General features: G+C 55.8%; 155 protein-coding genes, 3 tRNA genes, 1 riboswitch and 1 other annotated feature (1 of these 160 cut by a window edge). Of the genes, 91 read left to right on the top strand and 67 right to left on the bottom strand.

All coding sequences use genetic code 11. From position 1 onward, the window contains the following. The first annotated feature begins 523 nt into the window (after positions 1 to 523). Both HX773_RS05830 and HX773_RS05825 read left to right on the top strand, forming a co-directional pair. Positions 524 to 910 (top strand): DUF1090 domain-containing protein, encoded by a 387-nt coding sequence (locus HX773_RS05830; RefSeq protein ID WP_176970793.1) that lies wholly within the window; start codon positions 524 to 526, stop codon positions 908 to 910. Between the two features lie 128 nt (positions 911 to 1038). Then, the gene (locus tag HX773_RS05825; protein ID WP_176970797.1) at positions 1039 to 1368 is read left to right on the top strand and encodes a DUF1493 family protein; all 330 of its coding nucleotides are present in this window, start codon (positions 1039 to 1041) and stop codon (positions 1366 to 1368) included. Positions 1369 to 1398: 30 nt separating this feature from the next. Here HX773_RS05825 and HX773_RS05820 read toward each other — a convergent pair whose 3' ends face one another. Further along, the gene (locus HX773_RS05820; RefSeq protein WP_176970792.1) at positions 1399 to 2178 is read right to left on the bottom strand and encodes an NAD(P)H-dependent oxidoreductase; all 780 of its coding nucleotides are present in this window, start codon (positions 2176 to 2178) and stop codon (positions 1399 to 1401) included. Positions 2179 to 2269: 91 nt separating this feature from the next. Here HX773_RS05820 and HX773_RS05815 point away from each other — a divergent pair, with 91 nt between their 5' ends. Further along, on the top strand, positions 2270 to 3160 hold the full coding sequence (locus tag HX773_RS05815) for a LysR family transcriptional regulator (RefSeq protein ID WP_176970791.1): 891 nt from the start codon (positions 2270 to 2272) through the stop codon (positions 3158 to 3160). Between the two features lie 83 nt (positions 3161 to 3243). Further along, positions 3244 to 4293 (top strand): DUF1176 domain-containing protein, encoded by a 1050-nt coding sequence (locus tag HX773_RS05810; RefSeq protein ID WP_176970790.1) that lies wholly within the window; start codon positions 3244 to 3246, stop codon positions 4291 to 4293. A 94-nt stretch (positions 4294 to 4387) separates the two neighbouring features. Here HX773_RS05810 and HX773_RS05805 read toward each other — a convergent pair whose 3' ends face one another. After that, positions 4388 to 5065: a YecA family protein gene (locus HX773_RS05805; RefSeq protein WP_176970789.1), complete on the bottom strand. Its 678-nt coding sequence runs from the start codon at positions 5063 to 5065 to the stop codon at positions 4388 to 4390. Positions 5066 to 5280: 215 nt separating this feature from the next. Between HX773_RS05805 and HX773_RS05800 the strand changes: the two genes are divergently transcribed. The 4 genes from HX773_RS05800 (at position 5281) to HX773_RS05785 (ending at position 9095) form a co-directional block, all read left to right on the top strand. Continuing rightward, positions 5281 to 6297, top strand: a complete 1017-nt coding sequence (locus tag HX773_RS05800) for an isopenicillin N synthase family oxygenase (RefSeq protein ID WP_176970788.1) — start codon at positions 5281 to 5283, stop codon at positions 6295 to 6297. Between the two features lie 17 nt (positions 6298 to 6314). Continuing rightward, positions 6315 to 7097, top strand: a complete 783-nt coding sequence (locus HX773_RS05795) for a MetQ/NlpA family ABC transporter substrate-binding protein (protein WP_176970787.1) — start codon at positions 6315 to 6317, stop codon at positions 7095 to 7097. 183 nt (positions 7098 to 7280) lie between these two features. Further along, positions 7281 to 8426, top strand: a complete 1146-nt coding sequence (locus tag HX773_RS05790; RefSeq protein WP_218168147.1) for a serine hydrolase — start codon at positions 7281 to 7283, stop codon at positions 8424 to 8426. Between the two features lie 156 nt (positions 8427 to 8582). Beyond that, entirely contained in the window at positions 8583 to 9095 is a 513-nt protein-coding gene (locus HX773_RS05785; RefSeq protein ID WP_176970785.1) for an RcnB family protein, read from the top strand. Here HX773_RS05785 and HX773_RS05780 read toward each other — a convergent pair. Next, positions 9092 to 10540, bottom strand: coding sequence for a PLP-dependent aminotransferase family protein (locus tag HX773_RS05780; protein WP_176970784.1), 1449 nt, complete (start codon positions 10538 to 10540; stop codon positions 9092 to 9094). The genes HX773_RS05785 and HX773_RS05780 overlap by 4 nt on opposite strands. A 107-nt stretch (positions 10541 to 10647) precedes the next feature. Between HX773_RS05780 and HX773_RS05775 the strand changes: the two genes are divergently transcribed. After that, positions 10648 to 11355, top strand: a complete 708-nt coding sequence (locus tag HX773_RS05775) for a GNAT family N-acetyltransferase (RefSeq protein ID WP_176970783.1) — start codon at positions 10648 to 10650, stop codon at positions 11353 to 11355. 94 nt (positions 11356 to 11449) lie between these two features. Here the strand turns inward: HX773_RS05775 and opgB are convergent, their stop codons facing one another. Continuing rightward, positions 11450 to 13741, bottom strand: a complete 2292-nt coding sequence (gene opgB / locus HX773_RS05770; protein ID WP_176970782.1) for a phosphatidylglycerol--membrane-oligosaccharide glycerophosphotransferase — start codon at positions 13739 to 13741, stop codon at positions 11450 to 11452. 213 nt (positions 13742 to 13954) lie between these two features. After that, positions 13955 to 14344, bottom strand: coding sequence for a tautomerase family protein (locus HX773_RS05765; RefSeq protein ID WP_101762200.1), 390 nt, complete (start codon positions 14342 to 14344; stop codon positions 13955 to 13957). 120 nt (positions 14345 to 14464) lie between these two features. On the opposite strand from HX773_RS05765, the gene HX773_RS05760 reads away from it, so the two are divergent. Next, complete coding sequence (locus tag HX773_RS05760; RefSeq protein WP_176970781.1) at positions 14465 to 15388, top strand: LysR family transcriptional regulator; 924 nt, start codon at positions 14465 to 14467, stop codon at positions 15386 to 15388. On the opposite strand, the gene HX773_RS05755 is transcribed toward HX773_RS05760, so the two are convergent. Then, positions 15362 to 16375 carry a glycosyltransferase family 32 protein gene (locus HX773_RS05755; protein WP_176970780.1) on the bottom strand — a complete coding sequence of 338 codons (1014 nt, stop codon included), beginning with the start codon at positions 16373 to 16375 and terminating at the stop codon, positions 15362 to 15364. The two genes, HX773_RS05760 and HX773_RS05755, sit on opposite strands and share 27 nt — an antisense overlap. A gap of 413 nt (positions 16376 to 16788) precedes the next feature. On the opposite strand from HX773_RS05755, the gene HX773_RS05750 reads away from it, so the two are divergent. Beyond that, complete coding sequence (locus HX773_RS05750; RefSeq protein WP_176970779.1) at positions 16789 to 17742, top strand: WD40 repeat domain-containing protein; 954 nt, start codon at positions 16789 to 16791, stop codon at positions 17740 to 17742. On the opposite strand, the gene HX773_RS05745 is transcribed toward HX773_RS05750, so the two are convergent. Next, positions 17739 to 18293, bottom strand: coding sequence for a histidine phosphatase family protein (locus HX773_RS05745; protein ID WP_176970778.1), 555 nt, complete (start codon positions 18291 to 18293; stop codon positions 17739 to 17741). The two genes, HX773_RS05750 and HX773_RS05745, sit on opposite strands and share 4 nt — an antisense overlap. A 584-nt stretch (positions 18294 to 18877) precedes the next feature. Here HX773_RS05745 and HX773_RS05740 point away from each other — a divergent pair. From HX773_RS05740 to HX773_RS05725, 4 genes are all read left to right on the top strand, one after another. Beyond that, positions 18878 to 20260 (top strand): MFS transporter, encoded by a 1383-nt coding sequence (locus tag HX773_RS05740; RefSeq protein ID WP_176970777.1) that lies wholly within the window; start codon positions 18878 to 18880, stop codon positions 20258 to 20260. Between the two features lie 75 nt (positions 20261 to 20335). Continuing rightward, the gene (locus HX773_RS05735) at positions 20336 to 21358 is read left to right on the top strand and encodes a LacI family DNA-binding transcriptional regulator (RefSeq protein WP_176970776.1); all 1023 of its coding nucleotides are present in this window, start codon (positions 20336 to 20338) and stop codon (positions 21356 to 21358) included. Positions 21359 to 21370: 12 nt separating this feature from the next. Next, positions 21371 to 22354, top strand: a complete 984-nt coding sequence (locus HX773_RS05730; protein WP_176970775.1) for a nucleoside hydrolase — start codon at positions 21371 to 21373, stop codon at positions 22352 to 22354. Positions 22355 to 22632: 278 nt separating this feature from the next. After that, entirely contained in the window at positions 22633 to 23853 is a 1221-nt protein-coding gene (locus HX773_RS05725; RefSeq protein WP_176970774.1) for an MFS transporter, read from the top strand. Here the strand turns inward: HX773_RS05725 and HX773_RS05720 are convergent. The 3 genes from HX773_RS05720 to HX773_RS05710 form a co-directional block, all read right to left on the bottom strand. Beyond that, the gene (locus tag HX773_RS05720; protein ID WP_176970773.1) at positions 23850 to 24314 is read right to left on the bottom strand and encodes a YbaK/EbsC family protein; all 465 of its coding nucleotides are present in this window, start codon (positions 24312 to 24314) and stop codon (positions 23850 to 23852) included. The genes HX773_RS05725 and HX773_RS05720 overlap by 4 nt on opposite strands. Before the next feature lie 95 nt (positions 24315 to 24409). Next, positions 24410 to 25204 (bottom strand): siderophore-iron reductase FhuF, encoded by a 795-nt coding sequence (gene fhuF, locus HX773_RS05715; protein WP_176970772.1) that lies wholly within the window; start codon positions 25202 to 25204, stop codon positions 24410 to 24412. A gap of 166 nt (positions 25205 to 25370) precedes the next feature. Then, the gene (locus HX773_RS05710; RefSeq protein ID WP_176970771.1) at positions 25371 to 26465 is read right to left on the bottom strand and encodes a diguanylate cyclase; all 1095 of its coding nucleotides are present in this window, start codon (positions 26463 to 26465) and stop codon (positions 25371 to 25373) included. Between the two features lie 228 nt (positions 26466 to 26693). Here HX773_RS05710 and HX773_RS05705 point away from each other — a divergent pair, with 228 nt between their 5' ends. Continuing rightward, positions 26694 to 26978, top strand: a complete 285-nt coding sequence (locus tag HX773_RS05705) for a DUF1435 domain-containing protein (RefSeq protein WP_176970770.1) — start codon at positions 26694 to 26696, stop codon at positions 26976 to 26978. A 94-nt stretch (positions 26979 to 27072) separates the two neighbouring features. Here the strand turns inward: HX773_RS05705 and HX773_RS05700 are convergent. From HX773_RS05700 to rsmC, 4 genes are all read right to left on the bottom strand, one after another. Continuing rightward, positions 27073 to 27159: transfer RNA gene (locus HX773_RS05700), tRNA-Leu, on the bottom strand. A gap of 29 nt (positions 27160 to 27188) precedes the next feature. After that, a tRNA-Leu gene (locus HX773_RS05695) sits at positions 27189 to 27275 on the bottom strand. A 34-nt stretch (positions 27276 to 27309) separates the two neighbouring features. Continuing rightward, positions 27310 to 27396: transfer RNA gene (locus tag HX773_RS05690), tRNA-Leu, on the bottom strand. A gap of 132 nt (positions 27397 to 27528) precedes the next feature. Next, entirely contained in the window at positions 27529 to 28560 is a 1032-nt protein-coding gene (rsmC, locus tag HX773_RS05685; RefSeq protein WP_176970769.1) for a 16S rRNA (guanine(1207)-N(2))-methyltransferase RsmC, read from the bottom strand. A gap of 106 nt (positions 28561 to 28666) precedes the next feature. Here rsmC and HX773_RS05680 point away from each other — a divergent pair, with 106 nt between their 5' ends. The 3 genes from HX773_RS05680 to yjjG are packed head-to-tail and all read left to right on the top strand — an operon-like array spanning position 28667 to position 30192. After that, positions 28667 to 29077 (top strand): DNA polymerase III subunit psi, encoded by a 411-nt coding sequence (locus HX773_RS05680; RefSeq protein ID WP_176970768.1) that lies wholly within the window; start codon positions 28667 to 28669, stop codon positions 29075 to 29077. Continuing rightward, entirely contained in the window at positions 29049 to 29489 is a 441-nt protein-coding gene (rimI, locus tag HX773_RS05675) for a ribosomal protein S18-alanine N-acetyltransferase (protein ID WP_176970767.1), read from the top strand. The genes HX773_RS05680 and rimI overlap by 29 nt, the downstream gene beginning before the upstream one ends. A gap of 19 nt (positions 29490 to 29508) precedes the next feature. Next, positions 29509 to 30192: a pyrimidine 5'-nucleotidase gene (gene yjjG / locus HX773_RS05670; protein WP_176970766.1), complete on the top strand. Its 684-nt coding sequence runs from the start codon at positions 29509 to 29511 to the stop codon at positions 30190 to 30192. Between the two features lie 137 nt (positions 30193 to 30329). Here the strand turns inward: yjjG and HX773_RS05665 are convergent, their stop codons facing one another. Next, positions 30330 to 31010, bottom strand: coding sequence for a YtjB family periplasmic protein (locus HX773_RS05665; protein WP_176970765.1), 681 nt, complete (start codon positions 31008 to 31010; stop codon positions 30330 to 30332). Positions 31011 to 31117: 107 nt separating this feature from the next. On the opposite strand from HX773_RS05665, the gene serB reads away from it, so the two are divergent. The 3 genes from serB to nadR all read left to right on the top strand — a co-directional run bounded on the left by serB (position 31118) and on the right by nadR (position 34896). After that, positions 31118 to 32095: a phosphoserine phosphatase gene (gene serB, locus HX773_RS05660; protein WP_101762181.1), complete on the top strand. Its 978-nt coding sequence runs from the start codon at positions 31118 to 31120 to the stop codon at positions 32093 to 32095. 13 nt (positions 32096 to 32108) lie between these two features. After that, positions 32109 to 33494 carry a DNA repair protein RadA gene (gene radA, locus HX773_RS05655; RefSeq protein WP_007886867.1) on the top strand — a complete coding sequence of 462 codons (1386 nt, stop codon included), beginning with the start codon at positions 32109 to 32111 and terminating at the stop codon, positions 33492 to 33494. Positions 33495 to 33669: 175 nt separating this feature from the next. Continuing rightward, positions 33670 to 34896 (top strand): multifunctional transcriptional regulator/nicotinamide-nucleotide adenylyltransferase/ribosylnicotinamide kinase NadR, encoded by a 1227-nt coding sequence (nadR, locus tag HX773_RS05650; RefSeq protein WP_008101769.1) that lies wholly within the window; start codon positions 33670 to 33672, stop codon positions 34894 to 34896. A gap of 50 nt (positions 34897 to 34946) precedes the next feature. Here nadR and ettA read toward each other — a convergent pair whose 3' ends face one another. Further along, a complete protein-coding gene (gene ettA / locus HX773_RS05645) occupies positions 34947 to 36614 on the bottom strand; it encodes an energy-dependent translational throttle protein EttA (protein ID WP_008101764.1) in 1668 nt (555 codons plus the stop codon). A 235-nt stretch (positions 36615 to 36849) separates the two neighbouring features. Here ettA and HX773_RS05640 point away from each other — a divergent pair, with 235 nt between their 5' ends. Further along, entirely contained in the window at positions 36850 to 37797 is a 948-nt protein-coding gene (locus tag HX773_RS05640; RefSeq protein WP_176970764.1) for a 2-hydroxyacid dehydrogenase, read from the top strand. A 151-nt stretch (positions 37798 to 37948) separates the two neighbouring features. On the opposite strand, the gene deoR is transcribed toward HX773_RS05640, so the two are convergent. Continuing rightward, a complete protein-coding gene (gene deoR, locus HX773_RS05635) occupies positions 37949 to 38713 on the bottom strand; it encodes a DNA-binding transcriptional repressor DeoR (RefSeq protein WP_176970763.1) in 765 nt (254 codons plus the stop codon). Positions 38714 to 39072: 359 nt separating this feature from the next. Between deoR and rbsK the strand changes: the two genes are divergently transcribed. Genes rbsK through HX773_RS05620 form a run of 3 tightly spaced genes read left to right on the top strand, consistent with a single transcriptional unit; the run spans position 39073 to position 42335 of the window. Beyond that, positions 39073 to 39990 carry a ribokinase gene (rbsK, locus tag HX773_RS05630; protein WP_176970762.1) on the top strand — a complete coding sequence of 306 codons (918 nt, stop codon included), beginning with the start codon at positions 39073 to 39075 and terminating at the stop codon, positions 39988 to 39990. 9 nt (positions 39991 to 39999) lie between these two features. Beyond that, positions 40000 to 41325 carry an L-fucose:H+ symporter permease gene (gene fucP / locus HX773_RS05625; protein ID WP_176970761.1) on the top strand — a complete coding sequence of 442 codons (1326 nt, stop codon included), beginning with the start codon at positions 40000 to 40002 and terminating at the stop codon, positions 41323 to 41325. Next, entirely contained in the window at positions 41322 to 42335 is a 1014-nt protein-coding gene (locus HX773_RS05620) for an aldose 1-epimerase family protein (RefSeq protein ID WP_176970760.1), read from the top strand. Before fucP ends, HX773_RS05620 begins: the two co-directional genes overlap by 4 nt. A 400-nt stretch (positions 42336 to 42735) precedes the next feature. Here the strand turns inward: HX773_RS05620 and urtE are convergent, their stop codons facing one another. The 8 genes from urtE to atzF all read right to left on the bottom strand — a co-directional run bounded on the left by urtE (position 42736) and on the right by atzF (position 54469). After that, a complete protein-coding gene (gene urtE / locus HX773_RS05615) occupies positions 42736 to 43434 on the bottom strand; it encodes an urea ABC transporter ATP-binding subunit UrtE (protein ID WP_176970759.1) in 699 nt (232 codons plus the stop codon). A 1-nt stretch (position 43435) separates the two neighbouring features. Further along, positions 43436 to 44227 carry an urea ABC transporter ATP-binding protein UrtD gene (gene urtD, locus HX773_RS05610; RefSeq protein WP_176970758.1) on the bottom strand — a complete coding sequence of 264 codons (792 nt, stop codon included), beginning with the start codon at positions 44225 to 44227 and terminating at the stop codon, positions 43436 to 43438. After that, positions 44220 to 45296: an urea ABC transporter permease subunit UrtC gene (gene urtC, locus HX773_RS05605; RefSeq protein ID WP_176970757.1), complete on the bottom strand. Its 1077-nt coding sequence runs from the start codon at positions 45294 to 45296 to the stop codon at positions 44220 to 44222. Before urtC ends, urtD begins: the two co-directional genes overlap by 8 nt. Next, the gene (gene urtB / locus HX773_RS05600; RefSeq protein WP_176970756.1) at positions 45296 to 46861 is read right to left on the bottom strand and encodes an urea ABC transporter permease subunit UrtB; all 1566 of its coding nucleotides are present in this window, start codon (positions 46859 to 46861) and stop codon (positions 45296 to 45298) included. The genes urtC and urtB overlap by 1 nt, the downstream gene beginning before the upstream one ends. A 186-nt stretch (positions 46862 to 47047) precedes the next feature. Then, positions 47048 to 48316 carry an urea ABC transporter substrate-binding protein gene (gene urtA / locus HX773_RS05595; protein WP_176970755.1) on the bottom strand — a complete coding sequence of 423 codons (1269 nt, stop codon included), beginning with the start codon at positions 48314 to 48316 and terminating at the stop codon, positions 47048 to 47050. A gap of 28 nt (positions 48317 to 48344) precedes the next feature. Continuing rightward, entirely contained in the window at positions 48345 to 49043 is a 699-nt protein-coding gene (locus HX773_RS05590) for a GntR family transcriptional regulator (RefSeq protein ID WP_176970754.1), read from the bottom strand. 9 nt (positions 49044 to 49052) lie between these two features. Beyond that, a complete protein-coding gene (uca, locus tag HX773_RS05585) occupies positions 49053 to 52670 on the bottom strand; it encodes an urea carboxylase (protein WP_176970753.1) in 3618 nt (1205 codons plus the stop codon). Between the two features lie 2 nt (positions 52671 to 52672). Further along, entirely contained in the window at positions 52673 to 54469 is a 1797-nt protein-coding gene (atzF, locus tag HX773_RS05580; protein WP_176970752.1) for an allophanate hydrolase, read from the bottom strand. Positions 54470 to 54727: 258 nt separating this feature from the next. Between atzF and sltY the strand changes: the two genes are divergently transcribed. Next, positions 54728 to 56647 carry a murein transglycosylase gene (sltY, locus tag HX773_RS05575; RefSeq protein WP_176970751.1) on the top strand — a complete coding sequence of 640 codons (1920 nt, stop codon included), beginning with the start codon at positions 54728 to 54730 and terminating at the stop codon, positions 56645 to 56647. Positions 56648 to 56691: 44 nt separating this feature from the next. Next, the gene (trpR, locus tag HX773_RS05570; protein WP_176970750.1) at positions 56692 to 57015 is read left to right on the top strand and encodes a trp operon repressor; all 324 of its coding nucleotides are present in this window, start codon (positions 56692 to 56694) and stop codon (positions 57013 to 57015) included. On the opposite strand, the gene yjjX is transcribed toward trpR, so the two are convergent. Then, a complete protein-coding gene (yjjX, locus tag HX773_RS05565; RefSeq protein ID WP_176970749.1) occupies positions 57012 to 57533 on the bottom strand; it encodes an inosine/xanthosine triphosphatase in 522 nt (173 codons plus the stop codon). The two genes, trpR and yjjX, sit on opposite strands and share 4 nt — an antisense overlap. A 51-nt stretch (positions 57534 to 57584) precedes the next feature. On the opposite strand from yjjX, the gene gpmB reads away from it, so the two are divergent. Beyond that, the gene (gene gpmB, locus HX773_RS05560) at positions 57585 to 58232 is read left to right on the top strand and encodes a 2,3-diphosphoglycerate-dependent phosphoglycerate mutase GpmB (protein WP_176970748.1); all 648 of its coding nucleotides are present in this window, start codon (positions 57585 to 57587) and stop codon (positions 58230 to 58232) included. A gap of 144 nt (positions 58233 to 58376) precedes the next feature. On the opposite strand, the gene robA is transcribed toward gpmB, so the two are convergent. After that, entirely contained in the window at positions 58377 to 59255 is an 879-nt protein-coding gene (robA, locus tag HX773_RS05555) for an MDR efflux pump AcrAB transcriptional activator RobA (RefSeq protein WP_176970747.1), read from the bottom strand. A gap of 194 nt (positions 59256 to 59449) precedes the next feature. On the opposite strand from robA, the gene creA reads away from it, so the two are divergent. After that, positions 59450 to 59923, top strand: a complete 474-nt coding sequence (creA, locus tag HX773_RS05550; protein WP_008108688.1) for a protein CreA — start codon at positions 59450 to 59452, stop codon at positions 59921 to 59923. A 46-nt stretch (positions 59924 to 59969) separates the two neighbouring features. On the opposite strand, the gene arcA is transcribed toward creA, so the two are convergent. Beyond that, the gene (gene arcA, locus HX773_RS05545; RefSeq protein ID WP_008108686.1) at positions 59970 to 60686 is read right to left on the bottom strand and encodes a two-component system response regulator ArcA; all 717 of its coding nucleotides are present in this window, start codon (positions 60684 to 60686) and stop codon (positions 59970 to 59972) included. Positions 60687 to 61275: 589 nt separating this feature from the next. On the opposite strand from arcA, the gene HX773_RS05540 reads away from it, so the two are divergent. The 5 genes from HX773_RS05540 (at position 61276) to thrC (ending at position 67007) form a co-directional block, all read left to right on the top strand. Further along, entirely contained in the window at positions 61276 to 61980 is a 705-nt protein-coding gene (locus HX773_RS05540; protein ID WP_176970746.1) for a tRNA/rRNA methyltransferase, read from the top strand. 189 nt (positions 61981 to 62169) lie between these two features. Beyond that, positions 62170 to 62241, top strand: a complete 72-nt coding sequence (gene thrL, locus HX773_RS26130; protein WP_071531027.1) for a thr operon leader peptide — start codon at positions 62170 to 62172, stop codon at positions 62239 to 62241. Further along, positions 62177 to 62299 (top strand) — a sequence feature (Thr leader region). (Overlaps the previous gene by 65 nt.) A 26-nt stretch (positions 62300 to 62325) precedes the next feature. Then, the gene (thrA, locus tag HX773_RS05530) at positions 62326 to 64788 is read left to right on the top strand and encodes a bifunctional aspartate kinase/homoserine dehydrogenase I (RefSeq protein ID WP_176970745.1); all 2463 of its coding nucleotides are present in this window, start codon (positions 62326 to 62328) and stop codon (positions 64786 to 64788) included. Positions 64789 to 64790: 2 nt separating this feature from the next. Continuing rightward, positions 64791 to 65720, top strand: a complete 930-nt coding sequence (gene thrB / locus HX773_RS05525) for a homoserine kinase (protein WP_008108677.1) — start codon at positions 64791 to 64793, stop codon at positions 65718 to 65720. Between the two features lie 3 nt (positions 65721 to 65723). Further along, positions 65724 to 67007, top strand: a complete 1284-nt coding sequence (gene thrC, locus HX773_RS05520; protein ID WP_008108676.1) for a threonine synthase — start codon at positions 65724 to 65726, stop codon at positions 67005 to 67007. A gap of 211 nt (positions 67008 to 67218) precedes the next feature. Here thrC and yaaA read toward each other — a convergent pair whose 3' ends face one another. Further along, positions 67219 to 67995: a peroxide stress protein YaaA gene (yaaA, locus tag HX773_RS05515; protein WP_176970744.1), complete on the bottom strand. Its 777-nt coding sequence runs from the start codon at positions 67993 to 67995 to the stop codon at positions 67219 to 67221. Between the two features lie 213 nt (positions 67996 to 68208). Here yaaA and tal point away from each other — a divergent pair, with 213 nt between their 5' ends. The 3 genes from tal (at position 68209) to HX773_RS05500 (ending at position 71290) form a co-directional block, all read left to right on the top strand. Continuing rightward, a complete protein-coding gene (tal, locus tag HX773_RS05510; protein WP_137385129.1) occupies positions 68209 to 69162 on the top strand; it encodes a transaldolase in 954 nt (317 codons plus the stop codon). Between the two features lie 119 nt (positions 69163 to 69281). After that, positions 69282 to 69869, top strand: a complete 588-nt coding sequence (mog, locus tag HX773_RS05505; RefSeq protein ID WP_176970743.1) for a molybdopterin adenylyltransferase — start codon at positions 69282 to 69284, stop codon at positions 69867 to 69869. 110 nt (positions 69870 to 69979) lie between these two features. Beyond that, on the top strand, positions 69980 to 71290 hold the full coding sequence (locus HX773_RS05500) for an MFS transporter (protein WP_176970742.1): 1311 nt from the start codon (positions 69980 to 69982) through the stop codon (positions 71288 to 71290). Between the two features lie 38 nt (positions 71291 to 71328). Here HX773_RS05500 and satP read toward each other — a convergent pair whose 3' ends face one another. Then, entirely contained in the window at positions 71329 to 71889 is a 561-nt protein-coding gene (satP, locus tag HX773_RS05495) for an acetate uptake transporter (protein ID WP_176970741.1), read from the bottom strand. A gap of 298 nt (positions 71890 to 72187) precedes the next feature. Here satP and dnaK point away from each other — a divergent pair, with 298 nt between their 5' ends. The 4 genes from dnaK (at position 72188) to nhaR (ending at position 77681) form a co-directional block, all read left to right on the top strand. Continuing rightward, the gene (dnaK, locus tag HX773_RS05490) at positions 72188 to 74092 is read left to right on the top strand and encodes a molecular chaperone DnaK (RefSeq protein WP_176970740.1); all 1905 of its coding nucleotides are present in this window, start codon (positions 72188 to 72190) and stop codon (positions 74090 to 74092) included. 104 nt (positions 74093 to 74196) lie between these two features. Then, on the top strand, positions 74197 to 75333 hold the full coding sequence (dnaJ, locus tag HX773_RS05485) for a molecular chaperone DnaJ (RefSeq protein ID WP_176970739.1): 1137 nt from the start codon (positions 74197 to 74199) through the stop codon (positions 75331 to 75333). Between the two features lie 232 nt (positions 75334 to 75565). After that, a complete protein-coding gene (gene nhaA, locus HX773_RS05480; RefSeq protein ID WP_176970738.1) occupies positions 75566 to 76744 on the top strand; it encodes a Na+/H+ antiporter NhaA in 1179 nt (392 codons plus the stop codon). 34 nt (positions 76745 to 76778) lie between these two features. After that, positions 76779 to 77681: a transcriptional activator NhaR gene (nhaR, locus tag HX773_RS05475; RefSeq protein WP_176970737.1), complete on the top strand. Its 903-nt coding sequence runs from the start codon at positions 76779 to 76781 to the stop codon at positions 77679 to 77681. Positions 77682 to 77734: 53 nt separating this feature from the next. Here the strand turns inward: nhaR and rpsT are convergent, their stop codons facing one another. Beyond that, complete coding sequence (gene rpsT / locus HX773_RS05470; RefSeq protein ID WP_036619798.1) at positions 77735 to 77998, bottom strand: 30S ribosomal protein S20; 264 nt, start codon at positions 77996 to 77998, stop codon at positions 77735 to 77737. A 318-nt stretch (positions 77999 to 78316) separates the two neighbouring features. Here rpsT and ribF point away from each other — a divergent pair, with 318 nt between their 5' ends. The 10 genes from ribF to folA all read left to right on the top strand — a co-directional run bounded on the left by ribF (position 78317) and on the right by folA (position 92055). Then, positions 78317 to 79255, top strand: a complete 939-nt coding sequence (gene ribF / locus HX773_RS05465; RefSeq protein ID WP_176970736.1) for a bifunctional riboflavin kinase/FAD synthetase — start codon at positions 78317 to 78319, stop codon at positions 79253 to 79255. Positions 79256 to 79282: 27 nt separating this feature from the next. Beyond that, positions 79283 to 82102 (top strand): isoleucine--tRNA ligase, encoded by a 2820-nt coding sequence (ileS, locus tag HX773_RS05460; RefSeq protein WP_176970735.1) that lies wholly within the window; start codon positions 79283 to 79285, stop codon positions 82100 to 82102. After that, positions 82102 to 82608 carry a signal peptidase II gene (gene lspA, locus HX773_RS05455; RefSeq protein WP_101762147.1) on the top strand — a complete coding sequence of 169 codons (507 nt, stop codon included), beginning with the start codon at positions 82102 to 82104 and terminating at the stop codon, positions 82606 to 82608. Before ileS ends, lspA begins: the two co-directional genes overlap by 1 nt. Positions 82609 to 82611: 3 nt before the next feature. Then, a complete protein-coding gene (fkpB, locus tag HX773_RS05450; protein WP_101762146.1) occupies positions 82612 to 83082 on the top strand; it encodes an FKBP-type peptidyl-prolyl cis-trans isomerase in 471 nt (156 codons plus the stop codon). After that, positions 83063 to 84016, top strand: coding sequence for a 4-hydroxy-3-methylbut-2-enyl diphosphate reductase (gene ispH, locus HX773_RS05445; RefSeq protein WP_176970734.1), 954 nt, complete (start codon positions 83063 to 83065; stop codon positions 84014 to 84016). The genes fkpB and ispH overlap by 20 nt, the downstream gene beginning before the upstream one ends. A 221-nt stretch (positions 84017 to 84237) precedes the next feature. Next, on the top strand, positions 84238 to 85053 hold the full coding sequence (gene dapB, locus HX773_RS05440; protein WP_176970733.1) for a 4-hydroxy-tetrahydrodipicolinate reductase: 816 nt from the start codon (positions 84238 to 84240) through the stop codon (positions 85051 to 85053). 469 nt (positions 85054 to 85522) lie between these two features. Continuing rightward, complete coding sequence (gene carA / locus HX773_RS05435; RefSeq protein WP_176970732.1) at positions 85523 to 86671, top strand: glutamine-hydrolyzing carbamoyl-phosphate synthase small subunit; 1149 nt, start codon at positions 85523 to 85525, stop codon at positions 86669 to 86671. 13 nt (positions 86672 to 86684) lie between these two features. Beyond that, entirely contained in the window at positions 86685 to 89909 is a 3225-nt protein-coding gene (gene carB / locus HX773_RS05430) for a carbamoyl-phosphate synthase large subunit (RefSeq protein WP_176970731.1), read from the top strand. 238 nt (positions 89910 to 90147) lie between these two features. Continuing rightward, entirely contained in the window at positions 90148 to 91290 is a 1143-nt protein-coding gene (locus HX773_RS05425) for a porin (RefSeq protein ID WP_176970730.1), read from the top strand. Positions 91291 to 91575: 285 nt separating this feature from the next. Further along, the gene (folA, locus tag HX773_RS05420; protein ID WP_176970729.1) at positions 91576 to 92055 is read left to right on the top strand and encodes a type 3 dihydrofolate reductase; all 480 of its coding nucleotides are present in this window, start codon (positions 91576 to 91578) and stop codon (positions 92053 to 92055) included. 143 nt (positions 92056 to 92198) lie between these two features. On the opposite strand, the gene apaH is transcribed toward folA, so the two are convergent. Genes apaH through lptD form a run of 6 tightly spaced genes read right to left on the bottom strand, consistent with a single transcriptional unit; the run spans position 92199 to position 99018 of the window. Beyond that, positions 92199 to 93068 carry a bis(5'-nucleosyl)-tetraphosphatase (symmetrical) ApaH gene (gene apaH / locus HX773_RS05415; protein WP_176970728.1) on the bottom strand — a complete coding sequence of 290 codons (870 nt, stop codon included), beginning with the start codon at positions 93066 to 93068 and terminating at the stop codon, positions 92199 to 92201. Positions 93069 to 93117: 49 nt separating this feature from the next. Then, positions 93118 to 93495: a Co2+/Mg2+ efflux protein ApaG gene (gene apaG, locus HX773_RS05410; RefSeq protein WP_061718143.1), complete on the bottom strand. Its 378-nt coding sequence runs from the start codon at positions 93493 to 93495 to the stop codon at positions 93118 to 93120. A 4-nt stretch (positions 93496 to 93499) separates the two neighbouring features. Further along, positions 93500 to 94324, bottom strand: coding sequence for a 16S rRNA (adenine(1518)-N(6)/adenine(1519)-N(6))-dimethyltransferase RsmA (gene rsmA, locus HX773_RS05405; RefSeq protein ID WP_154193013.1), 825 nt, complete (start codon positions 94322 to 94324; stop codon positions 93500 to 93502). Further along, positions 94317 to 95306, bottom strand: coding sequence for a 4-hydroxythreonine-4-phosphate dehydrogenase PdxA (pdxA, locus tag HX773_RS05400; protein WP_176970727.1), 990 nt, complete (start codon positions 95304 to 95306; stop codon positions 94317 to 94319). Before pdxA ends, rsmA begins: the two co-directional genes overlap by 8 nt. After that, positions 95296 to 96591, bottom strand: a complete 1296-nt coding sequence (gene surA / locus HX773_RS05395) for a peptidylprolyl isomerase SurA (protein WP_176970726.1) — start codon at positions 96589 to 96591, stop codon at positions 95296 to 95298. Before surA ends, pdxA begins: the two co-directional genes overlap by 11 nt. A gap of 54 nt (positions 96592 to 96645) precedes the next feature. Beyond that, complete coding sequence (gene lptD, locus HX773_RS05390; RefSeq protein ID WP_255433180.1) at positions 96646 to 99018, bottom strand: LPS assembly protein LptD; 2373 nt, start codon at positions 99016 to 99018, stop codon at positions 96646 to 96648. Between the two features lie 182 nt (positions 99019 to 99200). On the opposite strand from lptD, the gene djlA reads away from it, so the two are divergent. After that, positions 99201 to 100013, top strand: a complete 813-nt coding sequence (djlA, locus tag HX773_RS05385; protein ID WP_061718138.1) for a co-chaperone DjlA — start codon at positions 99201 to 99203, stop codon at positions 100011 to 100013. 145 nt (positions 100014 to 100158) lie between these two features. Here djlA and rluA read toward each other — a convergent pair whose 3' ends face one another. The 3 genes from rluA to polB all read right to left on the bottom strand — a co-directional run bounded on the left by rluA (position 100159) and on the right by polB (position 106257). After that, a complete protein-coding gene (rluA, locus tag HX773_RS05380; RefSeq protein WP_176970724.1) occupies positions 100159 to 100818 on the bottom strand; it encodes a bifunctional tRNA pseudouridine(32) synthase/23S rRNA pseudouridine(746) synthase RluA in 660 nt (219 codons plus the stop codon). A 19-nt stretch (positions 100819 to 100837) separates the two neighbouring features. Next, positions 100838 to 103744 carry an RNA polymerase-associated protein RapA gene (rapA, locus tag HX773_RS05375; protein WP_176970723.1) on the bottom strand — a complete coding sequence of 969 codons (2907 nt, stop codon included), beginning with the start codon at positions 103742 to 103744 and terminating at the stop codon, positions 100838 to 100840. 152 nt (positions 103745 to 103896) lie between these two features. Continuing rightward, on the bottom strand, positions 103897 to 106257 hold the full coding sequence (gene polB / locus HX773_RS05370) for a DNA polymerase II (protein ID WP_176970722.1): 2361 nt from the start codon (positions 106255 to 106257) through the stop codon (positions 103897 to 103899). 164 nt (positions 106258 to 106421) lie between these two features. Between polB and HX773_RS05365 the strand changes: the two genes are divergently transcribed. Continuing rightward, the gene (locus HX773_RS05365) at positions 106422 to 107186 is read left to right on the top strand and encodes a DedA family protein (RefSeq protein WP_176970721.1); all 765 of its coding nucleotides are present in this window, start codon (positions 106422 to 106424) and stop codon (positions 107184 to 107186) included. On the opposite strand, the gene thiQ is transcribed toward HX773_RS05365, so the two are convergent. The 4 genes from thiQ to sgrR all read right to left on the bottom strand — a co-directional run bounded on the left by thiQ (position 107183) and on the right by sgrR (position 112279). Beyond that, positions 107183 to 107884 carry a thiamine ABC transporter ATP-binding protein ThiQ gene (gene thiQ, locus HX773_RS05360; RefSeq protein ID WP_176970720.1) on the bottom strand — a complete coding sequence of 234 codons (702 nt, stop codon included), beginning with the start codon at positions 107882 to 107884 and terminating at the stop codon, positions 107183 to 107185. The genes HX773_RS05365 and thiQ overlap by 4 nt on opposite strands. Beyond that, positions 107868 to 109454, bottom strand: coding sequence for a thiamine/thiamine pyrophosphate ABC transporter permease ThiP (gene thiP / locus HX773_RS05355; RefSeq protein WP_176970719.1), 1587 nt, complete (start codon positions 109452 to 109454; stop codon positions 107868 to 107870). Before thiP ends, thiQ begins: the two co-directional genes overlap by 17 nt. Beyond that, positions 109454 to 110440 carry a thiamine ABC transporter substrate binding subunit gene (gene thiB, locus HX773_RS05350; protein WP_176970718.1) on the bottom strand — a complete coding sequence of 329 codons (987 nt, stop codon included), beginning with the start codon at positions 110438 to 110440 and terminating at the stop codon, positions 109454 to 109456. The genes thiP and thiB overlap by 1 nt, the downstream gene beginning before the upstream one ends. A gap of 46 nt (positions 110441 to 110486) precedes the next feature. Next, positions 110487 to 110582, bottom strand: a riboswitch (TPP riboswitch). Between the two features lie 35 nt (positions 110583 to 110617). Beyond that, positions 110618 to 112279, bottom strand: coding sequence for an HTH-type transcriptional regulator SgrR (sgrR, locus tag HX773_RS05345; RefSeq protein ID WP_176970717.1), 1662 nt, complete (start codon positions 112277 to 112279; stop codon positions 110618 to 110620). 256 nt (positions 112280 to 112535) lie between these two features. Here sgrR and HX773_RS05340 point away from each other — a divergent pair, with 256 nt between their 5' ends. Then, positions 112536 to 113723 carry an MFS transporter gene (locus tag HX773_RS05340; protein ID WP_176970716.1) on the top strand — a complete coding sequence of 396 codons (1188 nt, stop codon included), beginning with the start codon at positions 112536 to 112538 and terminating at the stop codon, positions 113721 to 113723. 36 nt (positions 113724 to 113759) lie between these two features. Here the strand turns inward: HX773_RS05340 and leuD are convergent, their stop codons facing one another. From leuD to leuL, 5 genes are all read right to left on the bottom strand, one after another. Next, a complete protein-coding gene (gene leuD / locus HX773_RS05335) occupies positions 113760 to 114365 on the bottom strand; it encodes a 3-isopropylmalate dehydratase small subunit (protein WP_176970715.1) in 606 nt (201 codons plus the stop codon). 3 nt (positions 114366 to 114368) lie between these two features. Continuing rightward, positions 114369 to 115775, bottom strand: a complete 1407-nt coding sequence (gene leuC, locus HX773_RS05330) for a 3-isopropylmalate dehydratase large subunit (protein WP_176970714.1) — start codon at positions 115773 to 115775, stop codon at positions 114369 to 114371. Positions 115776 to 115779: 4 nt separating this feature from the next. Next, positions 115780 to 116871: a 3-isopropylmalate dehydrogenase gene (leuB, locus tag HX773_RS05325; protein WP_176970713.1), complete on the bottom strand. Its 1092-nt coding sequence runs from the start codon at positions 116869 to 116871 to the stop codon at positions 115780 to 115782. A gap of 2 nt (positions 116872 to 116873) precedes the next feature. Next, positions 116874 to 118436 carry a 2-isopropylmalate synthase gene (leuA, locus tag HX773_RS05320; protein WP_101762123.1) on the bottom strand — a complete coding sequence of 521 codons (1563 nt, stop codon included), beginning with the start codon at positions 118434 to 118436 and terminating at the stop codon, positions 116874 to 116876. Between the two features lie 93 nt (positions 118437 to 118529). Next, the gene (gene leuL, locus HX773_RS26125; RefSeq protein ID WP_099686952.1) at positions 118530 to 118613 is read right to left on the bottom strand and encodes a leu operon leader peptide; all 84 of its coding nucleotides are present in this window, start codon (positions 118611 to 118613) and stop codon (positions 118530 to 118532) included. 732 nt (positions 118614 to 119345) lie between these two features. On the opposite strand from leuL, the gene ilvI reads away from it, so the two are divergent. From ilvI to secA, 21 genes are all read left to right on the top strand, one after another. After that, positions 119346 to 121070, top strand: coding sequence for an acetolactate synthase 3 large subunit (gene ilvI / locus HX773_RS05310; RefSeq protein ID WP_008108621.1), 1725 nt, complete (start codon positions 119346 to 119348; stop codon positions 121068 to 121070). 2 nt (positions 121071 to 121072) lie between these two features. After that, the gene (gene ilvN, locus HX773_RS05305; protein ID WP_007885011.1) at positions 121073 to 121564 is read left to right on the top strand and encodes an acetolactate synthase small subunit; all 492 of its coding nucleotides are present in this window, start codon (positions 121073 to 121075) and stop codon (positions 121562 to 121564) included. Positions 121565 to 121761: 197 nt separating this feature from the next. Continuing rightward, positions 121762 to 122772, top strand: coding sequence for a catabolite repressor/activator (cra, locus tag HX773_RS05300; RefSeq protein WP_176970712.1), 1011 nt, complete (start codon positions 121762 to 121764; stop codon positions 122770 to 122772). Positions 122773 to 123264: 492 nt separating this feature from the next. Beyond that, the gene (gene mraZ / locus HX773_RS05295) at positions 123265 to 123723 is read left to right on the top strand and encodes a division/cell wall cluster transcriptional repressor MraZ (RefSeq protein WP_007885013.1); all 459 of its coding nucleotides are present in this window, start codon (positions 123265 to 123267) and stop codon (positions 123721 to 123723) included. Positions 123724 to 123725: 2 nt separating this feature from the next. Further along, a complete protein-coding gene (rsmH, locus tag HX773_RS05290; RefSeq protein ID WP_176970711.1) occupies positions 123726 to 124667 on the top strand; it encodes a 16S rRNA (cytosine(1402)-N(4))-methyltransferase RsmH in 942 nt (313 codons plus the stop codon). Continuing rightward, positions 124664 to 124984: a cell division protein FtsL gene (ftsL, locus tag HX773_RS05285; protein WP_008108617.1), complete on the top strand. Its 321-nt coding sequence runs from the start codon at positions 124664 to 124666 to the stop codon at positions 124982 to 124984. The genes rsmH and ftsL overlap by 4 nt, the downstream gene beginning before the upstream one ends. A gap of 16 nt (positions 124985 to 125000) precedes the next feature. Next, the gene (locus HX773_RS05280) at positions 125001 to 126767 is read left to right on the top strand and encodes a peptidoglycan glycosyltransferase FtsI (protein WP_176970710.1); all 1767 of its coding nucleotides are present in this window, start codon (positions 125001 to 125003) and stop codon (positions 126765 to 126767) included. Then, a complete protein-coding gene (gene murE, locus HX773_RS05275) occupies positions 126754 to 128241 on the top strand; it encodes a UDP-N-acetylmuramoyl-L-alanyl-D-glutamate--2,6-diaminopimelate ligase (RefSeq protein ID WP_176970709.1) in 1488 nt (495 codons plus the stop codon). Before HX773_RS05280 ends, murE begins: the two co-directional genes overlap by 14 nt. After that, positions 128238 to 129599, top strand: a complete 1362-nt coding sequence (murF, locus tag HX773_RS05270; RefSeq protein ID WP_176970708.1) for a UDP-N-acetylmuramoyl-tripeptide--D-alanyl-D-alanine ligase — start codon at positions 128238 to 128240, stop codon at positions 129597 to 129599. The genes murE and murF overlap by 4 nt, the downstream gene beginning before the upstream one ends. Continuing rightward, positions 129593 to 130675 (top strand): phospho-N-acetylmuramoyl-pentapeptide-transferase, encoded by a 1083-nt coding sequence (gene mraY, locus HX773_RS05265; RefSeq protein WP_007888613.1) that lies wholly within the window; start codon positions 129593 to 129595, stop codon positions 130673 to 130675. The genes murF and mraY overlap by 7 nt, the downstream gene beginning before the upstream one ends. A 2-nt stretch (positions 130676 to 130677) precedes the next feature. Further along, the gene (gene murD, locus HX773_RS05260) at positions 130678 to 131994 is read left to right on the top strand and encodes a UDP-N-acetylmuramoyl-L-alanine--D-glutamate ligase (protein ID WP_176970707.1); all 1317 of its coding nucleotides are present in this window, start codon (positions 130678 to 130680) and stop codon (positions 131992 to 131994) included. Continuing rightward, positions 131994 to 133208, top strand: a complete 1215-nt coding sequence (ftsW, locus tag HX773_RS05255) for a cell division protein FtsW (RefSeq protein WP_176970706.1) — start codon at positions 131994 to 131996, stop codon at positions 133206 to 133208. The genes murD and ftsW overlap by 1 nt, the downstream gene beginning before the upstream one ends. Further along, positions 133205 to 134263, top strand: coding sequence for an undecaprenyldiphospho-muramoylpentapeptide beta-N-acetylglucosaminyltransferase (gene murG, locus HX773_RS05250; RefSeq protein WP_176970705.1), 1059 nt, complete (start codon positions 133205 to 133207; stop codon positions 134261 to 134263). The genes ftsW and murG overlap by 4 nt, the downstream gene beginning before the upstream one ends. 70 nt (positions 134264 to 134333) lie before the next feature. Next, positions 134334 to 135809, top strand: coding sequence for a UDP-N-acetylmuramate--L-alanine ligase (gene murC, locus HX773_RS05245; protein ID WP_176970704.1), 1476 nt, complete (start codon positions 134334 to 134336; stop codon positions 135807 to 135809). Further along, entirely contained in the window at positions 135802 to 136722 is a 921-nt protein-coding gene (locus HX773_RS05240; protein ID WP_176970703.1) for a D-alanine--D-alanine ligase, read from the top strand. The genes murC and HX773_RS05240 overlap by 8 nt, the downstream gene beginning before the upstream one ends. A 1-nt stretch (position 136723) precedes the next feature. Further along, positions 136724 to 137563 carry a cell division protein FtsQ gene (ftsQ, locus tag HX773_RS05235; protein WP_008108605.1) on the top strand — a complete coding sequence of 280 codons (840 nt, stop codon included), beginning with the start codon at positions 136724 to 136726 and terminating at the stop codon, positions 137561 to 137563. After that, positions 137560 to 138816 (top strand): cell division protein FtsA, encoded by a 1257-nt coding sequence (gene ftsA, locus HX773_RS05230; RefSeq protein ID WP_007888634.1) that lies wholly within the window; start codon positions 137560 to 137562, stop codon positions 138814 to 138816. Before ftsQ ends, ftsA begins: the two co-directional genes overlap by 4 nt. Positions 138817 to 138887: 71 nt before the next feature. Further along, complete coding sequence (gene ftsZ, locus HX773_RS05225; RefSeq protein ID WP_008108602.1) at positions 138888 to 140042, top strand: cell division protein FtsZ; 1155 nt, start codon at positions 138888 to 138890, stop codon at positions 140040 to 140042. 101 nt (positions 140043 to 140143) lie between these two features. After that, on the top strand, positions 140144 to 141061 hold the full coding sequence (lpxC, locus tag HX773_RS05220) for a UDP-3-O-acyl-N-acetylglucosamine deacetylase (RefSeq protein WP_007888639.1): 918 nt from the start codon (positions 140144 to 140146) through the stop codon (positions 141059 to 141061). 274 nt (positions 141062 to 141335) lie between these two features. Further along, positions 141336 to 141836 carry a secA translation cis-regulator SecM gene (gene secM / locus HX773_RS05215; protein WP_370463587.1) on the top strand — a complete coding sequence of 167 codons (501 nt, stop codon included), beginning with the start codon at positions 141336 to 141338 and terminating at the stop codon, positions 141834 to 141836. Positions 141837 to 141912: 76 nt separating this feature from the next. After that, a complete protein-coding gene (secA, locus tag HX773_RS05210) occupies positions 141913 to 144618 on the top strand; it encodes a preprotein translocase subunit SecA (RefSeq protein WP_176970701.1) in 2706 nt (901 codons plus the stop codon). Between the two features lie 40 nt (positions 144619 to 144658). On the opposite strand, the gene HX773_RS05205 is transcribed toward secA, so the two are convergent. After that, a complete protein-coding gene (locus tag HX773_RS05205) occupies positions 144659 to 145093 on the bottom strand; it encodes a response regulator (RefSeq protein ID WP_255433179.1) in 435 nt (144 codons plus the stop codon). A gap of 138 nt (positions 145094 to 145231) precedes the next feature. Between HX773_RS05205 and mutT the strand changes: the two genes are divergently transcribed. Further along, positions 145232 to 145627, top strand: a complete 396-nt coding sequence (mutT, locus tag HX773_RS05200) for an 8-oxo-dGTP diphosphatase MutT (RefSeq protein WP_176970700.1) — start codon at positions 145232 to 145234, stop codon at positions 145625 to 145627. 26 nt (positions 145628 to 145653) lie between these two features. Here mutT and yacG read toward each other — a convergent pair whose 3' ends face one another. From yacG to coaE, 3 genes are read right to left on the bottom strand one after another with little or no spacing between them, the layout of a single operon-like run. Beyond that, entirely contained in the window at positions 145654 to 145851 is a 198-nt protein-coding gene (yacG, locus tag HX773_RS05195; RefSeq protein WP_176970699.1) for a DNA gyrase inhibitor YacG, read from the bottom strand. An 8-nt stretch (positions 145852 to 145859) separates the two neighbouring features. Then, positions 145860 to 146603 (bottom strand): cell division protein ZapD, encoded by a 744-nt coding sequence (gene zapD / locus HX773_RS05190; protein WP_176970698.1) that lies wholly within the window; start codon positions 146601 to 146603, stop codon positions 145860 to 145862. Between the two features lie 4 nt (positions 146604 to 146607). After that, complete coding sequence (coaE, locus tag HX773_RS05185; RefSeq protein ID WP_176970697.1) at positions 146608 to 147216, bottom strand: dephospho-CoA kinase; 609 nt, start codon at positions 147214 to 147216, stop codon at positions 146608 to 146610. A 218-nt stretch (positions 147217 to 147434) separates the two neighbouring features. Between coaE and HX773_RS05180 the strand changes: the two genes are divergently transcribed. Continuing rightward, entirely contained in the window at positions 147435 to 148475 is a 1041-nt protein-coding gene (locus HX773_RS05180) for a GMP reductase (RefSeq protein WP_176970696.1), read from the top strand. 33 nt (positions 148476 to 148508) lie between these two features. On the opposite strand, the gene hofC is transcribed toward HX773_RS05180, so the two are convergent. The 4 genes from hofC to nadC form a co-directional block, all read right to left on the bottom strand. After that, entirely contained in the window at positions 148509 to 149708 is a 1200-nt protein-coding gene (gene hofC, locus HX773_RS05175; protein ID WP_176970695.1) for a protein transport protein HofC, read from the bottom strand. After that, a complete protein-coding gene (gspE, locus tag HX773_RS05170) occupies positions 149701 to 151089 on the bottom strand; it encodes a type II secretion system protein GspE (protein WP_176970694.1) in 1389 nt (462 codons plus the stop codon). Before gspE ends, hofC begins: the two co-directional genes overlap by 8 nt. Next, a complete protein-coding gene (ppdD, locus tag HX773_RS05165) occupies positions 151089 to 151532 on the bottom strand; it encodes a prepilin peptidase-dependent pilin (RefSeq protein ID WP_176970693.1) in 444 nt (147 codons plus the stop codon). Before ppdD ends, gspE begins: the two co-directional genes overlap by 1 nt. Before the next feature lie 178 nt (positions 151533 to 151710). Next, positions 151711 to 152607 carry a carboxylating nicotinate-nucleotide diphosphorylase gene (gene nadC, locus HX773_RS05160; protein WP_176970692.1) on the bottom strand — a complete coding sequence of 299 codons (897 nt, stop codon included), beginning with the start codon at positions 152605 to 152607 and terminating at the stop codon, positions 151711 to 151713. A 182-nt stretch (positions 152608 to 152789) separates the two neighbouring features. Between nadC and ampD the strand changes: the two genes are divergently transcribed. Further along, a complete protein-coding gene (ampD, locus tag HX773_RS05155) occupies positions 152790 to 153341 on the top strand; it encodes a 1,6-anhydro-N-acetylmuramyl-L-alanine amidase AmpD (protein ID WP_176970691.1) in 552 nt (183 codons plus the stop codon). Positions 153342 to 153357: 16 nt separating this feature from the next. Next, a complete protein-coding gene (gene ampE, locus HX773_RS05150) occupies positions 153358 to 154212 on the top strand; it encodes a beta-lactamase regulator AmpE (protein WP_176970690.1) in 855 nt (284 codons plus the stop codon). On the opposite strand, the gene HX773_RS05145 is transcribed toward ampE, so the two are convergent. The 3 genes from HX773_RS05145 to aroP form a co-directional block, all read right to left on the bottom strand. Next, complete coding sequence (locus HX773_RS05145; protein ID WP_176970689.1) at positions 154194 to 155147, bottom strand: family 43 glycosylhydrolase; 954 nt, start codon at positions 155145 to 155147, stop codon at positions 154194 to 154196. The genes ampE and HX773_RS05145 overlap by 19 nt on opposite strands. Then, positions 155144 to 156550: a glycoside-pentoside-hexuronide (GPH):cation symporter gene (locus tag HX773_RS05140; protein ID WP_176970688.1), complete on the bottom strand. Its 1407-nt coding sequence runs from the start codon at positions 156548 to 156550 to the stop codon at positions 155144 to 155146. The genes HX773_RS05145 and HX773_RS05140 overlap by 4 nt, the downstream gene beginning before the upstream one ends. 162 nt (positions 156551 to 156712) lie before the next feature. Then, positions 156713 to 158068 (bottom strand): aromatic amino acid transporter AroP, encoded by a 1356-nt coding sequence (aroP, locus tag HX773_RS05135; RefSeq protein ID WP_176970687.1) that lies wholly within the window; start codon positions 158066 to 158068, stop codon positions 156713 to 156715. 513 nt (positions 158069 to 158581) lie between these two features. Between aroP and pdhR the strand changes: the two genes are divergently transcribed. The 4 genes from pdhR (at position 158582) to lpdA (ending at position 165648) form a co-directional block, all read left to right on the top strand. Further along, on the top strand, positions 158582 to 159346 hold the full coding sequence (gene pdhR / locus HX773_RS05130) for a pyruvate dehydrogenase complex transcriptional repressor PdhR (RefSeq protein ID WP_008108566.1): 765 nt from the start codon (positions 158582 to 158584) through the stop codon (positions 159344 to 159346). A gap of 127 nt (positions 159347 to 159473) precedes the next feature. Then, complete coding sequence (gene aceE, locus HX773_RS05125) at positions 159474 to 162140, top strand: pyruvate dehydrogenase (acetyl-transferring), homodimeric type (protein WP_110867538.1); 2667 nt, start codon at positions 159474 to 159476, stop codon at positions 162138 to 162140. Positions 162141 to 162154: 14 nt separating this feature from the next. Further along, positions 162155 to 164050, top strand: coding sequence for a pyruvate dehydrogenase complex dihydrolipoyllysine-residue acetyltransferase (gene aceF / locus HX773_RS05120; protein ID WP_176970686.1), 1896 nt, complete (start codon positions 162155 to 162157; stop codon positions 164048 to 164050). 173 nt (positions 164051 to 164223) lie between these two features. Beyond that, positions 164224 to 165648, top strand: coding sequence for a dihydrolipoyl dehydrogenase (gene lpdA / locus HX773_RS05115; protein ID WP_008108560.1), 1425 nt, complete (start codon positions 164224 to 164226; stop codon positions 165646 to 165648). Positions 165649 to 165791: 143 nt separating this feature from the next. On the opposite strand, the gene HX773_RS26120 is transcribed toward lpdA, so the two are convergent. Continuing rightward, a complete protein-coding gene (locus HX773_RS26120; RefSeq protein WP_137385164.1) occupies positions 165792 to 165938 on the bottom strand; it encodes a Hok/Gef family protein in 147 nt (48 codons plus the stop codon). A 249-nt stretch (positions 165939 to 166187) separates the two neighbouring features. Beyond that, positions 166188 to 167117, bottom strand: coding sequence for a LysR family transcriptional regulator (locus tag HX773_RS05105; protein ID WP_176970685.1), 930 nt, complete (start codon positions 167115 to 167117; stop codon positions 166188 to 166190). Between the two features lie 98 nt (positions 167118 to 167215). On the opposite strand from HX773_RS05105, the gene HX773_RS05100 reads away from it, so the two are divergent. From HX773_RS05100 to yacL, 3 genes are all read left to right on the top strand, one after another. Further along, a complete protein-coding gene (locus tag HX773_RS05100; RefSeq protein WP_176970684.1) occupies positions 167216 to 168211 on the top strand; it encodes an aldo/keto reductase in 996 nt (331 codons plus the stop codon). Between the two features lie 238 nt (positions 168212 to 168449). After that, a complete protein-coding gene (acnB, locus tag HX773_RS05095; RefSeq protein WP_176970683.1) occupies positions 168450 to 171047 on the top strand; it encodes a bifunctional aconitate hydratase 2/2-methylisocitrate dehydratase in 2598 nt (865 codons plus the stop codon). Between the two features lie 170 nt (positions 171048 to 171217). After that, positions 171218 to 171580 carry a protein YacL gene (gene yacL, locus HX773_RS05090; protein ID WP_176970682.1) on the top strand — a complete coding sequence of 121 codons (363 nt, stop codon included), beginning with the start codon at positions 171218 to 171220 and terminating at the stop codon, positions 171578 to 171580. Between the two features lie 32 nt (positions 171581 to 171612). Here yacL and HX773_RS05085 read toward each other — a convergent pair whose 3' ends face one another. The 4 genes from HX773_RS05085 to HX773_RS05070 form a co-directional block, all read right to left on the bottom strand. Then, positions 171613 to 172938, bottom strand: coding sequence for an MFS transporter (locus HX773_RS05085; protein ID WP_176970681.1), 1326 nt, complete (start codon positions 172936 to 172938; stop codon positions 171613 to 171615). 43 nt (positions 172939 to 172981) lie between these two features. Beyond that, a complete protein-coding gene (locus tag HX773_RS05080) occupies positions 172982 to 173935 on the bottom strand; it encodes a phosphoglycerate dehydrogenase (RefSeq protein WP_176970680.1) in 954 nt (317 codons plus the stop codon). 143 nt (positions 173936 to 174078) lie between these two features. Then, the gene (locus HX773_RS05075; RefSeq protein WP_176970679.1) at positions 174079 to 174963 is read right to left on the bottom strand and encodes a dihydrodipicolinate synthase family protein; all 885 of its coding nucleotides are present in this window, start codon (positions 174961 to 174963) and stop codon (positions 174079 to 174081) included. 17 nt (positions 174964 to 174980) lie between these two features. Further along, on the bottom strand, positions 174981 to 176129 hold the full coding sequence (locus HX773_RS05070; RefSeq protein WP_176970678.1) for an iron-containing alcohol dehydrogenase: 1149 nt from the start codon (positions 176127 to 176129) through the stop codon (positions 174981 to 174983). Positions 176130 to 176311: 182 nt separating this feature from the next. Between HX773_RS05070 and HX773_RS05065 the strand changes: the two genes are divergently transcribed. The 3 genes from HX773_RS05065 to HX773_RS05055 are packed head-to-tail and all read left to right on the top strand — an operon-like array spanning position 176312 to position 179315. After that, a complete protein-coding gene (locus HX773_RS05065) occupies positions 176312 to 177574 on the top strand; it encodes a four-carbon acid sugar kinase family protein (protein ID WP_176970677.1) in 1263 nt (420 codons plus the stop codon). Then, a complete protein-coding gene (locus HX773_RS05060) occupies positions 177567 to 178547 on the top strand; it encodes a D-threonate 4-phosphate dehydrogenase (RefSeq protein WP_176970676.1) in 981 nt (326 codons plus the stop codon). The genes HX773_RS05065 and HX773_RS05060 overlap by 8 nt, the downstream gene beginning before the upstream one ends. 6 nt (positions 178548 to 178553) lie before the next feature. Beyond that, positions 178554 to 179315: a DeoR/GlpR family DNA-binding transcription regulator gene (locus tag HX773_RS05055; RefSeq protein ID WP_176970675.1), complete on the top strand. Its 762-nt coding sequence runs from the start codon at positions 178554 to 178556 to the stop codon at positions 179313 to 179315. A gap of 234 nt (positions 179316 to 179549) precedes the next feature. Here HX773_RS05055 and HX773_RS05050 read toward each other — a convergent pair whose 3' ends face one another. Beyond that, positions 179550 to 179897 (bottom strand): YacC family pilotin-like protein, encoded by a 348-nt coding sequence (locus HX773_RS05050; RefSeq protein WP_176970674.1) that lies wholly within the window; start codon positions 179895 to 179897, stop codon positions 179550 to 179552. 177 nt (positions 179898 to 180074) lie between these two features. Between HX773_RS05050 and cueO the strand changes: the two genes are divergently transcribed. After that, positions 180075 to 181092, top strand: partial view of a multicopper oxidase CueO gene (gene cueO / locus HX773_RS05045; RefSeq protein WP_176970673.1) — the 5' portion only. 572 nt of this gene lie beyond the right edge of the window; the window shows 1018 of its 1590 coding nt (coding positions 1-1018); its start codon is at positions 180075 to 180077; its stop codon lies off the right edge, out of view.

The following is a 181092-nucleotide window of genomic DNA, read 5'->3' as shown; positions in this document are numbered from 1 at the left end:
TCGGGGCTAAAATTGCGTCTGTTACGTCCGGTCATAATGTCACCTGTTTTGACTATGAGGTGATGATATCACCTCTATTCAGGTGGCCAAATTCAGTGTGCCACTACATAAAGTAACGCTTACCCCCGAAGTACTGACGCATGTACATCGGGATTGTGATTCGCACGAAGTAGTTACCGCTTGCATCTAAAATTAAATACTTATCTCTATTGAAACTCATCTTAACCCCGGTTATTTTGTCGGGGCTTTTTCACGGGAGTATGTCCTGTGAATGTTGCTGAAGTCTTTCCTCTTAACTATATAATTCAGTTGGTTAAGTGGGTTTCGGGGATGGTTTCTTACCCTGTTATGACATGTCGGTTCGAGTCCGACCTTCGCACCATCGATTGATGCAAAATTAAGTCGCTTACGAGCGGCTTTTTTTGTGTCTGAAATCTGGCTTTCGAGTTAACTCGTGGCCCTTAAGATCCCCTTAAGAACTCTTCGTATAATAGCGCCCATCAACGTAAACCAAGAGCTCACCATGAAAAACACCCTGATTTCCCTTTCGATTCTTTTATCTGCTTTGAGCGTGACGTCTGTTCAGGCTGCCAACCCAGCCACCGGCTGCGCCGCTAAAAAGCAGGATATCCAGCAAGAGCTGGCGATGGCGCGTGAGCATGGCAATGCTGCGCGCATCGCCGGTCTGGAAAAGGCCTTACGCGAAACCAATGAAAACTGCACCGACAGCGGCTTGCTCAAAGCGCGCCAGGAGAAAGTGGCCGAGAAGCAGCTGAAAGTGCAGGAGCGTGAGCAGGATCTCCAGGAAGCGCAGGCCAAAGGCCGCAGCGATAAAATTGAAAAACAGCAGCGCAAACTGGATGAAGCACGTGAAGAGTTGAAAGAAGCGCAGGATGCATTGACGCAGTAAACCAGGCGTCTCATCTCGAAAAACTCGCTCTTTGTCTCAAAATTCTCCCGTAGAGATTTTTTTCATTCAACTGTCGGGATTGCATGGCAGAATGGCGCTCCGGTGAAATCAGTGGAGGTGCAGAAGCGATGACAGTTGAAATTGAGCAGCGTATCTACGAGCTGGTGCGACGTTACGACGGCGTTTACCTGTTTAAGCAAAAAACGCTGACGCCGCAGATTGATATCGATAGCGATCTTAACTTCGAGCGTGAAGAAGCATCAGCGCTGATGGATGAGTTCTTCGACGAGTTCAGCGTTGATCGCGGCGGATTCGTCATCGAAACCTACTATCCCGATGAGCCCTCGCTGGCGCAGATTCTCAATCCATTTAATAAGCGTGAAGTGCCGGTAGTACCCGATTTCACGCTGGGAATGTTGATTGAATCGGCAAAAGCGGGGCGCTGGCTGTACGAGTAACAGCAGGCTCAGCGCCGAGCCTGCCACTTTTCACCGCTTCACATGCACGCCAAAGCCACTCTCTTCCGGGACAAACTCCGCCTTTAACGTCAGCGCAGGAATCTCATAGTCGCCGCCGTTCTGCTGACGATAGGCAATGGGCGCTGTCTGTTCCAACGTATCCAGCCTTGTTGCCAGCGCATCGCACCAGCCAGCAAAACGTTCGGCTGCCAACTTCTGTACGCGATAGAAAACCAGCGGCGGCAGCACGCTAAAGCCGGGATAAAACAGTAAGCCGTGTTGAATCGGGAACAGCAGATCGTTAATCGGGCCGTTAATGCCGCGCGGGCTGTAGTGCGATTCCCATCCGCCGGTCGTCACCACTAATATCGCGCGTTTGCCGCTGAGATTGCCTTCGCCGTAACGATCGCCCCAATGCTGTTCATTGTGCTCGCCCACGCCGTAGGCAAAACCGTTAGCGTAAACGCGGTCAAACCAGCCTTTCATGATGGCGGGCATCGAAAACCACCACAGTGGAAACTGGAAAATCACCGTATCGGCCCAGCGCAATTTTTCCTGCTCGGCGGCGATATCGGCGGCCTGCAGCTGATGATCGTAGGCGAAGCGGGAATCCACCGTCGCATCGTAGTGGTCGCCCACTAACGGGGCGCGCGTGTCGGCAGCGTCGAGCGGCGCTTTCCACTGCATCGCATAGAGATCAGAGACCTGCACCTGATGTCCGGCATGCTGCAAATGCTGCACGGCAAAGTCTTTGAGCGAACCACTCAGTGAACGCGGTTCCGGATGGGCATACACAATCAATACATTCATGGGCTTAATCCTGTGAGATGAAAACCACTGCAGATTAAGTCGGCGCTGGGTATAGTAGAAATCAATTGCTGATATCTCAGGTATAGACAAAGTGAATATCAACTCGCTGGATTTGAATCTGCTGCAGACGCTCAATGTGCTGTTAAGCGAACTCAACGTCACGCGCGCGGCGCAGCGTCTGCATCTCTCGCAGCCTTCCGTCAGCGCTCAGCTGGCGCGATTGCGTAGGCATTTTGACGATCCGCTTTTGCTGCCTGGACCGCGCGGCATGTTGCCAACGGCGCGCGCAGAAGCTTTGCGTGAGCCGCTGCGTCTGGCGCTGGAAGCGGTTGAGCGTGCGGTCGCGCCGCCCGATACCTTTAATCCGGCCAATGCCGATATCACCTGGCGCCTCGCCGCCACCGATTACACCTCGTCGGCGTTGGTGCTGCCCGCGCTCAACCTGATCCGCGCTGCTGCGCCGCAAAGTCGTATGGCGATATTGGCGCTGAATCCGCCGCTGGTGGCGCAGCAGTTGGAAAAAGGTGAGCTGGATGTGGTGTTTCACACCGGCGATAACGCGCCGCCGACGCTGCATCAACGCAAACTGTTCAGCGAACGCTATGTGCTGGCGGGACGGCGCGATCACCCGCAATTGCAACGTCCACCGACGCTGGATCAATTCTGCCAGCTGGAATTTGTCATGGTCTCGCCCGATGGCGGTGGCTTTAGCGCCGCAACAGATAATGCGCTGGCGAAGCTCGGGCGTTCACGCCGCGTGGTGTTGTCGGTGCCGCACTTCTTGTTTATGCAGGAAACGCTGGCGAGCAGCGATTTGGTGGCGGTGCTGCCCGAGCGGTTGGTGCGTCACGCGTCGCACCTTGCGGTTATCGATCTGCCGCTGGAGGTGCCGGGCTTTGATATTTTGCTGCTGTGGCATGAACGTCTGCACCGCGATCCGGCCCAGCAGTGGTTAAGGCAGCAGATTGTGGCGGCGCTTTGAATCAGCATCGCCGCAAAAAATTCACTTCTCCCGCGTCACAAAAATCATCACACTAGCCACCTTTACCATTATGGAGAGATGGCATGATTACCCGATTGCTGCTGGCGATGTCGCTACTTGCCAGCCTGAGTGCGCCGCTGTTGGCAGATCAAGACGGCGTCTCCTTTAGCCACAAAGACTGGGAATTGGCTTGCGATAACACGCTGACCTGTCGCGCCGCCGGTTACAGCGCCGAAGAGGGCGCGGGCGGCTCGGTGTTGCTGGTGCGCGCGGGCGGACCCAACGCGGTGACGCACGGTCGTGTGGTGTTGGCCGATACCGGCGATGATGATTCTAATGTGGTCAATAACTTAGCGTTGTGGATAGATGACCGTGCGCTGGGCGACGTGGCGAAAGCCGACAACGACGAGTGGACGCTGACCGATGAGCAAACCCAGGCGCTGATCAACGGTATTAAAGGCAGCGGCAAAGTGGAGTTTCGCGGTGGCGAGGAGCCTTTTGATCTCTCAAGCAATGGCGCGTTTGCGGTGCTGCTGAAAATGGATGATGCGCAAGGTCGTCTTAGCACGCCGGGTGCGTTGGTGCGCAAAGGTAACAAGCCGGAAAGCAGCGTACCGGCAGCGGTGGCGATGCCGGTGATTCAGCAGGTGAAAGTGGCTAAGGCCGATGCGCGTCCCTTGACGGCCGATGAGCTGGCGCTGTTGAAGCCAAAGCTGATTGCCTCACTCACCGATGACGACAGCTGCGACAATCTGGCGCCGTCCGACGATCAGCCCGAAGAGGGCGCGGAGCCGCTGACCTTAACGCCGGTTGATGATGCGCACGTGCTGATCGCCGCGCTGTGCTGGCGCGGGGCGTATAACGAAGGTTATGGCTATTGGCTGATCGATAAAGCGTTGCAGGGCACGCCGCAGCTGGTGACGGATTCCGGCTCTGATTACAGCGAAGGTGTGATCTCAGAAGCGCAGAAAGGGCGCGGCATCGGCGACTGCTGGAGTACAGCGGCGTGGGTGTGGGATGGCAAAGCGTTTGAGCAGAGCAGCGATGCCACCACCGGCATGTGCCGCGCGATTCGCGCGGGTGGCGCATGGGAGTTGCCAACCTGGGTGACCGAGGTAAAAGCGGCTCCCTGATAAAAACCGCACATTTTCGTAGCGGCGCGATTTATCGCGCGTTTTAAAGGCCAAACACGCGCAATAAATTGCGCCGCTACGGCAAGTGCAAATATTATTTACCGCAGCACTGCTTATATTTTTTACCGCTGCCGCACGGGCAAGGATCGTTGCGGCCGGTTTTCTCGCCGGCAAAGTGCGGCAGTTGAGGTTCTGGATCGGGCTGCGCCATGCGCTGTTCCTGCCAGTATTCATGCAGTTCCAGCGCTGCGGGGCGAATCGCCTCGATGCTGGCTTCAAACTCTTCTGGCGTGAAGGCTTCGCGCTTCGCCAGATGATCTTCGCTGCCGTGCAAGGCAATCGCCTCCATCATCGGCTGCAGTGATTCTGGCAGCAGCGACCAATCCGCATCCAGCGCCACGCCGCGCAGATAGCCGTAGCACCAATCTTCCACCACGGTGAATTCCTGGCCTTCCATCTCTTGCGTGCCAAACAGCGGATCGAACTGCTCGGGGAATTCGGCCAGGCGCTCGGCGATGTCGTTGAGATGCTGGAACGTCAGCGTCATAAAGCGATCCATTTCGCGCTCATTCGACCATTTTGGAATGTGCTTTTTGCCGCCCCACATCGCCACCAGCCATTCGCTTGGTTCGATGTCGTTCGGGCCAGAGAGCAACGCCGTCAGCATGCCGTCCAGCTCAGCGGTATCCACCACCGAGTGTTCATTGCCGTATTTCTCCAGCATATCTTCAAGCCAGTTCAGCTCTTTTTCGGTTAACGGACCCTGGTTCATACGGCGTCTCCTGCTGTTCATTGATGGGCAATGCCCAAAGTTAATTGGCGGCGATTATAGCGGGAAGCGGGCACGATTTATCGCTTTTTGCATATCGATTGCTGAACCTCTCCTAAAAATGATTCGCCATAACTTATCGCGCAACAGTATTGGCTGCATTTGCCGACAGATGGCAGCGTAAAGGCAGAATTTTTCTGCATAAAGGATGCAAAAGTATGGCCAGCACATTGCCGGTACTGGATTTAGCCCTGCTGGAACTGCCGGATGCGGAACAGGCGCAATACCTCGCCGAACTGCGCGAAACCGCGCGTGACGTCGGCTTCTTCTATCTGGTGAATCATGGCATCAATCCGCAGCTGCTGCAGAACGTGCAAAGCATCACGCGCGCGTTCTTTGCCTTGCCGGATGAAGAGAAGCAGCGCGTATCGATGATCCATTCGCCGCATTTTCGCGGCTACAACCGCGCGGGCGTGGAATACACCCGTGAACAGCGCGATCAGCGTGAGCAGTTTGATATTGGTGCAGAACGTGCCGCGCTGACGTTGCAGCCAGACGATCCGGCATGGAAGCAGCTGCAAGGACCCAATTTGTGGCCGCAGGCGCTGCCGCAGCTGCGTCCGGTGATCCACGCGTGGCAGCAGGCGATGACTGACGTGGCGCTGCGTTTACTGCGCGCCTTCGCCAAATCCCTGTCGCTGCCGCCGGACGCTTTCGATGCGCTGTACGGCACGCACCCCAACGAACATGTGAAGCTGATTCGCTATCCGGGGCAAGATGCCGCTGCCAGCCAGCAAGGCGTCGGCGCGCATAAGGATTCCGGTTTTCTGACTTTTCTGTTGCAGGACGATCAACCCGGATTGCAGGTTGAAGTCACGCCAGATCAGTGGATTGATGCGCTGCCGAAACCGGGCGCTTTTGTGGTGAACATCGGCGAACTGCTGGAGATCGCCACCAACGGTTATCTGCGCGCCACTGTGCATCGCGTGGTGTCGCCACCGGCAAAACAACAGCGCATCTCCATCGCTTTCTTCCTCGGCGCGCAGCTCGACGCCGAAGTGCCGCTGTATCAATTACCGCCGCAGCTGGCGGCAGAAGCGCGCGGACCGACCAGCGAACCCAGCAATCCGCTGCTGCGTGAAGTGGGCTGGAACTATCTCAAAGGGCGTTTGCGATCGCATCGCGACGTGGCGCAGCGTTATTACGCTGACACTCTCAATAGCGTTAAATCATAAGAAACTAAGGGAAGCAGATGAATAAAAAGGTGATAGCCGCGTTAGCGATGGTTTCGGTGTTTAGCACTTACGCCTCGGCGGCCGCACTGCGCGTGGCGGCCGATGCGGTACCGCACAGCGAAATCCTCAACCACATCAAACAGACCGACAAGAAGCTCGATCTCAAAGTGATTGAACTCAACGGCAACCTCAACGCCAACGAACTGCTGGCGCGCGGTGACGTGGATGCCAACTACTTCCAGCACGTGCCTTATCTGCGCGATCAGGAAAAAGCGCTGGGCGAGAAATTTTCTGTGGTCGCCACCGTGCATATTGAGCCACTTGGCATCTACTCGCACAAAGTGAAATCACTGAAAGATCTGCCTGATGGCGCGCAGGTGGCGGTACCGAATAATGTTACCAATCTGAGCCGCGCACTTTATCTGTTGCAGGCCAATGGTTTGATCAAACTGAAGAGCAGCAGCGCCAACACGCTGGTGACTTCCGCAGACATTACTGACAACCCGCACCACCTGAAGATTATCGAAGTGGAAGCGCCGCAGCTGCCGCGCGCGCTGGATGATGCGCAGTTGGCGATCATCAATGGCAACTATGCGTTGCAGGCCGGTTTAGTGCCGTCGAAGGATGCGCTGGCGCTGGAACAGGCGAAGGATAATCCGTATGCCAACGTGCTGGTCACCACGCCGAAACTGGCGCACGATCCGCGTATTCTGGAACTAGCGAAAGATCTGGAGTCAAAGCAAACCGCTGAATTTATTAACCAGCACTACAAAGGATCGGTTATTCCCGTTAATCAATAATCCCCGCCGCCACCTGTTTTTGGCAGGTGGCGCTGACTTTCTTCTGTGCTATATTTCGCCACCAACACCCGTCGCACCCTTTATAAAACATAAAAATTCGCTCAATCCATTGCCATGATTACCTTCGCCAGGAATAAACGGGTGCTGTGCCATCGTTTAACAACATGCATCATTGTGCTGGGCATGAGCATATTGCTCAGCGCCTGCGGCACCTTGTCGCAAACCTCCGCGCCCGTCAGCGATAAAGTCTATCTTTCGCACGCGACCTTTAATGAAAACGTCGATGACATCGTGCGCCACTACATGCAGCAAAAGCAGGTTTCCGGCATCAGCATCGCCATCATCCATCAACGCAGCCAGCCTAAATTCTACAGTTTTGGCGTCACCGATGCGCTGCACCGTTATCCCATCACGCCAGACACCTTATTTGCGCTCGGCTCGCTGAGTAAAGGCATCACCGCTGAGGTGATTATTGAGCTGGTGGATCGCGGTGAACTGCACTGGAACGACACGCTAGCGACGCTTTTGCCGCCCAACGTGGCGCTGAGCGCTGATGCCAAACGCATCACGCTGTTGCAGCTGGTAACGCACACGTCGGGCTTGCCACGTCAGGATATGGATTTGCCGATGTTCATGAAATTTATGGGCTATTTGCGTAGTGGCGAGAACTTTTATGGCAACCTCGACAGCGACGCCGTGCTGGATTATCTGGCCGACTTTGACGCGCCCGCGCATCCCACCGCGCGCTATTCCAATCTCGGCTATGCGTTGTTGGGCTACATCCTCAAACATCGCTTCCATCAGGACATCGAAACGCTGGCGCAGCGCAATATGTTCCAGCCGCTTGGCATGACCAGCAGCAGCTTCACGCCACAGCGTCTGCGCGGCTATCCGTGGCGTGCGCTCGGCCATGCCGGCGATCAGCCTAAGCTGATTCCTCGCGGGCAAATCACGCCGGATTGGGTGTTTAACAACAATATGGTGGCGGCCGCCAGCCTCTACAGCAACGCGCGCGATTTGATTCGCTATCTGGATGCCCACCTGCATGACGGCGCGGGCGCTTCGCTCAATGCGGCGTTTGCGCAGGTCAATCACGGCTACGAACAGCACGGCAATCAGTCACAAAATATCGCCTGGGTAACCGATACCTACGGCGATCAGCAGATCACCTATCAGGTTGGCTATATCGGCGGCTACTCCAGCTTTATTGGCTTTGATAAGCAGAACGGCAATGCGATTGTGGTGCTGCAGAACGCGTTTAACTGGAGTAACTATCTGGGCATCGCGTTATTAATGGATCTGGCACAGAAAGCGCACGACAAAAACTAACATGGTTGCTTGCAATTTTACTGCGCCAAAAAACGCCTGAGCTGAGGTATGCTGAGCAGCGAAATTTGACGCGCTAAGCGCGCCGGGGGAACCTTCTGCGTGCTTAACTTGTCAGTTAAATGGACAGTTAATAATTAACCAGAGTGGAAATCACCAATGCGCAGGACACACGTCAATCTTCTTTCTGCAGGAATTTTTCTGGGCGCTTTAAGCCTTGCTCCGGCCGCGCTGGCGGAAGGCGAGCAAACAGACGCCGTACCCATGCCGCCACCAGTGCAGCAAACCGCACCCGACGCGCAAACCCAGGCACCCGCCGCTGATGCACCCGCTCAGGCGCCGGCCGCCGATGCGCCTGCCAGCAATGAACCGGCTGAATCCAGCGGCGATGTCGCGCCGATTCGTCCACCGCAAAGCGGCAATGCAACTGCGCCAAACAACTACGATCTGAACACCATCATCATCGACTACAAAGAGTACAAAGTGGGCGATGTGGTGCCAGATGAGTACCGTAAAAAGCAGTACACCATTGTTGAGTGGAAGCCACGCCATCTGCCAGCGCCGCAGCCAGGCACGCACTGGGCGTACATTAATGCCAACTACATCCTGATCACCGATGACACCGGTAAGATCGTGATGGGCAAATCAGGCGAAATCTTCTTCCGCGGTTAATTCTCGCGTAGCAGACGCGCTAACTGCGCGACGCCCGCCGTAATCTGGCTGGTGCTGGTGTTACCGTAACCCAGCACCAGCCCTTGTTGCTTCTGCTCACCGAGATAAAATCCCGACAGCGCACCCGGCGCGTAGCCACTCTGGATCAGCCGATCCACCAACGCCATATCGTTTTGATCCGCAGCCAGCGATAACACCAGATGCATGCCGCATTCGCCGCCCAGCAAAGGAACCTGCGCGCCAAACGTTTGCTGCAAAGCCTGTCGTAACGTCGCCTGCCGTTGGCGGTACAGACGGCGCATTTTGCTCAGATGACGGCTAAAATCACCGCTGCGTAAAAACAGCGCCAGCGCCTGCTGCTCAGGACGATTCCCACCGCGCAGCAGTTCATGCAGCGCAGGGCGCAGCGGCGCGACCAGCTGTGGCGGCAACACCATAAAACCAAGGCGCAGCGCCGGAAACAGCGTTTTGCTGAACGATCCGACGTAGATCACCGGCGTTGGCTGCGTCATGCCTTGCATAGCGGCGATCGGCTCGCCGCTGTAGCGAAAGTCGCTGTCGTAATCATCTTCGATAATCCACGTTTGCTGTTCGCGCGCGGCCGCCAGCAGCGCCAGGCGACGCGGTGCGCTCATGATTGCGCCGGTGGGATATTGGTGCGTTGGCGTGGTGTAAATCAGGCGCGGCGGACGCTGCTGCCAGTCCTGCGGCTGCGGCGCCAGACCTTGTGCATCGACCGCTATCGGTTCAATACGCATATCTCCCAGCCGCATCGCCGCTTTGGCTCCGCGATATCCCGGCTCCTCCACCCAACCGATGTCGCCTGGGCTGCTGAGCAGCGCCACGCACAGCGTTAATGCCTGCTGCGCGCCTTCGGTAATCACGATTTGCTCGGGCGTACAGCGCACGCCGCGTGCTAAGGCCAGATGCTGCGCCAGCGCGGTGCGTAGCGTGCGTTCACCGAGCGGATCGCCGTAGCCCAGCAGTTGCTGCGGCTGATGCAGCATCACGCGGTTCAGCGCCCGTCGCCACTGAGCCAGCGGGAAATGTGCCAGCGAAGGAACGCCGGGGCGCAGCGCCATCTCCTGACTCAATGTGCGATGGCTGGATCGCAACTGAGCGATGCGCGGTGACAAGGCAATTTCGCCGCTGGCGGGCGGCTGAGTTTCATGCGGTAGCTGCGCCATATTGCTGATGCGGCTGCCCTGGCGATCGCTCAGTAAAAATCCTTCAGCCTGCAGCTGCGCCCAGACGGCGATTACCGTATTGCGTGAAACAGCGAGATCCAGCGCCAGCTGGCGTGTTGCGGGCAAACGCGTACCGGCAGCGAGTTTACCTGCCAGAATCGCCTGCTTGATACGCTGGAACAACTGCTGTTGCAGCGTCAGCTCGTCGTTGGTCTCCAGCGGGGCCAGCAACAATCGATGCAGCTCAATATCACTCATTTACGCAATTCCGTGGATCCATCAATTTCAACCATTGTGGCGCTTTTTAACACGCCAGCAAAGTGGCACTCTGCGTTTCTGGCCCTGATTGATAAAGGAATCGAGCAATGTCGCAACACACCAACGCTTACGGACAACCGGTGGGATTTCCGCTGCCAGATTGGCAACCCCGCGCCTGGCCGAGCTATGAAACCTTCACCGGAGATTATTGCCGGCTTGAACCGCTGAGTGCTGAGCGTCATGGCCGCGAACTCTATGCCGCCTATGCGCTGGCTGAAGATGGCCGTGACTGGACCTATATGTTCGCCGAACCTTTTGCCGATGAAGCGGCCTATATTGCCTATGCGCGTCAACTGGAAAACGGGCGCGATCCGATGCATTTCGCGGTGATTGATCCGGTTAGCAACCGCGCGGTTGGGAGCCTGGCGTTGATGCGCATCGATGCGACAAACGGATCGGTGGAGATCGGCCACGTCGCTTTCTCGCCGCTGCTTAAGCAAACGCGCATGGCCACCGAAGCGCACTATCTGCTGATGCGCTACGCCTTCGAGCAATTGGGCTATCGTCGTTACGAGTGGAAGTGCGACAGCTGCAATCAGCCATCACGAAACGCGGCGCAGCGTTTAGGGTTTCAGTTCGAAGGGACTTTCCGTCAGGCGATTGTCTACAAAGGCCGCAGCCGTGATACCTGCTGGTTCTCGATTATTGATAGCGACTGGCCGCAGGTGAAACAGGGCTTCGAACGCTGGCTGGCGGCAGAAAACTTTACGGCAGAAGGGGCGCAACGCGAAAGGCTGGAGGCGCTGCGCGCGTAGGGTGCGGATGGGGACGGTGATGACAATGCCCGGACTGGTTTTTCGTAGGGTGCGCATTCATGCGCACCAGGTCGCCATAAATGGCTACCCTACGTTAAGTTTGCGGAATTATTTTTATATCCACCATGCCGATCCCCAGTTTGCGTGGATCCTGGCCGATGATATTGCCGACATTCGACTCCTGTGGCTCCGGTGGCGCAATGATTAAATTGCGGCTGCCGGTTGGATTGGTGAAATGCAGTGTGGTGGTGGAGAAATCTTCACCCAAATTCAGTTGCTGCTCTGCATCGCCAACGCGCACGGGAATCGGACGGTGCGCATTCGGACCGAACGCCCGCGCGGTAATCACCACATCAAAGCGTTCCGGCAGTGGATCGGAGTATTCAATATTCACTTCCGGTGCCAGATTGGCATTCGACCAGCGTCCCCACTCTTCCGGACGTGATATCCCTTTAAAACTCTTCACGCTGGTTGGCGCGCCAGGCACCGATAACAGGAAGCTGTCCGCGTTGTAGCGAATCGCATTGTCTTCAATACGAATTTGCTGCTCGTTGAGCTGGAAGGTTGCCGCACTGACTTCTGCTTTGGGGAAGCTGACTTTCGCTTTCCACTGCGGTTTATCAATGCGGGTAACGCTGGGTTTGGCGCCCATTTGTCCCATCGAAACACACAAATCGTTCGACAGGGCTAAATCTGGCTGCCACAGGCGCGCCATCTTAAAGCAGCGATCGACCCAAACAAATTTGTCGTCAGCAGCAAATTTAGCCAGCTGATAACGCAGTGGTTCTGCATATTCGCCTTCGGGCAGCGGTTCAACATGCTTATCGGAGACGCGGAACAGAATCGGCAATTTGAAGGTCGCGCCGGAGAAGCTGAAGGTATTTTTCGGTTGATCGACGGTGAAGTTGTCCATCTTGCTGGGGAAATTCCACAGCTGAATGATATCCGCTTTCCACGCCGTGACGCGCTTCGCCATGTCTTCAAACTCGGTTGACAGCGAGGTGGAAGAGAGGCCGCTGCGACCGAGTCCAATCGCGTTATCTCCGCCGAGAATATCCAGCACCGTGGCACCGTTATCCAGCGTACTGCGTTTGCCATCGAGCACTTCCGCCTGTGGCTGATCGCCACGAATCACCATAAACAGGTCATGGCGCGGCTGCTTGATCAGGTATTGATGCGCGGTGTTATTCATCGCCAGATGATCGGAGGTCACCACGATGATGGTGTTTTTAAACCACGGTGACGCTTTGATGCGTTCAATCAGACGCGCCACATGCTCCTGCGAACAGGCGACCGCGCTAAAGGATTGGTTCGGTTTGCCATCATAGCTGTAGCTTTTGCGCTGGCAGCTGCGCGAGATAAAACCATCCGGGTGATGGGTGTCGACGGTCAGCGTGAACAATGCGAAGCGTTTTTGCGCGCGCGACAGCTCCTCATATTTCTCAAACACCTCGTCCATCACCGTGTCATCGTAGTAGCCCCAGTTATTACGATAGCTGGGATCGGCGACGCGACTTTTCAGCTCCTGCGAGCCATACATATTGGCCGCATCAAAGCCATGCGACAGCAGGAAAGTGTCTTTACCGGCGAAGCGTAAATCGGCGCCCTGAATAAACCAGTTCTCGTAGCCAGAGTTTTTCAGGATGTCGCCCAGACAAATGTTCTGCGGATAGAAGCTGGAGAGCGAGGCCGAGGCATTGCCATCAAAAGGCGCAAACAGCGGGATGCCGCACTGTGAAGCCACCATGCCCGCAATGGTGTAATCGGTGCCGGGCAGCTGTTCGGTTTGGCTGAAATCGATGCTGTTGTCTTTTTCGCGGCTGAGTTCCGGGGCCAGACCGGGAAATGCTTGCTGATCGAAGTAGGTCCGTTCAAGACTTTCGCCATAAATGTAGACCAGATTGAGCTTAGGCTCGGCGATCACCTTATTAGGCGTTTTGTAATAGGTTTCGAAATCCGAATCGGCGAGGCGCGAATGTGAGGCGATCAACTCTTTCACCTGGCGGAACGCAGGCGTGGTTTGTACCGAACCCGCGGCACAGGCAATCGCCAGCAAACTCCAGCCGAGATGATGCGGCCGCTTACGGCGGCGCAGTAACCATGAAAGCAGGCAAAATAGCGAGAACAACGCGATGATCAGTCCGATGGCTGGCACCACATATTTGCTCACGCCCGCGCCGGTCAGGCTGTTGGTCAGGGTATACAGCACCGCGTCATTAATGCCATTGCCGGTAAAATAGTTGCTGGCGACCAGCGTGACGTTAAGCACGATAAACAGCGTGAGCAGCAGCAGGATCAGACTAAACCAAAATTTATTTCGCCCGGCTTTGAAGGAGTAGACTGCAATCGCAGCCAAAAAGAGTACAACCGAAACCATTTCGGACAACGTCAGATCCTCATTTTGAATGAATACGCAATCCTTGCGCCAACGACCCTCTGCGGGGATTTTGCGACAATCTATATTGGGTGTCACATGGCTGCAACACATCCAACCAGATTTGTGCGATGCATTCCGATTCGTTTAAGGCGGGTTAAGGCTGACTGTGGTTTAGCCTGGCAGCAACGGACGGGCTGCTGCCAGTGAGGGCAGAGAAGGGGATCAGAGTTTTCCAGTGAGGTATTGCGCTTCGCCGTCGGCAAAGCTCCAGTCGCCTTTACTGTTGGTGATAAAACTAATCATCAAATCCGTGCCCTGTACGCCACAATTTTCCAGCAGCTCGCGCGCTAACTCTGCCATAAACAGGCACTTCTGTTCTTCACTTCTCGGGCTGGTATACACGCGCACCATCACCAGATTGTCGGTTCGCGCAAAGCCTAAGCCGGTATCCTGAAAGACCATCTGATAACCTTTGTTTTCGTGAACAATCTGATAACGATCGCGGGCCGGGACTTTGAAGGCAGTTAATACCGCGCGGTGTGCGGCATCCAGCAATGTGCGGATTTCTGATTCTGAACGGCCCTGAATAACGTCGAATGTCAGTAACGGCATAAATAAAACCTCGTTTTTGCTCACATGAAAAGAGTAGGATGTGGCTCTATGCTGCCGCTTGCTGCAGGAAAGAAAAAGCGCGCTGGTTGAAATGATTATTTATTATTTTGAACAATCGATATGAAAGAAATTAAAACCGATAGCCTTTGGGTCCATTTGCACTGGTTAACCGTGCTGGCTGAGCTCGGCAGTTTTACGCGCGCGGCGGAACGATTAGACGTTAGCAAAGCGGCGATGAGTCAGAAGATTAAAGAGCTGGAAAAGATGGCGGGCGTGGCGTTGGTGCAGCGCACCACGCGCAGCGTGCGGCTGACTTCCGCCGGTGAAAAGCTGGTGGATGAGCTGCGCGATCCCTTCGCGCGTATCGCGCAGAGTTTTTTCAGCGTGCGCGATGAAGCGGGGCCGGTGCGTGGCATGGTGCGCGTGACAGCGCCGGTGGCGTTTGCGCGCCAGCAGCTGGTGCCGATCATTGGCGATTTCCTGCGCGACTATCCGCAGGTGCGCTTGCAGCTGGATGTCACCGATCGCCTGGTGTCGCTTGGCAGTGAAGGCTTTGATCTGGCGATTCGCCACAGTGATAGCCTGCCGGAAACGCATGTTGCGCTGCCGCTGTGTGAAACCCGCGCGTTGCTGGTGGCATCGCCGGCATATCTGGCGCAAAACGGCCTGCCGGATTCACCACAGGCGTTGCAGCAGCATAATTGTCTTTATTATCCGCGCGGACTCGAGTCGCCGCAGTGGCGCTTTCAATTAGCGGACGGCGGCAGCGAAACCGTGCAGGTAAAGATTCAGGGCAACTTTGCCACCAACAACAGCGAGTCGATCCGCGATGCCGCATTGCAGGGTTTGGGCATTGCGATGCTGCCGGATTTCAGCGCCAGCGCGGCACTTGCCAGCGGCACGCTGCAGCAGGTGCTGCCGCAGTGGCAAGCGGTGGATGCGTTCGCCGATCGTTTATGGGTGGTGCGCCCGTATGCCGCACAGGTGCCACGGGCGGTGACCACGTTAATTCACTGGTTACGCGCGCGCTTTGTTGATGGGTGATGCCAGCGCGATTGGCGCAGGCGTTTGCATCATCTGGCCCAACAAACTGCTGCGATTGTAGTTGCCGAGCCGCAGGTTGAAGTCGAGATGCAACCGCTCATTGCCGCTGAGTTTAATCACCGGTGGCGGCGTGAGTGGACGCTGGTGAAACAGCACCGCGTGGGCAAACGCCTCGCTTTTCCAGCCGCTTAAACGCTGATAGTAATAGGCGTTCGCCTCGCATTTACGCAGATAAAGATTCACCCGGCGATGTTCGCGCATGGCGATCTGCTGCGCCAGTGAACCTAATTGCTGCTCCGGCTGCGCAATTTTCTGCGTCAGCAGGGAATAATCATCGCGCTTGGTCAATTCACTGAAGTAATTTTGTTCGCCGAGATGTTTGATCGGCGCGTAATGTTTTTGCCATTCGCGAATAAAGGGATTATTGGCGGTCGCCGCCAGGAACCAGCTCTCAATCACCGGCGCGAGATAGTTGACGGTGGCGTTTTCGTGATAATAACCAATCACATCCATGCAACGTTCCTGATGCGCACGATGCACCCAGGAGAGATCTTCAAATAATAAGGTGCTGCAATCAATGGCAATGCCGCCATAGCGCAACAGTAATTCCAGACGAATAATGTCGCTTCGTTGTTGGGCGGTTAATTGGGTCGAGGTAAAGATAAAGTCGGGTAAAACTTCTTTTACCGTTAAACGATTTAATAAATGAATTTCATGATCGGGATTATCCTGACGAATCTTTTTAATATTTAACGCCATTGATTTCGGTAAATATTCATTATCCCAATACATCCAGACTTTCTTTGGAATCTCTGGCAGATCTTTTTCGCCAGAAAGTAACACGATATTGTCCTCTTCGCTGGGATCGTATTCCGGCGCACAGAGCGCATTATGCTGTTTTTTCTGCAGGAAAGTCTGGCTGGTAAAAGCAAGTCTTTTCCAGTTATGCCAGAGGGTTAACGCTGGCTGAAGGCGTTTTTTATTCATGATGCACCTGATTATTGTGATTATGGTGGCAAGGCGTCCCTGATCGCGGCGCTGAGCGCTCTTGATTGTCCTTTAGGCTGTGTGTAAAAAGTACTCTCCCATGCTTAATAAAACATTCTGTGCGGCGCGGCTATCACTTTTTGATCCTTTCAGATAAACCGGAAAATCAAGGATCCGTTAAGCTTTAAATTAACGATAAATATCCGTGTGAATTGTTGGTTATTCTATTTTACCTCATTAAGACTATTCCTAATAAAATAAGAGTGACGTGGCGTAAGTCGCGGGACGGATTAAAAAGTGCGTGTGAGATCACTTGTTAACCTGGCTGCATTTTTCGCTGGCCTGCCGGGAAAATCCCCTCCCGATTGTGGGTTAGCTACGCTTAAAGGAGGTGATCAACAAAAGGAGACACTATGCAGCGACACAACCGTGGATTACTGGCGGTCGATAAGCAGGGCAATCGCGTGCTGTTTCTCAATCCCGAAACCTTTGCCGTTGAGCAAGAGTTAAATGCCTTTCCGCCGCGTCCACACGAGCTTTTGATGCTGCCGCAGCTGGAGAAAGCTTACGTGCCGATCTACGGCGACGGCATTCACGGCGACAATCCGCATCCCGGCCACAAAGTGGCGATCATCGATCTGCGCCTGCGGCAGATCAGCGGTTTTATCGATCTGTCGCCGTTAAAAGCACCGCACAGCGGCCAGTTGGGACGAGACGGCAAAGTCTATCTCTGCTGTGAAAAAAGCGCGGTGGTGGCGGTGATTGATCCGATTAGCGATCGCGTGGAGAAAACCATTCAGCTGCCTTCGCACAATGCACACCGACTCACTTTGTCGCCCAGCGGCCGCAAGCTGTTTACCGAAAATGAAGAGGACGCCAGCATTACCGTGGTGGATCTGTGTGAGGCGGAAGGGCGGATTATCGACAATATCCTGATGCCCGGCCCGATTTCGGGTATCGCTGCCTCGCCGAAACATCCTTATCTGGTGGCGAGCGCCGCCGATGCGCCGCTGCTGTATGTGGTGGATCGGCAAAGCCATCGCATCCGCCAACGCCTGACGTTGCCGGGCCATCAGCAACCGTGTCAGGTGGTGCGTTTCAGTGCCAACGGCGAGCGGCTGGTGGCGATTGGCGATCAGGAGCCGGTGGTGACGCTGTTTGACGATCTGCTCAATCCGCTCGGCGATATTCATGTCGGCAATAAGCCGATGGATGGCTGCTTCAGTGAGGATAATCACAGCTTGCTGATTGCTAATGAAGGCGACGGTTCGCTTAGCCTGATTGATCTGCAACAGATGAAGGTGATTGCCACGCCGCAGGCCGGTACCGGTTGTGAAGTGCTGAGCTACTTTCAGCTCAAACCTTAAATAAATGGGCGATGATAAATCGCACTGCTCCAGTGGCGGCTGCTGGCATGTTTTTCGGCCTGCCAGCCGCGCTTGCGTAACTCGCGCGCAATCAGCTTATTCATGATGCCGTGGCCGACCAACAACACCGTGCCTTGCTGCGACAGCGCCACCAGTTTATCTGCCGCCAGACGGGCGCGTTCACGCGCATGCTGCACCGATTCGACATGGCCGGCATAGCCGCACAGCCACAACAAGCGTATTAGCGCCAGCCAGACGTTGAGCGGCAGATGTAAACGCTCAAACGGCAACGTCGGTATCGCCACTTCGCTAAAAACCTCATCCACCGCGTGCGGCTGCAAACCCAGACGCGTTAATGACGAACGGGCGCGCGGCAGCGGGCTGGTGGCGATCACACTCGCGAGGCGCGCAATGGTTTGACTGCGCGGCGGCGGGGAGTCGCAAATATCAGCCTGATCGTAACCTTCACACCAGTCGGCCAGCGCCCGAGCCGTGAAGCGCCCCGTGACCGGATGATTGGGTTTACCGTGTCGCATAAGAATAATGGTCATAGCGCTCCTGAGTAATCTTTCTCCAGTGTAATGCAGACGCTGAATCAGTCGCGCACCGGTTACGGCATTTAAGAATATTGCGGGTTTGTCATTAAACCTTAACTGAACTGTGCGAAAAACAGCGCGATGAAGATTCAGTCTCCGCCGTTAAATGGTAAGCAATAATCGTTAATTACGCTGTAATCAGACATTTCTTGCTTACGCGCATTAGATGTAATGTCATGAATTAACGCCTCTTTTATCTTGTGCTCATGAGTTATAGTGAAGTTTATCTAATAAATATCACTATTTTTGCTTGATTTATCTACGCGCGTAGATAGACTATGCCCATAGTGATAACTCACGGTGCCAGAGACGAAGTTGGCCTTGAGATGACCCAGTTACATTTGCCTTACTAATGCGATCGATGAAAATTACATCGGCGGGAACAGGCGAAGAAGCGGATTCCAACACCAGGGAATTCATTACTGATTTTTCATCCAGGTTTGCCTACTGAACGTCGCCACCGGGGAGTTCCGCTTGTTGCAAGGGAACTGACCCACGGAAGGGCGTTTGCTGTTTTTACCTCATTCAGGGATTGGGTTATGACGGTTTCGCAACAAAGCTCACTGACATCCTCCTCAGCTGCCGACGCGCGGCTTGAAACATCATCCGGCCGCAAAGATTTCTGGCGCGCCACGTTCTCCTGTTGGCTCGGCACCGCGATGGAATATGCGGATTTTGCGCTCTATGGCCTCGCCGCCGGCATTATCTTTGGTGACGTCTTCTTCCCCGAAGCCACGCCGACTATCGCCTTGCTCTCGAGTTTTGCCACCTGGTCGGTTGGCTTTATTGCCCGCCCGATCGGTGCCTTGCTGTTCGGCTGGATCGGCGATCGTAAAGGCCGCAAAACGGTGATGATCTCGACCATCATTCTGATGGGCGCCTCCACGACCTTAATCGGTTTGATTCCTTCCTATGCCAGCATTGGCGTCTGGGCACCCGCGTTTCTGGTGCTGCTGCGCTTTACCCAAGGTTTGGGGGCGGGCGCTGAGTTATCCGGCGGCACAGTGATGCTGGGCGAATATGCGCCGGTTGAGCGTCGTGGTTTGGTCTCGTCGGTGATTGCGCTGGGCTCAAACAGCGGCACGCTGATCGCCTCGCTGGTATGGCTGGCGGTGATCCAGATGGACAAAGAGAGCTTGCTGGCGTGGGGCTGGCGTATTCCGTTCCTCAGCAGCGTGCTGATTGCGGTGGTGGCGTTGTGGATCCGTCGTCATCTGCGTGAAACGCCGGTATTCGAGCGTCAGCAGGCAGAACTGCAGGCCGAGCGCAGCGCGACGTTGGCCAAGGCGGAAGAAGAGGTGGATACCCGCAGTTTCTGGCGTCGCACTCGCGCCTTCTGGACCATGGTCGGTTTACGCATCGGCGAAAACGGTCCTTCTTATCTGGCGCAGGGCTTCATCGTCGGTTACGTCGCCAAAGTGCTGATGCTCGACAAATCGGTGCCCACCACCGCGGTGTTCATCGCCTCATTACTTGGCTTCCTGATTATTCCGTTTGCCGGTTGGCTGTCGGATCGCTTTGGTCGCCGCATTACCTATCGCTGCTTCTGCTTATTGCTGATGTTCTACGCCTGGCCCGCCTTTAGTCTGATGGACAGCCGCGATCCGACGATTGTCATCGCGGTGATTGTGGTCGGCATGGCGCTGGCATCGCTGGGTATTTTCGGCGTGCAGGCAGCGTGGGGCGTCGAGATGTTTGGCGTGAAGCGTCGTTACACCAAGATGGCGGTAGCGAAAGAGCTGGGGTCTATCCTTTCAGGAGGCACCGCGCCATTAGTGGCGGCGGCGCTGCTGTCGTTTACCGGACACTGGTGGCCGATTGCGGTTTACTTCACGGCGATGGCCAGCATCGGTTTTCTCACCACTTTCGTGGCGCCGGAAACGCGCGGACGCGATCTCAATCTGCCGGAAGATGCCATCTGACCAGCAGGATCGCGTAAATCATAACCCCCATTGGCCGGAGATTCCGGCCAATGGCATTTACGCAGGGGCAAAGGAATGGCGAAATCTCCAACCGGAAACGTAACGCGCACGGACGTGGCAAAAATTGCCGGCACTTCAGTGGCGGTGGTCAGTTACGTGATCAATAACGGCCCGCGTCCGGTGGCAGAAGCCACGCGTCAGCGCGTGCTGGAGGCGATCAAACAGACCGGCTATCGCCCCAATGCGGTGGCGCGCGCGCTGGCTTCGGGCAGCACCAAAACCTTTGGTTTAGTGGTGCCAAACATAGGTAATCCCTTTGTTGCCTCGATGGCGCACATGCTGTTGCAGGAGTCGATGAATCACGGCCACGTCATGCTGTTGGGTGACGCCGGCGACGATCGCAAACGCGAGCTGGAGATTATTCAGGGCCTGTTAAATCGTCAGGTTGATGGCCTGTTTTACAACAGCGTCGATCGCCATCCCTATATCGATGTGATTCAGGCCAGCGGTACGCCGTTGGTGATGCTGGATCGCATTGAGCCGCGTGCGGGCGTCGGCATGCTGCGCGTCAATGAGCGCGAAGCGGCGTGCCAGGTTACCGCGCATCTGCTTAGCCACGGTTATCAGCAGGTGGGCATGATCAGCGGTCCACTGGACATGCTTAACGCGCAGGATCGTATTCAGGGCTGGCGCGATGCGCTGGCGCAGAAAGGGTTGCTGGCGGATGAGGCGATGATTTTCCCTGCCAGCTACACGCGACAGGGCGGTTACGACGCCGCGCAGCGCATGGTGGCCAGCGGTCGTGTGCCGCGCGCGCTGTTTACCAGTAATGAAGGCCAGGCGATTGGCTGCATTCGTGCGCTGTCGGAGCATGGACTGCGCGTGCCGCAGGATGTCGCGCTGGTGTGTTTTAACGGTACCGATCAGTCGGCGTTTCATGTGCCGACGCTCACCACCGTTCGTCAGCCGCTGCGCGATATGGCGCGCAGTGCGATTGCCATGCTCAAAAATTGGGATGGTGACGCGAAGCTGGCGGAATTTCCTCACCATTTAGAAATCGGTGAGTCCTGTGGCTGCCAGCTTACTCAACAAGAATAAAACTATAACATTATGAAAAGATTGATTATTGATTGTGATCCGGGAAACGGTATAGCGGGCGCCAATACCGACGACGGCCTCGCGCTGGCGTTAGCCTTGGCCTCAAAGTCTCTGTCGCTGGAACTGATTACTACCGTGACCGGCAACACGCCGAGCGCGGTGGGTGCGCAGGTCGCGAAAGATCTGCTGCAGCGGCTAGGACGCAACATTCCGGTGGTGCAGGGCGCGCTGCAGGCGCTGCGTGAAGATCCTGCGCCGTGGCGTGCGCGTCTTGATAACGTTGCCGATGAAAAGCTCGGTGAACTGTGGCGCGGCGTTCGTCAGCCGCAGCGCATTCCGGCGGATGGACATGATGCCGCTGGCGTAATGGGCCAACTGATTTGTGACAATCCCGGCGAGTTTACGCTGGTGGCGATTGGCCCGCTGACCAACGTGGCGCTGGCGCTGCAGCGTTATCCCGAGATGGCTGAATCGGTGGCAGAGATTGTGATTATGGGCGGCGTGTTCGCGCTGGATGATTACATCAAAGACACCAATTTTGGCCTCGATCCGGAAGCCGCGCATCAGGTGCTGCACAGCGGCGCTGCCATTACGCTGGTACCGATGGACGCCACCACGCAAACCTTGATGACGCAGCAGGATCTCACGCGAATTACCGCTAACGATCATCCGTTGCCACAGTTTGTGCGTGAGACGTTACGTCCGTGGATCGATTATTCGATCCGCACCCGTCATCTGCCAGGTTGCTGGATACACGATGCGTTGGTGGTGGCCTGGTTGCTGAATCAGCGCGTTGCCGACGGCGTGGATTATCATGTGGATATTGAGCTGCGACCTGGCGCCACGCGCGGCAAAAGCTGGCGTTATCGCACGCCGCTGCGGCTGGATATCGGCGTGCCACCGCAGACCGGCGCGTTGGTGCATGTGATTCAAACCGTCAATAATGCGCTGCTGTTGGAGATGATCGAAAAGGCGTTTAATCAGCTGAAACGCTGAACCGTTTTCCAGGTGCGCATAAATGCGCACCCTACAAAATCGTCGAATCTCCCATCCCGCCGTAGGGTCGCCATTCATGGCGACCTATTTCTCTCTGACTCACATGACACGCTTTTTTACACCGCGAATCACTCGCTGACAATTCCCGCCACAGCCCGCCTTTCTGACATGCTATATACAAATAGTTAACAAATTAGTAACCCGTGAAATTATTCGCGCGGTAACTTCTACTATAAATCCGGCCATCGATCCGGAAGCTAATCAGACAGGATACCGACATGTTCAACTGGACTGCGACCCAGCGCAACGTGGCTTTTGCCAGTTTCGCGAGCTGGACGCTGGATGCGTTCGACTTCTTCATCTTAGTGTTTGTCCTCAGCGATCTTGCCCAGTATTTCCATACCAGCATCTCCGATGTTTCCCTCGCCATCATGCTCACGCTCGCCGTGCGCCCGATCGGCGCGCTGCTGTTTGGTCGGCTGGCGGAGAAGTATGGCCGCAGACCGATTCTGATGCTCAATATCGTGATGTTCTCGGCATTTGAATTGCTGTCGGCGTGGTCGCCCACCTTCACGGCGTTCCTTGGTTTCCGCGTGATTTACGGTGTGGCGATGGGTGGCATTTGGGGTGTGGCGTCGTCGCTGGCGCTGGAAACCATTCCGGATCGCTCGCGCGGCTTGATGTCCGGCATCTTCCAGGCCGGTTATCCGTGCGGCTATCTGCTGGCGTCGGTGATTTTTGGTTTGTTCTTCGAAACCGTCGGTTGGCGCGGCATGTTCCTGATTGGCGCGTTACCCATTCTGCTGCTGCCGTTTATCTACTTCAAAGTGCCGGAATCGCCGGTGTGGCTGGCGGCGCGCGAGCGGAAAGAGAGCAATGCGCTGCTGCCGATAATCCGCCAGCACTGGAAAATCTGTATCTATATGGTGCTGCTGATGGCCTGCTTTAACTTCTTCAGCCACGGTACGCAGGATCTCTATCCCACCTTCCTGAAGGTGCAGCATCAGTTTGATCCGCACACCGTCAGCATCATTGCCATCAGCTACAACATCGCGGCGATGCTGGGTGGCATTACCTTTGGTGCACTCTCCGAGCGCATTGGCCGCAAGCGCGCGATTATTCTGGCGTCGTTCCTCGCGCTGCCGGTGCTGCCGCTGTGGGCTTTCTCCAGCGGTTCATGGATGATCGGTATCGGCGCGTTTCTGATGCAGTTTATGGTGCAGGGCGCGTGGGGCGTGGTGCCGACCTATCTCACCGAACTGGTGCCCGCCAATGCGCGCGCGGTGCTGCCGGGCTTTGTCTATCAACTGGGGAATTTGATCGCCTCAGTGAATGCGACGCTGCAGTCGCGTATCGCCGAGGCGCACGGCGGCAATTATGGTTTGGGCATGGCGATTGTCGCCGGAACGGTGGCGGTGCTGATTTGCGTGTTGGTGGCCTTTGGTCGGGAGACGCGCGGCATCGAAATCTCCGGTGCTGCCGCGCGCGAGTCGTCTTAAAGCGCCTCGCAGACGTCAACCCATTTCGCCGCGGTGAGTTCTGCCATGCGCTGCGGCGAAATGCGCACCGCGCTATGAATCGATCCGGCTGCTGGCAGCACTTCGTCAAAGCTGCGCAGCGACACATCGCAATAGACGGTAAGCGGATTTTCCAGCCCGAACGGGCAAACGCCGCCGACTGGATGCCCGGTCCAGTTCACCACTTCATCCACGCTTAACATGCGCGCCTTGGCGCCGAGCGCGGCTTTCAGCTTGCGGTTGTCGAGACGTGCATCGCCGCGCGTAACGATCAGCACAATGGCATCTTTCACTTTCAGCGACAGGGTTTTGGCGATTTGCCCAGGCTGAACGCCATGAACGCGTGCGGCCAGCTCAACGGTGGCGGTGCTTTCCGGCATCTCGATGATGTCGATATCCGGTGCATGTTCGGCAAAGAAGTGCCGTACCGACTTCAGGCTCATTTTTATCTCCGGTAAAAACAGAGCCAAAAAAATGCCATAAGCCTGGAAAAGTGTAAACGGGAGAAAAGGAGAATCTGTAACAGAATGCGCGGGTGCTACACCGCTTTTAACGTGCAGTTACCGCAACGTTCTACATCGGGGATGCGATAGCGCTGGCAGCAGCTACGGCGCTCCATTTCGCCATTGCGCGGGATCATGGTGCGATACAGCGGGTTATCGCTGCCATCGAGCAGTGATTTGCTGAAAAACAGCGCCTGTTCCAGCTGCAGAATCGTGTGTTCCGGCAACTGGTTTTTCAACTCACCGAGGAACCAGTAAAACGAAAAACCCATGTTGTTCCAGATGAGCTTCGCATTGATATCACCGTGCTGCGTCATGCCGTTAACCGCCGGAATCAGGCATTGCTGAATCAGGCGATCGATACGCTGCTGGGCATTGAGGTAGCGCGCATCCTCGTCTTCCTGCACATCCAGCCAGAAAGCGCACGGATGGCCATTTTCGTGGAACTCAACGTGAATCAGATGCGGCGAGCAGTTCAGCGCGCGCGGTTCCTGCAATAACGCCATCATCAGCGGTGGCAGCAGCAGACCAAAATACCATTGCGCCCACAGTGACTGCAGAGGTTTGGCTTCCTGCTGCACATCGGGATGATCGCGATAGAGATAATCGCTGTAGCGCTGCGTCAGGCGGCGATAGTGAAGCGGATTGGACCACTCAGCCAGCGTTAACGTCCCGGCGGGTGCCGGTTGGCCAAGCTTGAGGTTATCCAGCATGTAGCTGCGTTGATCGCGCATCAGATCTTCCAGCGCGCTCGCTAAACTGCGATCGCTCTGCATAAAGATCAGTGGATGCTCGCTGAAGCGATGATCCTGACGCGTGATGATGGCCATGCCGGTCCTGAGTGATAACGGGAATCGAGAGACAAATGATAATCGTTCCCGGCATTTTGAACAACATTTCTGCACATGCGTCTGCTAACGCACATTTCGTAGCGGCGCGATTTATCGCGCAATAAATTGCGCCGCTACGATGTGTGCGTTTGATAACGACAAGGCTTTATATCAGTTCATTACTCGCCTGCGTCAATTTCGGCAAATCTTCCCACGCCAGAATGGTGTTACGTCCCTGATTTTTCGCCACATACAGCGCGCGGTCGGCATTGGCGACCGCCTGGTCAAAGTCGTCAGCAAAGATGGGAGCAATGCCGGCGCTGATGGTGACGTGCGTCGACACTTTCTCATTGAAGCGGTGCGGAATTTCCAAATCCACCACATATTGACGAATGCGTTCAGCCAGTTTCATCGCTATTGAGGCGTTAACGTTAGTCATCAGCACCAGAAACTCTTCGCCGCCGTAGCGTGTGACCACATCGCGCGAACGTACCGCGTCGCGGATCGCCACGGACACGCGCGCCAACGCCTGATCGCCCATCGCATGGCCGTAATTGTCGTTGTAGGCTTTGAAGTGGTCGATATCCAGCAGCAGCACAAAGTGGCTGCCGGCGTGGTTTTCCATAATGGTATCAAGACGATTCTTCAATCCACGGCGGTTGTACAAGCCGGTAAGCGGATCGAGCATGCTCAAATCGCTGAAGCTCTCTTTTTCCTCATACAGCTGGCTTACCAGCCGACGAGTAAAGGTATCAAAGCGACGACGCATTAAATGGTGCAGTGAAAAGCCGATTAACGGCAGCGTAATAGTGAATAAGATCATCATTAAATGCTGACCATCATCCAATAACAGCACGGTTAATACCGGCGGCGTGATGTGTAAACAGAATGCAATCAAATAATCACTGAGAGCAATTGCACTGATAAAGAACACGCTTAACAGGCTGATAATTAAAAAGCTGCCATCAAAATAGTAAACCAGATGATATCTGTGGTTAATATGCCACGCCCACAGCGCACCCAAAATAAAAGCCACAGGATTTAATAGCGGTAATTTTTGTTTTGACGCCATTAAACAAATAACCAGCAGCGTGGAGCTGAAGCCCGCCACAACGGCCACTGGCAGCGAGCGTATTGGGCTGTCGCTGCCTAAAATCGGCAGCAGGCAAAAAAGCGAAACGGCGACATTAAGAAACAGAAATAGCATCAGCGACAGCCGATATTTACTCTGTTTCAACTCATCATAAGATTGTAATTTCATTATTATTCTCGTGACAGCCCTGATATATCAAAGCGCTATCCGTAAGTAATAGTTTACCTACCCGGATAGAGAGCACGTTATTGTTGTGTTAGCGATATTGTTATCGGCGGCAATTTAGCATTTTCCAGTAATTCTGTCATCCGGCATGGCTTGCGACAAAAAATTCGCTGCAAGATGAGAAATATTGTCATATGATAATACGAATGTTTATCATTTAAGGGTTGCGCGATGATCATGGCGATAATGGCCGCCTGCGGACTTTGGGGCGTGAGCTGGATAATGGGTAAACGTCTGGATAGCGGCTGGGGCGTGTTATTACCCTGCGCGGCGATGCCGATTTTCGCGTTATGGGAACCGAGTTTCAGTCAATGGCGGGTGGTGATGATTGTGGCGCTGCTGCTGACCGTGGTGATGCTGTTTCACCATCGTTTGCGTCACTATCTGTTGCTGCCGTCTTGTCTGGCATTGGCGGGCGGATTAGCAGCGGTGTCGGTCAATTTCCACGTCATCTGATCAAATTGCAGAAACGACAACATCACGCTAAGAGCGTGAAGTTCGTTAGAAAAATCTTTCGGGGAATTTACTGCTCGAAAGGAGTGACAACTGTTGGTGCGAAGGGAGGGACTTGAACCCTCACGTCCGTAAGAACACTAACACCTGAAGCTAGCGCGTCTACCAATTCCGCCACCATCGCATCTTAGTTGTCTGTTTATATCGTCGCATTGGTGCGAAGGGAGGGACTTGAACCCTCACGTCCGTAAGAACACTAACACCTGAAGCTAGCGCGTCTACCAATTCCGCCACCATCGCTCAGTGCGCAGATATAAACTGTGTGATTTTAGTTTGGTGCGAAGGGAGGGACTTGAACCCTCACGTCCGTAAGAACACTAACACCTGAAGCTAGCGCGTCTACCAATTCCGCCACCATCGCAAACTAACAACACCCTAAAGTATTGCTAACCACGGAGGCGCATTTTAGAGATTTTACTCATTGCGTCAACACATATTTCGCGACGGCTAAACGATCGCTTTAAAAAGCAACGTTTCTGCCGCCGCGCTGCAATTAACGCGTTTTGGCACCGCGACCATATACGGCGCGATAGACTTTGAAGCGTCCGGTTTGCGCCAGCACTTCGTGATTGCCGAAGGTTTCATCCAGAATCTGCGGATACGGCAGGAAGGCGTTAGCCACGATACGCAGTTCGCCGCCGCTGTTCAGATGCTTAAGCGCACCGCGAATCAACGTGTTAGCCGCTTCGAGGCTGGTTTGCAGGCCATCGTGGAACGGCGGGTTGGAGATGATCATGTCGAAACGGCCGGTAACGTCCGAGAACACATTACTGGCAAACACTTCACCTTCCAGTTCATTGGCGGCCAGCGTGGCTTTACTCGCTTCGATCGCGGCAGCGTGCACGTCACACAGCCACAGACGCACGCGCGGCGACACTTTCGCCATCACGGTTGCCAGCACGCCGCTGCCACAACCGATATCCAGCACTTTGCCACGGAAATGCGGCGTCAGCGTGGAGAGCAGCAGATCGCTGCCGATATCCAGACCATCGCGGCTGAACACGCCCGGCAAGGTATGAATGGTGAGATCCTCGAGCTGATAAGTATTGCCGTAGCTGCTGGCATCAAAGGTTGGCTGCTTATCGAGACGACCGTGATACAGGCCACAACGACGCGCGCTATCAACTTTCTCCAGCGTCGCCCACGCTTCCAGCATGCCTTCGGCGCTGCGCACGCCGCTGCGGTTTTCACCCACCACGAAGATATCGCAGCCTACCGGCAGCAGAGAGAGCAGGTTTTGCAGCTGGTACTGCGCTTCGGGTTTGTTCTTCGACCAGTAATAAACCAGCGTATCGCAGCCTTCAACATCGGCAGCGGTTGCAACCATGCTGTAAACCGCACGTTCACCAAGGCGATGGCTAAGGTTCTGCCAGTGATGATATTGCTGGGTATGCACGCGGCTCGACGCGGTTTCTAGCTGGGCGGGCAGGTCATCCTGCAGGTCGCCAGCAAACAACACGTTGCGGGCGGTAAATTCATCACTGTGGCGCAGAATCACTTCGCTGGCCGGGGTAAAAGCAGACATGGAACGCTCCTGTTAAATCAGAGCGGCGATTATAGTGCTTTGTTGGCGCATGTTCGATGGGTTTGCTAGCATAGCGACGCATTCTGGCAGCATAACGGGTAATAGCATGAGCACAAGGCGCGACTGGCTTCTACAGCAAATGGGGATTACGCAGTATCAGCTGCGGCGTCCGCGCGTGCTGCAAGGGGAAATTGCCGTTACGCTTTTGCCCGACACGCGCTTGGTTTTGGTGGCCGAACACGCCCCAACGTTGCAAGAACCGCTGATTCGCGACGTATTGCACGCCCTCAATATTCAACCCGCACAGGTGATGGCGCTGACGCCGGAACAGCTGCAAATGCTGCCGGAGCAAGTCGATTGCGCTGGCTGGTTGCTGGGCGTTGAGAGCGAACATCCCTTTAACGGCATTACGTTTAACACCGCCGTTTTCAATGAATTGATCAGCAGCGGCGCGGCAAAACGCGCCCTGTGGCAACAGATGTGTAACCATGACAACCATTTCTTTAGTCACCCCTGAAGACCAGCCGCAACTGCTGACCATTGAGCGTCGCGCCCATGCTTTTCCGTGGAGCGAGCAGACGTTTACCAGCAATCAGGGCGAACGATTTGTTAATTATCGTCTTGAAGCCGACGGTAAGCTGGCCGGATTCGCCATCACGCAAGTGGTAATGGATGAAGCGTCGCTGTTCAACATTGCGGTCGATCCCGATTTTCAACGTCGCGGCTATGCCCGTCAGCTGTTGCAGCATCTGATTGTTGAACTGGAGCGGCGCGACGTGTTGACGCTGTGGCTAGAAGTGCGCGCCTCGAATAGCGCGGCGATTGCGCTGTACGAGCAGCTGGATTTCCATCAGGTGAGCGTGCGGCCCAACTATTATCCCACCGCCAGCGGACGCGAAGATGCCATCATCATGGCGCTAACGCTGTAAGTCATTTGAAAGGAGCACCATGCTAAACGATTGGGACTGCATCCTGTTTGATGCAGACGACACACTTTTCCATTTCGATGCCTACGCCGGTTTGCAGCGCATGTTTGCCCAATATGACGTGCACTTTACCACGCAGGATTACACTGATTATCAAGCCATCAACAAACCGTTGTGGGTGGATTACCAAAACGGCAGCATTTCCGCGCTGCAACTGCAAACGCGCCGCTTCACGCTGTGGGGCGAGAAACTCAGCGTGGCGCCGGAAGTGCTGAACAGTGATTTTCTTAGCGCCATGGCCGAAATCTGCCTGCCGCTCGAAGGCGCAGCCCATCTGTTATCAACGCTGAAAGGCAAAGTGAAGATCGCCATCATCACCAACGGTTTCACCGCGCTGCAGCAGGCGCGCCTTGAGCGCACCGGATTCCTCGATGTGTTTGATGCGCTGGTGATTTCTGAAGAAGTGGGCGTACCGAAACCTGACGTGGCGATCTTTGATCACACGCTGGCCTTGCTGGGCAACCCGGATCGCAGCCGCGTGCTGATGGTCGGCGATACGCCGGAATCGGATATTCTCGGCGGTATGAACGCCGGCCTCAAGACCTGCTGGATCGATCACGGCACGCGTCCGTTACCCGATCACATCACGCCAACCTGGCAGGTGAAAACGCTGGCCGAGCTGGAAGCAATTCTGACCGAAGGTTAAAAGTATCTATTCATCTTTACCATCGTGATGATGCTAAGAAGCCCGCTTTGCGGGCTTTTTTGTGCAAAAAATCTATTCAAGTATCTATTCACGAATCTATTCACGAAGGGTTGAGAAGAGGTAAAACAGATCTATTCTTAACGCTCTTTTTCAGTCTCTGTGGTTGCTGCAGCCGCCTCTTCTTCCTCTTTTTCTTTATCCTCTTTCACCGTGCGACTTGCCGTCAGCAGGAACGGCGACTGTTGCCAGCGGGTGCGGCGGTCGCGCAGCAGGGTGCGCGTCAGGATAATGCCGATGGCCAGCGCCAGTAACATCATCAGGCGCAGGATGTTGGTGGTGTTATCCACCTGACGTGATTCCGTCACCAGCACGTGAGTATCCAGCGTGACGCGCAGGAAACCTTGCGGGCCATCTTTGCCTTCCAGCGGCTGCACAATTTGATGGTTGAAGTAGCTGCCGGCGCGTTTGCCATCCAGCGACAGTCGATCGCGCACATTAATGCTTTCGCCGCTGTGCGCCACCAGGCTGCCATCATCGGCGTAGACGGAGGCATCCAGAATGCGGCTGTTGTCGGTCATCTGATTGAGGATCGCGGCAATCTGCGTGCGGTTATCATCGCTGTTATCCATCAGCGGTTTAAGGCTAAACGCCACCTGTTTGGTCAGCGTGCGCGCCAGTTCTTCCACTTGTTCAGAGCGAGCCATTTGATGGCCGAGGCTAAACCAGGATGCGCCTTGCATCAGAACCACTAACAGAGCCAGCGAGATAAGAACAATCACCGTGCGATGCAGGCGAAATTTCAGTGCGGTTTTAACCATCAGAAACCCGTGTGATGTAACAGCAGAAAGGCTGGCAATTATGTTGCCAGAACCCGCGCAGACAAGGTAGCCTCTTGCGTGGTTTTGTTGTCCCTACAGGAGCTGTAATGCCAAATCGTCTTACCTGGTGCGATCTGCCCGCCGATGTTTCACTTTGGCCGGGTTTACCCCTTTCCCTCAGCGGTGATGAAGTGATGCCGCTGGATTACCGTGCCGGTCGGACTGGCTGGTTGCTGTATGGGCGCGGGCTCGATAAACAAAAACTCACCGATTATCAGCATAAGCTGGGTGCGGCGATGGTGATCGTCAGCGCCTGGAATGTCGATGAGTATCAGGTGATACGTCTGGCAGGCTCGCTGACGCCGCGCGCCAGTAAACTGGCGCATGAAGCCGGTTTTGATGTGGCGCCGCTCGGCAAAATCCCGCATCTGAAAACGCCAGGTTTGCTGGTGATGGACATGGATTCCACCGCGATCCAGATTGAGTGCATTGATGAGATCGCCAAACTGGCGGGCTGCGGCGAGCAGGTGGCGGAAGTCACCGAACGCGCCATGCGCGGTGAGCTGGATTTCAAAGCCAGCCTGCGCGAACGCGTTGGCACCTTGGCGGGCGCGGATGCCAATATCCTGATGCAAGTGCGCGATGCGCTGCCGCTGATGCCAGGCTTAACCACGCTGGTGCAGAAACTGCAGGCGCTGGGCTGGCAGGTGGCGATCGCCTCGGGCGGCTTCACCTTCTACGCCGACTATTTGCGCCAGACGCTGCATTTAGCCGCGGCGGTGGCCAACGAGCTGGAAATTCGTGACGGCAAGCTAACCGGCCAGGTGCTGGGACAAATTGTCGATGCCCAATTTAAAGCCGATACCCTGAACGATCTGGCACAGCGCTTTGAAATTGCTCCGGAACAAACGGTGGCGATTGGCGATGGTGCCAACGATCTGCCGATGATTAAAACCGCGGCGCTGGGTATCGCCTATCATGCTAAACCTAAAGTGAATGAGCAGACGGAAATCATCATCCGTCATGCTGACCTGATGGGTGTGTTCTGCATTCTGACCGGCAGCCTGATTCACGAAGAGCGTTAACTGAGGATTTGATTTGGCCAAAGCGGCAAAACGCGCCTTCGTTTGTAACGAATGCGGCGCTGATTATCCGCGCTGGCAGGGGCAATGCAGCGCCTGCCATGCGTGGAACACCATCACCGAGGTGCGCATTGCCGCCTCGCCTGCGGCGGCGCGTAACGAGCGTCTGAGCGGTTATGCCGGCGGCAACGCGGGCGTTAGCCGCGTGCAGAAGCTATCGGAGATCAGCCTCGAAGCCCTGCCGCGTTTCTCTACCAGTTTCAAAGAGTTCGATCGCGTACTGGGCGGCGGCGTGGTGCCGGGCAGCGCCATCTTGATTGGTGGTAATCCGGGCGCCGGTAAATCGACGCTGCTGCTGCAGGTGATGTGCAAGCTGGCGGAAGGGATGAAAACCCTGTACGTCACCGGCGAAGAGTCGCTGCAACAAGTCGCGATGCGCGCCCATCGTCTGGGATTACCCACCGAAAACCTTAATATGTTGTCGGAGACCAGCATCGAGCAGATCTGCCTGATCGCCGAGCAGGAGCAGCCGAAACTGATGGTGATCGACTCGATTCAGGTAATGCACATGGCGGAAATCCAATCTTCGCCGGGCAGCGTAGCGCAGGTGCGTGAAACGGCTGCGTATCTGACGCGCTTCGCCAAAACGCGCGGCGTGGCGATCATCATGGTCGGTCACGTCACCAAAGACGGTTCGCTGGCCGGCCCGAAAGTGCTGGAACACTGTATCGACTGTTCGGTGATGCTGGATGGTGACGCCGATTCGCGTTTTCGTACCTTGCGCAGCCATAAAAACCGCTTTGGCGCGGTGAATGAGCTGGGCGTGTTCGCCATGACCGAACAAGGCATGCGCGAAGTCAGCAATCCTTCAGCCATCTTCCTGTCACGCGGTGATGAGATCACTTCGGGCAGTTCGGTGATGGTGCTGTGGGAAGGTACGCGTCCGCTGTTGGTCGAGATTCAGGCGCTGGTGGACCATTCGATGATGGGCAATCCACGCCGCGTTGCGGTAGGTCTGGAGCAGAATCGCCTGGCGATCCTGTTAGCGGTGCTGCATCGCCACGGCGGGTTGCAGATGGCGGATCAGGATGTGTTTGTCAACGTGGTCGGCGGCGTAAAAGTCACTGAAACCAGCGTCGATCTGGCGCTGCTGATGGCGATGGTATCGAGCTTCCGCGATCGTCCGTTGCCGCAGGATCTGGTGATCTTTGGCGAAGTGGGCCTTGCCGGCGAAATTCGCCCGGTGCCGAGCGGTCAGGAGCGCATTTCCGAAGCGGCGAAGCACGGCTTTAAGCGCGCCATCGTCCCGGCCGGTAATGCACCGAAGAAACCGGTAGAAGGGATGAAGGTGTACAGCGCGAAGAAGCTGGCGGATGCGTTAGCGATTCTGGATGAGTTGTAACGGGTTTCCCTCACCCTAACCCTCTCCCAAAGGGAGAGGGAACCGATCGGCAATGTTTGAATGCCTGAGTTGAAAGTCGCGCCGTATCTTTTCTCCCTCGCCCGCTTGCGGGAGAGGGCCGGGGTGAGGGCCAGCGCGCACCGTACCCCATTTTATTCCACGCAGGAGGCACTCAATGTCATCATTTGACTACCTGAAAACAGCCATTCGCCAGCAAGGCCACACGCTGCAGCAGGTTGCCGACGCCAGCGGAATGACCAAAGGCTACTTAAGCCAGCTGCTCAACGCCAAAATCAAAAGCCCGAGCGCGCAGAAGCTGGAAGCGCTGCACCGTTTTCTTGGCCTGGAATTTCCGCGCCGCGATAAAACCGTTGGTGTGGTGTTCGGGAAATTTTATCCGCTGCATACCGGCCACATCTATCTGATCCAGCGCGCCTGCAGTCAGGTGGATGAGCTGCACATCATCATGGGCCACGACGATCCGCGCGATCGTGAACTGTTTGAAAACAGCGCCATGTCGCAGCAGCCGACCATCAGCGATCGACTACGCTGGTTGCTGCAAACCTTCAAATACCAGAAAAATATCCGTATCCATTCGTTCGACGAAGAGGGCATCGAACCTTATCCGCACGGCTGGGATGTGTGGAGCGGCGGCGTCAAAACCTTTCTGGCTGAGCAGGGCATCGAGCCGAATTGTGTCTACACCAGTGAAGAACCCGATGCCGCGATGTATGAGCAGCACCTTGGCATTCCGGCGGTGGTGATCGATCCCAATCGATCCTTTATGAACATCAGCGGCGGCCAGATTCGTCAGGATCCGTTCCGCTACTGGGAATATATTCCGACCGAAGTGAAGCCATTCTTCGTGCGCACCGTGGCGGTGCTGGGCGGTGAGTCGAGCGGCAAATCAACGCTGGTGAACAAGCTGGCGAACATCTTCAACACCACCAGCGCATGGGAATATGGCCGCGATTATGTCTTCTCACACCTCGGTGGCGACGAAATGGCGCTGCAATATTCCGACTACGATAAAATCGCGCTCGGTCAGGCGCAATACATCGACTTCGCCGTGAAGTACGCCAGTAAAGTCGCCTTTATCGATACCGATTTCATCACCACGCAGGCGTTTTGCCTCAAGTACGAAGGACGCGAGCACCCGTTTGTGCAGGCGTTGATTGATGAGTACCGTTTCGACCTGGTAATTTTGCTGGAAAACAACGTGCCCTGGGTGGCGGATGGATTGCGCAGCCTCGGCAGCTCAATGGATCGCCGCGAGTTCCAGACCATGCTGATCACCATGCTGCGTGAAAACAATATCGAGTTTGTTCACGTTAAAGAAGATGACTACGACACACGCTTCCTGCGCTGCGTCGAGTTGGTGAAGCAGATGCTGGGCAGTTGATTCAGCCATAAAAAAAGGCGCCAGTCGGCGCCTTTTTCACAGCAAAAGCCTTACTTCGTCATACGCTTGTACTTGATACGCTTCGGCTCGAGCGCGTCGGCGCCGAGGGTGCGTTTCTTGTACTCTTCGTACTCGGTAAAGTTACCTTCGAAGAACTCCACCTTGCCTTCATCCTGATAATCGATGATGTGGGTGGCGATACGGTCGAGGAACCAACGGTCATGCGAGATCACCATGGCACAGCCTGGGAATTCCAGCAGGGCGTTTTCCAGCGCGCGCAGGGTTTCGATGTCGAGGTCGTTGGTAGGTTCATCGAGCAGCAACAGGTTGCCGCCGACTTGCAGCAGCTTGGCGAGGTGCAGACGACCACGCTCACCACCTGACAGCTCGCCCACGCGTTTGCCCTGATCGGTGCCTTTGAAGTTGAAGCGACCAACGTATGCACGGCTTGGCATCTCGGTGTTGCCAACGCGCATAATGTCCTGACCGCCAGACACTTCTTCAAACACGGTTTTGGAGTTGTCCATCGCGTCACGGAACTGATCAACTGACGCCAGCTTGACGGTTTCGCCCAGCTCGATGGTGCCGGAATCCGGTTGTTCCTGACCTGACATCATGCGGAACAGCGTAGATTTACCCGCGCCGTTCGGACCGATGATGCCGACAATCGCGCCCTTCGGTACGGAGAAGGTCAAATCGTCGATCAGCACGCGATCGCCATACGATTTCTTCAGGTTGGTCACTTCCAGCACTTTGTCGCCGAGGCGTGCGCCAGGTGGAATGAAGAGTTCGTTGGTTTCGTTACGCTTCTGGTAATCGGTGTTGTTCAGCTCTTCAAAGCGTGCCAGACGGGCTTTGCCCTTCGACTGACGGCCTTTCGCGCCTTGACGCACCCACTCCAGCTCTTTCTCGATAGATTTGCGACGTGCCGCTTCAGAAGAGGCTTCCTGCGCCAGACGCTGATCTTTCTGCTCCAACCAGGAAGAGTAGTTACCTTCCCACGGAATACCTTCGCCGCGGTCCAGTTCCAGAATCCAGCCGGCAACGTTATCAAGGAAGTAACGGTCGTGCGTGATCGCCACAACGGTGCCTTCGAAGTCGTGCAGGAAGCGTTCCAGCCATGCCACGGATTCGGCATCCAGGTGGTTGGTGGGTTCGTCGAGCAGCAGCATGTCTGGCTTTTCCAGCAGCAGACGGCACAGCGCAACGCGGCGGCGCTCACCACCGGAAAGGGTAGCGATTTTGGCATCCCAGTCTGGCAGACGCATCGCATCGGCCGCACGGTTCAGCTGGGTATCGAGGTTGTGACCATCATGCGCCTGGATCACTTCTTCCAGACGGCCCTGTTCAGCGGCCAGCTTGTCGAAATCCGCATCGGGATCGGCATACAGCGCATACACTTCGTCGAGACGCTTCAGCGCGCCAACCACTTCTGAAACCGCTTCTTCAACGGATTCACGCACGGTGTGCTCCGGGTTCAGCTGCGGTTCCTGCGGCAGATAACCCACATTGATGCCCGGCTGCGGGCGAGCTTCCCCTTCGATATCGGTATCGATACCGGCCATGATGCGCAGCAGCGTCGATTTACCCGAGCCGTTCAGGCCGAGTACACCGATTTTTGCTCCAGGGAAGAAGCTAAGAGAAATATTCTTCAGGATGTGACGCTTCGGCGGAACAACCTTGCCGACGCGATGCATGCTATAGACGAATTGAGCCACGTTGTATTGAGCCTTTTGGTCTGTGAGTTATGAACTTTAGGTACAGAAGTTTAGCTGTTTTCGCCCTTTATTCATACCCGTCATACTTTGAGCTGCAGGTGCGTTGGCTGCGCGTGTCCACCCCAGTCACATACTTATGTATGCTCCTGGGGATGAACCCACTTGCCGCCTTCCTGCAACTCAAATTATTTAGGGTATACACTTATCTCTTTGTTTAAAAAACGGAGGAGGTTCGATGAGAGTGCTGATTGCTGCGGATGAAGATGCCTGGGGCGGATTGATTCCCGCCATTCGTCAGACGTTGCCTGATGTGGAGTTTGTGGCGTCGGCCGGTCACGCGGCGGAAAGTCTGGCGGGCTTTGATGCGCTGATTCCCGGCATGTGCCGCGTTGATGCGCGCTTACTGGCAACGGCGGATCGCCTCAAACTCATTCAGCAGGCGGGCGTTGGGCTGGAAGGCGTTGATTTGGCGGCAGCAGCGCACGCCGACATCATGGTGGCGAACGTTCCCTCCGATGATTCAGGCAACGCCGATTCAGTGGCGGAACTCGGTATCTGGATGATGATTGGCCTGGCGCGTCGCCAGCACGAGATCGCTCAGTGCCTGGCAGAGCAGAAACTCGGTCAGCCCATTGGCATGGGATTGAAGGGCAAAACCGTTGGTCTGGTGGGATTGGGCGGCATCGGCAAAGCGCTGGCGAAGCGTCTGGCACCGTTTGGTATGCGCATGATTGGCGTAAAACGCGAGGCAGATGATGCCTTTGCGCGCCAGCATCAGCTCGACTGGGTTGGTGATATGGCGCAATTGCCGCAGCTATTGCAGCAGGCCGATTTTGTGGTGTTAAGCCTGCCGGATAACGCCGCTACCCATAACATCCTCAACGCAGAAGCACTGGCGCAGATGAAACCGGAAAGTTTCCTGATCAACCTGGGACGCGGCGGTTTAATTGATAAGGCTGCGTTTCTGGCGGCGCTGGAGAGCAAAGCGCTGGCGGGCGCCGGGCTGGATGTATTCTGGCAAGAGCCGCCCGATCCCAACGATGCGGTGTTCAGCTATAACGTGATTGCCACGCCGCACATTGGTGGCGTTACGGATGTGTCGATGAAGGGCATCATTAATGGGATTTGCGATAACCTGCGCCGTCTGCGTGACGGTGATACGGTGATCGATCGGAAAGCATGAGAATATGGATGACCGCACATTCCGTAGCGGCGCGATTTATCGCGCTTTTTTGACTTTTTCGTCGCGGTGAAAATGCGCAATAAATTGCGCCGCTACGATACGTGCGTTCGGTGATATTGAATTCATATTTTAACGAAAAACCATTTACGACTTACGGCAATCGCAGCGGAATATTCTGTTGTGCCAGCCAGTTCTTCAGCGCCGGTTCCGGCGCGCTATCGCTTACCAGCAAATCAAAACGGCGCAATTCAGCAATGCGTGCGGGCAGCACTTTGCCAAATTTACTGCTGTCCGCCACCAGCACGCGTTGACGTGCGCGCAGCATCGCGTGGTGCTTCATCGCCAGCTCATTGATGTTGTAACAGGTTGCGCCCTGTTCCTGATCGATGCCTGCCGCCGAAATAAAGGCCAGCGTCGGACAGAGATCGTCGAGGATCGAATGCGCGCCAATCGGCGTGAACAGCGCGTTATCGGCGTGGAACTCGCCGCCGCTCAGGATCACGTTGCAGGCCGGTTTCTCTTTCAGCGCCAGGAAAGTGTTCATCGCGCAGCAGATGGCGGTGAACGGCAAGGTGTCGGGGATCGCATCCACGATGTACGGCAGCGTGGTGCCGCAATCAAAAAATACCGTGTCATTTTCACTGATCAGGTCCGCGGCAGCCTGCGCCAGGCGCTGTTTGTGTGCGGCGTTCTGACCGTGCTGATCGGAGATGAAATAGTGTCCGACGTGGCTTTTCGGATCGCTGACGATATAGCCGCCCAGCAGCACCACCGTTGACGCTGGCTCGGTGAGATCGCGGCGGATGGTCATTTCCGACACGCCCAGCAGCTGCGCCGCGTCTTTCAGATGCAGTTTATCGGTGCGTTTCAGCGCCTGAGCCAACTTGTGAATACGTTCGTCGCGCCGGGTTTCCATGATCATCTCTGCGTAATTAATCCTGAAGTCGAAGTGGCCTGGTCAAAAATCACGATAAATCTCACATATTTTAATGATTTGCGACGTCTCCAGCAGGCCAGTTTTCAATCTTACCTGTAATGAGATCGGCCCGCAAACGTCACCAGTGCCGCCAAAATGTTGCTCTCAAGCCGCTTCGCTCTGATTCTCAATGTTGTTGCATTGTTAGAATAATAACATTCATTTCTACGAATGAATGGCTGTTTATCGGCTTTTTATCAGGGCGCTGAGGTGTGAAATTTATCACATAATTAACTTTATTAACCTGATATTGTGATTTTAATAACATTATAACGCTAAAAATTCACCGGGAGAAAACAATGGATATTGCGGTTATTGGGTCAAATATGGTGGACCTCATTACCTATACCAATCAGCTGCCCAAAGCGGGCGAAACGCTGGAAGCACCTGATTTTGCCATCGGCTGTGGGGGCAAAGGTGCCAATCAGGCTGTGGCAGCGGCGAAGATGGGCGGCAGCGTGATGATGGTGAGTAAAGTCGGCGACGATCTGTTCGCGCCGAATACCGTGGCCAATCTGCAACAGCAGGGCGTTGATACCCGCTTCGTCACCACCGCGGCAGGCACCTCCAGCGGCGTGGCACCGATCTTCGTTGACGATCAGTCGCAGAACCGCATTCTGATTATCAAAGGTGCCAACCAGCAGCTGAAGCCGGCGGATATTGATGCCGCCGCCGACGCGCTGAAAAGCTGCCAGTTGATCATCCTGCAGCTGGAGATCCCGCTGGAAACCGTGTACTACGCCATTGATTTTGCCCGTCAGCATGACATCAAAGTGATCCTCAATCCGGCACCGGCGGTGGCGGATCTCAATATCGAATACGCCTGCAAATGCGACTTTTTCATGCCGAATGAAACCGAGCTGGAGATCCTCACCGGCATGCCGGTCACCACTGATGAAGAGGTGAAGCTGGCGGGGCAATCGCTGCTCAAACGTGGGCTGAAAAACCTGATCATCACGCTGGGCGGGCGCGGTTCGCTGTGGATGTCTGGCGACAGCGTGCATCAGGTTGCACCCACCGCGGTAAAAGCGGTGGACACCAGCGGCGCGGGCGATGCCTTTATCGGTTGCTTCGCCCACGAGCTGGTGAAAAGCGGCGATATCCCGGCCGCGATGGCGCAAGCCTCGGCTTATGCCGCCTGCAGCGTGACCGGTCGCGGCACGCAGCGCTCATATCCCGACGCGGAAACCTTCCAGCGTTTTCTCAACGTTCACTGAGGTCGAGTTATGCAACCGAACATTGTTCAGCAATCTGATGGCTATCTGAATAAAACGCCGCTGTTCCAGTTCATTTTGCTCTCGTGCCTGTTCCCGTTGTGGGGCTGTGCGGCGAGTCTGAACGACATCCTGATCACCCAGTTCAAAAGCGTGTTCGCGTTAAGCGATTTCGCCAGCGCGCTGGTGCAGAGCGCGTTCTACGGCGGTTACTTCCTGATCGCTATTCCGGCCTCGCTGGTGATCCGCAAAGCCAGCTATAAACTGGCGATTTTGCTGGGACTGGCGCTGTATATCGTGGGTTGCGTGCTGTTCTATCCCGCGTCGCACATGGCGACCTACACCATGTTCCTGGCGGCGATTTTCGCCATCGCTATCGGTTTGAGCTTCCTCGAAACCGCCGCCAATACCTACAGCTCGATGATTGGTCATCGCGATCACGCCACGCTGCGCCTGAATATCAGCCAGACCTTCTATCCGGTGGGCGCGCTGATGGGCATCGTGCTGGGCAAATATCTGGTGTTCCAGGAGGGCGACAGTCTGGAGAGTCAGCTGGCGGGCATGAACGCGGAACAGGCGCATGCGTTCCGTCTCACCATGCTGGAGCACACGCTGGAACCCTACAAATATCTGGTGATGGTGCTGGTGGTGGTGATGCTGCTGTTCCTGTTCACCCGCTATCCACGCTGCAAGCCGGAAAGCAGTGAAAAATCTTTGCCATCGCTCGGCGAGACTTTCCGCTATCTGGCGGCGAATCGTCACTTTAAACGCGGCATTGTGGCGCAGTTCCTGTATGTCGGCATGCAGGTGGCGGTGTGGTCGTTTACCATTCGTCTGGCGCTGACGCTGGGCGCAATCAATGAGCGCCATGCCTCTAACTTTATGATTTACAGCTTCATCGGCTTCTTTATCGGTAAATTTATCGCCAACTTCCTGATGACGCGCTTCCGTGCGGAAAAAGTGCTGATCGCCTACTCGCTGTTGGGTGTGCTGGCGCTGGCGTATGTGATGTTTGTGCCGAACTTTACCGCCGTGTATGCCGCCATCTTGGTTAGTGCGCTGTTTGGTCCATGCTGGGCGACGATCTACGCCGGAACGCTGGCTACCGTCGATAATAAATACACCGAAGTGGCGGGCGCGTTTATCGTGATGTCGATTGTCGGTGCTGCCTTTATTCCTGCGATTCAGGGTTTCGTCTCTGATCATCTGGGATCGATGCAGCTGGCGTTCGGCGTGTCCCTGCTGTGCTTCGCCTGGGTGGGTTACTTCTTCTGGGGCGAGCTGCGTCATAAAAAGCAGGCGGAAGCAGCCGGTCGTTTAGTTGAGGAGATGCCATGAAAACCCGTTTACCGTTACGTCGTGAGCAGTTTCATGAAACGCCAGCCACGCTGCTGCGCAACGAGACGTTGCACGTCGAGCTGTTTCGCTATCCCGCGGGCGTGGAAGCGGTGCGCATCAGCAATCCACGCGGCACGGTGATCGTGCTGCCGTTCTACGGTCAGATGGTGTGGGATGCCAATTTTGACGGCCATTCGCTGACCATGGGCCACAGCTTCAAGCAGCCGCTGCCCGGCAGTTCGATCATTGATACTTACGGCTGTTTCGCTTTTCACTCCGGGCTGCTGGCTAACGGCTGTCCGGCAGAGGATGACGATCATCCGCTGCACGGCGAAATGGCCTGCGCGCGCATGGACAGCGCGTGGATCGTGCTTGAGGACGATCGCCTGTCGCTGGAGGGCGAAACCGAGTATGTGAAGGGCTTCGGTCATCACTATCTTGCGGCACCGGCGGTGCGCCTTGAGGCCAATGCTGCGCGCCTGCACATTGAGATGAACGTCACTAACCTGGCGGGCGCGCCGATGCCGCTGCAGTATATGTGTCATCTGAACAGCGCCTGGCTGGATCAGGGCCGTTTCCAGCAGTCGATCCCTACAGATGCGTTCCGGCTGCGCAGCTCGATCCCGGCGCACGTAAAACCCACGCCGCAGTGGCGCGCTTACACCGATCAACTGGCGCGCGATCCGCAGGCGTTTCAGCAGCTGGATCAACCGCAGATGTGCGATCCGGAGATCGTGTTTTTTGCCGACGATCTCCAGCAGTACGGCGATGAGATGCAGTTCGAGCTGCACTCACCGCAGGGTTTTGCCCTGATGACGCGCTTCTCCAGCCAGCAATTCCCGCACGCCACGCGCTGGATGCTGCATAACCGCGATCAGCAGGTCGCCGCCTATGTGCTGCCGTCAACCTGCCGTCCGGAAGGTTTCAAGGCCGCACAGCGCGCCGGCACGCTGATTGAGCTGGCCCCCGGCGAGCAGCGCCATTTCAGCGTTGAGACCGGGATTTTATAATCCCATTCCATGCACAATTCGTAGGGTCGCCATTCATGGCGACCTGATTTCCAGGTGCGCATGAATGCGCACCCTACACAAACCGCACCTCCGATTGGTAGGGTCGCCATTCATGGCGACCTGGTTTCCAGGTGCGCATGAATGCGCACCCTACATAAACCGCACCTCCGATTGTTAGGGTCGCCATTCATGGCGACCTGATTTCCAGGTGCGCATGAATGCGCAGCCTACACAAACCGCGCCTCCGATTTGTAGGGTCGCCATTCATGGCGACCTGGTTTCCAGGTGCGCATGAATGCGCACCCTACATAAACCGCACCTCCGATTGGTAGGGTCGCCATTCATGGCGACCTGGTTTCCAGGTGCGCATAACTGCGCACCCTACGAAGAAACGGTGCAACTAAATCGCCACCAACCCGCGTACGCCGTCGGCTTCCATGGCAGATCCGGCGCCGCGCTGCACGATCTCACCACGCGACATCACCAGATAGCTGTCGGCCAGTTCGGCGGCGAAATCATAAAACTGCTCGACGAGCAGGATCGCCATATCGCCGCGCTGTGCCAGCTGGCGGATCACCGCACCGATCTCCTTGATCACCGACGGCTGGATCCCTTCAGTCGGCTCATCGAGGATCAACAGTTGTGGTTTGCAGGCGAGAGCGCGGCCGATCGCTAATTGCTGCTGTTGTCCGCCCGACAGATCGCCGCCGCGGCGCGCTTTCATCTCACGCAGCACCGGAAACAGCTGATAGATCTCCTCCGGCACCGCTTTGGCCTGTGCGCCAGAAAAACGCGCCAGCCCCATCAGCAGATTCTCTTCCACCGTCAGACGCGGGAAAATTTCGCGCCCCTGCGGCACATAAGCGATACCGGCCTGCACGCGCTGGTGCGGCTTGCGGCTGTTGATCACTTTATCCTGCCAGCGGATTTCGCCGGATTTGGCCGGAATCAGCCCCATTAAACATTTCAGCAGCGTGGTTTTGCCCACGCCGTTGCGTCCCAGCAGGCAGGTAATTTCGCCCGGTTTAGCTTCAAACGACAGGCCGCGCAGAATGTGGCTGCCGCCGTAATATTGATTCAGTTCAGCGACTTGCAGCATGTTAACGCCCCAGATAAACGTCGATAACCCGATCGTCCGCCTGCACTTCGCGTAACGATCCCTCGGCCAGCACCTGGCCCTGATGCAGCACGGTGACGTGATCGGCAATGGTTTCAACAAAGCCCATGTCGTGCTCGACCACCATCAGCGAATGCTTACCGGCGAGGCTGCGAAACAGCTCAGCAGTGTACTCGGTTTCGGCGTCGGTCATGCCGGCTGCCGGTTCATCCAGCAGCAGCAAATGCGGGTCCTGCACCAACAGCATGCCGATTTCCAGAAACTGCTTCTGACCGTGCGACAGCAAACCGGCTTTGCGCTGACGCTCGCCGCCCAGCCGCAGCAGTTTCAGCACCTCATCAATGCGATCCTGCTGCTCGCCGTTCAGCCGCGCGCGCAGGCTGGCCCACACCGATTTGTCGTTTTTCAGCGCGATTTCCAGATTCTCAAACACCGTTAGCGCTTCGAATACCGTGGGTTTCTGGAACTTGCGCCCAATACCGGCGCGCGCGATCTCCACCGGCGACATTTTGCTGAGATCGGTATCCTGGTCGTAGATCACCTGACCATTATCCGGGCGGGTTTTACCGGTGATCACATCCATCAGCGTGGTTTTTCCCGCGCCGTTGGGGCCGATCACGCAGCGCAGTTCGCCCACGCCGATCTTCAGTGAGAGATCGGTCAGCGCACGAAAGCCGTCGAACGACACGTTGATCTTCTCCAGCTGCAATACCGGATCGCTTTGTTCACGATGACGATCCGCTGGATGAGGTTGGGTAAACAGGTGTTCAGTCATCACGCCTCCGGCGCAGCAGGCCAATCACGCCACGCGGCAGGAACAGCGTGACCAGGATAAACATCAGACCAAGGAAGAACAGCCAATATTCCGGGAAGGCCACGGTGAACCAGCTTTTGGCACCGTTAACGATGGCCGCGCCCAACAGCGGACCAATCAAGGTGCCGCGTCCGCCGAGTGCCACCCAAATCGCCGCTTCAATCGAGTTAGTGGGTGACATTTCGCTGGGGTTGATGATGCCGACCTGCGGCACATAGAGCGCGCCCGCCAGCCCGCACAGCACCGCCGACAGCGTCCAGACAAACAGCTTGAAGCCTTTGGGATCGTAACCGACGAACATCAGGCGGTTCTCCGCATCGCGCACGGCGGTTAGCACGCGGCCAAACTTGCTGCGTGCCAGCGCGAAGCCAATGCCGAGGCTTACCAGCAGCAACAGCACGGTGGCGACGAACAGTCCGATGCGCGTACCGGTGGCGGTGACGTTAAAGCCGAGCAGCGTGGTGAAGCCGGTAAAGCCATTGTTGCCGCCGAAGCCAGTTTCGTTGCGGAAAAACAGCAGCATGCCAGCGTAGGTTAGCGCCTGCGTCATGATCGAGAAGTAGACGCCTTTGATTTTCGAGCGGAAGGCGAAGAAGCCAAACACCAGCGCCAGCAAACCTGGCACCAGCATGATCAGGCACAGCGCCCAGGCAAAATGCTGCGTGCCTGTCCAGAACCACGGCAGTTCGCTCCACGAAAGGAAGGACATAAACGCCGGCAAGCCATCGCCGGATGCCTGACGCATCAAATACATGCCCATCGCATAGCCGCCGAGCGCGAAGAACAAACCGTGGCCGAGCGACAGTAATCCGGCGTAACCCCACACCAGATCCAGCGCCACCGCGACCACGGCGTAACAGAGAATTTTGCCGACCAGCGTCAGCGTATAGGTGGAGATCGCCAGCGGATGCGTGGCGGGCAGCAGGGCGCAAAACGGCAGCACCAGCAGCAGCGCAGCGATCACCACGCCGAGGCTGAGGGTCAGGCGCGGCGCTTTGCGCGCAATCGTTAACGTCATTGGCTGGCTCATCAGTCAATCACCCTCCCTTTGAAGGCAAACAGGCCCTGCGGACGTTTCTGGATAAACAGCACGATCAACACGAGGATGAGGATTTTGCCGAGCACCGCGCCAATCTGCGGCTCCAGCACTTTGTTGAGGATGCCGAGACCAAAGGCGGCGACCACGGTGCCCGCCAGTTGGCCGACGCCGCCCAGCACCACCACCAGGAAGGAGTCGATGATGTAGCCCTGACCGAGCTCCGGTCCGACGTTGCCGAGCTGCGACAGCGCCACGCCGCCGAGTCCGGCAATACCAGAACCGAGGCCAAACGCCAGCATATCGATACGTCCGGTCGGCACGCCGCAGCAGTCGGCCATTGCGCGGTTCTGCGTCACGGCACGCACGCTCAGGCCGAGACGGGTTTTATTCAGCAGTAGCCAGGTGAGGCCCAGCACGGCAAACACAAACAGGATCACCGCGATACGGTTGTAAGGTAGCACCAGATTCGGCAGCAGCTGCAGACCGCCGGAGAGCCAGCTCGGGTTAGCCACTTCCAGGTTCTGCGCGCCAAACAGCATGCGCACTAGCTGAATCAGCATCAGGCTGATGCCCCAGGTGGCGAGCAGCGTTTCCAGCGGACGTCCGTACAGATGGCGGATGATGGTGCGCTCCAGCAACATACCCATGCAGGCGGTGACCAGAAACGCCACCGGCAGCGCCAGCAGCGGATACCACGCCAGCCATTGCGGCGCGAACTGCTGAAACAGGCTCTGTACAAACCAGGTTGCGTAGGCGCCGAGCATCAGCATTTCGCCGTGCGCCATGTTGATCACGCCGAGCAAGCCGTAGGTGATCGCCAGACCGAGCGCCGCCAGCAGCAGAATCGAACCCAGGGACAACCCGGTAAAGGCCTGGCCGAGCAGATCGCCCCACATCAGTCGTTTTTTGATCTGTTGCAGGCTGGCGGCGGCGGCATCGCGCACGTTGGCATCAGGTTCATTGCTGGCCTGGGTTAAGCGATTGAGGCTGGCCTGCATATTGGGATCGCTGGATTCGCCCAGCAGCTTGACGGCTTTGAGGCGCAGCGCGGCATCCGGGCTGGCGAGTTGCAGGTTGGCCGCGGCCATCAGCAGTACGTCGTGCACTTTCGCGTCTTTTTCCAGCGCGAGGCGCTGCTCAATCAGCGGCAGCATGTCGGCGACGCCATCGTTTTGCAGTTGTTGTGCGGCACGTAAACGGATCGCGGCATCGTCGCTCACCAGCTGGTGGGCGGCGAGGGCGCTGGCGATCAGCACGCGCAGGCGGTTATTCATGAACAGCTTTTTGGTGTCGCCGTCGGGCTGTTGCGCGCTGTCGAGCGGCTGCAACGCATTGCCCTGTTTGCTGAACGGCTGCTGTTTCTGGTCGATGACCACGGTTTCATTGCGCAGCGCCTGCAGCAGCGGCAAGCGACTGGCCTGCGGTGCGGCGGCCCACTGCTGGAGCAGCGTGGCTTGTTGCGTGCGGCTGGCAGCCGCGAAGTCTGCGCCATCGCCCGCCTGGGCGAGCCAGGGCAGCAGTAACAGCAGACAGCAGAGATAACGGCGGATTGTCATGGTTCTGGCCCTGTGATGAGAAGTTGTGCTGGGTTTGGATTGGTGTGGCTGTCCCCCTCCTCGGTCCTCCCCCATAAATGGGGGAGGAAGACGTTGCCCAATGCCAGCAATGAACATGCATGTGGCAGCGTCTCCTTCCCCCATTTATGGGGGAAGGCCGGGATGGGGGACAGCCAGCACAACCCCTTACTGCGTTGATTTCACAGGATGATCAGGCTTCTTATCGTTACCCGCGATGTACGGGCTCCACGGCTGGGCGCGTACCGGTTGCTCGGTCTGCCACACCACGTTGAACTGACCGTTCTCTTCCACTTCGCCAATCATCACTGGCTTGTGCAGGTGATGGTTGGTTTTATCCATGGTCAGGATGAAACCGTCCGGCGCTTTGAAGGTTTGTCCCGCCATCGCCGCGCGCACTTTATCCACATCGGTGGTGCCCGCTTTCTCTACCGCCTGCGCCCACATGTGCAGGCCAACGTAGGTCGCTTCCATCGGGTCATTCGTCACCACGGTGTTGGCGTTCGGCAGGTTGTGCGCCTTAGCGTAAGCGCGGTAATCCTTCACAAACTGCGCGTTGGTTGGGTTATCCACCGACTCGAAGTAGTTCCACGCCGCTAACTGCCCGACCAGCGGTTTGGTATCAATACCGCGCAGTTCCTCCTCGCCGACCGAGAAGGCGATCACTGGAATGTCGGTGGCTTTGATGCCCTGATTGGCCAGCTCTTTGTAGAACGGAACGTTGGAGTCGCCGTTGATGGTGGAGATCACCGCAGTTTTGCCACCGGCAGAGAACTTCTTGATGTTGGAGACGATGGTCTGATAATCGCTGTAACCAAACGGCGTATAGACCTCTTCGATGTCTTTATCCTGCACGCCTTTGGTGTGCAGGAAAGCGCGCAGAATCTTGTTGGTGGTGCGTGGATAGACGTAGTCGGTGCCCAGCAGGAAGAAGCGTTTCGCGCTGCCGCCATCTTCACTCATCAGGTATTCCACCGCTGGAATCGCCTGCTGGTTCGGCGCGGCGCCGGTGTAGAACACGTTCGGTGACATCTCTTCGCCTTCGTACTGCACCGGATAGAACAGCAGGCCGTTCAGCTCCTCAAACACCGGCAGCACCGATTTGCGCGATACCGAGGTCCAGCAGCCAAACACCGCCGCCACTTTGTCCTGCGTCAGCAGCTGACGCGCTTTCTCAGCGAACAGCGGCCAGTTGGAGGCCGGATCGACCACCACCGGTTCCAGCTTTTTGCCCAGCACGCCGCCTTTGGCGTTGATCTCATCGATAGTCATCAGCGCCACATCCTTCAACGGCGTTTCGGAGATCGCCATGGTGCCGGAGAGCGAGGACATAATGCCGACCTTGATGGTGTCAGCAGCCTGCGCCGCAAAGGCAAAGCCCATGCTGGCCACAGAGGCAGAGAGCGCGAAAGCCTTGAGCAACGAACGTCTTTTCATCAGTAAACCCCTCACTATGTTTGTATTGTTATTCAATGGGTTGAAGTCGAGCCTGCTGTAACATATGCAATGTGATCTTTCTGGCCTCTGCCTTACTGACGGCGATGTGGTCGGTTAAAATGCGCTGCGCCTCCTCGGTTTGTTGCTGGAAAATCGCCCGTAAAATCTGAGCGTGCTCGCGGTATGTCGCCTCCATTCGGTCGTCGCGGGTAAAATCGAGACGGCGAATGATGCGGATTTTTTCGGTCAGTTCGGCGTGGATGCGCGCCATCTCCTGATTGCCAGCGGCGGCCACCAGCGCCATGTGAAAGGCTTCATCCTGCGCCGACACCGCTTTGCCATCGGCCAGCGGCGGCGCATCAATCCAGAAGCTTTTCAGCGCGGTCAGCATGTCGATGCACTGCGGTGCGGGCAGCGCGCACAAGCGGCGCACCGCTTCGCACTCCAGCACGGTGCGAAAGTCGTACAGCTCTTCGAAGTATTCGAAGTCGAACGGCTTCACCTGCCAGCCGCTGCGGAACCACACTTCGACATAGCCCTCGCGCTCCAGCCAGAACAGCGCCTGACGCACCGGCGTGCGGCTGACTTCCAGCCGATCGGCGATTTCGTTTTCGCTGAAGCGGTCGCCCGGCATCAGTCGAAACTCAAAAATGTCCTGCTTCAGCGCCTGGTAAACCTTCTCGGCCAGCGCTTCCGGACGACCTTTGCTTCGAGGGCTCGTGTTCATGCCGACTCCTTATTCCAGCCACAGCAGGGCATCGCCCGGGCTCACCGGACGTCCTGCCTGGCAGGCAATGCGTTTCACCGTGCCTGCCTGCGGCGCGACAATCGCCAGTTCCATTTTCATCGCTTCGACGATGATCAGCGTTTGACCGGCTTCCACCGCATCGCCCGGCTGAACCAGCACTTTCCAGATGTTGCCGTTCATATCGGCGCACACCGCCAGCGCATCGTCGTCGGCTTCGGCCACTACCAGCGTCTCCTCGCTGGTGAGCGGCGCGTTCTGCTCTTCCTGCGCCCACAGCGTCACTTCCTGTTCGAAGGCGGCGGACTGACGCTGGCGGAAATCGCTGATCGACGCGGCATTTTCCGCCAGGAATTGATGATGGGCGGCGAAGTCGAAGACCGTTTCTTCGATGCGCACCGTGGCACGGCCTTCGCGGAAGTCATCGCGCAGCTGCGTCAGCTCATCTTCCGTTACCGGGTAGAAGCGCACCTGATCGAAGAAGTGCAGCAGCCACGGCTCGTCGGCCGCGAACTGATCGTTTTTCAGGAATTTGTTCCAGATTGGCAGCGTGCGGCCCACCAGCTGATAGCCGCCAGGTGAATCCATGCCGTAGATGCACATGTACATGCCGCCAATGCCAACCGTGCCTTCCGCAGTGAAGGTACGCGCCGGACTGTATTTGGAGCTCAGCAGGCGATGGCGCGGATCGATGGGCACTGCACAAGGCGCGCCGAGATAGACATCGCCGAGGCCGAGAATCAGATAGCTGGCATCAAAAATCGTGTCGCGCACCGCTTCACGGCTGGCTAAGCCATTAATACGCTGAATAAAATCGACGTTGTTAGGCAGCCACGGCGCTGTTGCTCGCACCGTTTCCTGGTAGCGTTCCACCGCGCCGAGTGTGGCGCTGTCTTCAAACGCCATCGGCATCCACACAATGCGTGACGGCACTTTCAGCTGGCTGACGTCGCCGAGACCGGCTTCGATTTCCAGCAGCAGATTCATCAGCTGTTTCTGGCTGAGGATCAGGCTGTCGTAGCGCACCTGCAAGGAACGCACGCCAGGCGACAACTCTTCCACGCCCGGCACTGCGCGTTCACGCAGCGCATTCATCAGCAGATGCACGCGTAGACGCAGCGCCAGATCCAGCACGTTGTCGCCGTACTCAATCAGCACATATTTGTCACCGGCCTGACGATAAACTGCCGCAGGCGTACTCGCGCTAGCCGGTAACGCGGCCAGCAAGGTGGCAGAACCGATATCGCTGGTGGCCAGTGAGGGCACTTCAAACGCGGGCGCGTGGGTGCTGCGCAGGGTTTCCACGCTGTGCGCCTGGGCTTTTTCCAGCGCCACCGCTTCGTCGGCGCTGATCGGATGGAAACGGATTTTATCGCCCGGTTTCACCTGGCCAACTTTCCACAGTTCGGCTTTGGCGATGGTCACCGGGCAGACGAAGCCGCCGAGGCTGGGGCCGTCGTGCGTCAGGATCACCGGGAAGTCGCCGGTGAAGTTCACCGCGCCAATGGCGTATTCGCAGTCGTGCACGTTGGACGGATGCAGGCCAGCTTCGCCGCCGTTGGCGCGCGTCCATGTTGGTTTCGGGCCAACCAACCGCACGCCGAGACGGTTGGAGTTGTAGTGCACCTGCCAGTCACTGGCAAAGAACTCATCAATCGCGGCCTGAGTAAAGAAATCCGGTGCGCCATGCGGTCCATACAGCACGCCAATGCGCCATTCGGTGCCGTAGTGTGGCACCAGCGCATGATCGAGCGCCTGCGGTGCGCTGACCGGCGCGGGCGTGGTGCAGGCGGCCAGCTGCGGTTGAGAAATCGGCAGCATGTCGGCCACACGCAAGGTGCGTCCGGCGTGGCCGCCAAACTGGCCGAGTGAGAAGGTAGAGCGGCTGCCAAGGTATTCCGGCACGTCGAAGCCGTTGCGCACCGCTAAATAGGTGCGGCAACCGTTCTGCGCGCGGCCAAGCGTCAGTGTTTGTCCCGCTTTGACGTTGATAGGCTGCCAGTATTCGATGCTTTCGCCATCCAACTCAGCCGGGCAATCGGCGCCGGTCAGGGCAATGACGGCATCGCTGTGGAAGCGCAGCGTTGGGCCTTGCAGGGTAAATTCCAGACCCGCCGCGCTGTCGTGGTTGCCGACAATGCGGTTGGCGAGGCGGAAAGCAAAATCGTCCATTGGGCCGGACGGTGGCACGCCGATATCCCAATAGCCGAGGCGGCCGGGGAAATCCTGAATGCTGCTGAAGGTGCCGGGTTGCAGCACTTCAATCACGCTGGCAGACGGTGTGAAGCTGTCGAGGAAACGCGTCCAGACGTTGCCGCTGCGGAACGCTTCGGTGGCGACGATCTGGCGCAGATAGTCGAGGTTGGTGGCGATGCCGTGCAACTGCGTGGCGTCCAGCGCCTGCTGCATCTTCGTCAGCGCCGCTGCGCGCGTATCGGCATGCACGATCAGTTTGGCGACCATCGGATCGTAATAGGCAGACACTTCAGTGCCGGTATCGATCCAGCCATCAACGCGCACATCATCCGGGAAGCAGACGCCGGTGAGTACGCCGGGGCTTGGCTGGAAGTTTTTTAACGGATCTTCGGCGTAGATACGCACTTCAATCGATGCGCCCTGCGGCGCCTGTTGCAGACGCGGCCAGTCAATGGCATCGCCTGCCGCCACTTTCAGCATGCACTCGACCAGGTCGAGGCCGGTAACGCTTTCAGTGACCGGATGCTCAACCTGCAAGCGGGTGTTCACTTCGAGGAAGTAGAAGGCATCTTGCTCGGCGTCATAGATGTATTCCACCGTCCCGGCGCTGCGATAATTCACCAGCTCGCCGAGGCGCACCGCAGAAGAGAGCAGCGCTTCACGCGTTGCCTGCGGCAGATTCGGGGCCGGGGTTTCTTCCACCACTTTCTGATTGCGGCGCTGCAATGAGCAGTCGCGTTCGCCCAGGGCGATCACTTTGCCGCTGCCGTCGCCAAAGATTTGCACTTCCACGTGGCGTGCGCGATCGATACAGCGTTCGAGAAAGACGCCCGCATCACTGAAGAATTGCTCGCCCAAACGACGCACGCTTTCCCACGCATTGCTGAGCGCCTCAGCGTCGGCGCAGCGGGTTAAGCCAATGCCGCCTCCGCCCGCCGTGCTCTTCAGCATCACCGGATAACCGATGGTGTCGGCGGCGCTTAAGGCTTCGTCCAGTGAACTCAGCAGCGGCGTGCCCGGCGTCATCGGCACGCCCGCGCTGGCGGCTAACTCACGCGCGCGGTGCTTCAGGCCAAACTCGCCAATCTGCTGCGCGGTGGGGCCGACAAAGGCGATGCCGGCTTTTTCACAGGCGTCGGCAAACGGCAGGCTTTCTGACAGGAAACCGTAGCCCGGCCAGATGGCTTCTGCGCCGGTTTCCTGTGCAGCGGCGAGGATTTTATCGATGCGTAAATAGCTGTCGCTGGCTTTGTCACCGCCAAGGGCGATGGCGACGTCAGCTTCTTTGACGTGGCGCGCGTTGCGGTCGGCATCGGAATAGACGGCGACGCTTTTCACGCCGAGGCGTTTTAAGGTGCGGATGGCGCGGCAGGCAATCTCGCCACGGTTAGCAATCAGAACGGTGCTGAACATGCTTATTTACTCCCCAGAGAGGCCAGCCAGTTGCGCCAGCCACCAAATTCGGTAATTTCCAGCGCCTGCGACAGCACCGCCGGTTCACAGATAAAGCCTTTGACGACGCGTCCGTCGGCCAGCGTCAGCGAGCCAATGCCGAGCGGGGCCGGGATTTCTGCCACGAACTCGCCAAAGCGCGCCAGCGGGATATCCCACAGTTCCACGGTGATCGCCGCACCGCTTTCGCCACGCAGCAGGCCCGGCTTCTTAATCGGGCCATCGAGCAGGGCGAACAGACGGTAATGGCTGGCGGTTTGCGTCTCCTCTACCAGCACCGCCTGACGCGTGGTGAGCTGGAAGTTGAGCGGCATGCCGGTGAGATGCGCGCCCACCACCGCTACGCGTACGTGATCGGCGGACATCGCAAATGCGCCTTGCTGAGCAGGCTGCGCTTTGCCGGTGGCACCCAGCGGCAGCGACATCTGCTGCTGCCAGCGCAGGCCAAAACCGGCCAGCGCGCGATCCTGCCAGGCAGGCGCAATCAGCGTGATGCCGGCAGGCAAACCATCGGCGCGGAACGGTGCAGGGAGCGCCAGCGCGCTGAGATCGGCGAGGTTGGTGAAGTTGGTGTAGGTGCCGAACTGCGAGTTGTAATGCACCGGCTCTTGTTCCATTTCGGCCAGCGTGTGGATGGTTGGTGAAGTCGGCACCACCAGCGCATCGAACTGCGCCAGCGTTTGCTGAATCTGGCGCGTCAGTTCGGCGCGCAGGTATTCCGCCTGATAGGCTTCGACTGCGGTGTATTTCAGGCCGCTGCTGACGATGCCGTACACCACCGGATCCATCTCTTCCGGGCGGTTGATCATCTCGCCCACCGCCACGGTGCGCTCGGCGACCCACGGACCGTAATAGAGCTGCTCGGCGAGTTGATGGAACAGGGAAAAATCGATCGGATGCAGCGTTGTGCCGCCGGCTTCTAATTGCTCCAGCGCCGCCAGCCAAGCCGCTTCGGCCTGTTTGTCGCCGAAGAATTCAGGCGTGGCGGGAATGGCGAAATCGGGCTGGGCTTTAAAGCTGGCTGGCGCGGTGTGCGGATTGCTGCGCGAATAGGCATCGCCCGCGTCATAGCCGCCCGCCGCCGTGGCCACCGCAAAAGCATCTTCGACGGTTAACGCGAACACCGAAATGGTGTCATTGAGGCGGCAAGCGGGCACCACGCCGCTGGCAGAGAACCAGCCTTTGGTTGGCTTGAGGCCGACGATGTTGTTGAATCCGGCGGGCACGCGGCCCGAACCGGCGGTGTCGGTGCCGAGCGAGAAGCCCACCAGACCGCGCGCCAGCACCGACGCTGAGCCGGAGCTGGAACCGCCGCTGACGTAATCAGGATTGAAGGTGTTGCTCACGGCACCAAACGGCGAACGCGTGCCGACTAAACCGGTGGCGTATTGGTCGAGGTTGGTTTTGCCAATTACCACCGCGCCCGCTGCTTTGAGCTGCGCGACGACAAAGGCATCGGCGGCGGCGGTGTAGGTGAAAGCCGGGCAGGCGGCGCTGGTCGGCCAGCCAGCGACATCAATGTTATCTTTTACCGCAAACGGCACGCCAAACAGCGGCAGCGCCGCCGGGTTGCGCTGATAGCTCGCCAGTAGCGGTTCAATCTGTGCCTGCAGCTGCGCGGGCGTGGCGAGATAGAGCCACGCGTTATCCAGCGCGTCGATGGCGTCGAGATGGGCCGCCAGCAAGGCGGTAATTTGTTGTGGATCCTGTTGGTAACTGCGTTGCCAATCCTGGAGCGTAAAGCCAAAGGTCGATGCCATGAGTGAATTCCAACTGGTATACAAGATGGAATTCAACAGAGCAAAGCGCGTGCCATTTTTGTAAGCCGATGAAACCGCGTAGTTAATTGATGTGTAATACGTTTTTCTGATGATAAATTGCACAACGGCGGCGCAAACGCTGCGCAATGGCGGTGCGCGAGCGTAAATTTTGTGAAGAACATGGCAAGAGACGGTTGGCCTGGTTAGCATGAAGGAAGTCTGGCATGAGCTGGATCGCAGCACTGAGAGGAGAGCGTAATGGAGAAGTGGCGTTACTGGATGCTAGGGATCTGTCTGGTCAGCACGGCCAGCAGCGTATGGGCCGATTCGCTGGATCAGCAGCGACAGCGCTATGCGCAAATCAAGCAAGCCTGGGATAACAAACAGATGGACCAGGTGATGCAGCTGATGCCGACGCTGCAGGATTATCCGCTCTACCCGTATCTGCAATATCGCCTGCTGGCGCAGGATCTCGATCAAGAGACCCCGCTGGCGGTGAAGAACTTTATTCAACAATATCCCACGCTGCCACCGGCGCGCTCGCTCTCAACGCGCTTTGTGAATGTGCTGGCGAACCGTCAGGACTGGCAGGGCGTGCTCAGCTTCAGCCCGGATGAACCGAAACCGGTGCAGGCGCGCTGTAACTGGTATTACGCCAAGTGGGCGACCGGCCAGCAGCAGGCGGCGTTTGCCGGTGCGAAAGAGATTTGGCTGCGCGGCACCGCGTTACCGAATGACTGCGACAAGCTGTTCTCGGTGTGGCAAGCCAGCGGGCAACTCTCGCCGATCACTATTCTTGAGCGCATTCGTCTGGCGATGAAAGCCGGTAACGACAGCCTGGTGAATTATCTGGCGAAAATGCTGCCGGCGGATTATCAAACCACCGCCAGCGGGCTGATTGCGCTGCAGCAGAATCCGCAAACCGTTACTACCTTTGCCAGCAGCATGGGGCCAACCGATTTCACCCGCATGGCGACCAGCTACGCTTTCGCCCGCGTGGCGCGTGAAGATATGGATAACGCGCGCATGATGATCCCGCAACTGGTGCAGGCGCAGAAGATGAGCCAGGCCGATGAGCAGGATCTGAAAGAGACCGTGGTGTGGCGCATGATGGGCGCGGATCTCACCAGCGAGCAGGCGCGCTGGCGTGATGCGGTGGTGATGAACAGCGAATCAACCGCGCTGGTGGAGCGCCGCGTACGTTTGGCGCTGAGCCAGAACGATCGTCGTGGTCTCAATACCTGGATCGCGCGTTTGCCGGTGGAAGCCAAAGAGAAAGATGAGTGGCAATACTGGCAGGCGGATTTGCTGATTTCGCAGGGCCGCAAAGAGGAAGCCAACGATATTCTGCGTAAGCTGATGCAGGCGCGCGGTTTCTATCCGATGGTCGCGGCGCAGCGTTTGGGTGTCGAGTATCCGTTGCAGGTCGATAAGGCACCGGCCGCCGACAGCAGCGTGACGCAAGGGGCGGAAATGGCGCGCGTGCGCGAGCTGATGTATTGGGGGCTGGATAACCTGGCGCGCAGTGAATGGGCCAATCTGATCTCCAGCAAAACCCGTTCGCAGCAGCAGATGCTGGCGCGTTACGCCAACGAGCAGGATTGGTGGGATCTCAGCGTGCAGGCCACCATCACCGCGAAAATGTGGGATAGCCTGAAAGAGCGCTTCCCGCTGGCGTGGCAAAACCTCTACCAGCAATACACCAGCGATAAAGGCATTCCGCAAAGTTACGCGATGGCAATTTCGCGTCAGGAGAGCGCGTGGAACCCGAAAGCGCGTTCACCGGTGGGCGCCAGTGGATTGATGCAGGTAATGCCCGCCACGGCGACGCATACCGTGAAGATGTATAACATTCCCGGCTATGTGAACAGCAGCCAGCTGCTGGATCCGCAGACCAATATTCAGATCGGTACGCAGTATCTGGAGTATGTCTATCAGCAATTTGGTCAGAACCGTATCTTCTCTTCGGCCGCCTATAATGCCGGTCCGGGACGCGTGCGCAGCTGGCAGAAAACCAGCGGCGGTAATCTGGATGCGGTGGCGTTTATCGAAACCATCCCGTTCTCCGAAACGCGTGGCTACGTGAAAAACGTGCTGGCCTACGATGCCTATTACCGCTACTTCATGGGCAAGCCGGACAAGATTCTCGCCGACAGTGAGTGGAATCGCCAGTATTGACTGTGCTATGCTTCCGTACTCGTTAATGAGTACGGAAGCCCTTCATGAGCCAACCCCTTTCTTCCCAGCCGGAATCGGCTCAGCCTGTTGAAGATAACTGGCTGCGTTTTATCGAACTGATGCAAAACGCCTTTGCCGATGGCGTGGCGCTGCCGTTATTACAATTGATGATGACGCCGGATGAACGTGAATCCTACGGGACGCGTTTGCGCATTATTGAAGAGCTGATGAATGGCGATATGAGCCAGCGTGAACTGAAGAATGAGTTGGGCGTGGGCATCGCCACCATTACGCGCGGTTCTAATAGTCTGAAAGAGGCGCCGCCAGAGCTAAAACGCTGGCTGGAAGCGCGTCTCGGCCGCGATTAACGCTGGCTGTAGAGCGGATGCGTAAACGGACACAGCGCCAGAATCAACGCCTGATGGTAGACGCTGGAGCGGCTCAGCAGGCCGTGGGTGAGGGCACCAATCGCGCCACCTTTGTGTTTGATATTCTCCACGCCGGTTAAGCGTGCCATCTCATCACCCAATTCATGCCCGGCAGCTAAGCCTGACACGACAATCGGCGGCAGCGTAAAGCTGGCCGAACGTGATTCTCCGCGCTGCTGCGCGTTTTCAATTACCATCCACGCAAAAGCGCAATCGCCTTCAATGCCCGCTTCAATCGCCACCCAATAATCGGCTTGTGGACGCGTTTGACGCGCGTTCTCAACCCGCTGACGTGCGCCAGTTCGCGTTTCAACATCACTAAGTGGCTGGGCTGCGACGCCGCTCTCGACCTCAACCCCTTCGATGTGGCAGGATCCTTCGCCGAAAACGTCGTTGAACGCCTGAGCAATCGCGCGAATTTTTGCCGGGTTGATGGTGGCTGCGACAACATGGTACATAATTGTTTGAACCCTCGAGGCAAATTTGTCGCAGTATAACGGAAATTAAGCATGCTACAGGTCTATCTTGTTCGTCACGGTGAAACGGTATGGAATGCGGCTCGGCGCATTCAGGGGCAGTCTGACAGCCCGTTAACGGAAAAAGGTGAGCTGCAGGCTCAGCAAGTGGGCGAGCGGGTGAAATCGCTGGGCATTACCCACGTGATTGCCAGCGATTTGGGACGTACGCGTCGTACGGCGGAGATTATCGCCGATGCGTGTGGCTGCAACGTTACGCTCGATGCGCGTCTGCGCGAGCTCAACATGGGCTGCCTGGAACAACGTCCGCTCGATGGCTTAACCGAAGAAGAGGAAAACTGGCGGAAAACGCTGGTGGATGGCACCACCGCCGGCCGTATTCCGGGTGGCGAATCGATGGCGGAGATGGCGGCGCGGATGCACGAAGCGCTGAATGCGCTGCTGGAGCTGCCTGCTGGTAGCCGTCCGCTGATTGTCAGCCACGGGATGGCGCTGGGCGTGCTGGTCAGCACCATTCTCGGTTTGCCTGCGCATGCGGAACGTCGTTTGCGTCTGCGGAATTGCTCGATCTCGCGCGTGGATCATCAGCAGAGCGCGTGGCTGGCGGCCGGTTGGGTGGTTGAGACGGCGGGCGATGTGTCGCATCTGGATGCGCCTGCGTTGGATGAGTTGCAGCGCTGATCGGGTGCGGTTAATAAAAAGGTCGCCATGAATGGCGACCCTACGAAACCGTGCAGTTTTTGGCTAAGGTCGCCATGCATGGCGACCCTACGAAACCTTGCAGTTTTTCGCTAAGGTCGCCATAAATGGCGACCCTACATAAGATTAATGATGCTGTTGGCGAATCGGAATCAGGTATTCGCAACGGATTTCCGTTGGCGGTTCGCTACGCTTCTTGCCACCGTGCGTAAAGAAACGCTCGATGTCCTGTCCCTGACGACGCACTAATCCCAGCGTTGGCATGCAGGTGCCGTAGAGCAGCAGGATAAATTCACCCAGCGCGCTGCGCGCACCGTTGTAGGTGAACTGCACGTAATCACCGGCTTCCACAATCACGCTCTGATTCGACTGCATGCTTTTTGACAGCTGATCGGCAGGCACCGCAGTGGTGTAGAGAATCTCCTGCTCATCATCTTTTTCATGGCTGGCGCGCACCTGATGCAGGCCATACAGCACCGGCGGCACCGTGTCGGTTTCCAGCAGGAACTGCTTCCAGAAATGCAGGCGCATCTCATCGCGGTAGCTGGAAATCTGCTCCAGCGTGCAGGAGTAACTCTGCGTTTGGCCGACCAGCACCGTTTCCGGCAGCGTGACAAACTGCGCTTCCGGCATGCTGTTATCGTCGAGACGAATTGGCGGGCGAATGCCAAACGAGTTCCACTCCGATGAGCGACGATACCAGGCAGGCGTTTGATTGAACTGCTTTTTAAACGCACGGGTAAAGGTTTGCTGCGAATCGAAGCGATATTGTAAAGCGATGTCGAGGATGGGGCGGCTGGTCAGGCGTAGCGCCACCGCGGCTTTCGACAGCCGACGCGCGCGAATATACGCACCAATCGCGTGGCTGGTTACTTCCTTGAACATCCGCTGCAGATGCCACTTGGAATAGCCTGCTTTCTGCGCAACGTTATCTAATGAAAGCGGTTGATCCAGATGGCTCTCCAGCCAGACAAGCAAATCGCGAATGATACCGGCTTGGTCCATAAAACATCCTCATAACTCTCTGGTGGCGCAACTATGAAGTCGTCGAATAATAGCACGAAATGCACAAAAGCGTGGGGGCGGTTTGCTAATCGAGTGTGCTAAGTCAATGCGGGTTAAAACCCGTTTAGGTTTGGTTCTGTGTTCGATTGACAGTACATTACATTCTCATCTATTCGATTGGCAATGGTAACTCAATGACAATAGCTCGTATTCTTATAATCACGTTGGCAACATATGTATTCAGTGCTGGCGTTCAGGCCGAAGAGATCGGCTCGGTAGACACGGTATTCAAGATGTTTGGCCCCGATCATAAGATCGTGGTGGAAGCCTTCGATGACCCCGACGTAAAAAATGTAACCTGTTATATCAGCCGGGCAAAAACCGGCGGTATCAAAGGCGGATTGGGTTTGGCGGAAGATACGTCCGACTCCGCGATTTCCTGCCAACAGGTTGGGCCGGTAGAGCTTAGCGATAAAATCGCACAAGGCAAGGCGCAAGGTGAAGTGGTGTTCAGGAAACGCACATCGCTGGTGTTCAAGAAGCTACAGGTGGTGCGCTTCTTTGACCAGAAACGTCATGCGCTGGTGTATCTAAGCTATTCCGATAAGGTAGTCGATGGATCGCCGAAGAATGCGCTGAGCGCCGTACCGATTATGCCGTGGCATTAATGCAGGCATAAAAAAACGCCCTGACGGGCGTTTTTTCTTTCAACGCTTAATCCTGCAGTTCGCCGCAGAAGCGGTAACCTTCGCCGTGAATGGTGGCGATGATTTCTGGCGTGTCTGGCGTGGATTCGAAATGCTTACGAATACGGCGGATGGTGACATCCACGGTACGGTCATGCGGCTTCAGCTCGCGGCCGGTCATCTTCTTCAGCAAGTCACCACGCGTCTGGATTTTGCCTGGGTTTTCACAGAAGTGCAGCATGGCGCGGAACTCACTGCGCGGCAGCTTGTACTGGTCGCCGTTCGGGCTGATCAGTGAGCGGCTGTTGATATCCAGCTCCCAACCGTTGAAGCGATAGCTTTCAACGGTGCGGCGTTCTTCGCTTGGCATCGCCAGATTCATGGTGCGCGACAGCAAGTTGCGTGCACGAATCGTCAACTCACGCGGGTTGAACGGTTTGGTGATGTAATCATCGGCACCGATTTCCAGACCGAGGATTTTATCCACTTCATTATCACGGCCGGTGAGGAACATCAGCGCGACGTTTGCTTGTTCACGCAGTTCGCGCGCCAGCAGCAAACCGTTTTTACCTGGCAGGTTGATATCCATAATCACCAGATTGACGTCATTTTCCGTCAAAACCTGATGCATCTCGGCGCCGTCGGTGGCTTCATAGACCACGTAACCTTCTGCCTCAAAGATACTTTTGAGGGTGTTACGCGTGACCAGTTCGTCTTCAACGATAAGAATGTGCGGGGTCTGCATGTTTCGCTACCTAAAATTTGCCAACAAATCGAAAACAGGGCGTACGTCGGTTACGCTAATGTGCTGCAACCGGTATACGAAATAATCTTCGGAATACACCATCCATCTACGTCAACTTCAGTGTTAGCTCAGCCAGTCAGGATGGATATTTGCACGCCCCGAGGATATCGGACAGGCGCTCATCCTAACCGTATTAACAGCAACCTAACAGCACCAACAACAACCGATAAGCATAAAAACAACGCTTCGTTGACTTATATCAAATGCAAGTGTAGCACGTTAACACTTTTATGAAAAACTTCTCCAGGATTGCTAGTTTAGCTCACAAAATGCAGCATTTTTGCTACATTTCGCCCTTATACAACCAAAACTAAAACACGCAGGAAATTATATTTCAATGATATGAAAGAAAAGGATTTTATATTAAATAGGTCAGATAATTTTGCTTATGCCTGCTAATTTCCACTACAGCTGGATTTATCCCTCTTTTAACATCGTTAACATCTTATTTTCTCTGCTAGCCGCAGTTGGTATTTTCTCTCCTGCATGCCAACATAATGCGAGTTGTTAACAGTTCGATGGAAAAATCATGCATTTCCCCTTAATCCTTGTCTCTCCCGCCCGTCCGGAAAATATCGGTGCGGCTGCTCGCGCCATGAAAACCATGGGATTTAGCGAGCTGCGCATTGTCGCCAGCGATGCCTGGCAAGATCCCGCAGCACGTCGAGTGGCGCACGGCGCCGGTGAGATCCTCGATAACATCAAAACTTACGCCTCGCTGAGCGAGGCGCTCAAGGATGTCGATTTTTCCGTGGCGACCACCGCACGTAGCCGCGCGAAATTCCGCTATTACGCTACGCCCACTCAGGTAGAAAATATCCTGCAGGAGAAGCGCCAATGGCTGAGCCGCATCGCGCTGGTGTTTGGCCGTGAAGACAGCGGATTAACTAATGAAGAGCTGGAGCAGGTTGATCTGTTAACCGGCATTCCGATGGCCAACGATTATCCGTCGCTGAATCTCGGTCAGGCGGTGATGGTGTATTGCTATCAGCTGTCGGCGCTCAATCAGATTGCGGCTGAAACCGCAGAAGTGGCGAATGAGCAGCAGTTGCAGGCATTGCGCCAGCGCTTTCATCAGTTGCTGGTCAAGCTGGATGTGAGTGATGACGTCAAAATGGCGGACTGGATCGATCAGCGCATCGGCCTGCTGGAACAGCGTGACAGCGCCATGCTGCATCGCTTGTTACATGACGTAGAAAAAAAACTTATAGATAATTGCTCGGATAAATCCTGAGTTGCTAGTGACTGATGCGGGAATCCGCCGCATCTCTTGAACGATCGCGATAATTTTTGCTTCAGCAAGCGCAGCACTGCGCAGCGCCAGGGACGGCGCGGCTAAGACAAATTCGTTGACTTAACGTGCGCTTTGCTTTACTTCTGGAAGGCAGACGGACAAGACAAAGACAGACAGAAAAAAATCTAAATGCGTAAACTCAGCCTGAACACCACAATTATTATTACCACCACCATTACCACAGGTAACGGTGCGGGCTGACGCATACAGGAAAAACAAAGAAAAAAGCCCGCACCTAAACAGTGCGGGCTTTTTTTTCGGCAAAAATTCAGGAGAGCTTCAAATATGCGAGTGCTGAAATTCGGCGGAACCTCAGTAGCCAATGCGGAACGTTTTCTCCGTGTGGCGGATATTCTGGAAAGCAATGCACAACAGGGACAGGTTGCGACCGTACTCTCTGCACCAGCGAAAATTACCAATCATCTGGTGGCGATGATTGAGAAAACCATCAGCGGTCTGGACACGTTGCCGAATATCAGCGATGCCGAACGTATTTTTGCCGACCTGCTGCAAGGCTTGCGTGATGCGCAGTCGGGCTTTGATTATGACGGACTAAAAACCCGCGTTGAGCTGGAATTTGCGCAGCTGAAACAAGTGCTGCACGGCATCAGCCTGCTGGGCCAATGCCCGGACGCCGTCAATGCTGCCATCATCTGCCGTGGCGAGAAGCTGTCGATTGCTATTATGGAAGCGCTGCTGCAGGCGCGCGGCCACAAAGTCACCGTTATCGATCCAGTGGAGAAGCTGCTGGCGATTGGTCATTACCTCGAATCCACCGTTGATATCGCCGAATCCACGCGTCGCATCGCCGCCAGCCAGATCCCGGCCGATCACTTTATCCTGATGGCCGGTTTCACCGCCGGTAACGAGAAGGGCGAACTGGTGGTGCTGGGCCGTAACGGTTCTGATTACTCTGCCGCCGTGTTGGCTGCGTGTTTGCGCGCTGATTGTTGTGAAATCTGGACTGACGTTGACGGTGTGTATACCTGCGACCCGCGTCAGGTGCCTGATGCGCGCTTACTGAAATCGATGTCGTATCAGGAAGCGATGGAGCTCTCTTACTTCGGCGCCAAAGTCTTGCATCCGCGTACCATCGCGCCCATCGCCCAGTTCCAGATTCCGTGCCTGATCAAAAACACCGCTAACCCGCAAGCGCCGGGCACCTTAATTGGTGGCGAAGGCGAGCTGGATGAAAATCCGGTTAAAGGCATTACTAACCTGAACAATATGGCGATGTTCAACGTGTCTGGTCCGGGCATGAAAGGCATGGTCGGCATGGCGGCACGCGTGTTCGCCGCGATGTCACGCACCGGCATTTCAGTGGTGCTGATCACCCAATCCTCTTCGGAATACAGCATCAGCTTCTGCGTACCGCAAAGCGAGCAGGCGCGTGCACGTCGCGTGCTGGAAGAGGAGTTCTATCTGGAGCTGAAGGATGGCCTGCTCGATCCGCTGGACGTGCTGGAACAGCTGGCGGTGATCTCGGTGGTTGGCGATGGTATGCGCACGCTGCGCGGCATCTCAGCCAAATTCTTCTCGGCGCTGGCGCGTGCCAATATCAATATCGTGGCGATTGCGCAGGGCTCGTCTGAGCGTTCCATCTCGGTGGTGGTGAGCAACGACGAAGTCACCACCGGCGTGCGTGTGGTGCATCAGATGCTGTTCGCCACCGATCAGGTGATTGAAGTGTTCGTGGTCGGCGTTGGCGGTGTGGGCGCGGCGCTGCTGGATCAGCTGCATCGCCAGCAGACATGGCTGAAACAGAAGCATATCGATCTGCGCGTGTGCGGCATCGCTAACTCGCGTGCGCTGTTGACCAACGTGCACGGTATCGATCTCAGCAACTGGAAGGCGGAACTGAACGAAGCCAAAGAGCCGTTCAATCTCGGTCGCCTGATGCGTTTGGTGAAGGAGTATCATCTGCTGAATCCGGTGATCGTCGATTGTACCTCCAGCCAGGCGGTTGCCGATCAGTATGCCGATTTCCTCGCCGAAGGTTTCCACGTCGTCACGCCGAACAAAAAGGCCAACACGTCGTCGTGGAATTATTACCAGCAGATGCGTGCAGCGGCAGCGAAATCACGCCGTAAGTTCCTGTACGACACCAACGTCGGCGCCGGTTTGCCGGTGATCGAAAACCTGCAAAACCTGATGAACGCCGGTGATGAACTGATCAAGTTCTCCGGTATTCTCTCTGGCTCGCTTTCCTTTATCTTCGGCAAGCTTGATGAAGGTGTTTCGCTGTCGGAAGCGACGAAAATGGCGCGTGAGATGGGCTTTACCGAGCCGGATCCACGTGACGATCTTTCTGGCACCGATGTGGCGCGTAAGCTGCTGATTCTGGCGCGTGAAGCGGGGCATCAGCTGGAACTTAGCGATATCGATATCGAACCGCTGCTGCCCGCCAGCCTGACGGAGATCGCCAACGTTGAGCAGTTTATGCAACGTCTGCCGGAACTGGATAACGCCTTTGCCGCGCGCGTTGCCAAAGCGCGTGACGAAGGTAAAGTATTACGCTTCGTCGGCGCGATTGAAGAGGGCGGCGTCTGCAAAGTGAAGATTGACGCGGTGGACGGCAACGATCCGCTGTACAAAGTGAAGAACGGTGAGAATGCGCTGGCATTTTACAGCCGCTATTATCAGCCGATCCCGCTGGTTCTGCGTGGATATGGCGCGGGGAATGATGTGACTGCAGCGGGCGTGTTTGCTGACCTGCTGCGTACGCTGTCGTGGAAGTTGGGAGTTTGATGATGGTAAAAATTTATGCACCGGCCTCGATAGGTAACGTCAGCGTCGGCTTTGATGTGCTTGGCGCGGCGGTTTCGCCGGTGGATGGCACCTTGCTGGGTGACTGCGTTTCCGTTGAAGCCGCCGACAGCTTTAGCCTGGTGAACTCCGGACGTTTTGTCAGCAAACTGCCGACCAATCCGCAGGAGAACATCGTTTATCAGTGCTGGGAGCGTTTTTGTCAGGCGATTGGTAAGCAAGTTCCGGTGGCGATGACGCTGGAAAAGAATATGCCGATTGGTTCCGGACTCGGCTCAAGCGCCTGTTCGGTGGTTGCCGGTTTGATGGCGATGAACGAATTCTGCGGCAAACCGCTTAACGATACCGAACTGCTGGCGCTGATGGGCGAGCTGGAAGGGCGTATTTCCGGCAGCGTACACTTTGATAACGTGGCGCCGTGCTTCCTTGGCGGCGTGCAGCTGATGATTGAAGAGAACGGCATCATCAGTCAGGACGTGCCGTGCTTTGACGAATGGCTGTGGGTGATGGCGTATCCGGGGATTAAAGTCTCTACCGCCGAAGCGCGCGCTATTCTGCCGGCACAGTACCGCAAAGAGGATGCCATCAAGCATGGTCGCCTGCTGGCGGGCTTTATTCACGCCTGTCATACGCGTCAGCCTGGGCTTGCGGCTAAACTTATGCAGGATGTTATCGCCGAGCCGTATCGCACCAAACTGCTGCCAGGCTTCGCCGATGCGCGTAAAGCGGCGCAGGATATTGGCGCGCTGGCGTGCGGCATTTCGGGTTCCGGCCCGACACTTTTCGCCGTTTGCAACGAGATGGCAACGGCACAGCGGATGGCAGACTGGCTGAGCCAGCACTATCTGCAAAATGAAGAAGGTTTCGTCCACATCTGCCGTCTTGATACGGCCGGCGCACGTAAATTGGGATAACGCATGAAACTCTACAACCTTAAGGATCACAACGAGCAGGTTAGTTTTGCTCAGGCCGTTAAACAGGGCCTCGGCTCGCAGCAAGGGCTGTTTTTCCCGCTCGAACTGCCGGAATTCGAACTGACCGATATCGATGCCATGCTGGAGATGGATTTCGTCAGCCGCAGCAGCAAAATTCTCTCCGCCTATATTGGCGATGAAATTGCCGCGCATCAGTTAGCCGAGCGCGTGAAAAACGCCTTTGCTTTCCCGGCGCCGGTGGCGAAGGTCAGCGATGATGTGGCTTGCCTCGAGCTGTTCCACGGTCCAACGCTGGCGTTCAAAGACTTCGGCGGCCGCTTTATGGCGCAGATGCTGTCGTATGTGAGCGGTGCAGATGAGCAGATTACCATTCTGACCGCCACTTCCGGCGATACCGGCGCCGCCGTGGCGCATGCCTTCTACGGCATGGAAAACGTGCGCGTGGTGATCCTCTATCCGCAGGGCAAAATCAGCCCGCTGCAGGAGAAACTGTTCTGTACGCTGGGCGGCAACATTGAAACCATCGCGGTTGAAGGCGATTTCGATGCATGCCAAGCGCTGGTGAAACAGGCATTTGATGATGAAGAGCTGAAAAAGGCGATTGGCCTGAACTCGGCGAACTCGATCAATATCAGCCGCTTGCTGGCGCAGATTTGCTACTACTTCGAAGCGGTGGCGCAGCTGCCGCAAGAGAAGCGCAATCAGCTGGTGGTTTCGGTACCCAGCGGTAACTTCGGTGATTTAACCGCCGGCCTGCTGGCGAAATCGCTGGGTCTGCCGATTAAGCGCTTTATCGCTGCGACTAATGCCAACGACACCGTGCCACGCTTCCTCGGTAACGGTGCTTGGCAGCCAAACGCCACGGTAGCAACGCTGTCGAACGCCATGGATGTCAGCCAGCCAAACAACTGGCCGCGCGTGGAAGAACTGTTCCGCCGCAAAACCTGGCGTTTGACCGATCTGGCGTACGGCGCGGTAACGGATGAAACCACCAAATCCACCATGCGCGAGCTGGCGGAGATTGGCTATATCTCTGAACCGCATGCGGCGATTGCTTACCGTTTGCTGCGCGACAACCTGCAGGAGGGCGAATATGGCCTGTTCCTCGGGACTGCGCATCCGGCGAAGTTCAAAGAGAGCGTGGATGAGATTTTGGGTCAGGATCTGCCGCTGCCAAAAGAGCTGGCCGAGCGCGCCGATTTGCCGCTGCTGTCGCATAACCTGAAAGGCGATTTCGCAGAGCTGCGGGCGTTTTTACTTAAGTAAGTGCTGGCTGGAGTATGTGCTCGTTGTCCCCCATCCCGGCCTTCCCCCGCAAGCGGGGGAAGGAAATGCTGCCACATGCAGCTCCCCAACTATCATATTGCAGCATCTTCCTCCCCCATTTATGGGGGAGGACCGAGGAGGGGGACAGCAAGCACGGACCGAGGAGCGGGACAGCAAGCACGGACCGAGTTTGGGGACAGCGCTTGCTGAACTATTTCTGCTCGCGGCGCTTAAACACCAGTTCGTTCTCGCTGCTTTCTGCACCATCCAGAAAATACCCATCCACATCAAACTTCTTCAGCTGCGCGGGCTTGGTCAGGCGGTTCTGAATCACATAGCGACTCATCAAACCGCGCGCTTTCTTGGCGTAGAAGCTGATGACTTTAAACTTGCCATTCTTCTCATCCAGGAACACCGGCTTGATCAGCTCGGCGTTGAGTTTCTTCGGCTTGATGGCTTTGAAATACTCATCAGATGCCAGGTTGATCAGCACATCGTCGCCTTGCTCAGCAATCGCCTCGTTTAACTTCTCAGTCAGCAAATCGCCCCAGAAGCCGTAGAGATCTTTACCGGCCGGATTCGCCAGCTTAATGCCCATCTCCAGACGATAAGGCTGCATCAAATCGAGCGGACGCAGCAGGCCGTAAAGACCCGACAACATGCGCAGGTGCTGCTGGGCAAAGTCAAAATCGTCGTCGCTAAAGGTTTCGGCCTGCAAACCGGTATACACATCACCTTTGAACGCCAGAATCGCCTGACGCGCATTCTCCAGCGAGAAGGGCGGCTGCCATTGATTAAAACGATCGGCATTCAGGTGTGCCAGTTTGTCGCTGATGCCCATTAGTGAGCTGATTTGCGACGGTGAAAGATCGCGCGCAACGTCAATTAATTGGTGTGATTTTTCTAACAGCGCCGGTTGGGTAAAACGTTGTGTCGCCAGCGGGCTTTCGTAGTCCAGTGTCTTCGCTGGCGAGATAACCATCAGCATCGTGTACGTCCTCTTTGACCCGCAGGTTTATCAGGGAATTGAAGGGAAAAATGTCGCAAGGAGTGTAGCAAAAAAGCGGCATGGATCGGCAAATCGCTCCCATTTGTTAGCGCTATCGTAAAGGGCACTTCGTGGTGTTGCGCCGTCACTTGTGCGTGATATTATCGCAACAGCCTTTTACACCCTGACAGTCAACCTAAGAGAAAGAGAACCATGACGGACAAACTTACTTCCTTGCGTCAGCTGACTACTGTGGTCGCCGACACCGGTGATATCGCGGCGATGAAACTTTACCAGCCGCAGGACGCTACCACGAACCCTTCTTTGATTCTCAACGCCGCTCAAATCCCTGAATACCGCAAACTGATTGACGAAGCCATTACCTGGGCACGTCAGCAGAGCAGCAACAAAGAAGATCAGCTGGCGCTGGTTTCTGACAAGCTGGCCGTCAACATTGGTCTGGAAATTCTCAAACTGATCCCAGGTCGCATCTCGACTGAAGTGGATGCGCGCCTCTCTTACGACACTGAAGCGAGCATCGCTAAAGCGCGTAGCCTGATCAAACTGTACAACGATGCGGGCATCAGCAATGACCGTATCCTGATCAAACTGGCGTCAACCTGGCAGGGCATCCGTGCTGCTGAGCAACTGGAAAAAGAAGGCATCAACTGTAACCTGACGCTGCTGTTCTCCTTCGCGCAGGCGCGTGCTTGTGCCGAAGCGGGCGTGTTCCTGATCTCTCCATTCGTTGGCCGTATCCTCGACTGGTACAAGCAGAACACCGATAAGAAAGAGTACGCCGCCCACGAAGATCCAGGCGTGGTGTCTGTGGCTGAAATCTACAGCTACTACAAGCAGCACGGTTATGAAACCGTGGTAATGGGCGCGAGCTTCCGTAACGTTGGTGAAATCATTGAGCTGGCTGGCTGCGACCGTCTGACCATCTCTCCCGGCCTGCTGAAAGAGCTGGCGGAGAGCGAAGGTACCGTTGAGCGCAAACTGAGCTACACCGGCGAAGTGAAAGCGCGTCCAGCGAAGATGACCGAAGCTGAGTTCTTCTGGCAGCACAACCAGGATCCAATGGCCGTTACCAAACTGGCTGAAGGTATCCGCAACTTTGCCATCGATCAGGGCAAACTTGAGAAGATGATCGCCGAACTGCTGTAAGGTGATTTGCCGTGGCGGCGAGCTGCTGCCACGGTTTTACGTTTTTCCCCCGCTTCCTGTATTATCCTTTTACTTCCCACGTCATTTGCTGCCATGCAGCCAACCACAGCGATAACTCTATGGATACTTTACGAATTGGATTAATCTCCGTTTCCGATCGTGCTGCTAACGGCATCTATCAGGATCAGGGCATTCCGGCGTTAGAGAGCTGGCTCGCCGCCGCGCTGGCTACGCCATTTGAAATCGAAACGCGTCTGGTGCCGGATGAGCAGCCAATGATTGAGCAGGCGATTTGCGAGCTGGTCGATGAGCTGTTCTGCAATTTGGTCCTCACCACCGGCGGCACCGGACCGGCGCGGCGTGATGTCACTCCGGATGCCACGCTAGCGGTTGCGGACCGTGAAATGCCGGGCTTCGGTGAGCAGATGCGCCAAATCAGCCTGCAGTTTGTGCCGACCGCCATTTTGTCTCGCCAGGTTGGCGTGATTCGCAAGCAGTCGCTGATCCTCAATCTGCCGGGCCAGCCCAAATCGATTAAAGAGACGCTGGAAGGTTTGAAAGCCGATGATGGATCGGTCAAAGTGCCGGGGATTTTTGCCGCTGTACCTTATTGTTTACAGTTGCTGGAAGGACCATATGTCGAAACCCATGCCGCTGTGGTAGCAGCTTTTCGTCCCAAAAGCGCCCGTCGTGAGACAAATGACTAAAAATCGGCATTTTCAGGCATAAAATCCAGCGGCACTGGTGTGGCAAAATATTGACGGTATAGTAATACAATCTTTACATAAGTTGTTTTGCCTCTGGATACCGCTGGATTATGGATACGCACGCAACGCGTCGACTCAACGGACAGGATTACAAAACCCTGTCGCTGGCCGCCCTTGGTGGGGCGCTGGAATTCTACGACTTCATTATCTTCGTCTTCTTTGCCGCCGTGATTGGCGAACTGTTCTTCCCGCCTGACATTCCCGAATGGCTGCGTCAGGTGCAGACCTTCGCCATCTTTGCTGCCGGTTATCTGGCGCGTCCGTTAGGCGGCATTATCATGGCGCACTTTGGTGACAAAGTGGGGCGTAAGAAGATGTTCAGCCTCAGTATTCTGCTGATGGCGCTGCCGACGTTGGCGATGGGCGCATTACCCACTTATGCCAGCATCGGCATCGCTGCGCCGCTGTTGATGCTGCTGATGCGTGTGCTGCAAGGCGCGGCCATCGGCGGTGAAGTGCCAGGCGCGTGGGTGTTTGTCGCCGAACATGTACCCGAGAAACGCATCGGTTTTGCCTGCGGCACGCTGACGGCGGGCTTAACCGCCGGCATTCTGCTCGGTTCGCTGGTGGCAACGGTGCTGAATACCACGCTGTCACCGGCTGCGATTCGCGATCACGGTTGGCGCATTCCTTTCTTCCTCGGCGGTGTGTTTGGCCTGCTGGCGATGTACCTGCGTCGCTGGCTGCATGAAACGCCGGTGTTCCAGCAGATGCAGCAGCGTAAAGCGCTGGCAGAAAAAATGCCGCTGCAAACCATTCTCGCCAGCCACAAACGCGGCATTGTGATTTCGATGCTGCTCACCTGGCTGCTGTCGGCCTGCATTGTGGTGGTGATTTTAATGGCGCCGACGCTGATGCAGAAACAGCACGGCATTCCCGCAGCGCTCAGTCTGCAAGCCAACAGCTTCGCCACCATTATGCTGCTGCTGGGCTGCGTTATCGCCGGATGGCTGGTGGATCGCTTCGGCGCGGCGCGTTCGCTGATGGTCGGTTCATTACTGCTGGCGATCGGCAGCTGGAACTTCTTCCATCAGTTAGGTAGCACGCCGGAAATGCTGTTTGTCTGGTACGGCTTAGCGGGCCTGAGCGTTGGCGTCGTTGGCGTGGTGCCGTTTGTGATGGTGCGCGCGTTCCCGGCGGCGGTGCGCTTTACCGGCATCTCGTTCTCATACAATGTTGCTTACGCGATTTTTGGTGGTCTGACGCCGATTAGCGTGACGCTGATGATGAGCCTGACGCCAATGGCGCCTGCCTGGTATGTGCTGGCGCTGGCGGTGATTGGCTTTATGGTGGGCATCTGGCTGTGGCGCGATAGACGTCAGCAGCATGCGCAGTTAGATATGTCGCTGCACTCGTCATAACGCAAAAAGCGGAGCCAGCCAGCTCCGCTTTTCATTTGTCACTCGCCAATCGGCAAGATCGTGCGGCCAAATTTCTCATTCAGCACTTCGCCCATCGCCAGATAGAACGCACTCGATCCGCAAATAATGCCAATCCAGCCGGCAAAGCGCAGCAGCCCCGCGTTATCGGTCAGGTGGCCGATAGCCAGCAGCGCAAACAGCAGCGTCAGACTGGCGAAGATGAACTGCAGCATTTTCGGTGACTTGAGCGTGCCGAAGAACAGGAACGCGGTGAACACGCCCCACAGCGCGAGATACGCGCCAAGGAAGTGGCCGTCGGCCGCCTCTGCCAGCCCCAGTTTCGGCAGCAGCAGAATCGCCACCAACGTTAACCAGAAGCTGCCGTAAGAGGTAAAGGCGGTCAGCCCGAAGGTGTTGCCTTTCTTATACTCCAGCAGCCCGGCAAAGATTTGCGCGATGCCGCCGTAGAAAATCCCCATCGCCAGGATGATCACATCCATTGCAAACAGGCCGGTGTTGTGTAAGTTGAGCAGGATGGTGGTCATACCGAATCCCATCAGGCCCAACGGGGCGGGATTCGCCAGCGTGGTGTTGCTCATAATTCCTCAGAAGCCGCGTTTAAAATGTTGTTCGTGGTTTACCTGCGCAAACCGCTGGGGGCGCGAGGCGCTGCATAATAAGCGGCCTCTTTTTGGCCAACTTTGATCTGAATCGACCAGAGAATGAAATTTTTTTTAGTTTTAACCCTTGATGCGCATCGAACCGGCCCCATTTACTTGTCATCGAGCGTTGTGAGGCAGCAAAAAAAGCCTGCTTCAGCAGTTGAAAGTGGTCAGTTTGACCGCATCTCTGTTTCACAACCCAAATTGGCAAAGAATTTAAGTAGGAGACGTTTAGATGGGTAAGATTATTGGTATTGACTTGGGTACAACCAACTCATGTGTTGCAGTTATGGATGGTGGTAAAGCACGCGTGCTGGAAAACGCCGAAGGCGATCGCACCACGCCGTCGATCATTGCGTATGCACAGGATGGCGAAACTCTGGTTGGTTCACCGGCTAAACGTCAGTCTGTGACCAACCCGCAGAACACCCTGTTTGCGATCAAGCGCCTGATTGGCCGTCGCTTCCAGGACGAAGAAGTACAGCGTGATATCAAAATCATGCCGTACAAAATCATCGGCGCAGACAACGGCGACGCATGGATTGATGTGAAGGGCCAGAAAATGGCACCGCCGCAGATCTCTGCTGAAGTGCTGAAAAAGATGAAGAAAACCGCGGAAGATTTCCTCGGTGAAGCAGTCACTGAAGCGGTTATTACCGTTCCAGCTTACTTCAACGATGCGCAGCGTCAGGCGACCAAAGATGCCGGCCGTATCGCGGGTCTGGAAGTAAAACGTATCATCAACGAACCAACTGCTGCTGCACTGGCTTACGGTCTGGATAAAGGTCAGGGCAACCGCACCATCGCGGTATACGACCTGGGCGGCGGTACTTTCGATATCTCAATCATTGAGATCGACGAAGTTGATGGCGAGAAAACCTTTGAAGTTCTGGCAACCAACGGTGATACCCACCTTGGTGGTGAAGACTTCGATAGCCGTCTGATTAACTATCTGGTGGCCGAATTTAAGAAAGATCAGGGCATCGATCTGCACAACGATCCGCTGGCCATGCAGCGTCTGAAAGAAGCGGCAGAGAAAGCTAAAATCGAACTGTCTTCAGCGCAGCAGACCGACGTTAACCTGCCGTACATCACGGCGGATGCGACCGGTCCTAAGCACCTGAACATCAAAGTAACGCGTGCGAAACTGGAATCACTGGTTGAAGATCTGGTTTCTCGCTCAATCGAGCCGTTGAAAGTGGCTCTGCAGGATGCAGGTCTGTCTGTTTCAGACATCAACGACGTGATCCTGGTGGGCGGTCAAACGCGTATGCCAATGGTTCAGGCGAAAGTGACTGAGTTCTTTGGTAAAGAGCCACGTAAAGACGTGAACCCGGATGAAGCGGTAGCGGTTGGTGCTGCGGTTCAGGGTGGCGTGTTGGCGGGTGAAGTGAAAGACGTTCTGCTGCTGGACGTGACTCCGCTGTCGCTGGGTATCGAAACCATGGGCGGCGTGATGACTTCGCTGATCAGCAAGAACACCACTATCCCAACCAAGCACAGCCAGGTGTTCTCAACCGCTGAAGATAACCAGTCTGCCGTGACGATTCACGTGCTGCAGGGTGAGCGTAAGCGTTCAGGCGATAACAAATCACTGGGCCAGTTCAACCTCGACGGTATTCAGTCTGCACCGCGCGGCATGCCGCAGATCGAAGTCACCTTCGATATCGATGCGGATGGTATCCTGCACGTGTCTGCGAAAGACAAAAACAGCGGTAAAGAGCAGAAGATCACCATCAAGGCTTCTTCTGGTCTGAACGAAGAAGAGATCGAAAAAATGGTGCGTGACGCGGAAGCGAACGCCGAGTCTGACCGTAAGTTCGAAGAGCTGGTTCAGACGCGTAACCAGGGCGATCAGATTTCGCACAGCACCCGTAAGCAGCTGGACGAAGCGGGCGACAAACTGTCTGCTGACGACAAAGCGCCAATCGAAGCTGCGTTGACCGAGCTGAACACCGCGCTGAAAGGCGAAGACAAAGCAGAAATCGAAGCCAAAATGCAGGCATTGATGGAAGTGTCCAGCAAACTGATGGAGCTGGCACAGCAGCAGGGTCAGGCGGCTGATGCAGGTGATGCGTCTGCTAAGCAAGATGACGATGTTGTCGACGCTGAATTCGAAGAAGTTAAAGACAAAAAATAATTGCCCCTGACCGGGCGCGACGGCTGGCCTGACAGCCGTTGAAACCAGCACGGGCGTAGGAGATTTCTCCACGCCCGTGCGATCATGTTAAGGGCAGAACAAATATGGCTAAGAGTGATTTATACGAGATCTTAGGCGTCTCTAAATCCGCAGATGAGCGTGAAATCAAAAAGGCCTACAAGCGCCTGGCGATGAAATACCATCCGGACCGTAACCCGGATAACAAAGAAGCCGAAGCAAAGTTTAAAGAAATCAAGGAAGCCTACGAAATCCTGACCGATGCGCAGAAGCGTGCGGCCTATGACCAATACGGTCACGCAGCCTTTGAACAAGGTGGCATGGGCGGCGGTGGCGGCTTTGGTGGCGGCGGCGGAGCTGACTTCAGTGATATCTTTGGCGACGTATTTGGCGATATTTTTGGTGGTGGCCGCCGTCAGCGTGCCGCACGTGGCGCCGATTTACGCTACAACATGGAGCTGACGCTTGAAGAAGCGGTACGCGGCGTGACCAAAGAGATCCGCATTCCTACGCTGGAAGAGTGCGATGTCTGCCACGGCAGCGGCGCGAAAGCGGGCACCAAACCGCAGACTTGTCATACCTGTCACGGTGCGGGCCAGGTGCAAATGCGTCAGGGCTTCTTCACCGTGCAGCAGGCGTGTCCGACCTGTCACGGTCGCGGTTCAGTAATCAAAGATCCGTGCAATGCTTGTCATGGTCACGGTCGTGTTGAGCGTAGCAAAACCCTGTCGGTGAAAATTCCAGCGGGCGTGGATACCGGCGATCGCATTCGTCTGACCGGCGAAGGTGAAGCAGGCGAACACGGCGCACCAGCAGGCGATCTGTACGTTCAGGTTTCGGTGAAAAAACACCCGATCTTCGAGCGTGAAGATAACAACCTGTACTGCGAAGTGCCGATCAACTTTGCCATGGCAGCATTGGGTGGCGAAATTGAAGTGCCAACGCTTGATGGTCGTGTGAACCTGAAAGTGCCGTCTGAAACGCAAACTGGCAAGCTGTTCCGTATGCGCGGTAAAGGCGTGAAATCAGTGCGTGGCGGAGCGGTAGGCGATTTGCTGTGTCGTGTGGTGGTGGAAACGCCAGTCAGCCTCAACGACAAACAGAAAGCGCTGCTGCGCGACCTGGAAGAGAGCTTTGGTGGCCCGAGCGGCGAGAAAAACAGCCCGCGTTCCAAAAGTTTCCTCGACGGCGTGAAGAAGTTCTTTGACGATTTAACACGTTAATCCCGTCTGACATGCCTAATGAAGCGGAGAGGAAACTCTCCGCTTTTTTTATGTTTTCCCGCCAACGCGTCGCTCTTGATATAAGCTCAATTCTGCCCATCATTTGATTTGCGCTAAAACGCTAATTAAAATCATCGGTATTATCGAGTATTTACTGAGAAATAAGCTGCTTTTAACGAGGTGTTCGAATCGCTACACTTCTCAGCCAAAATGTCTCTACTCAGGAGGAGTTGTGAACAAACCCCGTTCTATTCGAAGCTTATTGAAAAGCTTTATTGCCAGTGATGCCAGCAACGGCATGGTGCTGATTCTGGCGGCCGTCGCGGCGATGATTCTGGCTAACAGCGCGGAAACCGCTCAAGGTTACCAATCGTTTCTTGCCGAGCCGGTGCAGATTCGCTTCGGCGCTTTAGACATCAGCAAAAACCTGCTGCTGTGGATCAACGATGCCATGATGGCGCTGTTCTTCCTGGTAATTGGTTTGGAAGTGAAACGTGAACTGATCACCGGTGAACTCGCCAGCCGCGACCGCGCCATTTTCCCGGTGATTGCGGCAATTGGCGGTATGGTTGTGCCAGGACTGATTTTCCTGTTCTTCAACCACGGCGATCCTATTGCACGTAACGGCTGGGCGATTCCTACCGCGACCGATATCGCCTTTGCTTTGGGCGTGCTGGCGCTGCTGGGCAGCCGCGTGCCAACCGCGCTGAAAGTGTTCCTGATGGCGCTGGCGATTATTGATGATCTCGGCGCTATCGTGATTATCGCGCTGTTCTACACCAGCGATCTTTCGGTGTTGTCATTGAGCGTGGCGGCGGGTGCGATTGTGCTGCTGGCGATTCTCAATCGCTGCGGCGTGCGTAACATTGCCATCTATATGTTAGTCGGCATTGTGCTGTGGACGGCGGTGCTCAAATCGGGCGTGCACGCGACGCTGGCGGGCGTGATTGTTGGCTTCTTCGTGCCGCTGGAAGAGAAGAACGGCCACTCTCCGGCCGAGCATCTGGCGCATGGTTTAATGCCGTGGGTAAACTGGCTGATTCTGCCGCTGTTCGCCTTTGCCAACGCCGGCATCTCGCTGAGCGGCATCACCTTTATGGATACGCTGTCGCCAGAGCCGCTGGGCATCATTCTCGGCTTGCTGATTGGTAAACCGTTAGGCATCACGCTGTTCTGCTGGCTGGCGGTGAAGTGGCGGCTGGCGGTGTTACCGGCGGGCACCACGATACGCGATATCATGGCGATTGGTGTGCTGTGCGGTATCGGCTTTACCATGTCGATCTTTATTAGTTCGCTGGCGTTTGATGCCGCCCATGAGCAACTGGTGACCTTCTCCAAACTGGGGATTCTCAGTGGCTCGCTGCTCTCAGCGGTGATTGGTTACACGCTGCTGCGCATCAAACTGCGTTAAAAGAGGAAGGAGGCGAAAGCCTCCTTTTTTTCCGATGAATCAGCTCAACTTTAATCATCTCTACTATTTCTGGCAGGTGTGTAAAACCGGTTCGGTGGTGCGCGCGGCGGATGTGCTGTGTCTGGCACCACAAACGGTTACCGGCCAGATTAAATCGCTGGAAGAGCAACTCGGCGGCGTGCTGTTTCGTCGTCAGGGGCGCGGTTTGGTGCCGACGGAACTTGGTCAGCTGGTGTTTCGCTATGCCGACCGCATGTTCATGCTGAGTCAGGAGATGCTCGATATCGTTAACTACCGCAAAGAGTCACATCTGCTGTTTGATGTTGGCGTGGCGGATGCGTTGTCGAAGCAACTGGTCAGCAAAGTGCTGGAGGCTGCGGTGGTGGCTGAGGAGAGAATTCATCTGCGCTGCTTTGAATCGACACACGAGATGCTGCTGGAGCAGCTCAGCCAGCACAAGCTGGATATGATCCTTTCCGATTGCCCGATTGATTCGACTCAGCAGGAAGGGCTGTTTTCGGTCAAGCTGGGCGAGTGTCCAATTAGCTTCTGGTGCAACACGCCTTTGCCGACGCTACCTTTTCCCGCCTGCCTTGAAGAACGGCGCTTGCTGATTCCGGGCCGTCGCTCGATGCTGGGACGTAAATTGCTGAATTGGATTCACAGCCAGGGCTTGCAGGTGGAGATTCTGGGGGAGTTTGATGATGCGGCATTAATGAAGGCTTTCGGTGCGCTGAACAACGCGATATTTGTGGCTCCGACGCTGTATGGCGACGAGATTTACCGGGATGACGCCATCAAAGAGATTGGGCGGTTGGATGCGGTGATGGAGGAGTATCACGTGATCTTTGCCGAACGAATGATTCAGCATCCAGCGGTACAGCGGATCTGCCATCGCGACTTTAGTGCGCTGTTTACCACTGAATCGCAGGCATAAAAAAACCGGCTAAGCGCCGGTTCTTTTTTACAAAGCGATAAACAGACGGGCGATTAAGCCAGTTTGTTGATCTGAGCAGTCAGGTTTGCTTTATGACGTGCAGCTTTGTTTTTGTGGATCAGACCTTTAGCAGCCTGACGGTCCACGAGTGGTTGCATTTCGTTGAATGCGTTCTGCGCAGCAGCTTTGTCGCCTGTTGCGATAGCCGCGTATACTTTCTTGATGAAAGTACGCATCATTGAACGGTTGCTTGCGTTATGCTTGCGACGTTTCTCAGATGTTACGGCGCGTTTCTTAGCTGATTTGATATTAGCCAAGGTCCAACTCCCAAATGTGATCTATATGGACAAATCAAAGGCCGAGGACTATGCCTTTTGCGCCTTCTTATGTCAATGGATTTGTGCAAATAAGCGTCGTTTTAAAAACAACACTCGATTACGTAATTGATGGCGCAGGATTCTACCAGCAACGCGGCGTTGAATACAGTATTTCGCAGCAAAAATCTTCAGATCCTTGCTAAGCAACTGGCCACACGTGGAATAAGCCGCTCCAGAAGCAGGAAAGGCACGTATACGGGTTAACCTAAACGCCATTCAAGGGTATAATCCGCCGATTTCCACCGGTTTGAGTCAGCCATGAAGTTTATCCGCGGTATTTATAATCTGAAAGAGCAGCATCGCGGCTGCGTCCTGACCATTGGCAATTTCGACGGCGTACATCGCGGCCACCAGGCTTTGATGGCGCAGCTGATTGCCGAAGGACGAAAACGCAATCTGCCGGTGGTGGTGATGGTATTTGAGCCACAACCGCTTGAGCTGTTTGCCGGCGACAAAGCCCCGGCACGCCTTACGCGTTTGCGTGAAAAGCTGAAGTACCTCGAACAAGCGGGCGTTGATGCCGTACTCTGCGTACGTTTTGATCGTCGCTTCGCTGCGCATTCGGCGCAGAGTTTTATTTCCGAATTGCTGGTGGACAAGCTGAACGTCAAGTTCCTTGCCGTCGGCGATGATTTCCGCTTCGGCGCTGGTCGCCAGGGGGATTTCCTGTTATTACAGAAAGCCGGTGCGGAGTATGGCTTTGAGGTCATCAGCACCCAGACATATTGTGACAGCGGCAAGCGCATCAGCAGCACCGCCGTTCGTCAGGCGCTGGCGCAGGATGATTTTGCGCAAGCCGAAGCGCTGCTGGGCCATCCGTTCAGCATCTCAGGTCGCGTAGTGCATGGCGATGCACTCGGGCGCACCATCGGTTTCCCTACGGCCAACCTCCCTTTGCGTCGCACCGTTACGCCGGTTAAAGGCGTGTTTGCGGTGGAAGTGTTGGGCCTCGGCGATCAGCCGCTGCCCGGCGTGGCCAATATCGGTACGCGCCCAACGGTAAAAGGTTTACGTCAGCAGCTTGAAGTTCATCTGCTCGACACACATATGAATCTCTATGGGCGTCACATTGAAGTGGTGCTGAAACAGAAGATTCGCGATGAACAGCGTTTCGCTTCGCTGGATGCGCTGAAAGAACAAATTGCGAAAGATGTGGTGACGGCCCGCCAATTCTTTGGGCTAAAAACACCGGTTTAATGACCGAAATACGGAATCGAGAATCTGATGAGTGACTATAAATCTACCCTGAATTTGCCGGAAACGGGGTTCCCGATGCGTGGCGATCTGGCCAAGCGTGAACCGGGAATGCTTCAACGTTGGTATGATGACAACCTGTACGGCATCATCCGCGAAGCCAAAAAAGGGAAAAAAACCTTTATTTTGCATGATGGCCCTCCTTATGCGAATGGCAGCATTCATATTGGTCACTCAGTTAACAAGATTCTGAAAGACATTATCGTTAAGTCGAAAGGCATGGCGGGCTACGACTCGCCGTACGTTCCAGGCTGGGACTGCCACGGCTTGCCGATTGAGCACAAAGTTGAGCAGATGATTGGTAAGCCGGGCGAGAAAGTGAGCGCGGCTGAATTCCGTGCCGCTTGCCGCCAATACGCGGCGGAGCAGGTTGAAGGCCAGAAAAATGACTTCATCCGTCTCGGCGTGCTCGGTGACTGGGATCGTCCTTATCTGACGATGAATTTCCAGACCGAAGCCAACATCATTCGTGCGCTGGGTAAAATCATCGGCAACGGCCATCTGCACAAAGGCGCGAAGCCGGTGCACTGGTGCATGGATTGCCGCTCGGCGCTGGCTGAAGCGGAAGTTGAGTATTACGACAAAACCTCGCCATCCATCGACGTGATGTTCAATGCCGTTGATGCCGATGCGGTGCGCGCGAAGTTTGGCGTCGCCGCGTCAGAAGGCGCGGTTTCACTGGTAATCTGGACCACCACGCCGTGGACCATGCCAGCCAACCGCGGTATCTCGCTGCATCCGGAATTTGAATACCAGCTGCTGCAGATCGACGGTCGCAGCCTGATTCTCGCCAAAGAGATGGTTGAGAGCGTGATGAAGCGCGCGGGCATCAGCGACTGGAAAGTGCTGGGCGAATGCAACGGTGCGGCGCTGGAGTTGCAGCTGTTCCAGCATCCGTTCCTCGAGCAGATCCAATCGAAAGTGGTTCTGGGTGAGCACGTGACGCTGGAAGCCGGTACCGGTGCGGTACATACCGCGCCAGGCCACGGCCCGGATGACTATGTTATCGGTCAGAAATACGGTCTGGAAACCGCCAATCCGGTGGGTCCGGATGGCGCGTATCTGCCAGGCACCTACCCTACGCTTGATGGCGTCAACGTCTTTAAAGCCAACGACATGATCGTTGAGCTGCTGAAAGAGAAGGGCGCGCTGCTGCACGTTGAGAAACTGCTGCACAGCTACCCGCACTGCTGGCGTCACAAAACGCCAATTATCTTCCGTGCCACGCCACAATGGTTCATCAGCATGGACCAGAAAGGCCTGCGTGCGCAGTCGCTGAAAGAGATCAAAGGCGTGCAGTGGATCCCGGATTGGGGCCAGGCGCGTATCGAAGCGATGGTAGCGAACCGTCCGGACTGGTGTATCTCGCGTCAGCGTACGTGGGGCGTGCCGATGGCGCTGTTCGTGCATAAAGAGAGCGAGCAGCTGCATCCGGATACGCTGGAGCTGATGGAGAAAGTTGCGAAACGGGTTGAGCAGGACGGCATTCAGGCGTGGTGGGATCTCGATCCGCGCGACCTGATGGGCGATGACGCTGACCACTACGTTAAAGTGCCAGACACCTTAGACGTCTGGTTCGACTCCGGATCAACCAGCTACGCGGTGGTGGATGCGCGTCCGGAATTCGGTGGCCATACGCCAGATATGTACCTGGAAGGTTCGGATCAGCATCGCGGCTGGTTCATGTCTTCTCTGATGATCTCTACTGCGATGAAAGGCAAAGCGCCTTATCGTCAGGTACTGACGCACGGTTTCACCGTGGATGGTCAGGGCCGCAAGATGTCGAAATCGATCGGCAACACCGTGGCGCCGCAGGATGTGATGGATAAGCTGGGCGCGGATATTCTGCGTCTGTGGGTCGCTTCTACCGATTATTCCGGTGAGATGGCGGTCTCCGACGAAATCCTGAAGCGTGCCGCAGACAGCTATCGTCGTATCCGTAACACCGCGCGATTCCTGCTGGCAAACCTTGCGGGCTTCAACCCGGCGACCGATTGCGTCAAGCCGGAAGAGATGGTGGTGGTGGATCGCTGGGCGGTTGGCCGTGCGCTGGCAGCGCAGCAGGATATCGTGCACTCCTACGAAAACTACGATTTCCACGAAGTGGTACAGCGTCTGATGCACTTCTGCTCGATCGAAATGGGCTCGTTCTATCTCGATGTGATCAAAGATCGTCAGTACACCGCGAAAGGCGACAGCCTGGCGCGTCGCAGCTGCCAAACCGCGCTGTGGCACATCGTTGAAGCGCTGGTGCGCTGGATGGCGCCAATCATGTCCTTCACCGCAGACGAAATCTGGGGCTACCTGCCGGGTGAGCGCGCGAAATACGTGTTCACCGAAGAGTGGTATCAGGATCTGTTTGGTCTGGCGGATAACGAAACGCTGAACGACGCCTATTGGGATGATCTGCTGAAAGTCCGTGGCGAAGTGAACAAGGTGATTGAGCAAGCGCGTAGCGACAAACGCATCGGTGGCGCGCTGGAAGCGACGGTTACGCTGTATGCGGATGCCGGGCTGGCAGCCAAGCTGCAGGCGCTGGGTGATGAGCTGCGTTTCGTGCTGTTAACTTCAGGCGCGACCGTGGCGGATTACGCCACTGCCAGCGATGAAGCGCAGCAGAGCGAGCTGTTCAAAGGTCTGAAAATCGCGCTGCACAAAGCAGAAGGCGAGAAATGTCCGCGCTGCTGGCATTACACTACTGACGTTGGCCAGAATCCGGAGCATGCTGCGGTGTGTGGTCGTTGCTACACCAACGTCGCCGGCAATGGCGAACAGCGGAAATTTGCCTGATGAGTAAAGCGCTCTCTTCAACCGGTTTGCGCTGGCTTTGGCTGGTGCTGGTGGTGATTGCCATCGATTTTGGCAGCAAGATGTGGGTCATCAACAACATGATGCTGCATGAAACGCAGCCGCTGATGCCGTTCCTGAACCTGTTCTACGCGCACAACTATGGCGCGGCGTTCAGCTTCCTGGCCGACAAAGGCGGCTGGCAGCGCTGGTTCTTTGCCGGCATCGCCATTGCTATCGTGGTGGCGCTGTTGGTAATGATGTATCGCAACGCTGCCAGCAACAAATTAACCAATATTGCCTACGCGCTGATTATCGGCGGGGCGTTGGGTAATCTGTTTGACCGTTCGTATCACGGCTTTGTGGTCGATTTTATCGACTTCTATGTCGGTGACTGGCACTTCGCGACCTTTAACATCGCCGACTGTGCCATCTGCATCGGCGCGGCGCTGGTGGTGCTGGAAGGTTTTCTCAGCCCGAACGGCAAACCGGCTAAACAGAAAGGGTAACTGATGACAGACTTAGTTCAGCGCGATAGCGCGTTGCTGGTGCATTTTACGCTGAAGCTGGAGGATGGCTCGACGGCCGAATCCACGCGCGCCAACGGCAAACCTGCGCTGTTCCGTCTGGGTGATGGCAGCCTGTCGGGCGCGCTGGAACAGCAGCTACTCGGACGTAAAGTGGGCGATAAGCACGCCTTTACGCTGGAGCCGGAAGATGCGTTTGGCGGCACCAGCCCGGATCTGGTTCAGTACTTCTCACGTCGTGACTTTAACGATGCGGGCGAGCCGGAAGTGGGTGCCATCATGCTGTTCAGCGGCCGCGGCGGCAGCGAAATGCCTGGCGTGATCCGTGAAGTTTCCGGCGACTCGATCACTGTAGACTTCAACCATCCGCTGGCGGGTCAGCGCATTCAGTTTGATATTGAAGTGCTGGAGATTGATCCGGCGCTGGAGGCCAACGATGCAAATCCTGTTAGCTAACCCACGCGGTTTCTGCGCAGGCGTTGATCGCGCCATCAGCATCGTTGAGCGCGCGCTGGAGATGTACGGCGCACCGATCTACGTGCGTCACGAAGTGGTGCATAACCGCTACGTCGTCAGCAGCCTGCGCGAGCGCGGGGCGATCTTTATTGAAGAGATCGCTGAAGTGCCGGATAACGCCATTCTGATCTTCTCCGCACACGGCGTATCGCAAGCGGTTCGCGCCGAAGCCAAAGCACGTAACCTCACCATGCTGTTTGATGCGACCTGTCCGCTGGTGACCAAAGTGCATATGGAAGTGGCGCGCGCCAGCCGCAAAGGTGTCGAAGCGATTCTTATTGGTCACGCGGGGCATCCGGAAGTGGAAGGCACCATGGGCCAGTACAGCAATCCCAACGGCGGCATGTATCTGGTGGAATCGCCGGAAGATGTGTTCAAGCTGAACGTGAAGGATGAGAGCAACCTGTGCTTTATGACGCAGACCACGCTGTCAGTCGATGATACCTCGGACGTGATTGATGCGCTGCGTCAGCGCTTCCCGGCGATTATCGGCCCACGTAAAGATGACATCTGCTACGCCACCACCAACCGTCAGGAAGCAGTACGCGTGCTGGCGCGTGATGCGGAAGTGGTGCTGGTCGTCGGTTCGAAAAACTCCTCTAACTCCAATCGTCTGGCCGAACTGGCGCAGCGTGCTGGTAAGCTGGCGAAGCTGATTGATTCGGCTGATGACATCCAGGAAGAGTGGGTCAAAGACAAGCAGATCATCGGTGTCACGGCGGGCGCTTCTGCTCCTGATATTCTGGTGCAGCAGGTGATTCAGCGTCTGCGTGAGCTCGGCGGTGAAGCGGCGATTGAGCTGATTGGCCGCGAAGAGAACATCGTGTTTGAAGTACCGAAAGAGCTGCGCGTAGAAGTGCGAAACGTGCAGTAAGCGGCTCACACCGCAGTAAAATCAGGCCGACATTGTTCGGCCTTTTCTTTGCCTGTCGCAGCCAGAAATCCTACTTCCAGCATGCGGGATTGCTTTTACTGATAATGTTTCGCGGCTGGCATAAAATTCTTATATCCCTTTATTATTGTGGCGTGACTGTTATCTCACCGTTAACCTGTTTACGCTTTACATGCATAGATTTGTATCAGGAATGAATAATTATGAGTGAAATCCGCATTGCTATCGTTGGTGCGCCGGGCCGCATGGGACGCAATTTGATTCAGGCCGTACAGCAGGCGGAAGGTGTTGCGCTTGGCGCAGCACTGGCGCGTAGCAGTTCGTCATTGCTGGGTGTAGATGCTGGCGAACTGGCGGGCATCGGCAAAACGGGCGTGATCGTCTCTGACGATCTGCAAAAGGTGGTTAACGACTTCGATGTCCTGATCGATTTTACCCGTCCGGAAGGCACGCTGGAGTATCTGGCCTTTTGCCGCCAGCACAATAAAGCGATGGTAATCGGTACCACCGGTTTTGATGAAGCAGGCAAAGCGGCGATTCGCGCGGCTGCCGAAGAGATTGCCATCGTGTTTGCCGCCAACTTCAGCGTGGGCGTCAATCTGGTGCTGAATCTGCTGCAACAGGCGGCGAAGGTGATGGGCGACTACGCGGACATTGAAATTGTAGAAGCGCACCATCGTCACAAAGTTGATGCACCATCAGGCACTGCGCTGGCGATGGGCGAAGCGATTGCCGATGCCATGAAGTGGAATCTGGATGAACACGCGGTGTATGCCCGTGAAGGTTATACCGGTGAGCGTAAAGCGCAAACCATCGGATTTGCCACCGTGCGTGCCGGCGATATCGTCGGCGAACATACGGCGATGTTTGCAGATATTGGTGAGCGTGTAGAGATTACCCACAAGGCTTCCAGCCGTATGACCTTTGCAAATGGTGCAGTTAAAGCGGCAAGCTGGTTAAAGAACAAGAAATCTGGCCTTTATGATATGCGTGACGTGCTGGATTTATCGATGTTGTGAGTGTTGTGAACCATCGTGATGTGGTTATTTCAATCGGTAAGACCTTGATTGACGAGGGCAATGTGATTATTGCCCTTTATTTTATCTGCAAATAACCTCTTTGCTATATTTTGGTTTCGAAATGCTTATTTGTCGTAGTTAGTGGGTGATTATCAGGCTTTCGATGGCTAATTTTGACCATTTGGTCAAAAATTTATGCGCGCTAGCACCACTTTGCCACTATCGCCGTCAGGCAACCGATTATTTTTCCGAGTTATCTCACTCTTTTATCGCCTTTCACCGTTTTTAACATTCAGTTGCCCGAAATATACAAAAAAATAACCACATGTTGTAGACAAGGTGCGGGGCGATCATTAGAATGCGCGCAATTTGCCAAAATTCGAGTACTCAGGCGGGTTTTGCATTGATTCTGGCACTGCTTTTGAATTAATATGCAAATATTGTGACTGTTTATTCCCTGGAGGATGTTTTGATTAAGTCAGCGCTCTTGGTTCTGGAAGACGGAACCCAATTCCACGGTCGGGCCATCGGGGCTACGGGGTCGGCAGTGGGGGAAGTTGTTTTCAACACTTCAATGACCGGTTATCAAGAAATCCTCACTGATCCTTCCTATTCCCGCCAAATCGTTACCCTCACTTATCCCCATATCGGCAATGTTGGCGTTAACGCCGCCGATGAAGAATCCAGCCAAATCCATGCTCAAGGCCTCGTTATTCGCGATCTGCCGCTGATTACCAGCAACTTCCGCAGTGAAGAAAGTCTGGCAGCTTACCTGCAGCGCAATAACATCGTTGGCATCGCCGATATCGACACGCGCAAACTGACCCGTTTGCTGCGCGAGAAGGGCGCACAGAGCGGCTGCATTATTGCGGGTGATAATCCGGATGCCGCCCTGGCGCTGCAGAAAGCGCAGGCGTTCCCAGGCTTGAAAGGCATGGATCTGGCGAAAGAAGTGACCACCGCAGAAACCTACGCGTGGCAGCAAGGCAGCTGGACACTGGAAGGTGACCTGCCGGAGCAGAAAACGGCGGAAGAGCTGCCGTTCCATGTGGTGGCGTACGATTACGGCGCTAAGCGCAACATCCTGCGCATGCTGGTGGATCGCGGCTGCCGCCTGACGGTAGTTCCTGCGCAAACTCCGGCGGAAGACGTTCTGGCACTCAATCCAGACGGTATTTTCCTGTCGAACGGTCCTGGCGACCCGGAGCCGTGCGACTACGCCATTAACGCCATTCAGGCGTTCCTGAAAACCGATGTTCCGGTATTCGGTATCTGCCTTGGCCATCAGCTGTTAGCGCTGGCGAGCGGTGCCAAAACCATCAAGATGAAACTCGGCCACCACGGCGGCAACCATCCGGTGAAAGATCTTGATAACAACACCGTGATGATCACCGCACAGAACCACGGTTTTGCGGTTGATGACAGTCAGTTGCCAGCCAATCTGCGCGTGACGCATGTGTCGCTGTTCGACCAAACCGTGCAGGGCATTCATCGCACTGACAAACCGGCCTTCAGCTTCCAGGGACACCCGGAAGCGAGCCCAGGCCCGCACGATGCGGCGCCACTGTTCGATCACTTTATCGAACTGATCGAAGCATACCGTTCTAACGCGAAGTAATCAGGAGCCCACGATGCCAAAACGTACAGACATAAAATCCATCCTGATTCTTGGTGCTGGCCCGATCGTAATCGGCCAGGCATGTGAATTTGACTACTCCGGTGCGCAGGCGTGTAAAGCGCTGCGTGAAGAGGGCTACCGCGTCATTCTGGTGAACTCGAACCCGGCAACCATTATGACCGACCCGGAAATGGCCGATGCGACCTACATCGAGCCGATTCACTGGGAAGTCGTGCGCAAGATTATTGAAAAAGAGCGTCCGGATGCGGTGCTGCCAACCATGGGCGGCCAGACAGCGCTGAACTGTGCGCTGGAGCTGGAGCGTCAGGGCGTGCTGGCTGAGTTCGGCGTCACCATGATTGGTGCAACTGCCGATGCCATTGATAAAGCTGAAGATCGTCGTCGCTTCGACGTAGCGATGAAGAGCATTGGTCTGGGCACCGCACGTTCCGGTATCGCACACACCATGGAAGAAGCGCTGGCGATTACCGAAGTCGTTGGTTTCCCGTGCATCATCCGCCCTTCCTTTACGATGGGCGGCACCGGCGGCGGTATCGCCTATAACCGCGAAGAGTTCGAAGAGATTTGCGAACGCGGTCTGGACTTGTCGCCAACCAATGAGCTGCTGATTGATGAGTCGCTGATTGGCTGGAAAGAGTACGAGATGGAAGTGGTGCGTGATAAAAACGACAACTGCATCATCGTCTGCTCGATCGAAAACTTCGATGCGATGGGCATCCACACCGGTGACTCCATCACCGTGGCGCCCGCGCAAACCCTGACCGACAAAGAGTATCAAATCATGCGTAACGCCTCGCTGGCGGTACTGCGTGAAATCGGTGTCGAAACCGGCGGTTCTAACGTCCAGTTCTCAGTGAACCCGAAAGATGGCCGAATGATCGTCATCGAAATGAACCCGCGCGTATCGCGTTCGTCAGCGCTGGCTTCGAAAGCGACCGGCTTCCCGATTGCCAAAGTGGCGGCGAAACTGGCGGTGGGCTTCACCCTTGATGAGCTGATGAACGACATCACCGGCGGCTTAACGCCTGCGTCGTTCGAACCCTCTATCGACTACGTCGTTACCAAGATCCCTCGCTTCAACTTCGAGAAGTTCGCCGGTGCCAACGATCGTCTGACCACGCAGATGAAATCGGTCGGTGAAGTGATGGCGATTGGCCGCACCTTCCAGGAATCGATGCAGAAAGCGCTGCGCGGTCTGGAAGTCGGCGCCAACGGTTTCGACCCGAAAGTCAGCCTCGACGATCCGGAAGCGTTAACGCGCATTCGCCGCGAACTGAAAGATGCCGGTTCCGATCGCATCTGGTACATCGCCGATGCGTTCCGTGCGGGCATGTCAGTGGATGGCGTGTTCAACCTCACTAACATCGATCGCTGGTTCCTGGTGCAGATTGAAGAGCTGGTGCGCCTGGAAGAGCAGGTTGAGCGCGAAGGTGTGAACTCGCTGAACGCGGAATTCCTGCGTGCGCTGAAGCGTAAAGGCTTTGCCGACCTGCGTCTGGCTGCATTGGCGGGCGTATCTGAAGGCGAAATCCGTAAGCTGCGTCAGCAATTTAACTTGCATCCGGTTTATAAGCGCGTTGATACCTGCGCGGCTGAATTCGCCACCGACACCGCCTATATGTACTCAACCTACGAGGAAGAGTGCGAAGCCAATCCAAACCAGGATCGTGAAAAAATCATGATTCTGGGTGGTGGTCCAAACCGTATCGGCCAGGGCATCGAGTTCGATTACTGCTGCGTGCATGCGGCGCTGGCGCTGCGTGAAGACGGTTACGAGACCATCATGGTTAACTGTAACCCGGAAACCGTTTCAACCGATTACGATACCTCAGATCGCCTCTACTTCGAGCCGGTCACGCTGGAAGATGTGCTGGAAATCGTGCGTATCGAGAAACCGAAAGGCGTCATCGTACAGTACGGCGGCCAGACGCCACTGAAACTGGCACGCGCGCTGGAAGCGGCTGGCGTTCCGGTGATTGGTACCAGCCCGGACTCAATTGACCGTGCAGAAGACCGTGAACGTTTCCAGCAGGCGGTTGATCGCCTAAGCCTGAAGCAGCCGGCTAACGCCACCGTTGCCACGCTGGAACAGGCCGTTGAGAAAGCCGCGGGTATCGGTTATCCGCTGGTGGTGCGTCCTTCTTATGTGCTTGGCGGCCGCGCGATGGAGATCGTCTACGACGAAATCGACCTGAAGCGTTACTTCCAGACGGCGGTGTCGGTCTCTAACGATGCGCCGGTGCTGCTGGATCGCTTCCTCGACGATGCGGTTGAAGTGGATGTCGATGCGATTTGCGACGGCGAGCGCGTGCTGATTGGCGGCATCATGGAGCACATCGAGCAGGCGGGCGTGCACTCCGGTGACTCCGCATGTTCACTGCCGGCCTACACGCTGAGCACTGAAATCCAGAACGTGATGCGTCAGCAGGTGGAAAAACTGGCCTTCGAGCTGAACGTACGTGGCCTGATGAACGTGCAGTTTGCAGTGAAGGACAATGAAGTTTACCTGATTGAGGTGAACCCACGTGCCGCGCGTACCGTGCCGTTCGTGTCGAAAGCCACTGGCGTGGCGCTGGCGAAGGTTGCCGCGCGCGTGATGGCAGGTAAAACGCTGGCTGAGCAGGGCGTCACTAAAGAAGTGATTCCACCGTATTACTCGGTGAAAGAAGTGGTGCTGCCATTCAACAAGTTCCCAGGCGTTGACCCGATCCTCGGCCCAGAAATGCGCTCTACCGGTGAAGTGATGGGCGTGGGTCGCACCTTCGCTGAAGCCTTCGCCAAAGCGATGCTGGGTGCGCAGAGCAACATGAAGAAAACCGGTCGCGCGTTGCTGTCAGTGCGTGAAGGCGATAAGAAACGTATCGTCGACCTGGCAGCAAAACTGCAGAAGTTTGGTTTCGAGCTGGATGCGACACACGGTACCGCAGTGGTGCTGGGCGAAGCGGGCATCAATCCACGTCTGGTGAACAAGGTGCATGAAGGTCGTCCGCACATTCAGGATCGCCTGAAGAACGGCGAATATACCTACATCGTCAACACCACGGCAGGACGTCAGGCGATTGAAGACTCCAAACTGATTCGTCGTAGCGCGCTGCAGTATAAAGTGCATTACGACACCACGCTGAACGGCGGCTTTGCCACAGCGATGGCGCTGAACGCGGATCCGACGGAGCAGGTAATTTCGGTGCAGGAAATGCACGCGCAAATTAAAGGCTGATTCCAGCTGGCGATAAACTAACGGCTCCTGCGGGGGCCGTTTTTTTTATCCTTTTACTAATGCCCGCATTTGCTTATCTGTAAAAATCCTATTGATTTGACATATGTTTTATCAGTTGATGCGGAAAGCGTTACACCTCGGAATATCCGCACAAAATTATAAATAAGAACCCAGTCAGCGCACCGTACTATTTCGCTCGCTCACCAATAGAGCGCTCACCTTAACTGGGATATAAAAAATGCAAATGCGTGCTTTCACTCTCAGCGCTATTGCTGCGTTACTCGCAGCGGCGCCACTCGCCAGCCAGGCGGAAATTACTTTACTCAAGCAGGATCCACAGGCGGGCGATCCGCTGAGCCGTCTCGACTTCAAAGTGGGCGGCAGTATTCGTCCGCAGTTCCAGCATCAGAATGGCGTGAACGACAAATCGTACAAGCGTAATGGCTACGACGGCGGCTCGCGTTTCCGCTTCACCGCCAATTATTACCTGTTTGACGATGTTAGCTGGGTAGGTTACTACGAGCTGGGCGTTAACTTCCCGGCCTGGTGGGGTTGGGACAATCATCATGCGGATGGTGCGAATAACACCTCGCGTCGCCAACTCTATACTGGCTTCAAAAGCGCCACCTTGGGTGAGCTCTACTTTGGTCAGCAGAACAGCGTTTACTACGATGTCGTGGGTGCGAAGACCGATATCTGGGATTACGACATGTTGGCCCAGGCGCCGGGTAACGGCATCAGCGGCGACTACGATGGTTCTTACCGTTCGCGCAAAATGCTGAAGTACAAAAACACCTTCGGCGATGCGGATGTGTATGCGTCGTACCTGTTTGAAGATAACGAGTTCCTGCCAGGCAACGGCCTGCGCTACAAGCGTAAAGGCGGCGGCTCGCTGGGTGTGAACTACCACATCACCAAAGATCTGGCATGGGGAACCGCGTGGAACTACACCCGCGCCGATATCCGCAATCCAAACAATGGCGACAGCAAACGTTATGACCAGAATATCTACGGTACCGCTCTGAGCTGGACACCGGATAACTGGACGCTGTCAGCCGGTGCGGGTTGGTATGAGAACTTCTCCCCAACCAAACGCAATACCGTTAACAACTACTTCGCGGATGACGCGTGGGGCATCGAATACTTTGCCGGCTACAAGTTCCCAATTGGCCAGTATGCGGTGAAATCTATCCAGCCTTACTTCATGGGCGACCGTCTGGAGTTCGTCAACGGACGTGACTACAAGCGTATTGATAACGGCGTTGGCGTGAGTGCGCAGCTGGATTACGGCTTCCGTGTCGATTACGAGTATGTCATCACCTCCAGCACCGACAAGTCACTGGGCAACGTGAACCTGGTGCGTCTGCGCTACGATTTCTAAAGCGTTTCAACGGCTCCTGCGGGAGCCGTTTTCTTTTGTCGCACAGAGTGCGCTTTTCTTTACACTGCAAAACCGATAATGCGAGGTTTCGCGCGGAGTTGTGCCGCCTCGTCAGCAATTTCTGGCTCCTCGCCCCGCTATTGCCGGGAAAGTCGGTGTAAAACTCTGTCCAATAACAAAAGTGCGGTGGCATCGGACCTTTACGCAAATAGCGGGGTCGGCCTATCGACGAAAGTTTCGCCTTTACGTATGATGGCGCCAATTTTTTCCAGTAGGTCTTTTAACATGATTAGTCTGATCGCGGCACTGGCAGCGGATCGCATTATTGGTATGGAAAACGCCATGCCATGGAACCTGCCAGCAGATTTGGCGTGGTTCAAACGTAATACCTTGAATAAGCCGGTGATTATGGGTCGTCTGACCTTTGAATCGATTGGCCGTCCGCTTCCTGGACGCTTGAACATTGTGGTCAGCAGCCAGCCGGGCAACCACGAAGGCGTCACTTGGGTCACATCGCTGGAAGACGCGGTAAAAGCGGCGGGTGATGTCGAAGAGATGATGGTGATTGGTGGTGGACGCGTTTACGAGCAGATGCTGGCTCGCGCGGATCGTCTCTATTTGACCCATATCGATGCGGAAGTGGAAGGGGATACGCAGTTCCCGGATTACGAGCCGGACGAGTGGCAGTCAACTTTCAGCGAATTCCATGATGCCGATGAGCAGAACTCGCACAGCTACTGCTTTGAGATTCTTGATCGCCGGTGATCACCCGTTACGCATATGCTCGCCATTGATGGCTTATGTAGGCAGGTGCGCATAAATGCGCACCCTACGAAAGTCCGGCCAAATAACTGTAGGGTCGCCATTTATGGCGACCAATAAAAACCCCGCTTATGCGGGGTTTTTATTTACGGCGTATCACTTAACGGTGGATGCGCACTCACCGCGCTCTCGGCCATCGCCTGTTCGCGATTGGATGCCTGCACGTAATACTGTTTGGTTTCCCAATGCAGCAGCGTCAATGTTCCGCCCCAGCAGCAGCCGGTATCCAGACCAATCACATGCTCCGGTGTGCCTTTACCTTCCAGCGATGCCCAGTGACCAAAGATTTGCGTATAGTCGCTGTCGATTTTGCCCGGCACCTTAAACCACGGCTTAAGCGGCGGCGGGGCAGATTCAGGCGACTCTTTGCAAATCATATCCAGTTGGCCATTCGGGAAGCAGAAGCGCATGCGCGTCAGCGCATTGGTGCTAAAGCGCAGTCGCGCCAGGCCGCTGAGCTCCGGCGTCCAGTTGTTCGGCATGTCGCCGTACATCGCGTCCAGAAACAGCGGATAGCTGTCGCTGGAGAGCACCGCTTCCACTTCACGCGCGCACAGCTGCGCCGTCTCCAGATCCCACTGCGGCGTGATGCCCGCATGCGCCATCAACAGCTTCTTCTCTTCATCCACCTGCAACAGCGGCTGACGACGTAACCAGTTGATCAACTCATCGGCATCATCGGCTTCCAGCAGCGGCGTCAGGCGATCTTTCGGTTTATTGCGGCTGATACCGGCATATACCGCCAGCAAATGCAGGTCGTGATTACCCAGCACCAGGCGCACGCAATCACCCAGCGATTTCACATAGCGCAGCACATCGAGCGAGCCGGGGCCACGCGCCACCAAATCGCCGGTAAGCCATAAGGTGTCCTGCTGCGGATCGAAATCAACCTGCGCCAACAGCGCACGAAGCTCGTCATAACAGCCATGAACATCGCCAATCAGGTATGTACTCATTGTCAGTCCGATTAAAACGCGCCGCCCGGACGGGCCGGGCGGAGGAGGATTAGTGAATGTGGGTTTGCACCGCGAGTCGGAACACCGGAATCTCGACGTGGAACTCTTCGCCCGCATCATCGACCATCACATAGTGACCTTGCATGGTGCCCATCGGCGTCTCCAGAATCGCGCCGCTGGTGTACTGATACTCGCCGCCGGCCGCAATGTGTGGCTGTTCGCCGACCACGCCTTCACCTTGCACTTCAGTCTCGCGACCGTTGCCGTTGGTGATCAGCCAATAGCGGCTGCGCAGCTGTACGTTGCTGCGCCCCAAATTGCGAATGGTGATGGTGTAGGCAAACACGTAGCGATCCTCGTCGGGCAAGGATTGCGACTCCACATACTGACTATGCACATGGATACAGACGCGGGCCAGTTCACTCATGCACTCAACTCTCCGGAGTTTCAGCCTGATGCTTGCTCAACCAGTTTGCCAGTTGGCAATATTGCGCCACAGAGACGTTCTCTGCACGCAGCGAGGCATCGATTTCTAATTGATCCAGCGCACCAGCCGCAAACATATGAGCCAGGCTGTTACGCAGCGTTTTACGGCGTTTACCAAAGGCTTCCGTGGTAATGCGGCTCAGCAGACGAATATCGCTGACCGGATACTGTGGCTGCATATACGGCACTAAACGCACCACGGCCGAATCCACTTTCGGTGCCGGCGTGAACGATTCTGGTGGCACTTCGAGCACAGGAATGACCTGGCAATAGTACTGCGCCATCACGCTCAAACGGCCGTAAGCTTTGCTGCCCGGACCGGCGACTAAACGATTCACCACTTCTTTCTGCAGCATGAAGTGCATATCTTTAATCGAACCAGTATAGCTGAAAAGGTGGAACATCAGCGGCGTCGAGATGTTGTACGGCAGGTTGCCGAACACGCGCAGCGGCTGACCTTTCTCTTGCGCCAGCGCAGAGAAATCAAAGGTCATCGCATCCTGCTGGAAAATGGTCAGCTTAGGGCCGAGGAACGGGTGCGTTTGCAGACGCGCGGCAAGGTCGCGGTCCAGCTCGACCACGGTCAGCTCATCCAGACGTTCGCCTACCGGCTCGGTTAATGCACCCAGGCCGGGGCCGATTTCCACGATAGCTTCACCTTTTTGCGGGTGAATGGCGGAGACAATGCTATCGATAATGTACTGATCGTTCAGGAAGTTCTGCCCGAAACGTTTACGGGCGTAATGCCCCTGATGGACGCGATTATTCATTACTGCTCTTGATCATAGTGATGGCGAGATTAAGCGCCGTGATAAAGCTGCCCGGTTCTGCCTGACCGAGACCGGCTAATTCAAGCGCGGTGCCGTGATCGACAGAAGTCCGGATAAAGGGCAGGCCAAGTGTGATATTCACCGCGCGGCCAAACCCCTGAAATTTTAGCACCGGTAAGCCCTGGTCGTGATACATCGCCAGAACCGCATCGGCATGTTGCAGGTATTTCGGCTGGAACAGCGTATCGGCTGGCAGAGGTCCGGTAAGTTGGATGCCTTGCTGGCGCAGTTCGTTGAGGGCCGGAATGATGGTATCAATCTCTTCGCGGCCCATATGGCCGCTTTCGCCAGCATGCGGATTAAGGCCGCAAACGAAAATATGAGGGTTCGGTAAACCAAACTTCTGCTGCAGATCGCGATGCAGAATGGTGATCACTTCATGCAGCGTGTCGCGGGTAATCGCGGCAGAAACATCTTTCAGCGGCAGATGTGTGGTGGCTAATGCCACGCGCAACTCTTCCGTTGCCAGCATCATCACCACTAAATCGCCACCGGCGCGATCGGCAAAAAACTCGGTATGACCGGTAAACGGAATGCCCGCATCGTTGATCACGCCTTTGTGCACCGGACCGGTAATCAGCGCGGCAAATTCGCCGTTCAGACAACCATCACAGGCGCGCGTCAGGGTTTCCAGCACGTAGTGACTGTTTGCGACGCAGAGTTCTCCGGCGGTCACCGGCTGAGCGGTATCGACCTGCAGCAGCGTGAGCGTGCCGGCCTGCTGCGGTTGTGCCGCTGCAGGTTGATAATCACGTAGCGTCAGCGGCAAACCCAATAAAGCAGCGCGACGGCGCAAAAGCTCGCCGTCGCAGCAGACCACCAATTCAACCGGCCAGTTTTGCTGCGCCAGTTGCAGGGTGAGGTCGGGACCAATCCCGGCGGGTTCGCCGGGCGTGATCACCACTCGATAATTACTGACCATTATTATGCAGAATTTTCACGTAAGCACTGGCGCGCTGTTCCTGCATCCAGGTTTGCGCTTCTTCCGCGAATTTACGGTTGAACAGCATGCGATAGGCGCGCTCTTTCTGCGCGGCATCAGTCTTATCAACCTGACGCGTATCCAGCAACTGAATCAAGTGCCAGCCAAATGAGGAGTGAACCGGCTGGCTGACCTGGCCTTTCTGCAGCTTCAGCAATGCATCGCGGAATGCCGGATCGTAAATCTCTGGAGATGCCCAACCGAGATCGCCGCCCTGGTTAGCCGAACCTGGATCGTCGGAGAACTGTTTGGCCGCTGCGGCGAAGGTGGTTTTACCACTTTTAATATCAGCTGCAATCTGTTCGATTTTGGCCTGCGCCTGAGCGTCGGTCAGGATCGGTGACGGCTTCAGCAGAATGTGACGCGCATGCACTTCAGTCACAGAGATGCTTTTGCTTTCGCCACGCAGGTCGTTCACCTTCAGGATGTGGAAGCCGACACCCGAACGGATTGGGCCGACGATATCGCCTTTCTTCGCGGTGCTCAGCGCCTGCGAGAACAGCGTTGGCAGCTCTTCGATTTTGCCCCAGCCCATGTTGCCGCCTTTCAGCGCCTGTGGATCGGCTGAGTAAGTCACGGCCAGCTTGCCGAAGTCGGCACCGCCTTTCAGCTGAGCAACCAGTTGGCGCGCCAGCGTTTCCTGGTCGTCAACCTGCTGCTGCGTCGGGTTTTCTGACAACGGCAGCAGAATCTGGCTGATATTCAGCTCAGTACCTTGCGTATTCTGCGAACCCACCTGCGTGGCCAGCGTATCCACTTCCTGCGGCAGGATAGTGACGCGGCGACGCACTTCGTTGTTACGCACTTCTGAAATCAGCATCTCTTTGCGGATCTGCGCACGGTAGTCGTTGTAGTTCATACCGTCGTAGGCCAGACGGCTACGCAGCTGATCGAGGCTCATGCGGTTTTGTGCGGCAATGTTCTGAATCGCCTGATCCAGCTGCTGATCGTTAATCTGCACGCCCGCTCTTTCACCCATTTGCAGAATGATGGCATCCATGACCTGGCGTTCAAGGATCTGATGACGCAAGGTTTTGTCATCAGGGAGTTGCTGGTTTGCCTGCTGCGCCTGTGATTTCACGGTGCGCATCATGTTATCAACGTCACTTTCCAGTACCACGCCGTTGTTCACGACTGCGGCAACTTTATCAACCACTTGTGGGGCTGCGAACGCAGTGTTAGCGGTAATCGCTACACCAAGAATCAGCATTCTCCAGTTCTTCATACTTTATCCATTGTTGTTTCCGCACTGCGGGAGAGCCTGTCAAACATCACAACATCAGAAAGCGCGCTGGTAAGGGATGATGCCCTGACGCAGCATTTGATTGGTGCCTAAGCCATAGTTGGAACTCAGACCACGCAGCTCAATGTTGAATGAGATTTGGTTGTCATACTTACTGTCGTTGTTTTCCCAACCGTTGATCTTGCGTTCGTAACCCAGACGAATGGCATAGCAGCACGAGCTGTACTGCAGGCCGACCAGCTGTTCAGCCGGGCGACTGTTGCGCGTATCGTAGTAATAACCGCCCACCAGTGACCAAGCATCCGCAATTGGCCAGCTGGCAGTGCCGCCCACCTGTGAAATCCCGTTTTTGTAGATCGGGTTAGTCACCAGGCTTGAGTTATTCAGTGCCTGCGCCACGTATTCCGGGCTGCTGTAGCGATAGCTCAGCTGCACCATACGATCGGCATCCTGACGATACTCAACTACCGCATTGCCCTGCGCGACGTTGTCGAGGCGGGTATCATATTGCAGACCGCCACGCGCGCCCCAGCGATCGCTGATTTTCCAGTAAGTGTCGCCGGCCCAAACCAGGCTGCCGGTGTCATCTTCTTTGTTTGTCTGGTTTACGCCGGTACGAGACGGGGTAAACGAGTAGATTTGACCCACAGAAACGTTAAAACGTTCAACCAGATCGTTATCATAAATACGCGTGGTCACGCCGGTCGCTACGTCGTTAGCCGAAGCGATGCGATCCAGGCCGCTATAAGTGCGATCGCGGAACAGGCCGGTGTAGTCAGTTTGCAACAGCGTCGAGTCGTACGGATAGATATTGCTTTGGTTACGATACGGGATGTAAAGGTACTGAACGCGCGGTTCCAGCGTTTGTGTGTAACCCGGCTGCCAATCCATCGCGCGATCAAATACTAAGCGACCATCAACTTTGAACTGCGGCAAGGTACGGTTGACGGAATCATCAAGACGACCGCTGGAATTAAAGTTATTAGGGTTACTGTTATAGTTATCGAGATTGTCTTGCTGGTAATGCGTCGCAAGGAATTTTGCTTCGGTATCAAGGCTTGCCCAGCCGTTTGATAGCGGCAGATTTAGCGTGGGTTCAACATGCAAACGCGTCGCTTCAGGCATACGGCTACTGACGTTAGTGAATTTAACTGCCTGCGCAAAGACGCGGCCATCAAACGGCCCAATATCGTTCTGATAGAAGTTCAGATCGAGTTGCGGCATCGCACGATAGACGTTGCTGTTACTGGTGTTACCAAACACCTGGAAGTCTTTGGTCGACAGCGTCGCGTCCCAATTGGTATCCGCGTAGCCGAAGCTGAATTTCTGCGTGGCGTAGCCATCAGTGGAGCTGTAATACTTCGACTCAAGATCGTTGAAGTAATACTGATCGCTTACCTTGGTGTAGTCAGCGTTAAAGCGCCAGTGCTTGTCGTATACACCCGAATGGCGCCAGTAGAACAGCCAGCGATCGGAGCTATCGTTCTGCGCGATACCACGTACCGCTTTATCATTGTCGTACTGCTTATCTGACTGCAGATAATCCAGCTCCATCAAGCCTGCGCCAAACACCGTCAAATAACGGAATTCGTTCTGCAGTTGCAGCCCACGCTTGCTCATGTAATGCGGTGTAATGGTGGCATCAGCCTGCGGCGCGATGTTCCAGTAATACGGCAGCATAAACTCGAAGCCGTTATTACTGCCGTATTTCGCATTCGGGATCAGGAAACCGGAGCGGCGGCGATCGCCAATCGGTAGCTGTAAATAAGGGCTGTAAAACACCGGCACATTGCCGAGCTTAAAGCGGGCGTTCCAGATTTCCGCGACTTCTTCTTCGCGATCCTGAATCACTTCGGAACCGACCACGCTCCAGCTGTTGGAACCCGGCAAACAGGAGGTGAAGCTGCCGTTTTCCAGAATGGTGTAGCGATTGTTACCGCGCAGTTTCATCTGATCGGCATCGCCGCGGCCCTGACGGCCAACCATCTGATAATTACCGTTCCACACGTTGGTGTCTTTGGTGTTCAGATTTGACCAGGCTTTCGGACCTTTGAGGATGACCTGATTGTCGTCATAGTGCACATTACCCAGCGCATCCACGGTACGAACCGGCGTGGTTTGGCCTTCCTGCTGACGTTGATGCAGTTGCACTTCGTCGGAACGCAGGCGACTATTGCCTTGCTGCACGTCGACGTTGCCGGTGAACACCGCATCATCCGGATAGTTGCCTTTGGCTGAATCAGAATGGATGGTGACCGGCAGCGAGTTGGTGTCGCCATTTACCAGCGGGCGGTTGTAACTCGGCACGCCCAGCATGCACTGCGACATCAGATCGTCGGCGAGTGATGACTGGCTATAAAGCGCTGCACCAATCATGGTAGCCAGCAAGGTAGGTATACGTTTTTTCATACGCGGTTTCGATAATTCCATGAAAACTGGCATCATGCCGACAATCCGGTCAGAGACTAACTTACTGCCCGGCGTTGCGCCAGTGTTAATCCTTGTCTGTCCGCGTTGCCGTTAGGCGCTGAGATAAATGACAGGTATGATAATGCAATTTTCAGCCGCAAGCATGGCGAATTGAGGAGTTTATGCGCTACTGGGGAAAAGTAATTGGTCTGGCGCTCGGGATATTTTCCGGGGCAGGCTTTTGGGGCATTGTACTGGGTCTGATCATTGGTCACATGTTTGACAAAGTGCGCAGCGTAAAAGGACAGGGCTATTTCGCCAATAACCAGGCGCGTCAGACGCTGTTTTTCAGTACCACATTCCAGGTGATGGGCCATTTGACCAAGTCAAAAGGGCGCGTCACCGAAGCGGATATCCAGATTGCTTCTTTATTTATGGATCGCATGCAATTGCATGGCGATGCGCGCACTGCCGCGCAGCGTGCATTCCGTGAAGGTAAACAGAGCGACTATCCGCTGCGTAGTAAACTGCGCGAGCTGCGCAGCGCCTGTTTTGGCCGATTTGATTTGATTCGGATGTTTCTGGAAATCCAAATCCAGGCCGCCTTCGCTGATGGTTCACTGCATCCCAACGAACGTCAGGTGCTGTATGTGATTGCCGAAGAGCTCGGTATTTCACGTGCACAGTTCGATCAGTTCCTGCGGATGATGGAAGGCGGTCAGCAGTTTGGCGGCGGCGGTTCTTCCCGCGGCGGCGCGTATCAGCAGGCGCAACGCGGTCCAACGCTGGAAGATGCCTGCAGCGTGCTGGGCGTGAAAAGCAGCGATGATGGCACCACCATCAAGCGCGCCTACCGTAAGCTGATGAGCGAGCATCACCCTGACAAGCTGGTGGCGAAAGGATTACCGCCGGAAATGATGGAGATGGCGAAGCAGAAAGCGCAGGAGATTCAGGCGGCTTACGATTTGATTCGTAAGGAGAAAGGGTTCAAATAATTTTATTGTTGTCCCCCATCCCGGCCTTCCCCCGCTCGCGGGGGAAGGAGATGCTGCCACATGCAGCTTCATCACTGACATGTGGCAGCATCTTCCTCCCCCATTTATGGGGGAGGAGCGAGGTGCGGGGCAGCAAGCTGCTACACTAAAATTCCGCCGGCTGCCTGAACGTCATGCTATTGCCAAACGCCGGATGCGTAATCGTCAGTGACTCCGCATGCAACTGCAAACGCGGCGCCATCGCCAGCGCCTCTTCATGTGCATAAAAGCGGTCGCCAAGAATCGGATGCCCCAGCGCCAGCAGATGCACACGCAGCTGGTGTGAGCGTCCGGTAATTGGCTTAAGCTTGACGCGCGCACTGTTCGTGGCTTCATACTCCAGCACCTGATACTCGGTCTGCGCCGCTTTGCCGTTCTCGAAACACACCATCTGCTTAGGCCGATTCGGCCAGTCGCAAATCAGCGGCAGATCGATCAAACCCTCTTCTGCCGCCGGATGGCCCCACACGCGCGCCACATAGTATTTCGCAGGCTCACGCTCACGGAACTGGCGCTTGAGCTCACGCTCAGCCGCTTTATTCAGGGCCACGACGATCACGCCGCTGGTTGCCATATCAAGACGATGCACCGATTCCGCCTGCGGGAAATCACGCTGGATGCGCGTCATCACGCTATCCTTGTGCTCCTCGAGACGGCCCGGCACCGACAGCAACCCGCTCGGTTTATTCACCACCATAATGTGCTCGTCCTGATACAGAATATGCAGCCAGGGTTCGAGCGGCGGGTTGTAAGCTTCCATCAGCATGATGTCGCGATCCTGAACATTATTGGTGCGTGACGACGATCAGGCGCAGCGCATCAAGACGCCAGCCTGCATCGCCCAGGCTTTCCAATACCTGTTCGCGATTGCTTTCCAGCGCTTCAACCTCATCATCACGGATGTTGGGGTTAACCGCGCGCAGCGCTTCAAGACGTGACAGCTCTGCTCCGAGTTTCTCTTCGGCTTCCACTTTTGCTGCCGCGATAATCGCCTGCGCTTCCGGAACGATCGCTTTTTCGGCCTGGGTCAGAATCTCGTGCACGTCTTGCTGCACCGCATTGACCAGCTTGCTGCCAGTATGGCGATTCACTGCATTCAACTGACGGTTAAAGCTTTCGAACTCCACTTTGCCCGCCAGATTGTTCCCGGCACGATCCATCAGCAAACGCACCGGCGTTGGCGGCAGGAAGCGGGTGAGCTGCAGGCTTTTCGGTGCTTGCGCTTCAACCACATAGATCATCTCGACCAGCAGCGTACCGACCGGCAGCGCCTTGTTCTTCAGCAGCGACAGCGCACAGCTGCCGGTATCGCCCGAAAGGATCAGGTCGAGGCCGTTGAGGATCAGCGGATGCTCCCAGGTAATAAACTGGGTATCTTCGCGCGACAGCGCCTGGTTGCGGTTAAAGGTCACGGTGCAACCCTCTTCCGGCAGGCCAGGGAAATCAGGCACCAGCATGTGATCGGATGGCGTCAGCACAATCAGGCTATCGCTGCGGTCTTCCTGATTGATACCGACGATATCGAACAGGTTCAGCGCGAAGTTAACCAGATCGGTATCGTTATCCTGCTCGCCAATGGCATTTGCCAGCTCCTGAGCCGCTTCACCGCCGTTGGAGTTCAGTTCCAGCAAGCGATCGCGGCCCTGTTCCAGCTGTGATTTCAGCGCATCGTGCTGCTTACGGCTTGCGCTGATGAACTCATCGAGTCCCTGCGGATTTTCCGGCGCGGCAAGATATTCAATCAGCTGATTGTACTCGTTGTCATAAATGGCGCGGCCGGTTGGGCAGGTGTGTTCAAACGCATCTAACCCTTCGTGATACCAGCGCAGCAGCACCGCCTGCGCGGTTTTTTCCAGCCACGGCACCAGAATCTGGATGTCATGCATCTGGCCGATACGATCGAGACGACCGATACGCTGCTCGAGCAGATCCGGGTTGAACGGCAGATCGAACATCACCAAACGGCTGGCAAACTGGAAGTTACGGCCTTCAGAACCGATTTCAGAACACAGCAACACCTGCGCGCCATCCTCTTCGGAGGCGAAGAAGGCCGCTGCGCGGTCGCGTTCGATAATTGACAAGCCTTCGTGGAACACGGCGGCACGGATGCCTTCGCGCTCACGCAGCACTTGCTCCAGCTGCAGCGCGGTGGCCGCTTTGGCGCAGATCACCAACACTTTCTCTTTGCGGTTGCTGGTGAGGTAACCCATCAGCCACTCAACGCGTGGATCGAAGTTCCACCATGTGCCGCTATCGCCTTCAAATTCCTGATAAATCTGCTCGGGATACAGCATGTCACGCGCGCGCTCTTCTGCACTTTTGCGCGTGCCCATGATGCCGGAGACTTTAATCGCGGTTTGATACTGCGCGGGCAGCGGCAGACGAATCTGGTGCAGCTCGCGTTTCGGGAAGCCTTTCACGCCGTTACGGGTGTTACGGAACAGCACGCGGCTGGTGCCGTGGCGATCCATCAGCATCGAGACCAGCTCTTTACGCGCGTCTTCTTTGCCATCGCGATCGCTGTTCGCCACTTGCAGCAACGGCTCGATATCCTGTTCACCAATCAGATCGTTAATCAGGTTCATCTCATCTTTGCTGATGGCATGGTCGGCAAGCAGCGAGCTCACCGCATCGGCCACCGGACGATAATGCTGCTGCTCTTCGACAAACTGATCGAAATCGTGGAAACGATTCGGATCAAGCAGGCGCAGACGCGCAAAGTGGCTCTCTAAGCCCAGCTGTTCTGGCGTGGCAGTCAGCAGCAGTACGCCAGCGGTTTTCTCAGCCAGCTGCTCGATAACCTGATATTCGCGGCTCGGTGCGTCTTCGCTCCATGCCAGATGGTGCGCTTCATCGACCACCAGCAGATCCCACTCGGCATCGGCCAGCAGCTCAAGACGCTGCTTGTTACGGCGCACAAAATCGAGCGAACAGATAATCAGCTGCTCGGTTTCAAAGGCGTTGTCGCTGTCGTGCTGCGCTTCGGTGTAGCGATCGTCATCAAACAGCGCAAAGCGCAGGTTGAAGCGACGCAGCATTTCCACCAGCCACTGATGTTGCAGCGTTTCCGGCACCACAATCAGCACGCGCTCGGCACGACCGGCCAGCAGCTGTTGCTGGATGATCATCCCGGCTTCAATGGTTTTACCCAAGCCCACTTCATCCGCCAGCAGCACGCGTGGGGCGTGGCGACGGCCGACATCGTGGGCGATGTGCAGCTGATGCGGAATCAGGTTGGTGCGCATACCGCGCAGGCCGCTGATCGGCAGGCGGTATTGCTCGCTGTGGTATTTGCGCGCGCGGAAACGCAGCGCAAAGCGGTCCATGCGGTCGAGCTGACCGGCGAACAGGCGATCCTGCGGCTTGCTGAACACCAGTTTGCTGTCCAGCATCACTTCGCGCATGACGACGCCGGTTTCCTCGGTGTCGAGACGCGTGCCGATGTAAGTCATTAAATCGTTTTCGTTGCGGACTTCATCGACGGTCATCTGCCAGCCTTCGTAGCTGGTGATGGTGTCACCCGGATTGAAAATCACACGAGTAACCGGAGAATCATTTCGGGCATACAGGCGGTTTTCGCCGGTTGCCGGAAAAAGCATGGTGATCATGCGCGTATCGAGCGCGACCACCGTGCCCAATCCCAGTTCACTTTCCGTATCACTAATCCAGCGCTGACCCAGTGTAAAAACCATATATTTTTTGCTCGACTCTCTGACATGCCATAAAGAAGTTCACCTGTACTCAGGCAATACCCAACCGCCAAACGGGTGTTTGGTCAGATTGTGAGTGCGGTGAGAATCAGGAAGGGCGCTATGGTACTGGATGGCAAGGCATTCGTCACCTGTCAAAAAAGCCCCAGCTGCCCAGTAATGAGTGTAGCAAAGTCGTCACCGACGAACGGTAAAATGCCGTCAGCCACCGGTTGCAGCTGTTTGGTGACGTAATGATCGTAGTCGAGGGGCGTATTCCGCGCCTCAAGCGGTTCCGGCCCGGCCGTTGCCATCACATAGCGAATCGAGCCACCGTTTTGATACTGTAACGGGCGCTGCAGCTTGCGGTTGTGCTCATCGGCGAGACGCGCAGCGCGCACGTGTGGCGGCACATTGCGCTCGTAATCTTTTAGCGCGCGACGCAGGCGTTTTTTATACACCAACTTATCGTCGAGTTCACCGGCCAGCAGCTGCGCCACCGTTTCGCGAATGTAATCCTGCCACGGCTCGCCACGGAAAATGCGGCCATACAGATTTTGCTGGAACTGCTGCGCCAGCGGCGTCCAGTCGGTGCGTACCGATTCGAGGCCTTTAAACACCAGCCGCTCGCCACCGTCGCTGCGAATCATGCCGGCATAGCGCTTTTTGCTGCCCTGTTCGGCACCGCGAATGGTGGGCATCAGGAAACGGCTGAAATGGGTTTCATACTCTAGCTCCAGCGCGCTCTCCAGCCCATAAGTCGATTGCAGATGCTGCTGCCACCAGCCATTAACCTGTTCGGCGAGATGACGACCAATCGCCGTCGCCTCCGCTTCACTGCGCGCGCCTTTCAGCCACACGAAGGTGGAATCGGTATCGCCGTAAATCACATCAAAACCTTCCGCTTCAATCAGTTCGCGCGTTTGCTGCATGATGGCGTGGCCGCGCAGGGTGATGGATGACGCGAGGCGCGGATCGAAGAAGCGACAGGCGCTGGTACCCAGCACGCCATAAAAAGCATTCATGATGATTTTCAGCGCCTGCGACAGCGGTTTGTTGTTGTCGCGCTTGGCGGCTTCACGCCCTTGCCAAATCTGCTCGACAATCGCCGGTAAACAGTGGGTTTCGCGGGAAAAGCGCGCGTTGCGGAAGCCGGGCACGGAATCGGCGTCACCCGGATGCGCCAGGCCTTCTACCAGCCCAACCGGATCGATAAGGAAAGTGCGAATAATTGAGGGATAGAGGCTTTTGTAATCCAGCACCAGCACCGAATCGTACAGGCCGGGCCGCGAATCCATCACGTAGCCGCCGGGACTGGCTTCCGGCGCAACTTCGCCGAGATTAGGCGCCACGAAACCGGCGCGGTGCATGCGCGGGATATAGAGATGACCAAAGGCCGCCACTGAACCGCCGTGACGATCCACCGCTAAACCATTCACCGTGGCGCGTTCCAGCAGGAACGGCATGATGGCGGTGTGCTGGAAAATGCGCGTCACCAGCTCGCAATCCTTGAGATTATATTTCGCCAGCGCTGGCTTATCGTTGGCAAAGCGCCAGTTGATCTCCTCCATGCGATCCCACGGATTGTCGATGGCTTTGCCTTCGCCCAGCAGCTGGCGCGAGACCGCTTCAAGGCTGAAAGAGGGGAAATCCCAGAAGGCGGATTTGAGCGCGTCGATGCCATCGATAATCAAGCGGCCCGTCGCCTGCGCGAAGAACACGCCAGGTTTGAAGCCGTGCTCGCGCCACTCCAGCGCCTGCTTCTGACGCCCCAAACGCAGCGGAATGCCGTAGCGGTCGGCGTGTTTCTGCAGTACGCGCAGATCGAACTGCACCACGTTCCAGCCGATAATCACATCCGGTTCATGCCGCTCAAACCACGCGTTGAGCTGCTCGAGCAACTGCGGGCGGCTGTCTACATAGATCAGCTCAAAATCGAGCGTGCTGGCATCGCCGTTGGGCGGACCGAGCATGTACACCTGGCGCTGGCCACAGCCTTCCAGACCGATGCAGTAGAGCTCGCCGTGCTGGGTGGTTTCGATATCCAGCGATACCCATTTCAGCTGCGGACGGTAATCAGGATGCGGCTTCAGGCGCGCGTTAACTACGCTGTCACCACGCGTTTCACCGCTAAACCACACCGGTGCGGTAATAAAGCGCTCCATCAAATAGCGTTCGGGTGGACGAATATCCGCTTCATAGACCGGAATGCCGTTTTCACGCAGGCGCTTTTCCAGGTTTTGCAGCTGGCGATTGCTGCGGCAATAGAGGCCAAACACCGGGCGGCGGCGAAAATCCTTCAGCTCCAGCGTTTGCAGGCGCGTGTGGCGTTCATCGCGGATGAGCGCTTCGGTTGGCGCGCGAAACTCTTCGGGCACAAACGCCACGGATTCCTGGGCAGGCAGCACCAGCCGCTGCGGGCCGCTGTCGGTAGCCAGCCACAGCACCACTTCGCTGCCGGTCGGCGTATCTCGCCAATGTCGGGTAAGCAGAAAACCTGCGCGCGGATCGGTCACGTTAACTCCGGAGAATGAATTAATCGAAGTATAACATGGATGTTTATACAGTGTCCTGCAGGCGAAATTGTCACCACTTTGTCAACATCGTTCTACAATTCTTGCCTTGACGGCTACCTGCATGCTCTGGACAATCCAGCCTCTATATTCCGCAGAGGATATTTATGGAAGCCTGGATTCAACACCTGTTTTCGCAATCGCTGGAGTACGCGCTGATCGCCGTTGCGCTGGTGACCTTCCTTGAGTCGCTGGCATTCGTGGGATTGCTGTTGCCGGGCACGGTATTAATGGCCAGCCTTGGGGCGCTGGTCGGAAGCGGACAAATCGGTCTTTACCCTGCGTGGGCGGCCGGATTCGTTGGCTGTTTAATCGGCGATTGGGTCTCTTACGGCATCGGCTGGAAGTTTCAGGGACCGCTGCATCGCTGGAAATATCTGAAAAAGTATCAAGGCTTGCTGGATAAAACCGAGCATGCGCTGCATCAACACAGCATGTTCACCATTCTGGTGGGGCGCTTTGTTGGCCCAACGCGTCCGCTGATTCCGCTGGCGGCGGGTATGCTGGAGCTGCCGGTGCGTAAGTTCCTGCCACCGAATATCATCGGCTGCGTTCTGTGGCCGCCGGCCTATTTGATGCCGGGCATTTTGGCGGGCGTGGCGATTGACGTGCCGCAGGCAGCGCAAGGCGGCAGCTTTAAATGGCTGCTGTTGCTGGTGGCGCTGCTGGTGTGGATCGGTGGCTGGTTGCTGTGGCGCTGGTGGCGCAGCGGGAAAACCGTCGATTGGGCATCGAAATATCTGCCGACTGCGCGTCTGCGCTGGCTGGCACCGCTGATGGCGGCGATTGGCCTGGGCGCGTTTATCGCGATCCAGTTCCATCCGATGATGCCGATCTTCCGCCATCTGCTGTGGAAAGTCTTCTTCGCTTAACGCGCTGTCACGCCAAGGATGGCGGCCGCAGCACTTTCACCGCGCACCAAACTCTCTGTACTGCCATCCCAATAGATGCGCCCGTCGACGATCACCAAACTGCGCGGCGCAATCTGCTGAGCATCTTCCAGGCTGTGCGACACCATCAATAAGGTGATGTTGCGGCTTTCGCATACCGAACGTACCAGTTGCAGCATCTCGTTGCGCAGTGCCGGATCCAGCGCTGAGAAGGGTTCATCCAGCAGCAAAATCGGCTGATTGCGCAGCAGGCAACGCGCCAGTGCCACGCGCTGACGCTGGCCACCGGAAAGCTGACCAGGCAAACGCGTTAGCATCGCCTGCAGGCCGGTTTGCTCGGCGATATCCACCACTTGCTGCTGCTGTTCGCGCGTCAGCTTCAGGCCCGGATGTAAACCCAACGCCATGTTTTGCTGCACTGTGAGATGCGGAAAAAGATTGTTCTCCTGAAACAGCATGGAAACCGGCCGCGCCGACGGCACGCTGTGGGTATGATCAACGCCATTCATCACCAACTCGCCTTGATTGATCGGCAAAAAGCCGCCAATCAGACTCAGCAAGGTACTTTTCCCCGCGCCGCTCGGACCGAGGATCGCCAGACGTTCACCCGCCTGCGCTGCAAAACTGAAGCGCATCGGCAGATGCTGATAAAGGTAAGTGAGGTTATTCAGTGTCAGCATGGCGACCCGGTAATTTTTCCATCAGAGTAAAGAGTAGCAAGCAGAGCAGCAGCAGCAGCAGTGCGGTGACGGCACCGTCCGCACCGCGATAGGCGCCAATCTGCTGGAACAGATAGAAGGGCAGCGTGCGAAAATCGGCGCTGCCAAACAGCGCGACCACGCCGAAATCGCCAATCGACAGCACGCAGGCAAACGCCAGCGCCTGAGCAATCGGGCGTTTCAGCGCGCGCAGCTCAATCAGCCGCAAGCGGTTGAAACCGGAGATGCCGAGTGAAGTGCAAAGCTGGCTGTAACGAGCGCTGATATCGCGCATCGGATTCTCCAACACTTTCATCGCATAAGGAATGGCGATCAGGGCGTTAGTAAAGATCACCAAACCATCGGCGCGCTGCGGCAGACCGACGCTGGCGTTGAACAGCAGAAAGAAACCGCTCGCCAGCACAATGCCCGGCATCGCCAGAATCAGCATGCCGCTCATCTCCATCGCCTGCGCGGCGACTATGTTGTGGCGCTGCCGCAGTTCGCGGCTGCTCCACAACAGCATCATGGTCAGCACCACGCAGAGCACGCCGGCTCCCACGGCGATACGCAGCGAGGTAAAGGTGGCTTGCCACAGCGCCGCTTGTTGTAGCGCACCGGCGACGCCGCCGCGCAAACCATCGACGATAACCGCCGCCAATGGCGGTAACAGCAGCAGCAGCGCCAGGCCAATCAGCAACGTATCGCTGATGCGCGCCTGCCATGAATCCTGCGGATCGCGCCAGCCGCGAATGCTCTGGCTGCCGGTGGGAATGGCTTTGCTAAAGCGCTGGCTCAGCAGCACCAGCAGCAAACAGCAGCCGAGCTGTAACAGCGCCAGCAGCGCCGCGCGGCCGGGATCGTAATCGAAATTCAGCGCCTGGTAGATCGCCAGTTCCAGCGTGGTCGCCTGCGGCCCACCGCCCAGCGCCAGCACTGTGGCGAAGCTGGCGAAACAGAGCATAAAGATCAGCGCCGCCGTCGGCAGAATCTGACGGCGCAGCCACGGCCACTCCAGCAAACGAAACAGATTCCAGCCGCGCAGGCCGAGCTGGGCGGCAACTTGCCGCTGCTCGCCGGGAATGCTCTCCAGCGCCTGTAACAGCAGGCGCGTCGCCAGCGGCAGGTTAAAGAAGACGTGCGCCAGCAGAATGCCCTGCAGGCCATACGGCGAAAAGTGGTAGTCAAAGCCAATGGCTGCGCACAGTTGCGCCAGCCAGCCGCTGCGACCGTACACGCTGAGCAAGCCAAACACCGCCACCAGCACCGGCAGCACCAGCGTCATGGCGCACAGGCGCAGCAGCAGATTGCGTCCCGGAAAACGGCGGCGATAGAGCGCGCGCGCCAGCAGGATCGCGGGCAACACCGACAGCAGCGCCGACAGCAGCGCCTGCTCAAACGAGAACAGCAGCACATGATGCAGATAGCTGTCGTCGAGTAGCGCGCGCCAGTCGGTGGCCGGAGCGACCATCACCAATGCGCCAAACGCCAGCAGCGCCACCGCGCACAGCAACAGCGCGATGGCGCTACCGGGAATCAACCAGCCGGGCATTAACGGCTAACGGCGCTTTGCCATGCGCTGATCCACGCGGCGCGATGGTCGGCAACTTCGGCTGGCGTGAATTGCAACGCCTTCGCGGGCACCTGCAGCGTTTGATAACCGGCTGGCAGATCGCTTTTGATCACCGGATACATCCAGTTGCCGGTGGGAATGGTCTGCTGGAAGGCCGGAGAAACCATAAACTGCATGAACTGCTGCGCCAGCTTGGGCTGCTTGCTGCTGGCGAGTTGCGCGGCGACTTCCACCTGTAAATAGTGGCCTTCGCTGAATTCGGCCGCGGCATAGTTCTCTTTCTTCTCTTCGATAATGTGATAAGCCGGAGATGTGGTGTAGCTCAACACCAGATCGCCTTCGCCCTTCAGGAACAAGCCGTAAGCTTCGCTCCAGCCTTTGGTGACGGTAACGGTTTTTTGCGCCAGCTTCTGCCACGCGTCAGGCGCGTTATCGCCATAGACTTTTTGCATCCACAGCAGCAGGCCAAGGCCCGGCGTGCTGGTGCGCGGATCTTCATAAATCACGCGCCATTTTTCCGGGCTTTCAACCAGCTCTTTCAGGCTTTTCGGCGGGTTCTTCAGCTTGTTTTTATCGTAGACGAAGGCGAAGTAGCCATAATCGAACGGGATAAAGGTTTGATTGTTCCAGCCATCCGGCAGTTTTAAGCCGCTGGTATCGACGCTGCTTTTGGCAAACAGGCCGGTTTTCTCCGCCGCCTGCACCAGATTGTTATCCAGCCCGAGCACCACATCGGCTTTGCTGTTTTTGCCTTCCATGCGCACGCGATTGAGCAGCGATACGCCATCTTCCAGCGCCACATACTTCAGTTCGCAGTCGCACTGCGCTTCAAAGGCTTTTTTGACCGCCGGGCCTGGGCCCCAATCGGCAGAGAACGAATCGTAGGTGTAAACGGTCAGAACCGGTTTGGCAGCGAAAGCCGGGGCCGCAACCAGCAGCAACACAGGCAGAACTTTGTTTAACACTTTGCGCTCCTTGAGGAGAAGAGATGTTGAGTCGCAAAGGATCTGAGGAGTGAGGCATCTCAAATCCCTACGCCGGTATTAGCCGGATCAGGTTCGACGGGTTTCTCTCAGCCCTGATATCAAGGCACCCCGTTGAGAACGGCTCATTCTAGACATTTATATGACAGCGCGAAAGGATCACAGCTCCGGTGGTGCAAACCAGGCTGATTTGAAATCAAACCAGCCGAGCGTATTCAGTCGCACGCCGCGCATACTGCGTTGTCCTTCCAGCAGCAGCCAGTGATGGAACAGCGGATGCAGATAGTCGCGGTCGATCAGCTGTTTACTCCATTCCGCCAGCGGTAACGCTTTCTGCCGCCAGCGCGCGGCATCGGCTTGCCAGTCAATCGGGATGCAGTGATGCATCAACGGCAACTCGAACAGTTGCGCGAACAGCGCGTACTCCAGCGGCAGGGTAAAGTTGACGCTGCCGAGCCAGATATCACTTTCACCTTCGCCCTCGAACCACTCTTCGTAGCTCACGACGCGAGTAATTAGCTCAACACCTTGCTGCGCCAGCAGCGGTCGCAGCGCGTTGGCGATACCTTCATGCTCAACGTGATGGCTGTACCAGCTCAGCGTCAGCTGGGTTAAGCCTGCCGGTTTGTCGGCGGAGGTGAGATCGCGGCGATGGTGCCAGCGCGGCAGCAAGCCATAAGCCGGGAACCAGTAACGCTGATAGCCGACGCCAGCATGATTCAGTAAGGCGATGGGATTAAACAGATAGCTTACCCAGCGGCGAAAATGCGCATCGCGGCCCAATGCAGAGCGCTGATCGTAAAGCAGGAAGTAGCAGCCTTCTTCCAGACGACTCTCTTCCGATTTTTCATCGGCGGTTTCGCCCTGCAACTTGACTCCGGCATACACCAGCTCGTCGCTGATCTCCGGCAGCACCCAAATCGACACATCGTCAATCAGCGCGCGATAGCCAAAGTAATCATCGAAGGCGGCGATTTTCAGCTGCGTTTGCTGATTGCGCACCACGCTATACGGGCCGGTACCAAGCGGCTGGCGGGCAAACTGGCGCAGCGTTGGCCATTCACGCGGCAGGATCATCGCGCTGACGCTGGCCAGCAGCCACGGCAACCAATCGTCCGGCTGGCTCAGATGAATATCCAGCGTCCAGGGCGCGGGCGAATCCAGTTTACTGATGTGGGAAAACAGCGGCTGGCTGCGCACGCGCTCCAGCGAAGCAATCACATCCGCCATTTCCAGTTCACGACCATGATGAAAACGAATCGCCGGGCGCAGGAAGAAACGCCACTGCAGCGGCGAGGTTTGCTGCCAGTGATGGGCGATATCGGGTTCGATTTCCCCCTTTTCCTCATTTATGCGCATCAGGCCGTTGAAAATTTGTCGCGCCAGATGGGTTTCCGAGCGGCGCAGCGGCGAACCGGGCAGCAGATTGGGCAGCGGGCGATAATAGAGCACGCGCAGGATGTGTTTACCCTGGCGGAAGCTGCGGCCTAAATGCGCCGCGATCATCTGGCGCACCTGATTTTTATCGCCAACCAGCTGCACCAACTGTTCGATGCGATCTTGTTCCAGCAGATCCTCGGCGCGCTGCTGCTGGAGCGCCAGCCCGGTATAGCAGAAACTCAGCATCGAGCGCTTACCGCGTCCCGCTTCTGCCTGCCAAATCAGCCAGCCTTCGCTCTGCATGGCGTTGAGCAGGTTACGCATATGGCGACGCGAGCAGTGCAGCAGATCGGCCAGCTCGCTGAGCGTGGTTTCCTGATCCTGCCCCTGACAGCTTTGCCATAAGCGGATGAATTGCTGCTGCAGACGTGAAGAGGACATAAAAGGGGAACTCCTTGTCAGAATCGCTCAGTTTTTCCTGCCTCATATTAGAGGCATACTGCCCGGCAATGGAAGAGCGGGAGGCATTCAGCAATGAATGGCGCTCTGCCAGCGGTTCCGCCGACGTGGAACCTCTTTCTGAGTAGGGTGCATTTTCACCGCCAGCAGTGCTTTATCTGCTGGCTTTTTTCGTTTTGCTGTAGAATCTTCTACCCTCATTTCTCTACCTATTTTTTATTCGCAAAGGGATTTCTGCATGAAATCGCTGTTAACGCGTCAACGTCGCATCAATCCGGTCTACCTCTCGTTTATGGCGGTGTCGTTTATGACCGGCGTGGCCGGTGCGCTGCAGGCGCCGACGCTGAGCCTGTTTCTGACGCGCGAAGTGCAGGTAAGTCCATTCTGGGTCGGCTTGTTCTTTACCATCAATGCGATCGCGGGGATTGTGATTAGCCTGCTGATGGCGAAACGCTCCGATAATCAGGGCGATCGCCGCAACCTGATTCTGTTTTGCTGCCTGATGGCGACGCTGAATGCGCTGCTGTTTGCCTTCAATCGCCACTATTTAACGCTGGTGACGCTGGGCGTGTTTTTGTCGGCGCTGGCCAGCGTGTCGATTCCGCAGGTGTTCGCCCTCGCGCGGGAATATGCCGATCAGTCGGCGCGTGAAGTGGTGATGTTCAGCTCGGTGATGCGTGCGCAGCTGTCGCTGGCGTGGGTGATCGGGCCGCCGCTGTCGTTTGCGCTGGCGCTTAACTACGGCTTTGAGACGCTGTTCTGCGTGGCGGCGGGGATTTTCCTGCTGAGCATGCTGCTGATCTGGCGCACCTTGCCCTCGGTGCCGCGCGTGGTGGCCTCGCCTGAAGAGGTGCTGACGCAGCTTAGCCCGTGGAAAGACAGTCAGGTGCGGTTGCTGTTTATCGCCTCCGTCACCATGTGGGCGTGCAACACCATGTATATCATTGATATGCCGCTGTATATCAGCACCACGCTGGGCCTGCCGGAGAAGCTGGCGGGATTGCTGATGGGCACCGCCGCCGGGCTGGAGATTCCGATCATGCTGCTGGCCGGCCATTACGCGCGGCGCACCGGCAAACGCAAACTGATGCTGCTGGCGCTGGTGGCGGCGATTGTGTTTTATCTCGGATTGGTGATGTTCCAGTCACGTACGGCGTTGATGGTGCTGCAACTTTTTAATGCCGCGTTTGTTGGCATCATCGCCGGAATTGGCATGTTGTGGTTCCAGGATTTAATGCCGGGCCGCGCGGGTGCGGCGACGACGCTGTTCACCACCTCAATTTCCACCGGCATGATTATCGCTGGCATCATTCAGGGCACCATGAGCGAGCGCTTTGGTCATGAGTCGGTTTACTGGCTGGCGTTGGGGCTGGCGGTGCTGGCGTTGGGATTGGCGTCGCGCGTGCGGGATGTTGTTGATAGATAGAAAAGAGAAGGGCGACATCCTGTCGCCCTTGTTGCCTTAGCGTAAGAACGCTGGCTGATGGGTCTCGTAGCTGGAGATGGACGCTTCGTGTTGCAGCGTCAGGCCAATGCTGTCGAGGCCGTTGATCATGCAGTGACGGCGGAAGCTGTCGATTTCGAAGCTATAGGTTTTATCGCCTGCAGTGACGGTTTGCGCTTCCAGATCCACGGTGAAGGTGACACCCGGCTGCGCAGCAACCAGTTTGAACATCTCATCCACTTCTTCATCGCTCAGCTTCACCGGCAGCAGCTGGTTGTTGAAGCTGTTGCCATAGAAAATGTCGGCGAAGCTTGGCGCGATCACCACATGGAAGCCGAAGTCGGTCAGCGCCCACGGCGCGTGCTCACGCGATGAACCGCAGCCAAAGTTCTCACGCGCCAGCAAAATGCTGGTGCCTTTGAATTCGGGTTTGTTCAGCACAAAGCTGGCGGTTGGTACGGTGCCGGCATCATCTTCAAAACGCCAGTCGTGGAACAGATGCGCGCCAAAACCGGTGCGCGTCACTTTCTGCAGGAACTGCTTCGGAATGATGGCATCAGTATCGACGTTGGCCGCATCCAGTGGCGCCACAATTCCGGTGTGTTGAGTAAATTTGTTCGCCATGGCTTAAGCTCCCTGAGTCAATTCACGAATGTCGGCAAAACGACCGGTTACGGCAGCCGCAGCGGCCATCGCCGGGCTCACCAGGTGAGTACGTCCACCGCGGCCCTGACGACCTTCAAAGTTACGGTTGCTGGTCGATGCGCAACGTTCGCCTGGATTGAGGCGGTCATTGTTCATGGCCAGACACATGGAGCAACCCGGTAAACGCCATTCAAAACCGGCTTCGAGGAAAATTTTGTCCAGACCTTCGGCTTCGGCTTGTGCTTTCACCGGACCCGAACCTGGCACCACCATCGCGACCACGCCCGGCGCCACTTTACGGCCTTTGGCAATCGCCGCAGCGGCGCGCAAATCTTCAATACGTGAGTTGGTGCAGGAGCCGATAAACACTTTATCGATCGCCACGTCAGTCAGTTTGATGCCTGGCTGCAGATCCATGTAAGCCAGCGCTTTCTCTGCAGAAGCGCGCTCAACCGGATCGGCAAAGGATTGTGGATTCGGGATGGCTTGATCTACCGCCATCACCTGGCCTGGATTGGTGCCCCAGGTCACTTGCGGAGCGATATCTTCCGCGTGCAGCGTGACGATGCTGTCGAATTTGGCATCGCTGTCAGACTTCAGCGTGCGCCAGTAAGCAACCGCTTGTTCCCACTGCTCGCCCTTCGGCGCGAACTGCTTGTCTTTCAGATAGTTGAAAGTGGTGTCGTCCGGCGCGACCAGGCCCGCTTTGGCACCCATTTCAATCGCCATGTTACACAGCGTCATACGGCCTTCCATGCTCAGCGCTTCGATCGCTGGGCCACAGAATTCGACAACGTGACCGGTACCGCCAGCGCTGCCGGTTTTACCGATGATGGCCAACACGATATCTTTGGCGGTAATGCCCGGCGCAGCTTCGCCCAGCACTTCAATCTTCATGGTCTTCGCGCGGCCCTGTTTCAGGGTTTGGGTGGCAAACACGTGCTCAACTTCGGAAGTCCCGATACCGAATGCCAGTGAGCCGAACGCGCCGTGCGTGGCGGTGTGGGAATCGCCGCAGACGATGGTCATGCCCGGCAACGTCATGCCTTGCTCTGGCCCAATGACGTGCACGATGCCCTGGAACGGGTGATTCAGGTCATACAGCTGAATGCCGAACTCAGCACAGTTCTTCATCAGCTCTTGCATCTGAATACGCGCCATCTCGCCAGACGCATTGATATCTTTGGTCTGCGTCGAAACGTTGTGATCCATGGTAGCGAAGGTTTTCGACGGCTGACGCACTTTGCGGCCGTGCGCACGCAGACCATCAAAGGCCTGCGGCGATGTCACTTCATGGATCAGATGGCGATCGATATAGAGTAACGGCGTTTCGTTCGGGGTTTCGTTAACGACATGTGCATCAAATAACTTCTGGTATAAGCTTTTCATTTTATTATTTTTCCTCGGCGATGAAACCGGCAATGATGCTGCCCATTTCATCTGTGCTCACGGCTTTGCCGTCACCGGCCAAATCACGGGTGCGATAACCCGCTTCCAGCGCACGGCTTACGGCGCGTTCAATGCTTGCGGCGGCTTCATCCGCGTTCAGGCTATAACGCAGCAGCAGTGACAGCGACAGAATCTGCGCAATCGGGTTAGCAATGTTCTGACCGGCGATATCCGGTGCGGAACCGCCCGCTGGCTCAAACAGGCCAAAACCTTCTTCATTCAGGCTGGCGGAAGGCAGCAAGCCCATCGAACCGGTAATCATTGCGCATTCGTCTGACAGGATGTCGCCAAACAGGTTAGAACAGAGCAGCACGTCAAACTGTGATGGATCTTTAATCAGCTGCATGGTGGCGTTATCGATGTACATGTGGCTCAACTGCACATCCGGGTAATCTTTTGCCACTTCGTTCACAATCTCGCGCCACATGACGGAAGTCTGCAAAACGTTGGCTTTGTCGATTGAGGTGACGATGTTGCGGCGCTTACGCGCTGATTCAAAGGCGATACGCGCGATGCGCTCGATTTCGAAACGGTGATAAATCTCAGTATCGAAAGCTCGCTCGTGCGGGCCGCTGCCTTCGCGGCCTTTCGGCTGACCGAAGTAGATGCCGCCGGTCAGCTCACGCACGCACAGGATGTCGAAACCGCGCTCGGCGATGTCGCTGCGCAGCGGGCAGAACGCTTCCAGACCTTTATACAGCGCAGCAGGGCGCAGGTTGCTGAACAGCTTAAAGTGCTTACGCAGCGGCAACAGCGCACCGCGCTCGGGTTGCTGCGCCGGCGGCAGATGTTCCCATTTCGGGCCACCTACCGAGCCAAACAGAATCGCATCCGCTTGCTCTGCGCCAGCAACGGTAGCCGGTGGCAGCGGTTCACCGTGACGATCGATGGCGATACCGCCAACATCATATTCGCTGGTGGTGATACGCATGTCGAAACGCGTACGAATTGCATCGAGAACTTTCATGGCCTGCGCCATCACTTCCGGACCAATTCCGTCGCCTGGCAATACCGCGATATGAGAAGACTTAGACATAGTTACACCGTTTCCTTCTGATCTTTAAATTTACGCTGCAGTTCTTTTTCCACCTGCTTAGCACGCCAAATATTGTTCAACGCGTTCACCATCGCTTTCGCCGATGATTCGACAATATCGGTCGCCAGGCCAACGCCATGGAATTTACGACCGTTGTAGTTGACCACGATATCGACCTGACCCAGCGCGTTCTCGCCGTGGCCTTTCGCCGTCAGCTTGTAGTTAATCAGTTCAGCTTCAAAGCCGGTGATGCGGTTGATAGCCTGATAGACCGCATCAACCGGACCGTTACCGGTTGCGGCGTCAGCTTTGGTCTCTTCACCGCAGCCCAACTGCACGGAGGCCGTTGCGGTCACGCTGGAGCCGGTCTGCACATTGAATTCGTTGAGCTCGAAATATTCTGGCTCTTCGTTCTGTTTGTTGATGAAGGCCAACGCTTCCAGGTCGTAATCGAAGACCTGACCTTTCTTGTCGGCCAGCTTCAGGAAGGCGTCATATAAGGTGTCGAGGTTATAATCCGACTCTTTGTAGCCCATCTCTTCCATGCGGTGTTTCACCGCAGCGCGGCCAGAACGGGAAGTCAGGTTCAGCTGGATTTTGTGCAGGCCGATAGATTCTGGCGTCAGGATTTCGTAGTTTTCGCGGTTCTTCAGCACGCCATCCTGATGAATACCGGAAGAGTGGGCGAAGGCGTTAGAACCGACCACCGCTTTGTTGGCCGGAATCGGCATGTTGCAGATTTGGCTCACGGTTTGGCTGGTGCGGTAGATTTCCTGATGATTGATGTTGGTGTGGACGTTCATGATCTGCTGGCGGGTTTTGATCGCCATGATCACTTCTTCCAGAGCACAGTTACCAGCGCGCTCGCCTAAACCGTTCAGCGTACCTTCAACCTGACGTGCACCAGCCAATACCGCGGCGATGGCGTTGCCGGTCGCCATACCCAAATCGTCGTGGGTGTGAACAGACAAGATGGCTTTATCGATGTTTGGAACGCGTGCCACTAATTGGCCAATGATGTTGGCGTATTCGCCTGGCAAGGTGTAGCCGACGGTGTCCGGGATGTTAATGGTGGTTGCACCGGCATTAATCGCGGCTTCAACCATGCGGCACAAATCGTCGATTGGCGTACGACCGCCATCTTCACAGGAGAACTCAACGTCGTCGGTGTAGTTACGGGCGCGTTTAATCATGTGCACCGCGCGTTCAATCACTTCTGGCAGCGTGCTGCGCAGTTTGGTGGCGATGTGCATCGGCGAAGTAGCGATGAAGGTGTGAATACGGAACGCTTCAGCCACACGCAGTGATTCGTATGCTGCGTCAATGTCCTTCTCAACGCAGCGTGCCAGTCCGCAGACGCGGCTGTTTTTAATGGTACGAGCGATGGTTTGTACGGATTCAAAATCGCCTGGAGAGGAAACGGGGAAGCCCACTTCCATCACATCCACGCCCATACGTTCCAACGCCAGAGCGATTTGCAGTTTTTCTTTAACACTCAGGCTGGCCTGTAAAGCTTGTTCGCCATCACGCAGAGTGGTATCGAAAATAATAACTTGCTGGCTCATCGTAATCTTCCTTATGCATTAACTTTGCCGGTGCTACGAGCATAAAAAAACCCGCGCATTGGCGCGGGTTTCTTAAACTTCTGCAGGTTCGAATCAGTTATTGATTCCGCCCACGAGTCTACCGCGCAAACTGGATGCGTTTAGTAGTAGACCGAGTAGGCGGAAAGAATGAAACATGATTCAAACCTCGTAAATTGAGTGCTGCACATATTGGTACTGGAATTGACGTGTGAAGTCAACCTTAAGTGCAAGGGTATTTCTGTGAGGTAAGAAGGGCGATGTGCTGTGATTTTTCGGCTGCGCAGAGCAATGACATTAATTAGCAACAGGATAAGTGAACCCATCCACTTAAAAAATCGTTTAGAAAATAGAATTTATTTTAACTGGTTGATAAATATTGTTTTAAGTTGGCAATGCGCATTGCTGATAAAACAAGATTAGGCTTGTTGTTAAGAAGAATATGATGTGATCAGGCCGTTTTATAGATAATCACGCCAGAAAGTATTTATCACAAAAGATTGTGGACTGAGTGGTCAGGCAATATGAAAATCATATTTCTTAGAACACGCTGCAAATAATCTATAAACCAGCATTTTCCTCTGTGGTTATGACGAAGCATTAGTTTAATCCTCGCAGGCAATAATCACGCATCAGTGCCTTTATTGCCGGATCGGGCGCGACGTGGCGTCCTGGCGTTTGCAGGCCGGGTTGTCTGCGGTTATGGTAATCGACCTACTCTCATATAATTAACTCAAGTAGATTCCCTGTACCTGGAGGGCGGAAAGAACGCCGCCTTCTGAGCATAAACATAAGGTTTTGATCTTAATTGGCGATCGGGGGCCGGATATCAGTGGCGTGCGGGAAACGCGAACGTCAGTGGATTCAGTCCCTCAAGCCTGGAGGCAGAAAATGGAGATGTTGTCAGGAGCCGAAATGGTCGTCCGTTCGTTAATCGATCAGGGCGTTAAGCAGGTATTCGGTTATCCGGGCGGAGCGGTGCTCGATATTTACGATGCGCTGCAAACGGTCGGTGGTATTGACCACGTATTGGTCCGTCATGAACAAGGCGCGGTGCATATGGCCGATGGCCTTGCGCGTGCGACCGGTGAAGTGGGCGTGGTGCTGGTGACTTCCGGTCCAGGCGCCACCAACGCGATTACCGGTATTGCAACCGCCTATATGGATTCGATCCCGATGGTGATTCTGTCGGGTCAGGTGCCTTCGTCACTGATTGGTTACGATGCGTTTCAGGAGTGCGACATGGTCGGCATCTCCCGCCCGGTGGTGAAGCATAGCTTCCTGGTAAAAAACGCCGAAGAGATCCCAACCGTGCTGAAAAAGGCCTTCTGGCTGGCAGCCAGCGGTCGTCCGGGACCGGTGGTGATCGATCTGCCTAAAGATATCCTCAATCCAGCCAACAAGCTGCCGTACGTCTGGCCGGAAACGGTGAGCATGCGCTCCTACAATCCGACCATTCAGGGCCATAAAGGACAGATTAAGCGCGCGCTGCAAACGTTACTGGCAGCACACAAGCCGGTGATTTACGCCGGCGGCGGGGCGATTATGTCGGGCTGCGAAGCTGAACTGCTGCAGCTGGCAGAGCAACTGAATATTCCGGTGACGACTTCCCTGATGGGCTTGGGCGTGTTCCCTGGCACACATCGTCAGTGCATCGGCATGTTGGGTATGCACGGCACTTACGAAGCCAATATGACCATGCATAATGCCGATCTGATCTTCGGTATTGGCGTGCGCTTCGACGACCGCACCACCAACAATCTGGCGAAGTACTGCCCGAACGCCACCATCATGCATATCGATGTCGATCCGACGTCGATCTCCAAAACGGTCAGCGCCGACATTCCCATCGTTGGTGATGCGAAGCAGACACTGGCACAGATGTTAGAGCTGCTGGCGCAAAGCGATGCGAAGCAGGAACTCGATAGCCTGCGCGACTGGTGGCAGACCATTGAAGGCTGGCGCGGCCGCAAGTGCCTGGAATTCGATCGCACCAGCGACAAAATTAAGCCGCAGGCAGTTATCGAGACCATCTGCCGTTTGACCAAAGGCGAAGCTTACGTCACGTCGGACGTCGGTCAGCATCAGATGTTTGCCGCGCTTTACTACCAGTTCGACAAGCCGCGTCGCTGGATCAATTCCGGCGGTTTGGGCACCATGGGCTTCGGCTTGCCTGCTGCGCTGGGCGTGAAGATGGCGCTGCCAGATGAGACGGTTATCTGCGTGACCGGCGATGGCAGTATCCAGATGAACATTCAGGAGCTGTCGACCGCGCTGCAGTACGATTTGCCGGTGCTGGTATTGAACCTCAACAACGGCTTCCTTGGCATGGTTAAGCAGTGGCAGGACATGATTTACTCCGGCCGCCACTCGCAGTCTTACATGCAATCGCTGCCTGACTTCGTGCGCCTGGCCGAAGCGTATGGCCATGTGGGCATTTCCATTGCGCATCCGGCGGAGCTGGAAGAGAAACTGCAGCTGGCCTTGGATACGCTGGCGAAAGGCCGTCTGGTGTTTGTCGATGTGAATATTGACGGCAGCGAGCACGTTTACCCGATGCAAATTCGTGGTGGTTCGATGGATGAGATGTGGTTGAGCAAAACGGAGAGGACTTAATTATGCGTCGTATTTTATCGGTTCTGCTGGAAAACGAATCCGGCGCATTGTCTCGCGTAGTGGGACTGTTCTCTCAACGTGGCTACAACATTGAAAGCCTGACTGTGGCACCGACCGATGATCCCACCTTGTCACGCATGACCATTCAAACGGTCGGCGACGCGAAGGTACTGGAGCAGATCGAGAAGCAGCTGCACAAGCTGGTGGACGTGTTACGTGTCAGCGAGCTGGGTCAGGGCGCTTACGTTGAGCGTGAGATCATGCTGGTGAAAATCCAGGCCAGCGGTTACGGCCGTGAAGAAGTGAAGCGCAGCGCGGAAATTTTCCGTGGTCAGATCATCGATGTTACGCCAACGCTTTACACGGTTCAGCTGGCGGGCACCAGCGATAAACTCGATGCGTTTCTCAACACCGTGCGTGACGTGGCAGAAATTGTCGAAGTGGCGCGCTCAGGAATCGTGGGTGTGTCGCGCGGCGATCGCGTGATGCGTTAATCACCCAAAGTAACGATTTCATCTGATTCTAACCCGGCGAAATGCCGGGTTTTTTTATTTTATGCGCTTATCCAGGATGCGAGAGAAAAGCGGTTGCTCGGCGTAGTTTTCTGCGGTTAGATGTTACAAATGTTTTACCCATAGCTACTCTGCGGATATTTTCGTCAGCGCTGGCTTATCAGAATTAAGGTGTCACCGTGAAACTGGATGAAATTGCGCGCCTGGCAGGCGTGTCGCGCACCACGGCCAGCTATGTAATTAATGGCAAAGCGCGGCAGTATCGTGTCAGCGAAAAAACCGTCGAAAAAGTGATGGCGGTGGTGCGTGAACACAACTATCACCCCAATGCCGTCGCGGCTGGGCTGCGTGCCGGACGCACACGTTCAATTGGTTTAGTGATCCCCGATCTGGAAAACACCAGTTACACGCGCATTGCGAACTATCTGGAGCGTCAGGCGCGTCAGCGCGGCTATCAGCTGCTAATTGCCTGCTCGGAAGACCAGCCGGACAACGAAATGCGCTGCATCGAGCATCTATTGCAGCGACAGGTTGATGCCATCATCGTTTCGACTTCACTGCCGCCCGAGCATCCGTTCTATCAGCGTTGGATCAACGATCCTTTACCAATTATCGCGCTGGACCGCGCGCTGGATCGTGAACACTTTACCAGCGTAGTGGGTGCCGATCAGGATGATGCGCAGGCGCTGGCGGCTGAATTGCGTCAGCTACCGGTGAAAAACGTGCTGTTCCTCGGCGCGCTGCCTGAGTTGTCGGTCAGTTTCCTGCGTGAACTCGGCTTCCGCGATGCGTGGAAAGATGATGAGCGGCCGATTGATTATATCTACTGCAACAGCTTCGATCGTGCCGCCGCTGCCACGCTGTTTGAGAAGTACCTCGAAGATCATCCGATGCCGGAGGCGCTGTTCACCACTTCGTTTGGGCTGCTGCAGGGCGTAATGGACATTACGCTGAAGCGTGATGGTCGCCTGCCGACCGATTTGGCGATCGCCACCTTTGGCGACCACGAATTGCTGGACTTCCTCGAGTGTCCGGTGCTGGCGGTGGGTCAACGTCATCGCGACGTGGCTGAGCGCGTGCTGGAACTGGTTTTAGCCTCGCTGGATGAACCGCGTAAACCCAAGCCAGGCTTAACCCGTATTCGTCGTAATTTATTCCGCCGCGGACAATTAAGCCGCCGCCCTAAATGAAATGCTGGGCAGTTCGCTGCCCAGCATTAATTTAACCCGCAGATATTTCCTGCGAACCTTCCGGCGTAAATAAGCGTAAATAATCGCCACTCCAGCTAACAATTTAACCTTGCTGACTTTTCTTAATTGTTTACATGTTCATCAGCGAGGCGTAGCAGAGCTGGCGCGATGATGCTGGGCTTCCTTTCAGAAATCCCCTAAAATGCCGCCGCTGTCGCAGATTGCGGGGCAATTATATTTTTGCGGCAAAGAGCTTTATTTTTCGCCATTTATCATTGTGCGGAAATTTTTATTCAATTATTCATCAGGTTAATTTTTTATTTTGCGAATCCATGTCGATTAATTCCCTCATTGATTAATTTCACCCGATGTAAATAGTGATATTCACTTGCCGTTGCGGCTTGACAAGGATTTCATCGGCTCCGTAAACTCGTTTCGTGGTAAAAAGTGGGATAAAGTGGTGAAAACGGGTGATTGAGGGGTAAGGCTGGCATGTTCCGTGGAGCAACGTTAGTCAATCTCGACAGCAAAGGACGATTAGCAGTACCAACGCGCTATCGTGAATTGCTTGTCGCAGAGTCTCAGGGGCAAATGGTATGCACCATTGACCTCCACCAGCCATGCCTGCTGCTTTATACCCTGCCCGAATGGGAAATCATTGAGAAAAAGCTGTCTCGCTTATCCAGCATGAATCCTGCCGAGCGTCGCGTACAGCGACTGCTGTTGGGACATGCCAGTGAATGCCAGATGGATAATGCGGGTCGTTTGTTGTTGGCGAACACGTTACGTCAACACGCCGGCCTGACCAAAGAAGTGATGCTGGTTGGACAGTTCAACAAGTTTGAGCTGTGGGATGAACAGACCTGGTATCAACAAGTTAAGGATGATATTGACACAGAACAGTCGGCTCAGGAGCCTTTATCTGAGCGGTTGCAGGACTTGTCGCTATAGCTATGCAGGAAAATTTCAAACACACCACAGTGCTGCTGGATGAGGCGGTAAACGGCCTCAATATCAGGGAAGACGGCATATATATCGATGGCACTTTTGGTCGCGGCGGTCACTCGCGCTTAATCCTTTCGCAGCTTGGCGAGAAAGGGCAACTGATAGCGATTGATCGCGATCCGCAAGCGATAGCCGCAGCCGCTGAGATAAAAGATCCACGTTTCTCGATCGTCCACGGGCCATTTTCGGCTTTGGCGGAATACGTCGAAGAGCGCGGGTTGACCGGCCAGATCGATGGCGTTCTGCTCGATCTGGGCGTCTCTTCTCCGCAACTGGATGATGCTGAACGCGGCTTCTCATTTATGCGTGATGGACCGCTGGATATGCGCATGGACCCAACGCGCGGGCAATCGGCCGCCGAATGGCTGATGAGCGCGGAAGAGGCGGATATCGCTTTCGTGATCAAGACCTACGGCGAAGAGCGTTTCGGTAAACGTATTGCGCGCGCCATCGTTGAACGCAACCGCGACCAGCCGATGACACGCACCAAAGAGCTGGCGACGGTGATTGCCGCCGCAATGCCCGTCAAAGATAAATTTAAGCATCCGGCAACGCGTACTTTCCAGGCGATTCGCATCTGGATCAACAGTGAGCTGGAAGAGATCGATACCGCGCTGAAAGGGGCATTGTCGGTTCTCGCGCCAGGCGGCAGGTTGTCGATCATCAGCTTCCACTCACTGGAAGATCGCTTAGTGAAGCGTTTTATGCGCGATCAGAGCCGCGGTCCTCAGGTGCCAGCAGGCATTCCGATGACGGAGTCGCAGCTTAAAGCCTTAGGCGGCCGTGAACTGAAAACGCTGGGCAAGCTGATTCCTGGTGAAGCCGAAGTGAACGAAAACCCACGTGCGCGTAGTTCGGTGTTGCGTATCGCGGAGAGAACGGCGTCATGATTGGCAACGAGCGCCACAGCTTACCCGGTGTTATCGGTGGGGACTTGCTGCGATTTGGCAAGATCCCGCTTTTGCTGCTGATCGCGGTGCTGGTGTCCTCGGTGATTGTCGTGACCACCACGCACAAAACGCGCCTGTTAACGGCGCAGCGTGAACAGCTGGTGCTGGAGCGTGATGCGCTCGATATCGAATGGCGCAACCTGATTCTTGAAGAGAACGCACTTGGCGATCACAGCCGCGTAGAGCGTATAGCAACCGATAAACTGCAAATGCAGCATGTTGATCCTTCGCAGGAAAATATTGTGGTGCAGAAATAAGGAATCGCAGAACTCAATGAGTGGCGCAGGCAAAACGCTGAAGTTAAAAAAACAAGAAGATAAGGCCAGCTTTGTAAGCTGGCGCTTTGCGTTACTGTGCGGGTGCATTTTACTGGCGCTGGGCGGACTGCTGTCGCGCGTAGCATGGCTGCAGGTGATCAACCCTGACAAGCTGGTGAAAGAGGGCGATTTGCGTTCGCTGCGTGTGCAATCGGTACCCACCGCGCGCGGTATGATCAGCGATCGTGCCGGTCGTCCGCTAGCGGTGAGCGTGCCGGTGAATGCGATCTGGGCCGATCCGAAAGAGCTGACCGAACATGGCGGCGTTTCGCTGGATAGCCGCTGGAAAGCGCTGTCGGATGCGTTATCGATTCCGCTTGATCAACTTGCTGCTCGTATCAATGCCAACCCGAAAGGGCGCTTTGTCTATCTGGCGCGCCAGGTGAATCCGGCGATTGGCGAGTACGTGAAAAAGCTTAAGCTGCCGGGCATCTATCTGCGTGAAGAGTCGCGTCGTTACTATCCGGCGGGCCAGGTTACCGCGCACCTGATTGGTTTCACCAACATTGATGGGCAGGGCATTGAAGGCATTGAAAAGAGCTTCGACAAATGGCTGACTGGCGCACCGGGTGAACGTACGGTACGTAAAGATCGCAACGGCCGCGTCATCGAAGATATCTCCTCGGTAGACAGCCGCGCCGCGCACAACCTGACGCTAAGCATTGATGAACGTCTGCAGGCGCTGGTGTATCGCGAACTGAATAATGCCGTGGCGTTCAACAAAGCCGAATCAGGCACCGCGGTGCTGGTGGATGTGAATACAGGTGAAGTGCTGGCGATGGCGAACAGCCCCGCTTACAACCCAAATAATCTCAGCAACACGCCGAAAGACGTGATGCGTAACCGCGCCATTACCGACATCTTCGAGCCAGGTTCCACCGTGAAACCGATGGTGGTGATGACGGCTTTACAGCGCGGTGTGGTGAAAGAGAACAGCGTACTGAATACCGTGCCGTACCGCGTCAATGGTCATGAGATCAAAGACGTGGCGCGCTACAGCGAATTGACCCTTACCGGGGTTTTACAGAAGTCGAGTAACGTCGGGGTTTCACGTTTGGCGTTAGCGATGCCCTCCTCAGCACTCGTAGATACTTACGCGCGCTTTGGACTGGGTAAACCGACCAATTTGGGGCTGGTCGGGGAAAGTAGTGGCTTATACCCTCAAAAACAACGGTGGTCTGACATAGAGAGGGCCACCTTCTCTTTCGGCTACGGGCTAATGGTAACGCCGTTACAGTTAGCGCGAGTCTACGCAACCATTGGCAGCTACGGCATCAATCGCCCGCTGTCGATCACCAAAGTTGACCCGCCAGTGGCGGGTGAACGCGTTTTCCAGGAAGACCTGGTGAAAACGGTGATGCACATGATGGAAAGCGTTGCGTTGCCTGGCGGTGGTGGGGTTAAAGCCGCCATCAAGGGCTATCGCATTGCCATTAAAACCGGTACCGCTAAGAAAGTTGGACCGGATGGTCGTTACGTCAACAAATACATTGCTTATACCGCAGGCGTTGCGCCTGCCAGCCGTCCTCGTTTTGCGCTGGTGGTGGTGATCAACGATCCCCAGGCCGGTAAATATTATGGTGGTGCGGTTTCAGCACCGGTGTTTGGCGCCATCATGGGCGGCGTATTGCGTACCATGAATATCGAACCTGATGCGCTGCCGACAGTTGATAAGAACGAGTTGGTGAAGAATAGAAGTGAGGGATCAAGTGACAGATCGTAACCTGCGCGATTTACTGGCCCCGTGGGTGCCGGGTGCGCCGGCGCGTCCACTCCGTGACATGACACTAGATAGCCGCGCTGCGGCTTCTGGCGATCTGTTTATCGCCGTGGCGGGCCATCATGCTGATGGACGTCGTTTTATTCCGCAGGCTATTGCACAAGGCGTAGCGGCAGTGATTGCCGAAGCCGAAGGCGAAGCCAGCGATGGAGATATCCGCGAGATGCATGGCGTCCCGGTTATCTATCTGGCGCAGTTGCAGCAGCGTCTCTCTGCACTGGCCGGACGCTTTTATCAGCAGCCTGCAAGCAAACTGAAATTGATTGGTGTTACTGGCACCAACGGCAAAACCACCACCACGCAATTGATGGCGCAGTGGGCCAATCTGCTCGGTGAAACCGGCGCAGTGATGGGCACGGTAGGCAATGGCCTTTACGGTCAACTGGTGGCAACCGAAAACACCACCGGTTCTGCGGTGGATGTGCAGCATGTGCTGAATGATTTAGTCGGGCAGGGCGCAACCCTGACGGCAATGGAAGTCTCCTCACACGGTTTGGTGCAGCATCGCATTGCCGCCTTGCCGTTTGCGGCCGCGGTGTTTACTAACCTGAGCCGCGATCACCTCGATTATCACGGTGATATGCAGAGTTATGAATCCGCTAAATGGTTACTGTTCTCTGAGCATCAGGTCGCTGAAGCCATCATCAATGCTGATGATGAAGTGGGACGTCGCTGGCTGGCAAAATTGCCGGATGCGGTAGCGGTCACCATGGAAGACAATCTGCAATCGGGCTGTCATGGCCGCTGGCTGAAAGCCACGGCGGTGGATTATCACGACGGCGGAGCGCATATTCAGTTCAGCTCCAGCTGGGGCAACGGCGAGTTTGATAGCCGCCTGATGGGCGCTTTCAACGTGAGCAACTTGTTGCTGGCGCTGGGTACGCTGCTGGCGCTGGATTATCCGCTTGATGCGCTGGTTGCCACTGCACCGCAGCTGCAGCCGGTGTGCGGTCGCATGGAAGTATTCACTGCGCCAGAAAAACCTACGGTGGTTGTCGATTACGCTCACACGCCTGATGCGCTGGAAAAAGCGCTGGAAGCGGCGCGTCTGCACTGTAAAGGCCAGCTGTGGTGCGTGTTTGGCTGCGGTGGCGATCGCGACAAAGGCAAACGTCCACTGATGGGCGCGATTGCTGAGCAATTCTCCGACATCGTCGTGATCACCGACGATAATCCACGCAGCGAAGAGCCGATGGCGATTGTGAATGACATTCTCACCGGCCTGCTCGATCCGGGCCGCGCACGCGTGGTTTCCGGTCGTGCGCAGGCGGTCACTAACGCCGTGATGCAAGCCGGCGCTGATGACATCGTGTTGGTGGCCGGAAAAGGCCACGAAGATTATCAAATCATTGGCAACCGCCGTTTGGATTACTCCGATCGCGACACCGTCGCCCGTTTGTTGGGGGTGATGGCATGATTCCCGTTTCTCTCAATACGCTGGCCGAAATCAGCGGCGGTCAACTGCACGGCGCGGATTTAACCCTTGCCGATGTCACCACCGATACCCGCAAAGTCACCGCCGGCAGCCTGTTTGTGGCGCTGGTGGGTGAACGTTTTGATGCTCACGATTTCGCTAACGATGCGATTACTAACGGCGCGCAGGCGTTGCTGGTCAGTAAGCTGCTGCCGGTTTCTGTCCCGCAAGTGGTTGTGGCTGATACGCGGATTGCTTTTGGGCAACTCGCCGCGTGGGTACGCCAACAGGCGAACGCTCGCGTAGTTGCGCTGACCGGTTCATCCGGCAAAACCTCGGTCAAAGAGATGACCGCCGCGATTTTACGCCAGTGTGGCGAAACGCTCTACACCGCAGGCAACCTGAACAACGACTTCGGCGTGCCGATGACGCTGCTGCGTCTCACCAAAGAGCATGCTTATGCGGTGATCGAGTTAGGTGCCAACCATCAGGGTGAAATTGCCTACACCACCGATCTGGTGCGTCCGGAAACTGCGCTGGTGAATAATCTTGCAGCTGCCCATCTGGAAGGCTTTGGTTCGCTGGCGGGTGTGGCGAAAGCCAAAGGCGAAATTTTTGGCGGCTTGCCGGTACACGGCACCGCGATCGTCAACGCTGACAGCAACGATCTGGCCAACTGGCAATCACAGTTTGTCGATAAAACCTTGTGGCGCTTCTCGCCACAGCCGATGGCTGATGCAGAGTTCCGCGCCAGTGAAATCGTGCTGCGTGCCGATGCCACGCTGTTCACGCTGCATACGCCACGTGGCGATATCGCCGTGGAGCTGCCGCTGCCGGGCCGTCATAACATCGCGAATGCGTTAGCCGCTGCCGCGCTGGCGTTATCAGTGGATGCGCCGCTGACGGCAATTCAAACCGGCCTTAAAACCTTACAGCCGGTTCCTGGTCGTCTGTTCCCGATTCGTCTGGCGGCAAATCAACTGCTGCTGGATGACAGCTACAACGCCAACGTCGGTTCGATGACTGCTGCTGCGCAGGTGCTGGGCGATATGCCGGGCTATCGCGTGATGGTGGTGGGCGATATGGCGGAGCTGGGCGATGAAGCCGAACTGTGTCATCGCCAGGTCGGCGATGCGGCCAAAGCGGCCGGTGTCGATCGCGTGCTGAGCACCGGAACGCTGAGCCAGCTGATTGGCGAAAGCAGCGGTAAAGGCGAGCATTTCGCCACGAAAGCCGCGCTAACTGAACGTTTACGCACATTGCTGTCCGAACATCAGGACATCACTATTTTGGTTAAAGGTTCACGTAGTGCCGCCATGGAGCAGGTAGTACAGAGCTTACAGGAGAAAGGAACATGCTAGTCTGGCTGGCCGAACATCTGGTCGCATTTTATTCCGGCTTTAACGTCTTCTCGTATCTGACGTTTCGCGCCATTGTCAGCCTGCTGACCGCCTTGTTCATTTCTCTGTGGATGGGCCCGCGCCTGATTGCCTGGCTGCAGAAACTGCAGATTGGTCAGGTGGTGCGTAACGACGGTCCAGAGTCACATTTCAGCAAGCGTGGCACGCCAACCATGGGCGGCGTGATGATCCTCACCTCCATCACCATTTCGGTACTGATGTGGGCCTATCCGTCCAATCCATATGTCTGGTGCGTACTGGTGGTGCTGGTAGGTTTTGGCATCATCGGCTTTGTGGATGACTATCGCAAAGTGGTGCGCAAAGACACTAAAGGCCTGATCGCGCGCTGGAAATATTTCTGGATGTCGGTGATTTCGCTGGCTGTCGCGTTCGCGCTGTTTATCGCCGGTAAAGATACGCCTGCAACGCAGCTGGTGGTACCGTTCTTTAAAGACGTGATGCCGCAGCTGGGCCTGTTCTACGTGGTACTGGCCTACTTCGTGATTGTTGGTACCGGCAACGCGGTCAACTTAACGGATGGCCTGGATGGCTTAGCCATTATGCCAACGGTATTCGTGGCAGCAGGCTTTGCGCTGGTGGCGTGGGCGACCGGTAACGTCAAGTTTGCCGAATATCTGCACATTCCTTATTTACGACACGCGGGCGAATTAGTGATTGTCTGCACCGCGATTGTCGGAGCCGGACTCGGATTTTTATGGTTCAACACCTATCCAGCGCAAGTGTTCATGGGCGATGTCGGCTCCCTGGCGCTGGGTGGCGCGCTCGGCACTATCGCCGTGCTGCTGCGTCAGGAATTCTTGCTGTTAATCATGGGCGGCGTGTTTGTGGTTGAAACGCTGTCGGTGATTCTGCAGGTGGGATCGTTCAAGCTGCGCGGTCAACGCATTTTCCGCATGGCGCCGATTCACCATCATTATGAATTGAAAGGCTGGCCGGAGCCGCGCGTCATCGTGCGCTTCTGGATTATTTCGCTGATGCTGGTGCTGATTGGCCTGGCAACGCTGAAGGTACGTTAATCATGGCTGACTATCGGGGCAGAAAAGTCGTCATCATTGGATTAGGCATTACTGGCCTCTCCTGTGTTGATTTCTTCCTCGCGCAAGGCGTAACGCCACGCGTGATGGATACCCGTGTCTCGCCGCCGGGGCTGGACAAACTGCCAGCTTCGGTGGAGCGCTATGTTGGCGGTATTAATAGCGATTGGCTGCTGGCGTCTGATCTGATTATCGCCAGCCCCGGCATCGCGCTGGCGCATCCTGCATTGAGCGAAGCCGCCGATGCCGGGATTGAAATCATCGGTGATATCGAGCTGTTCTGCCGTGAAGCGCAGGCACCGATTGTGGCGATTACCGGTTCCAACGGCAAAAGTACCGTGACGACGCTGGTGGGCGAAATGGCGCGTGCTGCAGGTTGGCAGGTGGGCGTGGGCGGCAACATCGGTTTGCCAGCGCTAACGCTGTTGAGATCGCCAGCACAGCTTTATGTGCTCGAACTCTCCAGCTTCCAGCTGGAAACCACCCACAGCCTGAAAGCGGCTGCGGCGACGATCCTCAATCTCACCGAGGATCATATGGATCGCTATCCGCTCGGCATGCAGCAGTATCGTGCCGCCAAGCTGCGCATTTACGAAAACGCCAGCGTCTGTGTAGTGAATGCTGACGATGGCATGACCATGCCGGTGCGCGGTGTTGATCAGCGCTGCGTGAGCTTCGGCATCAACCTCGGCGATTATCATCTCAATCAGCAACAGGGCAGCACCTGGCTGCGGGCGAAGGGCGAGAAAGTCCTGAACACCGATGAGATGGCGCTGGTGGGCCAACACAATTACACCAACGCGCTGGCAGCGCTGGCATTGGCCGACGCGGTGAACATCCCGCGCGCTTCCAGCCTGAAAGCGTTAACCACCTTTACCGGCCTGGCGCACCGCTTCCAGCTGGTGCATGAAGCCAACGGTGTGCGCTGGATTAACGATTCCAAAGCCACCAACGTTGGCAGCACCGAAGCGGCGCTGAATGGCCTGCAGGTAAAAGGAACCTTGTGGCTGCTGCTGGGCGGCGACGGCAAGTCGGCTGATTTCAGCCCGCTGGCGCGCTATCTGCAAGGCGACAGCGTGAAGCTGTTCTGTTTTGGGCGTGATGGCGATGCGTTAGCGGCACTGCGTCCGGAGATTGCCACGCGCACAGAAACCATGCAGCAGGCGATGACGCAAATTGCCGCACAGGTAAAAGCGGGCGATATGGTGCTGTTATCACCGGCCTGCGCCAGCCTCGACCAGTTCCGTAATTTTGAACAGCGCGGCGATCAGTTCGCGCAACTGGCGAAGGAGTTAAGCTGATGCGCATTCCTGGAGCCGGTATCGCCAACTATCTGTCAATGCGCCTGCGCGATTGGGTGATGGGCGCGCGCGACAATGATGATGCGCCGGTGGTGCTGTACGACCGCACGCTGCTGTGGCTGACCTTTGGGCTGGCGCTGATCGGTTTTGTGATGGTGACGTCGGCGTCAATGCCGGTTGGTCAACGTCTGAACGAAGATCCGTTCTACTTTGCCAAGCGTGATGCGTTCTATATCGCTTTGGCGTTCGGCATGGCGCTGGTGACCTTGCGCATCCCGATGGATTTCTGGCAGCGCTACAGCAACGTGATGCTGATGGTGTCCGTGGTGATGCTGCTGATCGTATTGGTCGTCGGTAGCTCGGTGAACGGTGCATCGCGCTGGATTGCCCTTGGCCCGCTGCGTATTCAGCCAGCCGAGCTTTCGAAGTTGACGCTGTTCTGCTATCTCGCCAGTTATCTGGTGCGCAAAGTCGAAGAGGTGCGTAACAACTTCTGGGGCTTCTGTAAGCCGATGGGCGTGATGGTGGTGCTGGCCGTGCTGCTGCTGGCGCAGCCGGATCTCGGTACCGTCGTTGTGCTGTTTGTTACCACGTTGGCGATGCTGTTCCTCGCCGGGGCGAAAATGTGGCAGTTCCTGGCGATCATCGGCTCCGGTATTTTTGCCGTGGTGCTGCTGATCATCGCCGAACCGTACCGTATGCGCCGTGTGACCTCCTTCTGGAACCCGTGGGAAGATCCCTTCGGCAGCGGCTACCAGCTGACGCAATCGTTGATGGCGTTTGGGCGCGGTGAGTTCTGGGGCCAGGGCTTAGGCAACTCGGTACAGAAACTGGAATATCTGCCGGAAGCACATACCGACTTTATCTTCTCCATCATCGGTGAAGAGTTGGGTTATGTCGGTGTGGTTTTAGCGCTGTTGATGGTATTCTTCGTCGCTTTTCGCGCGATGTCGATTGGTCGCCGTGCTCTGGAGATCGATCAGCGCTTCTCAGGCTTCCTCGCTTGCTCAATTGGCGTGTGGTTTAGCTTCCAGGCGCTGGTTAACGTGGGTGCGGCCGCAGGTATGCTGCCAACCAAAGGTCTGACGCTGCCGCTGATCAGTTACGGTGGTTCGAGTCTGATCATCATGTCGACCGCCATCGTGTTTTTAATGCGCATAGATTATGAAACGCGTCTGGCTAAAGCGCAGGCGTTTACCCGAGGTGCACGATGAGTGGCAAACGGCTGATGGTCATGGCAGGCGGTACTGGCGGACATGTGTTCCCCGGTCTGGCCGTTGCCCATCACCTGATGGAACAAGGCTGGCAGGTACGCTGGCTGGGAACCGCTGACCGAATGGAAGCGGATTTGGTGCCTAAACACGGTATTGAAATTGATTTTATCCGCATCAGCGGTTTACGCGGTAAAGGCGTAAAAGCGCAGTTGCTGGCACCGGTGCGCATCTTCAATGCATGGCGCCAGGCGCGTCGCATCATGAAGAGCTGGCAGCCGGATGTGGTGCTGGGAATGGGCGGCTACGTTTCGGGCCCCGGCGGCTTAGCGGCGTGGAGCTGCGGTATTCCGGTGGTGCTGCATGAGCAGAACGGCATTGCCGGACTGACCAACAAGTGGCTGGCGAAAATCGCCACCAAAGTGATGCAGGCGTTTCCTGGCGCGTTTCCAAATGCTGAAGTGGTTGGCAATCCGGTGCGTACCGATGTGTTAGCGCTGCCGTTACCGGCAGAGCGACTGAGCGCACGTTTCGGCCCGATTCGCGTGCTGGTAGTCGGCGGCAGCCAGGGCGCGCGCATCCTCAACCAGACCGTGCCGCAAGTGGCCGCAGAGTTGGGTGAAGCCATTACGGTTTGGCATCAAACCGGCAAAGGCGGACTGGAAACCGTGCAGCAGGCTTACCGCGCAGCGGGCCAGCCGCAGCACAAAGTCACCGAGTTTATCGATGACATGGCCGAAGCTTACGCCTGGGCCGATGTGGTGGTGTGCCGTTCGGGCGCATTGACGGTAAGCGAAGTGGCGGCCGCAGGTTTACCGGCGATTTTCGTGCCGTTTCAGCACAAAGATCGTCAGCAGTACTGGAATGCGTTGCCGCTGGAAAAAGCGGGTGCCGCCAAAATTTTCGAGCAGCCGCAGTTCACCGCGGCTGTGGTAGCGGACACGCTGCGTCACTGGGATCGCACCACATTGTTGGCGATGGCAGAAAAAGCCCGTCAGGTCGCGATTCCCGATGCAACCGAGCGGGTTGCAAATGAAGTGGCGCGCGTCGCGAAGTAAATTAATCGGCCAGTTGATTTGGCCCGTACCTTTAGCAGGTACAAACGGGAAAAACAGGTAATTGAAACAGATGAATACACAACAATTGGCAAAACTGCGTTCTATTGTGCCCGAGATGCGTCGCGTCCGGCACATTCACTTTGTCGGCATCGGCGGTGCTGGCATGGGCGGTATTGCCGAGGTGTTGGCGAACGAAGGCTATCACATCAGCGGTTCTGATCTGGCGCCGAACGCGGTGACACAGCATCTGGCTGCGCTGGGCGCGACGATTTATTTCAACCATCGTCCGGAAAACGTCACCGATGCCAGCGTTGTCGTGGTGTCGACAGCCGTGGCGCAGGATAACCCTGAACTGGTTGCCGCCCGTGAGCAGCGTATTCCCGTGATTCGTCGCGCTGAAATGTTGGCTGAACTGATGCGTTTCCGTCACGGCATTGCCGTTGCGGGCACGCACGGTAAAACCACCACCACCGCGATGGTGACCAGCATTTACGCGGAAGGCGGACTGGATCCCACGTTTGTTAATGGTGGATTAGTTAAAGCCGCAGGTACGCATGCGCGCCTGGGCAGCAGCCGTTATCTGATTGCTGAAGCAGATGAAAGTGATGCGTCCTTCCTGCATCTGCAACCGATGGTGGCAATTGTCACCAACATCGAAGCGGATCACATGGACACCTATCAGGGCGATTTTGAGAACCTGAAGCAGACGTTCATTAACTTCCTGCACAACCTGCCGTTCTACGGACGCGCGGTGATGTGCGTCGATGATGCGGTGATTCGTGACCTGATTCCGCGCGTAGGCCGCCAGGTGACAACCTACGGCTTCAGCGATGATGCGGATGTGCGTATCGAGAATTACGAGCAGCGTGGCGCACAAGGGCACTTCACCATTATCCGTCAGGATAAGCCGGTGCTAAAAGTGACGCTGAACGCGCCTGGCCGTCATAACGCCCTGAACGCGGCTGCAGCGGTAGCTGTTGCCAGCGAAGAAGGCATTGAAGATAACGCGATTCTGGCCGCGCTGGAGAGCTTCCAGGGCACTGGACGCCGCTTTGACGTGCTGGGCGAGTTCGATACCGCCGCCGTCAACGGTAATCCAGGCAGTGCGATGCTGGTCGACGATTATGGCCATCATCCCACCGAAGTGGATGTCACCATCAAAGCCGCACGTGCGGGCTGGCCTGAGAAAAAACTGGTGATGGTGTTCCAACCGCATCGTTACACGCGTACGCGTGACCTGTTTGATGATTTCGCTAATGTGCTGTCGCAGGTGGATGTGTTGCTGATGCTGGATGTTTATCCGGCGGGTGAAGCGGCGATTCCCGGCGCTGACAGCCGCTCGCTGTGCCGCGCGATTCGTAACCGTGGCAAGGTTGATCCGATTCTGGTCTCTGAGCATGACGCGCTGCCAGATGCGCTGGCGCCGTTGCTGTCGGGCGACGATCTGGTGATCGTGCAGGGCGCAGGCAACATCGGCAAGATCGCCCGCAAGCTGGCCGAAAACGAATTACAGCCTGCCGTTAAGACGGAGGCGCGCCATGACTGAGAAGGTTGCAGTATTGATGGGCGGCACCTCGGCAGAGCGAGACGTGTCGCTGATGTCCGGTGCGGCGGTGCTGGCCGGACTGCGTGAAATGGGCATTGATGCGCATGCGGTTGATACGCGTGATGTGTCGGTGCTGGACCTGAAACAACAAGGCTTCGCTAAAGCGTTTATTGCTTTGCACGGTCGTGGTGGTGAAGACGGCACGCTGCAAGCGGTGCTGGAGTTCCTGCAACTGCCCTATACCGGCAGCGGCGTGATGGCTTCTGCCATCACCATGGACAAACTGCGCAGCAAATTGCTGTGGCAGGGCAGGGGATTGCCATCAGGCAAATTTGTCTGGCTGACACGTCAGCAGCATGAACAAGGTTTAGACGCGGCTACCACCAAAGCCATTGAGGCGCTGGGCTTACCGCTGTTTGTAAAGCCAAGCTGCGAAGGTTCTAGCGTCGGTATCAGCCGCGTGAACCATGCGGATGCATTACCCGCGGCGCTTGAAGAAGCCTTTCGTCATGATGATGACGTGCTGATCGAAGCTTATCTGAACGGCGCAGAGTACACCGTGGGCATTGTAGGTAAGCAAATTCTGCCTTCCATCAGAATTAAAACCGCCAGCGAGTTCTATGACTATGAAGCTAAATACATTTCTGACGATACTGAATACTTCTGCCCGAGCGGTTTAAGCGCCGAGCGGGAAGCAGTATTGCAGACGTTGGTGTGGGCAGCCTGGCGCGCGTTAGGTTGCAGCGGCTGGGGCCGCGTGGACGTGATGGCTGACGGTGAGGGCAATTTCCAGTTGCTGGAAGTGAATACTTCACCCGGCATGACCAGCCACAGCTTAGTGCCGATGGCCGCGAAGCAAGCGGGATATAGCTTCCCGCAGCTGGTGGCGCGTATTCTGGAGCTGGCTGACTGATATGTCTCAGGCAGCGATACGAGTACGCAATCGCGAACCTCAGGAGCGGACACGCTCCGGGCGTAGCAACGGTGCGCGACTGTTTGGCATGGTGTTCCTGCTGATTGTGCTGGGCATTATGGTGGCGGGCGGCCTCGTGGTGCTGAAGTGGATGAATGACGCGTCACGCTTGCCGTTATCGAAGCTGGTGGTGACCGGGCAAACCCACTACACCACGCATGATGATATTCGTCAGGCCATTTTATCGCTTGGCGCGCCGGGGACCTTCATGTCGCAGAACGTGGATATCATCCAGCAGCAGATTGAGCGTTTACCCTGGATTAAGCAGGTCAGTGTGCGCAAGCAGTGGCCTGATGAGCTGAAGATAAATCTGGTGGAGTATGTTCCGGTTGCACGCTGGAATGACTCACATATGGTGGACGCCGATGGCGTCTCCTTCAGCGTCCCGGCCAGTCACGTTGGCAAAGAAACGTTGCCGATGCTGTACGGTCCGGAAGGCAGTGAAAACGAGGTGTTAGCCGGCTATCACACCATGAGTGATGTGTTAAAGGCTAACAAGTTTACCCTGAAGGTCGCGTCGATGACGGCGCGGCGCTCGTGGCAATTAGTGACCAGTGACGATGTGCGCATCGAATTAGGTCGTAGCGATACCATGAAGCGTCTGAACCGTTTTATTGAGCTTTATCCGGATTTGCAGCAGCAGGGCCAGAGTCAGAACCAGCGCATCACGTACGTTGATTTGCGCTACGATTCGGGCGCCGCAGTCGGTTGGGCCGCTGCACCGATAGAGCCACAGGACAGTAATCAGCAACAGAACCAGGCACAGGCTAAACCACAATGATCAAGGCAACGGACAGAAAACTGGTAGTAGGACTCGAAATTGGCACCGCGAAGGTGTCCGCCCTGGTTGGGGAAATTCTGCCCGATGGTATGGTCAATATTATTGGGGTGGGCAGTTGCCCGTCTCGCGGCATGGATAAAGGCGGCGTAAACGATCTGGAATCGGTGGTGAAATGCGTACAGCGCGCCATCGATCAGGCTGAATTGATGGCGGATTGCCAGATTTCATCGGTCTACCTTGCTTTATCGGGCAAACATATCAGTTGCCAGAACGAAATCGGGATGGTTCCGATTTCGGAAGAGGAAGTGACTCAGGATGATGTAGAGAACGTGGTGCATACGGCGAAATCCGTTCGCGTACGTGATGAGCATCGTATTCTGCATGTCATTCCGCAGGAATATGCCATCGATTATCAGGAAGGCATCAAGAATCCAGTGGGACTTTCCGGCGTGCGTATGCAGGCGAAAGTACATTTGATCACCTGCCACAACGATATGGCAAAAAATATTGTCAAAGCCGTTGAACGTTGCGGCCTGAAAGTTGACCAATTGATTTTTGCCGGGTTGGCATCCAGTTTCTCAGTCCTGACGGAAGATGAACGTGAGCTGGGCGTCTGTGTTGTTGATATCGGTGGCGGTACAATGGATATCGCTGTCTATACTGGCGGTGCACTGCGTCACACCAAAGTGATCCCGTATGCCGGGAACGTGGTAACCAGCGATATCGCATACGCTTTTGGTACACCGCCGACCGACGCAGAAGCGATTAAAGTGCGTCACGGTTGTGCATTGGGCTCGATTGTCGGCAAAGACGAAAATGTCGAAGTGCCGAGCGTAGGTGGACGTCCACCACGTAGCCTGCAGCGTCAAACGCTGGCTGAAGTGATTGAGCCGCGTTACACCGAACTGTTGAATCTGGTCAACGACGAGATTCTGCAATTACAGGAGCAGCTGCGCCAGCAAGGCGTGAAACATCATCTGGCGGCCGGTATCGTGCTGACCGGTGGTGCGGCGCAGATTGAAGGTTTGGCAGCCTGCGCACAGCGCGTGTTCCACACGCAAGTGCGCATCGGACAGCCGCTTAACATCACCGGCCTGACGGATTATGCGCAGGAGCCGTATTACTCTACGGCGGTTGGCCTGCTGCATTACGGCAAAGAGTCACACATGAACGGTGATGCAGAAACGGAAAAACGTGCTTCAGTGGGCAACTGGTTCAAGCGAATCAACAGCTGGCTGAAGAAAGAGTTTTAATTTTTGAAAAAGGAGATCATGCTGGCAATGTTTATGATCTCCAGGCGACAGGCACATAACGGAGAGAAATCATGTTTGAACCTATGGAATTAACCAATGACGCGGTGATTAAAGTCATCGGCGTCGGCGGTGGCGGTGGCAACGCCGTAGAGCACATGGTACGCGAGCGTATCGAAGGTGTGGAATTCTTCGCTGTAAACACCGACGCGCAAGCGTTGCGTAAGACAGCGGTCGGCCAGACGATCCAGATCGGGACCAATATCACTAAAGGTCTTGGTGCAGGTGCGAACCCAGAAGTGGGCCGTAACTCTGCAGAAGAGGATCGCGAAGCACTGCGTGCTGCGCTGGATGGTGCAGACATGGTGTTCATCGCAGCGGGCATGGGCGGCGGTACCGGTACCGGTGCAGCGCCAGTTGTGGCTGAAGTGGCAAAAGATTTGGGTATCCTGACCGTTGCGGTGGTGACTAAGCCATTCAACTTTGAAGGCAAAAAGCGTATGGCTTTTGCTGAGCAGGGTATCGCTGAACTGTCTAAGCATGTCGATTCACTGATCACTATTCCAAACGACAAGCTGCTGAAAGTTCTGGGTCGCGGTATTTCTCTGTTGGATGCGTTCGGCGCAGCCAACGACGTATTGAAAGGCGCAGTGCAGGGTATCGCTGAACTGATTACGCGTCCTGGCCTGATGAACGTCGACTTCGCGGACGTGCGTACCGTGATGTCAGAAATGGGTTACGCCATGATGGGTTCAGGCGTGGCATGTGGTGAAGATCGTGCGGAAGAAGCGGCAGAAATGGCGATCTCTTCTCCACTGTTGGAAGACATCGATTTGTCTGGCGCGCGCGGCGTGCTGGTCAACATCACTGCGGGCTTCGACCTGCGTCTTGATGAGTTCGAAACCGTGGGTAACACCATCCGTGCCTTCGCTTCTGACAACGCAACCGTAGTTATCGGTACTTCTCTGGATCCAGAGATGAACGACGAACTGCGTGTGACTGTAGTTGCAACCGGCATCGGCATGGATAAGCGTCCGGAAATCACTCTGGTGACCAACAAACCGGCCACTCAGCCAGTGATGGATCATCGCTACCAGCAGCACGGCATGGCGCCGCTGCCGCAGGAGCAAAAACCGGCTGCGAAAGTGGTGAATGACCAACCGGCGGCATCCAGCAAAGAACCCGATTACCTTGATATTCCAGCCTTCTTGCGTAAGCAGGCAGACTAAGAATATCCCGAGAATTGGGATTCTCCGCTCTTTGTGCTAAAGTATTCGCCCGCTGGTAATTTATACTGGCGGTCGGACAGGTAATATTGCGAGATAAAGCGATGATCAAACAAAGGACATTAAAACGTATTGTTCAGGCGACTGGTGTCGGTTTGCATACCGGCAAGAAAGTCACACTGACGTTACGCCCTGCGTCGGCTAACACCGGGGTCATCTATCGTCGCACTGACTTGAATCCACCGGTAGATTTCCCGGCTGATGCAAAATATGTGCGCGACACCATGCTGAGTACTTGCCTGGTGAATGATGAAGGCGTGCGTATTTCAACAGTTGAACACCTGAACGCCGCATTGGCGGGCTTGGGCATCGACAACATTATTGTTGAAGTTGATGCACCGGAAATCCCGATTATGGATGGCAGTGCCGCGCCTTTTGTCTATCTGCTGATGGACGCAGGCATCGAAGAGCTGAACAGCGCGAAGAAATTCGTACGCGTTAAGCAAACGGTGCGTGTGGAAGATGGCGATAAGTGGGCCGAGATCAAACCGTATAACGGTTTCTCACTCGACTTTACTATCGACTTCAAACATCCAGCGATCGACTCAAGCTCGCAGCGTTACCAGCTCAACTTCTCGGCTGAGAACTTTGTTCGCCAAATCAGCCGTGCGCGCACTTTTGGCTTTATGCGTGAAATCGAATATCTGCAGTCTAAAGGCCTGTGCCTGGGCGGTAGTTTAGATTGTGCGATTGGCCTCGATGATTTCCGCGTATTAAACGAAGACGGTCTGCGCTTTGAAGACGAATTTGTTCGTCATAAAATGCTCGATGCGATCGGTGACCTGTTCATGTGCGGCCACAATGTTATTGGCGCGTTTACCGCCTTTAAATCGGGCCATGCGTTGAACAACAAGTTGCTGCAAGCGGTTCTGGCTAAGCAAGAAGCCTGGGAATGGGCGACCTTCGAAGATGAAGCTGAACTGCCACTGGCATTCAAAGCACCAAATTTAGTTCTGGCGTAAGTCAGACATAAAACGGCAGGTTTCGCTGACACCCTCTCCGGTCAGTTGAACCTGCCGTTTTTTATTGCCTCATTTTTAATCCTGCCAAACCGATCTCAATTCGCTGTAGCAACTGGCGAAACCCTGTACAAAAAAACGTGAATTCCGCCGAAGCCCCTTTAATCACTGGTGTCGAAGCCGCACATAAGTGCTATCATCTGGCGCTCATATAAGCTGGGTAACGCAGATTTTTGCTACCGCTTTATCACTTTATTCAATGCATTGTGGACGGATTGTGATCGGGATTTTCTCACGCTGGCGACAATTAGGCAGACGCTATTTCTGGCCACATCTCCTGTTGGGGATGGTGGCGGCCAGTTTAGGTTTGCCTGCCTGCGCGCAAAGTTCTGAGCCCAAAGCAAATGATTCGCCGATCAGCAGCCTGTTTGTCGGCAATGTTGTCCACTTTGATCACCTGATTCGTCTGCAGGAAAGCGCGCGTCGACCGAATTTCAACGTCGATTACTGGCACCAGCATGCGATTCGCACGGTTATTCGCCACCTTTCCTTTAGCATGACGCCGCCCGCTCAGGCGGAGGCCGATCAAGCTGTGCCGCTGGCGGCACAAAAGCTGGCGTTGATTGGTTCGCTTCAGGCGCTACTGACTTCTCCGGCGCAAGCGCTGACTGTTGTCGAACCGCAACAAAACCTGCGAGACAACGAACCACAAATCCTTTCCTCTGCTGATTGGCAGGCTGCTATTCATGGCATCCGCGCCGGGCCTTTCATTGCTTAACTGCTAACGTTTTTTCCACATCCTGTATCAGATTTTGCAGTCCGTGAGCTCACGGCTGAATTGAGAAAAATTTATCATGTTAATCAAATTGTTAACTAAAGTATTCGGCAGCAGCAATGATCGTACTCTGCGCCGTATGCGCAAAATCGTCGACGTCATCAATAAGATGGAGCCGGATTTCGTTAAGCTCTCTGACGATGAACTGAAAGCGAAAACTGACCTGTTCCGCGAGCGCCTGAAAAAAGGCGAAAGCCTTGAGAGCCTGATTCCTGAAGCCTTTGCCACCGTACGTGAAGCAAGTAAGCGCGTATTCGGTATGCGTCACTTTGATGTGCAGCTGATTGGCGGCATGGTGCTCAACGAGCGCTGCATCGCAGAGATGCGTACCGGTGAAGGTAAAACCCTGACCGCGACCTTGCCCGCTTACCTCAACGCGCTAAGCGGCAAAGGCGTGCACGTTGTTACCGTCAACGACTATCTGGCGCAGCGTGACGCCGAAAATAACCGTGCACTGTTTGAATTCCTTGGGCTGACCATCGGGATTAACCTGCCAAACATGCCAGCCGTGGCGAAGCGTGCAGCTTATGCCGCTGACATCACCTACGGCACCAACAACGAATACGGCTTCGACTACCTGCGCGACAACATGGCGTTCAGCCCGGAAGAGCGCGTGCAGCGTAAATTGCATTACGCTTTGGTGGATGAAGTCGACTCAATCCTGATCGATGAAGCACGTACGCCACTGATCATCTCTGGTCCGGCGGAAGACAGCTCTGAGCTGTATACCAAAGTTAACAAGATCATCCCGCATCTGGTGCGTCAGGAAAAAGAAGACTCTGAAACCTTCCAGGGCGAAGGCGATTTCTGGGTTGATGAAAAAGCGCGCCAGGCACACATGAGCGAGCGCGGCCTGGTAAAAGTTGAAGAGCTGCTGGTTAGCCAAAACATCATGGTAGAAGGCGAGTCACTCTACTCACCGACCAACATTATGCTGATGCACCACGTTACCGCGGCGCTGCGTGCTCATGCACTCTTCACCCGCGATGTTGATTACATCGTTAAAGATGGCGAAGTGGTCATCGTTGATGAACACACCGGTCGTACCATGCAAGGTCGCCGCTGGTCAGATGGTCTGCATCAGGCGGTTGAAGCGAAAGAAGGCGTGGAAATCCAGAATGAAAACCAGACGCTGGCTTCCATTACCTTCCAGAACTACTTCCGTATCTACGAGAAACTCGCCGGTATGACCGGTACCGCGGATACCGAAGCGTTCGAATTCAGCTCCATCTACAAGCTCGACACTATCGTGGTGCCAACCAACCGTCCGATGGTGCGTAAAGATATGGCCGATTTGGTCTACATGACCGAGAAAGAGAAGATTGATGCCATTATCGAAGACATCCGTGCCTGTACTGCCAAAGGGCAGCCGGTGTTGGTGGGTACCATTTCGATTGAGAAATCTGAAGTCGTTTCCAGCGAACTGACGCGCGCCGGTATTAAACACAGCGTACTGAACGCCAAATTCCACGCCAGCGAAGCGGATATCGTTGCTCAGGCGGGTCAACCTGCAGCGGTTACTATCGCAACCAACATGGCCGGTCGTGGTACCGATATCGTGCTGGGCGGTAGCTGGCAGGCTGAGCTTGCCGCGATGGACGAGCCAACCGAAGAGCAGATTCAGGCGATGAAAGAGGCGTGGAAACTGCGTCACGATGCGGTGCTGGCTGCGGGCGGTCTGCACATCATTGGTACTGAGCGTCACGAATCTCGCCGTATCGATAACCAGCTGCGTGGTCGTGCGGGTCGTCAGGGTGATGCCGGTTCTTCACGCTTCTATCTGTCGATGGAAGATGCATTGATGCGTATCTTCGCTTCAGATCGCGTATCAAACATGATGCGTAAACTGGGCATGAAGCCAGGCGAAGCAATTGAGCATCCATGGGTGACCAAAGCGATTGCCAACGCGCAGCGTAAAGTGGAAAGCCGCAACTTCGATATTCGTAAGCAGCTGCTGGAATACGATGACGTGGCTAACGATCAGCGTCGTGCCATCTACAGCCAGCGTAACGAACTGCTGGATGTGTCTGATGTGTCGGAAACCATCAACAGCATCCGCGAAGATGTCTACAAAACCACCATTGATACCTACATTCCGCCGCAGTCACTGGAAGAGATGTGGGATGTTGCCGGCCTGGAAGAGCGTCTGCGTAACGACTTCGATCTGAACCTGCCTATTGCTGAGTGGTTGGATAAAGAGCCCGATCTTCACGAAGAGACGCTGCGCGAACGCATCATGACCCACGCCGCGGAAAACTATGCTGCCAAAGAAGAAGTGGTTGGCGAAGAGATGATGCGTAACTTCGAGAAAGGCGTGATGCTACAAACGCTGGATTCGTTGTGGAAAGAGCATCTGGCGGCGATGGATTATCTGCGTCAGGGCATCCACCTGCGCGGTTATGCCCAGAAAGATCCTAAGCAGGAATACAAGCGTGAATCCTTCTCTATGTTTGCGGCGATGCTGGAGTCACTGAAATACGAAGTGATCAGCACCCTGAGCAAAGTTCAGGTGCGCATGCCAGAAGAAGTGGAAGCGATGGAACAGCAGCGCCGTGAAGAAGCTGAGCGTTTAGCGCAACAGCAGCAGTTGAGCCACGTTGATGATGCCACCGCTGCAGCCGAAGCGTTAGCCGCACAAGGCGGGGAACGTAAAGTGGGCCGTAATGATCTCTGCCCATGTGGTTCCGGCAAAAAATATAAACAGTGCCACGGTCGTCTGGCCTGATAAAAAAGGAGCCTTCGGGCTCCTTTTTTTTGCCAAAGATTTAGCGTGTTATCGCCATTAGTTTCTCTTCGTTTAGGCGCACACCATGATACGGCAACGTCACCAGCAGACCATCCGGTAAGCCAGCTCGCTTCAACAGCGCCCGGCTTTGGAACAGGAGTTGATGGTAATTATTATCGCTGATGCTCGGATAACTCTCATTCCACACTGTGGCAATAATCTGGCGCTTTGAGGTAATGCGCAGCAACAGACAGGAGAAGAATCGTTTTTGCGATTCATTCAACGAAATAACTTTGTGTTCAGGCCACCATGTTAAGGTGTTCTTAGCGCTGTCTAACGTCAGGATGTCATGAAATACCAGATGGCGTAGGGCATGTAATTGTTCCGGCGTATTTTGCGCCAGAAACGTTGTTTCTTTGAATTCCATAGGTAGTCGGGTTTGGCAGAAGAAAGTGGCTGCGAGTATTCCCAACATTCCCGGTTGCGATCCTTACGACATGTCTTAATCACTGGCTTTTGTGCTGCGCGAGGCGTCACTTTCCTCTCAACGGTTAACATCACTCCATGACTGATTTACACTCAGCGCTCATTTATTAAAAGCGGAATCCAGCTTATGAAACACCTGCAGGTTGCGGTGGGCATCATTCGCAATACAGAACGTCAAATCTTCCTTGCCCAGCGTGCGGCAAGCTCCTATATGGCGAATAAGTGGGAGTTTCCTGGCGGAAAAATTGAACAAGATGAATCTGCCGAGCAGGCGCTCAAGCGTGAGCTGATGGAAGAAACCGGTATCGAAGTCACAGCGGCAAGCGCGATTGGCCAGGCCGACCACAGTTATGAAGATCTGCGCGTTACGCTGCATTTCTTCCTGGTTGAAGGCTGGAACGGCGAACCTTATGGTCGTGAAGGTCAGCCGCAGCGTTGGGTCGAACAGCAGGATTTGGTCGCGGATGAATTTCCGCCTGCGAACCATGAACTGATCAGCCGATTAGTGGCTGGCGAGATTTAAGTGAAGGGGCGCTAAGCCCCTTACTTTTACTGCTGTTCTTCGCTCCAGTCATCGCTGTCCATCTGGTCACCGCTGCTGGGAATGCGTTTCTCTTCTGCTGCCCATTCACCTAAATCAATCAGCTGGCAGCGTTTACTGCAGAATGGCCGCCACGGGCTCAACTCATCCCAAATCACATCGCAACGACAGTTGGGGCAAGGTACGGTAATCATCTCTTCCGGCATAACTTCCTCTAACAACAAGCTAATTCAAAATTCAGTCGGGCTGGTACTTCTCCGCGTTCGCTGTCTAACGGCAGGAAACGAATCGCATAACGACTTTTGTGGCCCGAGACTTGCGGATACAGCGCGTCTTCCAGGGTTAATTGCAGGCGCAGCAAATCGGATCCTTCGGCGTTATCCTGATAAAAGCCATTGAGGCTGGTTTGATGACGAAATACGCCAGACTGGCGCACCAAATCGAGGATCATCGTCAAACTATTGCGCAGCGGATTCAGAGATTCCAGCCAGCCATTCACCTGAACATCCCGCACCACTTGCTCCTGATGCAGCCAGATATGCAGGCTTGGTAGATCGAAACTGCAGCAGCCGCCGGGAATACTCAAACGCTGACGTACCAGAGCAACCAGGCGATCTTCACGTAACTGTTGGCCCATGCGCGGTGCCGCCATGAGTTCGCTTGAGCATTGCTTCAACTGCTGACGCAGATTATTCACACGCAGTTCATCAATGCCTGGCACATCCAGCCACGCGCGCAATTTTTGCTGTTGGCGCTCCAGCTCTTTTAGCAATTCAGTGCGCATATCCCCGCGCTCAAAAATATCCAGTAAATCGCTAAGGATGCGGAAAGCGCCAAGTGCCGATACTGAACCGCTAACCGGCACCGTTTCATGCAGCTGATCAATCAGATATTCGACGCGCAGCCAGGTGCGCATCTTCTCATTCAAAGGGTGTTCAAACAGAACAACTGTGCTCATGATGTTAATCCTTTCCGGTTGCTGCCAGGCGTAGATAGCGCTGGTGAAGCTCAGCAACGCGCGGTAGCACCTGTTCAGGCGTACCACTGTTATCAATGATGTCATCCGCACAGGCCTGACGCTGTTCGCGACTGGCCTGTGCGGCAAGAATATTTTTCGCCTGACTCAGCGAAATGCCATCCCGCTGTTGGGTGCGTTGCAACTGCGTGGCGGTATCCACATCCACAACTAACACGCGATCGGCCTGATGCTGTAAGCCGTTTTCGACCAACAGCGGCACCACCCAAAGCACATATGGTGAAGTAGCCAGTAACTTTAATTGTTGCGTGCGGGCGTTGATGAGTGGATGAAGCAACTGATTGAGCCAGTTTTTCTCTTGTGGCTGCTGGAAAATAATTTCACGAAGCCGTGCACGATAGAGCATGCCTTCTGCCGTCAGAATGGTATCTCCATGACGCTGAGCAATCGCCTTTAGGGCAGGCGTTCCGGGCTCAACAACTTCTCTGGCAATGACGTCAGCGTCAATAATATCAACGCCTAGCGCTGCGAAAGCGTTGGCAATAGTGGTTTTACCACTGCCAATGCCGCCGGTGAGCGCAACGGTATAAGGCATAGCGTTCTCGCAAAATTTATATCGTGAGCGGCGATCAACCACAGCAAGATGAGAGCATGATCACAATCAATTTTCTCAGCTAAATTTAAGGGATTGTAGCCTAAATAAAGTGAAATTCGCAGTCTTGTCGCGGAACGAATGGCGCGTATGATAACGACACTGGAGCCGTGAGCGCTACCCGAACCGCGGTTCGTCGTCACTAACCAGGATAATCAGCTATGCGCATTGAAGAAGATCTAAAACTGGGCTTTAAAGATGTTTTGATCCGCCCAAAACGTTCCACGTTGAAAAGCCGTTCCGAGGTTGAGCTGGAACGCACCTTCACTTTTAAACACTCAGGCTTGAACTGGAGTGGCATACCAATCATTGCCGCCAACATGGATACCGTCGGCACTTTCACGATGGCTGAAGCCCTGGCGAGTTTTAACGTACTGACCGCAGTGCATAAACATTACAGCGTGCAAGAGTGGCAGGCATTTGTGCAGCGCGCGCCAGCGGCGGTGCTGAGTCATGTGATGGTCTCATCCGGTACCTCAGAATCAGATTTCACGAAGTTATCCGCCATTCTGGCGTTATCACCGCAGCTCAATTTTATCTGCATCGACGTTGCTAACGGTTACTCTGAGCACTTCGTTCAGTTCCTGCTGCGCGTGCGTGAAAGCTTCCCAGGTAAAACTATCTGCGCAGGCAACGTGGTTACCGGCGAAATGGTGGAAGAGCTGATTTTGTCTGGCGCAGACATCGTCAAAGTGGGTATTGGCCCCGGCTCAGTGTGCACCACACGCGTGAAGACCGGCGTTGGTTATCCTCAGCTTTCTGCCGTTATCGAGTGCGCGGATGCCGCACACGGTTTAGGCGGACAGATCGTCAGCGACGGCGGCTGCTCGGTTCCAGGTGACATTGCCAAAGCTTTCGGGGGCGGTGCAGATTTCACCATGCTCGGCGGCATGCTTGCGGCACATGACGAGTGTGAAGGAACCATCGTTGAAGAGCAGGGCGAGAAATTTATGCTGTTCTATGGCATGAGCTCCGAATCTGCCATGAAACGCCACGTTGGCGGTGTCGCACAATATCGTGCGGCGGAAGGCAAAACTGTGCGGTTACCAGTGCGCGGCCCGGTTGAGGAGACGGTTAAAGATATCCTCGGCGGTTTACGTTCGGCCTGTACCTATGTGGGTGCAGAACGATTGAAAGAGCTGACGAAACGCACCACCTTTATCCGCGTCGCTGAACAAGAGAACCGTGTGTTCACTCGCTGATCTCAGACAACGGGCGCGCATCGCGCGTGCCCGTCATCGAATGGCATCGCCAAGACCAAATACCGGCAGATACATCGCAATCACTAATGTGCCAACAATCCCGCCTATTACCACCATCATCATCGGTTCCAGCGATGCCGCCAGAGCATCAGCGCGCGCTAATGTTTGCGCCTCATGCCACTCCGCCAGCCGTGCCAGCATCACATCTAACGCACCCGCTTCTTCGCCCACTCGGATTAGTTGGGCACAAAGGGGTGTAAATAGCAGATGCTGTTGCAGCGCCTGATGCAGCGGCGCACCCGCAGCGATGTGTTGCTGTAACTGAATGATGGCATCGCGCCACAGTCGCGATACCATCGTCACCTCAACCGCCTGCAGGCTTTGCAGCAAGGTTAAACCGGATTGCTGTGTAAGTTGCAGGATGGCGTAAATCTGGCTGAGCTGCCCGCCGCGCCACAGCGGTGATAGTAGTGGCATGCGCAGTAACCATTGATGTACGCGCTTTTGCCAGGGTACCGAACGTCGATAAGTCTGCTGCACAATCCCCGCTAATACGGCGCCTACCAGCGACAGCGGCAGCGCGGCCTTCTGCAGCAGTTCTGACAGCGACATCACCGCAGCAGTAAAAGCGGGCAGCGGCGCATCAAAGCTGGCATAGACAGAGACAAACTCCGGTAAAACAAACAGCAGCATGCCAGCACTGACCCCGAGCGCTACCAGCAAGATAAACAGGGGATAACGCAGCGCCTTCACCACTTTTTGCCGTAAGTATTGCTGCTTGCTTTGCTGCTGCGCCAGCTGGCGACAGCACTCGTCGAGCTGGCCGGTTAATTCACCCACTTGCATCAAAGCGGGAAACAGCGGGGGAAAGATCTGCGGCCACTCCTGCAAGGCTTGCGAGAAGGGCTCACCCGCGATGACGCGGCGCTGCAATCCCTTCAGTAATACCCGCCACCCGGCATGAGGGTGGCCTTCTGCTAGCAGAATCAGACTTTCCGCCAGCGGCAAGCCGGCCTTGAGCAGCGTCGCCAGTTGCCGCACCAGGTCGATTTTCTGTTGCCACTTCCAGTCGCGCGAACGCCAGCATTTTCCACGCTGCCAGTTCACCGGCAGCATGCCGCGCTCGGAGAGCTGATTGAGCAACGCATCCTGGCTGGCATTGAGTGATTCGCCTTCCTGCAGCACGCCCATGGTGTCAAGCGCCTGCCAGCGGAAATGATAGAGGTTAGCCATCGCCCAATCCCACCACGCGCTGCATCTCTTCAAAGGAAGTATCGCCGCGACTTACCGCTTCCAGCCCCGCAGCCAGCAACGTTTTCATTCCCTGCTCATTTGCCAGCGTTAGCAGATGTTCCAGCGGCATATCTGCCGAAATAGCATTCTGCAATTTGCTGGTTAGCGGCAAGACTTCAAACAGCGCCAGCCGCCCGTAATAGCCGGAGAAGCAGTGATCGCAGCCCGGCGCGCGCCAGGTTTGCAGCGTGCCCGGCCAGAGTTCGGCCGGCAGATGGGCGATAGCTTGTCCCGGCTGACGGCAATGCACGCATAAGCGTCTGACCAGACGCTGCGCCACCACCAACTGCAAAGCGGGACCCAGCAGATAACCGGGAATATCCATCTGGCGCAGGCGCGTCAGCGTTTCAGCGGTCGAGTTGGTATGCAGTGTGGAAAGCACCAGATGGCCGGTCTGCGCTGCTTTAACTGCGATGCTGGCCGTCTCGGCATCACGGATTTCCCCCACCATAATCACATCGGGATCCTGGCGCAGCAGTGCGCGCAGCACACGATTGAAATCAAGTCCGCTGCGCGGCTGGATCTGCGTTTGATTAATGCCATCCAGCGGGATCTCAACCGGATCTTCCACGCTACATACATTTTTCTCCGGCACGTTAAGCGCGCTTAACCCGCTATAAAGCGTGAAGGTTTTACCGCTGCCGGTCGGGCCGGTAACCAGAATCAAACCCTGCGGTTTCGCCAGCGCGTTTTTCAGTAACCGCAGCTGTGCTGCGGGCATGCCGAGTTTATCGAGGGTGATGGCGCTGTTTTCACTTTGCAGCAGCCGCACCACGGCTTTTTCACCCTGGCTTACCGGCAGCGTTGAGAGTCGAAACGCCGCCAGTTTGTCCTCTATTTCCAGCGTAAACTGTCCGTCCTGCGGCAGACGCCGTTCGGCGATATCCAATCCACCGAGGATTTTCAGGCGCGCCAGAATCGCAGCGGGTTGTGCTTCAGAAGTTTGAGGCAGTTTATGCAACACGCCATCGATGCGCAGGCGCACCCGCAATCCATGGCGCTGCGGTTCAAAATGCACATCTGAGGCGCGGCGCTGAATGGCCTGGCGCAAAATCTGATCGACCGCGTTAATCGCTGACTCAGCGCTGGCATGTTCACGCGGTGCTGCGGCGGCATCCGGTTCGTGCAGCAACTGCTCAAGCCGTGCGGCAGGCCAGCACTCGACTTCCACCTTGCACTGGCTGGCGAACTGTAGCGCTTCCAGCAGCAGCGGATCGGGCGTGTCGGCTACCGCTACGCGCAGTAGCGTGGCGTCATGGTGCAGAATCACCGCCTGATAACGGGCGCACAAGGCTTGCAGCGCACTATTAGGATTGTCCATCAGTTGGCATCCTTGTCGGCAAAGCGGAACTGCTCGAGGCAGCTATCGCGCAGGCTGCTGTTATCGCTGGTACAAGTGCGTTGCCAGCTCAACGTGCCATCCGTTGCGCTCCAAATCGGCAGCATTTCGACCGTTAATCCGCTGAGACTTTCCTGTCCGGTCAGGTTGATGGTTCCGTTGACCACGCTGAGCGTTGCCACATAGCGCGAACCTTTGGCCACAGGAATACCGCGTTGTCCTGCCTGACACTGCGCTGGTCCGCCGCGCTCAATGGCACAGAGTTCTACTGCTGTTTTGTACGGCACCATGGTTTGCAGCATGTCGGTAAGCGCTGCGCGTTGCAGGTAGTTTTGATAGGCCGGTAAACCGATGGCGCTGAGAATGGCGACGATGCCAATCACAATCATCAATTCGATAAGGGTAAAACCGCGTTGTCTGTCCATAGTGAGGCTCCTTGTTGTGGAGCCGCTACGGTAGAAAAGGGCGAGAGAAAGCGGAAGTCAGGCCTGCGTGAGGCTGGAAAGCATCGCGCAGAGAATCATCAGGATTACAGCGGGGATAACAGCATTTTGGAAGCCAGCTCGCATATCTGCCGCACTAACCGGCGGCAGACGGAGGGCATTAAAGCTCGCGGAAACGCATCGACAGATCCAGCGCTTGCAGATGTTTGGTCAGCGCGCCAACAGAGACATAATCAACGCCGGTCTGGGCAATTTGTGGCAGCGTGGTTTCGGTTACGTTGCCGGAGACTTCCAGCAGCGCGCGCTTGTTGGTTAGCGCAACCGCTTCATGCATCATCTCAAGGCTGAAGTTGTCGAGCATGATGATGTCTGCCCCGGCATCGATGGCATCCTGCAGTTCCGCCAGCGATTCGACTTCAACTTCTACCGGCACATCCGGCGATAGCCACAGCGCTTTTTCCACGGCGTTACGCACCGAACCGCTGGCGATAATGTGGTTTTCTTTGATCAGGAAAGCATCCGACAGGCCTAAACGGTGATTGTTACCGCCACCGCACAGCACCGCATATTTCAGTGCGGTACGCAGGCCTGGCAAGGTCTTGCGTGTATCAAGCAGCTGGGTTTCGCTGCCTGCCAGCAGGGCGACATAACGGCTGACCTCGGTGGCCACGCCAGACAGCGTCTGCACGAAGTTGAGCGCGGTGCGTTCTGCGGTTAACAGCAGGCGCGCCGGGCCGGTAAGCTCGAACAGCAGCTGATCGGCAACCAGCGCTTGTCCATCTTCCACATGCCAGCTAACAGTGACTTTATTACCGAGCTGGATAAAGACTTCTTCCACCCAGCGTTTACCACAAAAAACACCGGCTTCACGGGTGATGACTTTTGCCACCGCCTGCTTTTCTGCCGGCAGCAGCAACGCGGTGATATCGCGATCCGCATCCACTTCGCCGCCTAAATCCTCCTGAAGCGCCCGGGCAACGGCTTCCGGGATATCCTGTTCTATACGTTTAATCAGTTCCTGACGGCGATGATCGGGATCGTAACGACGCGTTGCCATGGTTTTGCCACTCCACAAGACGAAATTTCGTGCGCTCACCTTAGCCTGATTTATCGACCATTGCCAGTTGCTAGCGGTGAAATGTTTAGTATCCTGAACTCGGCTGCGTCGGCGCATTAAGTCGCAAGTCTGCTGGGTGAAACATGTTATTCTCAGCCTGATTTTGCTTAGGATTTAACAGCATGAAACTGGAAGAGGGCTGGATTACCAGCGCGCGTAAAGTACCTTCACCACACTTCAATCAGCGTCCAAATGATGAAGTGCCCTCGCTGTTGGTGATTCACAACATCAGCTTACCGCCCGGTGAGTTTGGCGGGCCGTGGATCGATCGGTTGTTTACCGGCACGTTGCCTGCCGATGCGCATCCCTATTTTGCGGATATCGCCCATTTACGCGTGGCGGCGCACTGCTTAATTCGCCGCGACGGCGAGCTGGTGCAATACGTCTCTTTCGATCAGCGCGCCTGGCACGCCGGCGTGTCGCAGTATGAGGGGCGTGAAAGCTGCAACGATTTTTCCATGGGCATTGAACTGGAAGGCACTGATACGCTGCCCTATACCGATGCGCAGTACGCGACTTTGCAACAGGTGACTCACCTCCTGCTGCAGCACTATCCGTTGACGCCTGCGCGCATCACCGGCCATAGCGATATCGCACCAGAGCGGAAAACCGATCCCGGTTCCTCTTTTGACTGGTTGCGCTATAAAGAATCCATCAGGCAGGAGAATCCCTGAGACAGCAGGAGCGGGTATGACGTTGTTTAGCTTATTATTAGTTTTAGGTTGGGAACGCCTGTTTAAGTTGGGTGAGCATTGGCAACTGGACCATCGGCTGGAGCCGCTGTTTCGTGGCCGTCAGCGTTTTTCCCTGCTGCGCACGCTGATGATGACAGTGATAGCGATGCTGATCGTCTGGCTGGTGGTGTGGAGCCTGAAAGGCATCTTGTTTGGCGTGGCGCAACTGCTGTTCTGGATTTTGGTGGGATTACTGTGTATCGGCGCGGGTTCGGTGCGACTGCACTATCACAGCTATCTCAAAGCCGCGAGCCATGACGATGAAGCGGCGCATCAGGCGATGGCGGCCGAACTGACGCTGATTCACGGCGTGCCGGTTGAATGCAGCGAGCGCGAGTTCCTGCGTGAACTGCAGAACGCGCTGATTTGGATTAACTTCCGCTTCTATCTTGCGCCGCTGTTCTGGTTTGTGGTCGGTGGGCCTTACGGCCCGGTGCTGCTGGTGGGTTATGCGTTTCTGCGTGCCTGGCAGAGCTGGCTGGCGAAACATCAGTCGCCGCTGGCGCGCTCGCAGTCTGGCGTTGATCGTCTGCTGCACATTTTGGACTGGATCCCCGTGCGTTTGGCCGGCGTGGCTTACGCGCTGCTCGGTCACGGCGAACGTGCGCTGCCAGCATGGTTTGCCGCGCTGGGCGATCTGCATCGCCCGCAATATCAGGTGCTGACCAGCCTGGCGCAGTTCTCGCTGGCGCGTGATCCGCATATGGATAAAGTCGAAACGCCACGTGTTGCGGTGGCGTTGGCGAAACGTATTTCTCTGGTGCTGGTGGTGGTGGTCGCGCTGTTGACGATCTACGGCACGCTGGTGTGATCGGCTGGCGGCACGCCGAAATCCGGTGTGCCGTCTTCGCGCCAGTCGAAGTATTTCAAGCGCGTATGACGATTCGGATCCCACAGCGGATCGCCCTCAATTTCGGTGTAATTGCGCGCGTGATACACCAGTATCGCTCTTCCCGCTTCATCCACCGTAAAGCTGTTGTGTCCCGGTCCGTATTGCTGATTATCCCAACTGGTGGCAAATACCGGCCGCGCGGATTTATGCCATGCGCTGATGTTGAGCGGATCGGCCAACACATCAATGCTTAATATCCCCAGACAGTAATTTTCATCGGTCGCGCTGGCGGAATAGGTGACAAACAGCTTGTCGCCATGCTGAATCACCGCCGGTCCTTCGTTGACGCTGAATCCCGCGCACTCCCATTCATACTCCGGTCGGCTCAGCATCAGCGGAGCGCTTTTTAGCGTCCACGGGTTGAGCAACTCGGCGAGATACAGGTTGGAGTTTCCGGGAATCGCCGGATCTTTTTGCGCCCACAGATACCAGTGTTTGCCTTGATGGTGGAAGTAGGTGGCATCCAGTGAGAAGGAGTCGATGGGCGTATGCACGCGGCGGCAGGGCTGCCAGTTACCGCTCAGCGGATCGGCATCATTACACACCAGCGCATACATGCGGTGCTGGAACAGGCCATCTTTTATCGCTCGCGTCGGTGCGGCGGCGAAATAGATCACCCATTGCCCGTTGATGTGATGCAGTTCTGGCGCCCAGATCAGCGCGCTAAACGGGCCGGTATCCGGTTTGTGCCACACCGTTACCGCTTCTGCCTCAATCAGGCCAGCTAGCGTCGAGGCATAGCGAATCTCCAGTCGGTCATATTCCGGTACCGAGGCGATAAAATAGTAGCCATCGGCATGGCGCAGAATAAAGGGATCGGCGCGTTGAGTAATAAAAGGATTGGGCCAGCTCATTTGATCTCTCCAGGTTGCGCAGTTGCAGAGGACGCGATAGGGGATACGTGATGTGAATGGGCGCGGCGCAGCGCCAGATCGGCCTGAATCGTACGCATTAAGTTGCGATCCACTTTCATTAAACGCACGACGCCGGCGGTGATCAGATATCCCACGCCCGGGATCACCGTGAACAGCAGCATGATGCCGTTAATCGCGTTGGGGGCCTGCTGTTTTGCGCCCGCATCGTAGCCGTAAATCGACAGCAGGAAACCGACCATCGCCCCCGCAACCGCCAGCCCTACTTTGAGGAAGAACAGGTTGCCGGAGAAGCTCATGCCGGTGATGCGTTTGCCGGTTTTCCATTCGCCGTAATCATCCACGTCGGCCATCAGCGACCAGTGCAGCGGAGAAGGGATTTGATGCAGGATATTCAGCAGGAAGTAGGCGATCACCACCGCGACGGTGGCGTGCGGATCGATCCAGTAGAAGCCGCAGGAGAACAGCGCCAGCGCGATGTTGGTCCAGAAGAACACCTTGAGCTTGCACCAGCGATCGGTGAGGATTTTCGCCAGCGTGCTGCCGAACATCATGCCGATCACGCCAAGGCTGATAAACAGCGTGGCAAAGTGCGTTGATTGCCCCATCACCCAGGTGACGTAATACATGGTGGCGGCCATGCGGATAAAACCGGGGCAGACGTTGCAGAAGGTCAGCAGCAGAATGCGCACCCACTGATCGTTTTTCCACACGTCGCGCAGGTCTTGTTTCAAATCATCGTTGCTTGGCGTGGCCGGGCGAATGCGCTCGCGCACCGTAGCAAAGCAGAACAGAAACATCACCAAACCAATCAGCGCCAGCACGCTCATCGCCAGTTGATAGCCGCGCGCTTTATTGTCGCCGCCAAACCATTCGGCCATCGGCAGCAGCGAAAGTGAGAGGATCAGCGTGGCAATGCCCACCATCACAAAGCGATAGGACTGACATGACACGCGCTCACCCGGATCGTTGGTAATTACGCCGCCCAGCGAGCAGTAAGGAATGTTTATGGCGGTGTAGGTCAGTGACATCAGGAAGTAGGTGACAAACGCCCAGATGACTTTGTTTTCGTAGCTCCAGTCCGGCGTGGTGAACATCAGTACGCTAAACAGCACGTAAGGCACGGAAACCCACAGCAGCCAAGGACGGAAACGGCCCCAGCGACTTTGCGTGCGGTCGGCAATGGCGCCCATGATCGGATCGGTGATGGCGTCGAGTACGCGCACCGAGAGTAACAGCGTACCGACCAGCGCCGGGGCTAAACCGAATACATCAGTGTAGAAATAATTGAGGAACAGCATGATGGCACCGCCAATCATGTTGCATCCGGCATCGCCCATGCCATATCCCAGTTTCTCTCTGAACGAGAGGGCTGCTCCTTTCATTGATCGTCTCCAGCGATATGATGAGCAGGAATTATCTGTGCAAAATCAGTAATCTGCTGGGGAGCAAATGGTCGGGTAGATGGACAAAACGCGCGGGCGGGGAAAAGTGTGAGCCAGATCAGTAGTGCTGCCCGGCAACAGCGTGCCGGGCAGGGGACAACATTAAGCTTTCTGTACTTTGTTCTTGATGGTGTAACCGATAGCCAGAATCACCAGCCAAACCGGGATCAGCCATACCGAAATCGCCATACCCGGCGTCATCAGCATGATCACCAGCACGCCAGCGAGGAACACCAGGCAGATCCAGTTACCCAGCGGATAGAGCACCGCTTTAAAGCGCGTGGTCACACCTTGCTGGTCTTTCTTCTTACGGAATTTCAGGTGCGCGAGGCTGATCATCGCCCAGTTGATCACCAGCGCCGATACCACCAGCGCCATCAGCAGGCCAAAGGCTTCGCCCGGCATCAGGTAGTTAATCAGTACGCACAGCAGGGTCGCAACGGCAGAGACCAGAATGGTCGCGACCGGCACGCCACGGCTATCCACTTTCAGCAGCGCTTTCGGCGCGTTGCCTTGTTGCGCGAGACCAAACAGCATGCGGCTGTTGCAGTAAACGCAGCTGTTGTAGACCGACAGCGCCGCCGTCAGGATCACCACGTTCAGCGCGTTAGCCACAAAGGCATCGCCCAGCTCATGGAAGATCAGCACGAACGGGCTGGTATCGGCAGTGACACGCGTCCAAGGCAGCAGCGACAGCAGCACCGCGAGTGAGCCAATATAGAAAATCAGGATACGCCACAGCACCTGATTGGTGGCTTTCGGGATGCTCTCTTGCGGGTTATCTGCCTCTGCAGCGGTAATGCCTACCAGCTCCAGACCACCAAAGGAGAACATGATGATTGCCATCATCATCACCAAGCCGGTCATGCCGTGGGGCAGGAAGCCGCCCTGATCCCACAGGTTGCTGACGCTGGCCTGCGGGCCGCCGTTGCCGCTAAACAGCAGCCAGCCACCGAACAAAATCATGCCGATGACCGCGACCACTTTGATAATCGCGAACCAGAACTCCATCTCACCAAACACTTTCACGTTGGTCAGGTTGATGGCGTTGATCAGCACAAAGAAGATGGCAGCCGTGGCCCAGGTGGGGAAATCCGGCCACCAGAACTGCACGTATTTACCCACGGCAGTCAATTCAGCCATCGCCACCAGCACATACAGCACCCAGTAGTTCCAGCCCGAGGCGAAACCGGCGAAGTTGCCCCAGTATTTGTAGGCGAAGTGGCTGAAGCTGCCGGCAACCGGCTCTTCAACCACCATTTCGCCCAGTTGGCGCATAATCAGAAAGGCAATAAAACCGGCGATCGCGTAACCGAGAATAACGGCAGGACCGGCCGATTTAATCACTGATGCGCTGCCCAGAAACAGGCCAGTACCTACGGCTCCGCCCAGCGCAATCAGCTGAATATGGCGATTCTTTAAGCCGCGGTGCAGCGTGTCGCCATGCTGTTGTTCCATACAAACCTCGTGATGTTGTTATTGTGCACCTGCAGTGCGCGCACTGTAAGGCTGTTTACCCTAATGTATTCTTTTCTTTACGGTATCTGGCGTGCTGTGTGCATGCATGAGCTACCACGGCGTTCAGAATAGTGATAAGCGCGCCGCTTTGCACCTGCTTTTGCTTTTTGTGCTGAGAGATGACTGAAAAAGCAGCAGCATCCTCTGCGCGCCCGTCGCATTATTTCTGCCATGAAAAAAGGGTGAACACGAATAGGTTTCCCTTATGGTTGGGGCATTTTCCGGGGGCTAACTCAGTGTAAGGTTAGGTAAAAGTGCAATTCATTAACATTTGTTGCGGGCGGGGGATTTCTCGCTTGATGCCGGTAGGTTAGCGCACCAGCGCTACGATCATCCCCTGAAGTGTGACCGCGCCCATATAGACACAAGGTGAATACTTTGTTACTTTACCGGCACCATTTTTCAATTGGTATTACCAATTTACTCCGGACGTTTGGCTGATAAGAAGGGAAGATGGCCTACAGTAAAATTCGCCAACCCAAGCTCTCCGATGCGATCGAGCAACAGCTGGAATCCCTCATTATGGAAGGGACGCTCCAGCCGGGTGAAAAACTGCTCCCTGAGCGTGAACTGGCGAAACAGTTTGATGTCTCACGTCCATCCCTGCGCGAAGCGATTCAGAGCCTGGAAGCCAAAGGCCTGCTGCTACGTCGTCAGGGTGGCGGCACCTTCGTCCAAAAAAATCTCTGGCAAAGCCTGAGCGACCCGCTGGTCGGTCTGCTTGCCGAACATCCAGAATCTCAGTTTGACCTGCTGGAAACCCGCCACGCGCTGGAAGGCGTTGCTGCCTATTACGCGGCACTGCGGGGAACCGATGAAGATCTGCAGCGCATCCGCGACTGCCATGTTCATATTCAGCAGGCACAGGACAGCGGCGATCTCGACGCCGAAGCGGATGCAGTGATGAAGTATCAGATCGCTGTCACAGAAGCCGCCCATAATGTGGTGTTGCTGCATCTGCTGCGTTCCATGGGCCCTATGCTGGAACAAAACGTACGTCAGAATTTTGAATTGCTCTACGCTCGTCGGGAAATGCTGGCGAAAGTGAGCGGTCACCGCGCCAGTATCTACGAGGCGATTGTGGCTCGTGAGCCAGAACAAGCACGCGAGGCATCTCATCGTCACCTGGCGTTCATTGAGGAAATCTTGCTGGATAGAAGTCGGGAGCAGAGTCGTCGTGAACGCTCCCTGCGTCGTTTACAGCAACGTAAGGAATAACGCACGGCAACGAACGTGCGGAAAACACGACGGGCCTGTCTTCTTGTGCTGTGAACCAGAAGCAAAGCACAAGAAGACAGGCTCCTGATAATTTCAACGTATTAGACACAGATAAGGAATACACCCCATGTCAGAACGTTTACAGAATGACGTGGATCCGATCGAAACTCGTGATTGGCTACAAGCGATCGAATCGGTCATCCGTGAAGAAGGTGTTGAGCGCGCGCAGTATCTGATTGATCAGGTAATGAGTGCAGCACGCAAAGGTGGCGTGAAAGTTGCCGCAGGTTCCTCTGCAATCAGCAACTACATTAACTCTATTGCTGTTGAAGATGAGCCGGACTATCCGGGCAACACCTCTCTTGAACGTCGTATCCGTTCCGCAATTCGTTGGAACGCCATCATGTCGGTGCTGCGTGCGTCGAAGAAAGATCTGGAGCTGGGCGGCCACATGTCCTCCTTCCAGTCTTCCGCGACCATTTATGAAGTGTGCTTTAACCACTTCTTCCGCGCGCGTAGCGATAAAGATGGCGGCGATCTGGTTTTCTTCCAGGGTCACATTTCTCCAGGTATCTACGCCCGCGCCTTCCTTGAAGGTCGCTTGAGCGAAGATCAGATGAACAACTTCCGTCAGGAAGTGCAGGGCAAAGGTCTCTCTTCTTACCCGCACCCGAAACTGATGCCGGACTTCTGGCAGTTCCCAACCGTTTCAATGGGCCTCGGTCCGTTGAACGCGATCTATCAGGCGAAATTCCTGAAGTATCTGGAACACCGCGGTCTGAAAGACACCTCAGCACAAACCGTTTACGCCTTCCTCGGCGATGGCGAGATGGATGAGCCAGAATCCAAAGGTGCGATCACCATCGCTACCCGCGAGAAGCTGGATAACCTGGTGTTCATCATCAACTGTAACCTGCAGCGTCTGGATGGCCCGGTCACCGGTAACGGTAAGATCATCAACGAGCTGGAAGGCATCTTTGCCGGTGCTGGCTGGAACGTGATCAAAGTGATTTGGGGCGGTCGTTGGGATGAACTGCTGCGTCAGGACACCAGCGGTAAGCTGATCCAACTGATGAACGAAACCGTTGATGGCGATTACCAGACCTTCAAATCCCGTAACGGCGCGTACGTGCGTGAGCACTTCTTCGGTAAATATCCGGAAACCGCAGCACTGGTGAAAGACTGGTCAGACGAAGAGATCTTCGCGCTGAACCGTGGCGGCCACGATCCGAAGAAAGTCTACGCTGCACTGAAAAAAGCGCAGGACACCAAAGGTCAGCCAACGCTGATTCTGGCCCATACCATCAAAGGCTATGGTATGGGTGACACTGCCGAAGGTAAAAACATCGCGCACCAGGTTAAGAAGATGAACATGGATGGCGTTCGCTACATCCGCGATCGCTTCAATGTGCCAGTGGCCGATGACAAAATCGAAGAACTGCCATACGTCACCTTCGAAAAAGGCTCTGAAGAGTACAACTATCTGCACGGTCAGCGTGAGAAGTTGGGCGGCTACCTGCCAACGCGTCAGGCGGAGTTCAGCGAGAAGCTGGAAATGCCAACGCTGGAAGAGTTCCGTCCTCTGCTGGAAGAGCAGAACAAAGAGATCTCCACCACTATCGCTTTCGTGCGTGCGTTGAACGTGATGCTGAAGAACAAGTCGATCAAAGATCGTCTGGTTCCGATCCTTGCGGACGAAGCCCGTACCTTCGGTATGGAAGGTCTGTTCCGTCAGATCGGTATCTACAGCCCGAACGGCCAGCAGTACACCCCGCAGGACCGCGAGCAGGTTGCGTACTATAAAGAAGATGAGAAAGGCCAGATTCTGCAGGAAGGGATCAACGAGCTGGGCGCAGGTTCATCCTGGCTGGCGGCGGCGACCTCTTACAGCACCAACAACCTGCCGATGATTCCGTTCTACATCTATTACTCGATGTTCGGCTTCCAGCGCATCGGCGATCTGATGTGGCTGGCCGGCGATATGCAGGCACGCGGCTTCCTGGTTGGCGGTACTTCAGGTCGTACTACGCTTAACGGCGAAGGCTTGCAGCACGAAGATGGTCACAGCCACATTCAGTCGCTGACTATCCCGAACTGTATCTCTTACGATCCGTCTTACGCGTACGAAATCGCGGTCATCATGCAAGATGGCCTGGTGCGTATGTACGGCGAAGCGCAGGAAAACATCTACTACTACATCACCACGCTGAACGAAAACTACCACATGCCTGCGATGCCGCAGGGTGCGGAAGAGGGTATCCGTAAGGGTATCTACAAGCTGGAAACCGTAGAAGGTAGCAAAGGCAAAGTGCAGCTGCTGGGTTCAGGTTCAATTCTGCGTCACGTGCGTGAAGCCGCGCAGATCCTGGCGAAAGATTACGGCATCGCTTCTGACGTCTACAGCGTGACCTCGTTCACCGAGCTGGCGCGTGATGGTCAGGATTGTGAGCGCTGGAACATGCTGCACCCAACCGATGAGCCACGCGTACCGTACATCGCGCAAGTGATGAACGAAGCACCGGCCGTCGCATCGACCGACTACATGAAGCTGTTCGCAGAACAGGTTCGCAGCTACGTGCCTTCCAGCGATTATCGCGTGTTGGGTACCGATGGCTTCGGTCGTTCTGACAGCCGTGAAAACCTGCGTCACCACTTCGAAGTGGATGCATCGTATGTGGTTGTGGCTGCGCTGGGTGAGCTGGCTAAACGCGGCGAAATCGATAAGAAAGTGGTGGCTGAAGCCATCACCAAATTCAATATCGACGCCGATAAAGTTAACCCGCGTCTGGCATAAGAGGTAAGAGAGTAATGGCTATCGAAATTAAAGTGCCGGACATCGGGGCAGACGAAGTTGAAGTCACCGAAATCCTGGTAAAGGTGGGCGACAAAGTTGAAGCTGAACAGTCGCTGATCACCGTGGAAGGCGATAAAGCCTCTATGGAAGTGCCTTCGCCACAGGCGGGCGTGATCAAAGAGATCAAAATCTCGACCGGCGACAAAGTAGAAACCGGCTCGCTGATTATGATTTTTGACGCAGAAGGTGCCGCAGACGCGGCGCCAGCGCCAGCAGAAGAGAAGAAAGCGGAAGCCGCTCCTGCTCCAGCTGCTGCCGCTGCTGCGGTCAGCAAAGAAGTCAACGTACCGGACATCGGCGGCGACGAAGTTGAAGTCACTGAGATCCTGGTGAAAGTTGGCGACACCGTAACGGCTGAGCAGTCGCTGATCACCGTTGAAGGCGACAAAGCCTCAATGGAAGTCCCGGCACCGTTCGCGGGCGTGGTGAAAGAGATCAAGATCTCCACCGGCGATAAAGTGAACACCGGTTCACTGATCATGGTGTTCGAAGCAGAAGGCGCAGCGCCGGCTGCTGCTCCAGCAGCCAAACAGGAAGCGGCTCCAGCAGCAGCACCTGCGGCGTCTGGCGCCAAAGACGTCAACGTGCCGGACATTGGTGGCGACGAAGTTGAAGTCACCGAGATCCTGGTAAAAGTGGGCGACAAAGTCGCTGCTGAGCAATCCCTGATCGTGGTGGAAGGCGACAAAGCCTCAATGGAAGTGCCTGCACCGTTCGCCGGTACCGTGAAAGAGTTGAAAGTGTCGACTGGCGATAAAGTCAGCACCGGTAAACTGATCATGGTGTTCGAAGTGGAAGGCGCGGCACCGGCTGCGGCTCCTGCGGCTAAGCAGGAAGCGGCTCCAGCGGCAGAAGCAGCGAAACCGGCAGCGGCCCCAGCAGCGGCCAAAGCGGATGCGAAAGGCGAGTTCGCTGAGAACGATGCTTACGTACACGCGACGCCGGTGATTCGTCGCCTGGCGCGCGAGTTCGGCGTTAACCTGGCGAAAGTCAAAGGCACCGGCCGTAAAGGTCGCATCCTGAAAGAAGACGTGCAGACTTACGTCAAAGACGCGGTGAAACGCGCTGAAGCGGCTCCGGCTGCAGCAGCCAGCGGCGGAAGCCTGCCAGGTCTGTTGCCTTGGCCGAAAGTGGACTTCAGCAAGTTCGGCGAAATCGAAGAAGTGGAACTGGGTCGTATCCAGAAAATCTCGGGTGCCAACCTGAGCCGTAACTGGGTGGTTATCCCGCACGTTACGCACTTCGACAAAACCGATATCACCGATCTGGAAGCGTTCCGCAAACAGCAGAATGCCGAAGCAGAGAAACGCAAACTGGATGTGAAATTCACGCCAGTGGTGTTCATCATGAAAGCCGTTGCCGCTGCTCTTGAGCAGATGCCACGCTTCAACAGTTCACTGTCTGAAGATGCACAGAAACTGACGCTGAAGAAATACATCAACATCGGTGTGGCGGTCGATACGCCAAACGGTCTGGTGGTTCCGGTGTTCAAAGATGTGAACAAGAAAGGCATCACTGAACTGTCTCGCGAGCTGATGGCGATTTCCAAGAAAGCGCGTGATGGCAAGCTGACCGCCGGCGACATGCAGGGCGGTTGCTTCACCATCTCCAGCCTTGGCGGCTTGGGTACCACGCACTTCGCGCCAATCGTCAACGCGCCGGAAGTGGCTATCCTCGGTGTTTCCAAGTCAGCGATGGAGCCGGTGTGGAACGGTAAAGAGTTTGAGCCGCGTCTGATGATGCCGATCTCACTCTCCTTCGACCACCGCGTGATCGACGGTGCTGATGGTGCGCGCTTTATCACCATCATCAACAACACACTGTCCGACATTCGCCGTCTGGTGATGTGAAGTTAATCAAGGCCGGCGAAAGCCGGCCTTGTTGTAAGCATTCAATGTTGCCGCGGTTGGCAGTTTGTTAACAATTCTGTAAACTCTCGCGGTGAAATGTCCCGGCGGATATAGGGCATTAGAGCTTGGGAAAAGCTTTCTCCTGACTGCCGGTAATCAAACAAGAGGTCATGATGAGTACAGAGATTAAAACTCAAGTCGTGGTACTTGGGGCAGGTCCTGCAGGTTACTCTGCAGCCTTCCGTTGCGCTGATTTAGGTCTGGAAACCGTAATCGTTGAGCGTTACAGCACCCTCGGCGGTGTTTGTCTGAACGTAGGCTGTATCCCGTCAAAAGCGCTGCTGCACGTTGCCAAAGTGATCGACGAAGCAAAAGCCCTGGAAGAGCACGGTATCGTGTTTGGCCAGCCGCAAACTGACATCGACAAAATTCGTTCGTGGAAAGAGAAGGTGATCAACCAGCTCACTGGCGGCCTCGCGGGTATGGCGAAAGGTCGTAAAGTGAAAGTGGTGACTGGCCTCGGCAAATTCACCGGTGCTAACACGCTGGTGGTCGAAGGTGAAGGTGGCGCAACCACCATTAACTTCGATAACGCGATTATCGCGGCCGGTTCTCGTCCAATCGAACTGCCATTCATTCCGCACAACGATCCGCGCGTGTGGGACTCTACCGATGCGCTGGAACTGAAAGAAGTGCCAAAGCGTCTGCTGGTTATGGGCGGCGGCATCATCGGTCTGGAAATGGCCACCGTTTATAAAGCGCTGGGTTCAGAGATCGACGTGGTTGAGATGTTCGACCAGGTGATCCCGGCCGCCGATAAAGACGTGGTGAAAGTCTTCACCAAGCGTATCAGCAAGAAATTCAACCTGATGCTGGAAACCAAAGTTACCGCTGTTGAAGCGAAAGACGACGGTATCTACGTATCGATGGAAGGCAAAAAAGCGCCAGCTGACGCACAGCGTTACGACGCGGTGCTGGTGGCGATTGGTCGCGTACCGAACGGTAAAGGCCTTGATGCGGGTAAAGCAGGCGTGGAAGTGGACGATCGCGGCTTTATCCGCGTCGACAAGCAGATGCGCACCAACGTACCGCACATCTATGCTATCGGCGACATCGTGGGTCAGCCAATGCTGGCGCACAAAGGTGTGCACGAAGGCCACGTAGCGGCGGAAGTGATCTCGGGCCTGAAGCACTACTTCGACCCGAAAGTAATCCCATCCATTGCTTACACCGAGCCAGAAGTTGCCTGGGTTGGTCTGACCGAGAAAGAAGCCAAAGAGAAAGGCATCAGCTACGAAGTGTCCACCTTCCCGTGGGCCGCTTCAGGCCGTGCTATCGCTTCTGATTGTGCAGACGGCATGACCAAACTGATTTTCGACAAAGAGACTCACCGTGTTATCGGTGGTGCGATTGTCGGTACCAACGGCGGCGAGCTGCTGGGTGAAATCGGTCTGGCGATTGAAATGGGCTGTGATGCCGAAGATATCGCTCTGACCATTCACGCGCACCCAACGCTGCATGAGTCTGTCGGCCTGGCTGCCGAAGTGTTCGAAGGTAGCATCACTGACCTGCCGAACCCAAAAGCGAAAAAGAAATAAGTTTCCGCTTTGAATAAAAAACGGCTCCTTTAAGGAGCCGTTTTTTATTAGTGGTTCTATTTAAATAAAAAAATAAAAAAGGCGCAAGAGCTAACACATTCGTAACGCCGGAATAGCGGGAGCGAACTCCCGCTAGTGAAGTTTTACTGTTGCGCTTCGTAAGCCATAACAGCCGATAATTCAGCAGTGAATATCCGTAATCGTAATTCACAGAGTGAACTGCGATTAACCAGACACAATCCTAATAGAATGAGCCCGCTGATAATCAGCTTGCTGAATATAGACTTCATAGTCACGTTCCTCTTGATTTAGCACGAGCAAGCGACTACCCTGACATTTCTCAGGTGTAGGGTAGTTCGCTTGCCCGTGCGGTTAATGAAAGTTAACTGCACGGTTTTACGCTCCACAACCCACCCCAATCTTTTCAGCTTGAAGCAAGTTGCCTCAAGCGCCCGCAGGCAGTCTACGCCAAACTTCTTTTATTTCATCTTAATTTTTAAATTATTTATAATTAATGGTTTTCACTATTATCTAATTATTTAAATAGATCGTGTAATGAGTAGGTTTAATTGGTGGTTAATTTCTTTAAGCCAATCAATAAAATGCCTTAGCGGAGCGGAAAGATATTTCCGGCTCGGATAGTAGAGCCAGAATCCTTCTTCTACCTGAGTGAAGTCCGCCAGTATTTCTACTAAGTCACCGCGAATTAAATCTTCCCGCACCGTACCTTGATGCAGAAAGGCAATGCCCACGCCCGCGCGCGCTGCGTGTAATATCCGCTCATTGTTATCCAGCACCAGCGACCCTTTCACCGCCACTTCCTGTTTGCGGCCATCCTGCCAGAACTCCCAGCGATAACGTCGTCCACTGGGAAAGCGTCTTTCAATGCAGGGATATTGCAACAGTTCAGCAGGCTGTTGCGGTACGCCATGCTGTGCAATAAAAGCCGGGCTTGCCACCGCCAGCGCCCGCATTGGTGCGCCAAATGGCACCGCCACCATATCCTGCGCCAGCACATCGCCGTAGCGTACGCCGGCATCAAATCCGGCCTCTACGATATCCAGCAGTGAATCGTTGCTGTCGATCTCCAGCGTAATTTCGGGATAGCGCAGCAAGAACGGCAAAATGAGCGTATCGAAGAACAGCGCTTCCGCCGAGCGCGGCATGCTAATGCGCAATACGCCGCGTGGATCGTTGCGCCAGTCGTTGAGCTCATCCACGGCTTGCGACAGATCGGCAAGTGCAGGCTGAATGCGCTGTAAAAAGCGTTCACCGGCTTCAGTCAGCGCCACTTTGCGCGTAGTTCGATTGAGCAGCCGCACGCCTAAACGCGCTTCGAAATGGCGCATCGCGTGGCTCAGGCTGGAAGGCGTGACGTTGCGCTCCTCCGCTGCTTTGCGAAAGCTCAGATGCTGCGCGATGGCAGCAAACATCTCCAGTTCCTGCATAGACGCACGGTATTTATTCATTGCTGAGTTTTACTCACTAAAACGGCAAGAATGCCTCAATTGTTGCTGTGATTGATGAGGTTTATAACATTAACACCAACAGCGAAGAGGATTAAACAATGCAACAACGTCAATTAGGCAATCAGGGATTAGTGGTGTCGGCGCTGGGATTAGGCTGCATGGGCATGAGCTTCGCCTATGGGCAAAATGATGAGAAACAGGCGCTGAACACGCTGGCGCGGGCATTTGAGCTGGGCGTCGATTTTCTCGATAGCGCCGAAGTATATGGTCCATTCACCAACGAGAGCTTGTTGGCAAAAGCAATAAAAGGGCGCAGCGATATCAAAGTCACCACCAAGTTTGGTTTTCGCATTACCGATCAGGGCGAAGGCTGGCAGCGGATTACCGGGGTGAATAGCGATCCGGCGCATATTCGTCGTGCGGTCGAAGGATCCTTGCAGCGTCTTGGTGTGGAAACTATCGAACTGCTCTATCAGCATCGTCTCGATCCGGCGGTGCCAATTGAGGACGTGGTGGGCGTGATGGCCGATCTGGTGCGGGAAGGGAAGGTGAAGTATCTCGGGTTGTCTGAGGTGTCATCCGCCACCTTGCGGCGCGCGCATGCGGTGCATCCGATTTCGGCGCTGCAAAGTGAATATTCGCTGTGGTCACGCGATCCGGAGCAAGATGTCCTCGCCACATGTAGTGAACTGAACGTCGGTTTTGTGCCTTATAGCCCGCTGGGACGCGGCTTTCTGACCGGCAAATTCCCGGCTGCCGCCACCCTAGCGGAAGATGATTTCCGTCGTTCACTGCCGCGTTTTCAGCAGGATGCGCAGGCTCATAACCAGAAGTTAGTAAATCAACTTACCGAGATGGCTACAGGTTATGACGCGACGGCCGCCCAGCTGGCTTTAGCGTGGGTGCTGGCCAAAGGCGAGTTTATTGTGCCAATTCCCGGCGCCAGCAAAATCGCCCATCTGGAACAGAACTGCGCCGCCGCCGATTTAGCATTACGCCATGCGGATGTCGCCACGCTGGATGAGTTGTTTAGCGAGAAAAATATTCTAGGTGAACGCTATAACGACAGCGAGTTTGTGCTGGTCGATCGTTAACGCACTGCTCCGCGCATGAGAATAAGCAGGCTTTCACAGCCTGCTTTATTATGTGATCCCGCTCAATTTGCAGATGATGCTGCTAAAAAACGCACGGATGTTGCTTTTTTGTAAACAGATTAACAATCAGGCGAAATGCTGCTATGCTGCCCCACGCGGAACCGGGCACCTCACCCTACTGTTCGACAGCATCAAGGGGTGCACCGGAAAGCTATACAATGAGAGCGAGGAGAACGTCGTGCTAGAAGAATACCGTAAGCACGTTGCCGAGCGTGCTGCCCAGGGAATCGTACCTAAGCCGTTAGATGCTTCCCAAATGGCCGCGCTGGTTGAACTGCTGAAAAACCCGCCAGCGGGTGAAGAAGAATTCCTGACCGACCTGTTGGTCAATCGTGTCCCACCAGGTGTTGATGAAGCGGCGTACGTAAAAGCCGGTTTCCTGGCAGCTGTCACTAAGGGCGAAGCCCACTCTCCTCTGGTTACTCGCGAAAAAGCCGTTGAGCTGCTGGGCACCATGCAGGGCGGTTATAACATCCATGCGCTGATTGAAGCGTTAGAAGATGAAGCCTTAGCACCAATTGCTGCCGAAGCCCTGTCTCACACGCTGCTGATGTTCGATAACTTCTACGATGTCGAAGAGAAAGCCAAAGCGGGTAACCCACACGCGAAAAAAATTATCCAGTCCTGGGCCGATGCCGAATGGTTCCTGAAGCGTCCAAAACTGGCTGAAAAAATCACCACCACCGTGTTCAAAGTGACCGGCGAAACCAACACCGACGACCTCTCTCCGGCGCCGGATGCATGGTCACGTCCGGATATTCCACTGCACGCGCTGGCAATGCTGAAAAACGCCCGTGAAGGCATCGAACCCGACGATGCTGGTAACATTGGCCCGATCAAACAGATCGAAGCACTGCAGACCAAAGGCTTCCCGCTGACCTATGTCGGCGACGTGGTTGGTACCGGTTCTTCACGTAAATCCGCCACCAACTCGGTGCTGTGGTTTATGGGCGACGATATTCCTTACGTGCCGAACAAGAAGGGCGGCGGTCTGTGCCTCGGCGGTAAAATCGCTCCTATCTTCTTCAACACCATGGAAGATGCGGGCGCCTTGCCGATCGAGCTCGACGTTGATCGTCTGAACATGGGCGATGTCATTGACGTTTACCCGTACAAAGGCGAAGTGCGCAATCACGAAACCGATGAATTGCTGGCGACCTTCGAGCTGAAGACCGACGTGCTGCTGGACGAAGTCCGTGCGGGCGGTCGTATTCCGCTGATCATCGGTCGTGGCCTGACCACCAAAGCGCGCGAAGCGCTGGGTCTGCCGCACAGCGATGTGTTCGTGCAAGCCAAAGATGTGGCTGCCAGCTCCCGCGGTTACTCGCTGGCGCAGAAAATGGTTGGCCGCGCGTGCGGCGTAGACGGTGTCCGTCCGGGCGCGTACTGCGAACCAAAAATGACGTCAGTGGGTTCTCAGGACACCACCGGTCCAATGACCCGTGATGAACTGAAAGACCTGGCGTGCCTCGGCTTCTCGGCTGACCTGGTGATGCAGTCATTCTGCCACACCGCGGCCTATCCGAAGCCGGTTGACGTGACCACGCACCATACGCTGCCAGACTTCATCATGAACCGTGGCGGCGTGTCGCTGCGTCCGGGCGATGGCGTTATCCACAGCTGGCTGAACCGTATGCTGCTGCCAGATACCGTCGGCACCGGCGGTGACTCACACACCCGTTTCCCAATCGGTATTTCCTTCCCGGCAGGTTCTGGTCTGGTGGCGTTTGCTGCTGCGACCGGCGTGATGCCGCTGGATATGCCGGAATCGGTGCTGGTGCGCTTCAAAGGCGAAATGCAGCCGGGTATCACCCTGCGCGATCTAGTACACGCTATTCCACTGTACGCGATCAAAGCTGGCCTGCTGACCGTTGAGAAGAAAGGTAAGAAAAACATCTTCTCTGGACGCGTGCTGGAAATCGAAGGTCTGCCGAAACTGAAAGTTGAGCAGGCATTTGAGCTGACCGATGCCTCGGCTGAGCGTTCTGCTGCTGGCTGTACCATCAAGCTGGATAAAGAGCCGATCATCGAGTATCTCAACTCGAACATCGTGCTGCTGAAGTGGATGATCTCGGAAGGCTACGGCGATCGTCGTACGCTGGAGCGCCGCATTGAAGGCATGCAGAAATGGCTGGCCGATCCACAACTGCTGGAAGGCGATGCGGATGCCGAATACGCTGCGGTGATCGACATCGATCTGGCAGAGATCAAAGAGCCAATTCTGTGCGCACCGAACGATCCAGACGACGCACGTTGGTTGTCTGACGTGCAGGGCGAGAAGATTGACGAAGTGTTCATCGGTTCGTGCATGACCAACATCGGTCACTTCCGCGCGGCCGGTAAACTGCTGGATGCCCATAAAGGCCAGCTGCCAACTCGCTTGTGGGTTGCGCCGCCAACCAAAATGGACGCCGCGCAGCTGACCGAAGAGGGCTATTACAGCGTCTTCGGTAAGAGCGGTGCGCGTATCGAGATTCCGGGCTGTTCACTGTGCATGGGTAACCAGGCGCGTGTGGCGGACGGCGCGACGGTGGTTTCCACCTCAACCCGTAACTTCCCGAACCGTCTGGGTACCGGCGCGAACGTCTTCCTGGCGTCAGCTGAATTGGCGGCGGTCGCTTCGCTGCTTGGCAAGCTGCCAACGCCGGACGAGTATCAGCAGTTCATGCTGCAGGTTGATAAGACCGCGGCTGACACTTATCGCTACCTTAACTTTGATCAGCTGGGACAATACACTGACAAAGCCGACACAGTGATCTTCCAGACTGCCGTTTAATCGGTTATCGGGATGAACAAGGGGACGATGAAAATCGTCCCTTTTTTTATGCCCTTTTTTCCACTGACATCTCCAGGCATAATGCGAGCGCGATCCCACTTTATTCAGCGTGCTGCGCACAAAATGCACTAACACTGTGCTGCACGGCGCGTCATCAGTATGAGGCAATCATGGAATATGAATTTCTGCGTGATTTGACCGGTCAGGTCAAAGTGCGTATGTCGATGGACCACGAAGCGGTGGGGCACTGGTTTAACGAAGAGGTCAAAGACAATCTGCCGTTGCTGGATGAGGTTGAGGCCGCCGCCCAACAGGTGAAAGGCACCATCAATCAGTGGCAGCGTGTCGGGCATGAATACACGCTGTGGCTGGATGACGAAGAGGTGATGATTCGTGCCAACCAGCTGGCGCTGGAAGATGACGGCATGGAAGAGGGCATGACCTATTACGACGAAGAGAGCCTCTCTTTCTGTGGCGTCGAAGATTTTCTCGAAGTAATTGCCGCTTATCGGCTGTTTATTGCGGGTAAATAACGTAGGGTCGCCATTCATGGCGACCCACCCGATTACCGCGCCGCGCCGCTTGCAACGGAATGCGCATGCGTAACCTGTTCCTCATCGACGATAGGTTCAACTTTACCCATCAGGAACAGATAGTTAAGAATGCCAATCACCACCAGCACCGCCGAGAACACCAGCGCCCAGGTAAAATGACCGGTTGCGCCAACAATCGCGCCGGTAATAATCGGCCCCACCGCGCCGCCCATGTTAGAGACAGTATTCTGCAGGCCAGCCACAATCGACACGCTGTTTTGCGGCGCCACATCGCCCGGCAATGCCCACACTTGTGATGCCGCCACGGTAGTGCCTGATTTGGCGATACACAGCAGCAGCACGGTCGTAAACACCGAATCGGTAAACGGGGCAAAACCGATGCACAGCGCCATCATCAGGCCGATGGTAAGAAACAGTTTGCGCGTGGCGGTCAGCGACAGCACTTTGTTATGCACCATGCGATCCGATGCCCAACCCGCCAGCACTTCAATCACCATGCCGCAGATCAGCGGCAGCGCAGCCACCATCCCCATTTTGAGGAAATCCATGCCTTTATCTTTCACCAGATAGGTCGGCAGCCAGGTAATAAAGAAGTACGAGGTATAGTTGATAGTGAAGAAGCCAATGCACATCGCCCAGATATTGCGGTAGCGCAGCAGCTTGTACCACTTCATCGGACGCACGCTTTTGTCGCCGTGCTTTTGTGCCTGGCCATCACGGATGAAGCGCACTTCTTCTTTACTGATCGACTTATGATCTTCCGGGTTCTCGGCGTAGATAAAGTACCAGGCAATCACCCAGAACAAGCCCAGCGCACCAATAGCGAGGAAGGTCAGACGCCAGTCGAACAGGGCGATCATAAAGACGATCAGCGGCATGGCCACCGCACCACCAAACTTGGAGGCGCTGTCGAACAGGCCAGAAACCGTGGCGCGTTCGCGATCCGGGAACCAGCGCGCGGTAATGCCCGCGTTGCTGGGATAGGCGGCGGCTTCACCGACGCCGAGTGCTAAACGCAGCGCCAGCAGCGATTTAAAGCCGGTCGCCAGTCCCATCGCCATGGTGGCGATTGACCACCAGCCGACGGCGATGCCAAGCCCTTTTTTCTGGCCGTAGCGATCGGCGAACCAGCCCGCCGGGATCTGCAACAGCGCATACGACCAGAAGAACGCCGCCATGATGAAGCCCATCATTTCAGGATTGATATCGAGCTCTTTGATCAGATGCGGTGCCGCTGCCGAGAGCACGGTGCGGTCAATGTAGTTAATGGCGATGGCCAGCCACATCAGGCCAGCAATCCACCAACGGATACGACTCGAGCGCGCAGAGTTAGTCATAGTAATTATCCACTCGAAAAAGGTTACAGGGTAAGGCGGCGTATTATTCCAGCCCGTTCATCACGTTGATTGGGCGTTCGCCCTGTTGGATGCACTGCACGATTTGCGTCACGCAACGTTCACCGATCGCGCTGATCGCACCGTCGGTATAACCGGCGATATGCGAAGTGGGAATGAAGTTGCTGAGCGTAAACAGCGGATGCTCGGTCAGCGGTTCCTGCACAAAGACGTCAGCTGCTGCACCGGCGATCACGTTATCCAGCAGCGCCTGATAGAGATCCTGTTCGTTCACTACGCCGCCGCGTGAGGCATTAATCAGGAAGGCATTTTTCTTCATGCGTTTGAGGCGCGCGGCATCAAACAGATTCTGCGTTTTGTCGGTAAGCGGCATGTGCAGAGTGATGAAATCGCTGGTTTCGGTGAGCTGATCCAGCGTGACGAATTCGATGCCGTGTTCAGCAGCAAACGGCTCATCAGGATAAAAATCAAACGCGATCACCCGCATGTTAAAGCCTTTGGCGCGCAGCGCGACCTGCTTGCCAATATTGCCCAGCCCGATGATGCCCAGCGTTTTGCCGTAGACGTTGGTGGCAAAAATACGCGGCCAACTGCCCGCACGGGTTTCGATGGCGGCCTGGGTAATCTGACGCGCGCTGTTGAGGATCAAAGCAAAGGCGAAATCGGCGACCGCATGTTTGTTGGCATCCGGCACGTTGGTGACGTAAATCCCGCGTGCACGCGTCGCTTCCAGATTGATGTTGTCGACGCCGACACCGTGCTTACAGACGATTTTCAGCTGTGGCGCTAACGCCAGCAGCTCTTCGTTGATGTCGGTAAAGGCCACGATCAGCGCCACGGTGTCCGCCAGATGCGGCGCCAGTGCGCTCAGCGGCGCATCGGCAGGCAGCGTGATCAGCTCAAAACCTTGCTGTTGCAGTGTGGCTATCGGCGTCGCGTCATATTTCGCAAACGACGGTGAGGTACAGATGACTTTCATAATTCTTCCCGATGTTAAAAATAAAAACCGTTCTCGCGGAGCGCATGCATCGTAGCGGCGCAATTTATTGCGCGATAAATCGCGCCGCTACGGCATGTGCGGCGATTGAAACCGGCTTCACGCCGCTATAGCGATGACTCTAATCACTGCAAATACTGATTCACAATCTGGCGAATCTTCTGCTCTTCTTCGGCAGAGAAACTCACCGCGTAGCGGCTGTCGCCAACCTCAAAACCGAGCAGCGTCACCGCTTTTTTCACTGCGGCGGGAGAGAAGCCCACGCTATACAGATCGGTGCGCAGACCGGTGACATTTTCCTGCGCCAGGCGCGAACCTTCGATGTCACCCGCATGGAAGTGTGCCCAAATCGCGTTGATCTCTTTAGGCGCCACGTTAGCGAGACCAGAAATACAGGCCGAGCAGCCGTCGACAAAGCCCTGATGGATCAGCGAATCCGGGCCGTTCAGCACATTGAAACTGTCGATTCCTGCAGCCGCTTGCAGGAAGCCGCTCAGGCTCTCATAGCTACCGGCGCTGTCTTTGATGCCGATGATGTTCGGGTGCGCGGCCAGCGTACGAACGGTTTCCGGCTGCAGCGTATTGCCGGTGCGCGCTGGAATGTTGTAGAGGAACAGCGGCACGTCGATGGCGTCAGCCACCGCGCGATAGTGGGCAATCAGCTCTTCCTGCTTTAGCGGTACGAAGTAGGGCGTGATGACCGAAACCGCATCCACGCCCAGCTTCGCCACTTGTTTCCCGAGACGAATGGTTTCACGCGTGGAGATCTCGCCAATGTGCGCCACCACCGGCGCGCGGCCGTTAACTTCATCAACGCAGGTCTGCGTCACCGCCAGCTTCTCCTGTTCGTTCAGCACGAAGAATTCGCCGTTGGTGCCGCCGCAGAAGATGCCGTTGCCGGCGCTTAACTGACGTTGCACCTGTTCGCGTTGGGCGGCTGGATTGAATGCGCCGTCGCGATCTAAAGTGGTGACGATGGCGGTTAACACGCCCTTAATTTTCTTGCTCATGTTGTCCTCGATAATCCTTAGTGATTTAAAGCCGGAAACAGCGCCAGGTAGACGTTTCGTACGTCATCGGCGCCCACTTTCATCGGTACATTCTTCATCAGGCGCTGCACGTCGAGCGCGGCCTCCACCAGATACGGCAGATGATCCGGGCCGATACCCAGTTCTTCCAGGCTGGCGGGCAGCTTCAGGCGTTTCACCAGCGCGGCAAAATACGCCACCAGCGCGTGGGATTTGGCTTCATCATCCAGCGTGGTATCGGCATCCGGCAGCAGATCGTAAGCCTGAGCGAATTTGCTCACCGCCACCGGTCGCACAACGCGCATACAGGGCGCGAGCAGAATGGCGTTGGCGACGCCGTGCGGCAGGTGATATTTGCCACCCAGCGGATAAGACATGGCGTGCACCAGATGCGTACCGGCATGCGCAATGGAAGCGCCGCCATAATAAGAAGCCCACAGCATATTCAGGCGCGCTTCGAGATTGTCTGGTTCGGCGATAGTGGTTTCGAGGCTGGCAAACAGCTTTTTCATGCCGATCAGCGCATAGTTATCGCTCACCGGATTGGACACGGTCGCGGTAAAGCACTCGATCAAATGGCACAGCGCATCGATTCCAGTTGAAGAGGCGATGTGCGGTGGCATGCTGGTGGTGAGTTCTGGCACCAGCGCGACATAATCTGGCAGCATCACCGGCGTGATAATGCCGACTTTGGTCTCTTTCTCAGGGATCGCCAGAATCGCGTTGGGCGTGGCTTCGGAGCCGGTGCCTGCGGTGGTAGGGATCAGCAGCGAAGTGGTGCGCGTCTGCGGTTTTTCACCGGCCAGCAGCGCATCCAGCGTAGGTGCGCCCTCGACACACAGAATCGACAGCAGCTTGGCGACGTCCAGTACGCTGCCACCGCCGACGCCAATCACCAGATCCACATCGCTGCTCGGCAGCGCGGCGACAATGGCCGCCACGTCGTGCTGGCTGGGCTCTGGCGGCACCGTATTGACGATGCTCAGGCTGGCAATCTGCTGCTTCAACTGGGCAATCAGCGTCTGCACCGCCGGAATGCCTTCAATATTCTTATCGGTCACCAGCAGCGCTTTTTCTTTACCTTGCAGTAAATAGCTGAGGTCATTAAGCGCCTGAAAGCCACTGATCACGGTGCTGTTGATATTCATCTCATACCCTTACGTTTTTTACGCTGAATGATTAAGTTTGCTCAAGCAGCGCGAGGTCTATCACTACAGTGCCTAATTTTATAGGGCAAATTGATTTCGATTAATTTGATCTTGCTCACATATAATCAATCATGATTGAATATAATCATTACAGCACGGCAGCAGCCGGAACAGGAGAGAGCATGACTTTACCGCCATGGAAAACGCCAGTCCTGGTGATTGCCGATGATTTCACCGGCGCCAATGACGCGGGCAGCGGGCTGGCACAAGCCGGAGCGCGAGTGCATGTGCTGTTTGATAGCAGCACCCCGCATGACGCTGATGCCGCCGATGTGCTGGTAATCAGCACCGATAGCCGTGCGCTCAGCGCGCAGGAAGCGGCCCGGCGCACGCGGGCTGCGATTGAGCAACATCAGGCCATCGCTAACGATGGTTGGTTGTTTAAGAAGATTGATTCCACGCTGCGCGGCAATCCCGGCGCAGAAATCGCCGCCGCGATGCAGGCCAGCGGTAAAACACTAGCCTTAGTGGTGCCGGCGGTGCCGAAGCTGGGACGCACCACGCGTGCGGGTGAAGTGTGGATCCATCAGCAGCGTCTGATCGACAGCGAATTCGCCAGCGATCCTAAAACGCCGGTCACCAGCGGCCATGTGCTGACGCGATTGCAGATGCAGAGCACCTTGCCGGGTGAAACCCTCGATCTCGCCACGCTGCGCGGTGGGCAACTGGCGCAGGTACTCGCCAGTAAGCAAGGTTTGCTGGTGGTGGATATCGAGCAGGACGCCGATATTGCCTTATTAATGGCGGCGGTAGCCACGCTGGAGACGCGTCCACTGCTGGCCGGCGCATCCGGTCTCAGCGATGCGCTCGGCGCGTTGCTGGCCCGCCGTCCGGTGCTGGCGGTGGTTGGCTCGATGAGTGCCATTGCGCAGCAGCAGATTACGCGCCTCGCCAGCCAGCGCGACATCTGCGTTATCGAGATTGATATCCGCCAGCTGTTTGCCCAACCGGCCTGGCCGCAGGCTGAACAGTGGCAGCAGGCAATGCAGCAGGCGTTGCACGACGGTGCACATTGCGTGGTACGCACTACGCAACACGCCGATCAGCGCCATGAGATTGAGCAGTTGTGCCAACAGCATCAGGTTTCACGTCAATTATTGGGCGAGCGCATCTGCCAGTTTCTCGCGCAGTTAACCCGCCGCGTGTGCCGCGAGGTGCAGCCCGCTGGGCTGTATCTCTCTGGCGGTGATGTGGCGATTGCCGTGGCGCAGGCGTTTGGCGCGAGCGGTTTCCAGATTCAGGGCCTTGTGGCGGGCTGCGTGCCGCACGGGGTTTTGCTTAACAGTGAATTACACCTGCCGGTGATGACCAAAGCAGGTGGCTTTGGTGACGAAAACACCCTGGTAGAAGCCATTCGTTTTATTGAGGAGAAGTCAAGTGAGTAAAATTATTGCGATTACCATGGGCGATCCGGCGGGCATCGGCCCGGAGATCATCATTAAAGCGCTGGCAGAAGGTGAGTTAGCGGGCGTGCCTGCCGTGGTGGTCGGCTGCGCCAACACCCTGCGTCGGGTGATGGGACTCAATGTCACGCCGCAGGCTGAACTGCGCGTGCTCGATCAGGTCAAGGATGCGCATTTCGCGCCCGGCATTATCAACGTGATTGATGAGCCGCTGGCGGATGCCGCCGCGCTGCAGCCCGGCGTGGTGCAGAAAGCAGCGGGAGATTTGGCCTGGCGCTGCGTCAAACGCGCCACCGAACTGGCGCTGGCTGGCGACGTGCAGGCGATCGCCACCGCGCCGTTAAATAAAGAGGCGCTGCACTCGGCGGGACATCTTTATCCCGGCCACACCGAACTGCTGGCGCAACTGACCAACACCAAAAATTATGCCATGGTGCTCTACACCGATAAGCTAAAAGTGATTCACGTCACCACGCATATCGCGCTGCGCAAGTTCCTCGATACCTTAAACGGCGAGCGCATTAAGACGGTGATCGGCATGGCCGACAGCTTCCTGCGCCGCGTCGGTTTCGACAAGCCGCGCATCGCCGTGGCGGGCGTTAATCCGCATGCCGGTGAAAACGGTCTGTTTGGTGATGAAGAGATCACCATCGTCGCGCCTGCCATTAAGGCCATGAAAGCGCAGGGCATTGATGTCAGCGGCCCGTGTCCGCCCGATACCGTGTTCCTGCAGTGTCAGGAAGGACAGTACGATATGGTGGTGGCGATGTACCACGATCAGGGGCATATCCCACTGAAATTATTAGGCTTTTATGATGGTGTTAACATCACTGCGGGCCTGCCGTTTATCCGCACCTCGGCGGACCACGGCACCGCGTTTGATATCGCCTGGACAGGTAAAGCGAACTCTGCGAGCATGGCGATCTCCATTAAACTCGCGATGCAGCTTGCATAGGGAAATATGAAGGGACAAAGCCGTCTCGACCAGATTATGGATTATCTGAAGAGCCATAATTTGGTCACTGTTGAACAACTGGTGAGCGCTATTTCCGCCTCGCCAGCGACGATCCGCCGCGATCTGATCAAGCTGGACAAGGAAGGCGTTATTAGCCGCAGCCACGGCGGCGTCACGCTGAATCGCTTTATCCCCAATCAGCCCACCACGCTGGAGAAGATGCAGCGTAACCTCGCCGAGAAGCAGGCCATCGCGCAGTTTGCCGCCAGCTACGTGCAGTCGGGTGATGCGGTGGTGCTGGATGCCGGCACCACCATGCTGGAGCTGGCGCGCCAGCTGACGCACCTCAAGCTGCGCGTGATTACCGCCGATCTGCATATCGCGCTGTTTCTGTCCGAGTTTAAGCAAATAGAAACCACCATTATTGGTGGACGCATCGATGATTCCAGCCAGTCGTGCATTGGCGAACATGGACGTCGTTTGCTGCGCAGCATCAATCCCGATATTGCTTTTGTCAGCTGCAACTCGTGGAGCATCGAACGCGGGATTACTACGCCAACCGAAGATAAAGCCGGATTGAAGATGGACTTGCTGGCCAACGCGCGCCGCCGGGTTCTGCTGGCGGACAGCAGTAAATACGGTTCGTGGTCGCTGTATTGCGCCGCGCCGATTGATAGCCTGACCGATGTGGTGACGGATGCGCGTCTGGATGAAGCGGTGTGCCGCGACCTGCGCGAGCGTGGTATTGGGTTGGAGTTAACGGTTTAGATTGTGCTGGCTGTCCCCCATCCCGGCCTTCCCCCGCCAGCGGGGGAAGGAGACGCTGCCACATGCAACTCCCAACTACCATATTGCAGCATCTTCCTCCCCCACTTGTGGGGGAGGACCGAGGAGGGGGACTGCGGGCACCAACCGAGGAGGGGGACTGCGGGCACCAACCGAGGAGGGGACAGCAAGCACCAACCGAGGAGGGGGCAGCAAGCACCAACCAGCGGGCAATTATTACTTAACGTAAGCCAGTAAACTCAACGAATCGCGCGCCAGCGACTTACACTTCTTGTCGTTGGTGATGGCGATGCCGCTCAGATCCTTGTAGCTCTCTTCGCCCAGCGACTTCATGTTGTAATTGCTGTAGTTGCTTAAATCCCAACGATTCTGTTGGGCGAAAAACACCAGCGCTTTACGAATCTGTGCGTCCGGCAAATCCTGATAGCCACAATCGTTCTTGAGATAAACGAACACCGCGGTGAGGTCGGCCAGATCTTCTGCTTCGGATTCGCTCAGGGCAAAACTGGTGGAGGAGAAGCCAAGGAGTCCCGCCAGCAGCAGGATCTTGATGCTTTTCATCATAATCATTCTCAACAAGGGACAATTTATTGACGTTAGCACAGTTATTGCCGGTATTCCGCTAAATTTGCCCTTTCGGGCCATTCCCACCAATTTTATCAGTGCAATCTGTTTCAGGGCTTGACCCTCCCGCAGGGTAAAGGTTTACGCTGTGCCCTTATTCACGACAAGGATAAGAATATGCAACGTCGTCATTTTCTAAAGTTGACTGCCGCACTCAGCGCCGCCGGTGCGCTGCCGCTGTGGAGCCGCTCACTAATGGCCGCCACGCGCCCATTATTGCCGATTCCCTCCATTTTGCAGCCTGATGCCCGCGGGCAATACACCTTAACCGCCATGACCGGCAGCAGCCAATGGAATGGCAAAGCGGTGCCAACCTGGGGATACAACGGTGGATTGCTCGGGCCCGCGCTGCGCCTGCAACGTGAAAAAGCCGTCACGGTTAATATCCATAACCAGCTGCCGGAAGCCACCACCTTGCACTGGCATGGGCTGGAGATTCCCGGCGATGTCGATGGCGGTCCGCAAGGGATTATTGCGCCCGGCGCGACGCGTCAGGTGAGTTTCACGCCCGATCAACCCGCCGCGACCTGCTGGTTCCATCCGCATCAACACGGTAAAACCGGTTATCAGGTGGCGCAAGGTCTGGCGGGTTTGGTGCTGCTGGAAGATGAAGCGTCCGGCAAGTTGCGTCTGCCGATGCAGTGGGGCGAAGACGATGTGCCGCTGATTTTCCAGGATAAGCAGCTGAATAAAGCGGGAACGCAAATCGATTATCAGCTCGATATCATGCGTGCCGCCGTCGGCTGGTTTGGCGATCTGATGCTGACCAACGGCGTGCAATATCCGCAGCATGCGGTGCCACGCGGCTGGCTGCGTCTGCGTTTGCTTAACGGCTGTAACGCGCGTTCGCTGCACATTGCCACCAGCGATCAACGTTCGCTGTATGTGATTGGCAGCGACGGCGGATTGCTGGCCGAACCGGTGAAAGTGGATAGCTTGCCGCTGCTGCCTGGCGAGCGTTTTGAAGTGCTGGTAGATACGTCAGACGGCAAAGCTTTCGACGTGGTGACGCTGCCGGTTACACAGATGGGCATGACGCTGGCGCCGTTCGATCAACCGCTGCCGCTGGTCAACATTCTGCCGCTGCGCGTGATGGCCAGCGGAACGCTGCCGGACAAGTTGGTCGATCTGCCGC

Origin of the sequence: Pantoea sp. B9002 (genome assembly GCF_013385945.1) — a bacterium.
In the GTDB taxonomy this organism is placed as follows: Bacteria; Pseudomonadota; Gammaproteobacteria; order Enterobacterales; family Enterobacteriaceae; genus Pantoea.
Note: the sequence above shows the minus strand (reverse complement) of the source record. Positions and strands in the feature narration are given on the sequence as shown.

Coding starts and splice junctions, on each gene's coding strand:
- fucP (WP_176970761.1), top strand. CDS start 40,000: ATGCAACCGAACATTGTTCAGCAATCTGATGGCTATCTGAATAAAACG.
- ampE (WP_176970690.1), top strand. CDS start 153,358: ATGACGTTGTTTAGCTTATTATTAGTTTTAGGTTGGGAACGCCTGTTT.
- zapD (WP_176970698.1), bottom strand. CDS start 146,603: ATGAGCACAGTTGTTCTGTTTGAACACCCTTTGAATGAGAAGATGCGC.
- lptD (WP_255433180.1), bottom strand. CDS start 99,018: ATGAAAAAACGTATACCTACCTTGCTGGCTACCATGATTGGTGCAGCG.
- HX773_RS05085 (WP_176970681.1), bottom strand. CDS start 172,938: ATGACTAACTCTGCGCGCTCGAGTCGTATCCGTTGGTGGATTGCTGGC.
- fkpB (WP_101762146.1), top strand. CDS start 82,612: ATGACAGACTTAGTTCAGCGCGATAGCGCGTTGCTGGTGCATTTTACG.
- HX773_RS05240 (WP_176970703.1), top strand. CDS start 135,802: ATGACTGAGAAGGTTGCAGTATTGATGGGCGGCACCTCGGCAGAGCGA.
- ilvN (WP_007885011.1), top strand. CDS start 121,073: ATGCGTCGTATTTTATCGGTTCTGCTGGAAAACGAATCCGGCGCATTG.
- apaH (WP_176970728.1), bottom strand. CDS start 93,068: ATGAGTACATACCTGATTGGCGATGTTCATGGCTGTTATGACGAGCTT.
- ftsW (WP_176970706.1), top strand. CDS start 131,994: ATGCGCATTCCTGGAGCCGGTATCGCCAACTATCTGTCAATGCGCCTG.
- HX773_RS05280 (WP_176970710.1), top strand. CDS start 125,001: ATGAGTGGCGCAGGCAAAACGCTGAAGTTAAAAAAACAAGAAGATAAG.
- yaaA (WP_176970744.1), bottom strand. CDS start 67,995: ATGCTGATGGTTATCTCGCCAGCGAAGACACTGGACTACGAAAGCCCG.
- HX773_RS05145 (WP_176970689.1), bottom strand. CDS start 155,147: ATGAGCTGGCCCAATCCTTTTATTACTCAACGCGCCGATCCCTTTATT.
- HX773_RS05080 (WP_176970680.1), bottom strand. CDS start 173,935: ATGAAAGTCATCTGTACCTCACCGTCGTTTGCGAAATATGACGCGACG.
- ftsQ (WP_008108605.1), top strand. CDS start 136,724: ATGTCTCAGGCAGCGATACGAGTACGCAATCGCGAACCTCAGGAGCGG.
- lpdA (WP_008108560.1), top strand. CDS start 164,224: ATGAGTACAGAGATTAAAACTCAAGTCGTGGTACTTGGGGCAGGTCCT.
- nadR (WP_008101769.1), top strand. CDS start 33,670: ATGTCATCATTTGACTACCTGAAAACAGCCATTCGCCAGCAAGGCCAC.
- HX773_RS05725 (WP_176970774.1), top strand. CDS start 22,633: ATGTTCAACTGGACTGCGACCCAGCGCAACGTGGCTTTTGCCAGTTTC.
- uca (WP_176970753.1), bottom strand. CDS start 52,670: ATGTTCAGCACCGTTCTGATTGCTAACCGTGGCGAGATTGCCTGCCGC.
- surA (WP_176970726.1), bottom strand. CDS start 96,591: ATGAAGAACTGGAGAATGCTGATTCTTGGTGTAGCGATTACCGCTAAC.
- urtA (WP_176970755.1), bottom strand. CDS start 48,316: ATGAAAAGACGTTCGTTGCTCAAGGCTTTCGCGCTCTCTGCCTCTGTG.
- dnaK (WP_176970740.1), top strand. CDS start 72,188: ATGGGTAAGATTATTGGTATTGACTTGGGTACAACCAACTCATGTGTT.
- urtD (WP_176970758.1), bottom strand. CDS start 44,227: ATGACTGAACACCTGTTTACCCAACCTCATCCAGCGGATCGTCATCGT.
- HX773_RS05105 (WP_176970685.1), bottom strand. CDS start 167,117: ATGAATAAATACCGTGCGTCTATGCAGGAACTGGAGATGTTTGCTGCC.
- HX773_RS26120 (WP_137385164.1), bottom strand. CDS start 165,938: ATGAAGTCTATATTCAGCAAGCTGATTATCAGCGGGCTCATTCTATTA.
- carB (WP_176970731.1), top strand. CDS start 86,685: ATGCCAAAACGTACAGACATAAAATCCATCCTGATTCTTGGTGCTGGC.
- dnaJ (WP_176970739.1), top strand. CDS start 74,197: ATGGCTAAGAGTGATTTATACGAGATCTTAGGCGTCTCTAAATCCGCA.
- fhuF (WP_176970772.1), bottom strand. CDS start 25,204: ATGGCCATCATCACGCGTCAGGATCATCGCTTCAGCGAGCATCCACTG.
- HX773_RS05790 (WP_218168147.1), top strand. CDS start 7,281: ATGAGCATATTGCTCAGCGCCTGCGGCACCTTGTCGCAAACCTCCGCG.
- ppdD (WP_176970693.1), bottom strand. CDS start 151,532: ATGGACAGACAACGCGGTTTTACCCTTATCGAATTGATGATTGTGATT.
- rbsK (WP_176970762.1), top strand. CDS start 39,073: ATGGATATTGCGGTTATTGGGTCAAATATGGTGGACCTCATTACCTAT.
- HX773_RS05425 (WP_176970730.1), top strand. CDS start 90,148: ATGCAAATGCGTGCTTTCACTCTCAGCGCTATTGCTGCGTTACTCGCA.
- HX773_RS05705 (WP_176970770.1), top strand. CDS start 26,694: ATGATCATGGCGATAATGGCCGCCTGCGGACTTTGGGGCGTGAGCTGG.
- coaE (WP_176970697.1), bottom strand. CDS start 147,216: ATGCCTTATACCGTTGCGCTCACCGGCGGCATTGGCAGTGGTAAAACC.
- ftsL (WP_008108617.1), top strand. CDS start 124,664: ATGATTGGCAACGAGCGCCACAGCTTACCCGGTGTTATCGGTGGGGAC.
- HX773_RS05050 (WP_176970674.1), bottom strand. CDS start 179,897: ATGATGAAAAGCATCAAGATCCTGCTGCTGGCGGGACTCCTTGGCTTC.
- HX773_RS05735 (WP_176970776.1), top strand. CDS start 20,336: ATGGCGAAATCTCCAACCGGAAACGTAACGCGCACGGACGTGGCAAAA.
- lspA (WP_101762147.1), top strand. CDS start 82,102: ATGAGTAAAGCGCTCTCTTCAACCGGTTTGCGCTGGCTTTGGCTGGTG.
- lpxC (WP_007888639.1), top strand. CDS start 140,144: ATGATCAAACAAAGGACATTAAAACGTATTGTTCAGGCGACTGGTGTC.
- HX773_RS05500 (WP_176970742.1), top strand. CDS start 69,980: ATGGATACGCACGCAACGCGTCGACTCAACGGACAGGATTACAAAACC.
- murG (WP_176970705.1), top strand. CDS start 133,205: ATGAGTGGCAAACGGCTGATGGTCATGGCAGGCGGTACTGGCGGACAT.
- HX773_RS05205 (WP_255433179.1), bottom strand. CDS start 145,093: ATGTTGGGAATACTCGCAGCCACTTTCTTCTGCCAAACCCGACTACCT.
- secA (WP_176970701.1), top strand. CDS start 141,913: ATGTTAATCAAATTGTTAACTAAAGTATTCGGCAGCAGCAATGATCGT.
- murC (WP_176970704.1), top strand. CDS start 134,334: ATGAATACACAACAATTGGCAAAACTGCGTTCTATTGTGCCCGAGATG.
- urtB (WP_176970756.1), bottom strand. CDS start 46,861: ATGACAATCCGCCGTTATCTCTGCTGTCTGCTGTTACTGCTGCCCTGG.
- sltY (WP_176970751.1), top strand. CDS start 54,728: ATGGAGAAGTGGCGTTACTGGATGCTAGGGATCTGTCTGGTCAGCACG.
- tal (WP_137385129.1), top strand. CDS start 68,209: ATGACGGACAAACTTACTTCCTTGCGTCAGCTGACTACTGTGGTCGCC.
- leuC (WP_176970714.1), bottom strand. CDS start 115,775: ATGAAAAGCTTATACCAGAAGTTATTTGATGCACATGTCGTTAACGAA.
- HX773_RS05780 (WP_176970784.1), bottom strand. CDS start 10,540: ATGAGTGATATTGAGCTGCATCGATTGTTGCTGGCCCCGCTGGAGACC.
- djlA (WP_061718138.1), top strand. CDS start 99,201: ATGCGCTACTGGGGAAAAGTAATTGGTCTGGCGCTCGGGATATTTTCC.
- atzF (WP_176970752.1), bottom strand. CDS start 54,469: ATGGCATCGACCTTTGGCTTTACGCTCCAGGATTGGCAACGCAGTTAC.
- rsmA (WP_154193013.1), bottom strand. CDS start 94,324: ATGAATAATCGCGTCCATCAGGGGCATTACGCCCGTAAACGTTTCGGG.
- HX773_RS05140 (WP_176970688.1), bottom strand. CDS start 156,550: ATGAAAGGAGCAGCCCTCTCGTTCAGAGAGAAACTGGGATATGGCATG.
- yacG (WP_176970699.1), bottom strand. CDS start 145,851: ATGCCGGAAGAGATGATTACCGTACCTTGCCCCAACTGTCGTTGCGAT.
- nadC (WP_176970692.1), bottom strand. CDS start 152,607: ATGGCAACGCGTCGTTACGATCCCGATCATCGCCGTCAGGAACTGATT.
- HX773_RS05620 (WP_176970760.1), top strand. CDS start 41,322: ATGAAAACCCGTTTACCGTTACGTCGTGAGCAGTTTCATGAAACGCCA.
- HX773_RS05785 (WP_176970785.1), top strand. CDS start 8,583: ATGCGCAGGACACACGTCAATCTTCTTTCTGCAGGAATTTTTCTGGGC.
- HX773_RS05640 (WP_176970764.1), top strand. CDS start 36,850: ATGAGAGTGCTGATTGCTGCGGATGAAGATGCCTGGGGCGGATTGATT.
- gpmB (WP_176970748.1), top strand. CDS start 57,585: ATGCTACAGGTCTATCTTGTTCGTCACGGTGAAACGGTATGGAATGCG.
- urtC (WP_176970757.1), bottom strand. CDS start 45,296: ATGAGCCAGCCAATGACGTTAACGATTGCGCGCAAAGCGCCGCGCCTG.
- pdxA (WP_176970727.1), bottom strand. CDS start 95,306: ATGGTCAGTAATTATCGAGTGGTGATCACGCCCGGCGAACCCGCCGGG.
- thrC (WP_008108676.1), top strand. CDS start 65,724: ATGAAACTCTACAACCTTAAGGATCACAACGAGCAGGTTAGTTTTGCT.
- murF (WP_176970708.1), top strand. CDS start 128,238: ATGATTCCCGTTTCTCTCAATACGCTGGCCGAAATCAGCGGCGGTCAA.
- HX773_RS05180 (WP_176970696.1), top strand. CDS start 147,435: ATGCGCATTGAAGAAGATCTAAAACTGGGCTTTAAAGATGTTTTGATC.
- folA (WP_176970729.1), top strand. CDS start 91,576: ATGATTAGTCTGATCGCGGCACTGGCAGCGGATCGCATTATTGGTATG.
- arcA (WP_008108686.1), bottom strand. CDS start 60,686: ATGCAGACCCCGCACATTCTTATCGTTGAAGACGAACTGGTCACGCGT.
- HX773_RS05720 (WP_176970773.1), bottom strand. CDS start 24,314: ATGAGCCTGAAGTCGGTACGGCACTTCTTTGCCGAACATGCACCGGAT.
- HX773_RS05775 (WP_176970783.1), top strand. CDS start 10,648: ATGTCGCAACACACCAACGCTTACGGACAACCGGTGGGATTTCCGCTG.
- leuB (WP_176970713.1), bottom strand. CDS start 116,871: ATGTCTAAGTCTTCTCATATCGCGGTATTGCCAGGCGACGGAATTGGT.
- rluA (WP_176970724.1), bottom strand. CDS start 100,818: ATGCTGATGGAAGCTTACAACCCGCCGCTCGAACCCTGGCTGCATATT.
- leuL (WP_099686952.1), bottom strand. CDS start 118,613: ATGTTTCATTCTTTCCGCCTACTCGGTCTACTACTAAACGCATCCAGT.
- serB (WP_101762181.1), top strand. CDS start 31,118: ATGCCAAATCGTCTTACCTGGTGCGATCTGCCCGCCGATGTTTCACTT.
- ilvI (WP_008108621.1), top strand. CDS start 119,346: ATGGAGATGTTGTCAGGAGCCGAAATGGTCGTCCGTTCGTTAATCGAT.
- HX773_RS05765 (WP_101762200.1), bottom strand. CDS start 14,344: ATGCCGTTACTGACATTCGACGTTATTCAGGGCCGTTCAGAATCAGAA.
- HX773_RS05680 (WP_176970768.1), top strand. CDS start 28,667: ATGAGCACAAGGCGCGACTGGCTTCTACAGCAAATGGGGATTACGCAG.
- robA (WP_176970747.1), bottom strand. CDS start 59,255: ATGGACCAAGCCGGTATCATTCGCGATTTGCTTGTCTGGCTGGAGAGC.
- HX773_RS05065 (WP_176970677.1), top strand. CDS start 176,312: ATGACTTTACCGCCATGGAAAACGCCAGTCCTGGTGATTGCCGATGAT.
- rimI (WP_176970767.1), top strand. CDS start 29,049: ATGACAACCATTTCTTTAGTCACCCCTGAAGACCAGCCGCAACTGCTG.
- aceE (WP_110867538.1), top strand. CDS start 159,474: ATGTCAGAACGTTTACAGAATGACGTGGATCCGATCGAAACTCGTGAT.
- gspE (WP_176970694.1), bottom strand. CDS start 151,089: ATGGACAATCCTAATAGTGCGCTGCAAGCCTTGTGCGCCCGTTATCAG.
- leuD (WP_176970715.1), bottom strand. CDS start 114,365: ATGGCGAACAAATTTACTCAACACACCGGAATTGTGGCGCCACTGGAT.
- sgrR (WP_176970717.1), bottom strand. CDS start 112,279: ATGTCCTCTTCACGTCTGCAGCAGCAATTCATCCGCTTATGGCAAAGC.
- HX773_RS05075 (WP_176970679.1), bottom strand. CDS start 174,963: ATGAGCAAGAAAATTAAGGGCGTGTTAACCGCCATCGTCACCACTTTA.
- deoR (WP_176970763.1), bottom strand. CDS start 38,713: ATGGAAACCCGGCGCGACGAACGTATTCACAAGTTGGCTCAGGCGCTG.
- aroP (WP_176970687.1), bottom strand. CDS start 158,068: ATGGAACAACAGCATGGCGACACGCTGCACCGCGGCTTAAAGAATCGC.
- mutT (WP_176970700.1), top strand. CDS start 145,232: ATGAAACACCTGCAGGTTGCGGTGGGCATCATTCGCAATACAGAACGT.
- thiQ (WP_176970720.1), bottom strand. CDS start 107,884: ATGCTGACACTGAATAACCTCACTTACCTTTATCAGCATCTGCCGATG.
- HX773_RS05795 (WP_176970787.1), top strand. CDS start 6,315: ATGAATAAAAAGGTGATAGCCGCGTTAGCGATGGTTTCGGTGTTTAGC.
- leuA (WP_101762123.1), bottom strand. CDS start 118,436: ATGAGCCAGCAAGTTATTATTTTCGATACCACTCTGCGTGATGGCGAA.
- HX773_RS05665 (WP_176970765.1), bottom strand. CDS start 31,010: ATGGTTAAAACCGCACTGAAATTTCGCCTGCATCGCACGGTGATTGTT.
- ftsZ (WP_008108602.1), top strand. CDS start 138,888: ATGTTTGAACCTATGGAATTAACCAATGACGCGGTGATTAAAGTCATC.
- HX773_RS05055 (WP_176970675.1), top strand. CDS start 178,554: ATGAAGGGACAAAGCCGTCTCGACCAGATTATGGATTATCTGAAGAGC.
- HX773_RS05100 (WP_176970684.1), top strand. CDS start 167,216: ATGCAACAACGTCAATTAGGCAATCAGGGATTAGTGGTGTCGGCGCTG.
- HX773_RS05820 (WP_176970792.1), bottom strand. CDS start 2,178: ATGAATGTATTGATTGTGTATGCCCATCCGGAACCGCGTTCACTGAGT.
- HX773_RS05740 (WP_176970777.1), top strand. CDS start 18,878: ATGACGGTTTCGCAACAAAGCTCACTGACATCCTCCTCAGCTGCCGAC.
- HX773_RS05830 (WP_176970793.1), top strand. CDS start 524: ATGAAAAACACCCTGATTTCCCTTTCGATTCTTTTATCTGCTTTGAGC.
- pdhR (WP_008108566.1), top strand. CDS start 158,582: ATGGCCTACAGTAAAATTCGCCAACCCAAGCTCTCCGATGCGATCGAG.
- HX773_RS05825 (WP_176970797.1), top strand. CDS start 1,039: ATGACAGTTGAAATTGAGCAGCGTATCTACGAGCTGGTGCGACGTTAC.
- thrB (WP_008108677.1), top strand. CDS start 64,791: ATGGTAAAAATTTATGCACCGGCCTCGATAGGTAACGTCAGCGTCGGC.
- HX773_RS05730 (WP_176970775.1), top strand. CDS start 21,371: ATGAAAAGATTGATTATTGATTGTGATCCGGGAAACGGTATAGCGGGC.
- HX773_RS05540 (WP_176970746.1), top strand. CDS start 61,276: ATGCATTTCCCCTTAATCCTTGTCTCTCCCGCCCGTCCGGAAAATATC.
- satP (WP_176970741.1), bottom strand. CDS start 71,889: ATGAGCAACACCACGCTGGCGAATCCCGCCCCGTTGGGCCTGATGGGA.
- HX773_RS05365 (WP_176970721.1), top strand. CDS start 106,422: ATGGAAGCCTGGATTCAACACCTGTTTTCGCAATCGCTGGAGTACGCG.
- thrA (WP_176970745.1), top strand. CDS start 62,326: ATGCGAGTGCTGAAATTCGGCGGAACCTCAGTAGCCAATGCGGAACGT.
- mog (WP_176970743.1), top strand. CDS start 69,282: ATGGATACTTTACGAATTGGATTAATCTCCGTTTCCGATCGTGCTGCT.
- HX773_RS05750 (WP_176970779.1), top strand. CDS start 16,789: ATGCAGCGACACAACCGTGGATTACTGGCGGTCGATAAGCAGGGCAAT.
- ftsA (WP_007888634.1), top strand. CDS start 137,560: ATGATCAAGGCAACGGACAGAAAACTGGTAGTAGGACTCGAAATTGGC.
- HX773_RS05070 (WP_176970678.1), bottom strand. CDS start 176,129: ATGAATATCAACAGCACCGTGATCAGTGGCTTTCAGGCGCTTAATGAC.
- HX773_RS05340 (WP_176970716.1), top strand. CDS start 112,536: ATGAAATCGCTGTTAACGCGTCAACGTCGCATCAATCCGGTCTACCTC.
- ileS (WP_176970735.1), top strand. CDS start 79,283: ATGAGTGACTATAAATCTACCCTGAATTTGCCGGAAACGGGGTTCCCG.
- apaG (WP_061718143.1), bottom strand. CDS start 93,495: ATGAGTGAACTGGCCCGCGTCTGTATCCATGTGCATAGTCAGTATGTG.
- HX773_RS05800 (WP_176970788.1), top strand. CDS start 5,281: ATGGCCAGCACATTGCCGGTACTGGATTTAGCCCTGCTGGAACTGCCG.
- yjjX (WP_176970749.1), bottom strand. CDS start 57,533: ATGTACCATGTTGTCGCAGCCACCATCAACCCGGCAAAAATTCGCGCG.
- nhaR (WP_176970737.1), top strand. CDS start 76,779: ATGAATCAGCTCAACTTTAATCATCTCTACTATTTCTGGCAGGTGTGT.
- mraY (WP_007888613.1), top strand. CDS start 129,593: ATGCTAGTCTGGCTGGCCGAACATCTGGTCGCATTTTATTCCGGCTTT.
- yacL (WP_176970682.1), top strand. CDS start 171,218: ATGGAATATGAATTTCTGCGTGATTTGACCGGTCAGGTCAAAGTGCGT.
- urtE (WP_176970759.1), bottom strand. CDS start 43,434: ATGCTGCAAGTCGCTGAACTGAATCAATATTACGGCGGCAGCCACATT.
- ispH (WP_176970734.1), top strand. CDS start 83,063: ATGCAAATCCTGTTAGCTAACCCACGCGGTTTCTGCGCAGGCGTTGAT.
- rsmH (WP_176970711.1), top strand. CDS start 123,726: ATGCAGGAAAATTTCAAACACACCACAGTGCTGCTGGATGAGGCGGTA.
- HX773_RS05590 (WP_176970754.1), bottom strand. CDS start 49,043: ATGAACACGAGCCCTCGAAGCAAAGGTCGTCCGGAAGCGCTGGCCGAG.
- yjjG (WP_176970766.1), top strand. CDS start 29,509: ATGCTAAACGATTGGGACTGCATCCTGTTTGATGCAGACGACACACTT.
- aceF (WP_176970686.1), top strand. CDS start 162,155: ATGGCTATCGAAATTAAAGTGCCGGACATCGGGGCAGACGAAGTTGAA.
- ampD (WP_176970691.1), top strand. CDS start 152,790: ATGAAACTGGAAGAGGGCTGGATTACCAGCGCGCGTAAAGTACCTTCA.
- thiP (WP_176970719.1), bottom strand. CDS start 109,454: ATGCCCGGCTGGTTGATTCCCGGTAGCGCCATCGCGCTGTTGCTGTGC.
- HX773_RS05810 (WP_176970790.1), top strand. CDS start 3,244: ATGATTACCCGATTGCTGCTGGCGATGTCGCTACTTGCCAGCCTGAGT.
- hofC (WP_176970695.1), bottom strand. CDS start 149,708: ATGGCTAACCTCTATCATTTCCGCTGGCAGGCGCTTGACACCATGGGC.
- creA (WP_008108688.1), top strand. CDS start 59,450: ATGACAATAGCTCGTATTCTTATAATCACGTTGGCAACATATGTATTC.
- ribF (WP_176970736.1), top strand. CDS start 78,317: ATGAAGTTTATCCGCGGTATTTATAATCTGAAAGAGCAGCATCGCGGC.
- HX773_RS05760 (WP_176970781.1), top strand. CDS start 14,465: ATGAAAGAAATTAAAACCGATAGCCTTTGGGTCCATTTGCACTGGTTA.
- HX773_RS05710 (WP_176970771.1), bottom strand. CDS start 26,465: ATGAAATTACAATCTTATGATGAGTTGAAACAGAGTAAATATCGGCTG.
- HX773_RS05755 (WP_176970780.1), bottom strand. CDS start 16,375: ATGAATAAAAAACGCCTTCAGCCAGCGTTAACCCTCTGGCATAACTGG.
- mraZ (WP_007885013.1), top strand. CDS start 123,265: ATGTTCCGTGGAGCAACGTTAGTCAATCTCGACAGCAAAGGACGATTA.
- trpR (WP_176970750.1), top strand. CDS start 56,692: ATGAGCCAACCCCTTTCTTCCCAGCCGGAATCGGCTCAGCCTGTTGAA.
- HX773_RS05745 (WP_176970778.1), bottom strand. CDS start 18,293: ATGACCATTATTCTTATGCGACACGGTAAACCCAATCATCCGGTCACG.
- rapA (WP_176970723.1), bottom strand. CDS start 103,744: ATGGTTTTTACACTGGGTCAGCGCTGGATTAGTGATACGGAAAGTGAA.
- rsmC (WP_176970769.1), bottom strand. CDS start 28,560: ATGTCTGCTTTTACCCCGGCCAGCGAAGTGATTCTGCGCCACAGTGAT.
- dapB (WP_176970733.1), top strand. CDS start 84,238: ATGAGTGAAATCCGCATTGCTATCGTTGGTGCGCCGGGCCGCATGGGA.
- murD (WP_176970707.1), top strand. CDS start 130,678: ATGGCTGACTATCGGGGCAGAAAAGTCGTCATCATTGGATTAGGCATT.
- HX773_RS05805 (WP_176970789.1), bottom strand. CDS start 5,065: ATGAACCAGGGTCCGTTAACCGAAAAAGAGCTGAACTGGCTTGAAGAT.